The following is a 230,686-nucleotide window of genomic DNA, read 5'->3' on the forward strand; positions in this document are numbered from 1 at the left end:
TTTTCGAAAATTCATTGTGCGAATGAAATCTACTGATTAAATCGCGCGTGAATCCCACGTAGGTGCGACCATATTTCCGGCTGTATAAAATGTAGACTACAAACTCATCCATATATCAAAAAAGCCCAACAAATGTTGGGCTTTCAAGTGTAGCGAAGACGGGAATTGAGCCCTGTCCGCCGCGGCGGATATGAATGCTGCGCTAATATTTCACATTTTGTTTTATCAAATCCCTCCCAACACCGGACTTCAGCCAAATTTCTCGGGATATTGCTGCGCCTTTTGTATTGAAAAATTCGACATGAATAACTTCCCAAGGCCTGTATTTTATGGTAAAACCTCTTTTCGAAAATTCATTGTGCGAATGAAATCTACTGATTAAATCGCGCGTGAATCCCACGTAGGTGCGACCATATTTCGTGCTGTATAAAATATAAACTACAAACTCATCCATATATCAAAAAAGCCCAACAAATGTTGGGCTTTAAAGTGTAGCGAAGACGGGAATTGAACCCGTGACCTCAGGGTTATGAATCCTGCGCTCTAACCAACTGAGCTACCTCGCCAAAAGCTTTTTCGTGAAGAGTTTTCCTGTTTTAAAACCATATCAAACTGCCTCGCCGATTAAAGTGGTGCAAAGATAAAAATAATTTGGAACTCAGCAAACAAATTATAGACTTAAATAACTGATGACATCTGCCGCATGGCTCGGCTTCGCGATGATTTTATTTGAAGCGTCGAGCACGAAGTATGTAGGCGTGGCGTGAACATTATATTTTTCTGCTACAGTGCTGTACCAGCCTTTGAGTTCAGTATCATTAATCCAGGGAAGACTTTTCACTTTATTATTGTATGCGTCTCTGTCATTATCAAGCGAAAAGGCAATAATTTCGATTTTCTTCGCTTTCATCGCATTATATTTCTCGATCAGTTTCGGTAAATCGGCCTCGCAATGAGAACATGTGGATGCCCAGAATACAATAACTTTCCGGTCGGCTTTTACATCATAAACAGATTTTGCCGTGGTATTGGTGGCTTGATTGAAGACATAATTTGAAAACTGAGCGCCGACTTCTGTATTCACATTGGTAGCGATGGTTTTAGACAAACGTTCATTGATCGTACACTTCAGGTTTTTGGCTTCTGTAAGATATTTGTCCTTCAGATCTTTCATTTCATAAATGTCGAAAATCTCAATTAGTTCAGACAAAACGGTCTGCCCGCGCGGTGTTTCGGTATTTACGGCTTTTAGCAATTTATCCACGTCCGCACTCAGATCTGCACCCGGATTTACATTTAAATATGAGATCAAAACAGGTCGCAGAAGCGATGATGTTTCGAGGAGATCATTTGTATTTGAGAGGAAATTTATAATCTCACTATGCGTCAGTGAAGAAGCATTTTTCTTGTCTACAAATTTTGCATAATTCGTCTGGTAATAGCTCACAAACGGATTGGCCGCCATGCTTTGCGCACTTATAGAAAGCTGTGCAATCTCTGTCTCCAGGGCTTTCCGGAAATCCGACGACGGCGGATAGTATTCTTTAATCTGATGAAGCGCCGGAAGTATATATTCACGTTTTTGCTGCGCATCCTGCAGTGAGTTCATCAGCGCGTTGCTCTGATCAAGGTACTGGATGTTGCTGATCTTTCCCTTGTCAGCATCGAATTTCATCTTCACATCACGGTTTTCAGAAATAAAATTGATCGAGGCATTCGCTTCAGGAAAATACAGTTTCATCATTCCGCTGTATGGCTTATCAACGGAGATTTGCCACGTATTTTCTTTGCGGACTGCTTTGGTGAAAAGCATATCCTTCGAACCGTTCAGAGTATAGAGATAAACTTCTTTTGGAGTAAAAGTAGCAGCGGATTCGATATTTATTTTAAACTGTGCTGAAAGGCTGCTTACAGCCATCAGACCTGCAATTGCAAAAACTTTTTTCATACCGTAAATATAAAAAAACTCACCGGATAAAGCGGTGAGTTTGAGGTTTCGAAAGTTTTGTCTCAAGCTGTTTTGCGTTGAATTTTATGCTGGAAAAGTAGAATTAAGGATATGGCAATAAAAATTAAGACATATACATACAGATCAATAGGAGAAGCCGGTTCACCCGGACCGGTTCCACCGCCGCCACCGCCCGGCGGAGCCGGAGGCACCTCAGCGTTCATCACCGCATTTATTCCGGTAAATAGGAATAAATATATTTTATTTAATAGTTTCATAATTTGTGTTTTAGTTTTATCTGACGATTTTCGAACTCATTTTTTCACCGGTTTCTGAAACAGCCGTCACTATGTAACCTGAACTGTTTTTAGAAAGATCGAGCCTGAAATCTTCAGCTGTGCTCACATCTTTGCCCGAAATCACCAGTTTACCGCTCAGGTCGTAAACGTTTACGGTAGCTCTCTTCCATGCCGGATCAAAACGAACTACATACGCATCAGCGGCCCTGTTGAAGACCACCATGGTGCGTGAAGGTTTCACCGCGCCGCCGGCGCCCAGGACCTGCTGTGGTTTGCCGTAATATAAACTGTATTGGTCACCGGTAACGGGAACAATTTGGTTCTGAAAGATCTCAGATTCAACACCGTTAATATCCCGGAAGTAAAATCCGATACCGGTGGAGAGTGCATGAGTGCCGTCCGTAAGCAACTCTGTATTTTCTCTGATTTCAAATTTTAAGGACTTAATTCCGGTGCTGTACAGCGCTAGCGGAACGGCTTTGCCTGTAAAGTTTGCTTCATTAGCTTCATTGATGTAAAGCCAGTATGCATTAGAAAAAGCCGGATCTATTCCACCGGTCGTGGCGTTCTCTTCGAAAGTACCGATAATATTGTCACTTCCAAGTGTAGACTGCGTGGTAGCATCTGTTGTATGACCTGAAACCGCTGTAGGATACACTGCATAATAAGTTCGTGACATTTCTTCGCCGAATTCATCCAGTGCAATGACGCCCAACTGTTTTACCGAACCGCCTAAAGATCTGGCATTCACTGAATAATTACCGGATGTACGCGGCGTATTTTTAAACCTCCTTAAATTATCAAAAGACAAAGTGCGGTTACCGCCGGATTCAGCTGCATTATCTCTCATTTTAATGACAAATGTCTGCATGGGTTTGATGATCAGACCTACGTCACCCACCGGAACGGGCGAGCCTGAAGTAAAGTTGATGAATTTAGCTCCCGTAGAATAGGTCGCGCCACCAGGAGTAGACTGCACCGTACCGGGATCATAGCGAATCCCCTGAATTGCCGACAATGCGTTGTTGTCCGTAGTGGTACCCGCTTCCACAATGCCGATCATACCTAAATCGAGGTTTGTGAGATATGGGTTACCAAACTGATACATATTGCGGCCAAATGTCCCTGTCCACAAATTGGTAGAAAAATCCCAGTTATCCTGCAGATAGGAGCTGTACCTTTCGTTATAGACGTTTCTCGCATTACCGCCGACGCCGAAATTAACACCCAAAGCAGCATCTTTCAGAAGTTCATTCACGCCGTTTGCTATCGGAACTCCTTTTACGGTGTATACACTTCCATTTGCAACGGGCGCATTGGCGGGCATTGCAGCAGGAGGATTTCCGGAATCGAAATTCTTTGAGCCAAACATATAGTAGGCTGTACTTTTCGGCGTAAGTGAAGTGACTGGAAGATTTGCAGATACAACAGTGGCGTTATTCCAGGTAAGCACTTCATCCTGGCTATAGCGACTATTTGAAAACGTTTTCCCAAATGTGCCGATTGCGTTTGTAGCACCTGACAGTGACGAAATCACTTTATTGTAGAAAGGCAATGAAATCTGCTGATACGTACCGTGTTTGGACGTACGGAACTCTTTGTCTACCACAGCAGTCAAGTTTGCACCCTGCGTAAGGCCCTGAATGTGCAGTTGCCCGTACGTGGAAGGACTTGAAGTGGAAGAATGGTTCACGGGATTGTTTAACCGGAGAATAAAGTTTCCGCCATCGGTCTTGTCAGCTGTTCCCGCTGCATTCAGTGTTTTAAAGACATCAGAAGCGGAGCCTTGGATCATCACGTTTCCCCGAACATCAAAAAGCCCTGTATCCCTGGTCTGCAGTCCACCGCCGTTATACACGAGTGTATTTTCGGCGACGAAAACTACTGCATCCTTGTTTACGTTCATCAGAACCTGAGCTGATACGGGAATGCTTATCGTTAAAAACGATATCAGTAGTAAATTTTTTTTCATCTTATTGTGTTTGTGTTTAAGCAAGGAAAACCTTACCCAATACAAATATATTTATTTTCAGGCAAACACAACAGAATAAATGAAAAGATTACAGGGTTATCGTTTCGGAATCAAGAATAATCTCATCCTGTGCTTCAATATCGAACATAAAGTCTTCGAGCACCTTTTCCGTAGTTCCGCGCAGGCCACGGGCACCCAAACCTTTGTCCATGGTTTCAGCCACAATAGCTTCCACGGCTTCATCAGTGAAAACCAGTTTCACACCGTCCATCTTGAAAAGTTCTACAAATTGATTGATGATTGAGTTCTTAGGTTCGCGCATGATGCGTACCATCGTTTCTTTGGTAAGCTTCTCAAGATAAGTGACGATCGGGAAACGGCCTAAGAGCTCCGGAATCAAACCGAATTTACGCAGATCGATCGCATTCAGTTGACTTAAGATATAATCTTCATCTTCAGTTTTACCCAGTTTTTCGGCACTGAAACCAATCGCCTGCTTATTGAGTCTGCGCTCGATGATCTCTTTAATCCCATCAAAAGCACCGCCCGCGATGAACAGGATATTCTGTGTGTTAACCTGGATGTATTTCTGGTCAGGATGCTTGCGCCCACCCTGTGGCGGCACATTTACGATGCTTCCCTCTAAAAGTTTCAAAAGTCCCTGCTGAACACCTTCACCCGAAACATCACGTGTGATACTTGGATTATCTGACTTGCGCGCGATTTTGTCGATCTCATCAATAAATACAATACCCCGCTCAGCTTTTTCCACGTCATAATCCGCTACCATCAGCAGGCGCGAAAGTATGCTTTCCACATCTTCGCCCACATAACCGGCTTCGGTAAGAATGGTGGCATCTACAATACAAAACGGAACATTCAGTTCACGCGCAATGGTTTTAGCCAGAAGCGTCTTTCCCGTTCCGGTTTCACCAATCATGATGATGTTAGATTTTTCAATCTCAATCTCGCGGTTTTCGTCTTTGGCGTGAAGAAGTCTTTTATAATGGTTGTAAACAGCGATGGAGAGTTGCTTTTTAGCCTGATCCTGACCAATGACATATTGATCGAGAAATGCTTTTATTTCTTTTGGTTTTTTCAGTTCAGCCATGCTGTCCGCCGGAGAATAAGAATCTGTCGCGGTGTTTTCTTTGATGATTGCGTGTGCCTGCTCAATGCAGTTTTCGCATATGAAACCTTCATTGCCGGAAATAAGGATTTGTACATCTTTTCTTTTCTTTCCGCAGAATGAACATTGGTTCGAATTCATAAAATATAGTAGAGTTTAATAAAGTAGTTCCGCTAAAAAGCAAAACTTAAAAAATTTTTAAGCGCCGACGATATGCTGCTGAATCGCCATGTATTCCTCCTTTGAAAGAGTAAGACGCGGATTGGCAAAATTCATGTCGGACATTGAACTGATCGGGATCAAGTGAATGTGCGCATGCGGCACCTCTAGGCCCACCACAGCTACAGCAATACGTTTGCCAGGATAAGCCACCTTCATTTTGTTGGCAACCGAGTGTGCAAAAGCCCAAAGTTCCTTAAAGTCATCCGCTTCCAGATCAAAAATCAGATCGGTTTCCTGCTTCGGAATGACAAGCGTGTGCCCTTCAACTAGGGGCATAGCATCCAGGAACGCAAGATGGCGGTCGTCTTCGGCAACCTTATAAGATGGAATCTCACCTGCGATAATTTTGGAAAATATTGAACTCATGGCCGGTACTGTTTAAATAAACAATTAAAGTGAAATCTCGAGCACTTCGAACGAAAGTTTATTTCCGTTCGGCAGCACGATGTCTGCTGTTTCACCCACGGTCTTACCTAAAAGTCCTTTGGCAATCGGTGTGTTAACCGAGATTTTGCCCGATTTCAGGTCGCTCTCGTTATCAGGCACCAGTGTAAATTTCTGCTCAGTTTTTGTAGCGCTGTTTAGTAAGCGAACAGTGGTAAGTATCGATACTTTGGAGGTATCAAGTTGTGTCTCGTCAATCACCTTAGAATTCACGATGAAGTCTTTCAGCTTCGAAATTTTCATCTCAAGCATGCCCTGCGCTTCCTTCGCCGCATCATACTCCGCGTTTTCAGAAAGGTCGCCTTTATCACGCGCCTCAGCGATCTGCTGGGTAATCTTTGGGCGCTCTACGGTTTCAAGCTGCTCCAGTTCTGCCTTCATTTTATCTAAACCATCTTTGGTTACATAACTTGCCATAATAAATGTGTTTAAGGTGAGTATAAAAAAATAATCCGACATTTGCCGGACAATCATTTCTGTGTAAATTCGTTTTACAAATATATAAATTTATTTCGAATGACGGTGAAAATTTCGTCCGCTATTTCTGCAATCGCACTCATTTTCAGCCTACTAATCCTATCATCTTGCCGCGAAAGGGAAGAAACTGTGCGCTGCTTTCCCGATGTTCCGGTAAACGTGATTCTGAACCTCAATCTTCCCGCTTATTATGAGCTGCAAAATGTGAACGGATGGATTTATGTAAACGAACAGCAGGCCGGGACACGTGGCCTTATCGTAGTGCGGACCACCAACGGATTCAAAATTTATGACCGCAATGCACCGCACCTTTGCCCCGGAAACGACACCACGCTGCGGGTAGAAAACGGCATCCGCATTGTTTGTCCGCAAGATGGCGCCGAATGGATCCTAATCACCGGTGAACCAATCAAAAACGCGCAGATCTCACCTAAAACATATCGCTACAACCTCGATCCAAGTGGTATTCTTACTATTTTTAATTAAAATTAATGAAAACTGTCATTCAAAGAGTTTCACAGGCGGATGTGACGGTGGACGGAATTGTTGCCGGTGAAATCGGTTACGGACTTTTACTGCTGGTAGGGATCGATGAAAACGATTCGACTGCAGATATTGACTGGCTCGTGCAGAAAATTCTGAACCTCAGGATTTTTGGTGACGATGAGGGCAAACTCAACCTTTCCGTTAAGGATATTAAAGGTGAAATACTTTGTATCAGCCAGTTTACGCTGATCGCAGATTACAAAAAAGGCAACCGCCCATCATTTATAAATGCGGCAAAACCGGACAAAGCGATGCCGTTATTTGAATATTTCAAAACAGAAATTACGAAATCGGGCCTAAGAACCGAAAGCGGAATTTTCGGCGCTGACATGAAAGTTTCACTGCTCAACGACGGTCCGGTGACGATCGTGATGGATTCTAAAACCAAAAATTAAAGCAGAAATCTCACCGCGAAAGTTAATTTTAAATATATTTGATTTTAACTAAAAAAAACGCGGATGAAAATTCTTTCCTTCCTGATCTTATCATGTTTTCTTATTGGTTGCAAACCTGAAAAATCTTCTCAAACGATCGTTTCAGCTGAACAGCTGCGGATTGACTCCATCAACGCACAACGCAGGAAGTGGAATGACAGTATCGCGATCCGCAATCAGCAAAATATCTTCAAAGACGAAAGCGGCAGCCACCGCCTGACATTCAGTTCGGATGGTGTGGCACCGTTTTCCGGAAATATAAAATTTGAAAAAACGTACCGTGATACCTATTCAGTTTCAGGAAATGCGGCGGCAGGAAGGAACAAAGTTTCTGTGAACGGGGAAATTATTAAAGTATCGGAGAGACATTTAAATTTCGATGGGGAGATCAGGCAGAAAATTAACGGCAAAACTTTTGTTCGGAATAAAAAGACAACATTCTTGAACGAAGGAACAGGCAACTTTTACCGACTTCAAAACAAGGTAAATTCCGACGGATTCATCGATTACATCGACATTTACTTCAAATAAATTCAGACGATATGCTTCACTACGAAATAGCCGGCAGCGGCAAAGAAAAACTGGTAATGCTCCACGGTTTTATGGAAAACAGCACCATCTGGAGTGAAATGGAACCCCGACTTTCCGAAAAATTCACGCTCATAAAAATCGACCTTCCGGGCCACGGAAAATCACCAATTTATGCGAAAGTACACACCATGGAACTGATGGCGGAAAAGGTGAAAGAAACTTTGGACAGCTTAAGTATTTCAAATTTCCATCTGCTTGGACATTCTATGGGAGGCTACACCGCGCTGGCATTTGCCGAAAAAAATCCGGAAATGCTGAAATCGCTCACGCTGTTTTTCTCAAGCTTTCTGGCAGACGATGATGAAAAAAAGGAACAGCGGCGAAAAAGTCTGCGTGTGATTGCAGAATCTTATCCTTCTTACGCAAGGGCGGGAATACCGAATCTTTTCAGCCAAAATGAAAAAGATATTTTAGAAGGCAAGATCGAAATGGCAAAAGAAATCGCGCTCACTACTCCCGTAGAAGGCGTTTTGGCCGCAGTGAAAGGGATGATAGAGCGCACCGACAAATCGGAACTACTGCAGTCTTTTCCGGGAAAAATTGTTGTACTTGCCGGAAAGCATGACGGTGCAGTGAAAAGCGAGAGTATATTGCGTCAGTTGCCCGACAAAACCAACATCAAATCTTATCTGCTCGATTGCGGACACAACGGACACTGGGAAAAGCCTTCAATTTGTGCCGAAATAATCAATACAGAACTTCTGCACAATTTGCCTAAAAACCTGGTGTTTTAAATGGGAATCGGCATTCTGATATTGTCAGCGCTTCTTTCACTATTTTTCATCCCAATCCCCTTAATCTACAACGTTTTTGACAAAAATGGGCCTAAAAACCTTCTGGAAGTTTACTGCTTTTATCGCGTTTCTGTATGTTTTGGCGGTGAGTCTGCTGGTATACGCCGCCTCGTTGGCGGATTACTAAAAATCTTCGTCCTCGATTTTTTCTTTAAAATCTTCGATGGTTCCTTCTAAATCTTTAAAGTATTTTCCGCCCGCAGCGTTGATATGTCCGCCGCCATTGAAATGATTTCTTGAAAACTGATTGACGTCCACATGATCTTTGGACCTGAAACTGATCTTGATGAAATCTTCATAAAGATCTTCCATAAAAAAGGCCGAAACCTGTGTCCCGAGAATGCTGAGACCATAATTAACAAACCCTTCTGTGTCGCCTTTCTGGAAACCATACTGCTTCAGTTCGTCTCTTTTTAAATATAAAACAGCTACTTTACCGTCTTTCACCACTTCTATTCGGCCTAAAATCAGCGCCAGCAAATGCAGTCTGGAAACCGTGTTAGTGTCCCAGGTATTTGAAGTAATCATCGCGGGATCGGCACCTTTTTCAATCAAATTAGCAACAATCCGGTGCGTTGTGGCGCTTGTAGAGCGGAATCTGAAGCCGCCGGTGTCTGTCATGATACCGGTATAAAGACATTCTGCGATATCCTGATTCACTTTATCTTCCTCTTCCAGTGCCTGAATGAAATGATAGATCATCTGCGAGGTGGCCGGAACCGTAACATCCGAATACACAAAATCAAAATCGTCGGGCTGCTGATGGTGATCGATCAGAATTTTGGTAGCGCGCGCCTTCTCAAGCCACGGACCTACAAGATTTCCGCTGCGGTGGGAGGCATTAAAATCCAAAATAAAAATAATATCGGCGTTGTATATAGCTTCGCCTGCAACTTTGCGTTTGTAATCTGCAATGATAATTTTTTTGGCTTCCGGCATCCATTTAAGAAACTTCGGAAAGTCATTCGGCACGATCACTTCTGCTTCAATTCCTAACTGACGGAGAAAATGTTTAAGGCCTAAACTGGAGCCAATTGCGTCACCATCAGGATTATAATGCGTAATAATGACAATATTTTTGTCCGGTGTAAGTATATTTTTAATGGAGGCTAACTCAGAAGACGTGAACATGTGTTTATTTATTTTTTTGAGATTTCAAATATAAGTTTTTAATATGCAAGCCTCCATAGGAAAGAACATTTCAAAACCAGATTTAAAACAAATTTTAATTTAAATTTGCACTCGCAAAGACGGATGCCTTGGTAAATAATGCACGGACCCAGCGCAACGATGCGGGAAAACCGTTTACACGAAATGAAAATCAATATTGTCTTAAAAATTATTGATTAATATTTGCAGAAAATAAAAACTTCGTTATCTTTGCAGTCTGAAAAATAAGACAGCGTTTATACTTAAAAATATTAGCAATGAGCAAAAGAACCTTCCAACCATCCGAAAGAAAAAGAAGAAACAAACACGGTTTCAGAGAGAGAATGTCGACGCCTAACGGAAGAAGAGTTCTGGCAGCGAGAAGAGCAAAAGGCAGAAAGAGTTTAAGCATTAGCGGAGTTCGCGCTAAGAGATAACCTCAGAAATTATCATATAAAAACATGCTTGAAAAGTGATTTTTCAGGCATTTTTTGTTGTTAAAATTTGCCAATTAGGCTTTCTTCAGGAAAGTTTTATTTATTTTTGAATGTAATTCATTAATCATTACAATGCCCGGTTCTACGGGTTTTTACTTAAATAATAAAGAAGCATTATGCCACACTCCTCTCACGAAGGTCACGATGTAATACAGCTAAATAACGCCAAAATAGCGCAGAAAAATTTCACGGTTCTCAATGCCGTGAATCTTAATATAAAACGGGGCCGCTTCTGCTACCTCATCGGGAAAACCGGTTCGGGGAAAAGCTCACTACTCAAGACACTTTACGGCCACATCCCACTTTCAGGCGGGCAGGGCCATGTTGCAGGTTTTAATCTTGAAAATCTTCGCGCCTCAGACGTACCCAATCTGCGCCGTAAACTCGGCATCGTATTCCAGGATTTTCAGCTGCTGACGGACAGATCAGTGGAAAAAAACCTCAGATTCGTTCTTGAAGCTACCGGCTGGAATGACAAAACAAAGATTGATGACCGTATCAACGAGGTGTTGGCGAGTGTCGGAATGAAATCTAAAAAACACAAGATGCCACACGAACTGTCGGGTGGTGAACAGCAGCGTATCGCGATCGCACGCGCGCTTCTGAACCATCCTGAACTTATTCTTGCCGATGAACCGACCGGAAACCTCGACCCGGAAACATCCAACGAAATCATGACTCTGCTGAAGCAGGTTGCATTTGAAAATAATTCGGCGGTGGTGATGGCGACGCATGACTATCACATGATCCAAAACTTCCCGGGTGAAGCGATTCGCTGTGAAGACGGCAAAGTGACTGTGCTGAATACAATGGAACTTTTCGAGTAAAGAACTGGAAATAATTAAACATAAAAAATCCTGCAAAATAATTCTGCAGGATTTTTTTATGTATTGTCTAAACCGAATCTTTAGCCTTTGAACTGACCCATCGCGATGAATTTGTCCTGGCGCTGAGTTTCGAGCTCTCTCCCGCTGAATGCCGAAAATGCTTTGATATTCTGAAGGATTGAAGTTTTCAGGTTATCAAACGCCACCTGAGGTTCGTAGTGAGCTCCACCAAGCGGCTCGGGAATGATCCCGTCAATGAATTTTTCGCGCAAAGCATCTTGCGGAGTCAGTTTCAGTGCGTTAGCTGCATCTTCCTTATGATCCCAATTTCGCCATAGGATCGACGAACAACTTTCAGGTGCGATAACGGTGTACCACGTGTTTTCTAACATATAAACCTTGTTTCCAACACCAATTCCCAATGCACCACCACTTGCTCCTTCGCCAATAACGTACACGAAAATCGGAGTTTTAAGCATCGTCATTTCAAAAATATTTCTTGCGATTGCCTCTCCCTGACCGCGTTCCTCTGCTTCAAGACCTGGATAAGCTCCCGGTGTATCAACCAATGATATTACTGGAATTCTAAATTTTTCCGCCAACTTCATCAGGCGAAGTGCCTTGCGGTAACCTTCCGGATTACTCATCCCAAAACGGCGATGCTGTCTTTCTTTGGTAGTACGACCTTTTTGCGTCCCGATGATCATCACGCGCTGACCGTCAATAGTAGCCAAACCGCCGATCATCGCCGGATCATCCGCAAAGTTACGGTCACCGTGAAGTTCAAGAAAACTGTCATTATCTACGATTCCTTTAATGAAATCGAGCGTATAAGGACGATCCGGATGACGCGATAGCTGCACGCGCTGCCACGGCGTAAGGTTGCCGTATATTTCTTTCTTTTTCTCGGTGATTTTATCTTCAATTTGAGAGCAGGCAAGTTTTACATCTACGCCGCTTTCTTCACCTACCAAAGAACAGGTCTGGTACTGATCCATCAGGTCTTTGATGGGAAGTTCAAAATTTAGGTATTCCATTGCTTCGGTTAAGAATTAATCTTTCAAATTTAGGGAAATTTATAGAAATCAGCCGATATTATTCACTGCATTTCGAATTCTTGCTACGCTTTCTTCAAGACCTAAAACCTCCAGAATCTCCGGCACATCGGGACCTTTCAGTTCGCCCACGATTGCCAGACGCAGCGGCATCATCACCTTTCCCATTCCAAGACCATTGCTCTCGGCGAAAGTCTGAATTTTATTTTTAAGTGTGTCGTGCTCAAAAGAATCTACGGTTCCCAGCTCTGACGCGAATTTCATCATAACATCTTTTGCGTCAGCGTTCCACGCTTTCTTCACTGCTTTTTCGTCATAGGAAACAGGCGCTTCGAAAAAGAAAATTCCGTCGCGGTAAATATCTTTCACGAAAACAGCGCGGTCTTTCATCAAAGAAATAACATTGAGAAGTTTTTCATCACTGAAGTTGCTGAAATCAGCACCTTCAACCTCCTTTAATAAAGGCAGGATTTCCTCAGCTGATTTTTGTTTTAAATATTCATGGTTAAACCATTCTGCTTTTTCCTTATTGAAACGCGCACCTGCTTTGTGAACTTTATTCAGGTCAAATTCTGCGGACATTTCATCTAACGAGAGGATTTCCCGGTCATTTGCAGGCGTCCAGCCAAGCAGCGCAACCATGTTGATAAACGCTTCGGCAAGATAACCTTCTTCGCGGTAGCCTTTCGAAACGTTGCCGGTTTCAGGATCTTTAAAATTTAACGGAAATACCGGAAACCCGAATTTGTCTCCATCACGCTTGCTGAGTTTGCCTTTACCTTCAGGTTTAAGAATTAAAGACAAATGCGCAAACTGAGGTCTCTCCCAGCCCATTGCCTCATATAAAAGATAATGAAGTCCGAGCGATGGCAACCATTCTTCACCGCGGATCACATGAGAAATCTTCATTTCGTGATCATCGATGATGTTGGCAAAATGGTAGGTTGGCATTCCGTCCTGCTTTACCAAAACTTTATCATCAAGTGTATCGGTGTTGACGGAGAATCTGCCGCGGATGATGTCTTCAAGATTTAAAACTCTGTTTTCAGGCATCTTAAAGCGTACAACATAAGGTACTTTTTGCTCCAAAAGTTGCTTCACTTCTTCCTCGGAAAGTGTAATTGAATTTTTAAGCCGGTTCCGCGTGATGAAATTATAAGCGAAAACATCACCTTTTGCTTCATATTCTTTACGGATCTCATCGAGTTCTTCAGGCGTATCAAAAGCCAGATACGCGTAATCTGTTTTAAGGATTTGTTCTAAATATCTATCGTAAATCTCGCGGCGCTCAGACTGTCTGTACGGCGCATAGGGACCGCCGTGTTTTGGGCTTTCATCAGGAACAATTCCGCACCATGCCAGCGCTTCCATGATGTAATCTTCGGCACCTTCCACATATCTGGCCGTATCTGTATCTTCTATCCTCAAAACGAACTCGCCGCCCTGGTTTTTAGCAAAAAGATAATCATAAAGGGCAGTTCTCACGCCACCAAGATGCAGAGGCCCGGTAGGGCTGGGTGCAAAACGCACTCTTACTTTGTTCATACCTGAAAATTTAAGGTGCAAATTTAGGTAAAAATTGAGTGGTTGAAAATGTTGGGATATTTTATTTAGTTTTGCATTTAAATTAGTGAAAAATGCTTGAAGTAGGTGACAGACCGTGGGGAAAATATTATGTTTTGGCTGATGAGCCACACTACAAACTAAAACGCATTGAAGTAGAGCCTGGACATAAATTATCTTACCAATATCACCACCACCGCCAGGAATACTGGACGGTTGTGCAGGGAAACGCGGTGGTAACACTGGATGACCAAGATCACAGTCTCTCTTATGGCGAAAGCATATCAATACCTCAAGGCGCCCGCCACCGGATAAAAAACACAGGCTCAGACCTGCTGATTTTCGTGGAAGTACAGACGGGTACGTATTTTGGTGAAGATGATATCGTGAGACTTGAGGATGATTATAAAAGGATATAAACCACTGATACTGCAATGAAGTTTGTAAATCTGAAAAAGAAACTGAAGCAGTATAAACGCGACAGAAAATTCATCAAAGCTGCACGCCGGGTTATTTCTCGATTAGAAAGCCCCGCGTTTCTGCAGGATAAACAGCCTTCTTTCCCCGAAACAGCTAACCCCGAAGTGAGTATCATCATTCCGGCGTACAACCAGATTTCCTTCACGCTCAACTGCCTTTACTCTATTTACCAGCATGAAGACGATATCGCGAAAGAAATCATCGTTGTAGATGACGCCAGCACAGATGAGACCCGACAAATTTTATCGCAGATATCAGGCGTCAAGCTTATCTCAAACACCGAAAACATCGGCTATCTGAAAAGCGTGAACCTGGCAATCAAGCAAGCTGCAGGACACTTTATCTACGTGCTTAACAATGACACCAAAGTGCAGGAAGGATACCTGAAATCCTTAGTTGATGTATTTAAAACCCATGAAAATGTTGGAGCAGTTGGTTCAAAACTAATCTTTCCCAATAATGAACTTCAGGAAGCAGGCTGCCTTGTCTTTAAAAATAAAATGATTGTGAACAGGGGCGCAGGACAGTCAATCGATGCTCCGCAGTTTAATTTTTTACGCAAGGTAGATTATGTCTCAGGATGCAGCTTACTCTTTAAAAGACTAAATGCAGCAGGCCAACTGAATTTGTATGACGAAATCTATGCACCGGCATACTTCGAGGAGAATGACTTCTGCATGAAGCTGAAGCACGAACAGGTCCTTGACACTTATTATCAGCCGCGGTCTGAAGTGATTCATTTTGAAAACGTAAGTTACAGCAGCGCAAATCTTGCTAAGGAAAGCCTAATGGCGAGAAATTCCACAATATTTTTCGAAAGATGGCAGAATAAGCTGGAAGAAACCTGGCTGCCGGGCGACAAATTTTATCGCGTAAACGATAATGCCGCTTACTGCAAAAGCATCCTGATTACGGAAGAATACATGCCTAAATTCGATCAGGATTCGGGTTCTAACCGGTTTACCGAAATCGTAAAAATCCTTGTCAAAAATAATCACAAAATTTATCTGCTGATAAAAAATGAATTTTGGGAAGGTGATACTGAATACATTAAGCAGTTTCAGGATTTAGGCGTCGAGCTTTTACAGGATTACGTCACGCCGGCTGGTAAGATCGTGCGGAAGTCTGCGCAACTTTCACAAATTAAAAACACAGTGGATTTTATATGGATTTTCCGTCCGGAAGGCTACGAATACTATTTAGATTTCATTAAACCTGTCGGTTTCAAAGCAAAAGTGATTTATGATACAGTTGATCTCCACTATCTGAGATTTGAACGGGAAAAAGAATATTTCACCAAAGACAAAAAGACATTAAAGAAAGAAAAGAAGGTTTGCCGACTCGAACAGTCGGCCTTGAAAGCGGCCGATGTGGTAATTGCGATAAGCGACAAGGAGAAAGAAACACTCGAAAAAACCGGTTTGTATGCAGAGAAAATAGCCGTGGTGAGCAATATTCATTCTTTGAAGACGCATCTTGGAACGAAGGCTTTCAGCGAGCGCGAAGGGCTGATTTTCATTGGCGGATATAACCATAAACCCAATGTTGATGCTGTCTTGTACCTTTACCATCAGATCATGCCGTTGGTTTGGAAGCAGAATTCCGGCATTAAAGTTTTCATTGTCGGACACAATGTTCCGCCCGAACTCGAAGCTTTACATTCCGAGAATTTCGTGATTTTAGGTTACCAAAAAAGTATAGACAATCTTTTCCTTAGTGCTAAAGCCATGGTTGCTCCGCTTCGTTACGGCGCCGGCGTGAAGGGCAAAATTGGCCAGGCTCTGGAGTTTGGTCTGCCGGTGATTTCCACCACCATTGGGATCGAAGGAATGAAACTGGAGTCAGGCGTAAGTGCGCTGGTGGCTGAAGTTTTAGATCCGGAAACTTTCGCAAAGCATATCCTGCACTTATACGAAGACGAAAATCTTTGGAACATTCTGCATCAAGGCACGCACAGCGCATTAAAATATTTCACACCGGAAAATCAGTCTGAAAATATTGCAGAACTTCTTTCGAACCTGGGTTAGATAAACTTAAAACATTAATCGGCGAGAATCCGTTTAATCCATTCAGAAAAACTGTAGTTCCGCACTACGTTTTCCGGTAAATTGAAATACGGTTTACTTACAAATTCTGAGATTCCTGCGAGGTTGTCATTTTCGAGAATGAAAATATTATCGGGATAATAAAAATCGTAATTGCGCACTTCAGGATTGTCTGTAATTATTTTTTTGCGGTAACGCATCGCTTCGAAAAACCTGATTGACAGACCATTATGCCGTGGATCGATAAAATCGAGCAGAACATCTGATTTCTTCACATTCTCAATATTTTCTGCAAATGTGATCCGCTGGTCGATGTAATTAATATTTGGATTTCTGAGCGGGTTCGGATCAAACTCCTGAAGATAAATATCGAGTTTAAATCCGTTCAACAGCGCGAATTCTACAAATTTATCGATCTTTTCGCGGCGGTTTTCCCAATCGAGACCTACAAAATAGAAGACGGGCTCCGGATTTTGAACTATTAAATCAGTTTCCTGAAAACCATCAGAATCGAAGTAAAAGTTCGTCGTCTTTTGAATGTTTGCCACTCCGGGAACATTTTCGAAGCAGAAAAAAGAATCGAAGAATTTAAAATAATTCTTTACCTCAGGAAATTTTTCAATCCCATCCCATTGGTACGCGATGAATTTCCGGCTTTTAGATTTTAATTCTTTAATTACCGAAACCGGGAAAGCGTCCGGCCGAATCACCAATGTATAATCAAATGTTTCGTGTATGCGGTTGGCCAACTCCAAAAGTTTTCTTTCTTCCTGAGCAGCCACGAGCTTTTTTTTAAAGTGCTTATCTTTTAAAAATGTCTTACGGTAAAAATTGATGATCCTGTCGGCACGCTGATATTTAAACGGTGAAATCTTGTCCGTCATCAGCTGAGTCTCAAAGCCTAAGAACTTTAAATTCTTAATGAAAAGGTCCGGAAAATCCGAATAATCGGGCATCACCAGCAGAAATTTTTTGGGATTTTCCATCATTTTTGAAGTTGGCGGATTTGAAGAACACGCTTTATCTTCCTCAAACTGTTCACCGGATTTTTAAAGAAATATTTTTTAATAATTGGAAATGGTTGCAGGGACAGCGTGTTAAGCGTGCGGTAATACACCGAATTGTTAAATGAAAGCAAATTTTTCCCATCCAAACTTACGTAGCTCTCTTTCAAAGCAGATTCTAACCTTTCAAATATTCCGCTACTGAGTTTCGATTCTTCACGGATTGCAAAATCCAGGAAGATCTTTTTGATATAAACGGCATACCACGCGGCGACGGTCCCAAAACGCGGGTTTCGTGCGTACTTCTGAACAATTTCTTCCATCACCTTAATATATGAATCCAAATTCCTGTCCGAGACATTCTGTGTGATAGAACCCTGATTGTCAATCCTATAAAAATAGGTTTCCTTATTGACAAACTTTACATTTTGCGCCACAAGCATTGTTTCAAAAAACCAAAGCTCATCTTCGTGCAGAATGCCCGGCCTGAAACGGAGATTGTTCTTATCTAGAAATTCTTTGCGGTACAGTCTGTTTTGCGCTACGGGCGAAAGTCCGCTTTCCATCGTGCGAATTAAAACTTCGAAATCATCATTAATAAATGTTACATCGCCTTCTTTCGGATGCAGCAAGTGCGAAACCTTCGTTATCTTATGATCCGTAAACGTGGAATTGACGGTGATTCCGGAAACAATATCGTTATTTTCATAAGCAGAAACCAAGATATGCAACGCGTCCGTACTTAAAACATCATCAGAATCAAGAAAAAACAACAAATCTCCGGCTGCTGATTCGATTCCGCGGTTTCGCGTCGAAGACAAACCCGCGTTTTCCTGTGTGAAAACTTTTAATTTTGGATTTTGAGCTGCAAACTCAATCAGGATTTCCAGTGTTTCATCCCTGCTGCCATCATTTATTAAAATGCATTCCCAGTTCCCGTAATCCTGCGCAACCACCGAATTTACACACGCTGCGAGGTATTTTGCGGCGTTATAGCACGGTACGACGATGGAAACGAGCGGTTTTTCTTTCATTTTTTTGAAATCAACTTTGTATAGATCGCCGGGAAAAAATAATACATCCGAACATAAAAATAATATTCCAAACCAATATCCGTAATGGGATACTGAAGAAACGAGCGGAAAGATTTCCTGATGATTTCCTTTTCGGCCTCCATCTCATTATGGTCTGTATTTCTGAGGATTCTTTTCAAAACCATCAGCAGTTTGCGGATAATATTTTTGGTAACCGGACTTTTTTCTTCCAGCGGCATCGTGAATCTCCCAAAACTGTACACTTTCATGATCGCGAGATAAAACTGGTAGGCAGTCTCGGGCGAAAGATTATGCGAGAGACTGGCGGAATGCTGGATGTAGTGGTACAACTGATCGTTAGATTTTGCCACTTTCACCGCTTTATTGAAGATTTTAAACAATGTAGAATAATCTTCAAAACACTTCAGATCTTCCGGGAATTTAATGTCACGAACCAAATCTGCCCGGTAAAGTTTGCCCCACGGATGACTTTGGATCACCTCATCCTCCAGTAAAAGCAACAGCGCTCTTCGCCCGTCAAAAACACTTTCGTCCGAAACCGGTTTCTGGAAAACGACATTTCCGGCATCATCTTCGTAGGCGGCTTCCACAATCGCAATGTCCGCACCTTCATTTTGAATTAACGAAAACAGTTTTTCGCAATAATTAGGTTCCACCCAATCATCGGAATCCACGAAACAAATGTAGCTCCCTGTCGCACTTTCCACGCCACTATTCCGGGCTTTTGAAACTCCTGAATTGGTTTGTCTGAGAATTTTTATTCTGCCGTCAGTTGAACTGAATTCTTCATAAATTACAGCGCCTTCATCAGTCGAACCATCATCAACTACAATAATTTCGAGGTTGTTGTAGGTTTGCCCGACAACACTGCTGAGACACCGTTCCAACGTGTGTGCGGCGTTATAAATTGGGATGATAAGGCTGATCAGCGGAGAATTATCCATGCAAGGGTGATTGACGAAATTTTTAAAAATTAAAAGGTGTAAATTTTAATTAAAAATAATTGTTGAGATTTTCCCTTAGATAAAGATTTTCGCGGTGGTTAATGATGCAATTTAACGGAAAATAATAAGGCGCACAAATTTTAGATAACCGCGCTTTTACACTACTTTTGGATGGCATTTGCGCATGACACTCCGTTTCTAATTTAAAGAAAAGAATCAATGAATATTGTTTATCTGGTTTTCGGCGATAAAATAGATCATTACCAGCAGGTTTATTTCTCCATTCACACCGCGATGGCGCGTAAATCGAGTGATGACCGCATCTTGGTAGTTGCGGAAAATCCAGATTTGTTTAATTCGATTGGAGAAAGAATTGAGATTATCCCGATTGACCGTAAAAAAATCACTGAATGGGAAGGCGAACACAAATTCTTTTGGCGGGTGAAAATTAAAGCGCTTGAACATGTAGCGGAAAAGTATCCGGATGAAGACCTACTTTACCTTGATGGTGACACGTTTTTTTATGAAAATGCCGATGAGTTGCGCGCTAAACTGCAAAGTGGCCAAAACTTCATGCATCTCGAAGAAGGTAAACTGGCCAAGTTAAAATCAAAAACCGAACGTAAAATGTGGCAGCAGATGCAGGGAAAAACATATTCGGGGATTAAAATTGACGAAAACTCAGCGATGTGGAACGCAGGCCTGATCGCTATTTCACATAAAAACTTTGCCTGCCTCAAACTTACTTTAGATATCACTGATGCGATGTGCGCAGACGGTGTCACGCGCAGGCTGATTGAGCAGTTCGCGTTTTCATTGGGACTAAACGCGTACTCCAGTCTTAAACCGGCAGACCACGTTGTGGGACATTATTGGGGAAACAAAAACCAATGGAATACTCTCATCAGCAACTTTCTTAAAGTCGCGTTCATGAAACACTATTCTTTAGAAAAAATCATCGAAGAAGTGAAGGAAATGGATTTTACAAAAATCCCCATCCGCGTTCGGGAATCGAGCACCCAACGTAAACTGACTAAGTTTGTAGACAGTTTTTACGAAGATTTGAAGCCAGTTTATATCCGGAAATAAAATATCAGCGCTTAAGAGACACTTCAGACCTTATTTTTAATATGCGGAAAGTTTCATGCACGTAAAGACTTTGCAAGTAACTGATTTTCAAACCGTTTACACCATCCAGAACACCCAGTTTCAGGAAATATGTCTTAACGAATTTGAATACAACCTTCCCGAAATGCGTCAGTACTGAATATCGCTGCCCTCTTTCTGCCAATTCCGATCCTTTCAGTGAGCCGTAAGACAACATTTTAGATTTGAACTGCTCAAAATTCTCAAAGGAATAATGCAGAAGTTTGTGCTTTAAAATACCTGTACTTCCCTGCACGTCGAGCGTTTCGTGTACTCTTTTATGTTCTACATAATGCGCTTTGCTCTTGCGGAAAAGCCTGAAATTCTTATCATTCTGCGTGTCTGAAAACCTGATTTTTTTCCGTCCCACAAAAAAGCTTCTGTACATATAGTACGCGTCATTTTTGGTGGCTGAATTGATAACGTTAATAATTTCAGCTCGCAGTTTAGTAGTGATACGTTCATCACCGTCCAAGAACAGTACCCAGTCATTTGCGGAAGCCTGCAGCGCAAGATTTCGCTGTTTGGTGAAATCTTCAAAAACATGCTGAATGACTTTTACTTTTGGATGTTTTGAGGCAATCTCCACCGTTTTGTCTGTACTGAAAGAATCTACCACGATGATTTCGTCGCAAAAATCAAAACATTCAAGAACTTCCTGAATGTTTTTTTCTTCGTTATACGTGATAATTAACCCGCTTATTTTTTCGTTAGGCGTCAAGATTTAAGCTTTGTTAAATTCTGATATCGTCTTTGAAATGATTTCAACACAATCCAAAATCTGCTCCTCAGTAATTACCAACGGCGGTGCCAAACGGATGATGTTTCCGTGCGTAGGTTTCGCCAGAAGACCGTTTTCTTTCAGTTTCAGACAAAGGTTCCATGCGGTTTTGCTTTCGGGTGTGTCATTTATTAGAACTGCATTCAGCAAACCTTTTCCCCGAACTCCACTGATCAAATCGGTTTTCTCAATTAATTTTTGAATTTCAGCACGGAAAAGCTGTCCCAAATTTTCTGCTCGTTCAGACAGATTTTCTTCCGCTACAACATCCAACGCGGCTATCGCAACAGCGCACGCGAGTGGATTTCCTCCGAATGTTGATCCGTGTTGTCCCGGCTGAATCACGTTCATGATCTCGTTATTGGCCAACACCGCCGAAACGGGATACATACCGCCAGACAAAGCTTTTCCCAAGACCAGAATATCGGGCTGAACGTCCTCGTGATGACACGCGATCAGTCTCCCGGTGCGGGCGATACCGGTCTGCACCTCATCTGCGATAAAAAGTACGTTGTGCTGTTTACACAACGCTGAAGCCTGCTTCAAAAACCCTTCGTCCGGAACATACACACCGGCCTCGCCCTGGATAGGTTCCACTAAAAATGCAGCGATATTCTGCGCGTCATTTTTCAAAACATCCTCAAGTGCTGCAAGATCATTGTATGGAATCTTTATAAATCCCGGTGTGAAGGGACCGTAGTTTTTGCTCGCATCCGGATCGTTTGAAAATGAGACAATAGTCGTCGTGCGTCCGTGGAAATTGTTCTCGCAAACAATGATTTTTGCTGAGTTTTCCGCAATTCCTTTCACTTCATAGCTCCATTTTCGGGCAAGTTTGACAGCTGTTTCTACAGCTTCCGCACCCGAATTCATCGGCAAAACCTTATCGAAGCCGAAAAGTGACGTGATCTTCTTTTCGTACTCGCCCAGTTTGGAATTGTGAAATGCTCTGGATGTCAAAGCCAAGGTCTGCGCCTGGTCTGTAAGTGCTTTCACGATTATTGGATGCGAATGCCCCTGGTTCACCGCCGAATAAGCCGACAGAAAATCATAATATCTTTTACCTTCAACATCCCACACAAAAACACCTTCGCCACGATCAAGAACCACCGGGAGCGGATGATAATTGTGTGCGCCGTATTTGTCTTCCAGTTCGATATAATAGCTTGAGGGATTTTGTGTAGCGTTCATTATTTTTTAAAATTTTGGTTCAAGTGCGTCTTTTTTTAGCGCAATTTTTTAATCATTGAAGACTCAATGATTCTTACAAAAATACTCAATTTTTGATGGATGCGGCAAACGCAGCGTATTGATAATTAGATAAAAAAACACCAGCGTAGATACGCTGGTGTTTTTAGCTATTTAAAGGAAAAGCTTTTAGTTATTCTCGAACCGTTTGTCCATTTTGAAATCCTCCATGAATTTGGTGGTGTAGTTTCCTGCCAGATAATCTTCGTCTTCCATCAATTGACGGTGGAACGGAATGGTAGTTTTCACGCCTTCAATATAGAATTCCTCCAGTGCGCGGCGCATTTTTGCAATGGCTTCTTCGCGCGTCTGGGCGGTGGTGATAAGTTTGGCGATCATCGAATCATAATTCGAAGGGATAGAATAACCTGAGTAAACATGCGTATCTACACGAATACCGTGACCTCCGGGGATGTTCAGACCCGTGATTTTGCCCGGCGACGGACGGAAATCACTGTACGGATCTTCCGCGTTGATTCTACATTCTATGGAATGCAGCTTTGGGTAGTAGTTCTTTCCGGAAATCGGGCTGCCAGACGCAAGTAAGATTTGCTCACGAATCAGGTCATAATCTACAACCTGCTCCGTAATCGGGTGTTCTACCTGGATCCGAGTGTTCATTTCCATGAAATAGAAGTTTCGGTCTTTATCAACCAGGAATTCGATGGTTCCAACGCCTTCATATTTAATGTATTCAGCGGCTTTCACGGCTGCTGCACCCATCTTTTCACGAAGTTCATCCGTCATAAACGGCGACGGTGTTTCTTCCGTCAGCTTCTGGTTTCTTCTCTGTACGGAACAGTCTCTTTCTGAAAGATGACATGCTTTGCCATATTGGTCACCTGCAATCTGAATCTCGATATGACGTGGTTCAACGATGAGTTTCTCCATGTACATACCTCCGTTTCCAAAGGCGGCAGTAGCTTCCTGTACCGCAGAATCCCAATGTTCATGCAGGTCTTCGGCTTTCCAAACGGCACGCATACCTTTACCGCCACCACCGGCAGTTGCTTTGATCATCACGGGGTAACCCATTTCTTCAGCAAGTTTTGCAGCGGTTTCATAAGAATCAATCAAGCCTTCTGAACCCGGAACACATGGTACGCCGGCTTCCTTCATTGTGGCTTTCGCGTTGGCTTTATCGCCCATACGGTCGATCTGGTCGGGTGTGGCGCCAATAAATTTAATTCCGTTTTCCTGGCAAATTCTGGAAAAATTAGAATTTTCCGACAGGAAACCGTAACCCGGATGTATCGCATCAGCATTTGTAATTTCGGCTGCCGCGATGATATTAGAGATCTTTAAGTATGAATCTTTACTCATCGGTGGCCCGATGCAAACCGCTTCATCCGCAAAACGCACATGCAGGCTGTCTTTGTCAGCGGTGGAATATACGGCAACCGTCTTTATGCCCATTTCCTTGCACGTCCGCAGGATGCGCATGGCGATTTCGCCTCTGTTTGCAATCAATATTTTTTTGAACATCGTACTTGAAATTTTAAATTTTGAATTTTGAATTTTAAATTTTATTAGATGAGCTTCATCTAAAATCTATAATCTCTAATTTAAAATTTCTTAAGATGGATCTACCAGGAATAATGGCTGGTCATATTCAACCGGAGTGGCATCATCAACCAAAATTTTAACAATCTTACCTGAAATTTCAGACTCAATCTGGTTAAATAATTTCATCGCTTCAATAACGCAAACCACTTTGCCAACAGAAACTTCATCGCCCACGTTGACGAAAACGTCTTTGTCTGGTGAAGGTTTTCTGTAGAAAGTACCAATCATCGGAGATTTGATCGTCACAAAATTGCCCTCATCTGATGCATTGTCCGCCGGTTGTGAAGGTGCAGCAGCGGCAGCCGGTGCGTGAGGCGCGTGACCTGGAGCCTGTGGCGCGGTATGATATACGGCAGGTTGTGGCATATAACTCATCTCATTCCCGCCAAGTGGGGTTTTGATGGTAATTTCAAAATCTTTGGTTTTGTATTTTACTTCAGAAACTTCTGCTCTTGAAACGAATTTAATAAGGTTTTGGATGTCTTTTATGTCCATGATTGTGGAGTTTGATTGTTATGCCAAAGATACTAAAAATGATTAAAAATGAACAAAAAACCACTCAATTTGAATAAAAATGAGTGGTTTTTGTATAAAAATAAAGAAATTATAGAATTACTCTTCTAGTTTTCTTCTGTGGTTTCTACTTCTTTTTCCATTACTACTTTACCTCTGTAGTAAAGTTTACCTTCATGCCAGTGTGCACGGTGGTACAGGTGAATTTCGCCGGAAGCGGCATCTTTTGCAAGCTGGGGAACTACTGCTTTGTAGTGAGTTCTGCGCTTATCTCTTCTTGTGGACGATTGTCTTCTCTTTGGATGTGCCATTTTCTTATAATTTTGTTTGATGAGCGATGAGGATTTGATTGCTCAAGCTCATCATAATAAACTATTTTTAATTTTTATCTTTTAATTTCTTAAGGGCTGCCCATCGCGGGTCTACCACTTCTTCTTCCTTCTCTTCTACTTTCGGACTGAACCTTTCTACGATCTGCAGATCTTCCTCGGACACATCCGGTGAGATTTTCTTCATCGGAATCGCCAGCACTACACTTTCATATATGAGCTGCGCGGCATTGAAGGCATGATCTGACGCGGGAATCGTTATTACATCTTCCTCGCTGTCGTCATATTCTTCCCCGAATTTCACCAGGACATTTAATTCGTTTTCTACCGGGTAAGTAAATTCATCTGTAGTGATATCACAAATGAGCGCTACCGTACCTTTTGTTTTAATGTTCATTTCCAAAAACGTAGTATGCTTGTCCATTAAGACATCCACCACAATTTTTGGTTCTGAAAATTCCTGTTCAGTATCGAAAAGTTGAAAGAACGATTTATCTATCTCAAACTGGAATTGGTGCCGACCGTTTTTCTGTCCCGAAAACACGATGTCGTAGTTTCTTAGCCTGTCCATAAAATGAGTGTGCAAAAATATGCATTTTTTTTAATATTACAAATAATTATTAAAAACAAAATACCCTCAGCAGTTTCCGGCCAAAGCTATGCATGATCCTCCTGCGGCAAATCCTCGTCTACGCCGTTGTTTACAGCAGAACGCTTCGGGCGCAGCCTGTTAGTCATCAGGTCATTATATTCTTCACGATTGCGGAAAATCTTCAGCGCAGTGAAAATTGCTTCCATAAAACTGCGCTCATCCGCCAGGTTCTGCCCCGCAATATCGTAGGCTACACCATGATCCGGTGACGTGCGGATAAAAGGTAAACCTGCGGTGTAATTTACACCGTCTTCATAAGCCAGCGTCTTAAATGGTGCCAGACCCTGATCGTGATACATCGCTAACACCGCATCGAACGCTCCGTACTTTTGTGGCTGAAAAAAGCTGTCTGCCGGATAAGGCCCGAATGCTAAAATTCCGTTATCATACACTTCCCTGATTGCAGGGGTGATGACATCAATCTCTTCGTTACCAATCACGCCTCCATCACCTGCATGCGGGTTGAGTCCCAGAACAGCAATCTTCGGCAACCGTACCTGGAAATCTTCAATCAGGCACTGATTTAGGATCTTGATTTGCTTTTTAATTTTTTCTTTTGAAATGTTTTCTGAAACTTTCGCAAGCGGTATATGATGTGTAGAAACTGCGACTTTCAGATCTTCCGTCACCAAGAACATGAGACCTTTTCGCTGGAATTTTTCCTCAAAGAAACCGGTATGACCAGCATGCTGAAAACCGTATTTCATCATTTCATCTTTGTTGATTGGGGCTGTCACCAAAACATCAATGTCACCTTTCATCAGAGCTTCGGTAGCCGCTTCCAGGGATTCTATGGCCATTCGGGTAGATTCCTCCGAAGGCTTGCCCAGTTCCACGGTCACGTTGTCTTTAGACAGATTCACCATATTAATCTTATCAGCCTGCGCTTGTGATGCATCCGGAACATAATGAAAATTGAGCTGAAGTTTAAAAATATTTTTCTGATAAGTGAAGAGTTTGCCCGAACCGAAAATGACAGGTGTGAAAAAATCGGTGACGCTCTTGTCTTTCAGTGATTTCATGATGATCTCCGGGCCGATTCCATTGAAATCACCAATAGAAATACCTACTCTCACTTTCTGGCTTCTGGAACTCATTTTTAATTATCTTTGGAAAAATATTAGAATTTCACAAATTTAGGAAAATAGATTTTACCGAATGTGAAATTTAGCAGATATAACTTCTACCTAAAATTTAATCTATGTTTACCGGAATTATAGAAGCCACGGGCACAGTGCAAAAAATGGAGCGCCGCGGCGATAATATTGATTTTACCCTTACCTGCCCTTTTACCTCCGAATTAAAAATAGATCAAAGTCTGGCGCATAACGGCTGTTGCCTTACGGTTACAGAAATCTCCGGTGAAAGCTACCGCGTGTCAGCGATTGCCGAAACTTTGGAGAAAACCAATCTGGGCAAATGGAAAGAAGGCACCGAAGTCAATTTGGAACGCTGTTTGAAGATGGATGGAAGACTCGACGGGCACCTTGTGCAGGGACATGTAGACCAAACAGGCACCGTGCTAAACATCGAAGACCAGAACGGAAGTTATCTCATTACCATAAAATTCAGCGAAACAGGCGTTTATACCACAGTTGCACAGGGTTCAATCACCGTAAATGGCATCAGCCTTACTGTAGCCTCAAGCAACGCCGGCGAATTTTCAGTAGCCATAATTCCTTATACATGGGAATTTACGAACATGAAAAATGTGAAAGTGGGTGAAATTGTAAATCTGGAATTCGACATCATCGGGAAGTATGTAACGAAACTGCTGAAAAATAATGCCATTCTCTAAATACAAAGGTTACAGTTTACGCAAAAAAGTTTTTTGGGGTTTCCTGATTATCTGCTTGCTTAGCATTGTAAGTTCATCCATTGTATCCTTTTTTATTTTAAGAAAAAATGCTACCGAACAAAGTCGTACAGACCTTCAGAAAAAATCGGAAGCGCTGATGTCCGCGCTGGATTATGCCGTGAGCCATGTGCAGGTTTCAGCGCAGGATCTGCCCACCGTTTTGGCAAATGATATTTTTGAAATTGCCGACATCAACAACCAGGATATCATCATTTACGATTTGACGGGCAACTTCCTGATTTCAAATAAAGACATCAACCTCATTGCCGAGAAAAGGCTTTCAATTCCTTTGGTGAATGAACTCTTGCAGAAAGACGGCCGCGTTGATGTACATACCTACGACCAGACCATTGACGCAAACGTCACCTCATCTTACACGGTTTTGAAAAACAACATGCTACAACCCATCGGCATCGTCTTTTTCCCATATTATCATAATGACAGCGCGTACTTTAGTGTTTTTAATAAATATCTGAATTACATTCTGATTGTCAATCTGTTAATTATTTTAATAGCAGTTTGGCTGAGTTGGATTATTTCAAAAAACCTCACAAACGCGGTGACCAAATTTTCGGAAATGATCAACCGCATCACGCTGTTCGAAGATGATCCACAACCTATCCGGTATTACCAGAATGATGAGCTGAATCAGCTGGTTAAAGCCTACAATAAGATGATCTTGCAGATAAAAGAGCAGAAAGAAAGGCTCAGTTTCAGAGAAAAAGAGGAAGCTTGGCGGGAAATGGCCAAACAGGTCGCGCACGAAGTGAAAAATCCCTTGACACCGATGAAACTTACGATTCAGAACTTCGAACGTAAGTTCAATCCGCAGGATCCGGATGTATACGAAAAGGTAAAAGCATTAAGCAACACCCTGGTTGACCAGATTGATCTGGTAGCGAAAGTAGCCAACGCGTTCTCGCAGTTCGCCCAATTGCCCGAAAAAAACAACGAGGTTTTCGACATTAATAAAGAAATCAAGATTATTCTTAACGTATTCAGTGACCAAAGCATCTATTTTCACAGTAACAAGCCGGAAATCATGGTCGAGATGGATAAGATTTACCTCTCAAGAATCATTACCAATTTAGTTGCAAATGCGCGGCAGGCGCGTGTAGAAGGCAATGAAAGTATCATCAATGTAGATGTGGAGCAACGCCAAAAAAGGATCATCATCAGTGTGGAAGATAACGGAGGAGGGATCGCGGAAGAACTTTACGACAGGATTTTCGAGCCCAATTTCACCAGCAAAAGTGGCGGAACAGGCCTTGGACTTACGATGGTAAGAAAAATGGTGGAAGAATACCAGGGCGAAATCTCAGTGAAATCTGAGGTTGGAAAAGGCAGCACCTTCACCATTTACATGCCTACAAATATTTGATTTTGCCCGTGTGAAACCATTCCAATTCCAAAAATTCACAATAAACCAGCGTCCCGAAGTCTTTCGAGTAGGAACCGACGGCGTACTGCTTGGCGCACTGGCAAGCGTTGAAAGCGCCCGAAACATACTCGAAGTAGGCACCGGAACCGGACTTATTTCGTTGATGACTGCACAGCGAAATAAGGAATCTGAAATTACTACAATTGATTTCAACGAACTGGCAGCTGACCTCGCGCAAGAAAATTTTGCCGCTTCACCGTTTGTTGCGAGACTTTCTGCGCTTAGACAGGACTTCAAAACTTTCACATCCGATCAAAAATTCGACCTTATCATTTCCAATCCACCATTTTTTGAACTAAACAGTTCTTCAAAAGACGTGGTAGCGCGGCAACAGCAGGAACTTACATTCGAGGATTTGATTTCGAAAAGCACGTCGCTGTTGCCGGAAACTGGACGACTGAGCGTCATCATCCCGTGGTCAGCTGTGGAAGAATTCAGTGTAATTGCTGAACGAAAAGGATTGTTTTTAGTAAGAAAAGTTCAGATTTTTGGTATTGAAAATGCACCCGCAAAGCGCGCAATCCTCGAATTCTCGAAAACCGGAAGCGAGTTGCTAAAAGAAGAAACTTTTGTAATCGAGAAAGCGCCACGCGTCTATTCGGACCAATATTTAAAGGCAACAGCAGATTTTCACGTCTTTGGCTGAGGCTATTTGGGCGCATTCAGCGTCACTACAATATCTTTATTGATGTTTTTTACCGAAGAATATTTTGCGTCACAAACCGAAGTGGTGAGCGTATAATTGCCTTTGTCAACCAATATGTAGTTTTGGTTTTTAGCCGGAACATCCAGGTTATAGAATTTCTTTCCGCTGATTTTCACGATCAGGTTACATTTAGACCTGTTTACAATCTGCACATAAGCATTCTTGCTGTTCGGGTCGTTATTGAAAAGATGCGTGAGCAACTCGGCAGTTTTCTTGTTTTTGTCGTTCGAGCCGTCTTTCGCCACATCCTTCTTTATCGCGGTTTTCAGTTTCGCCGTGCTGATCGGTTTTACGCTTGGTTTAGCAACCGCCGCTTGGGCCGCTTTGGGCTTGTCGTTATTTATTACCGCGAGCAGCTTACGTTTAAACTCAGGTGTTTTCGGATGGTTTGGGTTGAATTTAACGAAATTTGCAATCACCTGCGGGTCAGAGCTCTTCTCCACCTGTGCCGCAGTATATTTAGACTGTCCGCTAACGAAAACCGAGGCCAGAAAAAATATAAAATAGAGGTATTTAGCCATTAAAGTTGTGATTTTTAGGTATTTAAATTTAAGCTATAACGCAGAAATCTTCTTTTTAGTTTATGCGGAATTTATTATCTTTGCATCGCTTAAAAACTAAGCTAAAAATAGGAATTTTTTAAATATAAAAATCTAAACTTATGTATACACCAGGTGCTGCAGACGTAGCTAAATTGAGAAACATCACAGGCGCAGGAATGATGGACTGCAAAAAAGCTTTGGTAGAAGCTGAAGGCGATTTCGATAAAGCAATCGAAGTTTTAAGAAAAAAAGGCCAGAAAGTGGCTGCAAACAGAGCTGACAGAGAATCTACAGAAGGTGCTGTAATTGCGAAAGTAAATGCAGACCGTACCAAAGGAACCATCATCGCTTTAAACTGCGAAACTGACTTTGTTGCGAAAAATGACGATTTCGTGAAATTAGCTCATGAGTTGGCAGAACTTGCTGTAGGGAAAACCAAAGAAGAATTTTTGGCTACAGAATTCGGTGGTTCAACAGTTGCAGAAAAACTGATCGAGCAGACAGGTGTTATCGGTGAGAAAATTGAAGTAGGAACTTTCGAGTCTATCGAAGGTCCTTTCCTTGGTGCATACATCCACGCGGGTAACAAAATCGCGGCTATCACGTCTCTTTCTGCAGATGTAGACGGTGCTGGTGATGCTGCAAAAGCAGTTTCAATGCAAGTTGCGGCGATGAACCCTATCGCACTTGACGAAACTATGGTTTCTCAGGAAACTATCGACAGAGAATTGGATATCGAAAGAGAAATCCTTACAAAAGAAGGTAAGCCTGCAAACATCATTGATAACATCCTTAAAGGTAAAATGCAGCGTTTCTACAAAGACAACACCCTTGTTCACCAGTCTTTCATCAAAGACAGCGGACTTTCTGTTGCTGAGTACGTGAAATCTGTAAATGATGATCTTAAAGTTGTAGGCTTCATCAGAGTGAGCCTTGCTTAAATTCTAAAATTTAACGGACATATATCAGTCTCTTCCGCTGCGCGGGAGAGACTTTTTTTATACAAAAAGCAGTACTTTTGCAACCCACAATTCTATCTGTTTGAAAAAGATACTGAGCTTTTGGTCCCTGCTTTTATTCGCAGCCCTGAGCGCACAGCAATATATTTCGGTAAGCGCTAAAACCCCAGACCAACTGGTACGTGATGTTTTGATCGGCAGCCAAAGCGCAAGCTGCATCAGCGTGTCTAATGTTTCGGCCACAGGCTGGCAGGATTTCGGCAGCAGCACAACGAGCTATGGATACTTCGAAAAAGGAACTTTGCCGTTTGATATAGATAAAGGAATCATTCTGAGCACCGGTGATCTCTTCAAAGTGCCCGGACCGAACAGTTCCAGACCGACGAGCAACGTTCTAGATGATACAGATATAAACTGGCCCGGCGACCCGGATCTTGCCGATGCTTTGGGCGTGGATGTAAGCTATTATCTTAATTCCTCAGTGCTGGAATTTGATTTTACACCGAGTAACACCACAGGTATCAGTTTCGAATACATGTTTTTGTCAGAAGAATATTATGACACAAACTGCGACTATCCGGATGCATTCGTCTTTCTAATAAAAAAAGCCGGCACCAGTGATCCTTACAAAAACATCGCTTTGATTCCCGGCACCACACAACCTGTCACAAGCCAAACCATCAACGCCGCACAGGGCTGCCAAAGTAATGTTCAGTATTTTGGCACCTTCAATAACGATCCGTACCGTTCACATTTAGACAGTCCCACAGCATTTAATGGCGAAACTAAAGTTTTAACCGCCGCGGCAGATGTGGTACCCGGCGAAACTTATCACATCAAACTCGTAGTGGCTGACCGTCTATTTGGCGGCGACCGAACCGGCCGGTTTGACTCCGCTGTTTTTCTGAAAGCGGGCAGTTTTACCGGTAAGAAAGATTTAGGACCTGATTTGCTGTTTGCTGACAACACCGCGCTGTGTGAAGGAACTGACATCACGCTTGATGCCACTACAGCGTCGGCAGTTTCATACCAATGGTACAAAGACGGAATATTGCTCACAGGTGAAAATACCTCTACAATTACAATTATCGGTGATAAGAACAACAACGGAAAATATTCGGTGGAAATCGCATTGAGCGGTTGTCTGCTAAAAGGCTCGCGCACCGTCGAATTTGCCGAGATCCCTTTAACCATTGTAAAAAGTTATTGCAACTACAAGAATGGCGAGCCTATCGCAGTTGCACTGCAGCAACTTAATTCCGATTACATTACCAATTACCAGCCTTATTTTCAGGTACAGTATTTCCAGGATGCAGCGCATCAGGTGGCTTTACCTAACCAATGGAGCTACACGCAGGACACCGTGGTTTATTATACAATCAAAAGCGGTACATGTACAGAAGTAAATGGTTCAATACAGTTTCTTACACCAAAGAAATCTGCAATTTTAAGTGATAAGACGGTCTGCCCGGGCGCTACAACCACGCTTGATGCGGGAAGCGGGTTTAAGTATTATAAATGGTTGCGAAAAGACGGATCCACCATTGGAGAAGGTGCCGCGGTAAGTTCCATTAACTCACTTGGGGCGGGCGAATACTCGGTGGAACTTACCTCGCCAAACGGCTGCAAACTGATACAGCAGGTTACAGTTTCAGAGAGTTCACTGCCTGTAATTTCGCACGTAGATGTCGCGGGCAGCCAGATCACAATCCATGTTTCGGGTGGCGTACCACCTTTTCTGTATTCGATAGATGGCGTGAACTTTCAGGCGTCGAACATATTTACAAATGTACCGCGAGGGCCACATACCGCCTATGTGAAAGATGCGTTAAACTGCGGAGTTGGCCAGAAGCCGTTTTTAATCCTGAATCTCATTAACGTAATCACGCCAAACGGCGACGGCATCAATGATGTGTTGGATTATTCTGATCTAAAAATCAAAGAAAACGTCTCCATCATGATATTTTCGCGCAATGGAACCAGAGTTTTTCAGTCCGCAAATGATAATTACTTGTGGGACGGAAAACTGGATGGTCGCGCCCTGCCCACAGGTACTTATTGGTATATTTTGACCTGGACGGAGCCAGTAAGCACCACGCCGGCTACATTTACCGGTTGGGTTTTGCTTAAAAACAGAAACTAGTCCGCGGGCGAAATATCTTCAAAATCCCGGAAACCGTTTAAAAAATCTTTCAGATTCATCCTTTTTTTTCCTTCGAGCTGAATCTCCTGCGGCAAATAAAAACCGTCCGCCGTATATATTCTAAACCCACTTTTACTGATTTCCAGAGTTCCAGGCTTTAGAGAATGCGCCTGTTTTTCGTAACTGCCTTTATAAATCTTTAATGTTTTCAGTTCGTCACCTATCCTGATACTGGTGAAGGAAGCAGGATACGGCGACATTCCGCGCACGAAATTGTAAATTGATTCTGATGTCTGATTCCAATTAATGCGCGTATCTTCTTTAAAAATTTTAAAAGCATTTTTCTGAAACTCGGCTTCCGGCTGCGGTTTTTCCATAAGCGAATGGTTCGCCAGCCCATCCAGCGTTTCTACGACCAGCTTTGCCCCGAGGTCCATCAACTTGTCATGCAGGCTGCCGGCATCGTCTTCAGCTGAGATTCGTACTTCATCCTGCAAAAGGATATTTCCTTCGTCGATTTTTTCATTGATAAAAAATGTCGTGGCACCGGTTTTCTTTTCACCGTTGATAATCGCGTAATTTATCGGTGCGGCCCCACGGTAATCAGGAAGCAGGGAAGCGTGGAGATTGAAAGTACCGAGGCGCGGCATTTCAAAAAGGATTTTAGGCATCATTCGGAAAGCCACCACCACGAACACGTCAGCATTCAGTGCGCGCATTTGTTCCAGAAACTCAGGATTGCGGAGTTTTTCAGGCTGAAAAACCGGTAAACCGTTCTCCACAGCATACGTTTTTACCGGCGACTGCTGAATCTTCTGGCCGCGGCCGCTCGCTTTATCCGCTACAGTAACCACGCCCACAACGTCATGAAAAGACTGATGGATGGCGCTTAATGATTCTTTCGCAAATTCGGGAGTGCCAAAAAAGACAACTTTCAGTGACTTCATAGTATTCTTACTTTAAATTTTTAAATTAATCGCCGCTGTATGCGTACGTCCGGAAATTCAGCATTTTCACCTTACCTGAATCTAAAAGATAAATCAGATTTTCTAAAATATTATCTTTTGAGTAATAATTCAGCCGGATTGCGATTTCTTCTACGCTGGAAGGTTTTGATTTTAATATTTGAATGATATCTTGACTAATATCGCGCCCGAAAACAGCCTCGCGCTGTTTTTCGCACACCGAGCAGCTGCCGCAGTTCCGCACGTTCTTTTCACCAAAATAGGAAAGTATCATCTTCATTTTGCAGAAGTCGCTGTTCTGAACAAAATACTTCATCTCCTCCCATTTCTGCAGTTTATTTTTCTGGATCTGCTCGAAAAGATGCCAATACTTGCCGTTGTTTGCGCGTTCATCGCGCGGCTTTAAAAATTTTATGCTCGAAAGCGCGCCGTCAATATATTCCACATAGTTTTTCTGCATCAGATCACGGATCCTTTCTTTTAAGACGTGCGGTTCTACCTCCAGTTTTCGTGACAGAGACAGCTCACTGAACAAAATCCGGTGAGTGGAGAGGCCTGCACAGTTTCTGAGCAAGAGCTCGATAAGATAACCGTCTTTTTTCGGCAACAGATCGAGTTCATCCGGTGAAATTTTTAACGTAAGGGAGGAAAGCGACCGGTTTGCGTTATGAAAAATCACTTCTTGGTTGTGCAAAAAATTGAGCACATTGCGAATCTTGGCACCGCTTGTCTTCGCAAAGTTCTGTACGCGGTGCAGGTGCAGCTGAAATACAGTTTCTGGCAACTCACCTTCGGTAACCTGAAAAACCGAGTACAGGTAAGAAAGTATGCGGGAAAACTCGCTTTTAGATGGAGTCTGATTACGCAAAATCTGGTCGAAATTCTCCAGTTCCTGTTCATTCCAAAGCATAAAAGCACTGGAATCTTCTCCGTCTCTGCCAGCCCTACCGATTTCCTGATAATAATTTTCAAGTGATTGCGGAGGTGAAAAATGCATTACAAAACGCACGTTATCTTTATCAATACCCATCCCAAACGCATTGGTAGCAATAAGGACTTGATTGTTTCCCATTACCCAGCGTTTCTGGCGGCTGTTCTTGTCTTTCACCGGCAAACCCGCATGGAAGTAATCCACATTCTGTATGTTATTCCGGTGCAGAAACTGCGTGAGTTCTTCGCTTTCTTTCCGGGTTCGTACGTAGATTATCCCCGATTGCGAGTTATATTTAAGCAAATCCAGAACGCGCTGGTATTTGTCTGAAACTTTATCGGAGATTATCTTGATGTTGGTTCGGCGAAAACTTTTCTTAAATACGAACGAACCGTCCAGTCCCAACTTTTGTTGGATTTCTGAAAGCACTTTGGGCGTAGCCGTAGCCGTAAGTGCAAGACACGGAATATTTTTAAATTCCTGCCGAAAATTTTTAATGTTCTGGTAACTCGGACGAAAATCTTGCCCCCACTCCGAGATGCAGTGCGCCTCATCCACGGCGATAAAAGAAAGCTTAATTTCTTCAAGATGCTGCAGGAAAACACGGTTGAGCAAGCGCTCAGGCGAGACATACAGCAATTTTGTCAGACCTTCCTTGCAACGGAGGAAGACAGATTCGGCCTCAAAATCATCAAGTTCAGACGAAAGATATTCAGCTTCAATGCCTTTGTTTTTGAGTTGGTAGACCTGGTCTTTCATCAAGGCCAGCAATGGTGAGACAACTAAGCAGGTACCTTCCGAAATAATTGCCGGCAACTGGTAGCACAGTGATTTTCCACCACCTGTGGGCAGTAATGCCAGCGCGTCTTTGCCAGAGATCACGGCATCTATGACATCCTCCTGCAAATCACGAAAAGCAGAATGACCCCAGAAATGCTCGAGTGTCTGACGCTTAAGGTGCTGAAAATCCTGCGAAGAAATCATCCGGTAAAAATACTGAAACTAAAACCGGCGCACAAAAAAAGTCACGCTGGGCGTGACTTTAAATATAGATTTAAACGAAGATTATCTCGCTTCGAAATAAACTCTTCTGTTTGCTCTGTTTTTCCATTCAGGGCATTTAGTAGCTGGGTTGCATTCAGGGTACTTAAGGTCTTTTTCACCTCTACCGATTGCGTTCAGTTTACCAGACTCTACTCCGTTTTGAATCAGATAATTCTTCACAGTATTTGCTCTGCGCTCTGATAATCTTTGGTTGTAAGCATCAGAAGCTCTGGTATCTGTTCCACCTACTACATTGTAAGTACCACCTGAAGTATTGATGTAGTTTACAGCATTGTTAAGGATTGGCGTGTTGGATGGAAGAATTCTGTCTGAATCAAGGTCGAACTCAATACCTTCCAGTACTCTAGTGTTATCAGAAATTGTCATACCTGTTGGGCATCCGTTATTTTCTACCGGACCAGGAACTGTTACACATTTATCATAAAGGTCGATCACGCCATCAAGGTCAGTATCTAACGCTACACCTGCACCATCAACTCTTGCGCCTGCTGGTGTGTCAAGCTGTCTGTCCCAATCATCGCATACGCCGTCATTATCAGCATCGCCTTTCTTGCAAACTTCGATATCCTGATTCTGATCTGCCAAAACATCCAGTTTGTAATAGATTTCCTGCAATGGATCATGCCACATCAGATGTGACTGGTGTTTTCCTAATTTAAATGAAAGTCCTAAAGTCGCATTGAAGAAATTATCTGAAGTTTGTTCTTCTCTCACATTGTACTGCGCACCAGCACCGTCAAAGCTGTCATCAGTAGTTACAACATACATTAAACGGCCTTCAAGATCTACTCTGCGGCTTACGTTATACTTCAATCCGGCACCAGCCTGACCAAAAAGTGACCATTTGTCAAGTGAAGGTTTTACTTCTGCTGCCAACCGCTGACCTGCAATATCTTCTACATAAGCTCTGTAACCGATTGAACCTACACCTGCATATCCGTGCAAGGCCCATCTGTACGGTGACTTGTTGTCAACACGTCTTAGAAGGCTTGAGAAATTGATATCTCCCAAAAGAGAAACTGCATCATATTGGGTTCTTGCCCCAACATTCTGGTAACCAACACCGGTTGCATCATCAGTTTTGGTATTAAACCATCCCTGACGGGTTTCACCACGGTCATACTGCAATTTTAGACCAAATGCATGAGTGATCGCTTTATCCACACTAAGATAAGCTGAATACCCGAAAAGATTCTTCCCGTTTCCGTTGTTGATAGACGAAAGATCTGACCCGTAAAGTAACGGAACACCGGCACCTACTGAAATTGCCCAGTCATTAAATCTTTTTGAATCCTGCGTAAACGGCGCAACATTGGCCGAACCAGAACTGAAGGTATTAGGATATCCTTCGGTTGCAACTGCTAAAGAATCCTGCGCGAAAGCGCCTGCTGGTAGAGCCAAAGCCAAAACCAAACTTGCTAAATGTACTTTCATAATTTATTTTTTATTGTTAATGTTTATTATTTGATGTCTGTCTATTATTTGGATCCTGGAGGGCAACCATTGTTTTCAGCGGTACCCGGAACTGTTACACAACGGTCATACAAATCTATTACACCGTCCAGGTCCATGTCGATAGCAACTCCCGCGCCATCTACGCGTGCACCGGCAGGAGAATTTAACTCTCTATCCCAATCATCGCACACTGCGTCGTTATCCAGATCCCCTTTCTTGCAGACAATCAATTCATTAGAATTCTGCTCTAAATCTGCAGTTCTGTAATAAATTTCTTGCATCGGATCATGCCACGCGAGGTGCGAATCATGTTTTCCGATCTTGAAACTTAAACCCAGATTGATCGTGACCATATCATCACTGCGCGATGGGTTTATCATATTATAGTTAATTGAGGGATGACCGGTATCAAAAAGGTCACCTCCGCCATCAAATTCATCATCGCCACTCATCACATACATCACCCGTGTTTCTATATCAATGAGCTCTGAAACTTTATATTTAAGTCCCGCACCGCCCTGAAAAAACAGGGAGGAAAATCCCAACTTTTGGTCAACTGCGATAGGAAATGTGTTTGGCGCGTAGCGTGACAGATTGTTATCCAGCAACAACGTCTCATATCCCATTGTACCTAATCCCGCATACCCGTGGAGCGCCCAGCGGTATGGAGAATGGTTATCTACTCTCCTAAGAAGATTTGAAAAATTGATATCCCCTAAAACTGTTATTTGCTTATACTTCGTCCATGCTTCAGCGACACCGGCTGTCGCGCCCCATACACCCGGCAGCATTCCGCGCTGATTCGTTTGGCCCATTGAATACATCAGGCTTAAACCAAAAGTATGCGTGAGTTGCTTGTCCAGACTTACATAGGCATTCCATCCCCAGTTTACTTCGTCACCGTAAAATGAAGTAAGATCCGATTTTTTCATCAGTGCCGTACCTCCTCCTACAGAGACTGCCCAGTCATTGAAGCGCTTTGCGCTGTTGTTGAACTGTGAGATTTTGGCAGATCCGCTGGAGAAAGTGTTTGGATACACTTCAGAACCTGCTGTGTTTGATGCTTCCTGGGCGAAAACCGCTGCGGGTAAGCATAACGCTAAGAATAAATTTGATTTCATATTTGTGTGTTTACTGTATCGTTCAGGTCGGCCAGAAGTTGGCGCGAGAAGTCACGTACCTGCATATGTTTGTGGTGCGGTATCTGCAGAAAAGCAGAAGAGAATGTGATGTTACCGAACTTTACAATGTCGATATCAATCACCCGATCCACGTACTCTTTTGTTATCATCGAGTCTTCCAGTCTCCCCATACTTTGCTCTATGATTTTGATCTCCTTTAAGAGCCCGACAGGGGATAAACGCGTCTTCAGACGTAATGCAATATTACAAAAATAATTAGAACTCACAAACTCAGTGGGTTCCGTGCGCAAGGGCTGCGTAGTAGCGACTACTTTTCCCAGACTTGCTTCAATTTTTGCTATGGCAAGCGCTATATTGTGCTCGGGTTTACCTAAATTGCTGCCGAGTAACAAAACCACCTCGTGGTGCGACATATCTCTTAAATTATACTTTATTAAATATGAAAGGTTTCCTAAAAAACGTCCTCGCAAATATCGTAGCAATCGCGATCATCGCAGGGCTTTTTGTTCTATTCCTAATAATGATGGTTGCTTACAGCGCAATCACCGACAGCAATAAATCTGCCATTCACGCCGGTTCTGTGCTTACGCTCGACTTTAAAACAAACATTATAGATAGTCCGCTGGAAGACAGCGACAATATTTTCGCATTTGCCGAAAAAGAAAATAATATTTTGATCTATGACATGGTGGAAGCGATAAAAAAAGCGGCCACAGATGACAATATAAAAGGCATCAGCATTGAGACAGATGGCTTGCAGGCCGGCTTTACGCAGATCGAAGATGTTCGCCGGGCACTGCTTGAATTTAAAAAAAGCGGTAAGTTCTTATATGCATATGGCAATAATGTTTCGCAGTCTGCTTACTATCTGGGCTCTGTAGCGGACCGTTATTATCTGCATCCGGCGGGAAGCGTGGACCTCAAAGGTCTCGCGACAGAAGTTTTGTACATGAAAGGCTTTGCCGAGAAATACGGTATCGGGATTGAAGTGATCAGACACGGAAAGTATAAGTCCGCTGTAGAACCTTTCATGCGCGACGATATGTCCGACGAAAACCGTGAGCAGCTCTCAACGTTGCTAAATGACATTTGGTCTCCTACCGCCCAAAATATGGCCGGCGCCAGAAAGATGGACACGGCCCGTTTCGCCATGGTGGTAGACAGTCTATATGGCGCTATTCCGGAAATGAGCCTGCAATATGGCCTTGCTGATAAACTGATCCAAAAATCTGAATACGATGATCTTTTAAAGGAAAAACTCAGCATAAAGAAAAAGGAAAAACTCCGTAAAATATCTTTTACTAAATATATAGGCTCCTACAAAGAAGACAATACAAAGAAAGATAATCAGGTAGCCGTACTTTACGCGTCCGGGGCCATCTACAACGGCGAAGGAACAGACGCCATCTACGCAGACAATTTCGTAAAGGAAATAAAAAAACTTACCGAAAACGATAAAGTGAAGGCGGTAGTGCTGCGTATCAACTCGCCCGGCGGCAGCGCCAATGCTTCAGATGAAATCCTGTTTGAACTTCAAAGACTTAAAGCAAAAAAACCGCTCATCGTTTCATTTGGTGATTATGCGGCGTCCGGCGGTTATTATATCGCGATGGCTGCAGACAAGATATATTCTGAACCGGGAACGCTTACCGGATCGATCGGTGTGTTTGGTGTTTTTCCCTACTTTAAAGAACTAGCCAACCGAAACGGTCTCACAGCTCATGCGGTGACAACGAACGCAAACAGTAACATGTTTTCTTCACTGAACGGTCTTACACCCGGAGGTGCGGCAATGATGCAGCGAAGTGTGGAGATGACGTACAAAAGATTCGTCCATTTTGTGACGCAAAACCGTAAAAAGTCTTTTGAACAGATTGACGAAGTGGGTGGCGGACGCGTTTGGAGCGGCGTACGCGCAAAAGATCTCGGCTTGGTTGATGATCTCGGAACATTGCAGGATGCTGTGAAATTTGCAGCGATGAAAGCGAAGGTTTCGGATTTTAATGTTTCTTCCTATCCAAAGAAACTCACCCAATTTGAACAGCTTTTTAAAGATTTGGATAAAGAGCAGATCACCTCAAAGATGCTGAAGAGCAAACTTTCAGATGAACAGTTTCTTATTTACCAACAACTTGCAGATCCGAAATTCCGGGAAGGCGTGCGAATGGAAATGCCTTTTCAGATTAAATTTTAAGTATTAAAGCAAAAAAAATCCCGGACTGAAATTCAGCTCGGGATTATTTTGTGTTATTACGTTTTACGCTCTTCTCGTCGCCATTCCGTATATCCAGAGAACCAGTAAGGCTCCTAAAACGGCAAGAAACATACTCTTGATGTCGAAGTCATTCACAGTTCCCCAACCTAGCATGGTACCGATCCATCCGCCAACAAAAGCACCTACGATTCCTAAAATGATTGTTAAGATCCAACCCATTCCCTGGTTTCCAGGCATAATGAATTTAGCGATTGCACCTGCGATAAGACCAAAAATGATCCAAGTTAAAATACCCATAGTTTTAAAATTTTAATGTTAATAAAAATGTTATTCTTTTTTAGTTTATCAAAAAGGTTGCCGAAAACTAAGCCCTCTTTCTGAAAAAAGAATCTACAAATTCTGTTCCATTAAATAATTGCAGGTCCGTCATCTTCTCGCCGACGCCGATATACTTTACGGGTATTTGAAACTGATCTGAAATACCGATCACCACTCCACCTTTCGCAGTTCCGTCCAACTTTGTGATTGCCAGCGCGTTCACTTCGGTAGCCGCCGTGAAGTGTTTCGCCTGTTCGAAAGCGTTCTGTCCGGTAGATCCGTCAAGCACCAAAAGAATTTCGTGTGGCGCATCCGGAATCACCTTCTGCATCACTCGTTTAATTTTGGTGAGTTCGTTCATTAAATTTATTTTGTTATGCAGTCTCCCCGCCGTATCGATGATCACCACATCAGCATTATTTGCTACCGCACTCTGAACAGTATCGAATGCCACAGACGCCGGATCTGAACCCATGCTCTGCTTCACGACGGGCACACCCACACGCTCGCTCCAAATCACAAGCTGGTCTACCGCCGCCGCGCGGAAGGTATCCGCCGCGCCTAAAACCACACTTTTACCTTCAGATTTAAACTGGTGCGCGAGTTTACCAATCGTAGTTGTTTTACCAACACCGTTCACGCCTACCACCATAATTACGTAAGGTTTTTTTGACTCATCAATATTTCCGGTGGACGCATGTGGATTTTCAAGCAACAACCCGGAGATTTCCTCACGCAGGATCTTATCGAGCTCGTCAGTGCTTACAAATTTATCTTTTGCAACACGGTTTTCTATCCTTTCGATGATCTTTATTGTAGTTCCGGCACCTACGTCGGAGGCGATAAGCACTTCTTCAAGATCATCAAGCACCTCATCATCTACTTTAGATTTACCGACAACGGCCTTCGAAATCTTTTCGAAAAATCCCTGACTGGATTTTTCCAGACCTTTATCCAAAGTCTCCTTTTCCTCCTTCTTGAAAATTTTCTTGAACCAACTCATGTTACGTTATCAGGTTTTTTTAATCAGCGCAAATATAACAAAAAAACTACCCAAAATTTGGGTAGTCGGTATATCGTGAACTGCGTTGGCAGGACTTATTTTTTCAAATAAGCTTCTACCTCATCAGCGTTCATTACTTTCTCGTCGAAAACGTATGCGCCAGATTTAGCCGACTTCACCATTTTCACAACTTTGGTCATTTTCTTAGAACCTGCGCCACCCTGAAGGGATGCTACTACTTTCTTTGCCATTTTTAATCGTTTTTTAAAAGATTACTTAATCTCTTTGTGAAGGGTGTATTTCTTCAGAACCGGATTGAATTTTTTAAGCTCCAATCTTTCTGTAGTGTTCTTCTTATTTTTAGTCGTAATGTATCTTGACATTCCTGCTACACCGGATTCTTTGTGCTCCGTGCACTCCAGAATTACCTGTACTCTGTTACCTTTTTTAGCCATTACTTGTTATTTTTTATAAATCCGTTTCTTGCTGCTCTTTCAATCGCCTCCTCGATTCCGATCTTGTTGATCACTCTCAATCCGTGCGCCGAAACTTTCAGTGTAACAGACTTTTCCTGCTCCGGAAGGTAAAATTTCTTCTCCAATAAGTTGATTTCAAAACGACGCTTCGTTTTGTTATTAGCGTGAGAAACATTGTTCCCAACCATCGCACGCTTTCCTGTTATCTGGCAAATTCTTGACATATCTCGATGTTCTTTTTTACTACTAAATATTTGAGAGTGCAAAATAACGAAGAAAAATTTAGTTAGACAAATATTTATGAATTAATTCTTTAGAATATTTTTAAAACTTTCCCGAAAACACGTTCACTATTATTCATCCGCGCTTGATAACACTTTACTGAATAACTTAAATGATATTAACTTCTCTTTCCAGAGTTATCCCAAACTTATCTTCCACAGAATCAATGATTTTCTGCGAGAATTCAAATATTTCGGCACCGCCCGCCTGGCCAGTTTTGTTCACGATGACCAATGCCTGCAAATGATGTGATGCTACATTGCCAATCTCTTTCCCTTTCCAGCCGCACTGTTCTATCAGCCAACCTGCGGGTACTTTTACCCATTGTCCGGCAGCATAACCCGGAATCTCCGGAAATTTCTGTTGCAGCGCCTCAAATGCAGACTTTGAAATGGTCGGATTTTTAAAGAAACTCCCCGCATTACCAAGCAGTTTCGGATCCGGCAACTTACTTTGACGGATACTGATCACTGCATCTGAAACATCCCGAATCGTCGGATCCGTGATATTCTGTCGCTCCAATTCTGATTTTATTGCACCGTATTCAATGCGGATCACGTGATTTTTCATCGTGAGTCTGAACGTCACATCCAGAATCACATACTTTCCTTTTCCCTCGTTTTTGAAAATGGAATCCCGGTAACCGAATTTACATTCTGCACTATCAAAAGTTTCAGTCTTTAAAGTTTCCAGATTCAGCACCGTACACTTTTCGCACACATCTTTGATCTCAACGCCATACGCCCCGATATTCTGCATTGGCGAAGTACCAACATTCCCGGGGATCAGCGACAGATTCTCGAGTCCACCATAGCCCTGTTCAAGACAGAACAGAACGAACGAATGCCAGTTTTCACCTGCGGCTGCGGTCACCAACACCTCATTTTCGCTTACAGCTTCTTCGGATATTCCTTTTAAAATAAGGTGAATGACAAGTCCTTCATAATCTTTTGTAAAGAGGATATTGCTGCCACCACCAAGAAAAAGCGGCTTTATATCTAAATTACCCTTCTGCCGGACAGATTCCAGGACTCCGATGAGTTCATCCGTCGAAGAAACCGCTGCAAAATACCTTGCAGCCACGTCCACACCGAACGTGTTATAATCTTTTAAAGAAAAATTTTCGTAGATTTTCATTAAAAATGTTTCGCAAATTTACGCACTTTTACTACACAAAAAAGCCACGCACAATTCGTGGCTTTTTAGAATTAAGTGCTAATCGTGCCTTGTATATTTTTGTAAGGCATCGCTCAGCAGTTCCACGCTTCGCCGCAGGTCCTCTTCTTTCAGTACATACGCTACGCGCACCTGTTTCTTCCCGAGCTTTGGATCGCTGTAGAACCCGCTCATTGGCGCTACCATAACGGTTTCATTGTTGTTGGAATAGCTTTCGAGCAGCCACTGCGCAAAATCATCAGTGTCATCAACCGGAAGCTCCGCCACGCAGTAAAACGCACCTTTAGGTTTCGGGCAGATCACGCCCGGAATTCCGTTTAGGAGTTCTACCAGTAGATTTCGGCGCTTCGTATATTCTTCGCGAACCTGAAGGATGTACGCGGTATCATTGTGATGCGCCGCCGTGGCTGCAATCTGGCCCAAAAGAACCGGACTGAGCCTTGCCTGCGCAAAAAGCATCGCAGCGTCGCGTATTTTTTTAGAACGTGTGATCATGCAACCTATCCGAGCACCACACATTGAGTATCTTTTAGATTCTGAATCAATTATAATACAGTTTTCAGCCAATTCCCTGAATTCAAGCATGGAAACAGGCTGCTGTCCGTCATACACATATTCACGGTAAACCTCGTCAGAGATCACTACAATGTCATGCCTCAGCGCTATTTCAGCCAGTTTCTGCAACTCCTCGCGCGTGTAAAGGTAGCCGCTCGGGTTCCCCGGGTTACAGATGATGATCGCCCGCGTTTTATCGGTAATTTTTTTTTCGAAATCTTCAATCGGCGGCAACGCAAAACCCGTGTCGATCGTCGAAGGAACTGCAACTACATTTACGTTGAAAGTGCTTGTGAAACCGTTATAATTTGCATAATACGGCTCCGGAATGATCACCTCATCACCGTCATCGCAAAGTGTGGAAATCGCAAAGTTCAAAGCCTCAGATCCACCGTTGGTCACCATAAAATGGCTCGTGTCCAGATCCTTAAATCCGAGCGTATGATAATAATCTTTCAGCGCAGTGCGGTATTCCAGGTTTCCTTCAGAAAGCGCATATTCCATGACTTTCAGGTCAATATTTTTTATCGCGTTCAGCGCGGTTTCGGGTGTAGCAATATCCGGTTGCCCAATGTTCAGGTGGTACACTTTCACTCCGTTCTGTTTGGCCAGCAGAGCATAAGGAACCAGTTTCCGAACCGGTGAAGCCGGCATTTTCTGCGCGCGCTGTGATATATTTGGCATAAATCGACTTTTTTACAAAATTAGACAAATTTTCAGGAGCTACAAAAGCAGAAACCTGTCCGCAAGATCTACCGGCTCTCTGCTGCAATCTTTTTTGCTTCGCAAAAAAGGATTTCCGCTGCGATCCGGGCTAAAATTACGGGTGATTCTCTTTCGGTAGGTGGTCCTGAATCTTAAAAACTCACCTGGTAAAAATTAAAAAAATTGTTAAAATTATCTTAAAATTGGCACAGAAATTACTGATTGCATTTAAACACAAAAGACGGTGATACGACATTTATTAGTTCTTCTCATTTTTTTGCCTTTACTTCTAAGCGCGCAAAACAAGGCAGGCGTGCACCTCAAGCGCGACTGGAAAACTTCGAAAATTTTCAAAGGGAGTATAGCCGGCAAACCAATCACCTTAAATCTCGAATACGCTACGCATTCCGGTTGGAATGATAAAGTGTATTCGGTTCAGGGATACTATTATTACGACACTTTTAAACAAAAGATTCCACTCGCAGGATTTTATAATGGTGATTTACTGCTTTACAATTTCGGTGCAATCCATCCGCAACTGTCAAAGCAACTGCTTGCTGAAGAATTGTTCTGCTATACTTCACCCTGCCCGGCATACAAACCTTTAAAAGAACTTTTTAAGATTGCTCAAAGCAATAAAAATTACCAGAACGGCACACTTCAGGTGAATGGGAAAAAGTATGCGGTGTCAATCAAAGACTCTTCCTTAGACCTAACCCCACGTGATGAATGGCTATTACTGCCAAATGGCAAAAAGTACAATCTTCGGAATCTAATAGATGAATTTGGCGGCAACGTGGTCATTGCGTCGTACGAAGACAGTCGTGAAAATCGGGTCCTGCTGCAATTTGAACGTGATTCAAATTTTAACAAACAGGGTTTTTGCGGAGCCTCACCGCCCGACAAAGGCTTCCGTCTGCTTACTTTTGACAAAAACTGGAAATTCAAAGCGGTTTCATCCTATGTGCTGTCTGGTTGCAGGGAGGATGCCGTTTTCATGGGCGAGAAAAAGACAAAGCACATCGGAATCAAGGCTTATTATGTGGCGCAGCATGAAGTACTAAATCTTCTGGTTGTGAATCTTCGTAACTCTTCCATCATTTTTAAAAAACTTGTTTCACCTTACGACCCGTACGCGGAACCATTTAAGGGGCTGAATGTTAATTAATTACCATAAAAACAGCCGCTCCAAAGACTGAAGTGGCTGTTTTTTATCTGAGCAATTAACTGGAATTACTTAGTTATAAATCCTTTGTTTTTAAGTAACGGTTTGATATCCGGAGTTCTGCCCGTGAAATCTTTATACGCCTGATTCAGATCCACAGAATTGCCGACGGAAAGGATATGTTTCCTGAAACGGTCGCCGTTCTCGCGCGTCATTCCGCCGTTGGTAGTGATCCAGTCCCAGGCATCTGCGTTCAGCAAATCGCTCCACATGTAAGCATAATAACCTGCCGAATATCCGCCGCCCCAAATGTGCGCAAAATACGGAGAATGGTATCTTGGCGGCACTTCTTTAAGGTTGAAGCCATATTTAGCCAAAACATTTTTCTCAAATTCCAAAGTCGGCTTAAACTGTGATTCATCCGTCACCGAATGCCAGTTCATATCGATTGTAGCCGCAGAAACCAACTCTGTTGTAGAATATCCCTGGTTAAACGATGCTGCTTTCTTGATCTTATCTACCAAAGCCTGTGGCATCGGCTGTTTTGTCTGATAATGGATCGCATAATTCTTCAGGACAGAAGGTTCAAGCGCAAAGAATTCATTGATCTGCGACGGGAATTCTACAAAATCACGTGGCGTGTTGGTTCCCGAGATTGAAACGTATTTCTGGTCTGCGAAAAGCCCGTGGAGTGTATGGCCAAACTCGTGGAACATCGTAGAGACATCATCATAAGAAATCAGCGAAGGTTTGCCCGCAGCCGGTTTCTGGTAATTGAAAACGTTTACGATAACCGGTTTTTGGTTTAAAAGATGCGACTGCTCCACGAAATTGCTCATCCACGCACCACCGTTTTTGTTGCTGCGTGTATAGAAATCGAGGTAATAAAGCGCCATTGACTTTCCGTCGTTATCAAAAACTTCGTACGCTACTACATCCGGATGATAAACCGGCAGATCTTTTCTTTCTTTGAATGTGATACCGTAGAACTTTTCAGCGGCATAAAAAACTCCTTTTTCCAGAACGGTGGAAACTTCAAAATAAGGTTTGATCTCATTCTCATCCAAATCATACTTGGCTTTTCTTACCTGCTCCGAATAGAAATTCCAGTCCCACGGCTCTACTTTGAATCCGCCTTTCTGTTGGTCAATCAACGCCTGAATCTCATCACTCTCACGTTTTGCGGTGGCAACTGCCGGCGTAGCCAACTGCGCCAAAAGCTTCATTGCATTTTCCGGTGTTTTAGCCATTTGGTCCTGAAGTTTCCATTCTGCAAACGATTTTTTACCGGAAAGCTGTGCTTTTTGCAGTCGGAGCCGTGCCTGTCTTTCGATGATGTCGCGCGTGTCATCAGCATTGCCTTTTTCTGCGCGGTACCACGATGCTTTGAACAACTTTTCGCGCGTCGCACGGTTTTTCAAATTCTGAAGAAGTGGCTGCTGTGTAGTATTTAATAATGTCAAAAGATATTTTCCTTCATGGCCGGCATCTTTTGCATCTGCGGCCGCAGCAGCGATTTCGTCCGCGGACAGTCCGTCAAGTTCCTTTACATCAGAAATAAGCACAGCGCCATTTTTCCTCGCGTCCAAAAGGCGGCTTGTAAACTGCGTAGAAAGCGTCGCCAGTTCTTCGTTGATTTTCTTCACCTTGGCTTTATTTTCAGGCGAAAGGTTTGCACCGGCGATTTCGAAATTGGTTTTGTAAAGTTCAACCATCCGTTTCTCTTCAGCTCCCAATGGCGCTGTATCAATGGCCTTTATTCTGGCGTAAAGTTCTTCATTGAGCAAGATCTTATCGCTAAGACCTGAAAAAATCGGTGCGTACTCTTCTTCCAGTTTCTGCAGTTCCGGATTGGTGTTTGAACCTGTCAGGTTATAAAAGACAATCTGCGCACGCTTCAGGATCTCGCCGCTGTTTTCAATGGCTAAAATTGTGTTGCCAAAAGTAGGCGTATCCGGGTTTTTAGCAATTTGTTCGATCTCTGCGAGCTGAACTTTCATTCCGTAATCAAAGGCGGGTTTGAAATGTTCAACTTTGATCTTGTCAAATTCCGGCGCCTGATACTGCAGTGTACTTTTCTTCATGAAAGGATTTGAGGCCAGGCTGGCGTCCGGTGTGGGGATTTCGGTTGCGGAAGTAGTCTTATTCATAGTGGAACAGGCCGAGGTGACAACCAAAGAGGAAATCAGCAGGGCTGAAGTAATATTTTTCATTTATAAACGGTTAATTAAGGTAAAGATATTAATTTTAACTAAAATTAAAAACCACAAAACTATGAGAACACTGATCCTGCCGCTTTGTGCTGCACTCCTCCTACTGTCCTGCGATTCGAAGAATGAATCACCCATTTCAATAAATCTGAATCCGGGGAAAAGCGACAAGCCGGCACGTACACAACAGCACGATATGGAATTTGATGAGATTAAAGTTTCGGAATCCATCAATGCAGAAATCGTGAAATCCGACGTTGAAAAAGTAGTGATTACAGCGCCCGCCAATATGTTGGATGATATTTTGGTCGAAAATGATAAAGGTGAACTTCATATACATTTCAAACCCGGCCTGAATCTGTCGGGGCGCAACGTGGCTGCAAAGATTTTCGCCCGCGATTTCTCGAAAGTAGAAGCCAATTCTTCGGCACGTATCACAATCAAAGATAAATTCACGCAGGACAGAACTGAAGTTGAAGTTTCAAGTTCGGCTCAAATTACCGGAGATCTTGAAGCGAACGATCTTTCGATTGAAGCATCGAGCACAGGAACTTTCACCGGAAAAGTTTGGGCTGTAAACCTGGAAGCGGATGCCAGCTCATCCGGAAAAATAGACATCTCAGGCAAGACAAAACTGGCAGATTTGCACGCGTCATCTTCAGGTACCATCGCAGCTAAAGATTTTACTGCGCAAAATGCGGAAATAAAAGCTTCAAGTGGCGGAAATGTTCGTGCCGGTGTTTCGGATGTGCTGAATGCGGAAGCGAGCTCGGGTGGCAGCATCAGTGTACTGAAAAAAGGAAATCTGCAGGTCGCCAGCCAGAATGAGAACAGCGGCGGAAATATTTCTGTTCAGTAATTAGATTTAAATATTTAAACCAAAAAAATCGCGCGACAATGCAGTTTTATAAAGCTTACATCGTCGCGCGAAATATTGATATCTATTAAAAGAAGGTGATTCAACCGGATTACCAACCACCGGACGCACCGCCGCCGCCGAAACTGCCGCCGCCACCAAATCCACCAAACCCACCGCCGGAACCGCCGCCAAAACCGCCACCTCCGAATCCGCCACCTCCAAAGCTTCCCGGGAAGGGGAAAAATCCGCCCGGATAGGTGCGCCGGCCACGCCTTGAAAGGATCACATCATCATCGTCACCATTTCTTCCGCCACCGCGGTTTCGGAAAAAGAAACTTAGGAAAATGATGATGAAAAATATGACAAGTAAAGTGCGGAAAGTACTTGCGCCTGCCTTTTGAGCGGGTTTCGCCACCGGTTTGAATTTGCCCTCTACCACTTCCATCAGCGCCGTGGTTCCACCATCAATTCCCTGGTAATAATTGCCCTGTTTGAAACTCGGCGTTACGATATAATCCAGGATTTGTCCTGCGACTGATGCGGTAAGATAGCGTTCAACGCCGCGTCCCTGCTGGATTGAAAACCTTCGGTCTTCCGCAGCGATTAGGAAGACGATACCGTTATCCTGCTCTTTTTCGCCGATCTTCCATTTTTCGCCGTACATGGTTGCGAGATAGTTCACATCTTCGCCTTTAGTGCTAGGAATGATGATCACGGAAATCTCTGTGGAAGACGAATCGTAGAATTTGATCAGTTTTTGGTTCAGCAAATCTTCCTCCTGCGCACTCAGCAGATCTGCTTCATCGTAAATCGGATAAAGCAATGCCGGCTTTTTAGGCACGAGTTGCGCCCACACGGTGAGTGTGAGGCAGAAAAAGAAAAGCGTGATAAATTTAGTTCGAGAAGGTAATCTCATTAGAAAGTTCGTTAAAGTTTTCGCCGCTCACCGGGAAATGCTTTTTAAGCTCGTAACCTGTTTTAAAGATTCCGTTCCGCAATCCGTCATGGTAATTGCCTTTGGCAAATTCGGCCGTAATTTCATCATGAAGCCGGTCCCAGAAGGTTTGCCGCACTTTTTGATGAATTCCTTCATCACCGATGATCGTGAGATAATGCTCTTCAAAATTCACATGGAATAAGACCGCATTCTTTTCTGCTGTCTTGTTCTGGCACAGAGATTTGAATACATTGAATGCAATTTCCGCATTATTACCCCCGGAGTGTGAATCTATGTGCACGCGAATCTCGCCGGTAGAGTGATCCTCCGCTGACTGAATGGCTTCCACAAGGGAAGCCATTTGATATTCTGTGAGAAAGTTGCTCATTACTCAGTGAAAACTTCGGGCGCGTTTTCAGCACCTGCCGCAGCTTTGAAATATGGCTTTTCCTTAAAGTTGGTGAAATTCGCGAGGATATTGTTCGGGAATGTTTTAATGGAAGTGTTGTAATCCTGCGCGGCTTCATTGAAATAAACGGTTTCGCTTCGGATGCTGTTTTCAATCGCGGTATATTCCCGCTGGAAATTGATGTACTGCTGGTCAGCCTTCAGGTTCGGATAACTCTCTACCACGGCCATCAGCCTGCTGAGTGCTCCGCTGAGTTCACCCTGCGCCGCCTGGAATTTTGCGAGGTCAGCCTCGGTCATGTTGGTTGGATCAATATTGATCGAAGTCGCTTTGGAACGGGCTTCCACCACGTTCGTCAAGGTTTCTTTCTCGAACTGTGCGTAAGATTTTACGGTTCTCTCAAGATTTGGGATCAGATTTGCACGTTTCTGATAAACGGTTTCCACATTAGACCATTTCGTGTTTACAGTCTGTTCTTTGGCCGTAAAGGTATTATAGCCATTTTTGCCCCAGAAAAATAAAACTACGGCGATTACAACCAGCGCGATCCCGATAGTTCCGGCGCTCATACACCCTCTGTTTCTCATTGTTTAAATTTTTTAATGTTTATGATTGGCACCCAAATATACAAATTAAGTGCTAAATTTGCGAAAAACTGAGATAATGGTAACGATTGTGGTGGCAATGGGTTTTAAAAATGAAATAGGCGCTGGCAATCAGCTACTTTGGCACCTGCCGAAAGATTTAAAACATTTCAAGGAAATCACTTCCGGCCATCCAATCATCATGGGTCGTAAAACTTTCGAAAGTATCGGTAAACCGCTGCCAAACCGCACCAATATCGTAATTTCAAGACGGAACGACTGGTTTCAGGAAGGCATCCTGATCGTGGGCAGCATAAAAGAAGCTTTAAAATTCGCGAAGAAAATCGATGAAAACGTTTTTATAATTGGCGGAGGTGACATTTATAAGCAAACACTTGATGCGACGGACGTTTTGGAAGTAACCCGCGTAAATGCAGAACTCAAAGCCGACGTATTTTTCCCGGGGATTGATCCGAAGATCTGGTTAAAAACCTCTGAAACCTGCATCGGAAAAGATGAAAAACACGCCTATGATTTCTGTTTCGAACGTTGGGAACGGAAAGTTAAACTTTAATTTGGACAAATAAAAAAGTCCGCCTTTTTAATCCTTAAATAAAATTGCAGGCTTAAAACGGGAAATCTATCTTTGCATTTTTTAAATTTAAGATGAACAAATACATAAAATTCTTCATTGCAGCACTGATGATCGCTGCCGGCGTATATCTGATGATGAACCGAAATATCGGCTGGGGCATCGTGATGGTTATCCTTTCTGCGATACCTATACTTTTGTTTTTTAAGAATGAATACATACTGCTCGCGTTTTGGTTTTTAAGAAAGCAGAATATGGTGAAGGCGTCAAACTGGCTGAATAAAATCACGAATTTTGAGTCGCAGCTTCACCGTTCACAATATGGCTATTTCCATTATCTTCAGGGCTTATGCTTAGCGCAGGACAATCCGCAGAAAGTGGAACCGCTAATGAAAAAAGCATTGGATTTTGGTCTTAATATGAAGCATGACCGCGCAATGGCGACTTTGAATATTGCTGCAGGCGCACTGCAGAAAGGCCGCCGTCAGGAAGCCGCAAAACTGCTGGAAGAAGCCAAAAGACTCGACAGCGCCGGAATGATGACCGACCAGATCAAAATGATGAAAGACCAGCTGAAAATGCCGTCCATGCAGAAGCACGCGCACAACCCGAACATGCGTCAGCGCGGGAAATTCTTTTAAAAATCAATTTGGCCTGAATAAAAGCGGGATCACATTTCCCCATTTTGCTCGGCATCATAAAATTTCGGCATTTGCCAGTGATACTTCACGGCCAATGTTCTTATTGCCACGATGAGCAGAATGGTAAAAACCTGCACAATTACGTACTTTAAGGACGAATATTTCACCAGAAGAAGGAAAGCGCTGCCGCCAATAATGCAGGCTGTTGCGTAAATCTCTTTCCTGAAAATGAGGGGTATTCGGTTGAGCAGAATATCGCGGATAATTCCACCAAAACAGCCGGTTATCGTTCCGAGCGTAAGGCAGATCAGCGGATGAAGGTCTGCGCTGAGACCTTTCTGGATACCCACAATCGTAAAAAGCCCAAGTCCGAAACTGTCGAAAATGAACAGGGTGACCTTGAATTTTTTCTCCAGCGATTTGAAAACCATCGAAAATATACTGGTCACAAAAATCACGGAGCACATCAGCATATTGTGCATCCAGAACACGGGCACATCGAGCAGCAAATCGCGCACCGTTCCTCCCCCGACCGATGTAATGAACGCGATGATCAGCACCCCGAACGGATCAAGTCTTTTCTGCATCGCCGCAAAACTTCCCGACATCGCAAAGGCGACGGTGCCGAGTAATTCAATAAGCAATGTGAAATTTTCCTGAAGCATCATGTATTATTCCGATTTCGGTTTAGATTTTACCGGTTGACTGTCACTCAGACCCGTACCGAGTCAGGCACCAGCAACTCATAGTTACCGTTAAATGAAATGATCTCACGCACAATGCTGCTGCTGATAAACGCTTTGCTGGCCGAAGTGAGCAGAAATATCGTTTCCACTTTATTGTTGTGCGTAAGTTCGCGGTTGGTTTGTGCGATGGCCTTTTCAAACTCAAAGTCTGACGGATTGCGAAGCCCTCTCAGGATGAATTTTACGTCGCGGCTGCGGCAGTAATCGATCGTAAGTCCTTCAAAATGATCAACTTCTATATTCGGAAACTTTTCAAAAGTCTTTTTGATAAAATTTATCCGTTGCTCCAGCGAAAACATGTACTTCTTCTGCGAATTCTGGCCGATCGCGATGATGATCTTATCGAAAAGTGGCGAGGCCCTTTCCACAATATCATAGTGACCAAGCGTAATTGGATCAAATGATCCGGGAAAAACAGCGACTCTCATGAATATTTTTTGGGATTTAAGTTTAATTTCAGGCGTCCGATCATTTGAAGTAATCTTCTGCTTTTTTTAAATATTTCAAATTACTTGTTCAATGCTTTTTCCACCTCGTGTCCGCAAAGATCCTTGATTGAAATTCCGTAGATTTTTGCTTGCTGCGGCAAAATAGAAGCCGGTGAAAAGCCAGGGTTGGTATTCATTTCGAGCATATAAGGCGTGCCGTCTTTGATGATAAATTCGCTGCGCGAAAAACCACTCATTCCCAGAGAAGTGTAGGCTTTTTTAGCGATCTGCTCTACGGTTTTACGTGTTTCTTCGTCCAGTCTGGCTGGTGTAATTTCTTCGGAAGCGCCTTCGTATTTCGCTTCATAATCAAAGAATTCATTATGCGAAACGATTTCGGTAATGCCCAGGACGATGGTTTCGCCTTTGTAATCTACCACTCCCACGGACACTTCTGTTCCGTCCAGGAAACTCTCAATCAAAACCTCATCGTCTTCTGCAAAGGCGAATTCAAGGGCTTTGGTGAGTTCAGATGCTTCCTTCACTTTAGAAATACCCAGCGAAGAACCCGATTGATTTGGTTTTACAAAAACGGGTAAGCCCAGTTCTGCGATGATCTGTCCTTCATCGATGTTGTCGCCACGCTTGATGTAGATGCTTTTTGCAGATGGAATTCCATATTTTGAAAGCACTGCGAGGGTGTCTTTTTTGTTGAATGTAAGCGCGCTCTGGTAAAATCCGCAGCCCGTATACTTTTGTCCGATGATATCCCAATAAGCCTGCAGTTCCCCGTTCTCCCCCGGCCGGCCGTGAATAATGTTGAAGCATACATCAAATTTCACATCAAAACCACTGTCGAGATTAATCGAAAAATCGGCTTTATTAACCGGCACTTTCTGGTCGCGGTCATCCAGAAAATACCATTCATCTTTGAGGATGACTACTTTATAAACATTATACTGTTCCCGGTCCAGCGAATCAAAAATAAGCTGGCCACTTTTAAGTGAAACTACGTATTCATCAGAATATCCGCCCATCACTACCGCGACGTTTTTCTTTTTCATAGTGTAATAAATGTATGCTGAGCAAATTTAAACAAATAGTTTACAAATCTGGCCCGGAGCGCGCAATATCAGCATTTCGCGCAGACAGAAAATCATCATTAAACATTCAAACAACCGGCTCATGAATTATTAAATTGCCGACAGAAATATGTATTTTTGCGGCCTATGAAAAGATGGTATCTCTACCCTTTTTCCATCGGTTTTCATCTGGTCACCGCGCTGCGGAATACGATGTATAACTGGGGAATTTTTAAATCGACCTCCTTCAGAACTCCGGTAATCAACGTCGGAAATCTTTCCGTAGGTGGCAGCGGAAAATCGCCGATGGTGATGTATCTGGCCGAATTTCTGTCTAAATATTACCGAACCGGTGTGCTTTCGCGCGGTTACGGCCGGATCTCAAAAGGCTACGGTATCACCAATTATGACAGTAATTTCAAGACCGTCGGCGACGAAGCGATGCAGCTTTTTGAAAGGTTCAAGAACCGTTTCGTAATCGGTGTTTCAGAAGAACGTGTTCCCGGCGCGAAAAAAATGATCGAGGACATGGATCTTGATGTCCTGATTTTGGATGATGCGTACCAGCACCGTAAAATAAAACCCGGCTTCAACATTCTGATGACCGACTATAATGATCCTTATTTCAAAGATTTCGTGCTGCCGGCAGGTGACTTGCGCGAAAGCCGCAAGGGAATGCGCCGCGCCCAGATCATCATGGTTTCAAAATGCCCCGATGACCTCACCGACGAGAAAAAACAGTACTACATTTCCAGGATTAAACCCCAGCACGACCAGCACGTGTTTTTTTCAAGTATCGGATATGATGAAAATGTCTTCAGCAAAGACAAATCTTTGCCCGACAACAATCTAGCGTATTACGACATCCTTTTGATCACCGGGATAGCAAACCCGAAACCGCTGCTGAATCATTTGGCAAAATTTTCTCAGCGGGTGAAACATTTAAAATTTAAAGATCATCATAATTTCAGCGATCAGGACATTAAAAACATCCTGAACGAATACAAGAAACTGGGCGAATACAAACTCATTCTCACCACAGAAAAAGATTATGTAAGGTTGAAGACTTTTGATTATCTGCGCGACCTGGTTTACTACTGGCCTATCAACGTAAACATCGACCGTAAGGAGGAATTCAACGAACTCATTTTAAATTACGTGCAGAAAAAACGCTGAAAACAGGAATAACTGAAGCGAAATTCGCCAAAAAATGGATTTCGGAGACCGCAAAATAATACATGTTGATATGGATGCGTTTTACGCTTCCGTGGAACAGCACGACAATCCTGAACTTCGCGGAAAACCGCTTGCAGTAGGCGGCGGACTGTATGGCGTGGTGGCCGCGGCAAGTTACGAAGCCCGCAAATTTGGTGTACGCTCCGCCATGCCCGGAAAGCTTGCACTTGAGAAATGTCCGCATCTCATCGTGGTGAAACCCAAGTTTCAGCGGTACAAGGAAATCTCACAGCAAATACGCAGTATTTTTCACGAATATACAGACCTGGTAGAGCCGCTTTCGTTGGACGAAGCCTACCTTGACGTCACCGAAAACAAAAAAAACATCGAATCCGCGAATGATATTGCACGTGAAATCCGCCGAAAAATCTTTGAACAAACCGGCCTCACAGCCTCAGCCGGAATTTCGGTGAATAAATTTTTAGCTAAAGTTGCCTCAGATTACAACAAGCCCAACGGCCAGAAGACCATCCATCCAACGCAGGTCCTGGAGTTTATGGATGACCTGCCGATCGAGAAATTCTATGGAATCGGCAAGGTGACCGCGAACAGGATGCACGAACTGCATATTTTTAAAGGTTCAGATTTAAAAAAGAAAACGCTGGAGGAACTGATCAGTCTGTTCGGAAAGTCGGGGAATTACTACTACAATGTGGTTCGCGGCATTCACAACAGTGAAGTGAAACCGCACCGGATACAGAAAAGTGTCGCCGTGGAAGAGACGTTCTGGGAAAATCTTCTGGATGAAGAGGCGGTATTTGAGCAGCTGAAAATTATCAGTGAAGAATTGGACACACGGCTTGGCAAAAAAAAGATCAGAGGTAAAACGCTGACGCTGAAAATTAAATATAAAGATTTTACACAGTACACGCGCAGCACCACTTGGGACGGCTACTTCAACAATGCGGAAGATTTCTGGCTCACCGCAAAAAAACTGTGGCAACTTCGGCCTTTTGACAAACCCGTACGGCTGTTGGGTCTTTCGCTCTCAAACCTCAATACACACGCCAAAAAGCAGGTTTCAGTGCAGCTGAAAATTCCGTTTAAGGATTGAATGCTTTTAATTTTGATGCGGACAGACGAAGTAGTTGATGAATCGGATCGATTTGATTCGTCGTCAATTGTACAAATGCAGATATTAGGCCCATCTCAGACCTAAGACCAACGAATTTTCCCGTTAACAACAAATTTTGTACTTTAGAAATTACAAAATAAAATAAATGAAGCTATATCCTATACAGTGCGGAAAATTCAAGTTAGATGGTGGTGCCATGTTCGGTGTTGTCCCGAAAAGTCTCTGGGAGCGTACGAATCCGGCGGATGAAAGAAACCTGATCGAACTCGGAACCCGTTCACTTTTAATGGAAGACGGCAAGAAACTGATTCTGATCGATTGTGGACTTGGAAACAAACAGGACGATAAGTTTTTCGGCCATTATTCACTTTGGGGCGACGATAATTTAGATAAAAACCTTAAAAAATTCGGTTTCGTACGCGATGACATCACGGATGTTTTCCTTACGCATCTTCATTTCGATCACTGCGGTGGTGCGATTGAGTGGAATGCGGACCGCACAGGCTATCAGCCCGCCTTTAAAAATGCACAGTTCTGGACCAATGAAGAACACTGGAAGTGGGCTACAGAACCAAATCCAAGAGAAAAAGCGAGCTTCCTTAAAGAAAATATCCTGCCGATGCAGGAAAGTGGCCAACTGAATTTTTTACCGACACCGATTACGGGAAATTATGGTTTTGCCCCAGACCTGAAAATGGACGTGATCTTTGTGGACGGACATACCGAAAAACAAATGCTGCCGGTGATCCGCTATCAGGACAAAACAGTGGTTTTCGCCGCAGATCTGATTCCTACCGCAGGACATGTTCCGCAGGTGTATGTGATGGGTTATGACACACGGCCGCTGCTGACGATGGAAGAAAAGGGAAAGTTCCTGAAACAGTGCATCGATAATGAATATCTGCTGTTTTTGGAGCACGATGCGCACCACGAACTGGCAAGCCTTAAAATGACGGAAAAAGGCGTACGCCTCGACGAGACCTATTCGCTGAACGACATTTTCGGCTATTAAACTTCGAAGCAGTTAATCATGAAGAAAATAATCGGAATCACCGGTGGTATTGGTTCGGGAAAAAGTACGGTCGCTGAAATCATCGAAGAATTCGGCTATCCGGTCTATTATTCTGATAACCTCGCAAAGGAAATCGTAAATAATGATGCTGAACTTCAGTTAAAAATCCGCGCGCTGCTCGGAGATGAAGCTTATGATGCGTCCGGTAGGTACGATCGGGCGTTCGTGGCACAAAAAGTTTTTGATAATGTTAACCAGTTAAATCAGCTAAATTCACTGATTCACCCTGCGGTGAAGAAAGATTTTGAGCGTTGGGTGGAAGATCAGGACGAAACATTCCTGTTCAAAGAAACCGCGCTTCTTTTTGAACTTAAGCTGCATGAAGCCTGCGACCGCTCCATTCTGGTCACGGCCGATGATGAAATCCGCATAAGACGTGTAATGGAACGCGACAACAAAACAACCGGGCAAGTGCAGGCCATTATCAACAGACAGATGCCTGAAAATGAAAAAGCTGCAATGGCAGATTTTGTAATATTTAATAACGAAGGTTTTGCTGAGCTGCGAAATGCGACAAACCTTGTTCTAAAACAGCTTGTCGCATCTTTCGACCAGGAAAATTCTTAAACCTTTTAATTTCTGTTTTTCACCAAAACCCAGCCCGTGTATTCGGTCACTGTGGTAAATCCAGGTTCTATCCATCTCATCACATACCAGTAACTGCCGCTCTCGACTGATTTTCCGGAAATTTTCCCATCCCAGCTAAATCGGTTGTTGTTGGTCCCTGTAAATACAGTCTGGCCGCGGCGGTCAAAAATCACCAGATAAGGTTCAGATTTCTTCATCAATCCTGAATAATCGAGCAGATCGTTCTTACCGTCGCCATTCGGTGTAATTACGTTAAAACGCTGAATGACATTAAAATCAACAGAAACAGGCTTGCAGTTATCAGCTGAAATCACGTACACTGTGTGGTCGCCACCCGGAACATTGTTGAATACATTGGAAGACTGATAATTAAAGTTATCGATGGCATACTGATAAGGTGACGTTCCGCCAGTGACGTTAACCGTAACCGTGCTGCCCACAATTTCGACACTCACAATTTCAGGCAGCGACACCGCCGTCACCGAAACGTTTTGTCTGTAAACGCAGGTACCCGAGGTGAGATCAACCCAATATTCACCGACTGGAACTGTAATTGAGGTCGTGGTGGCACCTGTACTCCACAAATATTTGTCGAAGCCCGATCCCGCATTGAGCACCGTTGTCGCTTCAGGACAGATCTGCTTATCGGAAAGTTGTTCAGATTTCTTTGGAATCTGAATATTCACCGTCAGCTTCCCGATCACATCGCAATAAGTGTTTTTATGTAATCGCAGATAGTAAACACCTGTTCCGGAAACATTTACCTGATTTGAAATACTGTTTATTTTCTTTTGGGCATCCGCCAAGGTCGAATAGTAAGTGGCCACAACTCCCGGATCTGAGGTAAATTCATTAAGGTGATTCGCCAAATTAACCGATTTCACAGCATCGAAATCATCATCGCATTCTATTACTGTAGCGCTCGCTTGGTCTAGCGCCAGTGAATTTCCGACTTTGAAATCAATCTGCTGTTTTTCGGCCGGACAAACCGATGAATAAGCTCTTACATAAACAGTAGTGTCGGCAGAATATGTCCAGTCATCAGGCAAAAGTGTTCTGAAGTCTGAGAAAAGGGAATATTCTACGGTAAAGAGCGTGGAGTTCTGTACAATCACCGGCGTGACGGTCGAAAATTTCACGTTGACGAAACCGTCGAAATCATCGTCACAGTTGGTTGCGCTATAGGCAGCAACATTCCAGATAGGTTTTGGTGAATCTGTTACGGTAATAGTCTTTGTGAAAACGCAGCCCGAAGCATTTGTAAACGATACCGTGTAAACTCCGGCGGATAAAACAGCAGTCTGTGTGGTAGAAACGGTCGTCGCACCATTTTTCCAAAGCCAGGAAGTGTAGGTAGATTCAGCCGTAAGGGTAATTGAGCTACCCTGACAAACCGGGTAGGAATAGAGCAATGCAGTAGGTGTAGAAGCTTTAAATACTGCATTTAAAGTTCCTATTACGTCACAGAAACCTGCTTTTTTAAACCGGTAGTAAAAAGTCTTGTTGCCGGTAATGGCCTGTCCAGCATTAATCGTGGGAGTGTTCGCCTGTGCCGCCTGTAATGTAGCGAAATATCTTAATGTCACTAAAGTATCTGTAGTGAAACGGTTGATGTAAGCTGCCAGGTTGATGTTTTCTGTACCGTTCGCGTCATTGTCGCAAACTGTTACTGTGTCGGTCGCTGTGATAAGTGAAAGGGAATTGCCGATTTTAAAATCGATCGTCCTGAATTCGGCCGGACAAACCGATGAATAAGCTCTTACATAAACAGTAGTGTCGGCAGAATATGTCCAGTCATCAGGCAAAAGTGTCCTGAAGTCTGAGAAAAGGGAATATTCTACGGTAAAGAGCGTGGAGTTCTGTACAATCAATAGCGTGACGGTCGAAAATTTCACGTTGACGAAACCGTCGAAATCATCATCACAATTCACCGCATTGTACGCCGCGGTATTCCACTTCGGTTTTGGCGAATCGGTTACTGTCACTGCCTGTTGATAGCGGCAGCCATCAGCATTGGTAAACTCAACCGTGTAGGTGCCGGCACCAGCTGTAATTGTTTGGGTGGTGGCTCCTGTGCTCCACAGAATTGCGGTGTAGCCTGATCCAATATCCAAAGTTGTGGTAGAACCCAGGCATACGGAAACATTTGCAGGAAGTGTGGGTGACGGCGTGGCTTTTTTAAATATAATATTCAAAACTCCAATTTCATCACACAATCCGGCCCGTGAGAATCTGTAGTAGAATGTTTTGTCCGCCGTGATGGTCTGATTGGCTACGATTGCAGGAGTATTATTCTGAGCATCTGTTAAATTCGGGAAGAATTTCACCGTTGTGGATGTATCTGCCGTAAACATTGAAACAAAATCATTCAGATCGATATCTTCGGTGTTATCCTGGTTGGTGTCACAGATCAATTTTGACTGTGGAGTCGCGACTGTAAATTTAGTGCCGGTTTTAAGCTGAATTTCTTTAATGATAGTCGGACAGCCGTTAGGCGCGTCAACTCTGATCCACACAGAAGTGTCGCCAGTGAAGGAGAAATTTCCCGTGATGTTATCATTCAGACCTGCCGTTGCTTTAGGCAGCGTATCATAATATTTCACGACAAAATTTGATGCCTGTACCAATACGACCGGCGTTACCGTAGTTAAATCCACCTTATAAGTGCCGTCGATCTTGCCGTCTACATCTTCATCACAATGCAGTTTGGTGTATAGGTTCTCTTTAACTTCAGGAGCTAACTTAGATTTAAGCTCCACCTTCGCGACGGAAATACAACCTATGGAATTGACCAGGCGTATATAAATAAAGCCGTCACCGGAAGTATAGCTCGTAAAATTCAGGATTTCATCTCCCGGAATGTCATTCTGCGCACCGTCGAATGTTTTAAAATAACTCTTGACAAGCGTATTATCCGGCGAAACGGGCGCAAGGCTCAAATTATAGGTCGCAATTCCGTTTGTGGAACACTCCTGAAGCACTTTGTCATCATACTTTTCGATCATGTTGATGGTAATCTGCACCGTTTCGCAATCCGGGATTGCACCGATGCCACAGAAAGAGAATTTAAAAGTATCCGTTCCGCTGACATTCGGATAGGCGGTATAAGTCAGCTTACCGTCTGCTGCGATGGTTACAGTTCCTTTTGTGGGAAGAGTAACAATCTGAACAGTGGACGGATTCACGGCCTGGCTGCTGAGAGCAAAAGTTGGCGTGATGGTTTCGTTTCCGCAGCTGTCGTAGTCGTAGTTGGTATAGGTCGTACAGTTGTAGAATTTGAAATCCTGGGTTTGTATCTCAGCGCAGGATCCCTGTTTTACTTTTACAGCATAAATCCCCGCTTGTGGAGGTTCGTAGGTATAAGTATTATTGATTCCGGGCGCCGGGCTGTAGGTGCCGTCGGGGTTTTTAATGAGCCATTCATAAGAATCGAATCCTTCGGTAACTTCCAGTTTTACTCCCGGAAGACAGTCGCCTTCGGTTTTTGTGATCGCGGGGATAAATGAGAATCCGGCAAAATAACCCCCGTAACCTACAGCATCGTTTCCTGCGGAAATTCCGGCAGTGACAGCTTTGGAAGAAAACACAGCGATATTACCATAGACCCCCGGAATGGAATAGGTTACCCAGTTTGGTGAACCTGAAACATTGAATGGGCCATTCAGTGCACTAAGTATCATCGATGTCCCGTTTCTTTTAACATCAACAGTAGCTCCCTCTTCCGTAATGATGTTAAGCTTAGTTGGCCGGGTGACGCTGTAGACACCATTGATATTCCCTTCATTTTGATCTACTAAAGCAATTTCATCAATTTTTTTAGGAAGATAACAACTTAAAGGAGGAATGTAGTTATACCCACCAGATGCAATTTCATTTGTATTGCTCGCACCCGCAAGCAGCTGAAAGACATAGATGTTTTCAGTACTTCGAATGAACATATTGTAATGATTCAGGGTCTGATTGACAAACTTTGAAGAAGGTATTACAAAATACTGTCCTGCATTAAGAGGAGTAGGATTTACGGGAACTGTTTCATTATTGACATAAATATTGGTGTTATTTACAGAGGCGATGACAAAAGCAGCTTCCATCCCTGAAGAAAGTGTTCCGTTTCCTTTTACAATTGCAAATTCTTTTCCTAGTTTATCTATTGGGACGCTTTGATCCATCAAAATGTCAGTACTGCTTGCTGCAGTATAGGTGTATTGCCCGTTGAAGTTACCATTTGTTACGGTAACAGGCTTGGTTGAAGTAATTTTAGCGCCAATAAAACCTGTCCAGTTTTGACTTGAATCTGAGGCACGACCATCAATAATATATGATTGACCTTTATTTAATGTAAAATTAAAACTGGTTCTAGGGATGAAGTCCGAAAATACTACCGAGGGATTAAATCCGTTTACAGTCACCACCGTATTGTCTTCTGTAGCCATAACAGAGGTCATAAACATAACATTAGAGAGACCTGCTAGGATCGGTGCTGGTGATGTGTAAAATTCGAGCCCAATTCCGGCAGTTCCTTTAGAAGTAACAATTTCAGCATGCTGATTTACCGAAAACCTTAAATTAGAAAAAAAAGGTTTTTCTCCCTTGAGATAAATACCTTTTGTAATTGGTTTAAATAAATCGGATTGATTTGTGGTGATAATACTAGTACGGTTTAGACTAAACTTTCCTGGATTGTTTTTACTAATCATCACCGAACCTATAACGACGTTATTACTGTAAACGTCAACTTTAAAAGGAGTTATCTCACTCGTTGACATATATATTGACTGGTACGGCGTAGACTGAGCAGCACGGTCCACCATCGGTGCAAACCAATGCTCCCGGTCGAGCTGGGCGTTTACAACAGTATATAAAAATAGCAGGAAAAATGGTAAAATTTTTTTCATGAATTTGGCGAAATCTACACAAATGTAGTTTTTTTATCTATAATTAAGACATTTTAACAGTTTGACTTTATTTTAAAAATTTAATTAAAAAATGATTTTGAGGCATAAAAAATCCGGCAGATTGCTTTCTGCCGGATAGTATACTAGGATTTTTATACTTTAATTTTTCAAGCTCTGCATATCGATTACAAAACGGTAACGCACATCGCTTTTCAGCATACGCTCGTAGGCCTGGTTGATGTCCTGCATTTTAATCATTTCAATTTCCGGAAGAATATTGTGTTCCCCACAGAAATCGAGCATTTCCTGTGTTTCTTTGATCCCGCCGATCACCGAACCTGCCACGGAACGCCGTCCACCGATCATTGGCGGAGTGAAAAGCGCATCTTCCATCTTGCCGATATAGCCTACCAACACGAGGGTACCGTCCACAGCAAGGGTTGAGATGTACGGATTGATATCGTGGTCGTAAGGAACGGTATCGATGATCAGGTCGAATTTACCTTTCGCCGCTTTCATTTCGTTTTCATAGGTTGAAATAATGACCGCGTTTGCGCCCAGATCAAGTGCATCCTGAATTTTATCCGGACTTCTGGAAAACAACGTGACTTCCGCACCCAAACCTTTTGCCAGTTTGATGGCCATGTGACCGAGACCGCCAAGCCCTACTACAGCCACTTTGCTGCCTTCTTTCACACTCCAGTGTTTCAACGGAGACCACGTCGTTACGCCTGCGCAAAGCAATGGAGCCACCGCTTTCAAATCTAAATTTTCGGGGATGTGCAGACCAAAAGCTTCGTCCACCACCACTTTTTCCGAATAACCACCGAACGTATGTCCGCCAAGAAACTGGTCTTTACCATTGTACGTGCCCACAGAACCATTTAAACAATATTGTTCAAGGTCTTTCTTACAGCTTTCGCACTCGCGGCACGAATCTACAAGACAGCCAACGCCGGCCAGATCGCCGACTTTAAATTTAGTTACATTCTCACCCACTCTGGTGATCCGGCCAATGATTTCGTGACCTGGAACAGAAGGGTATTTGGTTCCGCCCCAATCGTTACGTGCAGTGTGCAGGTCGCTGTGGCAGACGCCGCAGTATAAGATTTCAATTTCGATATCCGTTGCGGTAACGTCGCGGCGCTCGATCTGCATCAGTTCCAGATCTTTGTCCTTTGCTTCGGTTCCGAAAGCTTTTACGGTAATACTCATATTTTTGTAGTTATTATAATTAAAAATGTATTGTCCAAAATTAACGATTGCCGCGCACGCTCACTCTTAAAGCTTTCCTAATTTTTAAGGATAACGTGGTTAAAATTTTTCAGTCAGATATTTCCAGTAGCGTTTGGGTACATGCTGAATGTGGAGTTTCATGTTTTTGCGCTCGCTGATATTGGTTTTGGTAAAATACCGCTGCCACAGCGTCTGGTATTTGCGTTCTTCCTCATGATGCATCGCGGAGGCATTATTCAGCGCGTAAACCTGTTCAGGTTCAGGATAAAAAAACGTCGTTTCATTTAGATCGTAGATGACACCAAACCGTCTTTTCAGATCATAAATCATCCATTTTTGGTCGGCATATCTGTCTTTAAAAAATTTAAAACCCACCGGCAAAACATTGAAATCCGGCTCCACTTTAGCGAAAAACATGCCGTCTTCCAGTTTTTCAAACCTTACAAATGCGTGTAAGCGGTGAATTTCGCGGCCCATGCTTTTGCAGATTTTGGCAATGTCAAGTATTGAAGGATTGCCAAAATTTTCCAAAACATTCTTATCCGGATTCAGAACAGCCTGGCGAACTGCGGAAAGTATAAGATTTGCGGCATCAGCACGTTCGGAAAGATAGACGAGCAGCATTTGTTTCACTCCATTTTTGCCAAGCGACTTTTCGAGTTTTTTTATTACACGGTCAGCCTTTGCGGCATCGCTCACTACGTGATGTACGTCTGCAAACAGCGCTTCATTGAAATGATGCTGCTGACTGACGATCTCCGCGGGTTCGAAACGGTATTCGAAAACTTCAAAAACCGCTGTCATCAGACCTTCAAACGTGTCATCGAAAACTAACGTCGTCATAAGTTTAGAACAGCGTCAGCTGCTGCGAGAAAGGATTTTGGTATTTTGATTTCGTACCGGACAGGATGATATTGCGGAAATTCTGCTCGTCAATGAAACGGTTAAAGACATTGGTACCTTCAAACGACACGAAATACTTCGCACGGTTCACCGCCACGCCCATCTTCTTAAGGTTTTCAAGTGTAAGTTTCTGGAATTTTCTTGCCATCAGAATCTTTCCGGTAGATTTGGTTCCGATGCCCGGCACGCGCAGGATCATTTCTTTCGGCGCCATATTGATGTTCACCGGGAATCTCTCGCGGTTTCTGAGTGCCCAGGCCAGTTTCGGATCGATCTCAAGATCCAGGAATGGATTTGAAGGCTCCACGATCTCATTGGCTTCAAAACCATAAAACCTCATCAGCCAGTCAGCCTGATATAATCGGTTTTCGCGCTGCATCGGTACCTGTGAATGGATTGACGGCAGGCGGCTGTCTTCTAAAACCGGAACATAGCCGGAATAGTACACGCGCTTCAAATTAAAATTCTGATAAAAATGGTCGGCAACTTTAATGATTTTCAGGTCAGTTTCATTGGTTGCGCCCACAATCATCTGCGTTGACTGACCTGCGGGCGCGAACTTCGGTACTTTTCGGAAAATTTTCTTTTCCTCTTTGTACAGGATGAGCTCGTTTTTCACCAAACTCATTGGCTTGATCATTTCCGAATGCGATTTGTCCGGCGCAAGCAGTTTCAAACCCTGCTCGGTCGGAATTTCGATATTGATGGAGAGCCTGTCTGCATAAAGTCCGGCCTCTTTCATCAGTTCATCACTCGCACCGGGGATTGATTTGAGATGGATATAGCCATTGAAATTGTGCTCAAGCCTCAGTTTTTTAGCCACACGAACCAGCCTTTCCATCGTCGTATCGGAATCTTTAAAAATACCCGAACTCAAAAAAAGACCTTCAATATAATTTCTGCGGTAAAAATTGATCGTCAGCTCCACCACTTCCTCTACAGTGAAAGCTGCGCGTTTTACGTCGTTGGTTTTGCGCGAGACACAATAAGCACAATCGAAAATGCAGTGATTGGTCAACAGAATCTTGAGCAGCGACACGCACCGGCCGTCTTCGGTATAGGTATGGCAAATTCCGGACGCTTGGCTGTTGCCGAGACCGCCTTTGTTTTTACGAGAACCGCCACTCGATGAGCAGGATACGTCGTATTTTGCAGCATCGGCGAGGATTTCAAGCTTCTCCTGAATGCGGTCGAAATTCATTAGATTATGTTAAATTCAAAATACAAAAATAGTAAAATAATTTTCAATCATGATCGATTTGAGTATAAAATAACACCATTTAAATAATTAAATTTTTCAAGTCAAAAACCTAAAAAATTAATCCCAGTCACTCATATACTCAAGTGTTTTCATGCCTCCACTCAACAATTAAACCGTCGAACTCTCCCGCGATATCCACACACTCACATTTCCCGCCGGCACCGGGAAATTTGCCCAGCCGTTTTCATCTAATAAAACAGCTTCCGGAAACCAGTCCATTAAATCAATAAATTCATGTCCTGCATAACGTTCACCCATCTCCATTGAGATTTCGCCCGCATCACTGTTGCTCATCGTCACCGCGCAGCCTGAATGTATATCATTTCCTTCACGAACCCAACCAATGCAGTTGGCATCCTGGAAATAATCGTGCTGCGCGCCGTACGCAAAATGTTTTCGGGCCTTCAGCAACTCCTCGATCTTTGCGACTTTATCTAAAAATATTTCCTGGTCGTTGCCTTCTTTATCTTTATCAATGTAATGCGCACCGAAAAGATCCGGATAAAAAATGCACGGGTAACCATCTTGCCGCAAAAGGATCAGCGCGTAGGCGAGCGGTTTAAACCAGGATTCCACCGGCGCTTCCAGAGCCTGCAGCGGTTGCGTGTCGTGATTGTCAACAACGGTGACAGACAAAAGCGGATTGACCTGCGTGAGCGTATCATCAAAAATGGTCCGAAGATCATATGCTGCACCTGAATTGGAAGCCTGATGAAAATTTTGTTGCAGCGAAGAATCAAAAAGGCTCATGCAACCTTCGGTAGCAGCGATGTATTTTTGAAGCAGATCCAGCGCGCCCGGTGCCCAGTATTCACCTACCGCAAAAATATTCTTACCTGTGTTTTCGCGCAGAATGTGCAGCCATTCTTTGTAAAATTCAGGCGACTGGTGTTTCACCGCATCAAGCCGAACACCGTCAAAGGAAACCTGGTCATGATACCACTTCGCCCACGCGTTCAGCTCGGCACGTACAAACGGATTGCGGTGCTCAATATCATTGTACATCAGATAATCATAGTTTCCCTTTTCATCATCAATGAGTTCTTCCCAGCCATCACCATGCTCATGAATGATCTGAAAAATTCCTTCTTCCCCACCTTCCGCATAATCAACACCTGAGAAACAGGTGAAATTCCATTCAAATTCTGAATATTTTCCGTTTCTACCCGGGAAAGTAAATTTCGTGTAGCTTTCGATCTCAAAGGGTTCGGAAATATTTTCCTGGCGGTTTTCGGGATTGACCCTGATTGCATGGAATCGCTCCTTCTCGTCGCCGCCGGCTTTGTGATTGAGCACAATATCGGCGATGACCGAGACTCCTTTTTCCTGTAAGTTCCGGCACGCCGCGAGATACTGTTCGCGCGAACCGTATTTGGTGTTTACGGTGCCTTTTTGGTCAAATTCACCCAAATCATAGAGGTCATAGGGATCGTAACCATTTGAAAAACCGCCGCCCGCTGCTTTATACGCCGGTGGCATCCAAACTGCGGTGATGCCGAGTTCTGCAAGGTAATCTGTGTTGTTTTTGATCTCTTCATACAGTTGTGATCCTCCATCCGAATACCAATGGAAAAACTGAATCATCGTAGCGTTCGTCATTGTTTTGAAAATGAAACCCAAGGTAACAAAATTCGACCCAAAGTTCAGGGCACGAAAAAAGCCGCGCGGTGCGGCTTTGTATATTTAAATAATTTAGGATGAAAACACGCCTGTTGTGGCCAAATTTTCAAATTTAAATTAATTATTTGCGTGCGGTAAGGTTAAGTTCAAGATCTACATCCTGGGAGATCATCCAGTCTTTCGGGTCACCTTCAGTACCGTAAGTCAAGCCCCAATCCTGTCTGTTGATGGTGAATTTAGAAACGATATTCAGGCCGTCTACAGCTACATCCACTTTCGCCGGGAAGCTTACGTTCACCGTTTTGTCTTTGATGGTCATGTTTCCGCTAACCAGTTTGTTGGCACCTTCAGTTTTAGAAGCCGTTCCTGCCGGAAGATCTTCCACTTTCGTAATGTCAAATTTCACAGAGGGATATTTTTCAGTATCGAAAAAATCTGCACTTTTTAGGTGGGCATCAAGGTCTGCTGAAGTTTTACCGTCGCTCATTGCAGGATCTACTGCTGCAGGATCGGTTGTAAGGGAGTTGATATCAGAAACCAGTGATCCTGAAACCAGGTTACCATCCTGAACCGAAAACGTTCCGGAAGTGGAAGTGGTTCCGAACCGTGGGTTCAAACCGCCTTTGTGATATGCCGTCCATTTTACAGTGCTGGCTGCAGAATCTATGCTTAATGTTTCACCTGCCTGCGCAGCCACTGCCTGCTCACCTGCTACAGTAGCTGTGTCAGATTTAGATTCAGAACATGCTGCCAACATAAATACGGATAGCGCAAGGATTGATAATTTTTTCATTTTTTTAAACTGTTTAATAATTTTAAGCGGCAAAAATACCGTGATTGAACTGTAAACGCCTTGACGTATGTTAAGAAATGGTTTTGGTAAGACGTTTTGCGGGTGATAACATTACCGGGAACAGATTTCGGCTCAAGTTCCGTGGGAATCTTTCATCCGCGCCGCTACTTTATTTGAATTTTCATCGCGAGACGCCTGCAGTTCTTTAATGATATTATCAAAATCGGCCTCTTTCCGGTTCTGTGAAAGTTTCGATGCGATGTGGATTTCGGTTGGGTAAATATTGATGCCGAAAGCGCCTTTCATCTCCTGGCGGATATTTTCCTCACCGATTTTTTCAGGAAAGACCGGACATTTCTGTTTCTGTTCGTATTTGTGCGTGAGTTTGTACAGATGATTGTAAAGTTCATCATCGGTCATTAGCCTGATTTTTCCCCGTACCTGCACAGCTTCATAATTCCACGTGGAAACATTGATATGATCGTACCACGAGGACGAGATATAGGCATTCGCGCCCAGAAAATCACAAAGCACCTCATCGCCGTCCTCCAACACATGAGCCTGCAGATTACCTTTTGAAACATGGGTTTCGAGAAAAAAATCCGGCTCAGATCCGTTAAGAATGAACATAGAATGCGTCGCCCAGAGTTTTTCCTTGTTGGAAATTAAAAGCGCAAACGCATTTTCAGTGATGATTTCTTTCATCAGCTGCCGGTCTTCGCTTTTATAGATTTTCGGGATGTACATTCTGTGCTATTTGCAGATGGCTTCAGAGATCTTAAGCAGTTCAGCGTCAGTGTTGCCGAGCGAAACCGCTTTTTTAAAATCTTCGCAGGCGCTTTTCAGGTCACCTTTTGTGAGGACGATTTTCCCTCTTTGAAAAAAAGCATTCGGATCCTGCGCCACCTCGAGGTATTTGTTTAAATCTGCCACGGCCGAATCGGGTTTTCGCAATGTATTGTAAAGCATCGCCCTGTTGTAGTAATTTCCGGCGTACGAATCGGGATCAGTTTTGATCGCTATATTCAAATCTTTCAGCGCCAGTTCATTTTTACCCGTCATACTGTATGCGAATGAACGCAATGAATAAAGCTTAGCCTCGCTGTAGCCTAATTTTTCGGCCATGCTGAAGTCTGTCACCGCCGTCTCATAGTTCTGCATCATATTGTAGGATAATCCACGCGCAAAATAAGCCTCGGCCCGCGCCGGATTTTGGTTGATTGACTTTGTAAACAGTTCCAAAGCCTGCTCAAACCGTTGGTTCGACATCTCGGTCTTTCCCTGCTCCAGATATTTTAAATCTTTCTGTGACGCGCAGGAAACGAGCACAAACAATAAAATTAAAGCTAAAACTTGCTTCATACGTTTAGAAATGTTTTAAAACAGTGTATCAGGTCTTTTCGGAACAGTAATATTTAAATGTTTATAGGCTTTTTCGGTGACCTCACGGCCGCGCGGCGTTCGGATGATAAAGCCTTCCTGGATCAGGAATGGTTCGTACACCTCTTCCAGCGTTTCAGGATTTTCGCCGATCGAAGTAGCCAGCGCCGAAATTCCGACCGGTTTCCCCCGGAAATTTTCGATCATCACGCGCATGATCTTATTATCCATATCGTCAAGGCCGAATTCATCGACATTCAAAGAATTCAATGCAAATTTGGTGATGCCGATCTCTATTTCTCCGTTGCCTTTTATTTCAGCAAAATCACGGACCCTTCTCAGCAAAGCGTTTGCAATTCTGGGTGTACCGCGGCTTCGGCGCGCAATCTCGAGGGCGGCATCTTCGTAGATTTTCACTCCCAAAACACGGGCACTTCGCTCGATGATCATGCCGAGAAGTTCGACTGTATAATATTCTAATCTGGATTGTATCCCGAATCTCGCGAGCATCGGTTTGGTGAGCATCCCCGAACGCGTGGTGGCGCCAACTAAAGTAAAAGGATTCAAACCAATCTGAACAGAACGCGCATTCGGGCCGGTCTCCAGCAAAATGTCGATCTTGTAATCTTCCATCGCCGAATAGAGATATTCTTCCACAATAGGCGAAAGCCGGTGAATCTCATCGATAAAAAGCACGTCGTTTTCTTCCAGATTGGTGAGCAAACCCGCTAGGCTTCCCGGCTTGTCGAGAACCGGACCCGACGTTATCTTGCAGCCCACACCCAGCTCATTCGCGATGATATTGGCTAAAGTGGTCTTTCCCAATCCCGGCGGACCGTGCAGCAACACATGATCCAGCGCGCCACCGCGGTTTTTTGCCGCCGCCACGAAAACTTCAAGATTATCCAAAGTCTTGCGCTGACCCGCAAAATCCTGAAAACTCTGCGGCCGAATCTTCTCCTCCTGCATCAGCTCGTCATCCGTGAAATTATCCTTGTCTGGACGTAAAAAATCGGGCATTTATTTAAATTTAGTCAAAGATAGAAATTTTGGAAAGGAAAATTTAAGGCAGATACCGAAACTAAAGCAGCAATATTTGAACGCACGAAATTGTTCATGCCGGCTTCGGCATTGCGGTTTCTAAATTCGTAAATTTGCGCAGATATGCTTTCAACACCTCAAAAACAAAGAATCGCTTTGTCAGCGTACTTTTTGTTATCCGGAATCTGCTTTTCTTCATGGGCCTCAAGAATTCCGACACTTAAAACGAATTACAATCTCTCTGAAGAAGAGCTGGGAAACCTGCTGATGATCATGCCGGCCAGCGCCATTATCGGCATTCCGCTTTCGGGCTGGCTTGTCGCGAAATTTGACACCAGAACTCCGTTGCAGATTGCGAGTGTAGCCTTCCTGATTTCACTTTTTTCATTGAGCTGGAATCTCTCGATCTTCGGCATTGCCATCGCACTCGTGCTTTTTTCTGTTGCTTTACGGATTATTAATATTGCCATCAACACGCAGTCGCTTGCGATTCAGGAAAAATTTGAAAAGAAAATCGTGGGTTCATTTCACGGTCTCTGGAGCATCGGCGGTATTTTGGGCGTGCTTTTCTCAACGGTAATGCTTAAATATAACATCTCCATTTATTGGCATTTTCTCTCAGTAGCGCTTTTTGGCTGTCTGATTATCGTCACAATGTTTCCTTTTCTCATTAAAAATGACAGGGCAAAAGTGGGCACGAAATTTAAACTCGGAAAACCCTCAAGATACATTACACTTTTAGGTTTAATGGTCTTTTTTGCGGCCATTTGCGAGGGCGGAATGTACGACTGGAATGGCGTATATCTGAAAGAAGTGGTCAAACAGGACGTCTTCACGTATGGTTATTTACTTTTAATGATCTGCATGACGGTTTCGAGGCTGACCATCGATAAACTGATGGAACGTTTCGGGATGCAGAAACTGTACATCACGGGCTCGCTGATGGTCATGCTGGGCGTGCTGATCGCCGTGGTTTTCCCTACGCTTTATCCGGTACTGCTCGGTTTCTGCATGATTGGTTTCGGAGTGTCGGGACTTTATCCGATGACCTTTATTCTGGCGGGGAAATCGAAAAAATACTCGATAGCCATCGTGATGTCGATCATCAGCACCTACTCTACCGTGGGCATGTTTCTGGGGCCGCCGCTTATCGGCTATCTGGCGCACGCATTTGGTTTACAGAAAGCATTTATCACGTTTATAATCGCGGGTTTTATGTTCATTCCACTTTCGAAAATGGTTTTCAGCCATTTGAAAAAATCCGTTTAAATTAGCATTCAAATCTTATAGTAAGAATTCAAATTAAAAATTCACATGAAATTAATCGGTCCGTTCCAACAGATCATCACTTTAGCCAATCTTCCGTTACGTGGAAAACTAGTCGATGAGCAGCTGGAGATCATTAAAAACGGAGGAATTCTTCTCGAAAACGGAATTATTCAAAAAGTTCAGGATTTTAATGATTTAAAAGCAGAATTCCCTGAGGCTGACATTGACAAAATTGAAGGTGAACAGGTTTGTCTACCTGCATTTACCGATTGCCACACGCACATCGTTTTCGGCGGAAACCGTGCGAATGATTTCGCGATGCGGAACGCCGGCAAAACCTATCTTGAAATCGCCGAAAGCGGCGGCGGAATCTGGAGTTCTGTGCAGCACACACGAAACGCGTCCGAACAAGAGCTTTTGAAAACTACTTTAGAAAGAATCAATACACTTATTTCTCAGGGAATTACAACGGTTGAGATCAAATCCGGTTATGGTTTGGATGTGGAAAATGAGCTTAAAATGCTGCGCGTCATCAAAAAAGCACAGACTTTTACAAAAGCGACATTAGTTCCGACCTGTCTTTCTGCGCATCTGAAACCGCGCGATTTTGAAGGCACTTCTGAAGAATATCTCAATTATATTCTCGAAGAGATTTTACCTAAAGTTAAAGCTGAAAAACTCGCTGAAAGAGTGGATATTTTCATCGAAAAATCTGCGTTTCTGCCTGAAGAAAGCAGGAATTTTCTGCTAAGAGCCAAAGAAATGGATTTTGAGATCACTGTTCACGCAGATCAGTTTACGTCCGGAAGTTCTAGAATTGCGGTCGAAGTCGGTGCTAGATCTGCCGACCATCTTGAAGCGACGGTTGATGCAGATATCGAATTTTTGGCAAAATCTGACACCGTGGCGGTTGCACTTCCGGGCGCAAGTCTGGGTCTGGGCGAAAAGTTCACTCCGGCTAGAAAAATCCTTGATGCAAACGGAATTCTCGCTATCGCAAGCGACTGGAATCCGGGCTCGGCGCCAATGGGAAATTTGGTCACACAAGCTTCAATCTTAGCCACATTTGAAAAACTTTCAACCGCTGAAGTTTTGGCGGGAATTACGTTCCGGTCGGCTTTCGCATTGAATCTGGAAGACCGGGGAAGACTCGAAAAAGGAAAAAAAGCCGATTTTGTCACTTTTAAAACCGACAATTTCCAGAACGTGCTGTATCAGCAGGGAAGCCTCAGAGCGTCGCACGTCTACATCGGCGGCGAAAAGATTCACTAAAAATATTTATCTTTAAAACCATAAATTTTAATCTTAATGAGCAACTTAGATATGTGGGAAGTTTTCATCCAGACAAAACCCGGATTATCCCACAAACACGCGGGAACGGTGCAGGCACCGACCGCCGAAATGGCGCTTCAGGCCGCGCGCGACGTCTACACGAGAAGAATGGAAGGCACATCAATTTGGGTTGTACCCAGCAAATATCTGGTGACTTCTGAAGGTGTGGATAAAGAAGCATTCTTCGATCCGGCCGACGATAAACTGTACCGCCACCCTACTTTTTACCAGATCCCGAACGATGTGAAAAACATGTAGATAAGACTGGTAGAACCAGGATCCAAGAGTCAGGAAACAGGACTTCTCCCCCGTTGTTAATTCTTGGATCTTGACTCTCGGCTCTTGATTCTTGACTCTCGGTTCTCGGTTCTTGCCTCTCGGCTCCTGACTCCTGACTCCTGACTCTTGGCTCTTGACTCTTGGTTCTTGGCTCTTGCCTCTCGGCTCTTGGCTCTTGACTCTCGGCTCTTGGCTCTTGGCTCTTGGCTCTTGGCTCTTAAAATAAAAAAAATGAATCCACTATTTAATTATATCTTAAAACTTGCCGATGACACCCTGATTTTCGGGCAAAGACTGGGCGAACTTACCGGCCAGGGTCCGTATCTGGAAGAAGACATCGCGCTTACCAATATCGCGCTTGATTATCTAGGGCAAAGCAATAATCTCTACAAATACGCAGCGCAGATTCAGGATCAAGGGAAAACCGAAGACGATCTCGCTTTCCTTAGGCTTGAAAAAGAATATCTGAACTGTCAGCTGGCCGAACTTCCGAACGGAGATTATGCCAACACGCTTCTCAAAGTCTATTTCTTCGCTGTTTACCAGAAGATTCTGTACACAGAACTGATGAAGAGTAGCGATGAACAGCTTGCCGCGATCGCGGAAAAATCTTTAAAAGAAGTAAACTATCATTATACACACACTTCCACGTGGATTAAAATGTTCGCCGGCGGAACCGAAGAAAGCAAGTCACGGGTGAAAAACGCGGTGGATAACCTTTGGGAGTATACGGGCGGAATGTTTGCCGAAACTCCGGGCGAAAGCGAATTGGCAGCGCTTGATGTAGTTCCTGCTGCCGGTTTTCTAAAAGATATCTGGCATCAGGTCATCAGAGAAGATTTCGGAAACTTTGGCATTGAAACTCCAGAGAGCCAGTTTATGCAGAAAGGCTCGAGAACAGGTTACCACACCGAATATTTCGGCTACATTTTGTGTGAACTGCAGTATATGCAGCGGACATATCCTAATTGCGTGTGGTAAACCAATGTGCTAATTTGAAAACTGAACCTCCTAAAAACTTTCAAAACCAGGCCAATAGCCACATTTTCAAATTTCCAAATTTTCAAATTACCACATTTCCAAATTTTCAAATTTTCAAATTAACCAATGCAGGACTTACTCGGCCTTTTATCCCAAATTCCTGATCCCGAGATCCCGGTCATCAATATCGTTGAGCTTGGGATCGTACGCGAGGCGAAAATGGTTGCTGAAAACGAGGCTGAAATCGTGATTACGCCTACGTATTCGGCCTGTCCGGCAATGTTTAATATTGAAGAAGACATTATTAAACTATTTAAGGAAAACGGAATTACAGCGAAAGTCATCACTAAAATCGCTCCGGTTTGGACCACCGACTGGATCACCGATGAAGCCCGCGAAAAACTGCGCGTTTACGGAATTACGCCACCTGAAAAAGGAAATCACGCTGATCATTTGAATATTGCAAAAAAATGTCCGCGCTGCGGCTCAGAAAACACAAAACAGATCAGCCGCTTCGGTTCTACACTCTGCAAAGCCAGCTACCAGTGCAACGATTGCCTCGAGCCTTTTGATTATTTTAAATGTCATTAGGAAATGGGGAAATTTGAGAATTTGAAAATGAAATGAGTCCGAAATTTTAAAATGCAGATGAACTTAAAAACCCGATAATTTCTTTATCCGGCGTATATTTTTATCTTTGTTAAAAGCACCTTTTTAAAGTTTTAAATCAAATCTTTTTTGAATTAACTCATTTCCAAATTAACCCATTTTTCAAATTTTCAAATTCACCCGCCCATGTATACCCAAATCGACATTGAACTGCATCTTGACGGCCGACTTCAGATCGCCTACCTCAACCAGCCCGAAACCTTTAACAGCCTCAACAAAACGCTGCTTTCGGAGCTGCGCACTTTCGTGAAAGAGAGCAGCAAAAACCCTGAGGTGCGGTGCATCGCCATTTCGGGTCGCGGTAAAGCCTTCTGTTCCGGACAAAACCTTAAAGAAGCGCTTTCACTGGGCGATACAAAAGAAGAACGCGTGATACAGCGAATGGTGATCGATTATTACAATCCGTTGGTCAAAGAAATCGCATCCTGCCGAAAGCCTGTGGTTTCGTTGGTGAACGGTCCTGCGGTGGGCGCCGGCGCCATGCTGGCCCTGATCTGCGACATCACGCTGGCCACAGAATCTTCATATTTTTCACAGGCGTTTGTAAATATTGGGCTCATTCCCGACACGGGCGGAACCTATTGGCTCCCGAAGATCATGTCGCGGCAGCAGGCCAATTATCTGGCTTTTACAGGAAAGAAAATTCCGGCTTCAGAAGCTAAAAGCATGGGCTTTATTGCAGATGTTTTTAAAGACGAAAATTTTGCAGCTGAATCGATGGAGGTACTCACTACGCTTTCAAACCTGCCAACAAAAGCCATTTCATTAACAAAAAAAGCTTTTAATGAGTCGTATGACAATACGCTGAAGCAGCAGCTTGACGTTGAAGGAATCCTGCAGCAGGAAGCGGCCGAATCTGAAGATTTCATAGAAGGCGTGACGGCGTTTTTAGCGAAAAGAAAACCGAATTATCGCGGGAAATAGACTAAAAGATGCAAGAATCAAGTACAAACATGGGTGAGGAATCTCAAATCTCAAATCTCAAATCTCAGATCACAAAAGTTGGAATTATCGGCTCCGGCACCATGGGAATCGGCATTGCACAGGTTGCGGCCACCGCCGGTTGCGAAGTTTTTCTTTACGATGCAAACAGTGCACAAACCGAAAAATCTTTGGTAAATCTACAGACAACGCTGGATAAACTGGTTGCGAAAGATAAAATTTCAGCGCAGAAAAGTCAGGAAATCTTCGGAAATATAAGGTCGTGCACGGAACTTTCAGGTTTTAAAGACTGCAATCTGGTCATTGAAGCCATCATCGAGAATAAGGAAATTAAAACAAAAGTCTTTCAGCAATTAGAAGAAATTGTATCAGAGGATTGTATTATTTCAAGTAACACTTCTTCGATTTCAATCACGTCACTTCAGGCCGAACTCAAAAATCCCGGGCGTTTTATCGGCATCCATTTTTTCAATCCTGCACCGCTGATGCCTTTGGTGGAAGTGATTCCGGGACTTTTGACCAAAGACAATTTAGCTCAGGAGATCTATGCTTTAATGGAAAGTTGGAGCAAAACACCGGTGATTGCCAAAGACGTTCCCGGATTCATCGTGAACCGTATTGCGAGGCCGTTTTATGGCGAAGCTTTAAGGATTGTTGAAGAAAATATCGCCACGCCGGAACAGGTTGATGACGCGATGCGCTCTTTGGGCAATTTCAAAATGGGTCCTTTTGAGCTGATGGACCTTATTGGAATCGACGTTAATTTTTCGGTCACCAAAACTGTTTATCAGGATTATTTTTACGACCCTAAATACAAACCAAGCCTGCTGCAGCAACGGATGAACGAGGCGAAACTGCTCGGAAGGAAGACCGGAAAAGGGTTTTATGATTATTCTGCGCAGAGCCGGGAGCCAAGCGTCAGGAGCCAGGAGCCGGGAGCCGAGAGCCAAGAGCCAGGAGCCAGGATTCAAGATCTCAAAGATGATAAGCTTTACGAAGAAATATTTTTAAGAATCATTTCGATGCTCATCAACGAAGCGGTGGAAGCCAAAAGACTCGGCATTGCAAGTGACGAAGACCTCGAAATGGCGATGCAGAAAGGCGTGAACTATCCGAAAGGATTATTGGCGTGGGGAAAAGAAATCGGCTTTGAAACCGTCTCCACGACTTTACAGGATCTTTACAGCGAATATCAGGAGGAACGCTACCGGCAAAGCCCGCTGCTTAGAAAATTAATTTGAAAATGAGGAAATTTGAAAATTTGAAAATTAAAAATAGGCACCGCTCAGTATAGACACCTTTGTAGAACGGCGCGGCGGCAAATCCTCAAATCCTCGCAATCCCAAATCCTGAAATTATCGCATCTTCAAATCCTCAAATTCTCAAATCAACTCATTCTCAAATCAACACATTTTCAAATTTTCAAATCCTCAAATCCTCAAATCCTCAAATCAACTCATTCTCCAATCCTCAAATAAAAATATGTCGCCACACGAACTCGCCCAATACATGCTCGATCAGGATCACTTTTCGCAATGGATGGGCATCCGACTCATCGAAGTCCGCGAAAAATACTGCCGCATCGAAATGCCGGTAAAACAGGAAATGATCAACGGTTTAAGAACTGTTCACGGGGGCATAACGTTTTCACTGGCAGATTCAGCACTCGCATTTTCAAGCAATAACACGAATGACGCTTCAGTAGCTTTGCACTGCGCGATGAATTTTACGAAAGCGGTGAAAATGGGTGATACATTAACTGCAGAATCTATTTTAATTTCCGATACCCGAAAAACCGGGGTTTATGATATTTCAATCCGTAACCAAAATGATATTCTGGTAGCTAGTTTTCGCGGCACGGTCTATAAAATTGATAAGAAAGTGACTGACTTATAACTCAAAATGTTTAGTTTTAGCGTTTTTTAACATTATTGACAATAAGTTCTTCATGAAACAAACTTTACTTCTTTGCATGCTGATGTTTTCAGCATTTCTATCTTCACAGATCAAATTCGAAAACGGATATTACATCAACAATGCTGGTGAAAAAACAGAAGTCCTGATACGGGATCTTGATTGGATTGCCAATCCGGTTTCATTCCAATACAAACTATCCGAAGCAGATGAAGTGAAAACCGCCACCATCAAGGACGTGCAGGAATTCAAAGCCTACAATGGTGATAAATATGTACGCGCCAACGTACAAATCGACCGTGCGAGCCAACGGTTAAGCGATTTGACATACAAAGCTGAACCTGATTATAAGCGTGAAACGGTTTTTCTGAAAGAACTGGTAGCCGGAAAGGCGCGTCTTTTCAAATACAGCGACGGCGGCATCAACCGCTATTTTTACCAGATGAATGACGGCGAAATCACTGTGCTGATTTACAAACCGTATTTGGTTTCCAATGACCAGGTGGCATACAATATGGATTTCCAGAAACAGCTCAAAGAAAGTTTTACATGCAAAACCGACACGCAGAGTAGTTTTGCAAATCTCCGGCATGAGGAAAAAGCCCTGGTGAACTTATTTTTAGCACAAAACCGCTGCCTGGACCCGGACTTTGTAGAGGCTGAAAAAACCAAAACCAAACAGTTCAATGTGAATATCCGGCCAAGAGTTAATTTCAGTTCATTCACAGCACAAAACGCTGGTTATAACGTTGACACAGATTTTGGCAGCCAGACGACTTTTGGTCTGGGTCTCGAGCTTGAATACATTCTTCCATTTGGAAAGAGTAGATGGGCCATTGTTGCGGAACCCAATTACCGCTATTACAAAAGCAGTTTAACGCAGTTCAGAAACGATAGTTACATTTTCACTCCGATAGACTCCACAGTAGATTACAAAACCATCGAGTTGCCATTCGGCATTCGGTATTATCTGCATCTGTCTCCCAAATCTAAGCTATTTGTCAATGCACTGTATGTATTTGATATCCCGGTTGGTGCTGATGCATCGATCACCAGCGGCACCTCTTTATTACTGTCAACCGATTTCGAGGGAGGAGTGGAGCCCGCGGCAGGATTCGGCTTAGGCTACAGTTTCAACAATAAATTTGGCGCGGAGTTCAGGGTTTTCACAGACAGGTCGTTTTTCCCAGAAAACAGAGGTTACACGAGTAATTTTAAAAACACTTCGTTCATCCTGAGCTATAATCTCTTTTAGGTAATAATTTAATGTATGAATGTATAAATACTCGGGTGGCTAAGTAATTGGCTGCCCGAACACTTTTTTGAATGCCGCCATAAAAACTTTAATCACGGCGAAAAAGTGGATGCACAGAGACCACTAAGCGAGGCTAAACATCGGTTGCAATTTGACCACAGAGAAACACTGGACTCACAGAGGACATGCAGGATTTGCGAATTTAAGGGTGTTGAAAAATGACTTAGGAGATTTTTGCGTTAAAAAATTATCAATGAGTTTCGTTAAAAAATTTCCTTTGTCTGAGTGGCGGCAAGCCATTTCAATCGAAGAAAACCAATTGTCTCCGCCCGAGTTTAGGAAATTTTAGAAACTCATTGATAATTTTAGCAAAAAGATCCAAGTCTTGTCCGCCGCGGCGGATTGTTCTTTTGCATCAAGGCAAAAGAACTAAACCCCCGCGCAAACCCGCGTCTTCAGCTCCCCCAAAAAAAATTAAAAAACATTTTTTTAAAAAAGATGTAACAAAAGCGCGAACTTCACTGTCTTACCTATAAACTAAGCTATGACTCATGCAATCTTTAAGGATACGGTATTCTGTCTCAAGGATGAGATGTACCGTTTTGCGAAAAGATTTGTGATGAGCAGCGATGAGGCTGAAGATGTGGTGCAGGACCTCATGATGAAGTTCTGGCAGAAAAAAGAAGAGTTGGCCACCTTCGGAAACATCAAATCTTATGCAATGCGTTCGGTGAAGAATGAGTGCCTGAACAGATTAAAGCATCACGACGTGAAAATGGGTTTTGCAGATTTTCAGCTTCACAGAAGCGAGCTTTATCAGATGGAAACCAATAATATGAAAGAGCATATTCTCGGTTTCATCAGGCAGTTGCCCGAAAAGCAGAAAGCCGTCATTCACCTCAGAGATGTAGAAGAATACGACATTTCAGAGATAGCGGAAACGCTGGACATGGAAGAAAACGCAGTAAGGGTCAACCTGATGCGTGCGAGACAGAAAATTAAGGAACAGATCACCCAATTGATGAATTATGAAAACCGACAAATCTCAGGATAAGTACACCGAAATCTTTCAGGAGCTCAGGGAAGAGAAGATGAACTGGGATTTCGAAGACTTCCTGGCGGAAGCTGAAAAAGAGGAAACACCGGTCATTAAGATCTCCGAAAAGAAAAGCGCGTCTTTTCCGAAGTTTTACTGGCTCGCGGCAAGTGTTGTACTGCTTGCCTCGTTGGGATTTTTCCTTAAATTTTCAAATGAAACCGGAATTGATGAACAGGACCAGTTGGTAAAGACTGAAATCATTAAACAGAAAGAAATAGTAAACCCTGAAATCGGGTACGCCGCCCTTCAGCAGAATGATTCCATAAAAACCGACAGCATTAAAGCCGAAACTCCGGTGACCACAGATGCCGAAATAATGGATAAAATACTGCCCAAAAGAGGCCGGATCAAACGGAACACGCGCCCTGTCTATGTACAGAACAGCGCGCCTGAAAAATCTGCAGAGAAAAATACCGAAACAGTGCCGGATTACAACAGCAGTTATGTAATCATCAACGGGCAGCGGATTGAGGATGAGCAGGAAGCCATCGATGTGGCCAAATATTCCTTCCGCATCCTGTCCGAGAATGTTTCGAAAACCGTCGCACAGACCGATGTGCTGGGCGACTACAGCGACTATTAACGTTACAATCAACGGCTCAGTTCATTTAATAACAGAATCAAGCCTTAAAAAATTAAAATATCATGAAAAAGCTACTCTTTATATTCGCCCTTTTCTTTTCTTTATTAAATGTAAATGCGCAGAAAGAAAAACTCGACCAGTTATTCGAAAAATACCAGGAAACAGAAGGCGTAACTTCGATAAAGATCGCCAAACCGATGTTCAGCATGCTGAATAAACTCAACATCAATGATTCGGAACTCGATCAGATCAAACCGATCTTAAGCAAGATCAACGGCATTAAAATTCTGATCGTAGAAAAACCTGAGGCTGCTGCGACACCCGGTTCTGAAACGAAAATGACGCCGCTGAGCTTTAAGAATTTACAGTCGGATATCGCTGCCTCGATCAAAAACATGAAATACGAGGAACTGATCACAGTGAACAGCAAAGACAACCAAATCAAGTTCCTGTCCACCGATGCGAGCAACGGAATCCTCGACGACCTGCTTTTAAACATCAGTTCCGGCGACAACACCGTACTGATGATGCTCGATGGAAAGATTTCAATGGATGACGTGAATAAAATGGTGTCGGAAGCCCAAAATGCAGGTTCCAAATCCAGTGCAGCGCCTGAAAAATCAGCTGCAGCTTCAGCTACACAGGTTCGCAACGTCGGAAAATTCACTGGGATCAATGCCTCAAGTGGCGTGAAAGTGAATTTCACGCAGGGTAATAACCAAAGCGTAACCGTTGATGCCGACGCTGACCTGCAACAATACGTGGTGACCGAAGTGAAAAACGGCATCCTGCACATCGGTATCGACAACCGCAACAACCGGAAACTCAACTTTAAGAAACTGCTCGTCACCGTGGAAGCGCCAAGGCTGAGCAGTGTGGCCGCAAGTTCCGGCGCGACGTTCATGACCGTAAATACCGTGCGGGAAGACAGTTTTGAAGCCGAAGTATCCTCGGGCGCCAACCTGAACTCAGACGTCATCGCCCGGAAATCGGGCGTGCTGAAACTTACCTCGGGGGCCAGCGCAAGATTGGGCATCGACACTGAAAACTTTACCTTCAGCGGCACCAGCGGATCCAGCGCAACCGTTACAGGCAAAGCCAACACGGCCAATTTTGACCTGACAAGCGCGGCGAGCTGCAACGCACAGGACCTGATTACTTCTTCAGCGGCAGTGACGGCTTCATCCGGCTCAAGCCTGAAAGTGCACACGACCGGTTCACTGCGTGGCGAGGCGGGTTCAGGAGCGTCTGTCCGCTACAAAGGCGCACCAAAAGCAGTTTCGGATATCAAAACATCAAGCGGCGGCAGCATCCGTGCCATGTAGCCGATGGCTCCCTGCTACCTGCCTCCCGCCTCCTGCCTCCTGCCTCCTGCCTAACTCATTAACGCCTACATCATGAAAAAACTATCTCTCCTATTCCTGAGCTTTACGCTTCTCATCCTGCAGTCATGCATCGTCTCCAGTTCCCCGAAAATGGGCTTTTTCGACAATCCCTACCATGATTACAGCGACGCGAAATTTACCAGCGTGAATGTACCGATGTTCTTGGCCAAACCCATGGTAAAGAAAGCCCTGCGCGAAGAACCCGACAGTGAAGCACTCATCGCCCTGGTGAAAAAAATATCAGATATAAAAGTGATGACCGTGGAAAACGGAAATCCGCAGATGCTTGGTGACCTCACGAAATACCTTACCAGGAACAATTTCACCGAATGGATGACCGTAAAGAAGGAGACCGAAACCATCGATTTCCGCGCGAAACAGAACGGTGACACCATCCGCAAGTTACTGATCACGGTGAAATCAGGTAACGAACTGGTTTTCGTAGATGTATCGGGCAGATTCACCGCGGATGACATTTCGGAAATCATTAATTATTCCCAGAAAAAGGACGTCAAAAAACTGGTTTCAAACTAAACGTTTAAGTACAGTTACACCAAATTGCGTCCATTCCCGCTCGCCGCGGCGGCTTTTCAGTTGGATCTCTCCTACAGGCCGACTTAAAAAGTTTGACCAGCGTTTTCAAAAAAGGCACCCTGTTTGCATAAGCACCTGAAAATGACGGTTATGAAAAGCAAAGTGCTCATCCTCGATAATAAAATTTACTCACTTTCCGGGATCTCAAATTTCCTGAAACAGAAAAAATACGAAATCGTAAAACCCAGTGAAACCGAAAGCGCCTTCAATATCTGTTCGAGTGCGGACCTGAAGGCGGTGATCGTGGACCTGCGGTTATTCGGTGCGAAATCTAATGTTTTCCTGCAGAACCTGAAAGACAATGTGCTGCCGGAAGATGTGAAACTGATTACTATCTCTGATACCATCTCGCCGCGACAGGTTTTTGATGACTTAAGGATGTGTTGAGAGTTGGAGTGATTGAGTTTTTGAGTATTTGAATTTTCAAATTTTCAAATTTTTCAAATTACCTCATTTTTACATTTTCAAAATTCAAAGTTAGCTTCCACGCAATTTTGTTTAATTTAAATATATCAAGCCATGGGAATTAAGCCAGGACCAAAAAAGATTGCCGAATCTACCGGCAAACCGGACAGACGTCAGCGCGACAATAAGGAAGCGCCAAAGAACGATCTGACCTTAAAACCGCATAAGCACAAAAAAGGCGACTGACCTGCGGCTGCTTTTTAGCGCATGAACATGACGTGAACCGGTGAGATCCCTCCTTCGTCGGGACGACAACCAATACAGTCGGGATGACAACCGAACTTTTGTTAAACTTTAGATCATTCCTGGTGGAAGGGAGTTCTGTCATTCAGAACGGAGCGTAGCGGAGTGAAGAATCTCAGCGTAGTGAAGAAATCAGCGAAGCGGTTCGACGCAGTCAATCTCAGTAAAGCGGTTCGATGGACTCAATCTCATAAAACCTGCAGATCGGTCCGTACCAGATCGCTCCCCCGCTCCCGCACGATTGCATCCTGTGGCTCCCGATTGATACCATACAACCGATGTCGCGGATTTGTAATATTCCCGATGTCGCGGATTTGTAATATTTCCACACATTTTGTACTTCGAATTATGCCCGCCGTTGCCGCTGATCACGCTGATTGTCAGAGCGCGGTGTCATCCCGACGAAGGAGGGATCTCTTCTGCACATCTTCAAATTCTCAAATTACCACATTTTCAAATTTTCAAATTCTTATCCGGCCCCGTGTCATCGCGATCCGCCGCGGCGGAGACGGGATCTCTTTTTTGCGCAGCAAAAGTTCACATTCACGCATTCACCAATTCTCAAATTCTCAAATTACCCTTGTCATCCCGACGTCAGGAGGGATCTCTTTTGCGCAGCAAAAGCTCACGTTCAGGCATTCACCAATTTTCAAATTTTCAAATTTTTCAAATTTTTCAAATTACCTCATTAAGGAAAGATTACCCTGGTGCGCTCCGCAGTTGTCTTAATAAGAAAATCGGTAAATTGCGGCGCAAAATCAGAGCCTGCGCCCTATGAATCAAGACAAGCAAACCACGTATCAGATCTCTTCCAAACAGTCGGTTTTCGACCTTAACCTGCGTGAGGTCTGGCAGTACCGCGACCTGCTGCTGATGCTCGTCAAGCGTGATTTCATTACCTTTTACAAACAGACCATCCTGGGCCCGCTCTGGTTTGTGGTACAGCCACTGCTAACCACCGCGATCTACGTGGTACTGTTCGGCAACATCGCGAAACTGTCCACCGACGGCACGCCACAGATTTTATTCTACCTATCGGGCATCACCATTTGGAACTACTTTTCGGAGAGCCTTACCAAAACCTCCACCGTCTTTACCGCCAATGCCGGAATGTTTGGCAAGGTTTATTTTCCGCGGCTGATCATGCCGCTGTCTATCGTCGCTTCTTCGCTCATGAAGTTCGCCGTGCAGTTTGGCATCTTCGTCCTGATCCTGCTGTACTATGTTTTTTTCACCAAAACCATCACCCCGAATGCGTGGGTACTGATTACGCCGTTTTTAGTGCTGCTGATGGCGATGTTTGCGCTGGGTGTCGGCATGATATTTTCGTCGCTGACCACCAAGTATAAAGATCTCAGTTTCCTGCTTTCATTTGGGGTGCAGCTTTTCATGTACATCACGCCGGTCGTCTATCCGGTGTCGGCCTTACCGGAAAAATACCGTTTTTTGCTCTATTTTAATCCGCTCTCCCCTATTTTTGAATGTTTCCGCTACGCCTTTCTGGGCTCGGGCAGTTTTGACCTGTTCAACCTGCTGTGGAGCGCAGGGTTCATTGTCGTCATTTTGGTGACCGGCACGGTGATCTTCAATAAGGTGGAGAAGAACTTTATGGATACGGTGTAATTTGAGAATTTGATGATTTGAGAATTTGAGAATGAGGTGATTTGAGAATGTGTCAATTTGAAAATTTGAGAATGTAGGGATCTGAAAATGTGGTGTGAGATTATTTGGAGTGGTGAACTGTGGTCTTCCTGATTCGCCGCGGCGGAGAAGGGACCTCGTCGGCAACGCAAACGCACCTATCACCCATAACTTACTGTTCATGGCGCCAGCCGCTCATACTCTTCCCTCAGCGCTTCCCACACCTTTTGCTGGCTGTATTTCTCTTCGATTTCGGCGCGCAGGTTTTTCGTCAGTACACTGCGCAGATTGCTGTCGCGCACGATCTCATTCATCGCGGCAAGCAGTGAGTTTTCATCCTTGACCGGAATTACGAGGCCATTCTGCCGGTTGTGTACGATTTCGTTGCTGCCGTTGATATCGGTTACAATGGCAGGGAGTTCCATCGCACCGGCCTGTAAGACGACGTTGGGGAAACCTTCACGGTAACTTGGGAATACAAACGCGTCGCTGATGGCCATATAGGGCCGTACATCATCCTGAAAACCGGTGGTAATGATATTCGGGTTCTTTTCGATCAGCGCCATCGTTTCCTTACGCAGCGGATTCAGATGCTGTTCCAGCGGTCCGACAAGGATTAACTTAGGTCGGATGTGCAGGCGCGGTTCGGCTTGAGAGGACAGGGCATCGTCCGGTTCAGATCCTTCTCCCGTGAGCGCCGGATCAGCAGTCAGCAGCTTTTCGAGCGCCCAGAAAGCTTTCACAAGTTCCCGAATTCCTTTGTCGCGCACCAGCCGGCCCACAAACAGAAAAACGAAATCCCCGGGTTTGATCTGAAGGGAATCGCGGAGCGTCTGTTTGGCTTCCGCGGTCACCGAGTCGGGTGAAAAATGGAGGGTATCGATGCCGTTAACGTTGCCGTTCGCGAGTACTTTAAGCGGTTTGGCTGTAACACGGAAGTTCTGCAGCTGATCTTTCACGCCCTGCCCTTCCGGGTAGATATGTGTAGCGTGCCAGCAGAGGACGCGGTCCATAGAAAGCAGTAAGTGGCGCATCGGACCCCGGCGGTAAGGAAAAATCAAGCCGGTAAATGTATGGATCCGTATGGGGACGCCGGCCCACTTTCCGGCGATCATGGAGAGCAGACCTGCTTTCGGGGTAATCGAATGGATAATGTCGGGTTTTTCCTTTTTAAAGTAGCGGTAAAGCCGGATCAGCGAAACAAAGTCCCTGAAGATTGAAATTTTACGTTCAATACTGATCTCATGTATTTTTACACCCTCGCGCTCCGCGACTTTATCCAAATCGAAGCCGGCGCCGGAAACGGCGGTAATATCACTGAAAGTCGCCAGAAACCGGAGCTGCCCGTTAAGCAGGATATTAAGGGACAACGGAATTGTGGCAATGCGGAAGATTTTCGTCATGTTTGGAGTGCGCGCAGCACTTTGGCAAAATTAGGAAATTTAGTTTGTTTATTTAACTGTTTAAAATAATGGGTGATGCGTGTTGGATGTTGGGTGATGGGTGATGGATGATGGATGATGGATGTAGGATTTTGGATTATGGATTATGGATTTTGGATTTTGAATTTTGGAGGTTGGGTTGGATATTGGATGTTGGAGGTTGAGGTTGGGTGATGAGTGTTGGATAACGGGTGATGGGTTCGTTAGTGCGGCTGTCTTCCCGACGCAGGAGGGATCTTTGATTTAGAGCTTCTTCACTTCGCTCCTGAACTTCGTTCGCAGACCTTCAGTCTGTGTTCTGAAACCGCAGCTTCGGCGTAGCCAATGATAAGGCTCCGTTTTATGAAGGCTGCCATCCTGACGGAGGAGGAATCTCTTTCTGAGAGTAATATAGGATTGTAAAGACTAGTCTAGACGAACGGTGAGATTGACTGCGTCGAACCACTACGGTGAGATTCTTCACTTCGCTTCGCTACATTCTGAAACCGTAGGTTCGGCGCAGCCAATGACAAAACTCCATACCACCAGGTAGCATATGAAAACTAACAAAAGTCCGCTTGCCAACCCTACGCAGGAGGTATCTCTAATTCGACAATACGTAGATATAACTTTACGTCCCTGCAGAGGAAGGAACAGTGTGTACTGTGATCTGCAGCAAATTTGCGGAAGGCATGGGCTTATCGGCAAATGCTTAAAGCTCTGTCGAGTTGAGCGTTTTTCGGTTTTTGTACAGAATCACCATCCACAGTGCAATTCCAAATGGAATTGCCAAAAGGGTTAACATTTTCTTTGGCGACTCAGCCAGGAAACTCGGGTTTTTTGAAAGCAGACTGCTGGACACATAGTGCACAGCCTCTACAAATCTGCGCTTCCGTGACTTTGAAAGCAGCATACCCTGCTTTCTGATGAATGCAAATCCTTTGGGATTGTTATGATACTGCCGGAACATGTTCATTGAAGAACCGCCGGGCTGATAATCGACCAATACCAGGATTTCGTTCAGGGTCACGAGTTCGTAATCCTGATCCGCCAGCAGGTACTTATATCCCAGACCGACGTATTTCTCACCTTCGAAAAGCGGATAAGGCGGGTACTGCTGCATCACTTCGGTACGGTAGACGAGTTTTTTGTCGCCCCGTCCCCCGCGCAGATAGAAATTTTCAAGGGTCGTGGTGTGGGTTGTAAAGGCGGTACCCAGCAGATTGCCATGCAGATCTGCATCGAGTCCTACCAGTCCGACATAAAGATGTTTGTCCGTGACAGCGGACCATTTTTCGAGGATAAGCTGCACCGCATTATGCGGCATGAGGTCATCAGAATCAATGCAGGTGTTGAGTTCGGTCGTTATGTTCGCGTAGGCGGTATTGTGCGCGCCGTGCATGCCCTGGTTTTCCTGACGGATGTATTCTATCTCTACCCGATTTTCAGCCTTAAAACCCGCTACCACTTCTACTGTATTATCCACTGATCCGTCATCGATAATCAGCCACACAAAATCTTTGGAAGTCTGGTTTTTCAGGCTTTCATAGAGCCGCGGCAGCAGATGCGCGCGGTTGTAGGCGGGGGTAAAGATGGTTAGCGTTTGCAAGGTTGAGGTTGAGGTTGAGGTTCAGGTTGAGGTTAAGGTTAAGGTTAAGGTTAAGGTTGAGTGCTTTAGCTTCGCTGAAGAGGTCTTTCTCCGCCGTGGCAGATCAGGATGACAGGTAAGAGATCAGGTATGGTTTTCAAGCAGTTCAAGGTATTTATTTTGAAGTTGGATGGCGTTCTCTTTTATATCATAGCCTTTCACTTTAATGATTTCGGAGACGTCTTTGCGTTCTGAAAAATCCAGTGCGGCAATTTTTTCGGCCCAGTTGGAGGCGCTTTCACCAAGGGAAACTATGGTGACATTTTGATTGACCAACACGGCTTCAGACGGAATACCGTCGGAGATCACACAGTGGATACCAGATGCCTGGGCTTCAACAAGTGAAACGGGTAAACCTTCATATAACGATGGGAACAAAAACACATCCATGGCCTGGAGCAGACTCGGGATATCGTTTCGGCTTCCCAAAAGTGTCACGTGGTTTTCAAGCCCAAGCGTTTTGATCTGCGCCGTGATTTCAGGCAGCAGTTCACCCTCCCCGACAAGATAAAGGTGGAAATCGGGCTGTAAATGACGGAGCGCCGATACAATTTCAAGCAGAAACCGGTGATTTTTCTGTTTGTTGAACCTTCCGACATGGATAAGATTTAGCTGGTTCCCCTTTCCAAGGTTGTTCAGCACGCGCTCTGCAGTGGCAGGCTGGTATTTAAACTGTTCAGTATCTATGGCGTTGGGCATCAAAAAAGCACGTGAAGCGAGTTTTTTTCCAAACAGCCACTGCGCAGACTCTTTCCCACAGGTAAATGCATGGGTGATGCTGGCGCGCATCCGGCGTTTCCAGTATTCGCGGAAAATAAATTTAAGGTCATAATCGCGCAGGGCGGGTGCATTATGGGCATGGGCAATGATGACGGGGATGCCGCGTTTTTTGGCCTCTTCATAAATATAAACACCGAGTTCGGAATTCTGTCCGTGGATGATGTCATAGCCTGTATGTTCAGCAAAGAACTTCTTAACGGCTCCTTTATATGCATGTATTTTCAGCGGATGAATAGCTGGCAGGCGAAAGATCTGACCGCCGAGCTGACGGATTTCCGCTTCATAAGCGCCTTCTTCTGCGCGGTGCACCAGAAAATCAAAGTGAACTGCAGAACGGTCCAGGTGGCGGTAATAGTTCATGATATTGGTTTCCGCGCCGCCGCGGTTGAGAATGGTGAAAACCTGAAGGACTCGGATTGGTTTCATGTCGTACTTTTTCGGTTGGCCCATTTGTAAATCAGATCTGCCATGAGGGTCACTGCAACTGCGTTTCGTTGAGCGGCAAAATAATAAAATATTTTCCATACCATCGGTACATGCTTAAATTGGAAGTTTCCGAATGCACTAATGTAAAGCGGATGTTTCAAAATTTGGCTGATAACCTGCGTCTTTTCCGTAAAAGATTTTCTGCTGTTCATTTCATTAAAAGCCAGATTTAACGTGGTCACAGCGATCCGGTTTTGCAACGCAGTGTAATACTCCGCCGACTTGTGATGTTGTTCAATGAACTCGCGAATCCATTCAAATTTATACAGCCATCTCTGGTACAGGTCGGGTTTATAGGAAGTGGTATAGGTCGCCTGCGGGGCCTTGCGGTAGTGATAATAAGGTTTATTAATAATCCGCACCGTGGAAGCGTTCTCCAGAACTTCGAGATTAAAAATGCCGTCTTCCCAGGTTCCAAAGTCTTTAAGGTCCCTGAAGCGTAAATCGGTGAGCAGCTCTCTTTTGTACAGTTTGCCCCAGCAGGTCATGAGGGCATCAAAAGAGGTGATGTCTTTCAGTTCAGGTCCGACCAGACCAACGATTCTTCTCTGGACATACAGGGCTGGAAAATTACCGCTCAGACCCAGATCTTTTGTGAGTTGCGTACTCCCGAAATTGCGGTAATAGGAGAAAAAGATGACATCACCACCATTGTCCCCCAGCACTTTTTCAAAGGTATCGGTTTCGAGCCAGTCATCAGCATCCACAAAGGCGATATAGTTTCCTGATGCAATCTTTAATCCCGCATTTCGCGCGGCTGCAATACCGGCGTTTTTCTGGGTAATGAGCTGCAGACGTGAATCTTTCTCAGCATTTTCTTTTAATATTTGTAGCGTCGAATCTGTGGAGCCGTCATCGATGCAGATGATCTCCAGGGCAATATAGGTCTGGCACAGAATACTGTCCAGACACTGCTCAATATAGGGTTCCGCGTTGTAACATGGAATGATGATGGATATCTTATATGCAAACTCCATGATAGTGACTTATTAAAAAATTTATGTTAGGTCCATTGAATCAATTTACTAAGCGAATTTATCTGCTAATTAAAAATAGAAGACAATAGCCGTTTCAACTTATATAGTAATTTAATCTTTTTGTATTCTGCAATAATCTCCATGTACATACCGTCAATATCTCCTTTCGCTAATGCTAATTCAAAGCCCTGTAACTCTTGTGAGGCATAATAATTCTTTAAATCAACAAATTCCTCTGTAGCAATAACTTCTGCAATCTGCCTCTTGTGTACAACTGAAGGTTCATCACCCTTAAATTTAAGTAACATTTCTATAAAAGTCTTAAGGTAATTTTTTAATTCAATCCGAGAAAATTTGTTTAAAGCGTCATTATGATACCTGACCGCAAACTCTTGTTTTTGTTTATACATTCTAAGTTGCGAAGGAATTAACTGACTATTGAACTTTGAAGTCATTCCTCCATACCTATAATTATAAACCAGATCGGGTACTAAAACCGTTTTTTTACTTTCAGGAAAAACCTGGATATTGAACATTAAATCTTCGCCAAAATTATAACCATGTGTATTGATTGTACTGCGATTAATGAGTATTCTTCTGTAAAGTTTACCGCACATAGAAACCGGGAAGATATTGACTCCAAAAAAATTGACATAATAGTTCCGCATGAAACTATCATAATCTAATATTAGGGGCTGCATGCAGAACTTTTTGCCCACCGTTTTAACCAAGCCAAAACGGTCTAACACTCTAGTATGATGACCTACAACAATATCTGCTTCAGTTTTATTTGCATGTTGGAGTAAAATTCGCAATGCGTTGCGGGGAAGCCAATCGTCTGAATCCATAAAACATAGAAAAGTTCCAATTGCACTATTAATACCTGTAAGTCGTGCTGCTTCTACTCCTTCGTTTTTCTTTTTGTCAATGATGGTAAAACGTTTGTCGTGAGCAGCAAATTTTTTAATTATTTTAATGCTGTCATCCGTCGAGGCATCATTAACAATAATAATTTCGATTTCGTCAATTTTTTGCTCGATTACACTTTGTAAACATTTTTTTAAATACTTACCCGTATTATAAACGGGAATGATAATAGATATTTGCGGTTCCATATGATTAGATTGTTAATTCAGATAGGAAGAGTGGATCTAAGGAATCAGTAGATGTGCGTGCCCTTGGGTTGCAATTCCGTGAATAGTTCTTCCCACTGATTAATTACGTTATCTGAATAAAATCGATAACTATTTTTTTTTGCATTGCTGCCAATCAGTTTTCTCAATTCTTCATTCTCTATAAGTTGACATATTTTCTTGGAAACTCAGTAATATTACCAACTGGTATAATATTTTGATTACGATTTTTAAATTAAAATGAGCAATTTATTTTAATCTTTATAAGCCTTTGAAAAACATTAAATAAGTAAACAGATAATAAACTGCTATTACAACACCTATTACCCGGTATTGATTTGGAAACAGTTTATAGCGCAACAAAGGGTAGGCAATCACCGCCGCCATCAGAAACCAAGACAAATAAGCGAAACGGTTGGAGAAATTGGCACGGATGACTAAGATCCAGAAGGCATTTGCGATCATGTAGGTTCCCCAGAGGTGAATGTAGAATTTATCGGTGATGTTCTTTTTAAAAATGAAATACCAGCCTGCAAATACCGCAAATGAGGAATAAAACAGGAAATCCCAACGGAAACCGCTGTAGGCAAAAACATCATTGTTCACATTGCCCTTGGTGAGGTAAGTTTCTGCCCTGGTATCACCGCCAAAACCAATGCCGCCAAACAGGTTTTCCCAGAAACCACCGCCAATCAGTGAAAGCGGGATGGCCGCGAGCCAGATATAATAATAGAGTTTAGGGTTTTTATACACACCGGCCACCACAAAGCCGGCTATCGGGATAATCAGTGAATTGTGGATCCCGACTGACAGTGCCATCAGCGCGTACATGAAGTACTTCCTGTCATAAAAGCACAGGGCCAGGATGAAAAGCGAAGTTCCTATGCCGTTGCGGATCCCGTTGGTACCGAAGGGCCAGAACATTAAGGAGCCTATAAAGATAAAAAAGATGTAGTACCAGTAGGAGCCGCAGTATTTTCGGGAAAAAATGTAACACGGAACCGTATAGAGCAAAGCACAGAGAAAGAAAAAGGAGCGGTCATTCATGATCTTCGCGCAGAAAATCATGAAATAGTTGAAGATGAGGTCACCTTTTACGTCTGCTTTCTCACCGCCCGTCAGCAGTTTATAGGATTTCGAGTAGGTCAGCATATCGCCGAATACCCAACTTACCGGCCGTGTACCCATATAGAGGATAATAAACACCAGCAGAAAAAAACCCATACCGCGCGCAAAGTTTTTGGTTCCCGCGTTGAATAACTCCGCACTATAGCCGTGAAGCCACGTGATCAACATCATGAAAAGCATCACGTGGTAGTAGATGCCGGTGTAGCTGCTTGTGGGGATCCAGTCGAACAATGGGTGAGGTTGAGGTTGAGGTTAAGGTTGAGGTTGAGGTAGAGGGTTGCGCTCTGCGATAACTTGCGCAAAAAGCGTGCGCCACTGCTGCATTACTTTATCAATCGCAAACCGCTGCACGTTTTCGCGGCCTTTGGCACCCATTTTCTGTCTTAAATTTTCGTCGGTCATCAGCTGTTCTAATTTTTGTGTAAAAATATCCAAATTCTTATAAGGCACAACAATGCCGTCTTCGCCATCAGTGATGATATGTCTCGGACCTGTCGGCGCGTCACACGAAATAACAGGTAAGCCGACCGAGAGTGCTTCCAGAAGGACCATTGGGAAGCATTCGGTCTCGGAGGTCATGGCGTAAATGCTGTAATTCTGCATTTCATGTTGAAGGCTCGGAGTGACTCCCATAAAGCGGATGTTTTTTTCCAGACCTAAACCGTCTATCTGCTCCTGTAATTTTCCGCGCGTTCCGACATAATCTTCGCCCCAGATATGCAACTCCCAGTCGGGAAACCGCGCATTCAGCCTGGAAAAAGCTTCGATAAGATCGGCGAAGTTTTTTACAGGTGAGATCCGACCTGCCGCAAGCATCTTCCTATTTTCAAGGCCTGCACGGACTTCTGTGATTTCCGCCGGATTGGGAATCACAGAAATGTGGTCTGAATGATAAAACGGCACCTCATCCGGGTTCAGGACCACGAGTTGCGTGTATTTTTTCTCAATCCATGTGGAAAGTTTATCCAACATTCTCGCTTTACCGCTGGAGGGTGACTGAAAACTAAAATAACGCGAAGCATGAAACTCTTTGATGACCGGCGTCTTGCTGCACACAAACGGCAGGAAATAGAAATCCGGCCCGAAGCTGCAGCTGACGATCACCTCGGGCTGCATTTCTTTAATAATCTGCACGAGTACCCAAATGTGGGCCGGCATTTTCAAAAGGTTAATTGGACTGAAGTAACTTTTGTTAATTTCATAATTCACGTGAAGATCCAGCAGCCTGATTTTAGGACTTAATGAATAGACAGGTGCCTGGCCCTGCTGTCGGTAAGTCAGCACGGTCACGTCATCGCCAGCGATATCCGCCAGATAATTGACCTTCTCCGTCAGCACTTTTTCGATGCCGCCATGAAGGTACAGCTGGTCGGTGAGGTAGAGGATTTTCATAGATGCACAAAAGTAATGAATGACAGGGAATAATGCGCTTTCAATGAGCAGTTTGTGAGTTGTACGAGAGCGCTTCCAGCGGGGCAAAAATCACCGAGTAGCTTTTTTACACTATGAACCCTGCGTTTGTCACTCCGGAGGAGTCTTTTGCATGAACAGCACTGCATTGAGACGCTTCCAGCGTGACAAAGCGCAGCGGTTAAAATGCGGTACAGGTGAACATCCCGTTTGTCACTCCGGAGGAGTCTCCCGCAAGAAAACTCATTGCCAAGACCCTCTAACATCACAGTAAACTTCCTAGTACTTGCTGTCTTTGAGCCACGGAAATGAAGTCACTTACTTACAAGGCTCCTAAAAAGCTCATCCCACTGTTTTACAATTTTTTCAGGCATATACTTTTTCGCGGTTTCCCTGCCGGCAGTGCCAAATTCCTGACGCAATTCTTCGCTGCTCATCAGTTCCTGCAGCCGCGCTGCAAACATTTCAATGTGTCCGTTTTCAACCAAAAAGCCATCATGTCCATCCGTAATGATGTCACCCGGGCCGTGAGGACAGTCGAAACTCACTACCGGCAAACCGCAGCTCATCGCCTCAATAATGACCATGCCAAAGCCTTCTGACCGCGAAGGTAAAACGAAGATGGAGGAGTCCACATATTTTTCCTGAATATCAGGTGCGGGTGCGAAGAAATGAACATTCTTCAGGTTAAGTTTTTCGGCCTTCGCAAATAAATTGTCGTGCGTTAACTTCCCGTAGATATTGAGTTCCCAATCCGGAAACTCCGGCTCAATCTTCGTCCATATTTGCAACAAAAGATCATAGCCTTTATTAAAACTGTAACTACCCACAGCGATTACGCGTTTATTTTGAAGCGTAGAAAGCTTATCTGTTTGAAAGGGCAGCGGATTAGGAATGACTTCCAGTTGCGGCAATGTCCATTCATTTTTATTCCGTTCGCTCAGCAATACAACTCTCGCGAAACCTCTGCCGAGGTACTGTTTGAGTACATGCTGAAACTTCTTTTGAAATGGCACACCTTCGCCGCGGTCGCCGAGCTGCACCGATGCGTGGCTTTCATGGATCCACTTTGCGCGAGTCCTAATCATCGCGGGCAGCAAAAAGCCTTTTAATGCGTCATCACATACGGAAATAATGTCGGGTTGTAACTCCAGGACTTTTTTTTGAATACCCTCTAAATAGCGGGACAGATAACGAACTGGATTACCTGAAACCTCAACGGAATGCAGGCGTACTTTTTCGGAAAAAGAAAAAAAGGAATTTTTCCCTTCTTCATTTAAACTGATTATATCTACCTCGTACCCAAGATGATCGGCAAGCCAAGAGGCTTTCACGGACAGCACCCTTTCGAGTCCGCCTGCGCCGGTGATACCGTTGGTGATGTAGAGAAGTTTCATGAGGATAAGGACGAGGTTAGGTTAAGGGTGACACTTCGGGCAGCTCAGTGCATTGCTTGAGATTTAGGGGTAAATAAAAGTTCGACAAGTGGTATTTCTATGAATTTTATAAGATAGGATGAGATCAGACTGCACAAAATCAGCAAACCAAAAATGGGCAGTACATACGTAGGACTGTAAATAAAAGCGGGGAAGTAGATCATATAAAAAAACATGTGTACCAACCATATATTGGTCGCGTGCGGGGTGAAAAAATCGATTATCTTACTTAGGGATTCGGACAAATGCAGCTGTAAAAATAAAAAGATAAATCCAAGCCCGGTAAAAGGGGCGATAATAAAATTAGGAACAGCCGCGTGGAACATGATCAAAATGGCAATCCCGGCAAGTGCTGCGATGTTTTTAAACTTAACCCGTTGAAATAAGCTCCTTATTTTTTGATGCCAGTTAAACTTCAGGGCAAATGCACCCAGCATAAACTGAAAAAGCGTACAGAAATACAGGGCAGATTGCCGGTGAACCCACTTTGCAATACCGTTTTCAAAAATATCATTTCGGTAAACCCTCAGATAGAAAGCGGCTGCATATACTAGCAACAGAGCAAGCAGGAACACATACGGGTTCATGCGCTCCAACAGATTAAACCAAAAGCTGGAAGTAAACGCAAATAGAATATAGACCGTCAGAAACCACCAGGCACCATTATAGGAGGGATCTAATGCTGTAAGATTAAGCAACAGCTTTAGCAGTGAGCCCGGATATCCTTCTTTACCTATAAAGATACCGAGACCTACCGCAAACAGAATGACGATGATCCAGAGATTTAAATACAGTTTTTTGAGCCTTGTCTGATGATTCTTTTTATACCTATTTCTATTCTGGAGGAATTTGAAATACAGGCCATAACCACTTACAAACGCAAAAATCGGGACGCAGGCGTCACAAAAAAGGGAGATGTAATAGCTAAGGGGAATGTTTCCTATAAAAATCCAAGGTTCAAAGAGGCCAGTATAGTCGCGGTTAAAAAGATGCAGAAAAAGCATCATCAGGATCGCTATGCTTTTAAGCTGATTGGATTTTTGGAGAGTGATCATCAGATAGCCCGCTAAATGTTTATTGAACTTAACGTTCTTAATACCAAAAGTTTGTTGGTGATGTAGAGGAGTTTCATTTTAACGCAAGAGTTGTTCTATTTGCTGAATCGAAACCTCATGATCTCTATTTTCTTTTTTCCGAAGATTATTCGAAAGCGATAGTCGAAAGCTTTTATCCAAAATCAATCTTTCTACTTTCGAGGCAATATCTGCAGCATTCATTTTCGCAATAAGTCCTGTCTTTTCATCTTCCAAAATGTCAAAAGCGGTGGGAAAATTAGTGCACACAATAGGTTTGTTCAAGTATGATGCTTCTACAACCGTTAATCCTAAGCCTTCAAACAAAGAAGTCTGCACGTAAATATTACAACCTTCCATATAGGGGTAAGGGTTTGAATCCGCTCCTAAAAGAAAAAAAGAATCGTGCAGTTTATTCTTCATTATTAGCTGTTGTAAATTTTTACGCTCCGAACCCTCCCCGATGACATACCATTTTATTGGATATTTTTTTTCCTTTAGCCAGGCACACGACTCCACTGCTAAAAACAACCCTTTTTGTTTCTCTAATCTGCATACTGTCACGATATTGATGGCTTTATGATCAAAGTTTACTTTTAACTGACTTAACGCCTTTTTCCTAACCACATTGATATCGGTAATATCCTTTATAACCTCTACAGGAAAACTTTCTCCTATATTACTTAATTCTTGAGTAATGCCTTTCTTAACATCCTCTGAAACAGCGATGACTTTGTTATACCTATTATAAAATGAAAAATCAAATTTCATATTGTACCCCGCCTTTTTATAATCAATATTAACCCAGGAATATTTGCTTTGAGCTTTTACTTTGTCAGCGATAAAATAAGTAGAAAACCCTTGGCTGTAAGCAATTGCAATATCATACTGCTTATCTATCATCGTAAAATCATTCTTAAAAACTTTCCAGAAGAATTGGGAAGAATGAAGTTCCCCGATATTTATTTTTTTCAAAATATAAAATTTTAATCTTTTTAAGAAGGAAGCTTTCAACCTTTTTAATACGATGACATTGATGTGAGATGGAATTTCATTCAAGAATGCACCGGGTGTAAGCAGCATCAAGTCAACAGAAAAGTCCTGAAACTTACAAGTATTTAGAAGAGTAGCAAGACTTTTTTCGGCACCACCAACTTCAAGGGATTCTATGAAAAACAGTATCTTCTTCGGCATTAGCTCAATAATTTGACGAGATCCTGATGCAAATTGTAAGAACGATGTAACGTGCTTTCTGCAAATTTTTTCTGTAAGGAAAGGTTCAGTAGTAGTTTTTTGACAGCTTGATACAATCCATCACTTGAAATCTCCGTAATAATACCGGTTTCATTTTGATTGACTAAATCTTTTGCACTCGCAAAATCAGTAACCACAATGGGTTTGTTAAAAACCTGTGCTTCTGCTACCGTAAGACCAAACCCCTCATGCAAAGAAGTTTGAACATAGATGTTACAATCCTGCATATATCGGTACGGATTTTCGTTTTCACCTAAAAAGAATAGGTGATCACTTACTCCCAACACATCTGCTTCTTTCTGCACTATGTTCCTTTGCAAACCGTCCCCAATAAGATACCACCGAAAATGAAGATTATCAGCTTTTAGTTTTGACACGGCTTCAGGAATTAAATGTTGTCCTTTTTCTTTTGTGAATCTAGCCACTGTCAGGATACGGACTCCATCAAACCAGTCATCAAAAGTTTCTCCCGCAGCCGCTTGCTGTTTCAATTCTTTTACAGGGATAATGTTATGAAAGACAATGGTTTTGTTCTTTAGTTCGGGAAAATGCTTAAGAAATATATCTTTGGCACTTTGTGATACGCAGCAAATTTGGTTGAAAGCGGGATAATATTTTTTGCCGAAATTAAAATTGGTAACTACTTTTTCAATATCAAAGTGTATCCATTGTATTTTTTTTATCGCATTTACCTTTTCATGAATAAAATAGGTGATAAAGTCTGAAGGACCAGCAAATGCGACTGCGATATCATACGAACCATAATGAGGATCGTTTTTCAAAACTGCGTCGTAATTGTGATGCCAGTCACCGGTAACTTTGATCTTCAGGTAAAGCAGCACAAAGCGTATTGCGTTGCCAATTTGAAAGTTTTTCAGGAAAGCGCCAATAGTATATAGAGGTGGATTTTCAATTATAGGTTTAATGTCCGAAAAATTATGCAGATACTGCACGTCTACGAAAGAAGGAATCTTGTTTTCAAGTACACCTCCTTTTTCGAGCAACAGCAAGGTGACGCTTACTTGGTAATGCCTCAAAGCTTCAAGCAGTGAAAGCAGTGCCTTTTCGGTACCACCGAGGTTCATTTTGTGGGAAATTAAAAGGAGTGATTTAATGTCTAAAATGGTTTTTTATTTATGATATATTATTTAATTATATATATAATTCCTCAATACATATTTAATTAAAAAGAAAGTTTAAATTTTGAATGTCTAAAACGTTTTCTGATATTTATAAAATAAGAAGATAAACGCACTGGTAATTTTCTTATTAAAAAGGTCAAGATACCACTGTATGGCAGCGTGTTAAGTTCCTTCCGAATTATTTTACGAACCTTCTTATTCCTGTCATAATTTGGATAATAACTCAGGTTACAGAAAGTATTAGCTAAATCTGATTTGTAAATACCGCCAACCATTACCTTAATGTTGTTTTTAAATCTTGAAGTGGTCACAAAATCATATTGGTATTTTGAGGCCACAATTACATTAATGTTTTTTTCTGAAAAATCAGAACGCATTATACTACTATTTTCATCACAATAAAAATATAGTTTCTCGCTCGTCTTTACAATTTTATTTATCCGGTCTAAAATATCATAAAGAAAGAAAACATCTTCATAAATAAATCCTACTTTAAATTTTTTGTTTTCCAAGATTTCCTTTTTATATAATCTTCGCCAAACAGCGTATTCACTTTTTTCTATGACATTTAACAACCAAGATTCCTTATCAACAGTGTATATCTTATTTGAAGTCATCTTTGCGATTTTGGTTGACGTGTGATAAACACCACACTCCGAAATATCCGCATTTTCAAATCTGAGATTATTCAAGAGGATCTCCAACATTTGTGGAGAAATGTAATCATCACTGTCGACAAAACTTATATAATCTCCGGTCGCTAAAGCTAGTCCAGCATTTCTTGCAGAACTTGAACCTCCATTGCTTTTATTAATTACTACAATCCTTTCATCTACTATAGCAAACTCTTGACAGATTATAAGACTGCCGTCTGTTGAGCCGTCATTAATAAGGATTACTTCAATATTTGAGTATGTTTGATTAAGAATAGACTGTAAACATCTCACAAGATATTTTTCTACGTTATAAACCGGGACAATTACTGAGATTGTTTCTTGATACGCCACTACAGAAAATTTTACAAAATTCGAACAAACATCTTCTGTAAGTCCTGTACCCTTTTTTTCGTTACGGTAACATACACGTCTCCTTCGCCAGCAAAGAATAATATATCGTCTCCGTTCTTGACTACCGACGAAATATATCTGATTCCGGGGCGTCTACCTCTTGCTCCCATTCCATTGAATATAGGCTCCTTGGTCATCAATACCGGTAATAAAGATTTTTTATCAATTAGTATTGCCCAATGATAATAGCAACGGCCAGTGAGCTTATTGTTTATTTGGTGTATAATTACCAACCAGAATTTATCATCGAAATTAATCGGATTTGTACTAAATGATACTAGGGTGCCGAAGCCACCAGGATCGGTTAACTGCTTAGATAATGTTTTATTAATAACCGTTTCGAAACTAAAAGTATCTCTGTCTTTTAAAATTAAAACTTTAAAAGGATTTATTGAATAGAATAGCAGAAGATTTGATTGATGTTCGGCGTAAATCCAATTCTTTTCAACAGCGCGGCGAGGAAAATCAACTTGTGGCACCGCAAGTATCGTGACAGAATTTTCCGACAAACTAAGTACCGATATTGCGGAGGACACCGATTTTAAATGAACGGTTTGTCCTTCGTGCAATTTACTAATTAAAGTATGGTTTATCATTATTTTATCACCCCAGCGGAACAACCTAAGATCTTCTATTGCAAAATCATCAGCATCAATATGTGTGATTACGTTCTTAATTACAACAGATTGTGCCGATTCAAGTGAGTTTGTGTTTAATATAAATACAACAGGACTTCCTTGTAAATAATATTTACTATTGGCTCTTACCGCATTAAACCAAGGTATTTTTTGAGATTTGGCAAGAAGGATAATATTCTGCTGATCTAATTTTAGAGCTCCAGGGTTATAAAGTCCTCCTGCAAACGATAATGTCCCTGGCTTCGCAATAACATTCGATTTTCTTCTGTGCCTTATGTACGGAATAAATCTGGTTACAAGGGCTATTACAGGTATGTATAGATCATAGAACAGGTTCAACAGTAGTAAGCCTACTTTCTTTACCGTAGGCCATTTATTTATTTGCAACCTAATTTGATATATTATAAAACTCACCCTTTTACCACACTATTATTTCGTTACAATATATCTTTAAATTTTAAATAAACCTAGCTTTCTAAATACTTTAAACACAATAGATTTATTATAGCCATTAAGTTCTATCTGCAAAGCCTTTTGCTTTTGACTTGATAGAGAAAAGTGCAAATAGAGATCCTCAATATTTACATTTCTTCTTCTTGCAGCATCTATGATAACAACCCAATACCAGAAATAGGCTTTGTCCGCGTTTAAATTCAATGATATACTATTTGAGTGCGCCCTATAGTAATACAAAGGTTGGTTCAATAGCATTGCTGGACCTGCTTCATAAAGTTTCAAAACTAAATCACGGTCTACCGCGCGTAGAAGATAGGAACTAATGCCTTCTGTCCTACAATAAAAGTGAGATTTGTAAGAAAGAAATGCAAAGAGATAACCGTCAAAATCAAAAAAATCAGATACATAATTTTCAACTTGTATTGTATCTCGTTCGAACTGAATCCGCAGATTTTCATCACACCAAAAAGGTTTGGAATAAATCATCGAAGCTTCGGGATATTTTTGATGTTCGGTCACCATCAGCTTGAGTGCATCTACGGTAATCGCATCATCCGGATCCAGAAAGCCGCATATTTCTCCTGCCGCAAGTTCGGCAAGTCGTCGTTTGGTGAACCCGCAACCTTTGTTCTTATCATTAACCTCCAACTTAAAACGCGGGTCAGCAGCAATCATGTTTTTCATTACCGCGACAGAGTCGTCAGTAGAGCCATCATCCACAATGACCACCTCCCAGTTATCGTAGGTTTGCGCGATAATGCTGTCATAGCAATCCCTAAAGTATTTGCCGTTGTTGTACTGTGCGATTAAAATGGAGAAAAGAGGGGACTGCTGCATTATTCTTAACAATTAAGCTTTTAATTACGCAAATTTAGCCTTTAATTTTAAAAAATATTTTTCGAAATATTCGTAAGATAAGGCAGAAATAATGAATGTGCCACCAAGCGTAATGGTATAAATCACCAGATTGCTGTCAAAATATTTTCCTGCCAGAATGGCTAAGGGAACTATTGCCGGATGATACATGTAAATCCCATAAGAAATAGATCCTAAATAATTGAGCGGTCGACATTCAAGGATTTTTTCGTAGCTGGGATTACAGGCTAAATTAAGTATAATGATTCCAAATAAAACAGAATAAACTTCGAGATGAAAGAAACCGTACTTAATTCCGCAAGACAAACTGAGCAATAAAAAGCCGACGATGAATAATAAGAGTATCTTATTATATAGAATTTGTAATATTCTTTTGTATCTGTGAAAATGTATGGCTGCGAAAATACCGCCAATAGCCATACAGTTGATATTGAAAAGTGACCAGAAATTACTTATCCGCCAATCAACACCTGCAATATTACCTAATCCTAATTTGATCATCCAATACAGTATGAGGAGTAGTATCATTCCTTGAATTAATCTCCTTCTGAAAATGACAATAAACAGTGGCCAAAAAATATAAAATTGCTCTTCTGTCCCCAGTGACCAACTTTGCGACGCACCCGTAACTTCACCGTAATAAGCGACGGCCAAGTTCGGCAGGATAAAGATATACATCAGCAGCTTTTCCCAGAAATTTTATCCAATTGGCCTGAATGCAGGGCTGGGCACATTAGACCACATGGAAAAATACGGAATTATAAAAAATCCTAATACTAAAATAAGAAAGTACAGCGGCCATATCCTGAAGATCCTTCGGAGGTAAAAATTTCTGAAATTTATCTTCTGATGAATTTGCTGCTCTCTTAACAATAGTGTTGTAATTAAAAATCCACTTAAAACAAAAAAAAGCACAACCGCCAGTTTACCAATAATTTGAAAAAAAGCAAGTTGGTATAGATTCGGTAATCCATAAAATTTTTTTATATAACTCAACGTGAAAAATTACGACTGTCGTGGCAGCGATAAACCGTAGGGTATTTAGGTTCGGAAAATAGGTTTTCATTACACCATGTTTTTTTTTGAAGATGGTGCTTTAGATAACATATCCAGTTTTTCTTTAAATTTTTGAATATACAAGTACGAAATAAAATAAAATCTTTGATAAATCGACAAACAGTACGCAAATATCATCCGATTATTTTGCTCAGCTGTCTTCTTTAAATTGATCCAATTAAGTATAACATTTGCTACTGCTATCTTATCAATATTTTTAAGATGCTTCCAGGCAATAATCCGCACCTTCGTACTTCTTGTAAAATTTACAAGATCTGTACTCCCGCTCCATGCTCCACCGTCATGCACCCGATAGACCACCGGTGCATTGTCTGAATAGTAAAAGGATCCATATTGTGACAGAAAAAGCCAAAGTGAGGCGTCAATTAATGAACTGGCCAGTTGTGGAGGCAAATCTTTCATAAAATTTCTAAAAAGGGCCGTTGGAGTTGGGATATGTATGAAAGGCGTTTCAGATTTATTGAAAGAGGTCTTGCTTAGTAGATTTTTTCTCCGCTCTAAAACATTATTCCTAAGGACGTTCATATTGCTAAAGCACAGAGCATACTCCTTGTTTTCTTCTAAAAACTCGACCTGTGTCCGGAGTTTTAGCGGATCCGTCCAGTAATCATCACCTTCACAAATGGCAATATATTTCCCGGCAGCTCTTTGCAAAGCCCAGTTAATATTTCCGGACATACCTTTGTTCTCCTCGTGTCTCGTATAAAATATTTTAAAATTTGACGGAACTTGCCGGCTCGCTAAAAAAGCCTTCACAATCTCGTCTGTATTGTCCGGCGATCTATCGTTAGCAATAATATATTCGATCTCGCCGGGATATTCCTGCAGTAATACACTGGATAAAGTTTCCGTAATATATTCAGCATGACAATGGGTGATCGTTATTACAGTGATTTTGGGATATAAGCTCATATTATTAAAGAACTACTTAATTGGCGACAATCTCCCATTCAAATTTTGGCTTAATATATCCCGGCTCTCGCCCCATATAGACGCCGAGGTCGCGCTCTCCATCCTGAACCGTAAAGGTGAATGCATTTGCAATCGAAAATTCTGCCCGGCTTCGGTCAACCACACACATAAATTTTAAACTGTATGAGCCACTTTGAAAGAAATTAGGAGGAAATAGGCAAACAACGGTGTTTTTTCCTTGCCGGAGTTTGAGACTTTCCGAGGTGTTAAAACTGAACAAAGCTTCCCCCAATTCGCTTATTAAATGATAAGTAATGTGATATCGTTCAGGTTCGCTACATTTAATTTCAATTTCAGTAACCAATTCAATGAGACCATTTTCATCCAGGGGCTCAGAGGAAGTACGATTGCGATTTTTGATCTCAATTGATTTTAATTCAACATTTGCAGTTCCTCTTTCATAAGATTGAAAGTGAATATTGTGCCCGCCATTTGTCAGATAGGCATTTACACACTGATGGATATCCCCCGAAAAATCAATTCTACCATTTTTAAGCAAAATCCCCTTATCACATAGTGTTTTCACACTCGCCATATTATGACTCACAAACAGCACCGTCCTTCCCTCACCCTTACTCACATCGCCCATCTTCCCCAGGCATTTTTTCTGAAACTCCGCGTCGCCCACGGCTAATACTTCATCCACAATTAAAATCTCAGATTCCAGATGCGCGGCCACCGCAAAGGCCAGCCTCACATACATCCCCGAAGAGTAGCGTTTCACCGGCGTGTCGATATACCGCTCCACGCCCGCAAAATCCACGATCTCATCAAACTTTCTTTTGATCTCGTTACGCCTCATACCTAAAATAGCGCCGTTTAGAAAGATATTCTCGCGGCCTGTCATCTCGGGGTTAAAGCCGGTTCCCACTTCGAGCAAAGAAGCAATCCTGCCCTGCACTTCGAAATGTCCGGTCGTAGGTTTGGTTACCCGGCTCAGCAGTTTAAGCAGCGTAGATTTGCCCGCACCGTTGCGCCCAATGATGCCTACGGCATCGCCTTTTTCAATTTCGAAGTTGATGTCTTTTAAGGACCATACATAGTCGCTTTCGCCTTTGGTAGCGCGGTCGTTGCTTTCGCCGATCTTAAGGAAGGGGTCTTCTTTGCCGCGGAGGCGCGCCCAGGCCCGGTTCAGGTCATGGCTCAGGGTGCCGGTACCGACTTCACCGAGGCGGTATTGTTTGGAGATGTTGACGGCGCGGATGGCGGTGTTTGGATTCAAAATTTTTTAGTTTATTTACTTTTGACTTCGTCGAACCACTACGTTGGGTTTGCCTTGATGCAAAAGTAACAAAAAATCAAGACTGGATCTTTGCCGCCTAACTTTTAGATTTTTAATGGAGTTAGCGAAGCTCCTGCGTCGCTTTTTGCTAAAAAATTAAAATTTCTTTAAGAAAATTTTGACTCCTTACAGTCGTAGAACCACTTCGTTAGGTTTCAAACTTGCGCGGACAGGAGATTTTTTCTTCGATCCTTCTTTATTGTCGCGCTTCGGACAAAGGGAATTTTTAAGTGGTTCAAATTTAGACATTTTGAGATAAAGAAATTTAAATTTTTCTTAACGCAAAAATCTCCTAAGTCATTTTTAAATACCGCAGTATGCGTTTGTCATTGGCTGCGCCGAACCTACGGTTTCAGAACACAGACTGAAGGTCTGCGAATGTAGTTCAGAAGAGGAGTGAAGAAATCAGCGAAGCGGTTCGGCGAAGTCAATCTAATAAAGCCTGCAGATCGGTCAGTAAGAGATCCCTCCTTCGTCGGGATGACAACCAGTACAGTCGGCATGACAACCAAACTTTGTTAAACTTTAGATCATTCCTGGTGGAACGGACTTTTGTCATTCAGAACGCAGCGAAGCGGAGTGAAGAATCTCTCATTTTGATCGCAAACCAATCAGTAGAGATCCCTCCTTTGTCGGAATGACAACCGCGCTATGTCATTGGCTCACCGAATCTACGGTTCAGAACACAGACAGAAGGTCTGCGAACGAAGTTCAGAAGCGAGGTGAAGAATCTCAACGTTCGACTAGGTTAAACTTTACAACCCTATATTACTCTCAGAAAGAGATCCCTCCTTCGTCGGAATGACAACTGTTGTCAGATGAACGCGCTTTGTCATTAGCTGCGCCGAACCTTCGGTTTTAGAACACAGACTGAAGGTCTGCGAACGAAGTTCAGAAGCATAATCGAATTGAACCTCTTACTTTGAGCACCAGTCAGTGGAGATTCCTCCTTCGTCGGAATAACAACCGCGCTATGTCATTCAGAACGGAGCGCAGCGTAGTGAAGAATCTCTTTGTCAGAGGTCCCTCCTTCGTCGGGATGACAACTGTTGTCAGATCAACGCGGTTTGTCATTGGCTACGCCGAACCTACGGTTTCAGAACGGAGCGAAGCGCAGTGCAAATGTGCACCATATCACGAATTCCAGAAAATACAATTAATAAATAATGAGTAAAGGAACTATCCCCGCAAAGACACTCTTCAATGCGACCGTTTTACATCATTAAAATCTCAATGACTCCGACATTACCGCTCTGTCATCAGCAATCTACTTTACGAACTTTCTCAGTAACATCCTCTTACACTTTGAATTTTGTAATCAGGTCTTGTAAAAACCGGTATTACCGCCATTACTTCACAGGAAATTCCGGTCGGCGCATTTTGAATTTGGTTCCTGTAAGCGATTCTAAAAATAGAACGAGCGCCGTTTTTTCATCTTTTGTCAGCTTTAAAGGCTGCATCAGCGAATCTGTCACCGGATAATTGGGATCTTTCAGTTTTTGATCGGGTTTCGGATCGATCATGTGCATTCCGCTATTGTACATGTTGACAATACCTTCCAGATCATCAAATAAACCATTGTGCATCCATGGTCTTGTCAACAGGAGATCGCGGAGTTGCGGGGTTTTAAATTTGCCCACATCTTCCGGTTTTCCGGTTACACTGTAGAGTCCCAAATCCTCGTATTCTCTTTTATAATACGTCAAACCGATATTATGAAAAGATTCATCGGTAAGGTTTTTACCGTTATGGCAGTTCATGCATCTTGCTTTGGTGCGGAAGATGTGCATGCCGTAAATTTCCCGGTCGGAAAGCGCATCGTAATTCCCGTCAATGAACTGATCGAAACGGCTGGGCTGACTTTTAATTGTTTTCTGGAATTCGGCGATGGCTTTCACAATTTTCGGATAGGTGATTTTGTCATCTCCAAAAGCGTCTTTAAATAAAGGCTGATAACCTTTGATTTTCTTAATTTTTTCGGGCAGCGATTTCACGTCCATATCCATCTCATGATGCGCACCCAAAGGTCCGGCGACCTGCTCTTCAAGTGTTTTTGCCCGTCCGTCCCAAAAAAATGTGGTCCGGTCCGCTATGTTGAAAAGGGAAATGGTATTGCGGTTCCCTGAAAGATGGTTGTTCCCGATGGAAACGCGTCTTCTGTCTGTCCAACCCATTTCGGGGTCATGGCAGGTACTGCACGAAATCTGATTCGATTTTGAAAGCTTAGGGTCAAAAAACAGCATTTTTCCCAAAATAACCTCGGGTCTGTCCTGTGCCTCAAAATACAGAGAATCTCTTTTAACAGAAGAAAATTCAGACCATTTCACACCCTTGTCAATAGTTGGTTTGGGCCACTCTGCAATTGCCTTTTTGTAGCTTTTAACGATATCATCAATGGTTGGATCCTGTATGTTGGATAGCGTATTGCTCACTTTCGGCGTAAAACTCCACAGGAAAAAAACGGATAATACGGTAAATGCGGTGATGTATCTCTTCATTTTTGAATGTAATGATTATTGATAAAAAAGCGGTTTAAAAGGTGATGCCAAAACTTGCGCCTGCAAAATTATTGTTCTTTTGCTGAATGTTTTGCGCAAACCATTCTCCGCTTACAAAAAATGCAGGTAGTTTTTCTGATTTAATGTCATACCGCACACTGGCGCCATAAGTTGATGTATTGCTTGTGAGAAAGCGGTAATCGTGCAGCACCCAATCTGCAATGGACGGCCGGAGACTGAGGTCCAAAGCATTGACGGCATTATTCACTTTCCGGAAAGAAAACCGGGGTTTAAAAGAAAGCACCTGATTATCTGAAAGTTCCAGTTGAAAGGCAGTATGCATGCCCAAAGTGAAAGCATCATATTTTTGTCCCGAAAACGGATAGATCCTGCGGTCGGTTATTTCGCTGTAATTAAAGAACGGAACTAAAGTCATTACAAAATCCTCATTCGTGAACTGATAAAACAGTTTCGCTGTGGAATTGTAATTTTCGCGTTTGTACGCAGCCCTTTTGTAGATCTGCTGAATCATTTCGGTATTGTGGGTATACCCGAACTCATATCCTGTGTGAATATCGGATGTATACGAAACCACAAGACCGGTTCTGTGCTTACCGAAGCTGAAGAACTTCGCCGCTTCGATAGCATACAGATCATTTTCAAGATCACTTGCATCCAGAAAATTATTGGCATTTTTAGGTTTAATTCCCTTTACATTATTCGACCTTTTTAAACTTCCCCTGATATAAAAATCTTTTCCTTTGCTGCCTGAAATATGACCGCCAACCTGGTATCCTGTTTCTTCAAACAGTACGGAAGCATATTCGCTGCTAAAAAAATTATTGCTGAATCCGAAACCTACCATTTGGTAAATTATGGGTTTATTGACGGTACTTACAAAATTTACAGAACCGGTTTGGGTATATAAATTCAGTTCTCCGAATGCACCTACCTGCAATTTTTTGTAAATATCGTAGTTCGCACCCGCTCTTAAAATAAGGTCCGATGTCGTGTTTTTACTGCGTGGATCTCTGTTCCTGAAAGCCATCTGTGCTGTATAATGGGCTTCGATTCCATAACTGAATCTGCTGAACTGCCTGCCGTATCCCCCGCCAAACTGATAGACTTCCAGCTTTTTGTTTCCCCCTACCGAATCGGATAAAATGTATGGAGCCACCCGTTCATAGTCTAAATCTTCATTCCATTTGATGTTTTTCAGATTGATGTTGGTGTAACCGGCATTTCCCCAGAGGAAATTATTCTTTTTAGTCTTTTTATAAGATGCGGCGCTGACGGAAAAACCCTCTGATCCGGAACCTGACTGCTGACGGTAAATGTTCTTATTTTCGTTCTGATAGGAAATGCTGAGCTCTGAAAATGACACAGAACTATAATCCGACCTGTTGGCCGGATTATAGAAATACTGTTGGGTAAGAAACCGTTCCTCACTGTACTGCTGTACATTTTTTTTAAAAATAAGGCTGCTGTCAACCGATTGAGAATGAAGTATTGAACCGAGTGCAACCAGACAGGGAGATAAAAATTTCTTAATACTGAACATGGTGATAGCCTGGTTTATCTTATAATTCCGTTGATAAAACTGGATTGTGAATCTCTGGTGAAATCGGAAGCAGAATTATTGGTGTCTTTGTAGATATTTTTACCGTTTGCAGTTTGGCCCAAAACTTTTCTTCTCACAGTTTTCCCGCTGTAGCCTGGCGATGCACTGGTATAGCCTGCATCCAATGAAGCACCGGTAATTATATGCAGGAAATCTGCATCTCTGCTGGTATTTACCGCATCTACAATCCAGGAATTTGGAATTTTGTAAGAATTTACGGTAGTTGTGTTCCCTGCCGCGTTGGTGTAAGAATAGGTGTATTTGTAATTCTGTATGAAGGTAGCGGGATTTTCACCGGCCGGAAAACGGGCAATCACGTAAGCTTCCTGGCTTGTAGTGTAGAGGAATATCATGTTGAAGGACATTTTGGTATACACCACTGCCGCATTGGGAACAGCAGGATTATCCACGTGACCCAAAGATGGATTGTTACTTGGAAATTCAAAATCGGCGTTACGGAGATCGAAACCGTTTGATGCTGTGTGATCAATAGCATTATCTGCAACCACAATAAAATCTCCGGGCTGCACCGGATATTGTGTTCCTGAACCTGTAAGAACCATCATATTGGAAATTGGGAAATATTCTTCCACATTATATGGCGTAATAACTCTTTTTACCGTGGTGAAAAATTCCGATCCCGAAATAATTAAATTATCCGCATATAATACCTTGTCGGTATTGTTGACCAGCTTGAAATAACGCGAATTATTGTAGTTCTTGTTATCCGGAGTTTTTACCCCGGTAAAGAAAACCTCTTCAATAAGGAAATCCTGGCTGAACTGTTTGATCTGAAGGTTGACCAAAACATTTGATGTGGCCGTATTGATATCAATATTTGCGGTTCCGCCAACCTGCACCTCATCTAAACTGACCATAATGGCCTCTCCGTTTGCAACTACCTTGTAGGAGCCGTAAGGAAGGTCAAAAGTATGTGCACTTTGGTTGACGAAATTATATTTGGTGATGGCTCCTGTATTCACCTCCTGGATCTCGACTGCCACATTTTTGTAAGAAGAGATATCTTTTCCGGAAAGGGTCACTGTTAAGTTGCTTTTCTGCGCCACTACCGCGCCGCTTCCGAACCCGTCATCATCTCTTGAACACGAAACCGTTACTGTAGTTGCCATTGCTGCGAGCAATCCGAAGATTAATAATCTTTTTTTCATAGTATTATATTTTTAAATAATTAGTTAAAAATTGTAGGTTAACTCCATTCCGAAATAAGGAGTATTGCCCACCTTTCGGTAGATTCTGTTGCCTAGGAAAGTATAGGGATGCTGGTAATTGAAGATTCTGTTGACGAACATGGAAGAGCGTATCCCACGGTAAATTACTTTGGTCACCTTTAAATTGGCCTGAACGGTATGCGTTAACCTTCTGGAAATATGATCTGAACTGACACCCCGTACCAGCCACTGCAGGTAAGCGTCCTGCGCGTCTGAGGGTTGAAAATCATGGATCACGTTATCCAGACCGTAGTACTGCTCAGGTTCGGGTACCCGCTGGTCACTTTTTTTATAATCATAAAGATTTCCCTGCACAGAAGCAGAGACCGTTAAACCCAATTGTGGAAGATAAGTATCAATCATTAGATTGTAATTCATACTTTCATTGATATAGCCCTGATCATTCTTATAAATCCCGTAGTAGGGAAAATTTTGGCCCCCCAAGGAGATGGCCGGGCTTTCAATGACCGGAACCGTATTTCTGTATTCTGTTCTGAACCACGCGCCGGTAAGTGTAAATCTTGTATTGATGACTTTTAATCTTGGTGAAGAATACCCAAATTCTACACCGTTCTTCAAAGTTGCACTTCCGTTTTCTGTGGTAGAATACGTTCCGAATTCTTTTTTTAAGGTGTAAGGAATGTTCGCCAGATTGGGCCCGTTATTCCAGTCATCGTGGTTTACATAAGCCGCGTCATATTGCTTGAACTCGTGAACCCTGGTCTGTAAAGTGGATCTGAAACCATTGTTCAGGATTTCATTAAAGTAGGTGACGAACAGATTATGCCTTCTGTACGATAAATTAAGCCTGATTTCTTTCTTGCTGTTTTTTGCTGCGGTAAGATCTTTATTCTCCGTATTTTCAATATAAGTCATGAAGTTTACATAGCGGTAGTTTTCATCATTGTGGAAATAGTTGAGCTGCGCATAATCCCAGTATTTTTGATTGGGAAAAAGCATTCCCATGGTGGGGGTTTTGTAAAATTCTCCGTATCCAACTGTAAGATCAATAGCCAGAGGCTTCTCCTTAAGCATAATATCAGGAAGTTGATACTGGAAATTCACCCTGGGCTCCAGGTAAGATTCACCGCTGATTTTGTAGGAGGGATCAAGACCCAGCAGTTTCGAAAGCCGCAAACCCGTGTATAAATTGAACCGGTGTTGACCCAATTGGTAATTAAGTTCATTTCCCACAAAAGCAGCTGCATTTTGCCAGGCGGGTATATCATCAAAAGTCCGCGGGCGGGAACCCATCACTGAGTTGGGTGGTGTGGCCAAATCCCACTGCATACCGTTTCCTCTGTTTTTAGAATATCTGAAGTCTAAACCGGCTTCGTACTGAAACTGAAAACCGCCTGATTTCTTCTTTCCGGTCGCCTGCAAAGCCGCCGACAGATCGATGGGGTTGCTGTCTGTACTGAAATCCGAGATGTAACGCAAAGTAGGGTAAAATCCTGTGTTTTCACCCGCCTCAAATGATAACGGAAGTGAACGGGGTCCGCTTAAATTAATGAGTTTTGACTGCTTCAGTTGGTCAAAGCCCTGGCGGATGGCCGTATTGAGCACAATTCGGTTGAAAAAATTATTCTGATTTAAAGTATAGGCAAAATTATTGGTAAAACTTATTCTGAGGCTGGTATTTTTATATTGATCAATCGCGGTAACGCCCGTATCGGGATCAATTTCTTTTGTATCAATATTGGATGCAAGGTCGATTGTACTCCGCCATTCCAATGGGCTGTTCCAGAGGCTGGTCAGTAACCTGGAACGGACAGAACCTGTCATACGCCGGTAATTATCGTACGAATCCGTAGGATCATTTTTGGAGTCGAGCAAATCGAGATTCGCATTCAGCTGCCAGTTTTCAGTCATCGAAAATCCCTTTCCAACATAATATTGCTTGCTGAAACCATCGGTTTTAAAACGGGCCTGAAACGGAGTTAAGCCCACCTTTCTTTCAATCTTGATTAACCCGGACGTTAAATCTCCGTAAGCTGCCGTCGGGATTCCCCTTATTATCTCTACTCTTTCAATATCATTGGTTGAAATCGTGCGCATATCTACGCCCGTTCGTGTAGAATTTAAGTTAAGAGGCCTTTCTGACAAATGTCTTGGATCAGAGGAGGTTAACAGATTTGCATTCGAATTAAGAATATGGTCATCCATCATAAACTGTGTGCCCAGTGCAGAAGTAATATAGTCACTCGGGGCACCTGCACTTTCGCGCAAAGCAATCCTGTTCACCGAGGTGAAATCGGGATCCCGTGATAAACCACCGGGCAGCAGCTCCAGTAAATCCGTAAAACTCGATGGCTGCAAATGTTCCATCGCTTTTCGGTCAATTACGGACGTACTCGTTAATCCTTTTTTTTCCTTTGCGGTGATAAACACTTCTTCCAATTTTGTTTCGGACTGAAGCTGTATGTCTAATTGGGTATTTTTAGTAAGATGTACACTGATTTGCTTTTCCTGATAATTGGGATGCGTTATCTGCAGGGTGTAAGTTCCCGGAGCTAAATTGAAAATACTGAGTCCGGAAGAATTGGTTACAAAAGTTTTTTGATGGATAGAAACCGTGGCATCCTCCACTGCTGATTTTTTCCCGTCAAGAACATTTACTTCCAGACGGAGGGTATTTTGCCCAAAGACAGACAAAGAAAAAAAAGAAAATAACAGATGAAGAATATACTTTTTCACAACGCGACTGATATCCGGTTAAAACATTTGTCAGGATATTGAGTTTGCGAAAGTATTAAATTTTATTTAGAACTAATAAAAATAACGAACATTTGTGCATAAATACATTGTACAGCAGTTGCCTGCAAAACACAAAAAAACCGCCCGTAAACGGAGCGGTTTTTACTTAAATTATTAAATGATTATTGCTTGATAAGCTTTTTTGTAATGGCCGTGCCGTCTTTGAGGCGGACCGTCATCAGATACATGCCGGCTTTCAGATGACGCACATCGATTTTCTCTGTACCGCCAAAACTCGCGATCGGACGGCCCATACTGTCCGCCAGCAAAATTTCGCTGACAGCACTTTGTGCATTGATATTGACCAGGTCTTTAGCCGGATTTGGGTAGATCTGAACTGCCTGGACAGAACTGTGGCCTACACCCATGGTTCCCTGAACTTTGATCGTATAGTCTTCGGTTTCGCCATACGTATCGGACACATCACAGGCCTTACCGGCTGTCGCTCCTGCTGGACCAACTGTTGAAAGCCTTACCCGCATACGGTAGTCACCGTCTGCGACATTCGCAGGGATGGTGATGGTTTTAGTCAGCGTTCCCTGGTCTGTAGAACCGACATAAATGAATTCGTTCGCATCGAACAGGAAGTTTTTGTTATAATCAATCCAAACGGAAACCGACTGTTCAAACCAACCGTAACCGATGATGACCTCGAGGGTGTAAGTTCCTCCGCGGGAAACCGTGGCTGTTTTCGCACTGAAATCCGAAAAACCGCTGCTGCTGCAACCGGACAGACTTTCAAGGTCTGCGAGTTTCACGCTTTGGATGACGGCGCCGTCACTGCAGTTGAGTGAAGGCTCACAATAGGAGTCGCGGATAATTTGGGTACACTTGATACGTCTGGCCGTAAATTCCCAGTCGCTGCTGAGGCAGCTGGCATTGCGGTGGGTGTAGAAGCGCACATTGCCGTCAGCTGCTGCGGTCCACGTGGCTTTACCCGCACCTGAACTAAGCACGGTAGTACCGTCTGCCGTAGCTACCGTCACGAAAACAACATCACCTTCAATGGGATCGGCAATGAACTCATAAGTGACGCCGGCGGTAAGTTTCACCACCGAATATTCACCTGTAAAGGCATAATCGACGATAAGTTCGGTAGTACCGGTACAGTTGGGCGTAAAGACACCTGAAGGATACTGTCCGTTCGGTGCCGTAAGGCAGCCTGCAGTCTGAGCATTGGAAAATGACGAAAAAGTAAGAAACGAAAGAAATAGTAAAAGTATTCTCATAAATAAAATGTTTATGAGTGTAAGATAGCGATAATTTTTGCGTTGACCCAAGAACAAGGCGCTTACTAAGGCCATGAGGATGCCTTTTGGAACTGTATTTTAATAATTTTACTTGTCCGGAATGATGTCGAAAGGTCGGGGTAAGACCTTAATGGGTCCATCCCGATCCGCCGCGGCGGAGACGGGATCTCTGCTGCTAATTCTCAAATTGTCCTTGTCATCCCGACGAAGGAGGGATCTCTTTTGCACATTCTCAAATTCTCAAATTACCACATTTTCAAATCCCTTGTCATCCCGATCCGCCGCGGCGGAGACGGGATCTCTTTTGCGCAGCAAAAGCAAATTCTCAAACCCTCAAACCCTCAAACTCAAACTCTTCCCCTAAAATCCCACCACTTCCGCTTCACGTCGCTGGTATACGAGTAGTATCCGTAACCGTACCGGTTGCCGTAACGCGTGTCTTCGGGTTTTACACTGTTGAGGACAAATGCCATGTTGCCGATCAGGTTCTCGCGGCGGAAACCGCCGGCGAAGTCGATCATCTCTTTCTCGGTAAAATCAGATTTTACCACGTACAACACCACATCGGCATTTTCCACGAGGTGCAGCGTGTCGCTTACGAGCATTACTGGCGCGGAATCGAGCACTACATAGTCGTAAGTCGTTTTAAGGTGGGTGATGAGGTCGTTGAACTTCTTCATGTCGAGCAGGTCATTCGGGTTGGGCGCGATCTGACCGCTGAAGAGCACGTCGAGATTGTCATTGATGCCCGAAGGGATGATGTAGCTTTCAGCGCTTTCCTCATCGGATACGAGGTAATCGGTCAAACCCACATTCTTACCGTTCACGAAGCGGTGCAGCTGTGGGTTGCGGATATCCGCGCCCACAATGATGACACGGCTTTTGCCGGCCAGCGTAAGGGCTACATTCATTGAAATGGTAGTCTTGCCCTCCCCTTTCACCGAGGAAGTCACCAGTATGACGCCACCGCTACCTTTTTCTTTGGCTTTCAGCATGAATTTAAGGTTGGACCCCAGGATACGGAAGGATTCGGCGAATACCGAGAAATCGTTCGGATGCACGATGGCGTTTTCCTCCGCATTGACGGGAATCTCAGCGATCACGGAGGCATCGGGCAGGTGGGAAAGGATGTGCTGCTTCGTATGCACTTTGGTATCGAGCAGATTTAAACCCACAAACAGCAGCAATGGCAGCAGAAAACCTGCTGCCACCGACCCGTACAGGATCTGTGAGTATTTGGGTTCTACAATGCCGGTAGTAAATGCCGGATTCACGATCTTGGCTTTCGGAGCCGTGACAGCCAGGGTGATGGCGTTTTCTTCGCGTTTCTGTAACAGATAAAGGTAAAGCTGCTCCTTGAGTGTCTGCTGACGGTCAATACTTCGGAACATCTTTTCCTGCGTCGGATAGCGGCTGATATTCCCTTTCGCCACATTCAGCTGGGCGTTCGCCTGACCGATCTGAAGCTGCAGGGTTTCGCGGGTTTCAACCAGGTTTTTACGGATCAGATTCTTTAAGGCCGCCAACTGTTTGTTCATTTCCACAACCGACGGGTTTTCGGAGGTCGCCTGCTTGAGAAGCCGGTTCCGCGTAAGCAGCAGGCTGTTGTATTCGGTAATACCGGCCTCAGCCGCAGAATTCAGACCCAGACCTGAAGGCAGCAACTGGTCGCCGGACGTGGCTGAAAGTACAGAATTCACCAGGTCAAGCTGCATGGAGTTGGTCACGACAGATTTCGTATTCTCATCGGCTTTACTCAATGCCAGACTGGCCTGGGATTCAAGGTCCACGATTTGGTTGGATCTTTTGAAGTTTTCTTTCTGCCCTTCGATGCCCGAAAGGTCCTCGCTGATGATCGCCAAACGCTCATCGATGAAATCCTGACTGTTTTGCGCTTCCTTGTTTTTATCGTTGATCCCGTCGATGATATACTGTTTCGAAAGTTCGTTCAGGATGTCCTCAGATTTTTTCGGAACCGGACCCACCATGGAAAGTTCCATCAGGAGACCTTTGTTTTCGGGCAGAGAAACATTGATCTGGCTTTCGAGTGAACTGACGACGTTTTTTGGATTTTTAAATACCACCTTCACCGGTGTCCCCAGACGCGCACCCGGTTTTGCATCGATCTGTACCACACCAAAAGAAAGTTTGGCCGGCAACCCAAAGCGGAAGATGTCTTTCGAGCCGGAAAACCTGTATGAATTGTTGCCTACCGGCGACATCACCATTTCCTGACCCCAAAAAGCATCGGGTTGATTGATGCTGATGATCTTGCCGGTAACCGGCGAATCCCGGTAAAGCTCAACCTCCTTGATTGCGCCCATACTGTAGAAGGTGACCGCCAGATTAAGGTTTTCAGCCACAGCGCCCAAAATGGGTTTGGAAACGACGACGGTGGTTTCGCCCTGCAATTCGTTGTCACCGCTCACGCCCATACCCAGATTTTTCAGGTCACTGAGTGCGGTGCTTTTCCCTTTAGACTCCTGAAGTTTGAGTGAGGTCTTTGAGTAATACAGCGGTTCGGTATAACGGAGGTATAGCTTCGCCGCGGCGTAGAAGAGCACCATACTCAGCAGGAACCACGGCCACTTCCGCAGGTATTTCGCAATTTCTTTCTTGAGGTTGACCGGATTCGTGCGCGGTGCCGGCACCGGATTTTCTAATAGTTCCATGGCGGAGGGTTACCGGGTGAGTGTGATAATGAGGGTGATGAGACCGAGTGCCACGCCGCCGTAGCGGATCCACTTGTCGGTAGCTGAATCTGAATTGACCGCGATCTGTTTGTTGCGGTCGGGTTCTACATACAGAATATCGTTTTGCTGCAGATAATAGTACGGCGAATTCACGATGGACGCTTCAGACAGATCGAGCGATACCACTTCATCCTTACCCGAAGTTTCGGAAGGCCGGATGAGTTTCACATTGGTACGGTTGGCGTCATAAGACAGGTCACCCGCCAGTGCGATGGCCTGAAAAATATTGAGTTTTTCGGTCGGACTGGTCTTCAGACCGGGACCGTTCACCTCACCGAGTACAAATATATGGAAATTGGTCAGCGTAATGGTGACCATCGGGTCGGTAATGTACCGCTTAAGCCGGCTTTCAAGGTCATCCTCAAGCTGCTGCTTCGTCATTCCTTTACAGAAAACCGGTCCGAGCACTGGAAAAGCAATCGTTCCGTCGGACCCTACGATATATTCGCTGCCGGCTGCCGTACCCGCACCTGCAGAACCCTCTGCGGCATTACCGGTTCCCGCCATCGAACTTCGGTTGAACGGCCTCACCGCCAGTTCATCGAATGCCGATACCGTAATCTGAAGTTTGTCGCCCTCCTGGATATGAAGCCCGCTGAAACGCGCCTGCGAAACCTCCTGCTCGAAATTGTTGTTCGACATATAAACCACATTCTGTTTGGGTTTACATGAAGTGACCAGCAGTGCGAGGACGAAGAAAACCGGAAAATATATTTTCATTGATGTCATTGATAACTGCAAAGATAAATGTTTTTCACCGGCTCTAGGTTTGAGGTGATTAGCCCTTTTACCACCAGTTTTCGTCGATAAAATAGTTGAGACCTACCGCAAGCATGCGGTTATACGTGTTATTATATGTGTTTTTAGGATATACGGTGCTGAAACCGCGGTCAAACCGCAGGAAACTTTCAAGATGCTGGTTTATTTTAAGACCGACACCCATTGAAACACCATAACCGAATTTTTTCACCTCATCGTCGAGGTTGTACTGGTAATAGACCGCATTGTACGCCGGATCTACGTTAACGTCCTGCCTCACCATATACTCGATGCGCGGACCCGCAAAAAGAAAGACGTCGCGCTTCATGTTGCCCTGGTGAAAGAACCATTTGAGATAGACCTGCATGGCGATATAATCGTGGTGGTATTTCTGCAGACCGTAGATATCGCGGTCCGCTTTGGCGTTTTCACCCTGCATGTTGTACTCGATCTGCGGGGTGAGGTAGAGCCAGGCCGAATCGAAAACGTCGTTTTCCACGAGTGACCACTGCGCGAAAAATCCCAGTCCGCCGCCATATTTTCCGGTCGAATAATCGTGTACGCCGGCGATAGAGCCGCGGTGAAAGTTGCCGGTGACGCCGTATTTGAAGTTTTGCGCGTGCGCAAGAACAGAGAAAAGGAGAGCCAGCGCGGGGATAAGGTTCTTCATCAGATATTGTGATTGACTTTTAGTTCGCTTAAAATCTTTGCAAATTAATTAAAATTATTTCACATTCTGCTGATTTTCTGCGTAGAGTAGCGCCCCGGCGCAAAATTAAAACAGCCGGATTATCTTTTAGGTTGGGGTAAACGGACGTGCCCAGTGGAGATCCCTCCTCCGTCGACATGACAACAAGACTTTTGTTAAATGCTAGATAGTTCTTGGTGGAATAGCGTTTGTCATTGGCTACGCCGAACCTTCGGTTTCAGAATGGAGCGCAGCGGAATGAAGAAACCGGCGAAGCGGTTCGACGAAGTCAATCTCCAGAGATCCCTCCTCCGTCGGGAGGACAACTGATACAGTGGGGATGACAACCGCACTAAAGATCAGGCCCGGTTTTAAAAAAACTCTTTCACTTGGCTCCGCCCGCTTGTCACACGAATCCGCCACGGCTGAGAAGAGACTTCATTCGCAAAGCAAAAGTGCACCTGACCACTCATACACGCTTACACCCATTCTTAAATCCTCGAAGCCCTGAAACCCCCAAACTCTCAAACCTTAAACAAAAGTCCGATTAAACCAACACCTTGTTAAGAACCTCAGCGATCCGCGCCCTTTCTGCGTCGGTCAAGTTGGAGCCCGAAGGCAGGCACAGTCCGTTGTCAAATAATTTCTCTGCCACATGACCGCTCCCGAAATAGTGGGCTTCCTCAAAGACAGGCTGCATATGCATGGGTTTCCAGAGCGGGCGGCTTTCGATATTCTCACGCTCAAAACGCACGCGTAAATCTTCACGGGAGAAACCCGCCACCTCCGGATTAATGTTGATGGCCGTCAGCCAGTGGTTGGAGAAATAATCGCTGTTAGGCTCCGTCAGTACTTCTACCCCGTCGATTTCACTGAAAAGCTCCGAATAGAAGCGGTGGTTGGCACGGCGTGCTTCGATGCGTTCATCCAGAACTTCCATCTGGCCCCGGCCGATACCCGCCGACACATTACTCAGACGGTAGTTATATCCAATCTCTGCATGTTCGTAGTGGGGCGCATCCTCGCGCGCCTGTGTGGAAAGAAATATCGCGCGCTTCTTGCGGGCAAAGGATTTGGAAACCAGCGCACCGCCACCCGAAGTGGTAATGATCTTGTTGCCGTTGAAACTCAGGATTGCCATCTGTCCGAAAGTTCCGCATTTCTGCGACTTGTACGTGCTGCCTAAGGCTTCAGCGGCATCCTCCAGCAGGGTCACGCCGTATTCTTCGCAGACCTGCAGGATCTCATCCATCTTTGCCGGCATTCCGTAGAGATGCACTACGATCACAGCTTTGGGAAGCTTCCCCCGAACGGCCCGGTCTTCCAGCGCTTCGCGCAGCGCCTCCGGACACATGTTCCACGTATCAGGCTCACTGTCGATAAACACGGGGTGGGCACCCACGTAGGTGATAGGATTGGCCGACGCCGAAAACGTCATGCTCTGGCAGAAAACTTCTTCACCACGCTTCACGTTGCACATCATCAGCGCGAGATGCAGCGCGGAAGTACCTGAACTGAGTGCAGTTACCTTCGAATTGTGGTTGAGATAGTTTTCGAGGTCAAGCTCGAAATTATTAACATTCGGGCCCAGCGGCGCGATCCAGTTCTGGTCAAAAGCTTCCTGAATATATTTTATTTCAGCGCCACCCATGTGGGGCGAGGAGAGCCATATTTTTGGTTTCATGAAGTTTCGTTAGATAAGGGTGAAGGACAATTTTTATACACTTTTCAGCGCGGAATTATTATTCTAACATTGAACCACATCGTGAATTCCGGCTTTAAATACAGGCATATAAAAGCTACACTTGTACTAAAGAACTGCTATAATAATTACGGGTGCAAATTTACGCAAAAGTCTCGGATTATCAACAAGGTAGGAGTAGATAAATTTGAATTTACGATAGATAAAAACAAAGGTTAACATAGCAAAAAACCATTGGCACTGCTAATAGGTGTCTAATGGTTTTTAATAATGGTTTCCACTTATAAGAATTGTACGTATTTCGATATATTGTCAATGCTGAAAATGGTCAGGATCGTGAAATTTGATGGGCTTGGCGGGCAGCCCTACCGCTGTACAGTTCGCAGGCAATGATTTCGCAACCACTGCACCAGCACCTATGATGGTACTTTTTCCTACTTCCACCTGATTAATTATCTTAGCGCCGGTTCCCACGTATACCCTCTCCTGTATTACGACCTCACCTGAAATATTAACACCAGGCATAAATGATGAGAACCTGCTGACTTCGGTATCATGCCCAATTGTGCAGCATAAATTTACAGTGACAAATTCTGCAATGTGGATATTACAGGTCAAAATCGAATTCGCACAGATAATGGTACCCTTACCGATAGTGATATCATCCTGCCCCATAATTACTGAGGGATGTATCAGAACTGGAAAATAAAGATCCGGATTGGATATCTGGCTCAGGATTTTCGCCTTTGTATGAGGATCACCGACGCCGACCGCAACCGCCATAGATTCAGGAAGGCGGTTTAATTCCTCGATTTTGCCCATATACGGAATACCGTTGTACTCGCTGTTCAGACCATCGCCGTCATCATAAAAACCGACAATGTCATACTGTGGCTCCACCTCATTGATATGGTCAATTAGTATTTTCACTTCCCTGCCGAACCCGCCGACACCTATGATTGCTATCTTCTTCATAATATTTGATTTCCTTTAAAACGTTCTGTAGTAGCTTGACCTTCCGCGTTGATACCTTCTGACTTGAAAACTTTCTGAACGGTCAGCAGCAGGATTCTGAGGTCGAGGCTGAGGTTGAGGTGGTCCACATACCACACATCCATCTTGAATTTATCTTCCCAGCTCACCGCATTCCGACCGTTCACCTGCGCCCACCCGGTGATTCCGGGCCTTACCTCATGCCGTCTCGCCTGCTCCGGGCTGTACAGCGCCAGGTATTCCGGCAGCAAAGGCCTGGGACCGATCAGCGACATGTCGCCTTTCAGAACATTGATGAGCTGCGGGATCTCGTCAAGCGAGGTTTTCCTTACAAAACTGCCGATCGACGTCAGCCGCTCCGCATCCGGCAGCAGTTGACCTTCCGCATCCTTCGCATCCGTCATCGTTTTGAATTTTACGATACGGAAGATCTTTCCGTTCTTCCCGGGTCTGCGCTGGAAAAAGAAGGGTTTGCCGTTGTTCGCTACAGTCAGTGCAAGCGTTACCACGAACAGAACAAGACTCAGGACCAGGAGGCCAAAGCAGGCAGCTGTAATATCGATGAGGCGTTTAATGAAATTTCGATACATGTCTTAATGAGTATTATCAATAGCTCGTGATTTCTTTCCCAATACTTTCAGTGCTTCCAGATACCTCGTTGCAAGAACCTGCCTGTCAAAGTTTTCCTTTGCAAAAAGAAAACCGTTCTCTCCCTCCATCTTCAGACGCTTTGGGTCCGACAGATACGCCCTGATAATTCGGTTAAATTCGTGCGCATTCTCGGGTTCTACATAGCTTCCGGCACGCGCGTCCTCAACCAGTTTTCTGGACACGCCGTCAATAGCCATGAGTATCGGTTTTTTACAGGAAAAATAATCGAACGTCTTATTCGAATATACGGTCTTGAAAGTATCAACTTTCTTCAGTACAGAAGCCCCCATTTCGGACGCGATAATATACTTGAAGACTTCGCTTTTCGCTACGGGATCCAGAAATTTGACATTTTTGACCTGCATTTGCGCAGCCCTCTGAATAAGTCCCTCTTTGGCCATGCCCTGACCGATTAACAGGAATAGCACGTTGGTATCTTCAAGAAGCTTTCCGGCCTCAAGAATCTGATCGAGGTGGTTCGCTACCCCATGGGCACCGACATAGGTAATGATGAACCGGCCGGTAAGGTCATGGTCTTCCCGGAATTGATCGCGGTCAAAATCTTTCAGTACAGCCTCCGAAAGCGTGAAGTCAGCTGCATTGGGGATCATGATGAGTTTATTCACCGGCACTCTCTTTTTATATTGAAGCGTCTGAAAAAAGGCAGGTGTCAGCACATTGATGAGTGAGGACTTTCTGTAGAGAAAATCTTCAAACGCATAGGCGAATTTGATCATCGCTTTATTGGTCAAAACACCGGTGTCTATTGCGGATTCCGGCCACAGGTCACGGACTTCAAATACCATGGGAATCTTTTTCAGTCTTGAAATGAGGTAACCGGAAAAACCTACAAATAAAGGTGGGGATGTAACAATGATAACGTCGTAATTACCCTTCACATAAAATATACCGGCCCATAAGGAGGAGAACATGAATGAAAAATAAGCCCAGAGACGACCTAGAAAGCCTTTGTTGTAAGCCTCAGAAACATGCGTTCTATGAACATTTACAGCACCCTGTTTTTTCTTTTTAAAATAGCGGCCTCTGTATTCGCGTCTTTTTTCATTTGAGGCATAGTGCATCATGCCTGCAATCACCGTAACTTCATGTCCTGCATCGGTCCATACTTTCGTAATTTCATTCCAGCGCGACCCACCGGAGTCGTCCTCTTCTAAAAAGTACTGATGAAGGAGTAATATTTTCATTGAGTGTTTAATTCTATTTTGGTTATGATTTTTTCCCGGAAAGTAAAACTTACCGCTTCCGCCTCTTCCATCTGCCCGTAATAATCAGATACGTAAGACCTTTCATATGCTGGAGTAATCATGATGTCTTTCTCAAACGCACTGAACTTTACCGCATTTTTATCCGCGGTGTGCCACAATTGTTTTTTGCTGTATTCCGGCAATTCTTTAAGCTGATCTTCCACAGTCCAGATGGGTGAAGTTTTAGAAATCAGCACACGTCGGAAGTGTGAAGCTTTAGGGTTTAAATAAGCGAATGCTGACACCTCACCTTCAAATACATAGTGGCTAGGTGTCTCCTTCCACTGGGCAGCTTTGGCCTGCGTCCAAAAATACCAGATAAAGCGGCTGCCTTTCAGCATCTGCGATTTCCCGTCGACCATCACGGTGTTGTGCGAGGCGGAGCCCATAAAGTAATCCAGCAGTTCCGGACTTGTATTGTACTGGTAGGTACCGCTGTCACGCAGGATATTTTGCCCTTTCACCCAGACATCAATGTGTAAATTATCGGCCTGCGCGGGGCGGTCTTTATGATTTCCACAACGTATCATCGTAAAATGGTCCGGGGTCCTGAGTAGATAAAAGCCTCCTGTCGGATACGAAAGTGTTCCCGATTTCTTAAGGAGCGGCGCCATATACTCAGCCTTTTGAGGCAGGTGATGAACCATCCAGAAAGCATCTTCAGTTAGGGCAGATTCAGTATAGATAGGCTTGCCGGTTAGAATTTGGCTCAGGGTATTCAGTTGGGGACGGTAATCGCGGTAGTCGGTATCCGACAGTGGAAAGAACCATGCGCCGTCATTAGACCCATAATTGGGCAGCCAGCCGTTTTCCTCCTGCAGGCATTGGTACAGAAAATCAAGTGATTTATATGCCTTACTGTACACCTTATCAGAGAATCTTTCCCCATCTATTTCTGAAAGCGCGAGGCCGAACGAAAACAGCTGGATCATCACGCGGTGATAGTTCATCGAAAACTGCAGAAAAGTACCGTCATCATAGATCTGGTAATCCACCTCCTCTTCAAACCACTTCTTACCTCTCTCCGACCATTTTTTAGTTTCCGGTATAAACGGGAAAAGAATGCAGCTTAAGGCGAGGGACATGGTCTCTGTAACGGCGTGGTTGTTACGGACAGCAATGCGCGAAAAATCGATATGATGATAGACATGGTGCAGCGTCCAGTAAATGACATTCTGTATTCTGGCCCAGCGCTCTTCCGTAAGGAACTCACTATTTTTGTAATAATGTAAGGCATAGCACCAGTTCATGATCCTTAACGAGGATTCCTGACTGCATCGCCAGTTGGGACCCTGATTTACCGGATTGCGGGCGATCCAGTCGTCAACTTGCGTAAAAACATATTCAGCATGGTCGGTCCCATTGTGATAATCATCCCTTATCAGCGTAAGCAGCCAGCTGAAGCGTGATCTTTCCCAAACATACTTGATGTCACCGGCTTCCTGGCTGATATCCGCAACTTCTGACCAGTGCACCTTACCGTCATAGCGGTGACCGGTCGTCGGATTGGTAAGCCAGTCATATTCTTTCCCAAGAGATTTCCATTCAGCACTGAAAAACAGCGTTTCGCCGTTAATAATCCTTTGGGCTTTTTCCTTTAAAGCTGGGTTAGTTTCCCGCGCAGCAGGATCCAAAGTTTCCCTTTCGCTTACCAAAAAGACAGACTCCTGCGTTCGCCACTCCCTTAAAGAAATAAAGAACCTGGGCTGAGGATTTGCAGGATGCCTCTTTTTTAAAAGTCCGGCTTTTTTCTCCAGCTCATGCTTTACCCGGTACGCGGTATATCGTGAACCCATATTGGTAAAAAGCTGGAGAGCAAGTTTAAGATTCAATGGTTATTTTATTTAATTTATTATAATTCTCCTATCGTTGTTCCGGTGCCTTCGGTGGCTGTGGCTCTCGAAGCCCTCGAAGTTCGGTAGCTGTGGCTCCCGGAGCTACTCTACATCCACCCAACCTCTGGTCTTCAGACTTTCAATCGCCGCGAACGACGCCCTCGTGGTGTTCACGATTTCATCAAACGGGATCAGTGCCTCACCGCCTTTCTGAATTCTTTCCACGAGCCTCGTAAACTGTGCTTTATGTCCTTTATCCAGTGAGGTTTTCAGTTTAGTGAAACCTTTTGTTCCGAACCCTTCCGTCAGACGGAAATTATCCATAACCAGGGTACGTTCCTGAGAGTATACCTCCACCCTTTCTTTTGAGTACGCTTTCGACCCGTTTGCAAAATAATTGATCACCCCCGTAGAACCGTTTTCATATTTCAGGAGGATCGTGGCATTGTCTGTATTCTCTTCAGGGTTTACGCCCATCGCGTTTATACAGACCGATTTTACTTTGCTTCCCGTAAGGTAAGTGATCAGGTCAATAAAATGGCAGGCCTCACCGACGATACGGCCTCCGCCTACTTTCATATCGTGTACCCAGACATTTGGGGGGATCGCTCCTGCATTCATCGTGGCAATAACGTTCATAGGTGCGTTTCCTACCACCTGCTTCATCTTTTCAGCATGCGGCGAAAAGCGTCGGTTAAACCCTACAGTAAGCGTTTTTCCGGACTGTTGATGGGCTGTGATAATCTGATTGAGTTCTTCACTGTTCAGTGCCAAAGGCTTTTCTACAAACACATTTTTACCGGCCTGAAGGGACTCAATCACCATCGGCGCATGGAGATTATGACGGGTGGTGATCAGCACGAGATCTACTTCACTGTCCGCCAGGATCTGTTTATAATCAGTAGTGGAATTGGCAATGCCGTACTTCTGGGCCATTGCTGTTCCGGACACGCCACCGTTACTCGCGATATATTTATAATGGGCACCGGAATCCTTCAGGGCAGGCAGCATCGTCATTTTGGTAAAATTTCCGGCACCCACAATGCCAAGAACTCCTTTGGAACCTGCGAAGCTTCCGCTTTTGAGCACCACATTCCGTGATGGGTTCAGTTGCGCAGCCTCATTATATTTTAGAATGGAGGCAATCGAACGGCTGCTGCCGATCTCACCATAAATCTTTTGGTACTCTTCCAATGGCACCACTTCCGTGACCATTTCCTTTACTTTGAGCTTGTCCGTGGCTATAGCCTGAAGGATCGTCTCAAAATTCCTTTTTTCGGTCCAGCGTACAAACGGTAAAGGATAGTCGATGCCTTTCTGCTCATAGTCTTCGTCGTATCTTCCCGGACCATAGGAACAGGATACCTGGAATGTCAGTTCTTTTTCGTAGAACTCTGCACGGCTGATGTCAAGACCTACTACACCTACAAGAATAATGCGACCTCTTTTACGGCTCATTCTCGCGGCCTGTGAAATAATATCGTTGTTCTTGGCAGAAGCCGTAATAATAACGCCATCGGCACCCACACCATCTGTCACATCTTCTACGAACTTGACCACATCGCCCTGCATGGGGTTAAAAGGGATTATTCCCCATGATTCGGCCATCGCCAGCTTCGCAGGGTCGATATCGGTCCCGATTACCCTGCAACCATTGGCTGCCAGCAACTGTGCTGTGATCAGTCCGATAAGGCCAAGGCCCACCACCACTACGGTTTCACCAAGGGTTGGATTCAACAGGCGGATGCCCTGCAGACCAATCGAACCGATCACGGTAAACGCAGCTTCTTCATCTGAAACCCCATCAGGAATATGTGCCACCAGATTTTTCGGCACGCAGACAAATTCCGCGTGCTGGCCGTTCGATGCCACACGGTCGCCGACTTTAAAATCGTTCACGCCTTCGCCAACCGCGATCACCTTTCCTACGTTACAGTAACCTAGTGGCAGAGGCTCACCAAGCTTGTTAAAAACCGCTTCAAGAGTGGGCATCAGGCCTTCGGTTTTCACCTTATCAAGGACCTGCTTCACCTTATCCGGCTGCTGTCTGGCTTTCGAAATTAAGTTCGATTTTCCGAATTCGACTAGCATTCTTTCGGTACCTAAAGAAACAAGGGAATGCGTGGTCTGAATAAGCACCGCCCCTCTTCTCACCTGTGGTGCCGGAACTTCTTCTAATATGGTTTCGCCTGTTTTAAAGGACTGGATGATTTGTTTCATTTATTTAATATCAGAAATTACAAATTTAAGTTTACCTGAGTTGGTCTTTGGGATTTCGGTCATAAATTCTAGTTTAATATCAACCTCTTGACCGAGCCTTTCACGTGCTTCCTTTAGAATAATGTCATTATGCAAATTCTCGTCATATGTTTTGCCTTTAACTAAACGAAGAACAATCTTACTTATAGCAGGCTGATAGATCTGTGCTTCCTTTAAATAATTAGCATCCTTAAAAATATGATCAAGGCGCCCCAATTTAACACCACTTGGGAGAGTTACGAAATCTTCATTTCTCCCGTCAATGGATATAACCTTGAAATCTCGGTTGTGGAAATGCCCTGTTACTAAGTCATTAGTGTCATATCTAATAAGGGGGAAGCTTCTATTATTATAATTTGTACCAATCAAGCGATAAACGTCGGGAGAAATTTGAGAGGGAATAAATTCCATATATGCGAAATCCAAATCACATTCAAAAGATCCATTTGGAAGTTCCGAAATATTGGCAACTCCCTCTGCAAGACCGTAATGTTGAATAGGATTAACTCCGAATACAGCACGGATCTTTTCCTTTTGATGTTCTAATAAGTTTTCTGCCCCAAGCGTTATGTATTGTATTTGCTTTGAAGGCGATAGATCTGCCTCAAGAATTAACTCTGCAAAATAAGCCAACTGTGAGGGATAACCGTGAAGCCACCGTATTCTTGATGTTAGTAATTTATTATAATAGTCTGCAACTGTACTCCTATTAAGATGATGAGCGCTAAACATTAATTGCTTCATAAAGTAGTTATTACGCCAATATGGAGGCTTCTTTTGGTCGATAGGAACAATAGATCTCCCGCCAAACCAGCCCATCATTTCATTCTGCCCAATCCCAAACCGCTTTCGATATCTCCACCAGATTGCCCATTGTCGATTTTCCATCTCTGCAGTTTGCTGGAATATTAAACCAGCACCTGTAGTGCCACTGGTATTTACTTTAGAAATTTTAGAAGCAATCGAATTTATTTTGATATTCTCCGCATTTTCTATCACTTCATTCTTTGTTAATATTGGTAATTTAGATATTTCGTTTAATATGTCCTCTGATTCCAAATTAACTTCGAATTCTTTAAAACGTTTTCTCCAAAACTTACTTTGTTGCGCTGTAACCAGAAATTCGTGTAGACGTCGCACATCAATTTGTTGCGGATTACTAGCAATGTAGTATTCAAGTTCCTTGGTGAAGCCTTTACCAAATCGGCGTTTATGCGTGAGATAACCTTGAATATTTAGGAGAATATTCTGAATAAAAACAGGTGATTTCGAATAATAGGATGGTAAACTCATGGTGGAACTATATGGCTAAAATATTATTTATATATGCATTTGTAGCATCAGTTTTGTGAATAATTTTCGCGGGATTGCCAATCACGACAGAATCATCAGGTACGTCAAAGTTCACGTATGCATTTGGAGCAACTAAAACATTTTTTCCTATCCTGATACCGCCAACTATCACCGCTCCAGTTCCTACCCAAACCCGTTCAGATAATTTTGGAGCTCCCTTCTTATAACCATTTGAAATTTGACCTAATGTAACGCCATGACCAATATTGCAGAAATTTCCGATCACACAATTTCCATTTATCACTACGTAGCCAAAGCGACCGATTAGGAAGCCATGACCAATCTCCGTCTTAAGGGGGATTTGAAAGCCAAATCTATAGCTTGATAGCCACAAAATAAACCGATAAATAAATCTGAATATGGGGTTAGTGGTCTCCTTTGCCTTTTTCCACAAAAACTTAAATGCAAAACCAGGCAACTTAAACCCATGCCACAATGAAGTAAGTTTCCCGTACCGATATAAATCGTGTATTATAGCATTACTCATTAATTTAAATTATTTATTCAATAAGAATTAAATAGACTGATATATATATCCTTGATTGCGTCGTAATTGTCCTTTATTTCATTAATCGGTGAATTATAACAATTAATATTTTTAAAAATATCTGCAAGTTCTTCTACATTCTCAAAGACAATGGTCCCAGCGGGTCGGTCCACAACATTTGTAGCAAAAACTGGAACTTTATAATAAAGACTTTCTTTAACTGATAAAGAATCACCATCCATAGTAGTGGCCCTGATAAAAGCATCAGAATATTTTATAATGTTCACAAATTCATGTTTTTCGCTAATCAGTAACACATTATCCGGAATGTCCACACCTTTTTCATTAAAGTAATCTTTATACGTGGCCGATGAATCAGAAAAGATAAGTCCCCACTGAGGATGATTCCTAAAAAACCGCAATAATTCTGTGCCCATATAAATTTCCTTTCCAAACTCATCAAGAACATAGCTGCTGGCATTTGTACAAAAAGTAAGTTCATAATTGCTACTAAAATTAGTTACCTGGTTCATAACCTGTTGTCGTAAAGGCTTGATTTTATTTTCAGAAGGTGGAATAAAAGCGCCACCAAGGACCACATTGGTAATACCTACCTTTTTAGCATTATTAATTGAAAACAAGTTAAGAACAATTGATTTGGTAGAGTGCAAAAGAGCATAAATATCCCTTTTATCTTCAAAGTCATACTGACCGTGAAAGGTAGTGATGGATTTCTTTCCAAAGAATTTCAGGAGCCGTACGAGTTGTTTGCGCACGGTTTTATTACTTAGATGAATATGAATAAGATCAGCACAATACAACTTCCAAAAAAAGTTGAGGGGATTTTTATCCCGAGAATAGTCGTATATTTCACAATATATAGTATCGTCTGTGCTGCATCGATCAATTAAACGTTGGACGTGCACTGAAACTCCCCCGATTGGAGGAGGCAAAACAGCAAACTGTAAAATACGTATTTTCTTCATCACTTTCTATTGTATCAGTTCTAAGTACTTCTCATAGATTTTATTCTTATCGAATAGAGTTATTGCTTTTTTTCTGTTTTCCAGCCCGATATTTTCTAGTTGCGCAGGCGTATAGTCATGAATAAGTGTTTTTAAAATGTACACCAATTCCTCTGGCCTATATGGATTAAATGTAAACTCCATACAGTGGGATAATAATTTCGGAACATCAGATACAGCAGATGCGACAACTACCTTCCCGGCTGCCATACCCTCACAAACAATATTAGGTAAACCCTCCGTTGTACTATATAGACCTACTATATTGTAATCTTTAATCTTAACCTCTAAATCCGTAACAGGAGGATAAAAAGAGATTATTTCTTGTAAGGAGTAATTGTTAATAAGTTGCAAGTTTTGGTGATAGCTGTTGTCATCAGACTGTTTACCATACCAATCAATTTTAACATGCTGCCGTTCCTCGGGCGTCAGCATGTTCACAGCTTCTATAAGGATTCTTGCATTTTTTAGCTGCCGATGCGTCGCAGCCGACATTACCCTAATTTTTGGCGTACCAGTACTTCCATATGATGGTGTCCATTTTTCAAGATCCAACATATTATAAATTACCCTCTGATTCTTTATTGAGGGTTTTATATGTTCAATAATTGCTTTCGCAGAATACGAATTAGAAACTACATAATTAGCGAACCTGTGAAAATATTTCAATAATCTTCTCTTTCTATTTGTTAGTATGTTATTGTCAGCACTTCTCTCCCCAACGATTATTTTATGTCTTCTGAATGGAAATGAAGTTAACTCATTGATAAAATTGGGAACATCCAGGAATGATATAACACAATCGTAATCACCACTTCTTATGTAAGACCAGCAAGCAATTATTCTTTGCAAATAGCTTCGAGTCTTGAGTATTTTTATAGGTATTTTAACTTCAATTAAGTCCTTCTCGAAAAACATTGATTCATGATAAATCAAGAATTCGCAATGGTGTCCATATTGCTTAAAGGTCTTTGCAACCTCCACGATCTGTCTTTGAGCACCTCCTGAACCCAAACTATCAATAAAAAAAAGTATTTTGTAACTCATATGTAGTTAAACTTACGTTGATACCCGGCACTAATAACAGCGAGGCACAACGCCAAAATAATATTGTTGATTTTAAATTCATACACGCCGGTTTTAGTTAAACCATTTATGATAATAACTAACATTAAGCACAAAAGAGTGGGGTCTCTAAAAATTTTTGCATGAAGAAATAACTTCTGTTGAACTAATACCAGAAAAAGCACGAAATAAAGTAATACAAATGCGCCAGCATTCCCCCACAACGCCAGATAGGCATTGTGTACTCCTCCAACACCATCCATATGTTGCATGATTCCGATACCATTACCTATGAAAGGATTTTGTGCAATCAATTCAAAGCCTTCCTCTGCCAAACCTATGCGTCCCCCTGTAGCAGTATCATCAAAATCTCCCTCAGTGAGAGAGAGTGTTGCGTCCATCCTCTTCTGGGCGGATACATCAAGAGAATTGTAATATTTTGGTGCAAAGAAAAGAAGCCCTAGCACAACAAGAAAGGCACTAGCGATGCTCTTTATATTTAATTTCATAAATATTAGCCATTTCAGTAATGCAACTATTATTAATGCCAAAAAAATTGATCGGGAAAAGGCAAGTACCAAAGAAACAAAGGAAATCAGCAATGCAATATATAACAGGATCTTATAAATGATCTTATCTCTTGATTTGTCAAGGAAGTGCCAACAAAAAATTATTGAAAAAAGGGCTTGAGCAGCCATTTCATTAGGATTCGCAAAAATACCAGAAAATCTTGTTTCAGTTCGGTATCTGGTAATATTTTCAGTAACTCCTAAGATATATAAAATGTAACTCACCACAACAGATGCAATTATACTGTAACCAACGACCGTCATAGGATCAAATCTACCATTACTAATAGCAGACCTAAATCCCAGAAAAACTGCCAGTACCAACAAGTATGATTTTAGAATATCAAATATGGTTTGCATTGATTTAGAACCGTAATTCTCATGATAAAGCAAAGAAAATGATCCAACTGCTAAATTTAAAAAAACAAAAATGGTATACATTTCCATCAACCCGGAGAATTTCCAGACTTTTGCCGAAATGATTAAAAAGAAAGTAAGCAGAAGTATAATTCCTGATACAAAACCAGTGTTACCCGTAAAGAGATATATAATGCCGTTCACATTGAACATCACAATAATTACGAGGATGTTTAACAAGTTGGTATAAATATCTTTACTTAAGAACTTCATCAATTAATTTTTTAAACTGAAAATCTCGGGAATATTCCAATACTATGGACAAGTCATCATTAAACCTAAACTGTTCCAGATACAAATTCACATTTTCATCACCATTTAAAATTAGTACTTTATCTAATTTTGAACTTTTATTATTTAAAGATTCGCAAATATGAAATAGTTCATTTTTAAGTCCTCCATTCCACAACAGTATTGGCTTATTAACACCTAAATATTCGTAGAACTTACCCGGTATAATTCCGCCTGATTGTCCGTGCCAATTTAATAAAAGAAGAAAATTAGCTTTACGCTGCAGCCATAAGGCCGTGCTATGACTAACTTTATTTAAAACAAACAAGTTTTCGTTATTGAGACCATGATGATTTATAATACTCCGTATTTCATTAGCCGACCCTCCCACATACAAGAAAATGAACTTACTACTTAAATCCCGATCCTTTGAGAAATGTAACAAAAATTCTTCTATTTTTTGATTTCCCTTAAATACTAATCCCGTGTAAAGGATGATTTTGCGTTTCTCATTTTCTATCAACCGCTGTATATCACTGTCAACGGGACCTGTAAGGTTTGCGAGCTGAAAACCGTTTCTCACCAAAGCTACTTCTTTATTATACAGTTTTTCAAAATCTCTCTGCCAAGTCTCAGTAACCGTAATTAATTTCTCAGCCTTTCTAAATATAAATTTGGAAAGATTCCTGTCTAGAAAAGATATAAAAAAGTTTCTTTTTTGTACATGATTATTTACCCATGGGTCTCGCAGTTCCGCATACCATTTAATTTTAAGTCTTTTCGAAAAATGATATGCAGGAAAATGAGAAGAATAAGGATATGAAGAAGAGATAATAATGTCCGGGGCAAAAGCACGAATATCATCTTCTGCTGACTTTATTACACGATATGCCCATAACCAATATGGATCAGGATATGATATTGATTGTAGAACAGACCTAAGAAATTTTCGGAAAATTCGAAAAGGTTTAAATCTTTCGGAAACCACCAATGTTTTTGAGTTTTCTCTTTTACTATAGAAGTTATTTGTTATCGTTTGCAGATTAGATAAATTCAAGTAACTGTAGTACTTTATATTATTATCCTCTGTAAAATTTTCATTTGAGTGCTTTCCAGCATATGCGGTAATTACCTTATAGTCTATACCTCGGGATTTTAGATAACGTACAAGCGCGATAGTCCGGTTACTACCAATTGATTCAAAAGGTTCGTAGCGAACCGTAAAAAGCAGTACTTTCATAGGTATTTTTTAATTTCTTCTATTGCTGGCAGCGACCCACTTATCAACGACCTATTATAATAGCTCATTTTGCTGGAATGAAAATCAAAAGTTTTGTATTCAAAGGTTGATAAATATTTCCTAAGATCTTCCAGCGTTTTTACTTCATCTATAAACAAATTTTTTACATATCCATAATAATCATATTTAGCATAATTATCATGTAACATATAATATAGTGATCTACATCCGAGACTGTTCGCTTCTACGTGAATCGAAGAATCAGATGCAATCAAAAAATCCACTTCATTTATAAAATCAGTTAAGGTATAGTTGTTACCATTAATCACTTCATTTTCCGAAAATTGAAAAATCCGCACATCTGAAGGGTGTTTTCTTAAAGTTATGGTATAATTCTTTGAAACTAAAAATGCAATAAGCTTGTCAACTTTTTCCAGAGAGTCATTTTGATTTACTGCAATACCTATATTTCTAATTTCACTCCTATTCCTTGCGATTTTTTGAGCATTCTCGAGACGTGGAATTCCAATAAGTTCTATACGCGTTTGAGCCGAAATTCCGATATTACTATAAATATCAAGTGAATACTGGCTTTCTAATAATGCATAATCAAAGATCAAGGGAGGGAAATATTTGCTCACAGAGCCATGCTGAATATAAACCGTTTTCACACCCAACTCTTTTGCAGCTAATAACATAGATCGGATTTCCGGCACATGGTCGTTGGCAAACACAATACGCCTTGGGCGTTGAACTTTTAATAATTTCTTAAACATGCGCTTTATTCCAAAAGCTTTATGTAAATGGACAAGGTTTTCGCGATTTACCTTAGACAGTAAAATAACAGGAAGAAAAAAAAGAAAAAGAATGCTGTAAAAGAATTTATTTACAAATATGTAATGCGCAATATTGTCGAGTTTTGAACCAGTCGTAGTAAACTTACAGAATAATACAGTGTCGCTGTAATGTTCTAGAAAATTTAGTGCATTTACATTGTTCTTAGAATTTACTGCACAGATTATCTTATTATCAAAATCAATCTTACTGTTATCTATCCATAAATTCGAAAACTCTTTTCTTATTGCAACCAGCACCATAAATATTCTGTGAATAATATTTCGTCCGATTATGCTTTTTTTGCGATCGGGAGAAAGTGTATCCAAATATCCCTTTCTATATAAGTAATTAGCCTCAATCGCGTCATTTAATAAACCCATTTAGTGAAATTTCTTTTCTTTAAGTAATTTATTATAATGCTCCACATTTCTTTCCTTAAAAATTTTTGCAGGATGTCCCCCTGCTATAGCATAATCCGGAATGTTACTTACAACTACACTTCCTGCTTGGATAATTACCCCATTACCAATACTGACACCTCCAATAATTGTAACGTCATCACCAAACCAAACGTTATCGCCAATCACGGTGTTTTTGGGAATAATTTTATCATCGTAAGGTAGAGCATCGCCTTCATAATTATGAATCTGTGTTAAAATTTTACAGCCGACACCACTGTGAAAATTATCACCAATAATCACCTCTCCTTTACCCCCAATTGTCATTCCGTTGAAACTAACATTTTTCCCTAGTTCCGTATATTTAGACACATAAGTAGGTCCGTTAACCCTTAATGGAGCAGTAAATTTTCTGCAATTATTCTCCACTTGCTTTTTATAGTAAATGGCTTGTTTCTTTCTAATTTTTGCTTTTAAAAAAAAAAACCCTTTAAAAACGATATACCAAATTTTATCCATTTTTTCTTTTATTGATTAACTTCTTGGTTAAAAACACACCGACGAACAATAATCCTAGACTAATCGCAAATTTAAAAATCAAAGTAAGTTCTACTGCGAAGTATGCCGATACTGTTAAGACAAGTGTAGCTACTAGCCATGCAAGCGGGTAAAATGGAACATCCACAACCTTAAATTCTTTAAGAAAATATCCAGAATACCCCATATACAAAAAGGAAATATAGGTACTAAAAACCGCCGCCCATATCCCCCAAACCGGAATGAGAGAAAAGTTTAGAACAACGCACAGTAAGGAAGCTATGAAGGTTACATAAAGTAGTTTTTTTGTCTTTTCACCATAAATTAAAACATTCACAGAACCAAAATACATAGGGCGGTAATTTACCGCCATAATCAAAATAATTGCTATGGGATAAGTGGTCGCGAGTTCCTTATTTTTAACTAAAATTGAAAAAATTTCTTTTAGCCAAAGGGAAGCTAAGAACGTAAGCGTAAAAAACAGCAGTTGCATTACAAATATAATTTCCCGTACTTTTCGGTAATTGTTAGACTTATAGTAGATATTAAACAGGGGCCGGACTGCCTGACCTAAAGCATTGCCTAATTGACCAAATAAGCCACCGAAAGTCGCCGCAAAATTATATCCTCCAATCTCGCCTGTGCTCACATTCATTGCACTTAACATTGCTTTGTCACTGGTCTGAATAATATAGCTGGAATAATAATGCGGTACTGTTGGAAGAGATATTGATAGATTTCTTTTCATTTGTTTCCACTTAAAATTAAAAATGGGTGTTAACTTATATTTGATGTTGACTGGATACCAAAAAGAAATATTGGTTAATAATCCGACAATACAACTAGACCAGAACCACCCCATATAACCCATTTTCAGATAAGAAATGGTATATAAATTCAATACAATAGTTAGCACACCAAAAATCACCGTACGAACAGCAATTTCCATCGGTTTCTCTTTCATTTGGAAATACACTCTCCCTATTAACTGCGTAGGACCGAAAAAGACAATTGGTAAAAGATTTAAAGCTATAATTATCCAGACATTTTTGAAGGCCTCCGGAGGTACAATCCAATAAATTAAAGCTGCTGCAATAACTGCATAACCCAAGTTCCAGAGGGTTAAAAACCCATAAATGGAACGCCACATCCATTTAAACTGGTGTGGCATTTTGGTAAAGGAATTATACAAAATCATATTTAGTCCTAAATCCTTCAACACTTCTATCGCAGCTACATAAGCTAAAATAACCCCATAAATACCATAATCTAATGTTGTTAAATCCTTAGTAATGATCGGAAGTATGAAAAGCCCCAATATTCTTGGCAGATAAGGGGATAATCCATAAATTAAGGTATGTGACGCTAGCTTTTTGTACATTATTTAATCAGAACCTATTGAGAAAAGTGATAATTTTCATTATACTTTGATAGTACTAAATCTAAATTAGCAGTCATTTGCAAAATCCGTTCGACAAATTCTCTAAATGCACCATCACCACCCTTGGTGTCAAGAACCACATCAACAAGCGACTTAATATAAAACGGTGCATTTGCAGGTGCTGCGGAAAGTCCCACAAGTTTTAAAAGCGCCATATCGTTTAAATCATCCCCAATGTAAGCGACATCCTGAAGCGATATTTTCAAACTGTCGCAAAGATTTCTTGCTACCGAAACCTTGTCTTTGACTCCCATATAAAGATGCTCAATATTCAGTTTTTCTGCTCTTCTTCTAACAATTTCTGTATCTTCTCCTGTAATAATCGCTACTGGTATGTTTAATAATTTTAAAAACAAAACTCCCGCACTGTCCGCCGTGTTGAATTTCTTCCATTCATTTCCCATTTGGTCATAATACATTCCGCCGTCAGTCCACACACCATCGATATCTGTAATTACAAGTTTAGGAAGCAAAATTTCTTTATTCAACATGGTTCAAATAAATTATTTCATTTGCGGAAATGTTCACTTTAACTGTCTTCCCAATAATTTTGTCTCTCTCCGTCCATTTTAAACCGTCTCCTGGACTTAACATGTGCATATCTTCTTCTCTTATTACATCCCCTTTCACCAAGTCTTTATTTGTCGCAATTGAACGCTCTAACTTATCTTTAGCCAATTTCACAGAAGGCTCAACAAACATCTCTTCAACACCCAAAGATTTGTCAAGATTGCGGATATCCCGCATCATTCGGTAAATCCCGTCGATGGCTAAGGAGCCAATCTGGTCAGTACCCTTCATCTGCCGGTCAAGCGTTATGTGCTTTTCAATAATTTGGGCACCCATTCCGACAGCAGCAATTGGAGTGGCAATTCCTATGGTATGGTCCGAATAACCGATTGTATATTGGGGATACTGTTTCTGAAGAAAGGTTATGGTACGAAGATTTACATTTTCATATCTGGTCGGATACTCAGAAACACAATGTAAAATTGAAATATCATTGTGATATTTGGCAATAATATCAAGAGCATCATCCAATTCCGGTTTACCTGCCATTCCCGTGGATACAATAATTGGAATTTTGGTTTCAGCCAAAGCTTCTAATAATGGAATATTGGTCAAATCTCTCGACGCAACCTTCAATTTATCAGGTGTAAATAATTTGAGCAAGCTTAAACAACCAATCGCGCACAGTGTTTCGACAAAGTCTAATCCTTTCGCTTTTGCATATTTATACACCTCGAAATGTTGTTCGTCGCTTAGTTCTAAAAATTCACGATGTTCGCCATAAGTTCGTCCAAAAGAATTCGGATTATCATATGACCTTTCCATTTGTGATTTAGAAAGCTCCTGGCTCAAATCTCTTTTGGTTAATTTAACTGCATCCATTATAGGTAGCTCCGTACCGAATAATTTATCGTGAATGGGCCGTGATACTACATCTACTATTAATTTAGCTATATCAATAGAACCGTTATGGTTCTGACCTATTTCGCCAATGACATATGTTCTTTTAAATTTATTTTCCATTACTTTCAATTTGTTTTTTCATGCTGCCAAGCCATTGTTTGTTCTCAATGACAAAAGCCAGCAAATCTTCTATTTCAATATTTTTTTGTGGAATCTTGGAATAAATATCCTGCAGAAGATCAAAATCTTCTTGTGTATCCAAGGTCATCCTTATACCCTTGTAGCGCTCGACATCAGGAGATATCGGTATAAATTCGAGATTAAATATTGTGGGATTCGAATAAATATAATTCGTAACGTGCTCCAGGTAAATTTTATCTTTTGTACTGTCGGCTACTCTATTTAATGCTGATAAAGTTACCATTTCAGCCCAGAAACCAAAGTGTGTAAGTATCGATGGCTTTTCATCTGATGTGATGAAGGAAAGGTAGTCTGCATTAGACCTTGTACTTTCTTGTACTAAATGTGTTAGTGCGGGAATGTTTAAAAAAGGATTATCGGCACATACACGAATGATTTTTTTGATATTGTATTTATTTGCAACGTCAATGAAGCGCTGTAAAACATTCGTTTCTGACCCTCTATAAAAATTTACACCCTGCCTTTTACAAATTTCTTCAATTTGATTATCCAATATATTGCTAGTTGTTGCAACTATAATCTTGGTTTCTGGAAAAGATTCGTTTAGTTGGCCAAGCAATAATTCCAAAACACCTTCATTATAATAAAAAGGCTTTATCATTTTGTTCGGTAGTCGCGTTGACCCAACACGGGCCTGTATTATTATACCAAGCACTGCTAATTATTTTACTATTCCACAAAAATCTAACACCGTTTTAGCCTCCAAAGCTCCAATGTCTTTAAACTCGTCATGGGCCACTAAAAACGCAATAATGTCCGCTTTCTCCGCTGCTTCTTTATAGTCTGTGAGTTTAAAGATATTATGCTCCTTAATATTAGGTTCCACAATAAAATACTCTTCATCGTTCGCATCCTGCAATACGCGCTGCACAATGTATTTTGCCGGGGATTCACGAAGGTCATCGATATTGGGTTTAAACGCCAGACCCATCAAAGCAATCTTTGGCTCACGGTTATTTTTCAGTTTAAATTCTTTTCTTGCCTCCCGGATCTTGTCCGCACACCAAAATGATTTATAGTTATTGGTTTCGCGTGCCTGCGCTATCATCCGAGATTCCATCGGGAAGTCTGCCGTGAGGAAGTAGGGATCCACCGCGATACAGTGTCCGCCTACACCGCAACCGGGCTGCAGGATGTTGACGCGCGGGTGTTTGTTGGCTAACTTAATCAGCTCCCAGACATTGATGTCGGCCTTGTCACAGATTAGTGAAAGTTCATTTGCAAAGGCGATCTGTGAGTCGCGCGACGCATTTTCGGTGAGCTTGCACATTTCTGCTGTACGTGCATTCGTGGCATGAAGTTCTCCTTTGACAAAATGCGCATAAAAAGCGAGGGCCTTTTCGGTTGACTGGTCATTCACACCTCCAATCACGCGGTCGTTGTGTACGAGTTCATACATTACATTACCGGGCAGTACACGCTCGGGGCAATACGCAAGATAGATTTTATCCTTAAGTTCAGGTCTTTTGCTAAAGATGAGGTCCATCATCTTTTCAGTGGTCCCCACCGGCGAAGTGGACTCAATAATATACAGATCCCCTTCTTTCAACAGGGGAATGATTCCTTCGGTAGCTGCCTGAACATACGAAATGTCTGGTTCAAAATTTCCTTTGAAAGGCGTGGGCACTACCACCAGATAGGTGTCAGCTTCAACAGGCTTCGTATCCGCCTTCAGAAAGCCGGCCTTTACTGCCGAGGCTACGGCCTGATCTAAGTCGGGTTCTACGATGTGTATTTTTCCGGCATTAATGGTATCTACGACATGCTGTGAAATATCGACGCCATGCACCGGAATTTCGTTAGCGGCAATTAACGCCGAGGTCGGTAATCCTATATATCCTAGGCCAATGGTGACTACTTTGGGTTGTTTCATTGTCTTTTTTTATAGAGATCGGCTTATCCGCAGATCGGTATTGTGTTATTTTTATATTTATCCTGTGGCTTCGAGCGCCTCATCCACCCGTCCGGTCCCTGAGGTACTCGAAGGGACATCTAAGGATCCCTGCGTGTTGGGAGTACCTCAGCCTCAGCCTTAACCTTAATGGCCAACCCTCTTCATAAATGCGGCAATTCGCTCGCAGGCCTTACCGTCACCATAAGGATTATGCAGACCACTCATCATCGTATATCGCTCATTGTCCGTAAGTAAACTGTTGGCTTCAGATACGATCTTGTCTTTGTCGGTGCCAACCAGTACAACAGTGCCGGCTTCCACCGCTTCAGGCCGCTCTGTCGTATCACGCATAACCAGTACAGGCTTCCCGAGGCTCGGCGCTTCTTCCTGCACACCACCACTGTCCGTGATAATGAGATATGATTGATTCATAGCCCAGACGAAAGCCGGATAGGAAAGCGGCTCGATCAGATGAATATTCCCCGTATCGCCAAGTATTTCATACACTGGCTTTTGAACATTCGGATTCAGGTGTACCGGATAGATGATCTGCACTTCAGGATTCGACAGGGCGATTTCCTTGAGTGCTTCGCAGATGTTGATAAACCCCTGTCCATGATTTTCACGGCGGTGGCCGGTCACAAGGATAAGTTTCTTAGCGGGATCGATGAGAGTCTTTAGGAATGAAATCTCCTCATTGTCCAGGGTCTGAACTTTCTCCGAACTTTCAATCAGTGCATCGATGACCGTATTTCCTGTCTCAAGTATCTGTTCAGGGTTTACATTTTCACGCAGAAGATTTTCTCTGGAGACAGCCGTAGGTGCAAAATGAAAATCTGCGAGGCGACCGGTAATTTGTCGGTTCATTTCTTCCGGGAATGGCGACCACTTATCGTGGGTTCGTAGGCCCGCCTCCACATGGCAGACTTTTGCCCCCGCGTAAAAAGCAGCTAGTGCAGCCACCGATGAGGTGGAGGTGTCTCCATGCACATACACATAATCCGGCTGAAAATTTTCAAGTACTGGCTTAAGTCCGGTAATAATATCAGCGGTAAGGGTGTACAGATTCTGGTTGGGCCTCATCAGATCCAGGTCAAAATCGGGCGTGATCTCGAAGAAATCGAGGACCTGGTCCAGCATTTCCCTGTGTTGCGCGGTTACGCAAACTTTGGTGTTAAATTCCGGATGTTTCTTAAATTCCCTGACCAGCGGTGCCATTTTAATGGCCTCAGGTCGGGTGCCAAAGATTATAAAATGTTTTGTGGTCATTACAATTTATTGTCTGCGTGCGCTAAAATGCCTTTTACGTCGTATACCACAGAACTACCTTTAAGGTTAAGGCTAAGGTCCAGGTTAAGAAACTCTTTATGAGCAACCCCAAGAACAACCGCATCAAATTTTTCTGATTCACTAATTCTTGAACTGCAAATAATACCATATTCATGAAGGACCTCCACCGGGCTCGCCCACGGGTCATAAACTTTAACCGTAACTGAATAATCCTTTAAAGCCCTGATCACATCCACAATCTTTGTATTTCTTACGTCCGGGCAGTTTTCCTTAAAGGTAATACCAAGCATTAGAATTTCGGCACCGTTAACCTTAATTCCTTTCTTGATCATGGTCTTGATGATCTGCGAAGCCACATACTCGCCCATCGAATCATTCAGTCTTCTTCCGGCCAGAATAATTTCGGGATGATATCCGTATTCCTGCGCCTTCTGCGCGAGATAATAAGGATCAACACCTATACAGTGACCCCCAACCAGACCTGGTTTAAACGGCAGGAAGTTCCATTTCGTGCCTGCGGCCTCAAGAACGGCGTGGGTATCGATGTCCATGAGGTTGAAGATCTTCGCCAGTTCGTTCACAAACGCGATGTTGATATCGCGCTGCGAGTTTTCAATGACCTTCGCCGCTTCCGCGACTTTTATGGTGGGTGCCAAATGGGTTCCGGCCGTAATGACGGCTGCGTACAGGTCATTGACAATTTTGCCCGTTTCAGAAGTTGAGCCGGAAGTAACTTTCAGGATCTTCTCTACCGTATGTTCCTTGTCACCCGGATTAATCCGCTCCGGCGAGTAGCCCGCAAAGAAATCTACATTGTATTTCAGACCGGAAGTTTGCTCCACCACCGGAATACAGTCTTCTTCCGTCGCACCCGGATACACGGTGGATTCGTAAATGACGATATCGCCTTTCTTCAGTACCTTACCCACCGTTTCACTGGCCTTGATCAAAGGCGTCAATACAGGACGGTTATTCTTGTCCACCGGCGTAGGTACGGTGATGATGTAGATATTGGCATCGGTGATGTCCTCCAATTGGTCAGAACAATACAAACCTACGGTTTGAGATGGGTTCGCGTCGCCCGCAGCGACACATAAAGGGTTTTGCTGAACCAGTGCAGACTGCAGCAGTGCGTCCGATACCTCGAGCGTATCATCGTGGCCCGCATTGAGTTCCGCAACTCTTTTGGTATTGATATCGAAACCCACAACCGGAAATTGGGTGGCGAAAAGTCTTGCGAGTGGAAGGCCTACATAGCCGAGACCGATGATTGCTATTTTATGATTCATGTGTTGAGGTTGAGGTTGAGGTTGAGGTTGAGGATGAGACTTTTGCTTCGCAAAAGAGATTCCTTTCTTCGCTCGGAATGACATTGTGTTTCTAAATATAAACATATACTTTATTAGCGCTCCAGGTGTTTCCAGTACCAGTCCACCGCTTCTTTCAGCCCGGCTGCAAACTGATGACTGGGTTTGTATCCCAAAAGTGTTTTGGCCTTATCGATGCTCGCCTTGGAATGGGGTACATCTCCTGCCCGTACAGGGCCATGCAGTATCTCAACTTCATTTATTTCGGCATCATACGCAGAAAGATATTCTTTCAGCAGCTGTGCCATATCTTTGATCGTCGTACGGTCGCCCACCGCGGTATTATAGACCGTATTGACGGCCTCCGGATTATCGGTCAGCATGGCGAGTTCATTCATCTGGATCACATTGTCGATATACGTAAAATCCCGTGAATAGTCGCCCTCCCCATTGATGGTAGGCGATTCGAGGTTCATCAGCTGGATAACAAATTTCGGAATTACCGCCGCATACGCGCCTTTAGGGTCCTGGCGCCGGCCAAATACATTGAAATACCGCAGACCGATGCACTCCATACCGTAAGTTTTCGCAAAGACATCGGCGTACAGTTCATTTACATATTTAGTTATCGCGTACGGCGACAGTGGCTTTCCGATCACCTCTTCCACTTTGGGAAGGCTCTTTGAATCGCCGTAGGTACTTGAACTGGCCGCATAGACAAAGCGCTCTACCTTGGCATCACGCGCTGCCACCAGCATATTGAGAAATCCGCCTACGTTCACATCGTTACTGGTGATGGGGTCATTAATCGACCTTGGAACTGACCCTAATGCAGCTTGATGAAGTACTGCATCCTGCCCTTCGCAGGCCGTGCGGCACATCTCAGTATCCCGGATATCCCCTTCAAGCAGACGGAAATTGGGATGATCCAGTAAATGCTCGATATTGTGCCGGTGCCCGGTCGCAAAATTATCAAGACAGGTCACTTTATAGTCTTTGCTGATAAAATGGTCACATAAATTTGAGCCGATAAAGCCGGCTCCACCTGTAATTAAAACGTTTTTCATCGTCCAAAAATTTCATACCACTTCTTCTTCCTCTCCTCCGTATAATACCCGTAGCCATACTTATTGCCGTAACTCAGATGCATATTGCGGACGTCGTTGAGCACGATGGCAAATTTACCCTTGGCATTTTCATGCATCAGTTGTCGCGCAAATTCGAACATTTCCTTGTCGGTATGTTCGGCGCGCATCACGTAAAGTAGGAGATCCATATAACCGAGCAGATTGAAGGTATCGCTCACCATCAGCATCGGCGCCGAGTCGATCACAATATAATCGTAATACGGTTTCTGTTCATCGAGCATGGTTTTGAACTTCTTACTCGCCAGCAGTTCAGTAGGGTTCGGTGCAATGCTGCCACTCGGGATCACGTCAAGGTTACTGTGCAGTTCGGAGGTCTCTATGATCGTTGAAGTCTGCATGTCAGGTGAGGCCAGATAATCGGACAGACCGCGAGGTGACACTTTCATAAAGCGCTTGAACTGCGGATTCCGGATATCCGCACCGATAAGGAGTACTTTACGGTTCTGGGCAAGGGTAAGTGCCGTATTAAAGCTGACCGTGGTCTTACCTTCACCTTTTACCGAAGAGGAGATCAGAATGACTGAGGCTTTTCCTTCCGGCGCTTCCTTGAGTACGAAATTCATATTCGTCAGCATAATCCTGAAAGATTCGGCAAAAGAGGAGAAGTCATTTCTCTTCACCAGCGCTGTTTCGTCACCTGCATTCGGTATCTCACCCACCACCGCTACTTCCGGCAGGGCCTCGCGGATCTGTCGGCGGCTGTGTACGTACGTATCAAGCGCAAAACGCGTGTATAAAAATGCCCCCGGCAACAGGAGTCCTAAGAGTGCTGCCGCGAGGTACACAATATTTTTCTTGGGTGCTACAGGCGCGGCCATCGTATAGGCAGGGTTCACGATCTTGGCTTTTGGTGTATTCACTGAAAGCGCAATTGAAGTCTCTTCTCTCTTCTGAAGTAAATAGAGGAATAGCGATTCTTTCAGGTTCTGCTGTCTTTCGATGCTGCGGAAAACCCTTTCCTGCTGCGGAAACTTGCTCAGGCTCGACCCCGATTTATTGATTTCGTTCTGTATCTGGCCCATCGCGATCTGCAATGTTGAACGCGATTTGCGCAGATTGTCGCGGATGAGTTCGCGCATTGAAGCGATATCGCGGTTGAACTGCTGCACCGCCGGGTTCGAAGGTGTGGCCTGCTTCAGCGTACGGTTGCGCGTGAGGACAAGCTGGTTGTATTCCTGAATCACGGTTTCGAGACCTGCCGGCATGCCGACATTGGTTGGCAAGAGCTGGTCGTTCGCTGAGGTATTCGCAATACGCAGCACCGAATCGACCATCTCGAGCTGGGTGCCGATGTCCATCATTTTCTTGGTATTCTCACTCGCATTCTCAAGATTAAGCTGCGCCTGCGTCTGCAGGTCCGAGATTTTGTTGGCTTCCTTGAAATTTTCTTTCTGAGACTCAATGCCACCCAGTTCTTTCGTTATCAGGTCCAGTCTTTCGTCGATAAAATCAGCCGTGCTTTTGGCCTCGGCATTCTTGTCGTTAATAGCGTCCGCATTATACTGGCGGATGAGTTCATTCAGGATGTCCTCCGAACGCACCGGATCGGTCCCGACGCGGCTGAGCTCCATGATGCTCGATTTTTTCTGCGGGATCACCACACTGATCGACGCTTCCAGCTGGTCCGCCACAATCCTTGGATTGACGATCCTTAAGGTCAGCGTCTTGTCGAAGATGACTCCATTTTTCCGTTGCAGGACAAAACTGCCGTAGTCGGTAACCACAGGCACCCCAAATGTACCCGAAATTTCTTTCGAATCATTTTTGAGCTTAAAATTGTTGGCCCCGATCGGTGAAATGGTATACGTGACCGAATTGAACGAACGCGGCTTTTTTAAGCTGAGCAGACTTCCGGTAAACGGACTGTTTTCATAGAGTTCAACCTGTTTGACGTTCCCTTCATTGATCACTTTGACCTCGAGGTTAAGACTCTTCACGACGTTGTAAAGCAATGGCTTCGACCGTACGACGGAAATCTCATTGTCCACTTCATTAGACATCAGTCCGGACGGCAGCGCCATGTTCTGAAAATCCTGCAGGCCCATGATCTCTCCGCTTTTGGCCGCGGCACTCTTCACATAGAGTGAAGCTTTGCTCATATACTGTGGCGTGGCGTAACGCAGATATAAATAGGCGCATGTAAGTCCGAGGAGCAGTCCGCCCACAAAAAGGGGCCAGTACCGCAGATACCGCTGCACCTGTCTTTTGATTTGGGCACCGTCTCGCTGCTCTGTTGCAATCTCTGTAAATTCCATGAATTATTTAAGTAGGGTAATCAATATTCCGGCAAGTCCCAATACCACACCGCCGATCTGGAAAGCCAGGTTACGGTTCGGATCTACATTGGCCGATTTTCTTTTAATAATATCCGGTTCTACATACAGCACATCATTTTGCTGCATGTAGTAATAAGGTGAGCCGGTGATATTCCGGTCTGTGAAATCGATAATGTGGGTTTGGTCGATACCGTTCTCGTTGCGCACAAGTTTTACGCGGGTCCTGTCGCCATAGTCGGTCATATCCCCTGCCATACCCAGCGCCTGCAGCAGGGTGATTTTATCAGAAGTACTGGTGTACCGGCCCGGTGCCTTCACCTCACCCAGGACGGTGATGTTAAAATTGAGCTGACGGATTGAAACCAGCGGATCCGACAGGTATTCAAGCAGTTTGCTTTCAAGGTCAGCGCGCAGCTGACCCATCGTCATGCCTTTGACGAAAATCTTCCCGAGCACCGGAAAAATGATATAGCCTTCATTATCGACAAGATAGCCTTGAGGCGATGTCTGCGCCGCCTGCCCTGCCTGAACTTCGCCCGGGTTGGTGAGCTGGTTCATTGAGTGAAGATTGAATGGCCGCACCGCAAATTCATCATAGGCGGTCACTTTGATATCGAGAAAGTCGCCGGGCTGCAGGTGAGTACCTTCGTAAATTGCCTGTTTTACCTCTGCTTCCGCCGCCGACCGGTCGGATTCCATATACACCATGTTCTCTTTGGGTTTGCAGGCTGCAGTGGCCAGGAGCAGAAAGAGGACGTATATAATAAGAAAGAGTCTGTTCATCGGGAGTAAAAATAAATTTTTGCAAAGGTAATCATTTTAGACCGTTTCTCATTTGTTTTGCGCGGATTGGACGGATTTTGAAGGGATGTTTAAACTGCTCAGGGTAACGGCATGCGCGGCCCTGACCGCATTCATACGCAGCATAAAAAACCGAACGAATGCCATGTTTAATAATTTAACACACTGAAAATCCATTGATCGGCAAATCCAGGCCGCACTCAAACTCTCCACCACTCGCGCCAAATGATCTCCCCCCCCTGACAACCCCACGCTGTCATTGGCCTCGCCGAACCTTCGGTTTCAGAACGGAACGCTGTCATTCAGAACGGAGCAGCGCATTGTCATTCAGAATGGAGCGCAGCGGAGTGAAGAAACCAGCGAAGCGGTTCCACGGAGTCAATCTCTTTTTAGTCTTAGATTCAGGACGGGATTTTGTCATTCAGAACACAGCGTAGCGAAGTGAAGAAACCAACGAAGTGGTTCGACGAAGTCAATCTCACCGTTCGACTAGATTTATCTTTACAATCCTATTTTACTCTCAGAAAGAGATCCCTCCTTCGTCCGGATGACAAGCGAACTTTTGTTAAATGTTAGATGCTTCCTGGTGGAACGGAGTTTTGTCATTCAGAACGAAGCGAAAGCGAAGTGAAGAATCTCAACGTTCAAGTAGGTTAATCTTTACGACTCTTTATTACTCTCAGAAAGAGTTACCTCCTTCGTCGGGATGACAACCCGCGCTGTCATTGGCCTCGCCGAACCTGCGGTTTCAGAACACAGACTGAAGGTCTGCGAACGAAGTTCAGCAGCATAATCGAATTAAAAACGTAAGTTTTTAATGAAGATTACGAACGAAGTTCTGAAGAAACCAGCGAAGCGGTTCGACGGAGTCAATCTCTTTTTAGTCGAGATGACAACCGCTGTCCAACCGCCGAGCTCTGTCACCGCGAATCAACCATTCAGGACGGGATTTTGTCATTCAGAACGCAGCGGAGCGAAGTGAAGAATCTCAGCGAAGTGAAGAATCTCAGCGAAGCGGTTCGACGAAGTCAAACCCAGCGAAGTGAAAAAACAAACGACGCCGCTCGACGGTCGCGAAATCAACTGTACTGAAAATAAAAAAAACTCCGCTGACGCGGAGTTTCAAGAGTACAGTTTTACAACTTATTCTGCCTTGACCTGAGGCCGGCGTGCATACCACACCGCCATGCCAAGCGCAGCGACTACCAGTAAAGGTAAGTAATCATCGATAGGCGCGGCCGCCGGATCATCTCCACCCAGATTTCCGTCACCGGGACTGTTGGCTACCTCGACACCTTTCTTATATTCTCCTTCGGTGTCGTAGAATCTGGCATCAGACTGCGCATAGGCATTGGCCGACACCATTAAAAAACATAGTATAATCAGTAAGTTCTTCATCACCTTTTATTTAAGCATTAGTTTAGTTGTTTTAACGGTTCCGTTCGCAAGCTGCGCTTTTACAAGCACCACACCTTTGTACGCCACATTCAGCACGATTTCTTTCTGTGCTGCCGGTGCTTTTGCGATCATTCGGCCGCTCATATCATAGACATGGAGTGACGTGATGTTCTCTGATGACTTTGCATGAACATCTGAACCTGCACTGTAAATCCTGATGTCAGACTTGACAGCGCTGTCAGTTGCTAATGCACCACCCGGCTTGAACTGCAGTACGAAACGGTTGGCCAGGGTTCCGGCATCTGCACTGAATGCATACGGCTGCTCCGAAATCAAAGTCGTGGTTCCGGTAAGCTGGTCTTTCAGCCAGATCTGCTGGCCGTTGGCAAATACTCCTTCGGACTTCAAAATGCCGATGGTGTAGTTTCCGGCTGCGCTGAGATCAGCCTTTAAGGCAAATGTATCATCTGAAGAGAAAGTCCCGTGTGCATCGATAACGAGTTTGGTACCGTTCACTTCTGAATAGAGCGCATCTGCATTGGTGCCGAACAAAGCCCCATCGAATCCCGCATCATAATCTGCTGTAGCTGCAGCATTGAAGCCGATCAGCATCTGAGGTTTTGAGCCGGAAGGCACGGTAAGCTCCAGCCAGAATTTATCGGCGGTGGCTGCCTTGCTGAACACGCCATCCTCTGTTGTGCGTCGCATGCTGTTCTCGAAAACAAAAGGCGCTGTTGCCGTTCCGCGCTCGATAAAGAAGCCCTGACCCACCGGAATATAACCGTTGATTGCACCTGCCGGGACAGAACCGGTGTTCGGCGCGTACGTATTATAATTTCCTCCACCGTATGTATTATCAATCATTTCGGCTTCACTGTTCCAGATATAGATGGTTTTCTGAGTGTCCGGGTTGGCGGTTAGGAAATCATTGATTGAAATAGCAGAAGGGTACGGATTGCCCAGCAGCACATAGTCGCCCGTAATAATATCGATGTGATCTACGCTGATCGCACCCGTATTTGGCGTTGTACCTTCAAACTGTCCGTGGAAAACCTGAGGTGTCGTCGTGAAATCGTTCGGCGTACGGATCTGATAACCTGCGCCGGACTGGAATGTGGACGTCGGCGCAACGACTGCAAACACATTGTTGTTGTATGTAAAGAAACGGCCATCGACAGTTCCGGTAGCCGACTGGTTGGTTCCGTCTGCTTTTTTACCAAAGGAGAATTCCTTCAGCGTCTGCGCTGAACCGTCCATCGGGCTGCTCCAGTTCACATATGCCAGGCGTTTCACCGGTTTGGTGTCTTTTCTCACTTTGAATGAAGACCCTGCACCCGCCGTGAACGTACCGGTCTGCACAAAGTTGGCTCCGTCCGCCACCAGGATGTTTCCGTTGTTGGTGACGTTACCCACAGACACGTAGTTGTTTACGGTAAGGGTTTTTCCTGCGTTTATGGTTAACGATTGCGCTGTGATTGCAGCACCTTCATAATCGCCGTCGATAATCGCCGGTGTTGTAGCATCCGGACCGGTGGTGTTGGACCATTCCGTGCCGTTCCAGGTAGGAGTCCCCTGTGTGGTGACTTCGATGGTATTGCTCGATGCAGATGTTACTGAACCCGAAACTGCCCGTACAACGTAGTAGTATGTTGACTCGGGGTTTAGACCTGTTACTTCGTAAGAAGTTACATTTCCTACGTTCGTTGCATTTAAAATATAGTTATTTGTCAGAATTGATTCCGAATTTCTTAAGTCAAAATCATCAAAATAGATCTTAACGCCATTATATAGCCTTAAATTAAGAGTAAGATTCGACCCGCTAGCAGTAAAAGTATGTTCAACATCAATCCAGGATCCCTTAGTGTTATAATATGCCGAGCTAGAAGGCAATTGAACCGTTGCTCCTGTAGTTGTCCACACTCTAAAGCCAGTTCCAGTAGAAGATGGGTCAATATAATAACTAAATTTCAGTTTGTATTCTTTACCATTTTCTACAGCAATATCTTGATTAAAATTTCTTGTGGCTGTAACAGTTGAATACAGTGATGCTGTACCGGTCTTTACTGGAGAGTTGGAAATTACTTGATTCATGCCTGGTTCAAATGTCCAAGGATCTAGAGTTGAATTTTCAAAACCGGGATTTACTACTAAATTAGGGGATATATTTTCTACTTTCTCATAAACATCCAATTCATAGCTTTCCGCTCCATTCACTGCGTTCCAGTTGGCCGTAAATCCAACTGGCGTCACATTTGTGGCAGCCGTAGCCGCAGGCGCGTTCAGCACGGTGGTGAAGGTTTGTTCAGCTCCGTAAACGTATTGGCCACTAGCGTCTTTCACATAAGATTTATAGTAGTACTGTGTGGCAGGCATCAGGGTGGTGAGCGCCAGATTGTAGGCTCCGGTGGCTACCGTACCGACTGCAGCAAAGGTGCCGCTGTTGAGTTCGGGTGTTGATGCGGTTCCGTACACGAAGCCTCTTTCAGTTAAAGCCGACGCCAAACAGCTTCCCAAAGACGTCACATTGCCGTTCAGTGTGGCACCGGTATCAGCCAGGGCCGATGCGGCCTGGGTGGTCACCACAGGATTTACAGTTGCATTTCCCGTCCCCGTAAGGGCGAGCGTAGGGCTGTTGCTGCCGGTACTGGATACGGTGATGGTCGCATTTTGCGCGCCCGCAGCATTCGGGGTAAAGGTTACATCAAACATAGCCGTGTCGCCTGCCGCAATGTCGGTTGCCGTGAGGTTAGACATCACAAACTGCGTATTGTCGGAGGTGACCACCACATTGGAGGCTGCTCCCCCACCGTTGTTGGTGATGGTATAAGTTACGGTATTTGCTACGGTTCCCGGACAGGAACTGCCTAGATTCAGTGGCGTTCCCGACAGAACGAGGTTAGGTGTATTTGCTGTCACAGAACCCGACACGGTTACATTCACTGTGGTAGCACCGGTGCTTGCAAGGGAAATATTGCCGGAATAAGAAGTACTTGCGGGCAATCCTTCAACCAGTCTTGTGTAGATTTTTCCGCCTGCAGCAGGCAGAGCTGCCGTTGTACCGAAGCCTGTACCTGAAGTAGATGAAACTTCCCAGTTCGTGGGTGCAACCGCTGTAATAGTTGTGGTCAAGTTCACGCCGGTTACCGTGAAATTCTGTTCTGCAGAAGGACCGGATCCTTCCACGTACGTGAATGCAGTTAATGAACCTGCATCGGCAGTAACCGTGGGTCCTTGTGCCACAATGTTTACAATATAATCTTCGGTCTCACCGTACGTTTTTGTACTACATGCGTCCCCAGTGGTCAGTGCTGAATCATCTCCACCACGAATTCTCATTCGGGTATTTCCTAATATTGCACCTGATGGTACAGGAATATTAAATATATAGTTTCCGTTCGCACCGGCATTCGTTGAAACTGCCCCCTCTGAAGTTTCAAAAATATTATTCTGATTAAAATCTATCCAAACCGCCCCATACTGATTGGTATCACTTCCAAATGTAACAGAAACACTTGCTGTCTGAGATTGCGTAATATCGGGAATAGTTACGGTATTGTAAAAAGTATAAAAAGGTGCTGAGGTAGCTCCGGATGCAGAATTATTTAATGTTCCTAGTGTTACATTAGTGATTTTATCGTTCGTTCCGCCAGTTGAGTAAGTAGGCGTACAATATGTAACAGTAATAATAATTGGTTCGGATTCAACTGTAGTTGCACCACATGTAACCAGTGCTCTGTAGTGTGTTAGAGCAGTAATATTTGTAGCGCTGTACGTTGCATTCGTCGCGCCGCTGATATTGGTCCAGGTCGCTCCGTTCGGTGAACTTTGCCACTGGTAAGAAAGCCCTGAACCGGTGGAAGCGCCTGTTAATGAAAGATTGGTAGAACCACCTGAAGCAACCTGAGTGGTGGTGGCATTGGTTGTACCAGCGGTTAGGGTCGCAGGATCACAAGCAGAAGCGCCGGTTGAAGTAACCAAAATATTATCAAGAGCAATCTTAGGTCTATTTCCAGTGGTTCCTCCAGAACCATTATGGTAATAAAACCTTATTCGTGCCGTTGGATTATTGTTAAAGCTAGCTGGCAATTGCACAGTAGCAATTGACCCACTTGTAAGATTGTTATTAACAAAATTTAACACCTGTCCAGCTACTAACTCAGTATAGGTATTGCCATCGGTACTTGTATAAACTCGTAAAGAACCTGTGCGATTACCCGTTCCATTATTCACTGTTTGCCAATCAAAAGATAATGTACCTGCGTTTCTACCTGTAAAATTTAGGTGTAGTTCTACAGCTGTAGAAGTTGAGTTATCACTACTACCTGTAGATAACAAAACAATTGTTCCAGTAGGACCAAATGTACTATTACCTCTTTGCACGCCTCCGCTTGTACCTGTTGATTGAAAAGTTGTACTAGCCGTCGTGATTCTAGTGCCACTAGGTATTGTACCTGTTGTATTGACTGCCAAACCTATCCATTCTGCGGAACTTGTATTAGAAACACCCATACCATTTGGCCATTGTGTTGTATTAGTTATGTCATTAAAATCTTCTGAGTAATTTCCTGAAGACATAGGATAGTAGGTTTGCCCCCACCCCCACAAGGAGCAGAGCACCATAAACAGCGCTAAGGCCTGTTTAAAAATAAAAAGTCTTTTTTTGTTCATAATCTTTGTTTGGTTTTTAATATTTCAAGGTTTTATACAGTACAAGTATACAGTCCGGAATTGCAGAAACGCAGCCGGAAAGGGATATTTAAATTGTAAAATTGATCAGCACGACAAATGCTTAAGAGGATGAGCCACAGACGGGCAGACAGTCAATCAGGGAAATAGAGAATAGATTTTTCACCATTTAATAAATATTTGTTCCAAAAGTACTGTTTGTTTGTGAGGTTCGCAACAGATTGCGCATTAACTTAGTGTTACCAAAAAAATGAAATGTTTAAAATCCGCATGCAGCGCGCCTTTTCAAGTCTATGATTTTCATCATCCGACAGTGAAAACAGTATTGCCAAATTTAAACGGGAGTCTGCACGCCTACACAGCATGACAGTATCCTAAATCTGCACTCACAAATAGAAGGCAGATTACTGCATCAGGACAGCATCTGATAAATTAAAGTCAAAGGAACGGATTAAAACCTGACAGACAGGCAGGCGATATTGGAAGCACACTGCTATGGTGTACAATGCCCACGGGTTTAATGTTTTGGATATAGCCCGGATCCGGTATTGACAGTAATCCTTCTACTTTACGATAGGTCACACTGTGTATTGCTTCAGCCCCGACACCAGCCATCCCTTACCTAAATCCAATATAAGTGCAATATAAGTGCAATATCTCTCCAATAACTTAATGGAGATTCAATGCAGAAATGATGCTGTAATGTTGGATTTGCGTGGAACGGAAACGCATCCAAAGAGAGGATTTGGAGGATCTTCAGCCACTTCCTTCACAATTAATCCGGAAGCGCTGAACTGGGCTAACAAAGATACTGAAAACCACCGATTCGGACATTTTTAAATAGGGAAATTTAACGCCTTTAGGCTGGACTGCTTTCGCGCATATTTTCCTCACCTAAACCCCTCATGCCTAAACCATAAACTCAACAGGCACATCCGACGCCACTTATTCGTCCTCTCCAGCCGACACTTTATTAATTTCTTCATACTCAAATCCCCGACCCAACAGGTATTTCACCGTCTTTGATTTCTTCTGATATTCTTTCCCCGACTGGCGCGCGAAATATTGAGCATAAATTTTGGCTATCGTCTTCGCGTAATCGTCGTCATCAATTTCATCGAAGCATTTGCTGATCAGCTTTTCAGGCACGCCTTTAAATTTCAGGTGCTGCCGGATCTTGTTCCGGCCCCAACTTTTAATATAAAACTTTCCTCTAATATAGCTTCGCGTGAATCTTTCCTCATTGAGGTAGTTCTCCCTCATCAGGTACAGCAAAATCTCGTCTTTCGCCTCCGGAATCAGCAGGAAATCACGCATTTTCTGCTCCACTTCCTGGTGACAGCGGTCCTGATAACTGCAGTACGCGGCCATCTTCTGTTTGATTTCGGGGAAAGTATAGGATTTTTTCTGATCCATCTTTGTATTACTTATTCACTAAATAGTTCTTTTGTCTTGAAACAACTGCGAAGCATATCACGAATACCAAAAAAACAATAAAATAATGATGAGTAAAAGAACCAAAAGTTCAAGACTGGATCTTTTTGCTAAAATTATAAATAATTTGCTAAAATTCCCAAAACTCGGGCGGATTGCAAATGTTTGCTACGGTTGAAGATTACTGCCGCCACTCAAATATTATTCGCCGATTCCTTTAAAAAAAATAAATAAAGGAGGCAAACAATGGGAATTTTTTAACGCAATTTATCTATAATTTTTTAACGCAAAAATCTCCGAAGTCAGGTTTCGACTATAGATTTGGTGTCCCACATGTCTCCGCTCTTGGCTCTCGGCTCTTGGCTCTTGGCTCTTGACTCTTGGCTCTACTTAAAACCCAAACAGCGGCCGCGCGTCCATCAACTCATTCACCTGCTTGCGAACATTCGCAACCACCGATTCGTCTTTGATGTTCGTAACCACCTCATTGATCAGCCCCGCGATGGTTTCCATATCGTTTTCTTTGAGGCCACGCGTAGTGATAGCAGCCGTACCCAAACGGATTCCCGAAGTGGTGAAGGCGGATTTATCGTCGAACGGCACCATGTTTTTGTTGCACGTAATGTCAGCTTTTACAAGTGCTTTTTCGGTTTCTTTGCCGTTTACATTTTTATTTCTAAGGTCAACCAGCATCAGATGATTGTCGGTACCTCCGCTCACAATGTCGAAGCCATGACCGATCATGGCTTTTGCAAGTGCCCGCGCGTTCGCGATGACCTGTTTAGCGTAGGTTTCAAATTTTGGATCGATAGCTTCGGCGAATGCAACCGCTTTCGCAGCGATCACGTGTTCGAGCGGTCCGCCCTGAATTCCCGGGAAAACGGCGCTGTCGAGCACCGCGCTCATCATTTTGGTCTCGCCCTTTGGTGTTTTGTGTCCGTAGGTATTTTCAAAATCTTTACCCATCATGATCAGTCCTCCACGCGGCCCGCGTAAAGTTTTATGTGTGGTGGTCGTCACGACGTGGCAATGCTCGAATGGCGAACTTAAAAGTCCTTTCGCAATCAGTCCGGCCGGGTGCGCGATGTCGGCCCAAAGCGTAGCGCCCACCTCATCGGCCACTTCGCGGAACTTTTTAAAATCGATATCCCTGGAATAAGCCGAATAACCCGCGATCAGCATCTTTGGCCTCACTTCAAGCGCTTTCTGGCGCATCGCTTCGTAATCGATCAGACCACTTTCACGGTCAACGCCGTAAAAATGCGCTTCATACTGGATTCCTGAAAAATTCACGGCTGAACCATGCGTCAGGTGTCCGCCCATAGAAAGGTCCAGACCTAAAATCTTATCACCGGGTTTCAGCACCGACAGATAAACCGCGGCATTGGCCTGTGAACCTGAATGCGGCTGAACATTCGCATACGACGCACCAAACAGTTCTTTCGCACGGTCAATGGCGAGTGTTTCCACTTCGTCCACCACTTCGCAACCTCCATAATAGCGACGGCCCGGATATCCTTCCGCGTATTTGTTGGTGAGCACGCTGCCCATGGCTTTCATCACATGATCTGACACGAAATTTTCTGAAGCGATCAATTCGAGTCCGTGGGTTTGTCTTTGTCTTTCCTGCTCTATCAGGCCGAATATTGGATCCATACTTGTCTTTTTTTTAATCTTTTATAGTTAATTTCAAATTTACGGAATTTATTCCGGTGGCAGGCAAACGTGAAGAGTGGAACGGTAAACTCCTGCACGGCTACATTTGATTTAAAGCGGCAATTCCGAAGAGCCTGAAACCTTTAAAAATATTTAAATTTGCCCAAAAGCATTTAAAATGAAACCGGGTGACAGAATATCGCTTATCGATGATGATATAAAAGGAACTGTCACGGCCGTGAAAGGGGAAACGGTTACGTTCCGTGATGCGCATGGTTTTATGCACGAATATCCTAAAAACAAACTGGTGATCCGAAACCCGTCGCTCTACGAAGGAAAGCCGGTCATTAAAAAAGCCGAACCGACGGTTAAAAGATCAAAGAAACATCAGCAAACACATAAAGTGCTGGATCTCCATTTCGAAAATTTAGTATCAAACCCTGCCGAACACAGCTCGTTTGAGCGGCTGTTAATTCAAAAGGAAAAACTGGAAGAGGCGATGGCTTACTGCCGGCGCAACCAACTTAAAAAACTCGAGATCATCCACGGTCTCGGTGACGGTGTGCTGCAGAATATGGTTTTCGACTACCTGCGCGGCCAGACCGGCATCGATTTCGAAGACCACGACTTTTTCTATCACCAGACCGGCAGCGTGATGGTGAGGTTTAGGTGAGGGAAATTGAAATTTGAATAATTTGAAATTTGAGAATTTGAAAATGTGGGAATGAGGCAATTGAACTGCAAATCGCGCAATTAGAAAACCGCGTAAGGGCGACCTTTATTATAGCCCAATTGGACGAAAAACTATTTCCCTTCCGGTAACAGTTTAAATGATGTCGCCAAAAATTTCTTCCCTTTCACTTTACCGCTCACTTCGGCTTTCCGGACCGCATTGCAAAAACCCATTCCGCTATGCGCATCACCGTGATCATCGATGCCGCTGCCTTCCACCCAATACGTCTTCCCGTCAATCTTCACGGCAAGGTCACAGCCTTTTTTATCTTTCATATGGAACTGGCACTGCCCGCAGGAAGCTTCCACTACCTGAACTTGCTCCTTTTTTTGCTGCGCCTGTGTAGCAACGCCAAGCAAGATCATCATTAAATAAATTAATTTTTTCATGTGTCCTGAATTTATTCAAAATTACAACTTCTGAAATCCCTTTTGTGTGATTGCCGTCATATGTTCCAAAAAAAAGGCTGCTAATTTTTTATTAAATTTGCGCAGACCTCAATATTATGCAAAAACTTTCGCTGCTTTTCATCAAAGACGGTTTACAGTACCAGATTCTGAAAAACAAAACCGTTCTGGAGGAACATGGTTTTTACGCTGAGGATGCCGCCGCGCAGAATTCAGTTCAGGAAAAACTCAAAACACTTTTAGAAACTAAAAAGTTCAGTCAGATCTCGGTGATTTCTGCGCTCAACCATTTTACGCTCATGCCTGAAGGTTTTGCCCAACACGATCTTGGTTATGACTTGATTGCCTTTAATGCGCCGGTGAACCGAGATGAGGAAGAACTGATGCTTTCGGTGAATAAAAAGTTTGGCGTGCAGTTTTATTATACGATGCCTAAAGCGATTTATTCAATGATAAAAGGGCTCAACATACCGGCCACTTTCAATTTTTCGGGCGAAAAGTTTCTGAACAGCCTCCAGGCGCGCAACCAGAAAGAGATTCACATCAATCTCTACCATAACCAGTGTGAATTTGTAGCACTTGACCATAAAAAAGTCATCCTGTACAACAACCTTGATGTCAATTCGGAAGTTGATTTTCTTTATTTCATCATGTTCACTTTAAGTAAAATTGAATTTGGAATCGCTGAAACCTCGTTTTTTGTTTACGGCGAAACCACCGAAAATGAAACATTCATCTCTGAACTCCGAAAATTCGTAAAGAAAATCAGGATTGTTTTTGATAACGTGCCGAAGAAGAATTTTGTGATGGCGGGATGATGGGTGTTGGATGATGGATGATGGATGTTGGACGATGGATGAACCGGGATATTGAACTAAAATAATACCGATGAGTTTTAAATTTGAAAAACTGATAATCTGGCAGAATTCAATGACCTTTGGCGAAACTATTTTTAATGTCTCCGCTAATTTCCCGGCTGAAGAAAAATTTAATCTCACTTCGCAGATACGACGCGCAGCAGATTCCATTGCACTGAATATCGCCGAAGGAAGTATTCTGCAGAGCAATCCCGAATTTAAAAGATTTCTTAGTTATTCAATTAGGTCAATCGCAGAAGTGGTTACTTGCCTGTATAAAGCTAAAAACAGAAAGTACATACCGGAAGAAACTTTTAGCGAAATATACAGCGAATCATACAGACTCATCAACCACATAATCGCTTTTAAAAATAAATTATAATATTATAAATCAGTAGCAGCATCACATCTGTCACCCTACACCCTACACCATACACCCAGCATAAACATGTACAGAATCATATCCGGACGATGGAAGTCCAAAAGAATATCAGCCCCGAAGAACTTTAACGTGCGTCCTACAACAGATTTCGCGAAAGAAGCGCTGTTCAGCATCATCGAAAACCGTTTTAATATCGATATGACGGCGAGTTCCGTACTCGACCTGTTTGCGGGAATCGGTTCCGTTTCGCTTGAATTTGCCTCGCGTGGCTGCCAGGACGTCACCTCAGTGGAACTGAATGCCAAACATGCGGCCTTCATCAGCACTACCGCCGCAGATCTTGAAATGGCTTTGCAGGTAAACGTGCAGCGTGGCGACGTTTTCGATTATCTGAAAAAAAACCGTGGCAGAAAATCTTACGATATAGTGATGGCTGACCCGCCCTTCGATACCGATGCAAAAAAATATGCGGAACTTATCGATTGGGTATTGAATAACGCCTACGTAAAACCCGGTGGAATCTTTATCCTAGAACACCAGAGCCGCCAGAAATTTGAACATCCCAACCTGCTCGATACACGCAAATACGGTAATGTGAGCTTCTCGTTCTATTCCGCCACCATGGAAGCAACTGAGGAAACTGCGGGGGAAAACTTAACCACCAACCCTTAATAATTCACCATCAACCATTAACCATTAACAATCATCCATTAACAATTAACCATTAACCTAAAGTGTCTGCAGTTGCAACTGGATGCTGTTTCCGAAGAATTTTTTAGAGATTTTCTCAAAAGTTTTCGTCAGGTCAGAGAGGTAGAATTCGTACGTGGGCTCCGGATTTTTAGAATTGAGCAAGCCGTGCTGATCAAGGATCATTTTAAGCTGATTGGCCACGATACCGGGCGAATCGATTACACGCACGCGGTTTCCGTAATACTGACGGATCTCGTCAATCAATAGAGGATAATGTGTACATCCCAATATAAGCGTCTCGATATTCTTTAATTTACTGTTACTCAAATAATTGTAAACTATCGAATGCGTTATTGGATGATTTTTAAAACCTTCTTCAATCGCGGGCACGAGCAGCGGCGTAGCAAGTTCGTCCACTTTGATGAAACGGTTGTGCTTGCGGATTGATTTCCGGTAAAGACCCGAACTTACCGTAGCTTTCGTCGCGATAACGCCTACATTATTGTGAATTTCGTAGGCCACTTTTTCGGCTACAGGATTGATGACGTCGATCACCGGAACGTGGTCGGCCACTTCATCGAGGACTTCCTTTAGTGCATTCGCGGTGGCCGAATTACACGCAATCACGATCGCTTTGCAGTTTTTTTCGAGCAGGAACCGGGCAATTTTGGTGGAATATCCCACGATGGCCTCGCGCGATTTTTCGCCGTACGGCAGATGCTTGGTATCACCGAAATAGATAAGATTTTCGTGGGGCAAAAGTTTCTTGATTTCGCGTGCAACGGTAAGTCCGCCCACGCCCGAATCAAAAATACCGATCGGCTGCGTGGCCGAAAGATGGCTGAAATCCTGTTTTTTCTTTTTCAACTGCCTAAAGTTTGTGCAAAAATACGGAATTTGTAAACGCGCTGACCATTCGCCGGCCTCTGCATACGGAGTTTAGTCCCCGCCGAGGTAAAAAAGATCTGCCGCAATGCCGTCTGCCAGGAACCAGTGCACTTCCGGGATCTTCAGGAATCCATTTTCAATGACAAGCGTTCCGCGCTGAAGTTTCCCTGAAGTTTCTTTGTCTAAATGGTTTTGGATCTCAGCACTAAAACTTTGATTTAAAACGGAGAGATCAACGCCTTTCGCCGTCCGCAAACCGATCATGAGCATCTCATTGAAACGGTCTTTTTCGGACAGAAATTCGGTTTCTTTTGCTAAAATATTTTGGTTTAATGCATTTATATACTTCTGATTATTGGCCACATTCCAGCTTCTTTCGCTGCGCCCGTCGTAAGAATGCGCCGAGGGCCCGAGGCCCAGATACTCGCGGTATTGCCAATACGCCGTGTTGTGCCGCGACTCCAAGCCGGGTTTGGCAAAGTTTGAAATCTCATAATGCTGAAAACCGTTAAGCTTAAGGAAATCGGACATATAATAGAAATCCTCGGTCTGTTCGCTCTCTTTGGGTGGCTGAATTTTATTCTGCGCAATCCATTGGTTGAGGGCAGTTTTCGGTTCTACGGTTAAGGCGTAAGCTGAAATATGCGGCACTTCAAGCGCCACGGCTTTATTCAGACTTTCTTTCCATAGCGAAAAATCGGAAGTGGGCGAGCCGTAAATCAGGTCGATACTTAAGTTTTCGAAGCCGGAATCCTGCGCACGCTTGATCGAACTTTCAGCTTCTGCGGCTGAATGCGCACGGTTCATCAAGACCAGATCGTCATCAAAAAAACTTTGGGTCCCGATGGAAAGCCGGTTGATTTCGGTTGAGCGCAGGTCTTTAAGAAAAGCCGAATTCAGATCATCGGGATTGGCTTCAAGCGTAATTTCGATGTCGGGCGCAAAGGTGAAATATTTTAAAACCTCATCGATAAGCATTTTAAGCTCGTCAACTTCCAAAACAGACGGCGTTCCGCCACCGAAATAGAGCGATTTCAGTTCTTTCTCCTGAAGTTCATGACTCCGCAAACCAATCTCCTTTTTGATGGCCGCCAACATTTCGCCTTTGTATTTCAACGAAGTGGAAAAATGGAAGTTGCAGTAGCTGCATTTCTGCTTGCAGAACGGAATGTGAATATACAGCATGACTTAGAAAGTGCTGATTTTTGATTGTGAATTCTTAAGGTTGGATTGGCTCTTGGTTCATGGCTCTCGGCTCTTGGCTCTTGGCTCTTGACTCTTGTCTCTTCTCCCCCTTATCAATACCTGAAACCGCGCTGATTGATAAAGTTTTCGAGGTTGTAACCTACACTCAGCATAAAACTGCTGCCCGCGTATTGCTGTACATCAGACAGACCAAAATTATACGTGGCACCAAACGTGAAGTTGTTCACTTTCGCCCGGATAACCGGTGAAAAACCTAGGTTCTGACTTCCGAATTTGTTCTTGGCCGTACGGAAACTCGCGCCGCCGGAAAACGTGGTGTCTTCATCGCCAACCGTCGCCATCAGGTTAAAATCCATGATCCGCGCTGAATTGGTATTCAGGTTCATCATCACAGACGGACTTAAGGCAAAGCCTTCGGCCAGGTAATAATCGTAGCCAAGTGTGAAGATATATTTTGTGGGTTCAGGCTCTATACCGTTTACAATGGGGATATCATTTGTGATCGCAATATCATTCACCGACACACTACCAAAAAGCCCCCTGTACGTAGCAGCCATACCAAGATTCGCGTAAGCCAGAAAAATACTGTTGTTGTCTTCAGAAAGTGTGTAATCACCGGGATCCTGAGGATTCAGCATCGCCAGGTCAATGTTCATGTTATATAAACTTACCGAAGTACCGAATGAAAACTGGCTCTTGCGCTCGCCGTCATCATCAATGGGGATGAAATAGGATGCACCGCCGGTAATTCCGTTTGACGAAACCGGACCGTTCTGGTCGCGAAAGAAACTCAGACCTGCCCCTACCCGGTCAAAAACATTGGCATGCAACCCGATAGACTGCACATTGGGTGACTGGTCAAAGCTTGCAAACTGTTTCTGGTAGTTTAAATTGAGTACCACATCATCGGTTTTTCCGTACTGTGCGGGGTTGAAGAGAAAGTCTCCGTCCATCAGATACTGCTGATAGAACGGCAGTGTCTCCTGACTTTTGAAGAAATTGATACAGATAAATATAAAAAATAAGGCTCCAAATTTCCTCATAGTGTGGGTCAAATCAAAATTTTTGCAAATATACCAACTTTTTACTCAATTGTTTTCAAGATAGTTACGCCATTTTTCCACCGCCGCGGACATATCCTCTGGCATTGGGCTCTCGAAGTACATTTCCTCCTTTGTCGTGGGATGAATAAAGCCGAGCGTGTGCGCATGCAGTGCATGCCTCGGCAATACTTCGAAAACATTTTTGATGAACTGCCGGTATTTCGGAAGGTTCACGCCTTTCAAAATCTGTTCACCCTCGTATCTTTCATCGTTGAAAAGGGTATGACCGATATGCTTGAAATGCGCCCGTATCTGGTGAGTCCGGCCTGTTTCGAGCTTACATTCTACCCAGGTCATGTATTTAAAACGTTCAATAACCTTGTAATGCGTCACCGCATGCTTACCGGCGCTGCCGTCTTCATAAACCGACATTTGCAGACGGTTTTTCGGGTGACGGCCAATATTTCCGGTAATTGTACCTTCATCATCTGCCATATTCCCCCATACAAAAGCCCAGTATAAGCGGCGCGTTTTGCGGTCGAAGAACTGTTTCGCGAGGAAACTTAATGCATATTCTGTCTTTGCAATCACCAGCAGCCCGGAAGTATCTTTATCAATGCGGTGTACCAAACCTACCCTGTCGAGATCGGATTTAGCACCGTTTTTCTCAAAATGATAAGCCAAAGCGTTCACCAATGTGCCGTCCCAGTTTCCGTGTCCGGGGTGCACCACCATGCCCGGATCTTTATCTACAACCACCAGGTCATCATCTTCGTAAACGATATTTATCGGAATATCTTGTGGAATGATGACATTTTCACGTGGCGGACGGCTAAGCAAAACCGAAATTTGGTCGCCGGGTTTTACGCGATAATTCTGCTTCACGGCTTTACCGTTCACCACTACATTTCCGGCCCGGCAAGTCTGCGAGATCTTGTTGCGCGTAGAATTTTGCCTGAAAATATGCAGAAACTTGTCGATGCGAAGCGGCTGCTGGTTGCCGTCAACCGTGATATTCAGATGCTCAAAGAGTTCCGCAGCTTCCGTGTCAGCAGGATCTGCATTCAGCAGGTCTTCATCTAAAAAATCTTCGTCTGGATCGGTCATTGGATAAAAAAAGCTTCAGGCAGGCTGAAGCTCAGGTATTTTGTTTTTAAATAAAACTTATTCTACAACAACTTTTCGCGCCTTGGGTTTTTCCTCGGTTTTCGCAGGCGTTGTGGTTGTCTGTGTTTTAGGTTTTGGGTCTGCGGTAGTTTTGGATGCAGTTGGTTTTGATGCATCCGTTTTAGTTGCAGGTTTTGGCGTTTCGGTTTTCGGAGCCTCAGTTCTTGGAGTTTCCGTTTTTGGTGCCTCCTGTCGCGGTTCTGTGCGCGGAGCAGGCTCTGTGTAAACCGGCCCATCATCATAATTCGGCATTGGCGGAACCTCCTCCAGCCTGATGCGGTAAATGGAATTGAGCTGTGAGATTTTCGCGCCCATTTCAGCCGGTGTTTTCTTACTCGACCAAATATCAATCTGCATACCCTGGTCTCGTACATCAAAGGCCGCGGGATCCTGATAATACACGATATCAGACTCGTCCTGTTTGCCGTCTTCACTTTCTACAAGCCCAACCTCAAATAAATTCTGTGCAATAACAGCTTTAGCTTCCTGTACCGTGAGACCGACCAGGTTTGGCACCGTGATGTTCCGTTTCGGGCCGGCACCGATCACCACTCCGATTGTGGAAAAACGCGGCAGCAAAGTCCCCGGCTTCAGCGCAGTTCCGTTGTAAGTCATCCGTAAGATCGCATCGCGCTGAATGCTCGGTTCGTAGATGGTGTCGCCGACTTTGAGCCCAACCTGTTCTAGCTGGCGGAAGGCAAGACCTTTGTAACGGTCTAAGATATCGGGAACTGAAACCTGTGCCCAGGTCCGTGGGTTTACTTTCAAGATAATGGTACGGCCGTCCTTTACGCGTGAGCCCGGTGCAGGATAAATCTGCAGCACCTGAAAAGGCCGGAATTTAGGATCAAATTTAAAACTGTCTACTTCATAATCAAGTCCGGAATCATCGAGGATGCGGATTGCATCATGCACCGACTTGTTCATCACATTCGGAACAGGAATTTCCTTACCGTGATTGGTATGCAACTCTAACCAGCGGAAAGTCAGCCAGACCAGACCGGTGAAAACTGCGGCGGCCAACAGAATATTCAGAAGTACTTTCCAGTGGAAAAGCGATTTAAGCATATTTTTAAATCTTTAAAATATAGACTTGCAAATATATAAAATAATCTTTTCGGAGCGCGTAAACTTGAGCGTAAGCCTTAATATATTCCGGATAATCTGTGATCTCCGGCTTTAATTCGGATCAGTTTAAAATCTGCACCTTTAATCTTTAAATTTAAATATCAAAGGACCTAAAAAGCGGCAGGCAATCGCCTGAAATATTAAAAATAGCTCCTGAAATCCCTATCTTTGCAGCATAAAATATACGCATGATTCTATCCATGACCGGTTTCGGCAGAAGTGAAGGTGTTTTTGAAGGTAAAAAGATTACCATTGACCTTAAATCTCTCAACAGTAAATCACTTGATCTCAACATCAAAATGCCGGTTCGGTATAAGGAAAAAGAATTTGAAATCCGGAAGATACTGAACGACGGTATCCTGCGCGGTAAAGTAGATTGCTACATCAACCTTGAAAACCTGCAGGAAGGCGGCGAAGTGAGCATTAACCACAATCTGATCAGTGCCTATATCACCGAACTGAAAAAAGTAGCAGCGGACGGACCCGACTTTGAATACCTGAAAATGGCCGTGAGAATGCCCGATGCAGTGGCCGCAAAACAGGACGACCTCAGCGAAGCGGAGTGGAATTTCCTCGCAGGTCTTGTAAAGGAAGCGTTGCAGAAATTCGACACTTTCAGAAAAACCGAAGGCGACATTCTGCATGAAGAACTTAAACGCAACATCCACAATATCGAAACCTATCTTTCAATGGTGGTGCCTTATGAAGGTGTGCGCCTCGAAGCAGTGAAAGAACGCTATCAGAACACACTGAAGGAGTTTGCGCAGATCGATGAAACACGATTCTATCAGGAAATGGCCTACTATACTGAGAAACTTGATATTTCTGAAGAGAAGGTCCGCCTTGCGCAGCACCTGAAATATTACACCGACGTAATGAAAAATGAAGATTACAACGGCAAGAAACTTGGTTTTATCTCGCAGGAGATGGGTCGGGAAATCAATACATTAGGTTCCAAAGCCAACCACGCTGAGATACAGAAACTCGTCGTGATGATGAAAGACGACCTCGAAAAGATCAAAGAACAGACGCTGAACGTTTTGTAAGAAGAATCAAGAGCCAGGAAAAAGTGTAAAGTAGTTCCAACAACCGTTCATCACCCATCATCCGCAATGAATAAAGTCATCATATTTTCAGCTCCTTCCGGCAGCGGAAAAACCACACTCGTAAAATATTGCCTCGAAACCTTTCCACAACTGGCTTTCTCCGTTTCGTGCACTACGCGCGCGCCGCGCGGAAGCGAAAAAGACGGAATCGACTACCATTTTCTAACGCCCGATCAGTTCCGCGCGAGGATTGCTGAAGAGGCATTTGTGGAATTTGAGGAAGTCTATACCGATAAATATTACGGCACACTGAAATCTGAAGTTGCAGATATCTGGAGCCGCGGCAGTGTTGTAATTTTCGACGTGGACGTAAAAGGCGGAATCTCCCTGAAAAAATATTTCGGTGAAAAAGCACTTTCCATTTTCATCATGCCGCCGTCTGTCGCTGAATTGGAGCGCAGGCTCACTTCGCGCGCTACAGATGATGCCGAAACCATTCGGACGCGCGTGGCAAAAGCCGCTGAGGAAATCGGTTTCCAGTCTGAATTTGACAAAACCGTCATCAACGATGACCTAGACGCGGCCAAAACCGAAATAAAAACACTGATCGAAAACTTTTTAGCGTCATGAAAGTGGCGGTACTTGGCTGCGGCTGGCTGGGTGAACGGCTTGCAGCATACCTCGTAAAACAGGGCGAACAGATTATCGCCACCACCACTTCGCCTGAAAAGCTCAAACAGATTTCAGCAACCGGTGCAGAAGCACACCTCCTCGAATTCGGGAAAACGGCAGATTTTACTTTTTTAAATGATTGTGATGCGGCCATATTCAGCATGCCGGCTGCGAAAGACAACTGGCACGCAGCACTACAAACACTTGATCTGAGTTTTCCTAAAACAGTTTTCTTTAGCTCTACCGGAATTTACCCGCAAAGCGCAGGCATTTTTTCGGAAGAACAGCATGAGAATCTGCGCGAAGATCTCGCCGCCTCAGAAGAAATCATCCGCACAAAATTCCCGCAAACCAATATTCTTCGTCTGGCCGGACTGATGGGCGATGAACGGAACCTCACAAACTTTTTCAAAAACCGCGCACCTGCTGACGCCGATAAAGCCGTCAACCACATCCACTACGAAGATATCGTGCACGCTGTCCATTTGATTTTAAAGTCAGATGTGCAGGCGGAAACTTTTAACATAGTAGCTCCAAAGCATCCTACGATTGGCCAGATCCTGAACATTCCCGGCGATAATACCGGAAAGAGCGCCCGAATAATCTCCGCAGAAAAGTTCATTCAGAATTTTAATTATAAATTTATCCATCCAAACCCACAATATTTCAGCCGATGAGCACAGAGACATTAGATAAAGCAAAATCAAACCTTCCGGTAAGAGGATTCTTAAAAATAGACGACCTCATCATTCCTAAGGGCGAAGAATTGGTGCAGGCCATCCTCGACCTCAAAAAAGAAAAAAACGCGGTTATTCTCGCACACTACTATCAGCCGCCCGCTATTCAGGACATCGCGGACTTTCTAGGTGATTCGCTGCAACTGGCGAGACAGGCCAAAGATACCGATGCAAACATGATCGCATTTTGTGGTGTGCACTTTATGGCTGAAGCCGCAAAAATACTGAACCCGACAAAGAAAGTCGTTTTACCGGATACGCAGGCCGGCTGTTCACTGGCCGACGGCTGCAGCGGCGAAGGTTTGCGTGCCATGCGAGCTAAACATCCGAACGCCATCATCGCCACGTACATCAACTGTAACGCGGAAACCAAAGCAGAATCAGATATAATCGTGACGAGTTCCAACGCAGAAACCATCATAGAATCTTTACCGAAAGACAGACCCATCATATTCGCTCCAGATAAAAACCTCGGCCGTTATCTGGCGAAGAAGACCGGCCGCGACATGATCTTCTGGGATGGCAGCTGCATCGTACACGAAGCGTTTTCTATGGAAAGGATCGCGCAGCAAATGGCGTCAGTTCCGGAGGCTAAACTCATCGCGCATCCTGAAAGCGAGTCTGCGGTCCTCGATCTCGCACACTTCGTAGGTTCTACGTCGGCTTTGCTCAATTATGTAGAAAAAGACGAGGCAACCGTTTTCATCGTGGCTACAGAAGAAGGAATTTTGCACGAGATGCGCAAGCGCGCACCTCATAAGCAACTCATTCCGGCGCTTGTGTTTGATGAGAGCTGCAACTGTTCTGAATGTTTCTACATGAAGCGAAATACCATGGAAAAGCTCTATCTCTGCATGAAATATGAACTTCCGGAAATCACGATGGATGAAGACCTTCGTCTGCGCGCGCTGAAACCCATCGAGGCGATGCTCGATATGAGCAAAATGATCAAATAGCAAGCTTTCGCGCAAAGATAATACTCTACGGATGCGCGTACCTTTATCATTTAAACTTAAGGGAAGACAGCTTACATAAAAAGACACGGACGTTTTTTGAAGAACGTCCGTATGTTTTTAATAAAAGACCCGCATGTTTTAGGTAAAAGATACTTATGTTTTATTACGGGCATGCAATGCTTTATTTAAATGATTAGATACTGTTCCTTTTCCAAACCATTAAGATCCTGAAATAAAGCTTTAATTTAAACTAAATTCATTAAAGATGACCTCAAAAATTCTCCTGGAAGACATAAAGATCTATGCTTACCACGGCGTGCTGCCCGAAGAGAAAATACTCGGAACTTACTATCTGGTAAACGCCGAAATCTCTGCAGATCTTTGGAAAGCCACGCAAACCGATAACCTCAGTGATACGGTGAATTACGCTGAAATCAACACCCTCATCCACGAGGAGATGAAGATTCCCTCAGAACTCATGGAACATGTGGCAGGCAGAATCATGGAAAGGATCGCTAAAACATTCGCGTCTGTGAGCCACATTAAATGTAAAATCACCAAGACCAATCCGCCCATGCCGGGCGAAATGCACGGCGTAAGCGTGGAGTTCGAAAAACGCTTTGAATAGTATTGTCTCCTGAGCACTTACATTTTTTTATTTGCTTAAATTTGTAAGGACCGTCCTGGCGACCTTCCACACGGCTCAATTTTAAAAAATTCAATGAAATATATCATACTTTCACTGCTTTCGGCGGTTTTACTCAGCGTCTCGTGGCCTACGTACGGCGTTCCGTTCTTTCTTTTTTTCGCACTGGTCCCGCTGCTCATGATGGAGCACGACATCACCAAATTCTCGAAATTAAAAAACAAAAGTTGGTCGGTTTTTGGTCTCGCCTACCTGTGTTTCATCATCTGGAACATCGTCACTACAGGCTGGCTATATGGCTCAAAGAACCCGGACGGCACACATTCTGTCGCGGCGGTGGTTTTGCCAGTGGTGTTTAATTCGCTGTTTTACGCGCTTTTATTCCAACTTTATCACTGGTACAAGAAGGCGCAGGGAACCTATTTCGGGCTCGTGTTCTTCGTAGCGATCTGGATGTGCTGGGAAAAATTCCATTTAAGTTGGGAACTTACCTGGCCGTGGCTAAACCTTGGAAACGCGTTTGCAGATTACCCGAAACTCATCCAATGGTATGATACCCTGGGCGCCACCGGCGGAAGTTTCTGGATCCTGCTCGTAAACGTCTATATCTTTTATACGGTAAGAATTTGGGAAGCCGCGCGAAAACGCAGGTCTTTGATCATCAATTCTGCAGTAATCTTAGCCGGAATCGCGTTACCAATGCTGATTTCAGTGGTTAAATATGAAAATTTTGACTTAAAACCGACCGGCTCTGTCAGTGTGTTAATGCTGCAGCCCGAGCTTGATCCATACACCGAAAAATATTCAAAAGACAGCCTTACCATACTCAATGACCTGCTGACGCTTGCAGAACAAAATTCGACCGGCCAGATTGATTATTACATCGGGCCGGAAACCTCGCTGCCGGGGTTCGGCTCTATTTCCGAAACAGGCTTTGAACACAGTACGCTTCTGAATTCAGTGAAAGAGTTTTTAGGCAAACATCCCAAATCAGTATTCGCGACCGGAATCTCATCGCACCGCTTTTACCGCGACGAAAATGAAAAGTCTTCCACGGCTTATCAAACTTCCTCAGGGTCGTTTGTTGACAGCTACAATTCTGCCGTGCAGATCATACCGAACCACAACGTGGAAGTTTATCACAAAGGCAAGTTGGTTCCCGGCGTTGAAATCTTCCCTTACATCAACGTGCTGAAACCAGTCTTAGGCGATGCAATGATAGACCTCGGCGGTACGGTAGCGTCCCTCGGGGTGGATGATGAACGCAAAGTTTTTGCGAATCCGTACAACGCGGGCAAACTCGCGCCGATCATTTGCTATGAAAGCATCTACGGTGAGTTTGTTACTGATTACGTTAAGAAAGGAGCGAACTTTCTCGCGATTATGACAAACGACTCCTGGTGGGGCGTTACACAGGGCCACAAACAGCTGCTGGCGTATGCCAAACTTCGCGCGATAGAGACGAGACGTGAGATTGCGCGTTCCGCGAACAGTGGGATTTCAGCGCACATCGATGCCCGCGGAAACATCATGGCAGATACACTTTACGGCGACAAAACCACTCTTTATGCGAAAGTGAATCTGTATGACCATACCACGTTTTACACCCGCGCCGGCGACCTGATTTCGAGGATGATGGTGTTTGTGCTCGGCTTTTTGGTATTTTACACTTTGATCAAGAAGTTCCAGAACCACCAGAAAAAGTAGCCGTTAAGTTTAAATATTTAAACTATTTCGTCTTGCTTTCTTTCACGAAAGTATAGTGATTGAGCAGAACACGGATTTCATTAAACTCAAAATCTTTTGGCAGCACCTGTTTCCAGGCACTTAAGGTTTCGTGGGTGTCGTCTTTTTTGAATTCCTTTTCAAATGTTTTGATTTTGTCTTTGTCGAAAATCCGCTTCAGGTCTAGCAAACCTCTTTCCGCGAACTTCGCCAGATGTCCGTAAATGGTTTCGGGCACCAGTCCGCGTTCGCGCGCGATTTCGGGTATCGATTTACCTTCTTCAAAAAGCTGAAACGTAAGGATATGCGACGGAATTTTCGCAATCTTAGTCGTTATGATTTCCTCATTTTTAGAATCAAACAGTGGTTTCTCCAGCAGATGCACTTTCTTAAGGTCGTTCAGGTAATCTTCGAGGTCATCAAGGAACACCCGAAAATCTTCGTTGTACTGTTTAAGACCTTTTACGCCTTTGGTTTCGGCATAGAATTCCTTCAGCAGCGAGAATATCTTTGAATTTACATTGGTGAAAAAAAAGTTTACCGCACCTTTCGCTTTTGTTTCTATCTCGTCCCAGGTCGTTTTTCCCTCGATGAAGCTATGCGTCATCTGCTGGATGACACGGCGGAATTTTTCAAAGACTTTGCGGTAATTTTCAGCTTCCGGCCGGAGTGTCTGATGCAGAAAAACCACTTTATCCTTATCCGTGAGTTTTGCCTGTTTCGCGTTCTGAAACCAGACGTCAATCGTAGGCGCGATCCACGAACATTCGAGTTTGCTGATGATTTTCTGGATGCTGTAATCGTACTTTTCAGCATTTAATATTTCCTCAATTTTCGAATTCGCATGCGTTTCATCCTGAAACTTCGAAACCCTGCGGTCTGAATAAATGACTTCAGGCGTGATTTTAGACTTTAAAACAATGCCTTCCAAAGTCCGGCAACGCGAAAGCGCCACATAAACCTGACCTGACGCGAAAGATTTTCCGGCATCGATGATCAGCCTGTCAAAAGTAAGTCCCTGAGATTTGTGAATGGTGACCGCCCAGGCAAGCCGTACCGGAAACTGTGAAAAGCTGCCCAGGACTTCCTCCTTCACGCTTTTGTCTTCACCCAGCGAGTATCTTTTCTGGTCCCAATTCTCTTTTTTAAGTTTAAATATCTCATCATCACCATCGATGATCACCGAGATTTCCTTTTCGGAAAGACCGACAACTTCAGCCAGTTTCCCATTGAAATAGCGCCGCTCTCCGCTCGCGTCATTACGGATGAACATGATCTGCGCACCTACTTTTAGCTCCAGAACCTCATCGTTCGGATACTGATTTTCATTAAAGTCACCAATGATCTCAGCCTTATAGAAATGCGCTTTTCCCGGAAGTGCGGCCAGTTTTTTCTGGTTGATGTCATCCGCCATGCGGTTGTGGGAGGTCAAATAGACGTATGCCTCGTCCTTCGGCTCAAAGTCTGGAATATATCGGGCATTGAGCGTTTCGAAATCGATATCACGGATCTCACCGTCACGGATTTCATTCAGGATCTCCAGGAATTTTTCATCCTTCTGGCGATAAACCGTCGTCAGTTCGAGTGTAATCAGCGGCAGTTCCTTCAGCGCGTAACTGTCGAAAAAGAAGGGCGAATTATAATATTGTTTCAGGATATGTTCATCTCGCACCACGGGCGGCAGCTGGTAGAGATCGCCGATGAAAAGCATCTGCACACCACCAAACTTCTGCTGGTTGCGGCGCACGTGCCGCAGCGAGAAATCCATCATATCAAGAACATCCGCACGGAGCATCGAAACCTCATCGATGATGATGATTTCTATTTCGCGAAGCAGTTTCAGCTTGTCTTTCCGGTAGCGGAAATGATGCATCAGATCGGCAATGTTGTTTGCAGTATCTGTATCTATGCGTTCTGTAGTAGGTAAAAATGTGCGTAACGGCAGCCCAAACATCGAGTGTATGGTCACTCCACCGGCATTGATCGCTGCGATTCCGGTGGGTGCTACCACGATGAATTTTTTTCGGGTTTTAGCCACAAACTGGTTCAGGAAAGTGGTTTTTCCTGTGCCCGCCTTCCCCGTGAGGAAGATACTGCGGTGGGTGTGTTCGGCTAAACTAAACAGCGATTCGTTCATCGGTCAAATTTAAGGAAAATAGCCGCAAAAGCTGATTGAAGACTGAATTTTTGACGGGCTATGAAATATTTAAAAATAATCTTAGTACCCTAATTTTAGGAAAAGGTAATATTTTTGCAGGGTTTGGTTTAAAAATATCATCATGACGAAGACTGCCATCTTAATTTTAGCTTCCGCACTTACTTTTACCGCCTGCAAATCGAGGCAAAATGCAGACACTGCAAACCTGCCGAAGGACATTTCGCTGAAACCGGACAATAATCTGATTCAGCAGCAGGACCGTGAAGAACTGAGTTTGATGCTCAAAGAAATTGAAACATTCGCCACTTCGAAAACCTGCAGCGACGCGTCTGAATGGAAATTTGCAGCGATCGGTGCTAAACCCTGCGGTGGTCCGAGTTCGTATATTGCGTATCCGCTCGCACTGGAAACGGAAATCTTAGAAAAGATCAATCTGTTTACCCGGAAGCAATCGACATTTAACACGAAATATCAGCTGATCTCTGACTGCCGAATGGTGATGCCGCCCGTCGGAATGAAATGTGTTGACGGAAAGGCGGTGCTGATCAGTGAAGTTGCCGAAGTGCAGTAATTAATCTTTGTACCAGCCGGAATATTTGACATAGTTGTTGGCGATTCTGTTCACCTCACCTTCGAGGAGTTCCGCTGAGATATCTTTGATTTTCCGCGCCGGAATTCCACCCCAAACTTCACCGGATTTGATGTGCGTGCCCTGCGTAACGACGGAACCTGCGCCGACAATTGAGTTACTTTCTACGGTACAGTCGTCCATCACGATGGCGCCCATGCCGATCAACACGTTGTCTTTTATCGTACAGCCGTGCACGATGGCGTTGTGACCGATCGAAACGTTATTCCCTATTATCAACGGAAACTTTTCAAATGTACAATGCAGCATCGCGTTATCCTGCACGTTTACCTTGTTCCCAAGCGTGATGAAATGTACGTCACCGCGGATCACGGCGTTGTACCAGACGCTGCACTCGCGGCCCATAGTCACATCACCAATCACCGTGGCCGTTTCAGCCAGAAAAGTACCTTCACCAATTTGCGGAGTTTTATCTAAAAGTGTCTTAATAATTGCCATGCGCTGTCTGTTTTAATGATGGTTTTTGGGGATGACCGGTATTTATAAAATCGAAGTATAAAAGCGGATTGCCAATTTTGTAATCCGTATTTTTGCCATTCAAATTTAATGAATAATATGAGACCTATCCTTATAGAACCTACCGAAAACCCGAAAGTGCTGAAATTCGTCGCAGATTATACCTTGCTGCCCGGTTCCGTGGAGCTTGACCGCGATTCTGACATTTCGGAAATACCTTTGGCTCAGGAACTTTTCAAATATCCTTTCGTGGAACGGATTTTCATCACCGCCAACTTCATTGCCGTGGCAAAACAGGACGGCGTAGAATGGGAACATGTAGCCGAAAGCCTTAAAAACATCCTGCAGGAAACCCTTCACGAAAATCCACGCATCTACCGTCAGAAAATGGCGGATTCACACCAGATTTTCAGTGAAATGACACCAAACCCGATGGTAATGAAATTCGTTTCGAGCAACAGGCTGATCGATGGTTTTGTGGAAGTGAAATCGCTCGAAGATTCGGGAGATGTTCCGCTTGCTGCCGCGTTGTTTGCTAAGTTCGGTTTTGTAAAAGAAGTCTTTATCTCTGAAAACTTTGTCGCGATTACCAAAAATGTGTCTGTTGAATGGCATGAGGTGATGATTGAAGTGCGTGATTTCATCGCTAATTATTTGCAGGAAGGCGGTAAAATCTCGAACATTGCCGCACAAAAACACGAGAAACCTGCCGAAAATATCATTAACCGCGAATACACCGAAACCGAACAGAAAATTTCGGATATTCTTGACGAATACGTGGCGCCGGCAGTAGCAGGTGACGGCGGCAAAATTTCACTTATCGAGTACGATGAAACCTCAAAAACTGCGAGAATGTTACTGCAGGGCGCATGTTCTGGCTGTCCGAGTTCTACGGCGACATTAAAAGGCGGTATCGAAAACCTTTTGAAGCAGTTTGTGCCCGAACTTATAGACCACGTGGAAGCGGTAAACGGATAAATATATCAGCAATTGGTTTGAACATATGCCGTGCTTATTGGACAGCCAATTACTTATTTCAAAAAAATATGAAAGGAATTTTATTAGTCAATCTCGGTTCGCCGAAATCTACGCGTGTTGAAGATGTGAAGGAGTACCTCGACGAGTTTCTGATGGACGAAAAAGTGATCGATTACCGCTGGTTTTTCCGTTCGCTGCTTGTTCAGGGCATTATTTTGAGAACGCGTCCGGCGAAATCTGCAGAGGCTTATAAAACTGTCTGGACCGACGAAGGCTCTCCGCTAATTGTCATTACCAAGCAAATTCAGCAAAAGCTGCAAAAGCTTGTAGATATTCCGGTGGAAATAGGGATGCGTTACTCCGAACCGAGTATTGAAAGTGGGATACGCAGCCTTACAGAAAAAGGTGTTACGGAGATCGTTCTCTTTCCATTGTATCCGCAATATGCGATGAGTACAACTGAAACTGTGGTGGATAAAGCTGAAGAGGTGCGTAAAAAACATTTCCCAAATGTCAGAATCAGCTACGTGCAGCCTTTCTACAACCGAGATATCTATATCGACTGTCTGGCTGAAAGCATCCGCGAAAAACTTCCTGAAAATTACGATGCCCTGCAGTTCTCCTACCACGGTGTGCCGGAGCGGCATATCTATAAAACTGACCCAACCAACACCTGCAACCTGAACGACTGCTGCTCAAGAGCCGAAAACCCGAGTCATCAGTTTTGCTATAGACACCAGTGTTATAAAACGACCGAACTTGTCACTGAAAAGCTGAACATTCCGCGCGAAAAGACGGTTGTTTCTTTTCAGTCGCGGCTTGGAAAGGATAAATGGATGGAACCTTACACTGATGAGACGCTGGATGCATTACCGAAAAAAGGTGTGAAAAATCTGGCAATTGTGTGTCCTGCTTTTGTGTCTGACTGCCTGGAAACGCTTGAAGAAATCTCGGTGGAAGGCCGTGATGAGTTCCTGCATGCGGGCGGCGAAAACTTTCATTACATCCCATGTCTGAATGATGAAGACCGCTGGATTAAAGTGGTAAAAACGCTTTGCGAAGAAAAGCTGAACGATTTTTATTTTGTTTAAATAGACCTTCTTCCGGTGCGGGGTCCCTAGCCCCGATAGAAGCGGCATCCCCCTCGTCGCCTGGTAAGGCGGCGAGGGGATACAGCGGATAGCGGGAAAAAGCTCCTGAAAAAATTACCTTACCGGCGTTCGAAACTCGCCGTAACCCAACAGTCCGTCGTAGTTGCTGCCAAAAGGTTTGTAATAGAGATACGCCTGATAAAGGTTTTCGGTTTGCCAGAAATTTCCGTTGATCTCACCAAAATTCAGGCTGCCATCATCATTTTTTGTGGCTAAAATGTAATTATAAAAACCTTGCTTAAGATAGATTTTTGCGAGGTATTTTTTTGCGTTTTCGTCGTAGTACATCAAGTTTTCGGGTGACGCCTGAAAATTGTTGAAAGCGCCCATCACATAGATTTCTTTGTCGGTTTTGTGCGAATCAAGCGCAAAATAAACCCAGGAATAATCGGCTTCGCGATCGGGATCACGCTCAAGGCCCAAATCATTGCGGCGAAAATAGAAAGCGCCGTTCACATCGGGCTGGAACTGGTAATTGCCCGGAAAAGCCCATACAGGATGAAGATAGGTATAATTCACGTTTTCCACGGTTTCGGCACCCGCCACCATATCGAAAGCGTAACTCATGTTCTTGTTGTCAAAATAATAAAACTCGTTATTCCCCGGAAAAGCGAGGTCCATCTGCTGAAAAAGCAACCGGTTTCCTAATGTGGAACTCGGCCGCAGACCGTACAGCGCGACGTTCCAGTTATTATTTTGCACCACATTCAGGCTTACCGAATTAGTGTTCTGCATCAGCGCCGAACTGTTGCCGAGCGCCTGCACTTCCACACGCTGGTTGACGCCGGGACGCCTGGCGTCCGTGGTTCGGCTTAAATTTACACCGACGATCGCGCCGTCTTCCATCATCGAAAACCTTCTGGTGAATAATGGTTTGGACGGTGAATCTTTGTAAACGATCATCTCGAAATTTCCGGAAATCTTCGGTCGGATCTTATCATTCGGAAACGTCAGCGTGTAATGCGTGTACGGCTGCAGCGTGTTGAATGAATATTTAAAATCGTCTATCATGCCGTTCAGGCTGCCGGTGGCAAATTCCGTGAAAAAAAGTCCGTCTTCATTCCAGTTCCGGTCCAGATGGCGGATGGTATAGCGGTAGATATTACTTGAATTCGAAAGGTCATCGAAACGGAGAATCAGAACCTCATCAAAACCGATGACAGGCGTCTCATCGTTTGTCTGCGGATTGAACAGCTGTACACTGCGGATATCCTGCGCAAATAAGGTGATATTAAAAAGTAAAAAGAGTAAAAATTTCAGTTTCATACGTCTAAAGATAACGGAATATCACGCAGTTTGTTGTAAAGCCAAATGTGATAAGGTTTTAAAATCTGTATTTTTGACGACATTTAAACCTAAATATGATGCTGCATATAAAATCATTTGCGTTCAACCCATTTTCTGAAAACACCTATGTTGTGTTTAATGACAGGCAAAACGCCTTTCTGGTCGATCCCGGAAATTTCAGTGAGGTTGAGACCGAATCACTTGAAAAATTCATCGCCGAAAACAAGCTTCAAATTAAGAATATCCTGCTTACACACGCGCATATTGATCACGTTCTGGGCCTGCAGTGGGTGTTTGACAAGTATAAAGTTCCGGTTTTGATGCACGAACTTGACTTTGAAGTTCTCGAACGGAACCCAATGAGCGCACAACAGTTTGGGTTTTTCTTAAAACCTTTTGAAGGCGAAATCAAATATCTTAATGAAAACGACACCGTAAGTCTCGATGAAGACGATCTCCAGGTTCTGCATGTTCCGGGTCATTCACCGGGAAGCGTGGCTTATTACTCAAAATCCCAAAAATTCGCGGTTTGCGGCGATGTATTATTTGAAGGCAGCATCGGCCGCACCGATCTTTACAAAGGGGATCATGCGCAACTTTTAGACAGTATCCGCACGAAACTCTTCACGATGGACGATGAGACTAAAATTTATAATGGCCACGGAAATCCTACAACCGTTGGCTTCGAAAAACAGTATAATCCTTTCTTAAAGTAAGAGAAAAGTAAAAAGTAAAAGGAGCCAAGTAGTCAATTTTTGAGTAAAACAAAAGAGCAAAATCCTGCAATTATAGCGCTTACTTTGCTCTTTTTACTTTTTACCTGGCTCTTTAAAAAGCCTCTACTTCCATTTGATTCCGCAACCGATGCTTGGCCGCTGAATTTCCTCCTGCGGCGCACCGGCAAGAAGGTTTTCAAAAGCGATAATCAGATCTTCACCGGTAATTTCTTTGTTGTTGCCCGGACGTGAGTCATCCATCTGGCCGCGGTAAATCAGATCCAGTTTTTCGTCGAAAAAATAGAAATCCGGCGTGCAGGCAGCGTTGTATGCTTTCGCCACAGCCTGGCTCTCATCAAACAGATATGGAAAATCAAACTTTTTGTCAAGCTGAAACTCAATCATTTTTTCCGGCGAATCGTCCGGATATTTTTCTACATCATTCGCGTTGATTGCGATAAACTCGATGCCTTTGTCCTGATAATCTTCGTAAAGCTCAGCAAGTTTATCGATCACATGAAGCACGAACGGACAGTGATTACACATGAAAATCACCAATGTTCCCTTTTCGCCTTTCAGTTCTTCGAGCGACTGAATTTCGCTGCTGTGTGAAGGATTCGGGAGTTCAAAAAAAGGCGCTTTCGTTCCGAGCGCGAGCATATTTGAAGGTGTCTGTGCCATTTTATTTAAATATTTAAATTCTTTAACAAAGATAATGATTCTGCCACGGCTTTGCGGTAATCAAGCCAATGGATATTGGTTTCCTTGCGATACCACGTGAGCTGACGCTTCGCAAAACGACGCGAGTTTTTCTTGATTTCTTCCACTGCGGTATCAAAATCCCAGGTTCCGTCGAAAAACTTAAACAGTTCGGTGTAGCCTACCGTCTGCAGTGCAACAAGGTCTTTGAAAGGAATCAAATTACGGACTTCTTCTTCTAGGCCTTGCTCCAGCATTGCGTCAACGCGTTGGTTTATGCGTTCGTAAATGATCTCGCGCCGTGCTGAAATGCCGATTCGCGTAACGCTGAAAGGACGTTTGTGAAGGTGAGCAGCTATATTTTCAGTATAAGATTTTCCGGTTTGCCAAATGATATCGATTGCCCGAAAAAGACGCCGCGGATTGCTGCGGTCCACGATTTCAAAATACACCGGATCCAGCTCTACCAGGATTTGCTGAAGTTTTTCTACGCCTTCTTCTGCAAATATTTTTTCAAGTTTTTGCTGGTTTGAGGGATTGGATTCGGGCAAGTCGTTCAATCCTTCAATTACGGCTTTTTCATACATCATGCTGCCACCAACCAATATGACTACATCGTGCCTGGTAAATAAATCTTCGATTTTCGCCAGCGCATCTTTTTCAAACTGCCCGACCGAATAATAATCCTGCACGGAAAGATTCGCGATGAAATGATGGGGAACGGAAGCCAACTCCACGCCAGAAGGACGGGCCGTACCGATTTTCATCTCGCGGAAAAACTGCCGCGAATCGCAGGATACAATTTCGGTCCCGTAAAATTTGGCAAGTTCGATGGCGAGCGCCGTTTTGCCGATTCCGGTGGTTCCGACGATGGAAATAAGATTTTTCACGGTGCAAATTTCACCAAAAATTTCCACATGCTATAGCCGCGTCGCTTTCTAAACGTTTTAAAATAAAAAATGCACCTGGAAACAGGTGCATTCTCTTTATTAAATGTGATTTTAACTAATAATCTCCGCGTCGGAAATATTATTTCCCGCCTTAGTCTCCGTTTCCCAGGCCACAAATTTCTCCGCTTCACGGATCAGCATCGGTATGGCGAAAGCCAATAGCGCGAGGTCATCCATCACGCCGATTAGAGGAATCCAGTCTGGCAGGACGTCAATTGGCGAAATAAGGTAAACCAAAACAAGCCCCGGCAATATGACGTTCTTATAACTTGGTTTGTAACCATTTTTCGACATCACAGATTTTACCATCCGGATGATTACAGGAATTTTAGCGATAAAGCCTTTGTGTCTGAAGGCCTCTTTTGCCAAAGCAATTTTTGATAGTTTCATTCGTTCGTGTTAATATTTAAACCCGAAAATAATCGCAACTTCTGTACCGCGTTTTACTAAATTATGTTAAATTACTTTGTAAAACTGTCGATGAATTCGTGCACAGATTTACTGTTCCAATCCTTGGACGCATCTTCTTTAAGCAGTATCCTGCCATTTTTATCAAGCAAAAATGTGGTGGGAAATGCTTTTGGTAAAATATTTTTTGACACCGGGCTTTGCGCGATGTAAACCGGCGCCGTATAGCCTTTGTCTTTCATGAAGTTCAGTACATCCTCTTCTTTATCCTGCATCGCGATCAGCACAAAATCTACCTCGCCTTTTCGTGACTGATAAAGCTTCTCGATCGTAGGCCATTCTTCTCGGCAAGGCGGGCACCACGTACCCCAAAAATTAAGGAAAACCAGTTTGTCACCTTTCAGGTTCTTCAGGTTTGTGCTCGGTACATTAAGACCTTTCAGCTGAACATCATAATCCTCATCCTGCAGTGTCACGGCATTTTCAATAGCTGCCACCGGAAAAAACAGGTCTTTGATCTTCAGTTTTACCGATGGAAAAAGGTAAAGCACCGCGACAAAGGCCAGCGCGATCATGTAGAAAATATTCTTTCTTAAAAATGTCATTTAAACAAGTTTTAAAATTTCATTAATGGCGTCCTGACCGCGGTTTTTTGCATAGTAAACCTGCAGGTCATTATAAAATTCTTCCCGCGGGTACGACTTTTCGTCTGCTTTGAATTTTGCGAGTAGCTCATTTCCGTACTGCGTACGCGGTCCCCAGGTGTCTTTTACGTCAAGGAATTCATCCAACACCAAAATTTTCGGAATTGATCGGGTGCCGTTCGTCAGAAACTGGTCAATCAATGTAGTGTCAGAATCTCGCAGGAAGACACGGACCTCCACGCCAGCTGCTTCGAAAAACAGCGCAACAGCAGGCACAGTGGCACTTGCATCGCCACACCAGGGCTCGGAAATGATCAGGATCTTTCCTTTAAAATTTTTTGCTTTCAAACTTTCGAGCAGCTCTTCATCCAACTTAAAAGTTTTCATCGTGCGCTCCATGCGGTGTAAACCGAGTTCGTAATATTGGAAATAATCGTCCGTACTGGGCGTTTCTGTAACGCGGCGTTGTGCCACATCCATGTATTCCTCGAACGACAGTGCGGTTTGCCAGTATTGCTGAATACTGAAAGTATCATCAGCCATAATTTTATTCTTTTTTAAAATAATATTGTTTTAAAGTCTTCTAAGTTTATTGATCAAATAAAGGTCCGCGAGGACAAAGGCGGCCAGATTTTCCACGATGGGCACCGCACGCGGCAATACGCACGCATCGTGACGACCTTTTCCTTCCACAGTAACCATATTTCCGTCACGGTCTACACTTTCCTGCGGTCTCAACAGAGTAGCAACCGGCTTGAAAGCGACCCGGAAATATACATCCATCCCGTTTGATATACCGCCCTGAATACCGCCGGACAAATTGGTCTTGGTACTGAAATCACTATTGAAAAGGTCGTTGTGTTCTTTTCCGGTCATCTTTGCGCCGCAGAAACCACTGCCGTATTCAAAGCCTTTTGCGGCATTGATATTAAGCATTGCTTTGGCGAGTTCGGCCTGTAACTTGCCAAACACCGGTTCACCGATTCCCGCCGGCAGATTTTTAATCACACACATAATGGTTCCTCCAATCGTGTTGCCTTCTTTTTTTATCTCTTTGATTTTTGCAATCATTTTTTCCGCAGTCGCCGGATCCGGACAGCGTACATCACTTTCGTCAGTTTTAGACAAATCGAGATCCTGATAAGGTTTTTCACAGAAAATTTCACCAACAGAAGAAACATATGCGCTTATTTCAACATCCGCGGGCAGAACTTGCCGCGCCAGAGCACCGGCAGCCACCCAATTCACGGTTTCACGCGCCGAAGATTTGCCACCGCCGCGGTAATCGCGCAGGCCGAACTTTTGGTCGTAGGTAAAGTCTGCATGGCTGGGCCTGTAAGCATCGGCAATATGGCTGTAATCCCGAGATTTTTGATTTTCATTTTTAATGATAAAACCAATTGGCGTACCTGTGGTTTTCCCGTCGAAAATTCCCGACTGAAAAACAACAGTGTCACTTTCCTTCCGCTGTGTGACGATTGACGACTGACCGGGTTTCCGGCGGTCAAGCTGGTACTGCACCTTTTCAAAATCCACCTCAAGTCCCGCAGGAAAATTGGTGATAATGCCGCCGTAAGCTAAACCATGACTTTCACCAAAGGTGGACAGCGTAAGAAAATTACCGAGTGTGAACATAGTACAAAGTTAATGAATTTGGGTGGGCAAACAACGGTCATTCCGCAGTTGCAGAAGATTGGTTTTAAATTGAGACTGAAGACAAAATCATGATCACCGGCCATATTTTTCAAGGTTCATTTTCTGTATGATTTGCTTCAGTTTCCTTTGGTCCGTTTTCGAAAGTTTTTTCCATACAAAACCTTCGCTGAGTGTCTTCCCTTTCAGTTGAGGAAAGATTCCGGCCTCATCATATTTTTTTATCGCATAAGGTGTGATCGCCGGTAAAGGCGTATCAAAACTGTAGAAATAAGCTTCTACAATATTGAACTTAAGGTTTCCGATTTGATGCGTTTGGAATCTTTCAAGTTTAAAAGTGGCAGGTTTTATCAATTGTTTTACGGAAAGACCAGTCATGAAAGTACCACTACGGAAATTAGGCAGGGTTTTTTGTAAGGTTTTGGGAAAGGAAATCATTAATAATATAATCAATGAAAGCGCTGTACTAAAAATAAAGACCTGCGAATTATTTGCCTTTTTATAAAAAAACACGACGGCCAGCACAAAAAAGACTTCGAGGAAAAAACGGTATTGCGCCGAAAAGGCCAGTACGAGAACTGTTTTAATGATAATAGAAAGGAAAAGCAGCCAGTAAACCTTCTGTTTCTGTAAAACACAGAACAGCAGGAATATCAGCAATCCTAAAATAAACAGGATATTGATGAGACCTTTTGGAAAAGGCAATGAAAGCCATTCAGCCATCAGTTGGGTAAGTGTAAATCCTTTTATTTCAGCCACCGAAAACTGCATGTCGAATGTTTTTCGGTAAGCAGTTTCAGATGAGATCTGCAGGATATCAGGGTGCGGTTTCCAGCTGAATCCAAAATCGAAAGCCTGCACCGGAAATACCGGGAAACCAAATGTCCAGCAATTTTTTACGATAAACAGTAAGCCTATCGCAGCGCCGCCAAAGAAGGTTTTGAAATTTCTTCTGGAATCCGAAACGATGTAAAGCAGCGAAAAAACAGGAAGCCATATTAACGTCGGTTTGATGGCGAACGCAAACACCGAAACTGTGAAGAGCCAGCCGTGGCTCTTGTTTTTACTTAATATTTCGTTCAAAACTACGAGTGAAAGCACCACCGCCGGAAGATCCGGCGACGGCGACTGCACAAACAGTAATAAAACCGGAAACAGAATCAGGTGAGACCACGCTTTTTTTTCGAAAACATACATCAGGTAAGCCATTGCCATTATCGAATTCAGCCGCATAAACGGGTCGGTAAAACGAGAAAATCCGGCCTGAAGGATGTGCCAGAAAGACATTTGACCAAGCACTAAATCCAAATTTGCAATTCCGCGGACTAGGCCAACTTCTGCGAGCCATTTTGAGGTTGGAACATAATAGCCGAAATGATCGAGAATGAATGGGAAACCGCTTCCGGCAAAAAGAATTAAAACGCTGAAAAGATAAAACCAAAAGTTTTGGACTTTAAAAAAAAGTATAATATCGCGGTAAACCTTTAGATATAAAAATAACGAAAAGCCGATGATTACCGTGAAAACTTCAACCCAAACACTTAATGGAATAAAGAATGCCAAAAGTGTAAATGTAACCGTCAGGCCCAGCATGCCGGTTAATACATTTGCTGCGACTCCTGTAACGGTAGTGTGTATATACCTGTTCACTGCTGCACCGAATCCCGAGAATACCGGTAATAAAATCAGAAGTGAAATCAGGAGATACAGCATAAAAAAAGATTGCTTAAAAATAAGCAATCTTTGCAACTATATTTGATAAGAAATTAGTTTCGTGGCTGTACCCGACCGTCTTTACGGTCACCTGCTCTACCGATGGTATATCCTGTCGCACCACCGATAATACCACCTACTACAGCACCAGCCGCACGGTTTTTCTTATTAATCAGCGCTCCGGCCGCTGCTCCACCCACAGTACCGATGATTGTACCTTTAGCGGCTTTGCTCATCCCCTGTCTTTGGGCGGTTGTTTGTGTAGTACCAGCGCTAGATCCGGCGCTTGAACCTGCACTTGAAGAATATCGCGGTGTGTTATCTACGTAAACTGTTTTGGTTTCGCGGATTACCTGCGGGCGCGCAGCAGCTACAGCAGCTTTCGCTTTTCTTTCTTCTTCAATACTGTCTGCTTTTTTCTGGGTTTCATAAGCCATTTTCTCTTTTTCAATGGCTAATTTTTGCTTTTCTATCTCAAGCTGACGAGCCTGAAATTCCATCTTTTGCTGCTCCAGTGATTTTTCGGCCACTGTATTATCTTTTGTACAGGCTGTCAGCAGAACAACGGACATAAAACCTGCGGTGATTATATTTTTCATAACTAAAGATTTTCGTTTACTTAGGACGGGTTACACCAAAACGGAACCAACCACATGTTAAGAGAACGTTAAAACTGTGAAAATGTTATAAAACAAAAAAGCAAATTACTGAAGATCAGAAATTTGCTTTTACTTGAGGTTCCTAGCGGATTCGAACCGCTGTAGATGGTGTTGCAGACCATTGCCTAGCCACTCGGCCAAAGAACCATTTTGGTTTGCAAATATAGGAATTATTTGGAAATCTCCACACACAGATTTTGCTTTGTTTTACTTTTAATAAGCCGGTTATATCATGGTCATTAGTTTTAAATATCGCAATGATTCTGCAAACCTTTCTAATCTCCGTATTTTTGTATTCGTCTTAAAACAATATTATGAAAAGATTCGATCTATCTGTACTGGATTTAGCTCCAGTAAAACAAGATAAAACAATACACGACACCTTCAATGACAGTCTCGATCTCGCGCGGCATGTAGAAAAACTCGGCTACAAACGCTTTTGGCTGGCCGAACATCACAACATGGCCAGCATCGCCAGTTCTGCAACTTCGGTTCTTATTGGTTTCATTGCGAACGGAACCAAAACAATTCGTGTAGGCTCCGGTGGCGTGATGTTGCCGAACCACAGTTCACTCGTGATCGCGGAACAGTTCGGTACGCTTGAAAGTCTCTTCCCGAAAAGGATAGACCTTGGTGTAGGCCGCGCGCCGGGCACCGACGGTCTTACCGCGAAAGCACTTGGCAGAAACCCAATGATCATCAATGAACAGTTCCCGAGACAAATCCTCGAACTTCAGCAGTATTTTTCGGTGGAAAATGCCAACAGCGCGGTGCGGGCTATTCCCGGTGAAGGTTGCGATATCCCGATTTACATCCTCGGATCAAGTACCGACAGCGCGTGGCTCGCGGCAGAAATGGGGCTTCCCTATGCTTTTGCCGGACATTTTGCACCGCAGATGATGGAAAGCGCCTTCGAGATTTACCGCGAAAACTATAAACCGAGCGAAGAATTCCCCAAACCTTACATCATCGCGTGTGTCAACGGCATTGCAGCCGAAACCGATGAGGAAGCACGGTGGCTTTCGGGTACGCTCTACCAGATGTTCATCAACATCATCCGTAACGACAGAAAACCGTATTCACCGCCTGTAGAGGACATAGACTCGGTTTGGAATGCGATGGAAAAAGCCCACGTAATGAATATGCTGCGCTACAGTTTCATCGGAAGTGAAGAATCGGTGAAAAAGCAGTTCGCTGATTTCCAAAAGCAATTTAAAGTAGATGAAATCATGGTGACCTCGGCAATCTATGATCATGCGGCGAGGCTGAAATCTTATGAAATCATCAGAAATGCCACAGATGTTTTGTTTGTATAAACGGTGTTGGGATTAGAAAACAGTTTCGAAAGGAGCAAAAATCCCGCGTCCCGGCTTGAGCGGAGCTCTTTTTGTGACGCGAAGCGGAGCAAAAAAGCGGGAGCGGAAGACGGATGAAGACGCCCAAATAAAGATTGGTGAATATTTAAATCTAAGTATCTTTGCAGCACCGAAAAATAGCAACATGCCAGATATACAACTTAATACGATTCCTGAAGCGATACAGGACCTGAAGGACGGAAAAATCATCATCGTAGTTGATGACGAAAACCGCGAAAACGAAGGTGATTTCCTGTCTGCAGCCGAACTTACGACGCCGGAAATCATCAATTTCATGACGCTGTACGGAAGAGGTTTGATCTGTACGCCGCTGCCCGAAAAACGCTGCGACGAACTCGGTCTCGATATTATGGTAACACGCAGCAGCGATCCGAAAGAAACTGCTTTTACGGTATCTGTAGACCTGCTGGGCGACGGCGTTTCTACCGGAATCTCGGCGAGCGACCGCAGCAAAACAATTCTGGCGCTGATGGACGAAAATACAAAACCTACCGATTTTATGCGTCCGGGACACATTTTCCCGCTCCGCGCAAAGAAAGGCGGCGTTTTGAAAAGAGCCGGCCACACCGAAGCCGCGATAGATCTGACAAAACTTGCCGGCCTGAAAGAAGGTGGCGTGATCTGCGAGATCATGAATGAAGACGGCTCGATGGCAAGGCTTCCAGAACTGATGGAGCTGGCAAAAAAACACGACCTGAAGATCATCTCAATTGAAGATCTGATCCATTATCAGCTTAAAAAAGGCGACCTGATTGAAAGAATCGAAGAGCGGAAAGTGAAAACACACTATGGTGATTTCGATTTTTTCGCGTTCAAGGAAACGAGTACAGACCAGATCCATTTTGCGCTGACCAAAGGTTCCTGGGTCGTAGACGAGCCGGTGTTGGTGCGTGTGCAGGCTTCCAACTCCTATTTCGACGTGCTGAACAGGCTTACGGCCGGGGAGAAACCTCTGCTGGAAAAAGTAACCAAAATGATCAATGAGGAAGGCAAAGGCGCTTTGATTTTCATTAATAATGTCTCAAATGCCGAAAACACGCTGAGAAAACTTCAGCAATTCCTCGATTTCCAGGATGGGCAGGAAAACCGCCCGACGTTAGCCTCAAATTACCATGATTACGGCATCGGAACGCAGATCCTGAAGAATCTTGGCATCACCAAATTCCGCGTGATTACGCAGAATGTGAACCAAAAACCGCTTGTTGGCGGCTATGATGTGGAGGTGACGGAGATGGTGCAGCTGTGATGGTAGATTTGAGATGCTGAGATATGAGAGGTGAGATTTTAAAGCTCGGTTTTAAAGGCCTTTTTTTTAATTTCAGTTTCAGCTTTGAAGATAAAATAATCCCGGTTCGTGAGAATCGGGATTTTTGTATTCGAAAAAATATTAATTTTAATAGAAATAAAAACACAAATTATGCCTATCAACAACCTAAACAATGCGCACCTCACCGAAGCGCAGATTACCGAGATAAAAGTGCGATGACCGCCCTGGAAACAGCGCTTGCCACACTGATGTTACACTCACCCCGCAGGAGCGGCAAACCTACGGGAGTGTGAATGAGCAAAATAAGCTTCTTGTGAACAAAGTTTGGGATTATCGCCGCGATGCACCCACCTTATCTGTGCCCGATGTTGACTGGGAAGAGTTCGAGAGCGATTATTAAAGTCGGCTGTTACTCGAAAGCCTGAGTAACCGCTTGGGCGCACTGCAGGAACGGGTGAAAAACGCCAAAATACTGCACGACTATGATAATTATCAAACCACTCTGGAAGATTATGCATACACGAGCTACAAAGCAGGCTCGCAGGCACCCGGCTACGAAACCAAGATGACAGAACTGAAACAATTTTTCAGCCGCCGATCCGGTAAGGGTACGCCGCCAGAGGGCGAGACGGAAGCTTAAAAAACAAATTGCACTACGGACCTGCGCCTGCGCAGGTTTTTTTATTTTCTGAAATTACACCTGCGGTTCCCGACTGGTATTTTGGGGTCCTGAACCGCAACCGCGGGGTTCCCGACCGCATTTTTGGGGTTCCGGACCGGAAGCTTGCGGTTCGGGACCGGAAGTTTGGGGTTCAGAACCGGAACGGCCGGGTTCAGGACCCGGTTTTTAGGGTTTAGAACCTCATCAATGCATGGATGAAGTGCATTTGGCAGCTGCAGGACAAATATTTATATTTACGCTATGGCAAAATCTCTCAATAAAAATCTTCATCAGGCCAAGAATGCCAAAAAAGATATTTCTATACCCAGCTGGCAGACATAGAGAACGAACTGTAACACTACAAAGACCACTTCAAAGGCAAAACCGTTTTCTGCAACTGCGACGATCCGCGCGTCTCCAACTTCTTCCATTATTTCAGCCATCGGTTTGAATCTCTGGGTTTAAAGAAACTCATTACCACCTGCTACAAGAATCAGGATATGGATCTTTTCAGCAAACACGAGAACGAAAAAGCCGTGATGCTGGAATACAATGGGGATAAGAATGGTGATAAAACACCCAATGCAGAAGAGATTGGCATCATCGAGCTTGAAAGCGACGGTGATTTCCGGTCGGCAGAACGTATTGAGCTGCTGAAGCAGGCAGATATAGTGGTGACCAACCCACCGTTTTCGTTGTTCAGGGAATACGTGGCGCAGCTTATTGAATACGATAAGAAGTTTATTATTGTAGGGACGCAAAACAGTATTACAACGAAAGAAATTTTTTCACTTTTTAAAGAAAATAAAATTTGGCTCGGGCATAAAGCTGGCGATATGTCTTTTATAGTTCCTGATGAATACGAGATGCGTGATACTCGCAGTTGGCGTGATGATAAAGGTAATAATTGGAGAAGTTTAGGAAATACTTGTTGGTTTACGAATTTAGATCATTCCAAACGACACGAGGAGTTAGATTTATATAAACGGTATTCGTCAGAAGAATATCCAAAATTTGATAATTATGACGCCATTAATGTAAATAAAGTCGCCGAAATACCGGGAGATTATGAGGGAATAATGGGCGTACCCGATTACTTTTTTAGATAAATACAATCCCGATCAGTTTGAGATAGTAGGTTCCGACTACAATGTAAAGGAAGGCCTATTAGATTTTGTTAAAGTTGATGGTTATACAGGAAAATTTGATAGACCTTATTTGAATGGAAAAAGAATGTATTCCAGACTCTTAATTAAAAACAAAAAACTACAATAGATGGAAATAAACCGCAGAGATGCTTTCAGCAGGACAAAAGCCCGCAAGACAACCGGACATTTGTCATCCCGTAGGGATCTCAATGCAGAGATGCTTTCAGCATGACAAAAGGATGTAAAAAAGAAAAAGAAGAACAATTGGAAGTTACGGTTATCATTCAAAACGAAAAAAAAATTGTATTTACCATTTAATACTTTTATAAGATGGAACGAGATAACGGCTGGCATACCTATTATGTTTACATTCTGACGAATAAGAATAGAACGGTATTGTACACGGGAGTAACAAATAATTTGTCTCTTAGGTTATTTCAACATTCTTCAAATATGAATGCTAAGAGTTTTACTTCAAAATATAAATGTCACTTTCTAATTTACTACGAGAAATTCACATGGATACAAGAAGCAATTGCTCGTGAAAAAGAAATTAAAAGTCTTCGAAGATCGCTAAAACTTGAATTAATTCGCAATGTAAATCCTAATCTGGATTTTTTAAATGAGCACTTTAAGTTATACTTTTAGAGACAAATACGCAGAGATGCTTTCAGCATGACAAATGGACGTGCAAAAGAAGCGTACAATTTAAACTGAAAAAAGCAAAGAAAATATAATACTCAAAACTACAATAGATGGAAATAAAATTACATGAGATTACGATCCGTGAACTGACGGCAGGTTACGACGACAAAGGCGATGACGGCGTAACCGCCTATGGCGGCAAGCTGGATGTGAGGCCGCCCTTTCAGCGCGAGTTTGTGTACGATGATAAGCAGCGCGCCATGGTAATAGATACCGTGATGAAAGGCCATCCGCTGAACGTGATGTACTGGGCGGTGCGCGATGCTTCGGCAGGCTCAGCAACCCATTATGAAATCATCGACGGGCAGCAGCGTACCATTTCCATCTGCCAGTATGTGGCTAATGATTATTCGGTAAAGGTTCGCGGAAATATGCTGGCGTATGAAAATCTTCAGGATGATGAGCAGCAGAAAATCCTCGATTATAAACTCCTCATCTACATCTGCGAAGGCACGCCAAGCGAAAAGCTGGAATGGTTTGAAACCATCAACATTGCCGGTGCGGTGCTTACGAAGCAGGAACTCCGCAACGCCTCCTACGCAGGTCCGTGGCTGAGCGACGCGAAGAAATACTTCAGCAAACCCAACGGGCCGGCCTTCAACCGCGGTCATAACCTTCTTTCGGGTTCAGCCAAAAGACAGGACTATCTGGAAACCATCCTCACCTGGATCTCTAAAGGCAATATCGAAAAATACATGGGCGACCACCAACATGACGCGAACGCCAACGCGCTGAAGCAATATTTCGAAGCCATCATCACGTGGCAGAAAAACACCTACAAGAACTACCGCAGCAGCATGAAAGGAATCGACTGGGGCGCGCTGTACGATACTTACAAAGATGCAGTGCTTGATACCGACCTCATCGAAAAACAGATTGCCGAACTGGTAGAAGACGACGAGGTGAAGAGCGAAAAAGGAATCTACAAATATGTCCTCACCGGCGACTGGCGCTACCTGGATCTAAGAACTTTCGATGTGAAAACCAAGCGCAAAAAGTATCAGCAGCAGGAAGGCATTTGTCCGGTCTGCCAAAAGCATTACGAGTTTGAGGAAATGGAAGGTGACCACATCATCCCGTGGAAAGACGGCGGCCTGACGGTAGAAGATAACCTGATGATGCTATGCAAAAACGATAACCGAAGGAAGAGCGGGAAGTGATACAACGGACTGCTTCGTCGCTCCCCGCGGTCGCTCCTCATAATGACGCATAAAAAAACCCGGTTCATTACTGAACCGGGATTACTGTAATAAACCGTTTGGACTTACGCCTGAACGTTATTGTTCTGTCCTACTACGAAAGGCTCTACTTCTTTGATTTCGCCGAACTGCTGCTCGTAGTTAGCTACGTTTTGCTGCAATGCAGAAAGAACTCTCTTTGCGTGAAGCGGCGCCAGGATCACTCTAGAACGCACGTTAGCCTGCTGTACACCCGGCATAAGCTGGATGAAATCTACTACGAATTCTGAAGGTGAGTGGTTTACCAACGCAAGGTTGCAATAAACTCCCGCAGCGATCATTTCGTTCAGGTTGATGTTGATGTTGTTTGGATCCTGATTTTGGTTTTGGTTGTTGTCCATGTTTTTTTTTAATTATGAATTATGAATTTTGGATTATGAATGATAGATTATGGATTAAAATTTAAAATCCATAATCTACAATTCAAAATTACTTAGTTGATATCTTCGAATTCTTTCTTAGAACCCACGATGATGTTCTGATAGTCTTTAAGACCTGTACCTGCAGGGATTCTGTGTCCTACAATTACGTTTTCTTTCAGACCGGTCAGGTAATCTACTTTTCCGGAAACTGCCGCCTCGTTCAATACTTTCGTAGTCTCCTGGAAGGAAGCTGCCGACATGAACGATTTGGTTTGGAGCGCCGCTCTGGTGATACCCTGTAAAACAGGTGTCGCCGTTGCAGGAAGGGCATCGCGCACTTCTACAAGTGCAAGGTCCTCACGCTTCAGTTTGGAGTTTTCGTCTCTCAGTTCTCTGGCAGTGATCATCTGGCCTGGCAAGAATGCTTTTGAATCTCCGGCTTCCGTCACTACTTTTAGACCAAATACCCTGTTGTTTTCTTCAAGGAAATCGAATTTATGCTCCAGAGCACCTTCAAGGAACTGGGTGTCACCACCATCAACGATAGATACTTTCGTCATCATCTGTCTTACGATGATTTCGAAGTGCTTGTCATCAATTTTTACCCCCTGAAGACGGTAAACTTCCTGAATCTCATTCACCAAATATTCCTGAACGGCTGTTGGGCCTTTGATTTTCAGGATATCGTCCGGTGTGATAGATCCGTCAGACAGCGGCGAACCAGCTGTTACGAAGTCGTTTTCCTGAACGAGGATTTGGTTTGAAAGTTTCACTAAATATTTAGAGATTTCTCCAGTTTTCGCTTCTACGATCAATTCGCGGTTACCACGCTTGATTTTTCCGTAAGAAACTACACCGTCGATTTCTGTTACTACAGCTGGGTTTGAAGGGTTACGTGCTTCGAAAAGTTCGGTAACTCTCGGAAGACCACCCGTGATATCCCCGGATTTTGCAGATTTACGAGGGATCTTGATCAGGACTTTACCCGCCTTAATCTTTTCACCATCGTTTACCATCAAGTGGGCACCAACCGGAAGGTTGTATGATTTCTGCTCAACACCTTTAGAATCTACTACTCTAAGTGTAGGTACAGCTTTCTTGTTTCTTGATTCTGAAATTACTTTCTCCTCGAAACCTGTCTGCTCATCTATCTCCAGTGCGAATGAAATACCCTGGATGATGTCTTCATACTCTACTTTACCGGCAGATTCAGCAATGATTACCGCGTTATACGGATCCCATTTCGCAATGGTGTCGCCTTTTTTCACTTTATCACCCGGTTTTACCAATAGCTCTGAACCATAAGGTACGTTAGCCACCATAAGCGGTGTACGTGCTGCATTGTCTGCAACCAAACGGAATTCCGTAGAACGTGAAACAAGGATTTCAGCTTTTTTGCCTTCGTCGTTTTCGGAGGTTACGGTTCTCACTTCATCCATTTCCACGATACCGTCACGTCTTGCAACGATCGATGGGTTTTCTGAAATGTTACCCGCGGTACCACCCTGATGGAAGGTTCTCAGCGTAAGCTGCGTTCCCGGTTCACCAATAGACTGTGCGGCGATCACCCCAACAGCTTCACCCATGTGGATAGGTTTACCTGTCGCAAGGTTTCGTCCGTAACATTTCGCGCAAATACCTTTCTTGGTCTCACACGTCAATGGTGAACGAACTTCTACCACTTCAATTCCTGCACCTTCGATTTTTCTGGCCAGTGCCTCATTGATGAGTTCATCTGCATTTACCAGAACTTCGTCAGTTTCCGGATCGTATACATTGTGCAGGGAAACTCTACCTAAGATTCTTTCGGCAAGTCGCTCTACGATTTCGTCGTTTTTCTTTAACGGAGAAATTTCGGTACCTCTTAATGTTCCACAATCGTCTTCTGTAATGATGACATCCTGTGCAACGTCTACCAATCTTCTGGTCAAATAACCAGCATCGGCCGTCTTAAGAGCGGTATCCGCAAGACCTTTACGTGCACCGTGGGTGGAGATAAAGTACTCAAGGATCGAAAGACCTTCCTTAAAGTTTGCTACAATCGGGTTTTCAATAATTTCCGCGCCTGTAGAACCCGCTTTTTGTGGCTTCGCCATCAATCCACGCATCCCTGAAAGCTGACGGATCTGTTCTTTGGAACCCCTCGCACCGGAATCAAGCATCATATAAACAGAATTGAACCCACCCTGGTCGGTTTTCATTCTGCTCATGATCATTTCAGTCAGTCCCGCGTTGGTGTTGGTCCAAACGTCAATTACCTGGTTATAACGTTCTGTATCGGTAATAAGACCCATGTTATAGTTGGCCTTGATTTCGTCTACGTTCTCAACCGCCTGTGCGATCATGGTTTTCTTTTCAGCCGGAATTACGATATCTCCCAAACTAAATGAAAGTCCTCCTTTGAATGCATTTGAATAACCTAAGTCTTTCATATCATCAAGGAACTTCACTGTCGTAGGGAAATCTGTATCTGCCAATACTCTACCAATAACGTTTCTCAACGATTTTTTGGTAAGCAGCTCATTTACATATCCTGATTTTTTAGGTACAATCTGGTTAAACAATACTCTTCCTACAGTAGTTTCGGTAAGTTTAACAACAATTTCGCCCTCTTCTTTTACCGGTACTCTACATCTTATTTTCGCATTGAGGGAAACCTGTCCTTCTGCATAAGCAATTTCTACTTCTTCCGGTGAATAGAAGGCAAGACCTTCACCTTTCACTTTCATAGTATCTGTAGAATCAAGCTGCTTAGTCATAAAATACAGACCCAATACCATGTCCTGAGAAGGTACGGTAATTGGGGAACCGTTCGCAGGGTTAAGGATATTCTGAGAACCTAACATCAATAGTTGAGCTTCAAGAATAGCCTCTGGGCCTAAAGGTAAGTGTACCGCCATCTGGTCACCATCGAAATCCGCGTTGAATGCCGTGGTAACCAATGGGTGAAGCTGAATAGCTTTTCCTTCGATCATTTTTGGCTGGAACGCCTGGATACCCAGTCGGTGAAGTGTAGGTGCCCTGTTCAGAAGAACCGGGTGGCCTTTCATTACGCCTTCCAGGATGTCATAAACAACAGGTTCTTTTCTGTCGATGATTCTTTTTGCAGATTTTACGGTCTTTACAATTCCTCTTTCAATCAGTTTTCTGATGATAAACGGTTTGTAAAGCTCGGCAGCCATATCTTTAGGGATACCACATTCGTGAAGCTGAAGGTTTGGACCTACAACAATTACCGAACGCGCTGAATAATCCACACGCTTACCCAGTAAGTTCTGACGGAAACGACCCTGCTTACCTTTCAATGAATCTGAAAGTGATTTCAATGGTCTGTTCGATTCAGATTTTACAGCTGATGATTTTCTTGTATTATCGAATAGTGAATCTACAGATTCCTGAAGCATACGCTTCTCGTTTCTAAGGATTACTTCCGGAGCTTTAATCTCTAAAAGTCTCTTAAGACGGTTGTTTCTGATGATTACTCTTCTGTAAAGGTCATTAAGATCCGATGTCGCGAATCTACCTCCATCCAATGGAACCAATGGTCTCAATTCTGGTGGGATAACCGGAAGAACACGCATAATCATCCATTCCGGACGGTTGATCATCCTGGTGTTGGCACCACGGATGGCTTCAACAACATTCAGTCTTTTTAGTGCCTCAGTTCTTCTTTGTTTTGAAGATTCATTGTGTGCTTTGTGACGAAGGTCAAAAGACAACGTATCAAGATCAATTCTTCTCAATAATTCTTCTACCGCTTCGGCACCCATTTTGGCAACGAATTTATTCGGGTCAGAATCATCAAGATATTGGTTTTCTGCCGGAAGCGTATCCATAATATCAAGATACTCTTCCTCAGTAAGGAATTCTTTGTCCTCAAAATCAGAACCGTCGGCTTTTTTGGCAATACCGGCCTGAATCACGACATATCTTTCGTAATAGATGATCATGTCCAGTTTCTTGGATGGAAGACCCAAAAGATAACCGATTTTGTTCGGCAAAGAACGGAAATACCAGATATGAGCCACAGGAACTACCAGGCCGATGTGGCCGATACGCTCTCTACGTACTTTTTTCTCGGTAACTTCTACACCACAACGGTCGCAAACGATTCCTTTGTATCGGATTCTCTTGTATTTACCGCAAGCACATTCGTAATCCTTCACAGGACCGAAGATTTTCTCGCAGAACAAGCCGTCACGTTCCGGTTTGTGGGTTCTGTAGTTAATGGTTTCGGGCTTTAAAACCTCACCGCGCGAATCCTGAAGGATGGATTCCGGTGAAGCAAGACCGATAGTAATTTTACTGAAATTACTTGTTTTATTTTTATTTGACATTTTTTTTTGTTTAGATTAAAAGATTGAGAGATTGAAGATTGGAGATTTGAGCTTTTCTCTTGACCCATATTTGGTCTTGTGTCTCCTGTCTAAAAATCTCTTGTCTATTCTTCCAGTCTTATATCAAGTCCAAGGCCCTGCAGCTCATGCAGCAATACGTTGAAGGACTCCGGAATACCAGGTTCTGGCATTGCTTCGCCTTTTGCGATTGCTTCATAAGTTTTAGCTCTACCGATAACGTCATCAGACTTCACGGTAAGGATCTCTCTCAGGATGTTTGAAGCACCAAATGCCTCAAGCGCCCAAACCTCCATCTCACCGAAACGCTGTCCACCGAACTGCGCTTTACCACCAAGTGGCTGCTGCGTGATCAATGAATACGGCCCGATAGAACGTGCGTGCATCTTATCATCTACCATGTGGCCAAGTTTCAGCATGTAAATCACACCTACTGTTGCCGGCTGGGAGAATCTTTCACCGGTACCACCATCATACAGATAAGTAGAACCGAATTCCGGAAGACCTGCCTGCTCTGTGTAGCTTGTAATCTGGTCGATATTCGCACCATCGAAGATCGGCGTTGCGAATTTCAATCCTAATTTCTGACCTGCCCATCCAAGAACGGTTTCGTAGATCTGACCGATGTTCATACGTGAAGGTACCCCAAGTGGGTTCAGCACGATGTCTACAGGTGTACCGTCTTCAAGGAATGGCATATCTTCTTCGCGAACGATTCTTGATACAATACCTTTGTTACCGTGACGACCCGCCATCTTATCTCCTACGTTCAGTTTACGCTTCTTAGCGATGTAAACTTTAGCAAGCTTGATGATACCTGCAGGAAGTTCGTCACCGATTGAGATTGCAAATTTCTCGCGGTTTTTAACACCCTGGATATCGTTGAATTTAATCTTGTAGTTGTGGATCAACTGCTTGATCAACTCATTTTTATCGGCATCTACCGTCCAGTCTGCTCCGCTTACATTCACGTAATCTTCAACACTCTGAAGTAGTTTCGTAGTAAACTTCACACCTTTTCCGATGATTTCTTCATCAAGGTCATTGTTTACACCCTGAGAAGTTTTACCGTTTACAAGGGTTCCAAGTTTTTCAAGAAGTGTGTTTCTCAACTGATCGAATTTCGCTTTGTACGTATTTTCGATTTCCTCAAGCTTCAGCTTCTCTTCAGTTCTCTTTTTCTTGTCCTTGATGTTTCTTGAGAAGAGTTTTTTGTTGATTACAACACCTCTTAACGAAGAATCTGCCTTCAAAGAAGCATCTTTCACGTCACCGGCTTTATCACCGAAGATCGCGCGAAGAAGTTTCTCTTCCGGAGTTGGATCTGATTCACCTTTTGGAGTAATCTTACCAATCATGATGTCTCCAGGCTTCACTTCAGCGCCGATACGGATCATACCGTTCTCGTCAAGATCCTTAGTCGCTTCTTCCGAAACATTCGGGATGTCTGCCGTAAGTTCTTCCATACCCAATTTGGTATCACGAACTTCAAGAGAATACTCATCTACGTGGATTGAAGTAAACCAGTCTTCACGCACAACTTTTTCGTTGATTACGATCGCATCCTCAAAGTTGTAACCCTTCCAAGGCATGAAGGCAACCACAAGGTTTCTACCCAATGCCAGTTCACCGTTTTCAGTTGCATAACCGTCGCAAAGAACCTGACCTTTCTGCACTTTGTCACCAACTCTTACGTTTGGTCTCAAAGTAATGGTAGTACTCTGGTTGGTTTTTCTGAATTTGGTAAGTTTATATGTCTTAGTAGCCGATTCGAACGATACCAGATCGTCATCCTCGCTTCTTTCGTACTTAATTGTGATCTTGTCAGCATCCACATACTCTACCGTACCGTTTCCTTCGGCATTGATAAGGATACGTGAATCTCTGGCTACCTGATCTTCAAGACCTGTACCTACGATCGGTGCTTCAGGCTTCAACAATGGAACGGCCTGACGCATCATGTTAGATCCCATCAACGCACGGTTCGCATCATCATGCTCAAGGAACGGAATCAATGAAGCGGAGATACCAGAAATCTGGTTTGGTGCCACATCGATCAAGTCAACCTGCTGTGGTTCCACTACCGGATAATCACCGTCAAGACGGGCAATAACACGGTCTGTAGAGATTGTACCGTCTTCGTTCATTTCAACGTTTGCCTGAGCAATTACTTTGTCTTCCTCATCTTCTGCGTTTAAGAAAACTGCAGGTGTCTTAAGGTCAACTTTACCGCTGGTTACTTTACGGTAAGGTGTCTCGATGAAACCTAGGTTATTGATCTTCGCATAGATACCTAACGAAGAGATCAAACCAATATTTGGTCCTTCAGGAGTTTCGATGGGACAGATACGGCCATAGTGAGTATGGTGAACGTCACGTACCTCGAAACCTGCTCTTTCTCTTGATAAACCACCAGGCCCCAGGGCAGAAAGACGACGCTTGTGCGTGATTTCTGAAAGTGGGTTGGTTTGGTCCATGAACTGAGAAAGCTGGTTGGTACCAAAGAATGAGTTAATAACTGATGTTAAAGTCTTCGCATTAACAAGGTCAATTGGCGTAAAGATTTCGTTATCACGAACATTCATACGCTCACGGATCGTTCTTGCAATTCTCGAAAGACCTACACCGAACTGACCAGCAAGTTGCTCGCCTACGGTTTTAATCCTTCTGTTTGACAAGTGGTCAATATCATCTACCTCTGCTTTAGAGTTCACCAACTCGATAAGGTGACGAACGATGGAGATGATATCTTCTTTCGTTAAAACTTCGGTATTTTCAGGAATATTTAAGCCTAATTTTTTGTTCAGGCGGTAACGTCCTACTTCTCCTAATGAGTAACGCTGCTCTGAGAAGAACAACTTCTCTATGATTCCACGTGCTGTTTCCTCATCGGGCGGATCTGCGTTACGCAACTGACGGTAGATATACTCCACCGCTTCTTTTTCAGAGTTGGTAGGGTCTTTCTGTAGAGTATTCTGGATGATAGAGAATTCGTTTGAATTTTCTTTGTGAATCAGGATCGATTTAACACCAGCATCCAGGATAAGATCTAAATGTTCTTTTTCAAGAATCGTTTCACGGTCAAGGATGATCTCATTTCTTTCGATAGAAACCACTTCACCAGTATCTTCGTCCACGAAATCTTCAAACCAGGTGTTCAAGACTCTCGCAGCCAAAGTTCTTCCTTCCACTTTCTTCAACGCTGCTTTAGAAACTTTCACTTCTTCTGCAAGGTCAAAGATCTGAAGGATATCTTTATCAGATTCAAATCCGATCGCTCTCAATAGCGTAGTAAGCGGTAATTTCTTCTTACGGTCGATATACGCGTACATTACGCTGTTGATATCCGTTGTAAATTCCATCCAAGATCCTTTGAAAGGGATAATTCTGGAATAATACAACTTGGTACCGTTTGCGTGGTAGGTCTGTCCGAAGAACACACCCGGCGAACGGTGAAGCTGTGTAACGATAACACGTTCGGCACCATTAATGATAAATGAGCCGGAAGGCGTCATATAAGGAACCGGACCTAAATATACATCCTGTACAACGGTCTGAAAATCTTCGTGTTCAGGGTCTGTACAGTAAAGTTTCAGTCGGGCTTTCAAAGGAACTGAATACGTCAGTCCTCTTTCCACACACTCGTCAATGGAGTAGCGTGGTGAATCAACCAAATAATCCAGGAACTCCAACACAAACTGGTTTCGTGAGTCTGTGATCGGGAAGTTTTCTTCAAAGGTTTTGTAGAGGGTTTCATTTACTCTCTGTTCCGGCAGGGTATCCAGCTGGAAAAATTCTTTGAATGACTGGATCTGAATGTCCAAAAAGTCAGGAGTCTCAATCTTTCCCTTTGCAGCGGAGAAATTGATTCTTTCATTTCCCTGAGTTTTAGCGACGGCTTTAGATTTACTCATAAAAATTTTAAAGAATGAGGGTTAAAAAATATTTTGTTTTAAAAAATATCAGAGAGAATAAAGTTGGAGAGACGTGAGACGGGAGATGGAAGACTTTCACTTGAAAAATTGGCGCTTTTTCAGAAATACAGTGGTGAGGTCTTGGCTCCTGGCTCTTGGCTCTTGGCTCTTAATCCTTTCTAACTGCAACGCCGGTATATCTTTTCACGGAGTAGTGCAAAATATTCTTTGGGCCTTCGGGAACTTTTTAAAGTAAGAAACGGGCGAATGCAAAAAAACCTCTGTTCCGAAACGGAAAGAGCTGATTAATAATGATTTACCGGTTTATGTACAATAATTAGCGCCAAAAGGAGTGCAAATATACTCAGATTAAATGAGTTACGCAAATGAAGCGGGTATCCCGGAAGTATTAAAAAACAGTTAAAATCTTACTTGCAAACATTAAAACACAAAAAAACCCCACTTAAAAAAGTGAGGTTTTAATATATGTAGGTAATGAATTACTTCAATTCTACTTCAGCACCAGCTTCTTCAAGTTGCTTCTTAAGAGCTTCTGCTTCGTCTTTAGAAATACCTTGCTTGATTGGAGCAGGAGCGCTGTCTACCATATCTTTAGCTTCTTTCAGACCTGCACCTGTAAGATCTTTTACCAATTTCACAACTGCTAATTTAGAAGCACCTGCAGCTTTAAGAATTACATCGAATTCTGTTTTTTCTTCAGCAGCTTCACCAGCACCACCAGCAGCAGCAACTACAGTTGCAGCAGCAGGCTCGATACCATACTCATCCTTAAGGATAGTTGCCAATTCGTTTACGTCTTTTACAGTAAGGTTTACAAGCGTTTCCGCTAAGTTTTTTAAATCTGACATTTTAATAATGTTTTAATTGTTGAACGATTTATTTTGATTTTTTTTGAGTTCTTATTACTCAGCACTTGGTGCTTCTGTAGCGTCAGCGCTTGCTTCCGGAGCAGCCTCTGCAGCTGGTGTTTCTTCTGCCGGAGCCGCTTCTTCAGCTTTTCCTGTAGCTTCTTCTTTGTTCTGAAGTGCAGAAAGTACGTTTCTGATTGGTGACTGAAGCAATCCGATGATTTCTCCGATCATTTCTTCTCTTGACTTGATGTTTGCAAGAGTACCTAAGTTTTCATCACCAACATAAATAGTCTCCTGAAGGTAAGCCGCTTTCAGTGCAGGGATCTCTGCTTTCTTTCTGAAGTTCTGGATCAGTTTCGCCGGAGCGTTAGCTGTCTCAGAAATCATCAGTGCAGAGTTTCCTTTGAAACTTTCGAACATTTCCGAGTAATCTACACCTTCGATCTGCTCCATTGCTTTCTGCAGAAGGGTGTTTTTCACTACTTTAAGGGAAATATTCTGCTTGAACGCCTGTCTTCTGAAATCTGAAGTCGCAGAAGCATTCATGCCTTCAAGATTTGCTACATAAACCACTTTCGCGTCCTGCAGCATGTCTTTTATCTCTTGTATTACTAATACTTTATCTTCTTTTGTCATTGTCTTACAGATTTTAGTTTACAGATTTAGTATCGATTGCAATACCCGGACTCATCGTAGAAGACATGTAGATACTCTTCACATAAGTACCTTTAGCTGCAGTAGGCTTCAACTTCAATAAAGTCTGTACTAATTCCTGAGCATTTTCCTTGATCTTTGCAGCATCGAAAGATACTTTACCGATACCTGCGTGGATGATACCGTATTTGTCAACTTTGAAATCGATCTTACCAGCTTTCACTTCTGCTACAGCTTTACCGATCTCCATGGTAACAGTTCCTGATTTAGGGTTTGGCATAAGACCTCTTGGACCTAACACTCTACCTAACGGACCTAATTTACCCATCACAGCCGGCATAGTAACGATAACGTCTACGTCTGTCCAACCGTCTTTTATTTTCTGTAAGTACTCATCAAGACCTACATAATCTGCACCTGCTTCTTTAGCTTCAGCTTCTTTATCCGGAGTTACCAAAGCAAGAACTTTGATGTCTTTACCGGTACCGTGAGGAAGAGATACTACACCTCTTACCATTTGGTTAGCTTTCCTTGGATCTACACCCAATCTAACAGCGATATCTACAGAAGCGTCAAATTTTGCAAAGTTTACTTCCTTTACCAAAGCAGAGGCTTCGTCAAGTGAGTAAATTTTGTTTTTTTCTATTTTGCTTAAAGCTTCTTTTTGCTTTTTCGTCAATTTTGCCATTTCTATTCGTATTAAGCGTTTGTGGGTTTAGTTCCTGTTACTCTCAATCCCATAGATCTTGCAGTTCCCGCGATCATAGTAAGCGCAGAATCAATTGTGAAGCAGTTAAGGTCTGTCATTTTATCCTCAGCGATTTTCTGAACCTGAGCCCATGTTACGCTACCTACTTTTGCTCTGTTTGGCTCACCTGAACCAGACTTGATCTTAGCAGCTTCCATTAGTTGAACGGCAGCAGGAGGAGTTTTGATAACGAATTCAAAAGATTTGTCTTCGTATACTGTAATCACTACAGGCAAAACCTGTCCTGGCTTATCTTGCGTTCTTCCGTTAAATTGTTTACAGAACTCCATGATGTTCACACCTGCAGAACCCAAAGCCGGGCCTACTGGTGGAGATGGGTTAGCAGCGCCCCCCTTCACCTGAAGCTTAACCATTTTAAAGACTTTTTTAGCCATTGTTGTTTTTTAAAAAATTAAGAAATTTATGAATGTGGAAGCATTTATAAATCTGTAAAGTGTTGTCTCACCTAACAACTTTACATTTCGGACTGCAAAATTAAGAATAAATTTTAATTGGGCAAGTGTAAGATGTTGATTTTTAGAAAGAATTTAGATTTAAAACAAAAAGGCTGCTCAAATCTGAACAGCCTTTTATATAATATTTTAAAGTTTACACTTTTTCTACCTGCATGTAGCTAAGTTCCATTGGTGTCTTACGACCGAAGATCATTACAGAAACCTCTACTTTCTTCTTGTCTTCGTGAAGTTTTTCAATAGTACCGTTGAATCCGTTGAACGGTCCGTCTATCACTTTCACATTTTCACCTACAACAAACGGAATGTGTGTTTCAGCAGCAAATTCTGAAAGTTCATCCATTCTGCCGAGCATTCTGTTCACTTCAGATTTACGCATCGGTACAGGATCGCCACCTTTGGTCAAACTTAAAAAAGAAATCACGCCGGGAATGTTTTTTATGATGTGTGGAATCTCACCTACAAGGTTGGCTTCCACCATCAGATAACCCGGATAGTAAGGCTTTTCTTTTGGAACTTTTTTACCGTTCTTAAGCTGAATAACTTTCTCCATCGGAATAACCACCTGCGTAACGAAATTTTCGAAACCATGATGTTTCATTTCGTTCTCAATGTAGGTCTTCACTTTATTTTCCTGGCCGCTGATAGATTTCAGCACATACCATTTCAAGTCACTCATCTTCTTAGGAAATAATTTTTAATTGAATATACCGATAAACAAAGAAATCACATTAGCGATCGCCTTGCTGAAGAGTGAATCTACACCGAAAGTAAACAGTGCCAATATCACAGTGGCAATAGTTACCACGATGGTAGAAGACTGCAGATCCGGCCACTTTGGCCATTCTACTTTATCTTTAAATTCGGTATAGCTACCTTTAATAAAATCAACTAAACTCATTATCTGATATTTGCACGGGCACAAGGATTCGAACCCTGATCAACGGTTTTGGAGACCGGTATCCTACCATTGGACGATGCCCGTAGATTAAAAAGTTCCGCAAGTTTCCTTGCGGAACTTTAATATTTATTTAGAAATTAATCTAAGATTTCAGTTACCTGACCTGCACCAACTGTTCTACCACCTTCTCTGATCGCAAATCTAAGACCTACGTTAAGAGCGATTGGCTGAAGCAATTCTACAGTAATAGTGATGTTATCACCTGGCATTACCATCTCTACTCCTTCTGGCAAGAAGATCTCACCAGTAACGTCAGTAGTTCTTACGTAGAACTGAGGACGGTATTTGTTGTGGAATGGAGTGTGACGGCCACCTTCTTCTTTAGAAAGGATATAAACCTCAGCTTTGAATTTCTTGTGTGGCTTCACAGAGTCTTTCTTAGCGATTACCATACCTCTTTTGATGTCAGTTTTTTCAATACCTCTCAACAACAGACCTACGTTATCACCAGCTTCACCTCTGTCAAGGATCTTACGGAACATCTCAACACCTGTAATAGTAGAAGTAAGTTTTTCATCACCCATACCTACGATGTCTACAGGGTCACCTGTGTTAATTACACCAGCTTCGATTCTACCAGTTGCTACAGTACCTCTACCTGTAATAGAGAATACATCTTCAATTGGCATAAGGAATGGCTTATCCTGATCTCTTACAGGAAGCTCGATCCAGGTATCTACAGCGTTCATCAGTTCTTCTACAGTTGCAACCCATTTTGGTTCTCCGTTAAGAGCTCCAAGAGCTGAACCTTGGATTACTGGTGTGTTGTCACCATCGTAATCGTAAGAAGAAAGAAGATCTCTTACTTCAAGTTCTACTAGTTCTAATAATTCAGGGTCATCTACCATATCCACTTTGTTCATGAAAACAAGTACGTTTGGTACGTTTACCTGACGGCAAAGAAGGATGTGCTCTCTCGTTTGAGGCATTGGTCCGTCTGTAGCAGCTACTACAAGGATAGCTCCGTCCATCTGTGCAGCACCCGTAACCATGTTCTTTACATAATCCGCGTGACCTGGGCAGTCTACGTGAGCATAGTGTCTTGTTTCAGTTTCGTACTCAATGTGTGAAGTATTGATGGTGATACCTCTTTCTTTTTCTTCTGGTGCAGAGTCGATAGAAGAGAAATCTCTTGCAGTACCGAATCCTTTGTCAGATAATACTTTACTGATTGCTGCAGTAAGTGTAGTTTTACCATGGTCTACGTGACCGATGGTACCAATGTTCAAGTGTGGTTTGTTACGATTAAACGTTTCCTTTGCCATGATTTAATTATTTATTTAATTATTATTTAAATTTTCGGTGCGCAAATATAGTGATTTTTTAAATATTGAAAATCTTTTTGTTTAAAATTTTCTCTATTGAAATCTAATGCTTTACGTCACCAAAACCCTGGAATCCCAGTGCGCAAATTTACAAAAAAAATGGAAGTTGCAAAATTTCCGGTTTTGCGCCTTTCTGTTAATATCCTATTTCTCAATCAATCGCGTCCGCCGTATCATCAGGGCCGGGAGCGTGAAGAATTCCAAAAAAAAATCCCCCGTTATGGGAGATTTCCTGGAGCCAACTATGAGATTTGAACTCACGACCTCTTCCTTACCAAGGAAGCGCTCTACCCCTGAGCTAAGTCGGCAAAAAATCTAAAAAAAAATCACAAGCCGCGTTGGTTGTGATTTTTCGTTTGAGCGGAAGACGAGGGTCGAACTCGCGACATTCAGCTTGGAAGGCTGACGCTCTACCAACTGAGCTACTTCCGCATTTGTGTTTGCACACATGGTTGGTTTCGGTCTGCAAATTTAGGAAATTTTCTTTCCTACAGCTGCAAACTGTTTTATAAAATGTGGGGAGAGCAGGATTCGAACCTGCGAAGTCGTAAGACAGCAGAGTTACAGTCTGATCCATTTGGCCACTCTGGAATCTCCCCAATTTTATAAATAATGAGCCTCCTGAGGGATTCGAACCCACGACCCCGAGATTACAAATCACGTGCTCTGGCCAACTGAGCTAAGGAGGCAAAAAATAGATTTCAACAGAACTCTTCTCTTTTTGCGAGTGCAAATATAAGTGAGTTTTATTGAAATCTACAAATTATTTGTGAAAAAAATTAGCATTTTTTCTTACGCCAATTCTTTTTTCTTGATTAGCAGTCGCTTAGCAACTTCCGCACATTGGTCTAAACTTTCCTCGAAACTCGCCGTCGTCTTTTTTACCACGATATCATCGCCCGGAACCGCCAGTATGATCTCTGCCGTCTTGTTTTCTTTATCAGGATTATTTTCCACTTTCAGGAAAACGTTGCACTCCACGATCTTGTCATAAAACGTTTCCAGTTTGCTCAATTTCTTCTCAATGTGGTCTTCCAGTGGCGCATGTGGCGTCAATCCAATTGACTGTACTGTAATCTTCATATATCTTTACTTTTTTCTATAGCCCGCGGATGGGCCTGGTTAAACACTTTTTTAAGTTGTTCTATGTTCGCGCTGGTGTAGACCTGTGTACTCGCCAGAGACGAGTGGCCCATCAGCACTTTTACTTTCGAAATCTCAGCTCCTCCCTCCAGCAGATGTGTTGCAAAGCTGTGTCGCAGCATGTGTGGGCTCTTTTTTGGCTTCGATGTTACAAGACTAAGATAAGACTTTACCGCAGAATAGACAAACTTATCATTTACCTTTCTTCCCTTGGCACTTACAAAAAAATAACCCTCGTTGCCTGTGGAGGGTCTTCTGAATTCCAAATATTGTTCCAACCTAGCCGCTAAATCATTCGAAATGGGCACAATTCGCTGTTTATTTCCTTTACCTGTAATTTTGAGCTGCAAATTTTCGAAATCTACATTTTCAATCAGCAAACCTGTAAGTTCTGCGCGCCGCATACCCGTCTGGTAAAGGGTTTCGATTATAAGCTCTTTTAGAGCGTCTTTCTTTATAGGCTTATGTGCTTCATCTGTAAGGTTTTCCATCTCCTCCACAGAAAATGGAGAATGAGGTTCGGCATAGAATTTCAGTGTTTGGATTTGAGCTAATGGCGACGCGCTCACCTCGCCCAGCTGCATCATGAAGCGGTAAAAGCTCCGCAGCGAAGAAAGTTTACGGTTGATGCTCCGCTTCGCCACCTTATTTTCACCCAATGACGAAATGAAGTTCCGTACGATCTTTTTATCAACTTCCGAAAAATTCTGGTGAGATTCTGTGCGCAGCAGAAATTCTGAAAAATCATTTAAGTCGCGGCGATAACTCAGCACGGTGTTCTCCGAATATTTTTTTTCAACCGCAATGTATTCCAGAAATCGCTCAATCATAGTATATAAACAAAAAAATCACCTTCCAAATATAAATATTTGAAAAGTGATTGAGGTATTTTCGTCAAAGAAAATTTTCTTATGCCTGCTCGTCGCGGCTGGCATTTTTCTGCTTGTAAGCAGCTTTCAACTTAGATTGTCTGTTTAATACAGAAGGTTTAATGAACTGCTGACGGCTTCTAAGCGCACGGATAGTTCCGGTCTTATCAAATTTTCTTTTGTATTTCTTTAATGCTCTGTCGATAGCTTCGCCATCTTTTACTGGAATAATTAACATAGTTTACATCTCATTTTGGATTGCAAAAGTAAGATTATATTTCGGATTGACAAATATTTTGTTATTTTTAATGTCAATTACCACTTCACATGATCCACAAAAACTACCGCGTTATCAATGCTTCGGCTGGTTCCGGAAAAACGTATGCGCTGGTCCTCAACCTGCTTTCAATCTGTCTTAAACATCCAAACCAACCAGACAGGATCGGGAACATCCTTGCGCTTACTTTCACGAACAAAGCCGCAAACGAGATGAAACACCGTATCATCAGTTGGCTTACTGCTTTTGCGGGCGAAGATTTTGCGGAGAATGGTGAACTTAAAAATATTCAGCAGAAAATGCAGGCTCAGGGAACTGAAGTTTCACTTAGCGAGCTGCACCGCCGCTCAAAAAAAATCCTCGATTATGTACTGCACAATTATTCCGCGCTGAATATTGGCACGATTGATAAATTTAATTCAAGACTTGTACGCAGTTTTTCATACGAACTGGGCCTTGCCCAAAATTTTAACCTCGAAATTAACGCAGAGCCTTATCTCGTGGAAGCAGTCGAGAAAATGCTCGAAGAAATAGGTGATGAAAATGAGGTTTCAGATGCGTTTATGGATTTCGTGAACTACAGCCTCGATAATGATGAGCGCGTCAACCTCACCAAAACGCTGTATAACTCTGCGAAAGAATTCGTGCAGGACAAACATTATTTCCGGCTGAGCCAAAACAAAGATTTCGACTGGAAAGTCTATGGTCAGGCCAAACAAAAATTGCGCGACAACATTAAAACACTTAAAGCAGAATCTCAGCAGATTGCAGAATCCTGCGTTCAACTTTTTAATGAAAGAGACCTCACAATTGCTGATTTCGCCGGTGGCTCCGTCAACGGTATTGCTAAATTTTTCTTCGAGACGCTCAAATATTTTAAAAAAGAAAGACCCGATATTCCGTTTCCAAAAGATGAAGAATCAGCTTTAAAGACTTTTGAAAAAGGCGCATCATCGAGCGGCAAAAAACGGCAGGGTGAGATTCTCGAAATCATTGAATTCCTGATTGAAAGTCGATGGAAAATCATTAAAAACTATATCGCCATTCAGCGGGAAGAGAAGACGCTGCACGCACTTTTGCCGTTGAAGGTAAACAAAGACATCCAGGATAAACTGGCCGAAATAGAAGATAAAAACGACGTCGTGCTGCTCTCGAAATTCAACGTAATGATCCACGAACAGCTGCGGACCGAGCCTACGGCATTCATTTATGAGAAAGTGGGCACGCAGTTTTCGCATTATTTTTTCGATGAGTTTCAGGATACGTCCTTTTTGCAGTGGCAAAATTTCATTCCGCTGCGCGATCATGCCGTGAACAGCGACGAAATGAGTTTCACCCTCGTGGGCGACCCGAAGCAAAGTATCTACCGGTTTCGCGGGGGAGATTCAGAACTGATGCTCGACATCATCAACCGGAAAGAAAAATCGCAGGCGCTTGCCGACGTTGAAAACCTGGAGCACAACTGGCGCAGCGCGAAAAACATTGTGAAATTCAACAACGGTTTATATCAATTTCTATCCACACATACGCAGGAATCGCACTGCGATATTTTTGGCAAAGGATCGCAGCAAATACCGAAATCATCGGGAAACGGACGTGTGCGCATCAATCTGATCGAAAATGCAAAGCGCGAAGTCTATTTCGATGAAGTGGCCAATAAAATGCGCACAGACCTACAAGACTGTCTGGACAATGGCTTCCGGTTTTCGGACATTACGATCCTGTGCCGCTCTAATAAAGAAATCCTTCAGTTTTCAAGGCTTTTGAGTAACCTTAAAGTGAATTATAACGGACAGGAAGAATATATCAAAAGTGTTTCAGAATCCGGACTGACACTTAATTTATCATCCACACTGCTGGCGCTCACCGAATTTCTGAAATGGGAACAAAACCCCAAAAACATGCAGTTCCCGGTGAAGATGCTTTACCATCTTGAGGTCCTCGGCCGCATCAAAACAGAAGATTTCAGTGCCGAGATGATGCAGATGCTGAGTTGCAAAACGAAACCTGCGATGATAGATTTCGTCAAGAATAGATACGGCCTAAATCTACATTCAGGCACCTTGCTGAACCTCAACCTTTACAATTTTGTGGAGCATTACCTGCTCGAATTTTCGGTTAGCGGTAAGGAGGCCGATTTCCTGTTCAATTACCTTGAGATGCTTTATGCCTTCAGCCAAAATGCCGGCGCGAATCTGAAGGAATTCTTAAGATTTTGGGATGAAGAGGCGCACGACTCTACCATTCAGGCCTCCGACAATCTGGATGCGGTGAAACTGATGACCATTCATAAAGCAAAAGGGCTAGAGTTTCCAGTCGTTTTTCTCCCCATGGCAAACAGCCACAAAGACAATAAATTCAACAACTGGTTTGATGTGAAAGACCACGAAGGTCTGGCCTCGGTAAATGTGAAAAGCTTCAGTAGCGAAGCGGAGGTTTATGATGAAGAACTGGCCAAATTCAATGAAGAAAACACTTATCAAAACCTTATTGACCGGTTTTGCCTGCAATATGTGGCAACTACCCGCGCGGCTGAACAGCTTTATCTTTATATCGAAAAACCGAATAAAACCACGAACTATCTCGAAATCTATGACTTTTTAAAGACAAATATTCCAAAAGATGAACAGAATGAAGAGTTGTCTTCTTATGATCTGTATCCGGTTTCACCGGAAGATTTAAAGAAAAAAGAGACTTCCGAAACAGAAAAATTCATCACCAAATCGGTTACATTTAAAAATGAGATCAGGCCAAATCCGGAGGCTATAAAAATTGCAACACCATCTAAATCGTACCAGAACCGCGTAGAAAAAGTGCGCACCGGGATTTTCACGCACGAGGTTCTCTCAAAGATCAATTCGGCGGCAGATGTGGAGAAAACCCTCGCCACGTACGTGCTGGAAGGCATCATCACGCAGGATGAAAAAGTTGAAATTGCCGGGCGCATTTCCAACATAATCAATGATTTGCGCTACGCCCGTTATTTCGAAGCTGGCCAAAAAGTAATCAACGAGAAAGACATCATGATTTCGGCTGACGGCGAATCAAAAATCTACCGTCCGGACAGGCTCATCAATACCGGTGACGGCTACATCATCCTCGATTTCAAAACCGGCGACATTAAAGAAAAACACGAACAGCAGCTTAACGAATACCGCGCGGTATTAGAAAAGCTTGGCGAAAAAGTGATCGAAAGTAATCTTATTTATGTTTAAAAAAAATCCTGCTCGTAAGAACAGGATTTTCATTTGGTATATTACTGCTTCCGCACGGCGGTTACGACCTGCGCTTCCTGCTTGGTTATATTGTCGAAAATTTGGGTGAAAGCCGGATAATATTCACGCGGAAACATCGCATCATCGATTTGCGTGATGGTTTCTACGGTGAGTTTATTACCCTCTTGCGTTACAAGATAAGTGTACTGCAAGGCATTGTCTTCTGTGCGGAATTTCTTCGATTTCGGCACATTTTCAAACACATAATTTTCGGGCAGAGTGATCGTCACTTTCTTAATTCTGTCATTGGCAGAATAGAACTCCAGCGGCGCCTTTCTCGGGGTGGTCTGCTTGAAATCATGGTTTTGGGTGTACAAAAAGAGGAGCGGATTGAAAACTATTTTACCGCCGATCACGTCCACAAAAGTATCCGATGAAAAGTCGAAGCTGCTTTCAAATTCATTATTCGGCTGCAGGCCGTGTTTCATGTTCGAAAGGGAGAACTTGTAGTTTTCTTTATATGATTTTGCGTACTTGTCTGCATCACCGGTGAAGCGCTCATTAGCCACCATTGCATAAAGTTTGGTATCGCGATCCTTGAAAGTACCGTCAAAAGTGCCGTCTTCATTCAGTTTGGCGTCAACCGTAAGCAATGTTTTACTTACTTCCGGATAGACGATATTTATCTGTTTCACCTCTTTTTTACCCATCACCAGTCCGTGATAATTGAGGGCTTTCGGCGCAATCATATTGATCTCGCTGTGTTTGTGAGCACCATCCAAGAGATAAATTTTTCCGTTATCTACGAAGGATGAGATTACATAATTTAATTGGGCGATCGTAGGGCTGTAAGCCAGCAACATCCCTCTTGAAACGGTGGATAATGCTACCGGATCTGCAGCAATATCGACGCTTCTCAGCAGCAGTGTCAACAGGATATTGATTTCGGCGGAGTTGCCCACTTTGGTCGAAAGAAGGTTTCTGATGCCTTTGTCAACCACTACATCATCTTCCTTGTTGTACGTAAAATTGTTTTGAACATATTTAAGCACAGTAGCCGCTCTCTCCTGAACCGGCAGGTTTTTTACTTCCGCCGGCAGCAGGTTCTTCACCAGATTTATACGGTCGAGCTGCACACCAAAGTCTTCACTGTCATAAAGTCTCTTACGGATATCTTCCCAGGAATTTGCGTAATTCTTATAGACGTGATTGATGTAAGTGGAATTGAGTTCGGCCTTGATACCGGTTTTGTAGTTGTCATTATTCATCACGTACATCTCTTCCTTATACGCCGGCACATTCTCATAAGCGAAACGGTAGGTCTGGTACTCCATTCCGTAAATATTCCTTGCATCTACTGCGCGGTGATCGGGATTCAGTGAGCCTTTGTAATTGATGGTGTAGCCTAAAGGTTTTGGTGCATCCAGCACATATTCTACATACCGCACCGGAATCTCTTCCTCAATCAGGATATGTGGCGTCGAGCCCAAAAACGGAGTTCTGATACTGTAGCTGTACTCTACTACTGAGCCGTTTTTCACATTCGCAAAGGCAAATTTTGTGATGCGGTAGTTCTTGTCTTCGCGGGATTTGTATTTCTCGTCGTTTGAAACTTTGGTTGCCACAATCTTGCCGTTCTCAATATTGTAGGTATTCGCTTTAAGATTACTGATCTCTTCGCGCGAACCTTTACCATCATCATAAGTCCCGATTTCGTGGTCAAGGTAAGCTGCCGCGTTATCTTTGTTATAAATCTTCACCCGGCTCGTTACATTTTTGCTCATCGTGCCGTCATAATCAATACGGAAATGTACTGAACGGTAAAGCACCTCCGCCGGTACGTCACCGAATTTTTCAGATTTATCAGAAATCACGTCTTTTTCAGACAGTTTCGGAACATCAAGAAATGTATGCTGCGCCTGGCTGATTGCAAATGAACAGACGCAGATAAAGAATAGAATTTTTTTCATCAGATTTTGGAAATTAAAACTTTAATGTTGTCGCTGGAGGCGGTTTTTTTACGGAAAGAAACGTAGTCTTTGTATTTTTCTTTTGGATAGAGACCTTTATTGATGGTGAGTACGCGGTGCACTTTTAGTTTTTTGTCATTGAGCTGAAAAGTGATATGATAATTTCCGAACTCCGTGGTGGTAATTACTGATGCGGGTACTTCCTTGAAAGCGTAACCTTCCGGTGCAGCATATTCAATCTCATAATCGTCCTGAAAAGGAAAAGAAATCTCGAACGGATGCTGTCTTTCTTCATTTGCAGTGAAAGTTACGGTAGGATAAAAAGGCATCACAGGAAAAAAGAGATCGGTGCCGAGCTTTTTCGCGAAGCTGTTTGCCTGTAGATTCAGTGCGTAGGAAATTGTAGCCTCGTCACGGTTGTTCTGCAAGTCATTCACCGCGATCTGCTCAATTTTCAGCTGCTGATAGCGGTTTTTCATCGCTTCTTTTACCTCATCGCTTTTAAGGTTGAAAAGCCGTAGATTCATATCATACTGCCCGCCCGAAAACTTAAAATCAGCAACGGACGTCATTCCACCCTCTGCGTTTACCGCTACCTGGGCAGTCAGTTTTTCCTTGCTCTGCCTGGGTGTGTAAACAGGCGTATTCACGATTTGGATACCGTTTTCGTTTACAGCAAGTACATTCCGGTGATGCGAGGTGAAACTGAGATGATTGAAAGCATGCCGCTGCGAGGTATTTTCGAGCCACAGGTTGCCCTCCTCGGTTGGCACCATCAAAACTGCATGATTGCCCGAAAGCCTCGGAAAGTCTTTATCAAACGTTTGCTCTGAGTCACCATCATAAATCACAGAGAAATAAGAAGGAATTCCGGCTGCAGACAGTAGCGTGCGCATATAATTGGTCAACGCTTTACAGTCCCCGTAGCCTTTTTTGCTTACTTCCGCTGCAGGCATTGGTTGCCAACCACCGATTCCCATAGCAATGAGTACATAGCGTGTTTTGTTCTGCATGTATTGGTAAACCGTTTTTACCTTCTCAGCAGTGCTGCCCGAGAGGTTTAGCGCTTTTACTTCGGCTGCAATTTCCGGCGTCACTGCAGATACCGGTGTGAGAAGCTGGCTGTAATACCATTTCCCGAAGGAATCCCAGTCGGTCATGTCGCCCTGTCTTCCTTCGAGGGTAAATTTCTCGGGAGAGAATTCTACCTGTGGCACCAGATAATCGAGGTCCGGGGAAAATGGTTCTTCGGTAAGTGCCTGGACATTTTCGAAAGAGTATTTCCACATATTTCCCTCCTCCGACTGATTTAAGACTGCCATCGGCTTTTCTGAAACCTTCTTGCGGATTTTTATACCTGAATTATTCTGAATGGTCATCACCGCTCTTTCCACCGCGATATCAAAAGCGTTCAGCGGTTTGAAGCCGCTCAGATAAACGGTGTTCGACGTATTCGTTTCAAAGGAAGTCTTTACCGTGTAGGGATACTTGGTGAGAAGCGGCCTCAAGACCAGCACCCGGTCATCTACGTACAGCGCAGCACTTGGGTTGTTGGTATAGTCGGAAAAGTCTTTCTTCGAATAGGTTTTCATCAGTTTCCCCTCACCGTCAAAAAGTTCCACTTTTATCCCGCTTACTTTCGTATTGGGGTTGTACGGAATGAAAACGTTTGAAAAACTGTCACCAGAGCTGTTCAATACTGTTACGGCACGCACCGAGGTGATCTGCATGTCATTTACAGATTTCAATACATAATGTTCGTTACTCTCGCGGATTACGGCGTGGGCGCCTTTCAGCAATTCTTTTGGGATAAGCGCCGTATCGTAAGACTGTGCGCTGAATGCCACTGCATAAAACAGCAACAAAAAATTTGAAATTTTTCTCATCAGATGAAGCAGATTAGTTGCCTTCGGTAGGCTTGAAAACCCGCTGCCCAAGCTCCTGATCGAAAAGATAAAGCGCAGACGGATTGTCACTCACCATTTTTATCTTCGCCACAAGCTGTGAGGCGTTCGCTTCTTCTTCTACCTGCTCATTCACAAACCACTGCAGGAAAGAAACGGTGGCAAAATCGCCTTCATCATTGGCGTTCTTCAGGATATTGAAGATACTTTTTGTTACCACTTTTTCGTGTTCCAGGGCTTTCTCGAAAATCTCTTTAGCGCTGAAGAAGCCGTGCGGCGGCTGCGGAATTTCACCAATCACGATCTCTGCACCCACATCCACAAGATAATCGAACATCTTGTCAGCATGCATCAGTTCTTCTTTGCTCTGCACGCGGAAATAGTTGGCAATGCCGTCCAGATCCTGTGCATAGAACCAAGCCGACATAGAGAGATAATATTGCGCAGCGTATTGTTCCTTAGCAATTTGGTGGTTGATCAGGTCAGCGATCTTAGTACTTATCATAATAATTCTGTTTGTGCCAAATATAAATAAATTCGGGCGATAAAAGAAAAGGGAAACCGCTGCTGAGGGTTGATTTGCGCGACGGTACATTTAAAGTTTAAGACGTAGCGTTTGCCGGCCGTGGTTTGAGCGGATTTTATTTTGTTTAAATGTGACAACAATCATTTTCGGATCTCTGCCCGCGCATCATATTTACAGGTAAAAACCCACCTCATCGGTGGGCTTTTTTTATGAATGATTGAGGTGTTGAACTGCGATGAAATATTAATTTAACCCGTCATTGGGCTTCATTACCTAAATTTTAGAGTTCAGGACCCCGAATTTCGCCCTTCGCAACCCCAGATTAGGTGTCCTTCAGCTTATAAAAGCTCTACCGCAACGGAGGTATAAAATGGAGGTCTGTACCAGTTAATTACCTTACCGCTGGGGTTTGGGACCGGAAGAAGGTTCCCGGCTCCTAAAAAAAAATCCGTCCAGAAAAAATTCTGAACGGATGTTTTTTTTGCTTTAGGCTGTATGCTGTACGCATACAAGCATATCGCTTAAAGCTTATGGCTTACGGCACTGCTTACATCATCCCCGGCATGCCGCCGCCCATAGGCATTGCGGGCTCGTCTTTCTTCACTTCGGTGATTACACACTCGGTTGTAAGAAGCATTCCGGATACTGATGCTGCATTTTCGAGTGCTACACGTACCACTTTAGTTGGGTCAATGATTCCTGCTTCGAACATGTTGACATACTCGTCAGTTTTCGCGTTGAAACCGAAATCTGCAGATCCTTCCGCCACTTTCGCCACGATTACAGAACCTTCACCACCAGCATTCGCTACGATTTGTCTTAGTGGCTCCTCGATCGCTCTTTTCACGATTTTGATACCTGTAGTTTCATCCTGGTTAGCACCTTCGATGTTCAGTGCAGAGATTGATCTAACCAATGCTACACCACCACCGGGAACGATACCTTCTTCCACAGCCGCGCGGGTTGCGTGAAGTGCATCGTCTACACGGTCTTTCTTTTCTTTCATTTCTACCTCAGACGCAGCACCTACGTAAAGTACAGCTACTCCACCTGCTAATTTAGCAAGTCTTTCCTGAAGTTTTTCACGGTCGTAATCGGAAGTGGTAGATTCCATCTGCGCTTTGATCTGGCTTACACGGCCTTTGATCTGTGCATCATCGCCTGCACCGTTTACGATGGTTGTATTGTCTTTGTCGATCACTACTTTTTCCGCGGTTCCCAGCATATCCAAAGTAGCATTTTCCATTGTGAAACCTCTTTCTTCAGAGATTACCTGGCCACCTGTAAGGATCGCGATATCTTCCAGCATCGCTTTTCTTCTGTCACCAAATCCTGGCGCTTTTACTGCAGCAATCTTAAGTGAACCTCTCAGTTTGTTTACTACTAATGTTGCCAATGCTTCACCATCCACTTCTTCTGAAATAATCAACAGAGATTTTCCTGCCTGTGCAACCGGCTCAAGAACCGGAAGCAATTCTTTCATTGAAGAAATTTTCTTCTCGACCAAAAGGATGTATGGATTTTCAAGTTCAGCAATCATTTTCTCAGGGTTGGTCACGAAATAGGGTGACTGGTAACCTCTGTCGAACTGCATACCTTCTACTACATCTACTGTAGTATCAGTACCTTTTGCTTCTTCAACGGTGATCACGCCTTCTTTACCTACTTTGCCGAAAGCTTCAGCGATAAGGGTCCCGATATTGTCATCGTTGTTCGCAGAAATAGCTGCGATCTGCTTGATTTTTTCTGAAGAATCTCCTACTTCCTGAGAAAGTGCCTTAAGGTTTTCAACTACAGCAGTTACCGCTTTGTCGATACCTCTTTTCAGATCCATTGGGTTTGCGCCGGCAGCTACGTTTTTCAGACCTTCGCGAACGATTGCCTGTGCAAGAACTGTTGCGGTAGTAGTACCGTCACCCGCGATATCGTTGGTTTTGGAAGCTACTTCCTTCACCATCTGCGCGCCCATGTTTTCTACTCTGTCTTCGAGCTCAATTTCTTTCGCTACTGAAACACCATCTTTTGTTACGTGGGGAGCACCGAAAGATTTTTCGATTACTACGTTTCTACCTTTTGGACCTAAAGTCACTTTCACTGCGTTTGCCAAAGCATCTACACCTCTCTTCAGTGCGTCTCTGGACTCGATATCGAATTTAATTTCTTTTGCCATATTGATTTTGTTTTTGCTTTATGCACTAAGCTTTACGCGATAAGCATCGTCTTAATGCTGATTTAATTTTTCTTTTAAATTGAAAATCTTGCTTTTGATATGATTTACTTTTTCAAGAAGTTGAGTTGATGTGGATGTATCTATTAAACTCAAATCTTTACAAAGAATAATCAATATTCAGTTTCGGAGGTGGAACCTAATGCAATATTTAAGTACTGATTGAATTCCTTGTCAGAATTTCTGCCACAACCTTCACTGATATTGGTTGGAATGGAAACGCAAGCCCTGCGAATCTGCGAAGTAATATTGAACTGTTCCTCTTTCGGAAATCCTTTAGAAACATAATAAATTTCTAAAGTTAATTGATGGCTGAGTTGCCAGATGTCGTATTTCCGAAAATCTCTCTTGGCATATTGCTTAAGGCTTATGGCGTAAAGCCATTATCCAATGATTCCCAGAAGATCTGCTTCTTTCACGATCAGATAATCTTTTCCGTTTAATTTTAATTCAGAACCTGAATATTTTCCATAAAGAACTTTATCACCTACCTGTACAGTTGTAGGCTCATCTTTTTTACCAGGGCCCACAGCTACCACGGTACCTTCCTGTGGTTTTTCCTTGGCAGTGTCTGGGATGATGATTCCGGACGCGGTAGTAGTTTCAGCAGCGGTCGGCTCGATGAGGACGCGGTCTGCTAATGGTTTGAAATTTACTGACATAATATTTTTAGGTTTAAATTATTAATATTCGACTCTGCATTCTCCAAAAGTTTGCCATCATGAAGAATTGAAGTACTATGTAAAATTCTGGCAGAAAAAATATTTAAAGCAGAAATTTTGGCAGAAAAAAAGTCAAACAGATTGCTGAATGACTTTTTTTTGTGTGCTAATTTTTCTTACCGGCCGCCTGCATCGGATTCACGGTTCCGCTCGAGGCGCCTCGTGCTGAACCTTCCATTTTCATTTTAAACACTTCAAACTTCGATGAAGGTTCCGGCATTTCACCCCAGAAGTTGTTCGAAGTGTCGATGTCAGCGGTCTCCCGCATCGGGTCGAGCTGAATTGATTTCAGTTTCTTGTCGAAATAATAGGTTTTTGATACTTTCTGCTCGTCTTTACGCCAGATTTGAGCAGATGCTTTATCATTTAATTTAGTTCCATCCTCAAAAGTAAATTCAAGGATGATCGGCATCACCATTCCACCTTTATTACTGAAGTCGATCTGGTAACCGTACATATTCCGGAACTGGGCTTTTTCCGCATTCGGCAGTTTTTCCACCATATCAATTTTTCGCGTGTACTTCTTTTCCGTGTCTACTTTCTCCTGGCCACGGCTGTAGCGCCAGTAAAAATCCTGCGTTTCTTTGTCTTTATCCGTGTAGAAAACAATGTTTCTGTCTTCGCGGTTCCTGATTTTAGCAATATCTTCAAAATCGTTTACCTGAGGCTCATCCACCGTGTAGGTGATCTCGCGTTTTCTCACATCGGCATCTACATCAGCTGTAGCAACCGTAACTTTGTCTATTGAAATATCTACCGGATCGATCCCGTAGAACCAGCCACGCCAGAACCAATCGAGGTTTTCGGCGCTGGCATCATTCATCGTTCTGAAAAAATCTGCAGGTTCAGGGTGTTTGAAAGCCCATCTTTTCGAGTAAGTTTTAAATGCTTCATCAAAAAGTTCGCGGCCCATGATCGTTTCACGAAGGATATTAAGACCTGTAGCGGGTTTTGCATACGCGTTCGGACCAAAATTGATGATGTTTTCAGAGTTGACCATGATGGGTTCCAGCTGATCTTTCGGCAATTTCATGTAATCAACGATCGTGTGCGCCGGACCTCTTCTTGACGGGAATTTGTTATCCCATCTTTCTTCCGTTAAATATTCCACAAATGTGTTCAGGCCTTCATCCATCCAGGACCATTGGCGCTCATCAGAATTAATGATCATCGGGAAGAAATTGTGTCCCACTTCATGAATAATTACGCCGATCATTCCGTTTTTGATTCCTTCAGAATACGTTCCGTCCTTTTCGGTTCGGCCATAATTAAAGCAAATCATCGGATATTCCATGCCGTTCGCCGCCTCGACAGACTGCGCAACCGGATATGGATATGGAATGGTAAATTCAGAATAAGTCTTGATGGTATGTGCAACCGCTTTGGTTGAAAATTTTCGGTAAAGACTGTAAGCCTCTTTTGGATAAAGGCTCATCGCCATCACTTGGTTGTTATTTTCCGGGATGGTAACTTTCATTCCGTCCCAAATGAATTTTCTTGAAGACGTCCAGGCAAAATCACGAACATTCTCTGCTTCGAAAATCCAGGTTTTTCTTTGCTTTGATTTTGTTTTCTCCGCTTTCTTTGCCTCATCCAAAGTCACTATTTCGATGGGTTCGCTGGCATTTTGCGCCTGCTTCCAACGCGCAAACTGTGCCGGCGTCAGTACATTTTCAAAATTCTTTCCTGTTCCAGTTGCTGCCACGATATGATCTGCCGGAACGTTCATAGAAACTTTATAATCACCAAAAGCTAAAGCAAATTCACCTCTTCCGGTGAACTGATTGTTCTGCCAGCCTTTGAAATCGCTGTACACGCACATACGCGGAAACCATTGTGTGATGGTGTAAAGATCATTGCCGTCTTCGGGGAAATTTTCGTAACCACCGCGGCCGCCCATCGCTATCCTGTTTGGAATGTTGTAATTCCAATCGATCTTAAAGACGAATTTTTCGCCGCTCTTTAAAACTTTAGGCAAATCAATGCGCATCATGGTTTTATTAACCACATATTTAAGTGGCTTCCCGGCAGCGTCGGTCACTTTGGTCAGATTCACACCGAAACCGTTATCTTTTTCGGGTAGACTGGTAAGGGAAAGCTTGTCTGATGTGATCTGCTTCGGAAGCAGCGATTTTTCCTGGTAACCGGCATTTTTCACCGAAGACTGCTCGTTTTCGTCTAGCTGAAGCCAAAGATAATCGAGATTATCGGGCGAGTTGTTATAATAAGTTACGGTTTCTGAGCCACGAAGATTTCTTTTGTCTTCATCCAGATATGCCGTAATATCATAATCCGCACGGTTTTGCCAATACTGCTGTCCCGGTGCACCGGAGGCGGTACGATAGACATTCGGTGTGGGAAGGATGGTTCCCAACTGTTCGAATCTGTTTCCGTGATTGCTTGTAGGATTATTCTGGATATTTTGAGAGAAGCTGAAAAGCGGCATTATGACCGCCAGGGCGATATGTTTGATATTCATAACGGGACAATTATACATCAGTAGTCATCAAATTTACGATAACGTTACCCAAAGGAATCATTTTTTATTTAAAACGGAATTCTTTCTAATGACATTTGCAGCGAAAGTGCAAAAACCGCCGAGGAGACAAACATCACCCAATCTTTTCTGCTGACTTTAAAAAGGTCGACAAGGATAAAAAGAACCGCCAAAATAATTGCGACCACGACGATCTGTCCCAGTTCCAGACCGATATTGAAGCCCAGAAGCGGCCAGAAAATATTCTGCTCTTCAGACATCATCACGCGGGCTGTGTTCGCAAAGCCCATCCCATGGATCAAACCAAAGAAAAGCGCCAGATAATAATTCATCTGCATCAGGTTTTTCGGGCGGTTGCGCATCAGGATGTTATCTGTGGCGGTAATAAATATGGTTACCGGAATTAAAAACTCAACCCAGGTTCCCGGAACGCGTAACAAATCCAACACACTCATCGCCAGCGTTATGGAATGTCCGATGGTAAAAGCTGTAACGAGCCACAGGATTTTTTTCCAGTCTTTAAGCCCGAAAACCGCCACCAGAACAAGGACGAAAAGTTGATGGTCAAGCGCGTCAAGCGAAATAATGTGTTCCCAGCCAAGTTTTAAATAAAATAGAAAATCCTGCATTGTCTGTACGGTATTTTTAGCGGTCACGATAATACAAAATATAATTTAACTTTGCCTGAAACTACAAGTCAAAATGCCTGAAGAGCTCACAATTCTGGGCTTTTTTTAATGATTGAATTCACCAATGAGAAAACTTTTCGCACTTTTCCTTCTGTTTTTTATTTCACTCCATTTCTCGGCGGCAAATTTTCCGGCTGCCGATGTGCATCCTTATCATGTAGGCTCGGTTGAATTTAAATATGATTCAAAAACCCAGACTTTCCAGATCAGCGGAAAGTTTTTTTTGGACGACCTTGAAAATGCATTGAAACAAAAATTCGGCAAGGCTGTTCATTTTAATGACGAAAAATACCGCGCGCAGATAAATTCTTACCTGACCGAATACTGCAGCGAATATTTAAAACTGAAAACCGACAATAAGTTCCTCAAAATAAATTATCTCGGGTACGAAGAAGATTCCGAAGCGGTGAATATTTACCTTGAATCCGAAAAAACAGCCATCCCGAAAAAAGTGGAGACCGCCGTGAGCTTTCTGTATAATCTTTTTGATGACCAGATGAATATCGTACACGTCATCGTCGGTGGGCACCGCCGCAGTGAAAGACTGAATTATCCGGACCGCTATCTTTACCAGAATTTTTAAACTTTAAAACCTGCATGAACTTTAGCGACATGCCGCTGCAGATCCGGAAAAAACGCATCAAAATGACTTTGCAGCTTTTCTTTGTTGCTTAAAAAAACCTCAAACACCGCCAGATTTTCATCAAGATATTTGGCCTTGTGGAGCACGTTTCGGAATGAAAACCCGATGCCTGAATCATCTTTATAATGGTAAAGCCAATTGTCTTTCTCCATCCCATCCAGCATTCTGGAAAATGTGGCGGGAAAAATAGATTCGAAGCGGCGAAGTACGCGGTAAACCTTTTGGGAATGCTCGAAAAGATCTCTTTCAGTCATTGAATTGGCCAGAAAATAATCAAACGATACATCCACAAAAGCACCGGCATATAACCTCACCAGCGGACTGAAAATCTTCTTCGCCTCGTGAATTTCTGTGTGCGCATCGGTGAAAGTGTCGATTGCGCGGTGCAGCGTGATGCCTTCACCCACCTTTTCCGGAAACGAAAACCGCTCGCTGTTCCGGATAAAATCCTGCAGAAACTGCCCTACGATCTGCTCGTTGGTAAAAGTAAGGTATGAATGGGCAAGGAAGTTCATTTTCTAAAAAAGTGCTTCATGAAAATCCTCAATCTTGCTCACTTCAATGATCTTGATGCCGAATTTGTTCTTCGGAATTTTATTTAGGTTCGACACGAAAATCCGTTCGTACCCTAACTTTTCGGCCTCCGAAATGCGTTGTTCCACTTGCGGCACCGGACGTATCTCACCGCTGAGCCCGATTTCACCCGCAAAGCAATAATGTTCCGAGATCGCGACATCTTCATTTGAGGAAAGTACAGACGCAATCACGGCCAAATCGAGCGCGGGATCATCCGTTTTTATACCGCCGGTGATATTCAGGAAGACGTCTTTCGCGCCCAATTGAAATCCGGCGCGTTTTTCCAGTACTGCGAGGAGCATATTCAGCCTCTTCGAGTCGAAACCTGTGCAGCTTCGCTGTGGCGTACCGTAAACAGCCGTACTTACCAGCGCCTGAATTTCGAGCAACATCGGCCTGTTTCCTTCCAGCGTCACCGCCACAGAATTTCCTGAAAGTTCTTCGAATTTTTTTGTTATCAGGATTTGGGAGGGATTTCTGATCTCCTTCAGACCCTGCGATACCATCTCATAAATCCCGATTTCTGCCGTAGAACCAAAACGGTTCTTGCTCGCGCGCAACAGCCGGAAGAGGTGATTTCGGTCGCCATCGAAATTCAGCACCACATCTACCATATGCTCCAAAACCTTCGGTCCTGCGATTTGGCCGTCTTTGGTGATGTGACCCACTAAAAACACCGGTGTGTTGCTGTCTTTAGCATATTTGATGATTTCATTTGAGCATTCCCGGATCTGAGAAACCGTTCCCGGTGAACTTTCGATCAGTTGGCTTTGCAGCGTCTGTATAGAATCGATGATTACGAAATCGGGCTGTAGTTTCTTTGCTTCGTGTAAGATTTTTTCCACGGAAGTTTCGGTAAACAGAAAACAGTTTGGGTTCTGCAGTTCGGTCAGCCGGTCAGCGCGCATCTTAATCTGCGACGCACTTTCCTCACCCGAAACATACAGGATTTTCTTCTTCATTTTCAGCGCGAGCTGCAGCAGCAAAGTAGATTTGCCGATTCCGGGTTCGCCACCAATCAGCGTTACAGATCCAAGCACAATACCGCCACCCAGGACACGGTTCAGTTCTTCACTGGGCGTGAAAATGCGCGGTTCTTCGTGCGTTTCCACTTCAATAATATTGATAATATGTTGTTTGGAACGGCTTGCGACGTCTTTTACCGGAGATTTTTCTACAATTTCCTCCACCAGCGTGTTCCAGTTGCCGCAATTCTTGCACTGCCCGTGCCACTGAGAGTACTGCGTGCCACAACTCTGACAGAAAAATGCTGTTTTTAATTTTGCCATAGCGCTAATTTCCTGAAAAAATTTTAGACTGAAGGTATATTTTAGGAGCAAGAAATTTAGTTTCCGTCTTCAGGTACGGTCGGGCTCTTCGCTATATCCGCGGCTCGGCTGGCGCCTCGCCGCGGGATGCCGCTGCGATCCCGGCTAGAAGTTCAGACATTTTCCCCTCCATTAGCGGTTGTTGGAGGTTCTTATTTTAATTTGTGCCAGGCGAAGATATCCAACCCGGTTCGTTTGATACAGATAACCCAGGACAAAGATGGCCACACCCAGCCAACAGAGATGAATCCAGTAAAAAGCGTAGAATTCCGCCAAAAGAAAAGCCGTAAACACCGTAGCCCAGCCAATTAAGAAATAGCAATTGGCCACATGCAAATTCCGAAAACCCACTTGCCTGTTTTGTGCCGGGAACAGTACAAATATGAAATGCGCGAGAATACTGCCTGTGAAAATATCGATCAAATGATGCTGGAAAGTTGTCAGTGTAGAGAGTGCAACCATCACAAGCCAAATGGCGGCTACGGTGCGCCATTTATTTTTAAGTTCACGCAATACCGTCCAGAATGCGAATGCAAACGCCACGTGCAGTGACGGTGATTGGTTATAGCGGTCATCAAAACCTTCGAGTAACCAAAATAATGCTCCAAAAACGGAATTTTTAACTTCAGGCTTGGCGTAAGAATACTGTAAAGGCAGAAATATAAAGAAGATTCCGGCCAGAAGCGTCATTGCCACAACCCGTTTCAGGAATAGCCTGAGCGCTTCTCTGGAACGGATCTGTAAAAAAACAATGCAAAAAAAGGCACCACTGGAAAGATACGGGATGATTGTCCAAGGGATAAACGGAATATCTTTCTCGAAACTGAAAACAAACGAAGAAACATTGCCCAGACCAGCCGCGTACCACAACGAGAATTTATACACAACCGCGAATACAAGCGAAAAAATCACCAGCGCCCAAACCTGACTGTTCATTTTTTTCATTGCTGTGGCGAATTTTTAAAATAATTAATGCGAAATAACCTGTCACAATTCATACCTCCTGTTCATTTTTTTTAGAATCCTTTACTTATCAAAAATCTTGCCCGCGCAGAACCAAAATACTATGTACATTTTTAAATCTAAGCACTAAAAAAGCCGCTTTAAAATAAAGCGGCTCTCAAGAATATATTAATAAATGTGTCAGTTCGCGGTGATGTTCACCGTTACTTTCAGCGCATCGCCTGTTTTCACTCCCATAAAACCTGGTCTTGCCAAGCCAAAATCTGAAAGATTAAGATTTTCTGTTCCCACGATTTGGTAAGAAGCGCCGTTTTTAGTGACGGTTACAGGGAAACTTACGTTTTTAGTCACACCAGCAATTGTAAGTTTTCCGGTGACATTAGATTTTCCTAGGTTAATGGCAGCAGAAGAAAATGTTATGTTTGAATGTTTGTCAGCTTTCAATGCTTCGTACGCTTTGTTATCCATCATCTTACCTTTTGCGCTTTTGAGGTTTTTTACCGGCATGCTGAATTTCACATTCGTAATGCTGTTTCCGGAAACTGTTCCGCTGAATGTTGATGCAGATGAAGTCATCGTCCAGTCGTGCATGGGCGAAGTACCGTCGACACTTATCTTTGAAGATTTACCGGTGATGTTTTGCGCGCTTACGAAACCGAACAGTACTACAGCTAAAAGAACTAACAGGGATTTAATAGAGTTTCTCATTTTTCTAAAATTTAATATTTTGTGATTTTCTGTAGGTTTGATTACGAATTGCGGAATATGTTAAGTGTTAATAATATGACGTTTATCATGCTTTCATTACGACATCATTGCACGCATAAAAAGTCTTTGGATACTTTAATTTGCCTCGTCATCCAAATTCGCCTAACTTTGCACAAACCTATTGTAATGAGCAAAAAGAACACGAAATACATCTTCGTTACCGGCGGTGTTACTTCATCTTTAGGAAAAGGAATCGTCTCTGCATCGCTGGGACTTTTGCTGAAATCCCGCGGCTTCAACGTTACTATACAGAAGCTTGACCCTTACATCAACATTGATCCCGGCACCCTGAATCCCTACGAACACGGCGAATGCTATGTTACCGAAGACGGCGCTGAAACCGACCTCGATTTAGGTCATTATGAGCGTTTCCTGGATTCTGCAACCTCCCAAAACAATAATGTTACGACAGGAAAAATCTACCAAACCGTCATAGAAAAGGAGCGGAAAGGTGATTTTCTGGGCAAAACCGTGCAGGTGATCCCACACATCACGAATGAGATCAAGCGCAGGATAAAAATTTTAGCCAAACAGAATTACGACATCATCATCACCGAAATCGGTGGAACGGTGGGCGACATCGAGTCTCTTCCGTACATAGAATCTGTACGTCAGCTGAAATGGGAGCTTGGTGAAAACAATTCGATGGTGATTCACCTTACGCTTTTGCCTTATCTGGCGGCAAGCGGTGAACTGAAAACAAAACCTTCGCAGCATTCTGTACGGCAACTTATGGAAAGCGGTATTCAGGCTGATGTTTTGGTTTGCCGTACAGAACATAAAATCCCGAAAGAGCAGCGCGCGAAACTTGCGCAGTTCTGTAATGTCGCGCTTGAAAACGTGATTGAGTGTAAAGACCTCGAAACCATCTATGAAGTTCCGATCTACTTGCAGAAACAGGATTTTGATGATGTGGTATTAAAGGAACTCGACCTTAAAAATGACAAAGAAGCAGATTTAAAAGACTGGAAAAACTTTTTGAAGCGTTACCGAAATCCAAAAAAGTCCGTAGAGATCGGTCTTGTCGGAAAATACGTCTCCCTGCAGGATTCTTATAAATCAATCGCGGAAGCCTTTATTCACGCGGGTGCTGACCTTGAAACCGAAGTGCGGATCCGATGGATCTACAGTGGCGAGCTTACCGAAGAAAATGCGGAAGAAACGTTTGCTGGGCTCGACGGCATGCTGATTGCGCCAGGCTTTGGCGACCGCGGTATCGAAGGAAAGATCACGGCGGCAAAGTATGCGCGTGAAAATAAAATACCGCTACTGGGCATCTGCCTTGGGATGCAGATCATGACGATTGAGTTCGCGAGAAATGTCCTTGGTTACAAAAAAGCTAATTCCGTAGAATTCGACACCGGCACGCCGGAACCTGTGATTTCCCTGATGGAAGAACAGAAGAATGTAGTTCACAAAGGTGGCACGATGCGCCTTGGCGCCTGGAAGTGCGCACTAAAACCAAACACAGCCTTGATGGAAATCTATGGCTCGCGGAATATCTTTGAACGGCACCGTCACCGTTATGAATTCAATTCTGAATATAAGGAAGAATTCGAACGCAACGGCCTTCTGCCTTCAGGTCTTAATCCTGAAACCGGCTTGGTAGAGACGCTCGAACTTAAAGACCATCCGTTTTACATCGGCGTGCAGTACCATCCCGAATACAAAAGCACGGTGGCCACGCCGCATCCGCTTTTTGAGGCGTTGATCAAAGCCGCATCGCAAAACCGACGCCCTTAGTAAAAAACAAAGACATAGATTTAGCCGGGAAGGTAAAAATTCACCATTATAAAAAAATGAGTATTTTTGTCAGCCCAAAATAGCAGGTATATGCGCTAAATTACGGCGTGGCCAGCAACATAAAATTATTTATACAAAATGCAGCAAAATAACGGTTTAGATAAAAATCAGCTGATCAGTTTCGCACTTTTTTCCCTGATATTGATAGGTGCCATGTTTTATTTTCAAAACAAACAGGCCCGGGAACAGATGGCAATCGATGCTCAGAACAAGACGGCCAACGCGAAAGTTGCAGCCCAAAACGCCACGAAACCGGCAATTGTTACCAATCTGAATGACAGCGTAAAAACCACTTCCATTCAGCAAGTTCAGCTTAAAAATAAGGAACTTACACTCGCAGTTTCTACACTTGGTGGCCAGATATCTACTGTTCAGCTTAATGAATATAAAGCGTACAACCGTAAAACAGACACGAACGATAAAGAGCTTTTACTCTTCGACAAAAACAATTCTACGTACGGATTTCAGTTTAAGGATAAGACCGGAAAAACTTTCAACACGAAGGATTTAGTTTTCACACCAACGCAAAACGGCAACACGGTAACGATGCAGGCCAATGTAAATGGTGCCGTAATCCAGTTTATCTATACCTTGATGGATAAATATACGGTAGATTTTAATGTTAAAACACAGGGCCTGAGCCAGTTGGTTTCTGATCAAAAAGCGAATTTCGTCTGGGATTTCAACGCCCGTGAAATGGAAAAAGGCCGTGCACAGGAGCAAACCCATACAGAATTCAATTATACTTTTGATAACTACAGCAGCTTCGACTATGATGGCCGCACATCTATGGACGAGCCGGACGAAACGCTGAACTGGCTGGGTATAAAACAACAGTTCTTTGCAGCAGTAATTGAACCGCAAAACGGCTTCAAGAACTCTAAAGGAGAACAGGAAATGATCGATGAAGGCGAATTCCTGAAGAAATTCAATTTTGACGGGCAGGTAGATTTGGCTGGCAGCGAACTGAACCAAAATTTCAAATGGTATTTCATGCCGCTCGATTTGCCATTGCTTAAATCTTACGACAAGAATTTCGACGAACTGCTACCACTTGGCTGGTCATTTATCGGCAGCATGAACCGCTGGTTCTTCATCCCGATGTATAACCTGATTTCGAGTTGGGGACTTGCCGCAGGCTGGGTGATCTTCTTAATGACGATCATCGTGAAAATCATTCTGTCGCCGGTGATGTTCAAGCAGCATAAACTAAGTGCAATGATGCGTGTGATTCGTCCGGAGATTGATGAGGTGAACGCGAAATACAAAGACGCAGATCCTATGAAAAAACAGCAGGAAGTGATGTCGGTTTATCGGAAAGCCGGTGTGAACCAAATGGCGGGCTGTCTGCCGGCGCTTCTGCAGATTCCGATCTTCTACGCTCTCTTCCGCTTCTTCCCGAATATGATTGACCTTCGGGGCAAAAGTT

General features: G+C 43.5%; 210 protein-coding genes, 7 tRNA genes and 2 pseudogenes (1 of these 219 cut by a window edge). 66 read left to right on the forward strand and 153 right to left on the reverse strand.

Annotated elements, in window-relative coordinates:
- From H9628_RS00275 to greA, 9 genes are all read right to left on the reverse strand, one after another.
- Positions 1-112, reverse strand: a 112-nt coding sequence (locus H9628_RS00275; RefSeq protein ID WP_251832901.1) for a GIY-YIG nuclease family protein, incomplete at its 3' end; no start/stop codon positions are given.
- A gap of 90 nt (positions 113-202) precedes the next feature.
- Complete coding sequence (locus H9628_RS00280) at positions 203-454, reverse strand: GIY-YIG nuclease family protein (RefSeq protein WP_251832118.1); 252 nt, start codon at positions 452-454, stop codon at positions 203-205.
- Between the two features lie 38 nt (positions 455-492).
- Positions 493-566, reverse strand: a tRNA-Met gene (locus tag H9628_RS00285).
- Positions 567-670: 104 nt separating this feature from the next.
- Entirely contained in the window at positions 671-1,948 is a 1,278-nt protein-coding gene (locus H9628_RS00290; RefSeq protein WP_251832119.1) for a peroxiredoxin family protein, read from the reverse strand.
- A gap of 62 nt (positions 1,949-2,010) precedes the next feature.
- Complete coding sequence (locus H9628_RS00295) at positions 2,011-2,226, reverse strand: signal peptidase (RefSeq protein WP_251832120.1); 216 nt, start codon at positions 2,224-2,226, stop codon at positions 2,011-2,013.
- A 16-nt stretch (positions 2,227-2,242) separates the two neighbouring features.
- Positions 2,243-4,219, reverse strand: a complete 1,977-nt coding sequence (locus tag H9628_RS00300; protein WP_251832121.1) for a T9SS type A sorting domain-containing protein — start codon at positions 4,217-4,219, stop codon at positions 2,243-2,245.
- A gap of 88 nt (positions 4,220-4,307) precedes the next feature.
- Positions 4,308-5,489, reverse strand: coding sequence for an ATP-dependent Clp protease ATP-binding subunit ClpX (gene clpX / locus H9628_RS00305; RefSeq protein ID WP_251832122.1), 1,182 nt, complete (start codon positions 5,487-5,489; stop codon positions 4,308-4,310).
- Positions 5,490-5,546: 57 nt separating this feature from the next.
- Positions 5,547-5,936, reverse strand: coding sequence for an HIT family protein (locus H9628_RS00310; RefSeq protein ID WP_251832123.1), 390 nt, complete (start codon positions 5,934-5,936; stop codon positions 5,547-5,549).
- A gap of 24 nt (positions 5,937-5,960) precedes the next feature.
- The gene (greA, locus tag H9628_RS00315) at positions 5,961-6,431 is read right to left on the reverse strand and encodes a transcription elongation factor GreA (RefSeq protein ID WP_251832124.1); all 471 of its coding nucleotides are present in this window, start codon (positions 6,429-6,431) and stop codon (positions 5,961-5,963) included.
- 99 nt (positions 6,432-6,530) lie between these two features.
- Here greA and H9628_RS00320 point away from each other — a divergent pair, with 99 nt between their 5' ends.
- The 4 genes from H9628_RS00320 (at position 6,531) to H9628_RS00335 (ending at position 8,796) form a co-directional block, all read left to right on the forward strand.
- Positions 6,531-6,977 carry a hypothetical protein gene (locus H9628_RS00320; protein WP_251832125.1) on the forward strand — a complete coding sequence of 149 codons (447 nt, stop codon included), beginning with the start codon at positions 6,531-6,533 and terminating at the stop codon, positions 6,975-6,977.
- 5 nt (positions 6,978-6,982) lie between these two features.
- On the forward strand, positions 6,983-7,432 hold the full coding sequence (dtd, locus tag H9628_RS00325) for a D-aminoacyl-tRNA deacylase (protein WP_251832126.1): 450 nt from the start codon (positions 6,983-6,985) through the stop codon (positions 7,430-7,432).
- Positions 7,433-7,495: 63 nt separating this feature from the next.
- Positions 7,496-8,002 carry a hypothetical protein gene (locus H9628_RS00330; protein ID WP_251832127.1) on the forward strand — a complete coding sequence of 169 codons (507 nt, stop codon included), beginning with the start codon at positions 7,496-7,498 and terminating at the stop codon, positions 8,000-8,002.
- 11 nt (positions 8,003-8,013) lie between these two features.
- Positions 8,014-8,796, forward strand: coding sequence for an alpha/beta fold hydrolase (locus H9628_RS00335; RefSeq protein ID WP_251832128.1), 783 nt, complete (start codon positions 8,014-8,016; stop codon positions 8,794-8,796).
- A 183-nt stretch (positions 8,797-8,979) separates the two neighbouring features.
- Here H9628_RS00335 and H9628_RS00340 read toward each other — a convergent pair whose 3' ends face one another.
- Positions 8,980-9,987, reverse strand: coding sequence for a DHH family phosphoesterase (locus H9628_RS00340; RefSeq protein WP_251832129.1), 1,008 nt, complete (start codon positions 9,985-9,987; stop codon positions 8,980-8,982).
- A gap of 296 nt (positions 9,988-10,283) precedes the next feature.
- On the opposite strand from H9628_RS00340, the gene rpmH reads away from it, so the two are divergent.
- Both rpmH and H9628_RS00350 read left to right on the forward strand, forming a co-directional pair.
- Positions 10,284-10,442, forward strand: a complete 159-nt coding sequence (rpmH, locus tag H9628_RS00345) for a 50S ribosomal protein L34 (RefSeq protein WP_251832130.1) — start codon at positions 10,284-10,286, stop codon at positions 10,440-10,442.
- A gap of 176 nt (positions 10,443-10,618) precedes the next feature.
- The gene (locus H9628_RS00350; protein WP_251832131.1) at positions 10,619-11,329 is read left to right on the forward strand and encodes a cell division ATP-binding protein FtsE; all 711 of its coding nucleotides are present in this window, start codon (positions 10,619-10,621) and stop codon (positions 11,327-11,329) included.
- 80 nt (positions 11,330-11,409) lie between these two features.
- Here the strand turns inward: H9628_RS00350 and H9628_RS00355 are convergent, their stop codons facing one another.
- A complete protein-coding gene (locus H9628_RS00355; RefSeq protein ID WP_251832132.1) occupies positions 11,410-12,366 on the reverse strand; it encodes an acetyl-CoA carboxylase carboxyltransferase subunit alpha in 957 nt (318 codons plus the stop codon).
- Positions 12,367-12,414: 48 nt separating this feature from the next.
- Positions 12,415-13,929 carry a glutamate--tRNA ligase gene (gltX, locus tag H9628_RS00360; protein WP_251832133.1) on the reverse strand — a complete coding sequence of 505 codons (1,515 nt, stop codon included), beginning with the start codon at positions 13,927-13,929 and terminating at the stop codon, positions 12,415-12,417.
- Positions 13,930-14,021: 92 nt separating this feature from the next.
- Here gltX and H9628_RS00365 point away from each other — a divergent pair, with 92 nt between their 5' ends.
- Together H9628_RS00365 and H9628_RS00370 are read left to right on the forward strand one after the other, a co-directional pair.
- Positions 14,022-14,366 carry a phosphomannose isomerase type II C-terminal cupin domain gene (locus H9628_RS00365; RefSeq protein WP_251832134.1) on the forward strand — a complete coding sequence of 115 codons (345 nt, stop codon included), beginning with the start codon at positions 14,022-14,024 and terminating at the stop codon, positions 14,364-14,366.
- Positions 14,367-14,381: 15 nt separating this feature from the next.
- Positions 14,382-16,454, forward strand: a complete 2,073-nt coding sequence (locus tag H9628_RS00370) for a glycosyltransferase (protein WP_251832135.1) — start codon at positions 14,382-14,384, stop codon at positions 16,452-16,454.
- Between the two features lie 14 nt (positions 16,455-16,468).
- Here H9628_RS00370 and H9628_RS00375 read toward each other — a convergent pair whose 3' ends face one another.
- The 3 genes from H9628_RS00375 to H9628_RS00385 are packed head-to-tail and all read right to left on the reverse strand — an operon-like array spanning position 16,469 to position 19,475.
- Positions 16,469-17,461 (reverse strand): hypothetical protein, encoded by a 993-nt coding sequence (locus tag H9628_RS00375; protein ID WP_251832136.1) that lies wholly within the window; start codon positions 17,459-17,461, stop codon positions 16,469-16,471.
- The gene (locus H9628_RS00380) at positions 17,458-18,510 is read right to left on the reverse strand and encodes a glycosyltransferase (protein WP_251832137.1); all 1,053 of its coding nucleotides are present in this window, start codon (positions 18,508-18,510) and stop codon (positions 17,458-17,460) included. The genes H9628_RS00375 and H9628_RS00380 overlap by 4 nt, the downstream gene beginning before the upstream one ends.
- Complete coding sequence (locus H9628_RS00385; protein WP_251832138.1) at positions 18,507-19,475, reverse strand: glycosyltransferase family 2 protein; 969 nt, start codon at positions 19,473-19,475, stop codon at positions 18,507-18,509. The genes H9628_RS00380 and H9628_RS00385 overlap by 4 nt, the downstream gene beginning before the upstream one ends.
- A gap of 219 nt (positions 19,476-19,694) precedes the next feature.
- On the opposite strand from H9628_RS00385, the gene H9628_RS00390 reads away from it, so the two are divergent.
- Complete coding sequence (locus H9628_RS00390) at positions 19,695-20,564, forward strand: hypothetical protein (RefSeq protein ID WP_251832139.1); 870 nt, start codon at positions 19,695-19,697, stop codon at positions 20,562-20,564.
- A 4-nt stretch (positions 20,565-20,568) separates the two neighbouring features.
- On the opposite strand, the gene H9628_RS00395 is transcribed toward H9628_RS00390, so the two are convergent.
- From H9628_RS00395 to pdxA, 7 genes are all read right to left on the reverse strand, one after another.
- Positions 20,569-21,342 carry a glycosyltransferase family 2 protein gene (locus H9628_RS00395; protein WP_251832140.1) on the reverse strand — a complete coding sequence of 258 codons (774 nt, stop codon included), beginning with the start codon at positions 21,340-21,342 and terminating at the stop codon, positions 20,569-20,571.
- Between the two features lie 3 nt (positions 21,343-21,345).
- A complete protein-coding gene (rocD, locus tag H9628_RS00400; RefSeq protein WP_251832141.1) occupies positions 21,346-22,593 on the reverse strand; it encodes an ornithine--oxo-acid transaminase in 1,248 nt (415 codons plus the stop codon).
- A gap of 186 nt (positions 22,594-22,779) precedes the next feature.
- On the reverse strand, positions 22,780-24,135 hold the full coding sequence (accC, locus tag H9628_RS00405; RefSeq protein WP_251832142.1) for an acetyl-CoA carboxylase biotin carboxylase subunit: 1,356 nt from the start codon (positions 24,133-24,135) through the stop codon (positions 22,780-22,782).
- Between the two features lie 90 nt (positions 24,136-24,225).
- Positions 24,226-24,711: an acetyl-CoA carboxylase biotin carboxyl carrier protein gene (gene accB, locus H9628_RS00410; RefSeq protein ID WP_251832143.1), complete on the reverse strand. Its 486-nt coding sequence runs from the start codon at positions 24,709-24,711 to the stop codon at positions 24,226-24,228.
- 125 nt (positions 24,712-24,836) lie between these two features.
- Positions 24,837-25,040: a 50S ribosomal protein L32 gene (gene rpmF, locus H9628_RS00415; RefSeq protein ID WP_251832144.1), complete on the reverse strand. Its 204-nt coding sequence runs from the start codon at positions 25,038-25,040 to the stop codon at positions 24,837-24,839.
- Between the two features lie 67 nt (positions 25,041-25,107).
- Positions 25,108-25,629 carry a YceD family protein gene (locus tag H9628_RS00420; protein ID WP_251832145.1) on the reverse strand — a complete coding sequence of 174 codons (522 nt, stop codon included), beginning with the start codon at positions 25,627-25,629 and terminating at the stop codon, positions 25,108-25,110.
- 86 nt (positions 25,630-25,715) lie between these two features.
- Positions 25,716-26,807 (reverse strand): 4-hydroxythreonine-4-phosphate dehydrogenase PdxA, encoded by a 1,092-nt coding sequence (gene pdxA, locus H9628_RS00425; RefSeq protein ID WP_251832146.1) that lies wholly within the window; start codon positions 26,805-26,807, stop codon positions 25,716-25,718.
- Positions 26,808-26,911: 104 nt separating this feature from the next.
- Here pdxA and H9628_RS00430 point away from each other — a divergent pair, with 104 nt between their 5' ends.
- Genes H9628_RS00430 through H9628_RS00440 form a run of 3 tightly spaced genes read left to right on the forward strand, consistent with a single transcriptional unit; the run spans position 26,912 to position 29,655 of the window.
- A complete protein-coding gene (locus H9628_RS00430) occupies positions 26,912-27,508 on the forward strand; it encodes a riboflavin synthase (protein WP_251832147.1) in 597 nt (198 codons plus the stop codon).
- Positions 27,495-28,949, forward strand: a complete 1,455-nt coding sequence (locus H9628_RS00435) for a sensor histidine kinase (protein WP_251832148.1) — start codon at positions 27,495-27,497, stop codon at positions 28,947-28,949. Before H9628_RS00430 ends, H9628_RS00435 begins: the two co-directional genes overlap by 14 nt.
- Before the next feature lie 10 nt (positions 28,950-28,959).
- Positions 28,960-29,655 (forward strand): tRNA1(Val) (adenine(37)-N6)-methyltransferase, encoded by a 696-nt coding sequence (locus H9628_RS00440; protein ID WP_251832149.1) that lies wholly within the window; start codon positions 28,960-28,962, stop codon positions 29,653-29,655.
- A 2-nt stretch (positions 29,656-29,657) separates the two neighbouring features.
- On the opposite strand, the gene H9628_RS00445 is transcribed toward H9628_RS00440, so the two are convergent.
- Positions 29,658-30,236 carry a DUF6759 domain-containing protein gene (locus H9628_RS00445; protein WP_251832150.1) on the reverse strand — a complete coding sequence of 193 codons (579 nt, stop codon included), beginning with the start codon at positions 30,234-30,236 and terminating at the stop codon, positions 29,658-29,660.
- A 140-nt stretch (positions 30,237-30,376) separates the two neighbouring features.
- On the opposite strand from H9628_RS00445, the gene tsf reads away from it, so the two are divergent.
- Positions 30,377-31,198, forward strand: a complete 822-nt coding sequence (gene tsf / locus H9628_RS00450; protein ID WP_251832151.1) for a translation elongation factor Ts — start codon at positions 30,377-30,379, stop codon at positions 31,196-31,198.
- 100 nt (positions 31,199-31,298) lie between these two features.
- Positions 31,299-33,359, forward strand: coding sequence for a choice-of-anchor L domain-containing protein (locus tag H9628_RS00455; protein WP_251832152.1), 2,061 nt, complete (start codon positions 31,299-31,301; stop codon positions 33,357-33,359).
- On the opposite strand, the gene fmt is transcribed toward H9628_RS00455, so the two are convergent.
- From fmt to folK, 5 genes are all read right to left on the reverse strand, one after another.
- On the reverse strand, positions 33,356-34,306 hold the full coding sequence (fmt, locus tag H9628_RS00460; protein WP_251832153.1) for a methionyl-tRNA formyltransferase: 951 nt from the start codon (positions 34,304-34,306) through the stop codon (positions 33,356-33,358). The two genes, H9628_RS00455 and fmt, sit on opposite strands and share 4 nt — an antisense overlap.
- A 25-nt stretch (positions 34,307-34,331) precedes the next feature.
- Positions 34,332-36,239 carry a RecQ family ATP-dependent DNA helicase gene (locus H9628_RS00465; protein WP_251832154.1) on the reverse strand — a complete coding sequence of 636 codons (1,908 nt, stop codon included), beginning with the start codon at positions 36,237-36,239 and terminating at the stop codon, positions 34,332-34,334.
- A gap of 81 nt (positions 36,240-36,320) precedes the next feature.
- Positions 36,321-37,754 (reverse strand): OmpA family protein, encoded by a 1,434-nt coding sequence (locus tag H9628_RS00470; protein ID WP_251832155.1) that lies wholly within the window; start codon positions 37,752-37,754, stop codon positions 36,321-36,323.
- 44 nt (positions 37,755-37,798) lie between these two features.
- Complete coding sequence (locus H9628_RS00475; RefSeq protein ID WP_251832156.1) at positions 37,799-38,896, reverse strand: OmpA family protein; 1,098 nt, start codon at positions 38,894-38,896, stop codon at positions 37,799-37,801.
- The gene (gene folK, locus H9628_RS00480; RefSeq protein ID WP_251832157.1) at positions 38,893-39,330 is read right to left on the reverse strand and encodes a 2-amino-4-hydroxy-6-hydroxymethyldihydropteridine diphosphokinase; all 438 of its coding nucleotides are present in this window, start codon (positions 39,328-39,330) and stop codon (positions 38,893-38,895) included. Before folK ends, H9628_RS00475 begins: the two co-directional genes overlap by 4 nt.
- A gap of 26 nt (positions 39,331-39,356) precedes the next feature.
- Between folK and sppA the strand changes: the two genes are divergently transcribed.
- Complete coding sequence (sppA, locus tag H9628_RS00485; protein ID WP_251832158.1) at positions 39,357-41,111, forward strand: signal peptide peptidase SppA; 1,755 nt, start codon at positions 39,357-39,359, stop codon at positions 41,109-41,111.
- Between the two features lie 63 nt (positions 41,112-41,174).
- On the opposite strand, the gene H9628_RS00490 is transcribed toward sppA, so the two are convergent.
- The 7 genes from H9628_RS00490 to H9628_RS00520 all read right to left on the reverse strand — a co-directional run bounded on the left by H9628_RS00490 (position 41,175) and on the right by H9628_RS00520 (position 45,626).
- A complete protein-coding gene (locus H9628_RS00490; protein WP_251832159.1) occupies positions 41,175-41,429 on the reverse strand; it encodes a GlsB/YeaQ/YmgE family stress response membrane protein in 255 nt (84 codons plus the stop codon).
- Positions 41,430-41,496: 67 nt separating this feature from the next.
- Positions 41,497-42,453, reverse strand: a complete 957-nt coding sequence (ftsY, locus tag H9628_RS00495; RefSeq protein WP_251832160.1) for a signal recognition particle-docking protein FtsY — start codon at positions 42,451-42,453, stop codon at positions 41,497-41,499.
- A gap of 95 nt (positions 42,454-42,548) precedes the next feature.
- Positions 42,549-42,704, reverse strand: coding sequence for a DUF4295 family protein (locus tag H9628_RS00500; RefSeq protein ID WP_251832161.1), 156 nt, complete (start codon positions 42,702-42,704; stop codon positions 42,549-42,551).
- Positions 42,705-42,725: 21 nt separating this feature from the next.
- Complete coding sequence (gene rpmG / locus H9628_RS00505) at positions 42,726-42,908, reverse strand: 50S ribosomal protein L33 (RefSeq protein ID WP_076783379.1); 183 nt, start codon at positions 42,906-42,908, stop codon at positions 42,726-42,728.
- On the reverse strand, positions 42,908-43,153 hold the full coding sequence (rpmB, locus tag H9628_RS00510) for a 50S ribosomal protein L28 (RefSeq protein WP_251832162.1): 246 nt from the start codon (positions 43,151-43,153) through the stop codon (positions 42,908-42,910). Before rpmB ends, rpmG begins: the two co-directional genes overlap by 1 nt.
- 166 nt (positions 43,154-43,319) lie before the next feature.
- Positions 43,320-44,348: a UDP-N-acetylmuramate dehydrogenase gene (gene murB / locus H9628_RS00515; protein WP_251832163.1), complete on the reverse strand. Its 1,029-nt coding sequence runs from the start codon at positions 44,346-44,348 to the stop codon at positions 43,320-43,322.
- Positions 44,349-44,426: 78 nt separating this feature from the next.
- Positions 44,427-45,626, reverse strand: coding sequence for a pyridoxal phosphate-dependent aminotransferase (locus H9628_RS00520; RefSeq protein ID WP_251832164.1), 1,200 nt, complete (start codon positions 45,624-45,626; stop codon positions 44,427-44,429).
- 298 nt (positions 45,627-45,924) lie between these two features.
- Here H9628_RS00520 and H9628_RS00525 point away from each other — a divergent pair, with 298 nt between their 5' ends.
- Positions 45,925-46,815, forward strand: coding sequence for a hypothetical protein (locus H9628_RS00525; protein WP_251832165.1), 891 nt, complete (start codon positions 45,925-45,927; stop codon positions 46,813-46,815).
- A 65-nt stretch (positions 46,816-46,880) separates the two neighbouring features.
- Here H9628_RS00525 and H9628_RS00530 read toward each other — a convergent pair whose 3' ends face one another.
- Positions 46,881-49,025 carry a M3 family metallopeptidase gene (locus tag H9628_RS00530; RefSeq protein WP_251832166.1) on the reverse strand — a complete coding sequence of 715 codons (2,145 nt, stop codon included), beginning with the start codon at positions 49,023-49,025 and terminating at the stop codon, positions 46,881-46,883.
- Between the two features lie 61 nt (positions 49,026-49,086).
- On the opposite strand from H9628_RS00530, the gene H9628_RS00535 reads away from it, so the two are divergent.
- Positions 49,087-49,881 (forward strand): head GIN domain-containing protein, encoded by a 795-nt coding sequence (locus tag H9628_RS00535; RefSeq protein ID WP_251832167.1) that lies wholly within the window; start codon positions 49,087-49,089, stop codon positions 49,879-49,881.
- 109 nt (positions 49,882-49,990) lie between these two features.
- On the opposite strand, the gene H9628_RS00540 is transcribed toward H9628_RS00535, so the two are convergent.
- The 3 genes from H9628_RS00540 to H9628_RS00550 are packed head-to-tail and all read right to left on the reverse strand — an operon-like array spanning position 49,991 to position 51,814.
- Positions 49,991-50,797, reverse strand: a complete 807-nt coding sequence (locus tag H9628_RS00540) for a TPM domain-containing protein (protein ID WP_251832168.1) — start codon at positions 50,795-50,797, stop codon at positions 49,991-49,993.
- On the reverse strand, positions 50,775-51,206 hold the full coding sequence (locus tag H9628_RS00545) for a TPM domain-containing protein (protein WP_251832169.1): 432 nt from the start codon (positions 51,204-51,206) through the stop codon (positions 50,775-50,777). Before H9628_RS00545 ends, H9628_RS00540 begins: the two co-directional genes overlap by 23 nt.
- Complete coding sequence (locus tag H9628_RS00550) at positions 51,206-51,814, reverse strand: LemA family protein (RefSeq protein ID WP_251832170.1); 609 nt, start codon at positions 51,812-51,814, stop codon at positions 51,206-51,208. Before H9628_RS00550 ends, H9628_RS00545 begins: the two co-directional genes overlap by 1 nt.
- Positions 51,815-51,890: 76 nt before the next feature.
- On the opposite strand from H9628_RS00550, the gene H9628_RS00555 reads away from it, so the two are divergent.
- Together H9628_RS00555 and H9628_RS00560 are read left to right on the forward strand one after the other, a co-directional pair.
- Positions 51,891-52,385, forward strand: coding sequence for a dihydrofolate reductase (locus H9628_RS00555; RefSeq protein ID WP_251832171.1), 495 nt, complete (start codon positions 51,891-51,893; stop codon positions 52,383-52,385).
- A gap of 92 nt (positions 52,386-52,477) precedes the next feature.
- Complete coding sequence (locus H9628_RS00560; protein ID WP_251832172.1) at positions 52,478-53,044, forward strand: DUF2892 domain-containing protein; 567 nt, start codon at positions 52,478-52,480, stop codon at positions 53,042-53,044.
- A gap of 29 nt (positions 53,045-53,073) precedes the next feature.
- On the opposite strand, the gene H9628_RS00565 is transcribed toward H9628_RS00560, so the two are convergent.
- The 3 genes from H9628_RS00565 to H9628_RS00575 form a co-directional block, all read right to left on the reverse strand.
- The gene (locus H9628_RS00565) at positions 53,074-53,709 is read right to left on the reverse strand and encodes a trimeric intracellular cation channel family protein (protein WP_251832902.1); all 636 of its coding nucleotides are present in this window, start codon (positions 53,707-53,709) and stop codon (positions 53,074-53,076) included.
- Positions 53,710-53,756: 47 nt separating this feature from the next.
- Positions 53,757-54,218, reverse strand: a complete 462-nt coding sequence (gene coaD, locus H9628_RS00570; protein ID WP_251832173.1) for a pantetheine-phosphate adenylyltransferase — start codon at positions 54,216-54,218, stop codon at positions 53,757-53,759.
- Positions 54,219-54,298: 80 nt separating this feature from the next.
- On the reverse strand, positions 54,299-55,282 hold the full coding sequence (locus H9628_RS00575; RefSeq protein ID WP_251832174.1) for a D-alanine--D-alanine ligase: 984 nt from the start codon (positions 55,280-55,282) through the stop codon (positions 54,299-54,301).
- Positions 55,283-55,447: 165 nt separating this feature from the next.
- Between H9628_RS00575 and lpxK the strand changes: the two genes are divergently transcribed.
- The 4 genes from lpxK to coaE all read left to right on the forward strand — a co-directional run bounded on the left by lpxK (position 55,448) and on the right by coaE (position 59,250).
- Positions 55,448-56,476, forward strand: a complete 1,029-nt coding sequence (gene lpxK, locus H9628_RS00580; RefSeq protein ID WP_251832175.1) for a tetraacyldisaccharide 4'-kinase — start codon at positions 55,448-55,450, stop codon at positions 56,474-56,476.
- A 34-nt stretch (positions 56,477-56,510) separates the two neighbouring features.
- Positions 56,511-57,590 (forward strand): DNA polymerase IV, encoded by a 1,080-nt coding sequence (dinB, locus tag H9628_RS00585; RefSeq protein WP_251832176.1) that lies wholly within the window; start codon positions 56,511-56,513, stop codon positions 57,588-57,590.
- A gap of 166 nt (positions 57,591-57,756) precedes the next feature.
- Positions 57,757-58,623 (forward strand): MBL fold metallo-hydrolase, encoded by an 867-nt coding sequence (locus H9628_RS00590; RefSeq protein ID WP_251832177.1) that lies wholly within the window; start codon positions 57,757-57,759, stop codon positions 58,621-58,623.
- Between the two features lie 18 nt (positions 58,624-58,641).
- Positions 58,642-59,250, forward strand: coding sequence for a dephospho-CoA kinase (gene coaE / locus H9628_RS00595; RefSeq protein ID WP_251832178.1), 609 nt, complete (start codon positions 58,642-58,644; stop codon positions 59,248-59,250).
- A gap of 5 nt (positions 59,251-59,255) precedes the next feature.
- Here coaE and H9628_RS00600 read toward each other — a convergent pair whose 3' ends face one another.
- From H9628_RS00600 to ruvB, 9 genes are all read right to left on the reverse strand, one after another.
- The gene (locus H9628_RS00600) at positions 59,256-64,166 is read right to left on the reverse strand and encodes a T9SS type B sorting domain-containing protein (protein WP_251832179.1); all 4,911 of its coding nucleotides are present in this window, start codon (positions 64,164-64,166) and stop codon (positions 59,256-59,258) included.
- A 159-nt stretch (positions 64,167-64,325) separates the two neighbouring features.
- Positions 64,326-65,381 (reverse strand): NAD(P)-dependent alcohol dehydrogenase, encoded by a 1,056-nt coding sequence (locus tag H9628_RS00605; RefSeq protein ID WP_262891772.1) that lies wholly within the window; start codon positions 65,379-65,381, stop codon positions 64,326-64,328.
- 99 nt (positions 65,382-65,480) lie between these two features.
- Complete coding sequence (locus H9628_RS00610) at positions 65,481-66,245, reverse strand: TIGR03915 family putative DNA repair protein (RefSeq protein ID WP_251832180.1); 765 nt, start codon at positions 66,243-66,245, stop codon at positions 65,481-65,483.
- Between the two features lie 4 nt (positions 66,246-66,249).
- The gene (locus tag H9628_RS00615; RefSeq protein WP_251832181.1) at positions 66,250-67,506 is read right to left on the reverse strand and encodes a putative DNA modification/repair radical SAM protein; all 1,257 of its coding nucleotides are present in this window, start codon (positions 67,504-67,506) and stop codon (positions 66,250-66,252) included.
- A gap of 168 nt (positions 67,507-67,674) precedes the next feature.
- Positions 67,675-69,165, reverse strand: a complete 1,491-nt coding sequence (locus H9628_RS00620) for an alpha-amylase (RefSeq protein WP_251832182.1) — start codon at positions 69,163-69,165, stop codon at positions 67,675-67,677.
- A gap of 142 nt (positions 69,166-69,307) precedes the next feature.
- On the reverse strand, positions 69,308-69,979 hold the full coding sequence (locus tag H9628_RS00625) for a YceI family protein (RefSeq protein ID WP_251832183.1): 672 nt from the start codon (positions 69,977-69,979) through the stop codon (positions 69,308-69,310).
- A gap of 132 nt (positions 69,980-70,111) precedes the next feature.
- Complete coding sequence (locus H9628_RS00630; protein ID WP_251832184.1) at positions 70,112-70,726, reverse strand: FMN-binding negative transcriptional regulator; 615 nt, start codon at positions 70,724-70,726, stop codon at positions 70,112-70,114.
- Positions 70,727-70,732: 6 nt separating this feature from the next.
- Positions 70,733-71,341: a tetratricopeptide repeat protein gene (locus tag H9628_RS00635; RefSeq protein WP_251832185.1), complete on the reverse strand. Its 609-nt coding sequence runs from the start codon at positions 71,339-71,341 to the stop codon at positions 70,733-70,735.
- Positions 71,342-71,356: 15 nt separating this feature from the next.
- Positions 71,357-72,379: a Holliday junction branch migration DNA helicase RuvB gene (gene ruvB / locus H9628_RS00640; RefSeq protein WP_251832186.1), complete on the reverse strand. Its 1,023-nt coding sequence runs from the start codon at positions 72,377-72,379 to the stop codon at positions 71,357-71,359.
- 144 nt (positions 72,380-72,523) lie between these two features.
- Between ruvB and H9628_RS00645 the strand changes: the two genes are divergently transcribed.
- The 16 genes from H9628_RS00645 (at position 72,524) to H9628_RS00715 (ending at position 87,033) form a co-directional block, all read left to right on the forward strand.
- A complete protein-coding gene (locus H9628_RS00645) occupies positions 72,524-73,669 on the forward strand; it encodes an MFS transporter (protein WP_251832187.1) in 1,146 nt (381 codons plus the stop codon).
- 45 nt (positions 73,670-73,714) lie between these two features.
- Positions 73,715-74,941 carry an imidazolonepropionase gene (gene hutI / locus H9628_RS00650; protein ID WP_251832188.1) on the forward strand — a complete coding sequence of 409 codons (1,227 nt, stop codon included), beginning with the start codon at positions 73,715-73,717 and terminating at the stop codon, positions 74,939-74,941.
- Between the two features lie 36 nt (positions 74,942-74,977).
- A complete protein-coding gene (gene paaB, locus H9628_RS00655) occupies positions 74,978-75,259 on the forward strand; it encodes a 1,2-phenylacetyl-CoA epoxidase subunit PaaB (RefSeq protein ID WP_251832189.1) in 282 nt (93 codons plus the stop codon).
- A 252-nt stretch (positions 75,260-75,511) separates the two neighbouring features.
- Positions 75,512-76,261 carry a 1,2-phenylacetyl-CoA epoxidase subunit PaaC gene (gene paaC / locus H9628_RS00660; protein ID WP_251832190.1) on the forward strand — a complete coding sequence of 250 codons (750 nt, stop codon included), beginning with the start codon at positions 75,512-75,514 and terminating at the stop codon, positions 76,259-76,261.
- A 126-nt stretch (positions 76,262-76,387) separates the two neighbouring features.
- The gene (gene paaD, locus H9628_RS00665) at positions 76,388-76,852 is read left to right on the forward strand and encodes a 1,2-phenylacetyl-CoA epoxidase subunit PaaD (protein WP_251832191.1); all 465 of its coding nucleotides are present in this window, start codon (positions 76,388-76,390) and stop codon (positions 76,850-76,852) included.
- A 204-nt stretch (positions 76,853-77,056) separates the two neighbouring features.
- Positions 77,057-77,854 (forward strand): enoyl-CoA hydratase/isomerase family protein, encoded by a 798-nt coding sequence (locus H9628_RS00670; RefSeq protein ID WP_251832192.1) that lies wholly within the window; start codon positions 77,057-77,059, stop codon positions 77,852-77,854.
- Positions 77,855-77,883: 29 nt separating this feature from the next.
- Positions 77,884-79,113: a 3-hydroxyacyl-CoA dehydrogenase NAD-binding domain-containing protein gene (locus H9628_RS00675; protein ID WP_251832904.1), complete on the forward strand. Its 1,230-nt coding sequence runs from the start codon at positions 77,884-77,886 to the stop codon at positions 79,111-79,113.
- Positions 79,114-79,354: 241 nt separating this feature from the next.
- Entirely contained in the window at positions 79,355-79,768 is a 414-nt protein-coding gene (locus tag H9628_RS00680) for a PaaI family thioesterase (RefSeq protein WP_251832193.1), read from the forward strand.
- 52 nt (positions 79,769-79,820) lie between these two features.
- Positions 79,821-81,041 (forward strand): PorT family protein, encoded by a 1,221-nt coding sequence (locus H9628_RS00685; RefSeq protein WP_251832194.1) that lies wholly within the window; start codon positions 79,821-79,823, stop codon positions 81,039-81,041.
- Positions 81,042-81,585: 544 nt separating this feature from the next.
- A complete protein-coding gene (locus tag H9628_RS00690) occupies positions 81,586-82,095 on the forward strand; it encodes an RNA polymerase sigma factor (RefSeq protein WP_251832195.1) in 510 nt (169 codons plus the stop codon).
- Positions 82,070-82,723, forward strand: a complete 654-nt coding sequence (locus H9628_RS00695; protein WP_251832196.1) for a hypothetical protein — start codon at positions 82,070-82,072, stop codon at positions 82,721-82,723. The genes H9628_RS00690 and H9628_RS00695 overlap by 26 nt, the downstream gene beginning before the upstream one ends.
- Before the next feature lie 62 nt (positions 82,724-82,785).
- The gene (locus tag H9628_RS00700) at positions 82,786-84,048 is read left to right on the forward strand and encodes a DUF4252 domain-containing protein (RefSeq protein ID WP_251832197.1); all 1,263 of its coding nucleotides are present in this window, start codon (positions 82,786-82,788) and stop codon (positions 84,046-84,048) included.
- Between the two features lie 72 nt (positions 84,049-84,120).
- Positions 84,121-84,642, forward strand: coding sequence for a DUF4252 domain-containing protein (locus H9628_RS00705; protein ID WP_251832198.1), 522 nt, complete (start codon positions 84,121-84,123; stop codon positions 84,640-84,642).
- A 150-nt stretch (positions 84,643-84,792) separates the two neighbouring features.
- Positions 84,793-85,089: a hypothetical protein gene (locus H9628_RS00710; protein ID WP_251832199.1), complete on the forward strand. Its 297-nt coding sequence runs from the start codon at positions 84,793-84,795 to the stop codon at positions 85,087-85,089.
- Between the two features lie 132 nt (positions 85,090-85,221).
- Positions 85,222-85,353, forward strand: a complete 132-nt coding sequence (locus tag H9628_RS11925; RefSeq protein WP_262891773.1) for a hypothetical protein — start codon at positions 85,222-85,224, stop codon at positions 85,351-85,353.
- A gap of 831 nt (positions 85,354-86,184) precedes the next feature.
- Complete coding sequence (locus H9628_RS00715) at positions 86,185-87,033, forward strand: ABC transporter permease (protein ID WP_251832200.1); 849 nt, start codon at positions 86,185-86,187, stop codon at positions 87,031-87,033.
- 197 nt (positions 87,034-87,230) lie between these two features.
- Here the strand turns inward: H9628_RS00715 and H9628_RS00720 are convergent, their stop codons facing one another.
- From H9628_RS00720 to H9628_RS00800, 17 genes and pseudogenes are all read right to left on the reverse strand, one after another.
- Positions 87,231-88,454 carry a glycosyltransferase family 4 protein gene (locus tag H9628_RS00720; protein ID WP_251832201.1) on the reverse strand — a complete coding sequence of 408 codons (1,224 nt, stop codon included), beginning with the start codon at positions 88,452-88,454 and terminating at the stop codon, positions 87,231-87,233.
- 730 nt (positions 88,455-89,184) lie between these two features.
- Positions 89,185-90,081, reverse strand: a complete 897-nt coding sequence (locus tag H9628_RS00725; protein ID WP_251832202.1) for a glycosyltransferase family A protein — start codon at positions 90,079-90,081, stop codon at positions 89,185-89,187.
- Between the two features lie 123 nt (positions 90,082-90,204).
- On the reverse strand, positions 90,205-91,326 hold the full coding sequence (locus H9628_RS00730) for a glycosyltransferase family 1 protein (RefSeq protein ID WP_251832203.1): 1,122 nt from the start codon (positions 91,324-91,326) through the stop codon (positions 90,205-90,207).
- Complete coding sequence (locus tag H9628_RS00735; protein ID WP_251832204.1) at positions 91,323-92,363, reverse strand: glycosyltransferase family 2 protein; 1,041 nt, start codon at positions 92,361-92,363, stop codon at positions 91,323-91,325. Before H9628_RS00735 ends, H9628_RS00730 begins: the two co-directional genes overlap by 4 nt.
- A 65-nt stretch (positions 92,364-92,428) precedes the next feature.
- Positions 92,429-93,478 (reverse strand): glycosyltransferase family 2 protein, encoded by a 1,050-nt coding sequence (locus H9628_RS00740; protein ID WP_251832205.1) that lies wholly within the window; start codon positions 93,476-93,478, stop codon positions 92,429-92,431.
- 279 nt (positions 93,479-93,757) lie between these two features.
- The gene (locus H9628_RS00745) at positions 93,758-94,855 is read right to left on the reverse strand and encodes an EpsG family protein (protein WP_251832206.1); all 1,098 of its coding nucleotides are present in this window, start codon (positions 94,853-94,855) and stop codon (positions 93,758-93,760) included.
- Positions 94,856-94,876: 21 nt separating this feature from the next.
- Positions 94,877-96,016, reverse strand: coding sequence for a glycosyltransferase family 4 protein (locus H9628_RS00750; RefSeq protein ID WP_251832207.1), 1,140 nt, complete (start codon positions 96,014-96,016; stop codon positions 94,877-94,879).
- Between the two features lie 332 nt (positions 96,017-96,348).
- A complete protein-coding gene (locus tag H9628_RS00755) occupies positions 96,349-97,431 on the reverse strand; it encodes a glycosyltransferase family 4 protein (RefSeq protein WP_251832208.1) in 1,083 nt (360 codons plus the stop codon).
- A 44-nt stretch (positions 97,432-97,475) separates the two neighbouring features.
- Positions 97,476-98,525: an acyltransferase gene (locus H9628_RS00760; protein ID WP_262891774.1), complete on the reverse strand. Its 1,050-nt coding sequence runs from the start codon at positions 98,523-98,525 to the stop codon at positions 97,476-97,478.
- Between the two features lie 78 nt (positions 98,526-98,603).
- Positions 98,604-99,737 (reverse strand): glycosyltransferase, encoded by a 1,134-nt coding sequence (locus tag H9628_RS00765; protein WP_251832210.1) that lies wholly within the window; start codon positions 99,735-99,737, stop codon positions 98,604-98,606.
- A complete protein-coding gene (locus H9628_RS00770) occupies positions 99,737-100,801 on the reverse strand; it encodes a glycosyltransferase (RefSeq protein WP_251832211.1) in 1,065 nt (354 codons plus the stop codon). The genes H9628_RS00765 and H9628_RS00770 overlap by 1 nt, the downstream gene beginning before the upstream one ends.
- A 179-nt stretch (positions 100,802-100,980) precedes the next feature.
- Positions 100,981-101,946: a glycosyltransferase family 2 protein gene (locus H9628_RS00775; protein ID WP_251832212.1), complete on the reverse strand. Its 966-nt coding sequence runs from the start codon at positions 101,944-101,946 to the stop codon at positions 100,981-100,983.
- 11 nt (positions 101,947-101,957) lie between these two features.
- Positions 101,958-103,031: a hypothetical protein gene (locus tag H9628_RS00780; RefSeq protein WP_251832213.1), complete on the reverse strand. Its 1,074-nt coding sequence runs from the start codon at positions 103,029-103,031 to the stop codon at positions 101,958-101,960.
- Between the two features lie 63 nt (positions 103,032-103,094).
- Positions 103,095-103,949, reverse strand: coding sequence for a glycosyltransferase (locus H9628_RS00785; RefSeq protein WP_251832214.1), 855 nt, complete (start codon positions 103,947-103,949; stop codon positions 103,095-103,097).
- A gap of 12 nt (positions 103,950-103,961) precedes the next feature.
- Positions 103,962-104,972: pseudogene (locus H9628_RS00790) on the reverse strand (acyltransferase family protein).
- A 69-nt stretch (positions 104,973-105,041) separates the two neighbouring features.
- A complete protein-coding gene (locus tag H9628_RS00795) occupies positions 105,042-105,965 on the reverse strand; it encodes a glycosyltransferase family 2 protein (protein WP_251832215.1) in 924 nt (307 codons plus the stop codon).
- Between the two features lie 16 nt (positions 105,966-105,981).
- Positions 105,982-107,247 carry an ABC transporter ATP-binding protein gene (locus tag H9628_RS00800; protein WP_251832216.1) on the reverse strand — a complete coding sequence of 422 codons (1,266 nt, stop codon included), beginning with the start codon at positions 107,245-107,247 and terminating at the stop codon, positions 105,982-105,984.
- 1,033 nt (positions 107,248-108,280) lie between these two features.
- Here H9628_RS00800 and H9628_RS00805 point away from each other — a divergent pair.
- Positions 108,281-108,481, forward strand: a complete 201-nt coding sequence (locus tag H9628_RS00805) for a hypothetical protein (RefSeq protein ID WP_251832217.1) — start codon at positions 108,281-108,283, stop codon at positions 108,479-108,481.
- A gap of 175 nt (positions 108,482-108,656) precedes the next feature.
- Here H9628_RS00805 and H9628_RS00810 read toward each other — a convergent pair whose 3' ends face one another.
- From H9628_RS00810 to H9628_RS00975, 34 genes are all read right to left on the reverse strand, one after another.
- Positions 108,657-109,805, reverse strand: a complete 1,149-nt coding sequence (locus H9628_RS00810) for a cytochrome-c peroxidase (protein ID WP_251832218.1) — start codon at positions 109,803-109,805, stop codon at positions 108,657-108,659.
- A 34-nt stretch (positions 109,806-109,839) separates the two neighbouring features.
- Positions 109,840-111,366, reverse strand: a complete 1,527-nt coding sequence (locus tag H9628_RS00815; RefSeq protein WP_251832219.1) for a DUF6850 family outer membrane beta-barrel protein — start codon at positions 111,364-111,366, stop codon at positions 109,840-109,842.
- A gap of 14 nt (positions 111,367-111,380) precedes the next feature.
- Positions 111,381-112,595, reverse strand: a complete 1,215-nt coding sequence (locus H9628_RS00820) for a DUF4876 domain-containing protein (RefSeq protein ID WP_251832220.1) — start codon at positions 112,593-112,595, stop codon at positions 111,381-111,383.
- Between the two features lie 24 nt (positions 112,596-112,619).
- Positions 112,620-115,352: a TonB-dependent receptor gene (locus tag H9628_RS00825; protein ID WP_251832221.1), complete on the reverse strand. Its 2,733-nt coding sequence runs from the start codon at positions 115,350-115,352 to the stop codon at positions 112,620-112,622.
- A 182-nt stretch (positions 115,353-115,534) separates the two neighbouring features.
- Complete coding sequence (locus H9628_RS00830; RefSeq protein ID WP_251832222.1) at positions 115,535-116,641, reverse strand: GEVED domain-containing protein; 1,107 nt, start codon at positions 116,639-116,641, stop codon at positions 115,535-115,537.
- Between the two features lie 368 nt (positions 116,642-117,009).
- Positions 117,010-119,334 carry a GumC family protein gene (locus H9628_RS00835; protein ID WP_251832223.1) on the reverse strand — a complete coding sequence of 775 codons (2,325 nt, stop codon included), beginning with the start codon at positions 119,332-119,334 and terminating at the stop codon, positions 117,010-117,012.
- Between the two features lie 9 nt (positions 119,335-119,343).
- Positions 119,344-120,135, reverse strand: coding sequence for a polysaccharide biosynthesis/export family protein (locus tag H9628_RS00840; protein WP_251832224.1), 792 nt, complete (start codon positions 120,133-120,135; stop codon positions 119,344-119,346).
- A 67-nt stretch (positions 120,136-120,202) separates the two neighbouring features.
- Complete coding sequence (locus H9628_RS00845; RefSeq protein ID WP_251832225.1) at positions 120,203-120,844, reverse strand: outer membrane beta-barrel protein; 642 nt, start codon at positions 120,842-120,844, stop codon at positions 120,203-120,205.
- Between the two features lie 565 nt (positions 120,845-121,409).
- On the reverse strand, positions 121,410-122,546 hold the full coding sequence (locus H9628_RS00850; RefSeq protein WP_251832226.1) for a DegT/DnrJ/EryC1/StrS family aminotransferase: 1,137 nt from the start codon (positions 122,544-122,546) through the stop codon (positions 121,410-121,412).
- Between the two features lie 330 nt (positions 122,547-122,876).
- Positions 122,877-123,539 (reverse strand): acetyltransferase, encoded by a 663-nt coding sequence (locus tag H9628_RS00855; protein ID WP_251832227.1) that lies wholly within the window; start codon positions 123,537-123,539, stop codon positions 122,877-122,879.
- Positions 123,536-124,147 carry a sugar transferase gene (locus tag H9628_RS00860; protein ID WP_251832228.1) on the reverse strand — a complete coding sequence of 204 codons (612 nt, stop codon included), beginning with the start codon at positions 124,145-124,147 and terminating at the stop codon, positions 123,536-123,538. Before H9628_RS00860 ends, H9628_RS00855 begins: the two co-directional genes overlap by 4 nt.
- Before the next feature lie 3 nt (positions 124,148-124,150).
- Positions 124,151-125,413, reverse strand: coding sequence for a glycosyltransferase family 4 protein (locus tag H9628_RS00865; RefSeq protein ID WP_251832229.1), 1,263 nt, complete (start codon positions 125,411-125,413; stop codon positions 124,151-124,153).
- Positions 125,410-127,305, reverse strand: coding sequence for an alginate lyase family protein (locus H9628_RS00870; RefSeq protein WP_251832230.1), 1,896 nt, complete (start codon positions 127,303-127,305; stop codon positions 125,410-125,412). The genes H9628_RS00865 and H9628_RS00870 overlap by 4 nt, the downstream gene beginning before the upstream one ends.
- 105 nt (positions 127,306-127,410) lie before the next feature.
- Positions 127,411-129,528 carry a bi-domain-containing oxidoreductase gene (locus H9628_RS00875; protein ID WP_251832231.1) on the reverse strand — a complete coding sequence of 706 codons (2,118 nt, stop codon included), beginning with the start codon at positions 129,526-129,528 and terminating at the stop codon, positions 127,411-127,413.
- Complete coding sequence (locus H9628_RS00880) at positions 129,529-130,860, reverse strand: phenylacetate--CoA ligase family protein (RefSeq protein ID WP_251832232.1); 1,332 nt, start codon at positions 130,858-130,860, stop codon at positions 129,529-129,531.
- A 7-nt stretch (positions 130,861-130,867) separates the two neighbouring features.
- Positions 130,868-131,407 (reverse strand): serine O-acetyltransferase, encoded by a 540-nt coding sequence (locus tag H9628_RS00885; RefSeq protein WP_251832233.1) that lies wholly within the window; start codon positions 131,405-131,407, stop codon positions 130,868-130,870.
- Between the two features lie 17 nt (positions 131,408-131,424).
- Entirely contained in the window at positions 131,425-132,393 is a 969-nt protein-coding gene (locus H9628_RS00890; protein WP_251832234.1) for a hypothetical protein, read from the reverse strand.
- A gap of 6 nt (positions 132,394-132,399) precedes the next feature.
- On the reverse strand, positions 132,400-133,479 hold the full coding sequence (locus H9628_RS00895) for a glycosyltransferase (RefSeq protein ID WP_251832235.1): 1,080 nt from the start codon (positions 133,477-133,479) through the stop codon (positions 132,400-132,402).
- Positions 133,476-134,696, reverse strand: coding sequence for an O-antigen ligase family protein (locus H9628_RS00900; protein ID WP_251832236.1), 1,221 nt, complete (start codon positions 134,694-134,696; stop codon positions 133,476-133,478). Before H9628_RS00900 ends, H9628_RS00895 begins: the two co-directional genes overlap by 4 nt.
- Positions 134,680-135,954, reverse strand: coding sequence for a glycosyltransferase (locus H9628_RS00905; RefSeq protein ID WP_251832237.1), 1,275 nt, complete (start codon positions 135,952-135,954; stop codon positions 134,680-134,682). The genes H9628_RS00900 and H9628_RS00905 overlap by 17 nt, the downstream gene beginning before the upstream one ends.
- Positions 135,951-137,171: a hypothetical protein gene (locus H9628_RS00910; protein WP_251832238.1), complete on the reverse strand. Its 1,221-nt coding sequence runs from the start codon at positions 137,169-137,171 to the stop codon at positions 135,951-135,953. Before H9628_RS00910 ends, H9628_RS00905 begins: the two co-directional genes overlap by 4 nt.
- On the reverse strand, positions 137,172-137,708 hold the full coding sequence (locus H9628_RS00915) for an acyltransferase (protein WP_251832239.1): 537 nt from the start codon (positions 137,706-137,708) through the stop codon (positions 137,172-137,174).
- On the reverse strand, positions 137,701-139,107 hold the full coding sequence (locus tag H9628_RS00920) for a lipopolysaccharide biosynthesis protein (RefSeq protein WP_251832240.1): 1,407 nt from the start codon (positions 139,105-139,107) through the stop codon (positions 137,701-137,703). Before H9628_RS00920 ends, H9628_RS00915 begins: the two co-directional genes overlap by 8 nt.
- Before the next feature lie 14 nt (positions 139,108-139,121).
- Positions 139,122-139,658: a KdsC family phosphatase gene (locus H9628_RS00925; protein ID WP_251832241.1), complete on the reverse strand. Its 537-nt coding sequence runs from the start codon at positions 139,656-139,658 to the stop codon at positions 139,122-139,124.
- Positions 139,648-140,700 (reverse strand): N-acetylneuraminate synthase family protein, encoded by a 1,053-nt coding sequence (locus tag H9628_RS00930; RefSeq protein ID WP_251832242.1) that lies wholly within the window; start codon positions 140,698-140,700, stop codon positions 139,648-139,650. The genes H9628_RS00925 and H9628_RS00930 overlap by 11 nt, the downstream gene beginning before the upstream one ends.
- Positions 140,690-141,436, reverse strand: a complete 747-nt coding sequence (locus H9628_RS00935) for a cytidylyltransferase domain-containing protein (RefSeq protein WP_251832243.1) — start codon at positions 141,434-141,436, stop codon at positions 140,690-140,692. The genes H9628_RS00930 and H9628_RS00935 overlap by 11 nt, the downstream gene beginning before the upstream one ends.
- Positions 141,437-141,442: 6 nt before the next feature.
- Complete coding sequence (gene wecC, locus H9628_RS00940) at positions 141,443-142,654, reverse strand: UDP-N-acetyl-D-mannosamine dehydrogenase (RefSeq protein ID WP_251832244.1); 1,212 nt, start codon at positions 142,652-142,654, stop codon at positions 141,443-141,445.
- Between the two features lie 165 nt (positions 142,655-142,819).
- A complete protein-coding gene (gene wecB, locus H9628_RS00945) occupies positions 142,820-143,944 on the reverse strand; it encodes a non-hydrolyzing UDP-N-acetylglucosamine 2-epimerase (protein WP_251832245.1) in 1,125 nt (374 codons plus the stop codon).
- Positions 143,944-145,254: a nucleotide sugar dehydrogenase gene (locus H9628_RS00950; RefSeq protein ID WP_251832246.1), complete on the reverse strand. Its 1,311-nt coding sequence runs from the start codon at positions 145,252-145,254 to the stop codon at positions 143,944-143,946. The genes wecB and H9628_RS00950 overlap by 1 nt, the downstream gene beginning before the upstream one ends.
- A gap of 113 nt (positions 145,255-145,367) precedes the next feature.
- Positions 145,368-146,339: an SDR family oxidoreductase gene (locus H9628_RS00955; protein ID WP_251832247.1), complete on the reverse strand. Its 972-nt coding sequence runs from the start codon at positions 146,337-146,339 to the stop codon at positions 145,368-145,370.
- Entirely contained in the window at positions 146,336-148,675 is a 2,340-nt protein-coding gene (locus H9628_RS00960) for a GumC family protein (RefSeq protein ID WP_251832248.1), read from the reverse strand. The genes H9628_RS00955 and H9628_RS00960 overlap by 4 nt, the downstream gene beginning before the upstream one ends.
- Before the next feature lie 3 nt (positions 148,676-148,678).
- Positions 148,679-149,479 (reverse strand): polysaccharide biosynthesis/export family protein, encoded by an 801-nt coding sequence (locus H9628_RS00965; protein WP_251832249.1) that lies wholly within the window; start codon positions 149,477-149,479, stop codon positions 148,679-148,681.
- A gap of 1,161 nt (positions 149,480-150,640) precedes the next feature.
- Entirely contained in the window at positions 150,641-150,895 is a 255-nt protein-coding gene (locus H9628_RS00970) for a hypothetical protein (protein ID WP_251832250.1), read from the reverse strand.
- Positions 150,896-150,901: 6 nt separating this feature from the next.
- On the reverse strand, positions 150,902-154,981 hold the full coding sequence (locus H9628_RS00975; protein ID WP_251832251.1) for a GEVED domain-containing protein: 4,080 nt from the start codon (positions 154,979-154,981) through the stop codon (positions 150,902-150,904).
- Between the two features lie 1,272 nt (positions 154,982-156,253).
- Between H9628_RS00975 and H9628_RS00980 the strand changes: the two genes are divergently transcribed.
- Positions 156,254-156,421: a hypothetical protein gene (locus tag H9628_RS00980; protein WP_251832252.1), complete on the forward strand. Its 168-nt coding sequence runs from the start codon at positions 156,254-156,256 to the stop codon at positions 156,419-156,421.
- Between the two features lie 105 nt (positions 156,422-156,526).
- Here H9628_RS00980 and H9628_RS00985 read toward each other — a convergent pair whose 3' ends face one another.
- Positions 156,527-156,997, reverse strand: a complete 471-nt coding sequence (locus tag H9628_RS00985) for a regulatory protein RecX (RefSeq protein WP_251832253.1) — start codon at positions 156,995-156,997, stop codon at positions 156,527-156,529.
- 408 nt (positions 156,998-157,405) lie between these two features.
- Entirely contained in the window at positions 157,406-158,671 is a 1,266-nt protein-coding gene (gene glyA / locus H9628_RS00990) for a serine hydroxymethyltransferase (protein ID WP_251832254.1), read from the reverse strand.
- A gap of 178 nt (positions 158,672-158,849) precedes the next feature.
- Between glyA and H9628_RS00995 the strand changes: the two genes are divergently transcribed.
- Positions 158,850-159,344 carry a Smr/MutS family protein gene (locus H9628_RS00995; RefSeq protein WP_251832255.1) on the forward strand — a complete coding sequence of 165 codons (495 nt, stop codon included), beginning with the start codon at positions 158,850-158,852 and terminating at the stop codon, positions 159,342-159,344.
- Between the two features lie 131 nt (positions 159,345-159,475).
- On the opposite strand, the gene H9628_RS01000 is transcribed toward H9628_RS00995, so the two are convergent.
- Positions 159,476-159,793, reverse strand: a complete 318-nt coding sequence (locus tag H9628_RS01000; RefSeq protein ID WP_251832256.1) for a DUF6370 family protein — start codon at positions 159,791-159,793, stop codon at positions 159,476-159,478.
- A gap of 116 nt (positions 159,794-159,909) precedes the next feature.
- Here H9628_RS01000 and H9628_RS01005 point away from each other — a divergent pair, with 116 nt between their 5' ends.
- From H9628_RS01005 to H9628_RS01015, 3 genes are all read left to right on the forward strand, one after another.
- The gene (locus H9628_RS01005; protein WP_251832257.1) at positions 159,910-160,629 is read left to right on the forward strand and encodes a DUF3822 family protein; all 720 of its coding nucleotides are present in this window, start codon (positions 159,910-159,912) and stop codon (positions 160,627-160,629) included.
- A 70-nt stretch (positions 160,630-160,699) separates the two neighbouring features.
- Positions 160,700-161,050, forward strand: coding sequence for a four helix bundle protein (locus H9628_RS01010; RefSeq protein ID WP_251832258.1), 351 nt, complete (start codon positions 160,700-160,702; stop codon positions 161,048-161,050).
- Between the two features lie 66 nt (positions 161,051-161,116).
- Positions 161,117-161,722, forward strand: a complete 606-nt coding sequence (locus H9628_RS01015) for an RsmD family RNA methyltransferase (RefSeq protein WP_251832259.1) — start codon at positions 161,117-161,119, stop codon at positions 161,720-161,722.
- Positions 161,723-161,779: 57 nt separating this feature from the next.
- Here H9628_RS01015 and murI read toward each other — a convergent pair whose 3' ends face one another.
- From murI to H9628_RS01040, 5 genes are all read right to left on the reverse strand, one after another.
- Entirely contained in the window at positions 161,780-162,610 is an 831-nt protein-coding gene (gene murI, locus H9628_RS01020) for a glutamate racemase (protein WP_251832260.1), read from the reverse strand.
- A gap of 72 nt (positions 162,611-162,682) precedes the next feature.
- Positions 162,683-163,816, reverse strand: coding sequence for a radical SAM family heme chaperone HemW (gene hemW, locus H9628_RS01025; protein ID WP_251832261.1), 1,134 nt, complete (start codon positions 163,814-163,816; stop codon positions 162,683-162,685).
- Positions 163,817-163,929: 113 nt separating this feature from the next.
- Entirely contained in the window at positions 163,930-164,880 is a 951-nt protein-coding gene (locus H9628_RS01030) for a PorP/SprF family type IX secretion system membrane protein (RefSeq protein ID WP_251832262.1), read from the reverse strand.
- Positions 164,881-164,925: 45 nt separating this feature from the next.
- Complete coding sequence (locus H9628_RS01035; RefSeq protein ID WP_251832263.1) at positions 164,926-165,987, reverse strand: RluA family pseudouridine synthase; 1,062 nt, start codon at positions 165,985-165,987, stop codon at positions 164,926-164,928.
- A gap of 57 nt (positions 165,988-166,044) precedes the next feature.
- Positions 166,045-167,115 carry a PASTA domain-containing protein gene (locus tag H9628_RS01040; protein ID WP_251832264.1) on the reverse strand — a complete coding sequence of 357 codons (1,071 nt, stop codon included), beginning with the start codon at positions 167,113-167,115 and terminating at the stop codon, positions 166,045-166,047.
- Positions 167,116-167,363: 248 nt separating this feature from the next.
- On the opposite strand from H9628_RS01040, the gene H9628_RS01045 reads away from it, so the two are divergent.
- The 6 genes from H9628_RS01045 to lnt all read left to right on the forward strand — a co-directional run bounded on the left by H9628_RS01045 (position 167,364) and on the right by lnt (position 172,939).
- A complete protein-coding gene (locus H9628_RS01045; RefSeq protein ID WP_251832265.1) occupies positions 167,364-168,221 on the forward strand; it encodes a YicC/YloC family endoribonuclease in 858 nt (285 codons plus the stop codon).
- A gap of 66 nt (positions 168,222-168,287) precedes the next feature.
- Complete coding sequence (gmk, locus tag H9628_RS01050; RefSeq protein WP_251832266.1) at positions 168,288-168,851, forward strand: guanylate kinase; 564 nt, start codon at positions 168,288-168,290, stop codon at positions 168,849-168,851.
- The gene (locus H9628_RS01055; protein WP_251832267.1) at positions 168,848-169,570 is read left to right on the forward strand and encodes an NAD(P)-binding domain-containing protein; all 723 of its coding nucleotides are present in this window, start codon (positions 168,848-168,850) and stop codon (positions 169,568-169,570) included. Before gmk ends, H9628_RS01055 begins: the two co-directional genes overlap by 4 nt.
- Positions 169,567-170,586, forward strand: coding sequence for a quinolinate synthase NadA (nadA, locus tag H9628_RS01060; RefSeq protein WP_251832268.1), 1,020 nt, complete (start codon positions 169,567-169,569; stop codon positions 170,584-170,586). Before H9628_RS01055 ends, nadA begins: the two co-directional genes overlap by 4 nt.
- A 265-nt stretch (positions 170,587-170,851) precedes the next feature.
- Positions 170,852-171,214: a dihydroneopterin aldolase gene (gene folB / locus H9628_RS01065; protein WP_251832269.1), complete on the forward strand. Its 363-nt coding sequence runs from the start codon at positions 170,852-170,854 to the stop codon at positions 171,212-171,214.
- 93 nt (positions 171,215-171,307) lie between these two features.
- A complete protein-coding gene (gene lnt / locus H9628_RS01070; RefSeq protein WP_251832270.1) occupies positions 171,308-172,939 on the forward strand; it encodes an apolipoprotein N-acyltransferase in 1,632 nt (543 codons plus the stop codon).
- A 22-nt stretch (positions 172,940-172,961) separates the two neighbouring features.
- On the opposite strand, the gene H9628_RS01075 is transcribed toward lnt, so the two are convergent.
- Positions 172,962-175,094 (reverse strand): helix-turn-helix domain-containing protein, encoded by a 2,133-nt coding sequence (locus tag H9628_RS01075; RefSeq protein WP_251832271.1) that lies wholly within the window; start codon positions 175,092-175,094, stop codon positions 172,962-172,964.
- 142 nt (positions 175,095-175,236) lie between these two features.
- On the opposite strand from H9628_RS01075, the gene H9628_RS01080 reads away from it, so the two are divergent.
- Entirely contained in the window at positions 175,237-175,686 is a 450-nt protein-coding gene (locus H9628_RS01080; protein WP_251832272.1) for a hypothetical protein, read from the forward strand.
- Here the strand turns inward: H9628_RS01080 and H9628_RS01085 are convergent, their stop codons facing one another.
- Positions 175,687-176,202 (reverse strand): gamma carbonic anhydrase family protein, encoded by a 516-nt coding sequence (locus H9628_RS01085; protein ID WP_251832273.1) that lies wholly within the window; start codon positions 176,200-176,202, stop codon positions 175,687-175,689.
- A 117-nt stretch (positions 176,203-176,319) separates the two neighbouring features.
- Between H9628_RS01085 and H9628_RS01090 the strand changes: the two genes are divergently transcribed.
- Positions 176,320-177,198, forward strand: coding sequence for a NifU family protein (locus H9628_RS01090; protein ID WP_251832274.1), 879 nt, complete (start codon positions 176,320-176,322; stop codon positions 177,196-177,198).
- Positions 177,199-177,266: 68 nt separating this feature from the next.
- Entirely contained in the window at positions 177,267-178,289 is a 1,023-nt protein-coding gene (gene hemH / locus H9628_RS01095) for a ferrochelatase (RefSeq protein ID WP_251832275.1), read from the forward strand.
- 114 nt (positions 178,290-178,403) lie between these two features.
- On the opposite strand, the gene H9628_RS01100 is transcribed toward hemH, so the two are convergent.
- Complete coding sequence (locus tag H9628_RS01100; protein ID WP_251832276.1) at positions 178,404-179,615, reverse strand: type IX secretion system plug protein; 1,212 nt, start codon at positions 179,613-179,615, stop codon at positions 178,404-178,406.
- A gap of 98 nt (positions 179,616-179,713) precedes the next feature.
- On the opposite strand from H9628_RS01100, the gene H9628_RS01105 reads away from it, so the two are divergent.
- Positions 179,714-180,352 carry an MBL fold metallo-hydrolase gene (locus H9628_RS01105; RefSeq protein WP_251832905.1) on the forward strand — a complete coding sequence of 213 codons (639 nt, stop codon included), beginning with the start codon at positions 179,714-179,716 and terminating at the stop codon, positions 180,350-180,352.
- Positions 180,353-180,475: 123 nt separating this feature from the next.
- Here H9628_RS01105 and H9628_RS01110 read toward each other — a convergent pair whose 3' ends face one another.
- From H9628_RS01110 to H9628_RS01150, 9 genes are all read right to left on the reverse strand, one after another.
- Entirely contained in the window at positions 180,476-181,033 is a 558-nt protein-coding gene (locus tag H9628_RS01110) for a thioredoxin family protein (RefSeq protein WP_251832277.1), read from the reverse strand.
- Between the two features lie 5 nt (positions 181,034-181,038).
- Positions 181,039-181,941: a tRNA (adenosine(37)-N6)-dimethylallyltransferase MiaA gene (miaA, locus tag H9628_RS01115; RefSeq protein ID WP_251832278.1), complete on the reverse strand. Its 903-nt coding sequence runs from the start codon at positions 181,939-181,941 to the stop codon at positions 181,039-181,041.
- A gap of 111 nt (positions 181,942-182,052) precedes the next feature.
- Positions 182,053-182,391: a YkvA family protein gene (locus H9628_RS01120; protein WP_251832279.1), complete on the reverse strand. Its 339-nt coding sequence runs from the start codon at positions 182,389-182,391 to the stop codon at positions 182,053-182,055.
- A 71-nt stretch (positions 182,392-182,462) separates the two neighbouring features.
- The gene (locus H9628_RS01125) at positions 182,463-183,014 is read right to left on the reverse strand and encodes a TlpA family protein disulfide reductase (RefSeq protein WP_251832280.1); all 552 of its coding nucleotides are present in this window, start codon (positions 183,012-183,014) and stop codon (positions 182,463-182,465) included.
- Complete coding sequence (locus tag H9628_RS01130; RefSeq protein ID WP_251832906.1) at positions 183,015-183,575, reverse strand: thioredoxin family protein; 561 nt, start codon at positions 183,573-183,575, stop codon at positions 183,015-183,017.
- A 51-nt stretch (positions 183,576-183,626) separates the two neighbouring features.
- Positions 183,627-184,688, reverse strand: coding sequence for a chorismate synthase (gene aroC, locus H9628_RS01135; RefSeq protein ID WP_251832281.1), 1,062 nt, complete (start codon positions 184,686-184,688; stop codon positions 183,627-183,629).
- Positions 184,689-184,781: 93 nt separating this feature from the next.
- On the reverse strand, positions 184,782-186,419 hold the full coding sequence (locus H9628_RS01140) for an LIC_10190 family membrane protein (RefSeq protein WP_251832282.1): 1,638 nt from the start codon (positions 186,417-186,419) through the stop codon (positions 184,782-184,784).
- 53 nt (positions 186,420-186,472) lie between these two features.
- Positions 186,473-187,018 (reverse strand): YMGG-like glycine zipper-containing protein, encoded by a 546-nt coding sequence (locus H9628_RS01145; protein WP_251832283.1) that lies wholly within the window; start codon positions 187,016-187,018, stop codon positions 186,473-186,475.
- 136 nt (positions 187,019-187,154) lie between these two features.
- Positions 187,155-187,225: transfer RNA gene (locus tag H9628_RS01150), tRNA-Cys, on the reverse strand.
- A 167-nt stretch (positions 187,226-187,392) separates the two neighbouring features.
- On the opposite strand from H9628_RS01150, the gene H9628_RS01155 reads away from it, so the two are divergent.
- The 3 genes from H9628_RS01155 (at position 187,393) to H9628_RS01165 (ending at position 190,361) form a co-directional block, all read left to right on the forward strand.
- Entirely contained in the window at positions 187,393-188,394 is a 1,002-nt protein-coding gene (locus H9628_RS01155) for an LLM class flavin-dependent oxidoreductase (RefSeq protein ID WP_251832284.1), read from the forward strand.
- A gap of 184 nt (positions 188,395-188,578) precedes the next feature.
- Positions 188,579-189,700, forward strand: coding sequence for a 3,4-dihydroxy-2-butanone-4-phosphate synthase (ribB, locus tag H9628_RS01160; protein ID WP_251832285.1), 1,122 nt, complete (start codon positions 188,579-188,581; stop codon positions 189,698-189,700).
- 454 nt (positions 189,701-190,154) lie between these two features.
- Positions 190,155-190,361, forward strand: a complete 207-nt coding sequence (locus H9628_RS01165) for a hypothetical protein (protein WP_251832286.1) — start codon at positions 190,155-190,157, stop codon at positions 190,359-190,361.
- Between the two features lie 311 nt (positions 190,362-190,672).
- Here the strand turns inward: H9628_RS01165 and H9628_RS01170 are convergent, their stop codons facing one another.
- Positions 190,673-190,813, reverse strand: a complete 141-nt coding sequence (locus H9628_RS01170; protein WP_251832287.1) for a hypothetical protein — start codon at positions 190,811-190,813, stop codon at positions 190,673-190,675.
- Between H9628_RS01170 and H9628_RS01175 the strand changes: the two are divergent.
- From H9628_RS01175 to H9628_RS01185, 4 genes and pseudogenes are all read left to right on the forward strand, one after another.
- Positions 190,799-191,491 (forward strand): annotated as a pseudogene (locus tag H9628_RS01175) (adenine-specific methyltransferase EcoRI family protein); the annotation flags it as partial. The gene H9628_RS01170 and the pseudogene H9628_RS01175 sit on opposite strands and share 15 nt — an antisense overlap.
- 22 nt (positions 191,492-191,513) lie before the next feature.
- Positions 191,514-191,657: a hypothetical protein gene (locus tag H9628_RS11965; RefSeq protein ID WP_394368174.1), complete on the forward strand. Its 144-nt coding sequence runs from the start codon at positions 191,514-191,516 to the stop codon at positions 191,655-191,657.
- A gap of 203 nt (positions 191,658-191,860) precedes the next feature.
- Complete coding sequence (locus H9628_RS01180; protein ID WP_251832288.1) at positions 191,861-192,178, forward strand: GIY-YIG nuclease family protein; 318 nt, start codon at positions 191,861-191,863, stop codon at positions 192,176-192,178.
- A 107-nt stretch (positions 192,179-192,285) separates the two neighbouring features.
- Positions 192,286-193,395 (forward strand): GmrSD restriction endonuclease domain-containing protein, encoded by a 1,110-nt coding sequence (locus H9628_RS01185; RefSeq protein ID WP_251832289.1) that lies wholly within the window; start codon positions 192,286-192,288, stop codon positions 193,393-193,395.
- A gap of 104 nt (positions 193,396-193,499) precedes the next feature.
- Here H9628_RS01185 and H9628_RS01190 read toward each other — a convergent pair whose 3' ends face one another.
- The 18 genes from H9628_RS01190 to rpsU all read right to left on the reverse strand — a co-directional run bounded on the left by H9628_RS01190 (position 193,500) and on the right by rpsU (position 209,387).
- Positions 193,500-193,814, reverse strand: coding sequence for a DUF3467 domain-containing protein (locus tag H9628_RS01190; RefSeq protein WP_251832290.1), 315 nt, complete (start codon positions 193,812-193,814; stop codon positions 193,500-193,502).
- Between the two features lie 92 nt (positions 193,815-193,906).
- Positions 193,907-198,172 carry a DNA-directed RNA polymerase subunit beta' gene (rpoC, locus tag H9628_RS01195; RefSeq protein ID WP_251832291.1) on the reverse strand — a complete coding sequence of 1,422 codons (4,266 nt, stop codon included), beginning with the start codon at positions 198,170-198,172 and terminating at the stop codon, positions 193,907-193,909.
- Between the two features lie 104 nt (positions 198,173-198,276).
- The gene (gene rpoB, locus H9628_RS01200) at positions 198,277-202,104 is read right to left on the reverse strand and encodes a DNA-directed RNA polymerase subunit beta (RefSeq protein ID WP_251832292.1); all 3,828 of its coding nucleotides are present in this window, start codon (positions 202,102-202,104) and stop codon (positions 198,277-198,279) included.
- A gap of 500 nt (positions 202,105-202,604) precedes the next feature.
- Positions 202,605-202,973, reverse strand: a complete 369-nt coding sequence (rplL, locus tag H9628_RS01205; protein WP_251832293.1) for a 50S ribosomal protein L7/L12 — start codon at positions 202,971-202,973, stop codon at positions 202,605-202,607.
- 54 nt (positions 202,974-203,027) lie between these two features.
- Positions 203,028-203,612, reverse strand: coding sequence for a 50S ribosomal protein L10 (rplJ, locus tag H9628_RS01210; protein WP_251832294.1), 585 nt, complete (start codon positions 203,610-203,612; stop codon positions 203,028-203,030).
- A gap of 13 nt (positions 203,613-203,625) precedes the next feature.
- Complete coding sequence (rplA, locus tag H9628_RS01215; protein ID WP_251832295.1) at positions 203,626-204,318, reverse strand: 50S ribosomal protein L1; 693 nt, start codon at positions 204,316-204,318, stop codon at positions 203,626-203,628.
- Positions 204,319-204,329: 11 nt separating this feature from the next.
- The gene (gene rplK / locus H9628_RS01220) at positions 204,330-204,773 is read right to left on the reverse strand and encodes a 50S ribosomal protein L11 (protein ID WP_251832296.1); all 444 of its coding nucleotides are present in this window, start codon (positions 204,771-204,773) and stop codon (positions 204,330-204,332) included.
- A 214-nt stretch (positions 204,774-204,987) separates the two neighbouring features.
- Positions 204,988-205,530 (reverse strand): transcription termination/antitermination protein NusG, encoded by a 543-nt coding sequence (gene nusG, locus H9628_RS01225; protein ID WP_251832297.1) that lies wholly within the window; start codon positions 205,528-205,530, stop codon positions 204,988-204,990.
- Between the two features lie 18 nt (positions 205,531-205,548).
- Positions 205,549-205,752 carry a preprotein translocase subunit SecE gene (gene secE / locus H9628_RS01230; protein WP_251832298.1) on the reverse strand — a complete coding sequence of 68 codons (204 nt, stop codon included), beginning with the start codon at positions 205,750-205,752 and terminating at the stop codon, positions 205,549-205,551.
- 13 nt (positions 205,753-205,765) lie between these two features.
- A tRNA-Trp gene (locus H9628_RS01235) sits at positions 205,766-205,836 on the reverse strand.
- Positions 205,837-205,889: 53 nt separating this feature from the next.
- Entirely contained in the window at positions 205,890-207,077 is a 1,188-nt protein-coding gene (gene tuf, locus H9628_RS01240; protein WP_251832299.1) for an elongation factor Tu, read from the reverse strand.
- Between the two features lie 293 nt (positions 207,078-207,370).
- Positions 207,371-207,445 (reverse strand) — tRNA-Thr (locus H9628_RS01245).
- Positions 207,446-207,496: 51 nt separating this feature from the next.
- Positions 207,497-207,569, reverse strand: a tRNA-Gly gene (locus H9628_RS01250).
- Positions 207,570-207,653: 84 nt separating this feature from the next.
- A tRNA-Tyr gene (locus H9628_RS01255) sits at positions 207,654-207,736 on the reverse strand.
- Positions 207,737-207,752: 16 nt separating this feature from the next.
- Positions 207,753-207,826, reverse strand: a tRNA-Thr gene (locus H9628_RS01260).
- A gap of 103 nt (positions 207,827-207,929) precedes the next feature.
- The gene (locus H9628_RS01265) at positions 207,930-208,220 is read right to left on the reverse strand and encodes an HPF/RaiA family ribosome-associated protein (protein WP_251832300.1); all 291 of its coding nucleotides are present in this window, start codon (positions 208,218-208,220) and stop codon (positions 207,930-207,932) included.
- Entirely contained in the window at positions 208,217-209,110 is an 894-nt protein-coding gene (locus H9628_RS01270; RefSeq protein ID WP_251832301.1) for a tyrosine-type recombinase/integrase, read from the reverse strand. The genes H9628_RS01265 and H9628_RS01270 overlap by 4 nt, the downstream gene beginning before the upstream one ends.
- 79 nt (positions 209,111-209,189) lie before the next feature.
- Positions 209,190-209,387, reverse strand: a complete 198-nt coding sequence (gene rpsU / locus H9628_RS01275) for a 30S ribosomal protein S21 (protein ID WP_251832302.1) — start codon at positions 209,385-209,387, stop codon at positions 209,190-209,192.
- Positions 209,388-209,476: 89 nt separating this feature from the next.
- Here rpsU and H9628_RS01280 point away from each other — a divergent pair, with 89 nt between their 5' ends.
- The gene (locus H9628_RS01280) at positions 209,477-212,641 is read left to right on the forward strand and encodes a UvrD-helicase domain-containing protein (RefSeq protein WP_251832303.1); all 3,165 of its coding nucleotides are present in this window, start codon (positions 209,477-209,479) and stop codon (positions 212,639-212,641) included.
- Positions 212,642-212,682: 41 nt separating this feature from the next.
- Here H9628_RS01280 and H9628_RS01285 read toward each other — a convergent pair whose 3' ends face one another.
- The 8 genes from H9628_RS01285 to H9628_RS01320 form a co-directional block, all read right to left on the reverse strand.
- On the reverse strand, positions 212,683-214,611 hold the full coding sequence (locus tag H9628_RS01285; RefSeq protein ID WP_251832304.1) for a DUF3857 domain-containing protein: 1,929 nt from the start codon (positions 214,609-214,611) through the stop codon (positions 212,683-212,685).
- Positions 214,611-216,497 (reverse strand): DUF3857 domain-containing protein, encoded by a 1,887-nt coding sequence (locus H9628_RS01290; protein ID WP_251832305.1) that lies wholly within the window; start codon positions 216,495-216,497, stop codon positions 214,611-214,613. Before H9628_RS01290 ends, H9628_RS01285 begins: the two co-directional genes overlap by 1 nt.
- Positions 216,498-216,510: 13 nt before the next feature.
- Positions 216,511-217,020, reverse strand: coding sequence for a ferritin (locus H9628_RS01295; protein WP_251832306.1), 510 nt, complete (start codon positions 217,018-217,020; stop codon positions 216,511-216,513).
- 568 nt (positions 217,021-217,588) lie between these two features.
- Positions 217,589-219,211 carry a chaperonin GroEL gene (gene groL / locus H9628_RS01300; protein WP_251832307.1) on the reverse strand — a complete coding sequence of 541 codons (1,623 nt, stop codon included), beginning with the start codon at positions 219,209-219,211 and terminating at the stop codon, positions 217,589-217,591.
- A gap of 170 nt (positions 219,212-219,381) precedes the next feature.
- On the reverse strand, positions 219,382-219,639 hold the full coding sequence (locus H9628_RS01305) for a four helix bundle protein (RefSeq protein WP_317172607.1): 258 nt from the start codon (positions 219,637-219,639) through the stop codon (positions 219,382-219,384).
- A gap of 12 nt (positions 219,640-219,651) precedes the next feature.
- Positions 219,652-219,930, reverse strand: a complete 279-nt coding sequence (locus H9628_RS01310; RefSeq protein WP_251832308.1) for a co-chaperone GroES — start codon at positions 219,928-219,930, stop codon at positions 219,652-219,654.
- A gap of 166 nt (positions 219,931-220,096) precedes the next feature.
- Positions 220,097-222,469 (reverse strand): M1 family metallopeptidase, encoded by a 2,373-nt coding sequence (locus tag H9628_RS01315; protein ID WP_251832309.1) that lies wholly within the window; start codon positions 222,467-222,469, stop codon positions 220,097-220,099.
- 68 nt (positions 222,470-222,537) lie between these two features.
- Positions 222,538-223,116: a HupE/UreJ family protein gene (locus H9628_RS01320; protein ID WP_251832310.1), complete on the reverse strand. Its 579-nt coding sequence runs from the start codon at positions 223,114-223,116 to the stop codon at positions 222,538-222,540.
- Between the two features lie 124 nt (positions 223,117-223,240).
- On the opposite strand from H9628_RS01320, the gene H9628_RS01325 reads away from it, so the two are divergent.
- Positions 223,241-223,759, forward strand: coding sequence for a DUF6702 family protein (locus H9628_RS01325; protein ID WP_251832311.1), 519 nt, complete (start codon positions 223,241-223,243; stop codon positions 223,757-223,759).
- On the opposite strand, the gene H9628_RS01330 is transcribed toward H9628_RS01325, so the two are convergent.
- From H9628_RS01330 to H9628_RS01345, 4 genes are all read right to left on the reverse strand, one after another.
- Positions 223,756-224,334, reverse strand: coding sequence for an acyl carrier protein phosphodiesterase (locus H9628_RS01330; RefSeq protein ID WP_251832312.1), 579 nt, complete (start codon positions 224,332-224,334; stop codon positions 223,756-223,758). The genes H9628_RS01325 and H9628_RS01330 overlap by 4 nt on opposite strands.
- A 3-nt stretch (positions 224,335-224,337) precedes the next feature.
- Positions 224,338-225,684, reverse strand: a complete 1,347-nt coding sequence (radA, locus tag H9628_RS01335; protein WP_251832313.1) for a DNA repair protein RadA — start codon at positions 225,682-225,684, stop codon at positions 224,338-224,340.
- Between the two features lie 171 nt (positions 225,685-225,855).
- On the reverse strand, positions 225,856-226,668 hold the full coding sequence (locus H9628_RS01340) for a phosphatase PAP2 family protein (RefSeq protein WP_251832314.1): 813 nt from the start codon (positions 226,666-226,668) through the stop codon (positions 225,856-225,858).
- Between the two features lie 198 nt (positions 226,669-226,866).
- Entirely contained in the window at positions 226,867-227,394 is a 528-nt protein-coding gene (locus H9628_RS01345) for a YceI family protein (RefSeq protein WP_251832315.1), read from the reverse strand.
- 186 nt (positions 227,395-227,580) lie between these two features.
- Here H9628_RS01345 and H9628_RS01350 point away from each other — a divergent pair, with 186 nt between their 5' ends.
- Positions 227,581-229,197 carry a CTP synthase gene (locus H9628_RS01350; protein WP_251832316.1) on the forward strand — a complete coding sequence of 539 codons (1,617 nt, stop codon included), beginning with the start codon at positions 227,581-227,583 and terminating at the stop codon, positions 229,195-229,197.
- A 138-nt stretch (positions 229,198-229,335) separates the two neighbouring features.
- A protein-coding gene (yidC, locus tag H9628_RS01355) for a membrane protein insertase YidC (RefSeq protein WP_251832317.1) crosses the window boundary here: on the forward strand, positions 229,336-230,686 show its 5' portion. 464 nt of this gene lie beyond the right edge of the window; only the first 1,351 of its 1,815 coding nucleotides appear in the window; it begins with the start codon at positions 229,336-229,338; the stop codon falls past the right edge of the window.

The sequence above is a fragment of the Kaistella pullorum genome (assembly GCF_014837035.1).
GTDB classification, from domain to species: domain Bacteria; phylum Bacteroidota; class Bacteroidia; order Flavobacteriales; family Weeksellaceae; genus Kaistella; species Kaistella rhinocerotis.

Coding starts and splice junctions, on each gene's coding strand:
- H9628_RS00575 (WP_251832174.1), bottom strand. CDS start 55,282: ATGAAAAAGAAAAACGTCGCGGTAGTGATGGGCGGATATTCTGATGAA.
- H9628_RS01320 (WP_251832310.1), bottom strand. CDS start 223,116: ATGCAGGATTTTCTATTTTATTTAAAACTTGGCTGGGAACACATTATT.
- H9628_RS00380 (WP_251832137.1), bottom strand. CDS start 18,510: ATGAAAGAAAAACCGCTCGTTTCCATCGTCGTACCGTGCTATAACGCC.
- H9628_RS00965 (WP_251832249.1), bottom strand. CDS start 149,479: ATGAACAGACTCTTTCTTATTATATACGTCCTCTTTCTGCTCCTGGCC.
- lnt (WP_251832270.1), top strand. CDS start 171,308: ATGAAATATATCATACTTTCACTGCTTTCGGCGGTTTTACTCAGCGTC.
- H9628_RS00675 (WP_251832904.1), top strand. CDS start 77,884: ATGGGTGAGGAATCTCAAATCTCAAATCTCAAATCTCAGATCACAAAA.
- H9628_RS00695 (WP_251832196.1), top strand. CDS start 82,070: ATGAAAACCGACAAATCTCAGGATAAGTACACCGAAATCTTTCAGGAG.
- H9628_RS00735 (WP_251832204.1), bottom strand. CDS start 92,363: ATGGAGTTTGCATATAAGATATCCATCATCATTCCATGTTACAACGCG.
- H9628_RS01105 (WP_251832905.1), top strand. CDS start 179,714: ATGCTGCATATAAAATCATTTGCGTTCAACCCATTTTCTGAAAACACC.
- H9628_RS00560 (WP_251832172.1), top strand. CDS start 52,478: ATGAACAAATACATAAAATTCTTCATTGCAGCACTGATGATCGCTGCC.
- H9628_RS01345 (WP_251832315.1), bottom strand. CDS start 227,394: ATGAGAAACTCTATTAAATCCCTGTTAGTTCTTTTAGCTGTAGTACTG.
- H9628_RS00290 (WP_251832119.1), bottom strand. CDS start 1,948: ATGAAAAAAGTTTTTGCAATTGCAGGTCTGATGGCTGTAAGCAGCCTT.
- glyA (WP_251832254.1), bottom strand. CDS start 158,671: ATGGATCCAATATTCGGCCTGATAGAGCAGGAAAGACAAAGACAAACC.
- H9628_RS00900 (WP_251832236.1), bottom strand. CDS start 134,696: ATGAAGTTCTTAAGTAAAGATATTTATACCAACTTGTTAAACATCCTC.
- H9628_RS00715 (WP_251832200.1), top strand. CDS start 86,185: ATGAATCAAGACAAGCAAACCACGTATCAGATCTCTTCCAAACAGTCG.
- H9628_RS00840 (WP_251832224.1), bottom strand. CDS start 120,135: ATGAAAATATATTTTCCGGTTTTCTTCGTCCTCGCACTGCTGGTCACT.
- H9628_RS00610 (WP_251832180.1), bottom strand. CDS start 66,245: ATGACGACGTTAGTTTTCGATGACACGTTTGAAGGTCTGATGACAGCG.
- H9628_RS01190 (WP_251832290.1), bottom strand. CDS start 193,814: ATGGACAACAACCAAAACCAAAATCAGGATCCAAACAACATCAACATC.
- H9628_RS00430 (WP_251832147.1), top strand. CDS start 26,912: ATGTTTACCGGAATTATAGAAGCCACGGGCACAGTGCAAAAAATGGAG.
- H9628_RS01035 (WP_251832263.1), bottom strand. CDS start 165,987: ATGACCGATCCAGACGAAGATTTTTTAGATGAAGACCTGCTGAATGCA.
- H9628_RS00985 (WP_251832253.1), bottom strand. CDS start 156,997: ATGGATCAGAAAAAATCCTATACTTTCCCCGAAATCAAACAGAAGATG.
- H9628_RS00280 (WP_251832118.1), bottom strand. CDS start 454: ATGGATGAGTTTGTAGTTTATATTTTATACAGCACGAAATATGGTCGC.
- H9628_RS00690 (WP_251832195.1), top strand. CDS start 81,586: ATGACTCATGCAATCTTTAAGGATACGGTATTCTGTCTCAAGGATGAG.
- H9628_RS00890 (WP_251832234.1), bottom strand. CDS start 132,393: ATGAAGAAAATACGTATTTTACAGTTTGCTGTTTTGCCTCCTCCAATC.
- paaB (WP_251832189.1), top strand. CDS start 74,978: ATGAGCAACTTAGATATGTGGGAAGTTTTCATCCAGACAAAACCCGGA.
- H9628_RS00860 (WP_251832228.1), bottom strand. CDS start 124,147: ATGTATCGAAATTTCATTAAACGCCTCATCGATATTACAGCTGCCTGC.
- H9628_RS00625 (WP_251832183.1), bottom strand. CDS start 69,979: ATGAAAAAATTATCAATCCTTGCGCTATCCGTATTTATGTTGGCAGCA.
- H9628_RS00445 (WP_251832150.1), bottom strand. CDS start 30,236: ATGGCTAAATACCTCTATTTTATATTTTTTCTGGCCTCGGTTTTCGTT.
- ruvB (WP_251832186.1), bottom strand. CDS start 72,379: ATGCCCGATTTTTTACGTCCAGACAAGGATAATTTCACGGATGACGAG.
- H9628_RS01290 (WP_251832305.1), bottom strand. CDS start 216,497: ATGAGAAAAATTTCAAATTTTTTGTTGCTGTTTTATGCAGTGGCATTC.
- rpsU (WP_251832302.1), bottom strand. CDS start 209,387: ATGTTAATTATTCCAGTAAAAGATGGCGAAGCTATCGACAGAGCATTA.
- H9628_RS01080 (WP_251832272.1), top strand. CDS start 175,237: ATGACGAAGACTGCCATCTTAATTTTAGCTTCCGCACTTACTTTTACC.
- H9628_RS00885 (WP_251832233.1), bottom strand. CDS start 131,407: ATGAGTAATGCTATAATACACGATTTATATCGGTACGGGAAACTTACT.
- H9628_RS00600 (WP_251832179.1), bottom strand. CDS start 64,166: ATGAAAAAAATTTTACCATTTTTCCTGCTATTTTTATATACTGTTGTA.
- H9628_RS01330 (WP_251832312.1), bottom strand. CDS start 224,334: ATGAACTTCCTTGCCCATTCATACCTTACTTTTACCAACGAGCAGATC.
- H9628_RS00420 (WP_251832145.1), bottom strand. CDS start 25,629: ATGGACAGGCTAAGAAACTACGACATCGTGTTTTCGGGACAGAAAAAC.
- rpoC (WP_251832291.1), bottom strand. CDS start 198,172: ATGTCAAATAAAAATAAAACAAGTAATTTCAGTAAAATTACTATCGGT.
- aroC (WP_251832281.1), bottom strand. CDS start 184,688: ATGTTCACACTCGGTAATTTTCTTACGCTGTCCACCTTTGGTGAAAGT.
- H9628_RS00350 (WP_251832131.1), top strand. CDS start 10,619: ATGCCACACTCCTCTCACGAAGGTCACGATGTAATACAGCTAAATAAC.
- H9628_RS00465 (WP_251832154.1), bottom strand. CDS start 36,239: ATGATTTCTTCGCAGGATTTTCAGCACCTTAAGCGTCAGACACTCGAG.
- H9628_RS00705 (WP_251832198.1), top strand. CDS start 84,121: ATGAAAAAACTATCTCTCCTATTCCTGAGCTTTACGCTTCTCATCCTG.
- nadA (WP_251832268.1), top strand. CDS start 169,567: ATGAGCACAGAGACATTAGATAAAGCAAAATCAAACCTTCCGGTAAGA.
- H9628_RS01350 (WP_251832316.1), top strand. CDS start 227,581: ATGAGCAAAAAGAACACGAAATACATCTTCGTTACCGGCGGTGTTACT.
- H9628_RS00835 (WP_251832223.1), bottom strand. CDS start 119,334: ATGGAACTATTAGAAAATCCGGTGCCGGCACCGCGCACGAATCCGGTC.
- H9628_RS00590 (WP_251832177.1), top strand. CDS start 57,757: ATGAAGCTATATCCTATACAGTGCGGAAAATTCAAGTTAGATGGTGGT.
- H9628_RS00335 (WP_251832128.1), top strand. CDS start 8,014: ATGCTTCACTACGAAATAGCCGGCAGCGGCAAAGAAAAACTGGTAATG.
- H9628_RS00830 (WP_251832222.1), bottom strand. CDS start 116,641: ATGAGAATACTTTTACTATTTCTTTCGTTTCTTACTTTTTCGTCATTT.
- H9628_RS00645 (WP_251832187.1), top strand. CDS start 72,524: ATGCTTTCAACACCTCAAAAACAAAGAATCGCTTTGTCAGCGTACTTT.
- H9628_RS00565 (WP_251832902.1), bottom strand. CDS start 53,709: ATGCTTCAGGAAAATTTCACATTGCTTATTGAATTACTCGGCACCGTC.
- hutI (WP_251832188.1), top strand. CDS start 73,715: ATGAAATTAATCGGTCCGTTCCAACAGATCATCACTTTAGCCAATCTT.
- rocD (WP_251832141.1), bottom strand. CDS start 22,593: ATGAACGCTACACAAAATCCCTCAAGCTATTATATCGAACTGGAAGAC.
- coaE (WP_251832178.1), top strand. CDS start 58,642: ATGAAGAAAATAATCGGAATCACCGGTGGTATTGGTTCGGGAAAAAGT.
- H9628_RS01285 (WP_251832304.1), bottom strand. CDS start 214,611: ATGAAAAAAATTCTATTCTTTATCTGCGTCTGTTCATTTGCAATCAGC.
- murB (WP_251832163.1), bottom strand. CDS start 44,348: ATGAAAATCTACGAAAATTTTTCTTTAAAAGATTATAACACGTTCGGT.
- H9628_RS00915 (WP_251832239.1), bottom strand. CDS start 137,708: ATGGATAAAATTTGGTATATCGTTTTTAAAGGGTTTTTTTTTTTAAAA.
- H9628_RS00365 (WP_251832134.1), top strand. CDS start 14,022: ATGCTTGAAGTAGGTGACAGACCGTGGGGAAAATATTATGTTTTGGCT.
- H9628_RS00340 (WP_251832129.1), bottom strand. CDS start 9,987: ATGTTCACGTCTTCTGAGTTAGCCTCCATTAAAAATATACTTACACCG.
- H9628_RS00385 (WP_251832138.1), bottom strand. CDS start 19,475: ATGGATAATTCTCCGCTGATCAGCCTTATCATCCCAATTTATAACGCC.
- H9628_RS00920 (WP_251832240.1), bottom strand. CDS start 139,107: ATGTACAAAAAGCTAGCGTCACATACCTTAATTTATGGATTATCCCCT.
- H9628_RS01265 (WP_251832300.1), bottom strand. CDS start 208,220: ATGAAGATTACAGTACAGTCAATTGGATTGACGCCACATGCGCCACTG.
- H9628_RS00960 (WP_251832248.1), bottom strand. CDS start 148,675: ATGGAATTTACAGAGATTGCAACAGAGCAGCGAGACGGTGCCCAAATC.
- H9628_RS00805 (WP_251832217.1), top strand. CDS start 108,281: ATGTCATTCAGAACGGAGCGCAGCGTAGTGAAGAATCTCTTTGTCAGA.
- tuf (WP_251832299.1), bottom strand. CDS start 207,077: ATGGCAAAGGAAACGTTTAATCGTAACAAACCACACTTGAACATTGGT.
- H9628_RS00810 (WP_251832218.1), bottom strand. CDS start 109,805: ATGAAGAGATACATCACCGCATTTACCGTATTATCCGTTTTTTTCCTG.
- H9628_RS00475 (WP_251832156.1), bottom strand. CDS start 38,896: ATGAAATCAAATTTATTCTTAGCGTTATGCTTACCCGCAGCGGTTTTC.
- fmt (WP_251832153.1), bottom strand. CDS start 34,306: ATGAAGTCACTGAAAGTTGTCTTTTTTGGCACTCCCGAATTTGCGAAA.
- coaD (WP_251832173.1), bottom strand. CDS start 54,218: ATGAGAGTCGCTGTTTTTCCCGGATCATTTGATCCAATTACGCTTGGT.
- H9628_RS01155 (WP_251832284.1), top strand. CDS start 187,393: ATGAAAAGATTCGATCTATCTGTACTGGATTTAGCTCCAGTAAAACAA.
- H9628_RS00435 (WP_251832148.1), top strand. CDS start 27,495: ATGCCATTCTCTAAATACAAAGGTTACAGTTTACGCAAAAAAGTTTTT.
- H9628_RS11925 (WP_262891773.1), top strand. CDS start 85,222: ATGGGAATTAAGCCAGGACCAAAAAAGATTGCCGAATCTACCGGCAAA.
- H9628_RS00750 (WP_251832207.1), bottom strand. CDS start 96,016: ATGAAAATCCTCTACCTCACCGACCAGCTGTACCTTCATGGCGGCATC.
- nusG (WP_251832297.1), bottom strand. CDS start 205,530: ATGAGTGACTTGAAATGGTATGTGCTGAAATCTATCAGCGGCCAGGAA.
- rplK (WP_251832296.1), bottom strand. CDS start 204,773: ATGGCTAAAAAAGTCTTTAAAATGGTTAAGCTTCAGGTGAAGGGGGGC.
- H9628_RS00905 (WP_251832237.1), bottom strand. CDS start 135,954: ATGAAAGTACTGCTTTTTACGGTTCGCTACGAACCTTTTGAATCAATT.
- H9628_RS01145 (WP_251832283.1), bottom strand. CDS start 187,018: ATGAAAAATATAATCACCGCAGGTTTTATGTCCGTTGTTCTGCTGACA.
- H9628_RS00605 (WP_262891772.1), bottom strand. CDS start 65,381: ATGAGTATTACCGTAAAAGCTTTCGGAACCGAAGCAAAGGACAAAGAT.
- H9628_RS00355 (WP_251832132.1), bottom strand. CDS start 12,366: ATGGAATACCTAAATTTTGAACTTCCCATCAAAGACCTGATGGATCAG.
- H9628_RS01040 (WP_251832264.1), bottom strand. CDS start 167,115: ATGCTTAAATCGCTTTTCCACTGGAAAGTACTTCTGAATATTCTGTTG.
- H9628_RS00555 (WP_251832171.1), top strand. CDS start 51,891: ATGGTAACGATTGTGGTGGCAATGGGTTTTAAAAATGAAATAGGCGCT.
- rpoB (WP_251832292.1), bottom strand. CDS start 202,104: ATGAGTAAATCTAAAGCCGTCGCTAAAACTCAGGGAAATGAAAGAATC.
- clpX (WP_251832122.1), bottom strand. CDS start 5,489: ATGAATTCGAACCAATGTTCATTCTGCGGAAAGAAAAGAAAAGATGTA.
- H9628_RS00875 (WP_251832231.1), bottom strand. CDS start 129,528: ATGAAACAAATCATCCAGTCCTTTAAAACAGGCGAAACCATATTAGAA.
- H9628_RS00950 (WP_251832246.1), bottom strand. CDS start 145,254: ATGAATCATAAAATAGCAATCATCGGTCTCGGCTATGTAGGCCTTCCA.
- H9628_RS00880 (WP_251832232.1), bottom strand. CDS start 130,860: ATGAGTTTACCATCCTATTATTCGAAATCACCTGTTTTTATTCAGAAT.
- H9628_RS00390 (WP_251832139.1), top strand. CDS start 19,695: ATGAATATTGTTTATCTGGTTTTCGGCGATAAAATAGATCATTACCAG.
- H9628_RS00720 (WP_251832201.1), bottom strand. CDS start 88,454: ATGACGAAAATCTTCCGCATTGCCACAATTCCGTTGTCCCTTAATATC.
- hemH (WP_251832275.1), top strand. CDS start 177,267: ATGAAAGGAATTTTATTAGTCAATCTCGGTTCGCCGAAATCTACGCGT.
- paaC (WP_251832190.1), top strand. CDS start 75,512: ATGAATCCACTATTTAATTATATCTTAAAACTTGCCGATGACACCCTG.
- rpmB (WP_251832162.1), bottom strand. CDS start 43,153: ATGTCAAGAATTTGCCAGATAACAGGAAAGCGTGCGATGGTTGGGAAC.
- folB (WP_251832269.1), top strand. CDS start 170,852: ATGACCTCAAAAATTCTCCTGGAAGACATAAAGATCTATGCTTACCAC.
- H9628_RS00550 (WP_251832170.1), bottom strand. CDS start 51,814: ATGAGAAACAGAGGGTGTATGAGCGCCGGAACTATCGGGATCGCGCTG.
- radA (WP_251832313.1), bottom strand. CDS start 225,684: ATGGCAAAATTAAAAACAGCATTTTTCTGTCAGAGTTGTGGCACGCAG.
- H9628_RS01100 (WP_251832276.1), bottom strand. CDS start 179,615: ATGAAACTGAAATTTTTACTCTTTTTACTTTTTAATATCACCTTATTT.
- H9628_RS00865 (WP_251832229.1), bottom strand. CDS start 125,413: ATGAAAATATTACTCCTTCATCAGTACTTTTTAGAAGAGGACGACTCC.
- rplA (WP_251832295.1), bottom strand. CDS start 204,318: ATGGCAAAATTGACGAAAAAGCAAAAAGAAGCTTTAAGCAAAATAGAA.
- H9628_RS01055 (WP_251832267.1), top strand. CDS start 168,848: ATGAAAGTGGCGGTACTTGGCTGCGGCTGGCTGGGTGAACGGCTTGCA.
- H9628_RS01015 (WP_251832259.1), top strand. CDS start 161,117: ATGTACAGAATCATATCCGGACGATGGAAGTCCAAAAGAATATCAGCC.
- H9628_RS01010 (WP_251832258.1), top strand. CDS start 160,700: ATGAGTTTTAAATTTGAAAAACTGATAATCTGGCAGAATTCAATGACC.
- H9628_RS01140 (WP_251832282.1), bottom strand. CDS start 186,419: ATGCTGTATCTCCTGATTTCACTTCTGATTTTATTACCGGTATTCTCG.
- H9628_RS01125 (WP_251832280.1), bottom strand. CDS start 183,014: ATGACATTTTTAAGAAAGAATATTTTCTACATGATCGCGCTGGCCTTT.
- H9628_RS01000 (WP_251832256.1), bottom strand. CDS start 159,793: ATGAAAAAATTAATTTATTTAATGATGATCTTGCTTGGCGTTGCTACA.
- H9628_RS00730 (WP_251832203.1), bottom strand. CDS start 91,326: ATGAAACCAATCCGAGTCCTTCAGGTTTTCACCATTCTCAACCGCGGC.
- accC (WP_251832142.1), bottom strand. CDS start 24,135: ATGTTCAAAAAAATATTGATTGCAAACAGAGGCGAAATCGCCATGCGC.
- H9628_RS00630 (WP_251832184.1), bottom strand. CDS start 70,726: ATGTACATCCCGAAAATCTATAAAAGCGAAGACCGGCAGCTGATGAAA.
- H9628_RS00765 (WP_251832210.1), bottom strand. CDS start 99,737: ATGCCGAAGAAGATACTGTTTTTCATAGAATCCCTTGAAGTTGGTGGT.
- H9628_RS01310 (WP_251832308.1), bottom strand. CDS start 219,930: ATGTCAGTAAATTTCAAACCATTAGCAGACCGCGTCCTCATCGAGCCG.
- H9628_RS00845 (WP_251832225.1), bottom strand. CDS start 120,844: ATGAAGAACCTTATCCCCGCGCTGGCTCTCCTTTTCTCTGTTCTTGCG.
- H9628_RS00295 (WP_251832120.1), bottom strand. CDS start 2,226: ATGAAACTATTAAATAAAATATATTTATTCCTATTTACCGGAATAAAT.
- folK (WP_251832157.1), bottom strand. CDS start 39,330: ATGTCGCACCACGAGGTGGTTTTGTTACTCGGCAGCAATTTAGGTAAA.
- H9628_RS00685 (WP_251832194.1), top strand. CDS start 79,821: ATGAAACAAACTTTACTTCTTTGCATGCTGATGTTTTCAGCATTTCTA.
- H9628_RS00470 (WP_251832155.1), bottom strand. CDS start 37,754: ATGAAAGTACATTTAGCAAGTTTGGTTTTGGCTTTGGCTCTACCAGCA.
- H9628_RS00520 (WP_251832164.1), bottom strand. CDS start 45,626: ATGCCAAATATATCACAGCGCGCGCAGAAAATGCCGGCTTCACCGGTT.
- H9628_RS00680 (WP_251832193.1), top strand. CDS start 79,355: ATGTCGCCACACGAACTCGCCCAATACATGCTCGATCAGGATCACTTT.
- H9628_RS01170 (WP_251832287.1), bottom strand. CDS start 190,813: ATGGAAGAAGTTGGAGACGCGCGGATCGTCGCAGTTGCAGAAAACGGT.
- rplL (WP_251832293.1), bottom strand. CDS start 202,973: ATGTCAGATTTAAAAAACTTAGCGGAAACGCTTGTAAACCTTACTGTA.
- accB (WP_251832143.1), bottom strand. CDS start 24,711: ATGGACATAAAAGACATCCAAAACCTTATTAAATTCGTTTCAAGAGCA.
- H9628_RS00910 (WP_251832238.1), bottom strand. CDS start 137,171: ATGGGTTTATTAAATGACGCGATTGAGGCTAATTACTTATATAGAAAG.
- H9628_RS01295 (WP_251832306.1), bottom strand. CDS start 217,020: ATGATAAGTACTAAGATCGCTGACCTGATCAACCACCAAATTGCTAAG.
- H9628_RS00795 (WP_251832215.1), bottom strand. CDS start 105,965: ATGAGCTTATATCCCAAAATCACTGTAATAACGATCACCCATTGTCAT.
- H9628_RS00925 (WP_251832241.1), bottom strand. CDS start 139,658: ATGTTGAATAAAGAAATTTTGCTTCCTAAACTTGTAATTACAGATATC.
- H9628_RS00490 (WP_251832159.1), bottom strand. CDS start 41,429: ATGGGTATTTTAACTTGGATCATTTTTGGTCTTATCGCAGGTGCAATC.
- H9628_RS01325 (WP_251832311.1), top strand. CDS start 223,241: ATGAGAAAACTTTTCGCACTTTTCCTTCTGTTTTTTATTTCACTCCAT.
- H9628_RS00530 (WP_251832166.1), bottom strand. CDS start 49,025: ATGAAAAATATTACTTCAGCCCTGCTGATTTCCTCTTTGGTTGTCACC.
- ribB (WP_251832285.1), top strand. CDS start 188,579: ATGCCAGATATACAACTTAATACGATTCCTGAAGCGATACAGGACCTG.
- ftsY (WP_251832160.1), bottom strand. CDS start 42,453: ATGAGTTGGTTCAAGAAAATTTTCAAGAAGGAGGAAAAGGAGACTTTG.
- wecC (WP_251832244.1), bottom strand. CDS start 142,654: ATGAAACAACCCAAAGTAGTCACCATTGGCCTAGGATATATAGGATTA.
- H9628_RS00500 (WP_251832161.1), bottom strand. CDS start 42,704: ATGGCAAAGAAAGTAGTAGCATCCCTTCAGGGTGGCGCAGGTTCTAAG.
- H9628_RS01315 (WP_251832309.1), bottom strand. CDS start 222,469: ATGAATATCAAACATATCGCCCTGGCGGTCATAATGCCGCTTTTCAGC.
- H9628_RS00710 (WP_251832199.1), top strand. CDS start 84,793: ATGAAAAGCAAAGTGCTCATCCTCGATAATAAAATTTACTCACTTTCC.
- H9628_RS00740 (WP_251832205.1), bottom strand. CDS start 93,478: ATGGAACCGCAAATATCTATTATCATTCCCGTTTATAATACGGGTAAG.
- H9628_RS00670 (WP_251832192.1), top strand. CDS start 77,057: ATGTATACCCAAATCGACATTGAACTGCATCTTGACGGCCGACTTCAG.
- H9628_RS00545 (WP_251832169.1), bottom strand. CDS start 51,206: ATGAGCAACTTTCTCACAGAATATCAAATGGCTTCCCTTGTGGAAGCC.
- H9628_RS00930 (WP_251832242.1), bottom strand. CDS start 140,700: ATGGAAAATAAATTTAAAAGAACATATGTCATTGGCGAAATAGGTCAG.
- pdxA (WP_251832146.1), bottom strand. CDS start 26,807: ATGAGTTCCAGAAGCCAGAAAGTGAGAGTAGGTATTTCTATTGGTGAT.
- H9628_RS00815 (WP_251832219.1), bottom strand. CDS start 111,366: ATGTTCAGTATTAAGAAATTTTTATCTCCCTGTCTGGTTGCACTCGGT.
- H9628_RS01280 (WP_251832303.1), top strand. CDS start 209,477: ATGATCCACAAAAACTACCGCGTTATCAATGCTTCGGCTGGTTCCGGA.
- H9628_RS00995 (WP_251832255.1), top strand. CDS start 158,850: ATGAAACCGGGTGACAGAATATCGCTTATCGATGATGATATAAAAGGA.
- gltX (WP_251832133.1), bottom strand. CDS start 13,929: ATGAACAAAGTAAGAGTGCGTTTTGCACCCAGCCCTACCGGGCCTCTG.
- gmk (WP_251832266.1), top strand. CDS start 168,288: ATGAATAAAGTCATCATATTTTCAGCTCCTTCCGGCAGCGGAAAAACC.
- greA (WP_251832124.1), bottom strand. CDS start 6,431: ATGGCAAGTTATGTAACCAAAGATGGTTTAGATAAAATGAAGGCAGAA.
- dinB (WP_251832176.1), top strand. CDS start 56,511: ATGGATTTCGGAGACCGCAAAATAATACATGTTGATATGGATGCGTTT.
- H9628_RS00970 (WP_251832250.1), bottom strand. CDS start 150,895: ATGAAGAACTTACTGATTATACTATGTTTTTTAATGGTGTCGGCCAAT.
- H9628_RS01075 (WP_251832271.1), bottom strand. CDS start 175,094: ATGAACGAATCGCTGTTTAGTTTAGCCGAACACACCCACCGCAGTATC.
- H9628_RS01045 (WP_251832265.1), top strand. CDS start 167,364: ATGATTCTATCCATGACCGGTTTCGGCAGAAGTGAAGGTGTTTTTGAA.
- H9628_RS01270 (WP_251832301.1), bottom strand. CDS start 209,110: ATGATTGAGCGATTTCTGGAATACATTGCGGTTGAAAAAAAATATTCG.
- lpxK (WP_251832175.1), top strand. CDS start 55,448: ATGAAAAGATGGTATCTCTACCCTTTTTCCATCGGTTTTCATCTGGTC.
- H9628_RS01185 (WP_251832289.1), top strand. CDS start 192,286: ATGGAAATAAAATTACATGAGATTACGATCCGTGAACTGACGGCAGGT.
- H9628_RS01110 (WP_251832277.1), bottom strand. CDS start 181,033: ATGGCACAGACACCTTCAAATATGCTCGCGCTCGGAACGAAAGCGCCT.
- H9628_RS00755 (WP_251832208.1), bottom strand. CDS start 97,431: ATGAAACTTCTCTACATCACCAACGGTATCACCGGCGCAGGCGGACTC.
- rplJ (WP_251832294.1), bottom strand. CDS start 203,612: ATGACAAAAGAAGATAAAGTATTAGTAATACAAGAGATAAAAGACATG.
- H9628_RS00615 (WP_251832181.1), bottom strand. CDS start 67,506: ATGAATTTCGACCGCATTCAGGAGAAGCTTGAAATCCTCGCCGATGCT.
- H9628_RS01120 (WP_251832279.1), bottom strand. CDS start 182,391: ATGAAACTATCAAAAATTGCTTTGGCAAAAGAGGCCTTCAGACACAAA.
- H9628_RS00850 (WP_251832226.1), bottom strand. CDS start 122,546: ATGAAACCAAAAATATGGCTCTCCTCGCCCCACATGGGTGGCGCTGAA.
- H9628_RS00370 (WP_251832135.1), top strand. CDS start 14,382: ATGAAGTTTGTAAATCTGAAAAAGAAACTGAAGCAGTATAAACGCGAC.
- H9628_RS00700 (WP_251832197.1), top strand. CDS start 82,786: ATGAAAAAGCTACTCTTTATATTCGCCCTTTTCTTTTCTTTATTAAAT.
- hemW (WP_251832261.1), bottom strand. CDS start 163,816: ATGCTGTATATTCACATTCCGTTCTGCAAGCAGAAATGCAGCTACTGC.
- H9628_RS00635 (WP_251832185.1), bottom strand. CDS start 71,341: ATGAAGCAAGTTTTAGCTTTAATTTTATTGTTTGTGCTCGTTTCCTGC.
- groL (WP_251832307.1), bottom strand. CDS start 219,211: ATGGCAAAAGAAATTAAATTCGATATCGAGTCCAGAGACGCACTGAAG.
- secE (WP_251832298.1), bottom strand. CDS start 205,752: ATGAGTTTAGTTGATTTTATTAAAGGTAGCTATACCGAATTTAAAGAT.
- sppA (WP_251832158.1), top strand. CDS start 39,357: ATGAAAGGTTTCCTAAAAAACGTCCTCGCAAATATCGTAGCAATCGCG.
- wecB (WP_251832245.1), bottom strand. CDS start 143,944: ATGACCACAAAACATTTTATAATCTTTGGCACCCGACCTGAGGCCATT.
- H9628_RS00855 (WP_251832227.1), bottom strand. CDS start 123,539: ATGAAGAAGATAGCAATCATAGGTGTCGGCGGGTTCGGCAGGGAAGTG.
- tsf (WP_251832151.1), top strand. CDS start 30,377: ATGTATACACCAGGTGCTGCAGACGTAGCTAAATTGAGAAACATCACA.
- dtd (WP_251832126.1), top strand. CDS start 6,983: ATGAAAACTGTCATTCAAAGAGTTTCACAGGCGGATGTGACGGTGGAC.
- H9628_RS00895 (WP_251832235.1), bottom strand. CDS start 133,479: ATGAGTTACAAAATACTTTTTTTTATTGATAGTTTGGGTTCAGGAGGT.
- H9628_RS00310 (WP_251832123.1), bottom strand. CDS start 5,936: ATGAGTTCAATATTTTCCAAAATTATCGCAGGTGAGATTCCATCTTAT.
- H9628_RS00330 (WP_251832127.1), top strand. CDS start 7,496: ATGAAAATTCTTTCCTTCCTGATCTTATCATGTTTTCTTATTGGTTGC.
- rpmH (WP_251832130.1), top strand. CDS start 10,284: ATGAGCAAAAGAACCTTCCAACCATCCGAAAGAAAAAGAAGAAACAAA.
- H9628_RS00620 (WP_251832182.1), bottom strand. CDS start 69,165: ATGACGAACGCTACGATGATTCAGTTTTTCCATTGGTATTCGGATGGA.
- H9628_RS01340 (WP_251832314.1), bottom strand. CDS start 226,668: ATGAAAAAAATGAACAGTCAGGTTTGGGCGCTGGTGATTTTTTCGCTT.
- H9628_RS01085 (WP_251832273.1), bottom strand. CDS start 176,202: ATGGCAATTATTAAGACACTTTTAGATAAAACTCCGCAAATTGGTGAA.
- H9628_RS00760 (WP_262891774.1), bottom strand. CDS start 98,525: ATGATCACTCTCCAAAAATCCAATCAGCTTAAAAGCATAGCGATCCTG.
- H9628_RS00980 (WP_251832252.1), top strand. CDS start 156,254: ATGGAGATTCAATGCAGAAATGATGCTGTAATGTTGGATTTGCGTGGA.
- H9628_RS00540 (WP_251832168.1), bottom strand. CDS start 50,797: ATGAGATTACCTTCTCGAACTAAATTTATCACGCTTTTCTTTTTCTGC.
- H9628_RS00820 (WP_251832220.1), bottom strand. CDS start 112,595: ATGAAAAAAAGATTATTAATCTTCGGATTGCTCGCAGCAATGGCAACT.
- rpmF (WP_251832144.1), bottom strand. CDS start 25,040: ATGGCACATCCAAAGAGAAGACAATCGTCCACAAGAAGAGATAAGCGC.
- H9628_RS01030 (WP_251832262.1), bottom strand. CDS start 164,880: ATGAGGAAATTTGGAGCCTTATTTTTTATATTTATCTGTATCAATTTC.
- H9628_RS01090 (WP_251832274.1), top strand. CDS start 176,320: ATGAGACCTATCCTTATAGAACCTACCGAAAACCCGAAAGTGCTGAAA.
- H9628_RS01005 (WP_251832257.1), top strand. CDS start 159,910: ATGCAAAAACTTTCGCTGCTTTTCATCAAAGACGGTTTACAGTACCAG.
- H9628_RS00320 (WP_251832125.1), top strand. CDS start 6,531: ATGACGGTGAAAATTTCGTCCGCTATTTCTGCAATCGCACTCATTTTC.
- H9628_RS01180 (WP_251832288.1), top strand. CDS start 191,861: ATGGAACGAGATAACGGCTGGCATACCTATTATGTTTACATTCTGACG.
- H9628_RS00375 (WP_251832136.1), bottom strand. CDS start 17,461: ATGATGGAAAATCCCAAAAAATTTCTGCTGGTGATGCCCGATTATTCG.
- rpmG (WP_076783379.1), bottom strand. CDS start 42,908: ATGGCTAAAAAAGGTAACAGAGTACAGGTAATTCTGGAGTGCACGGAG.
- H9628_RS00535 (WP_251832167.1), top strand. CDS start 49,087: ATGAGAACACTGATCCTGCCGCTTTGTGCTGCACTCCTCCTACTGTCC.
- H9628_RS00955 (WP_251832247.1), bottom strand. CDS start 146,339: ATGAAAAACGTTTTAATTACAGGTGGAGCCGGCTTTATCGGCTCAAAT.
- paaD (WP_251832191.1), top strand. CDS start 76,388: ATGCAGGACTTACTCGGCCTTTTATCCCAAATTCCTGATCCCGAGATC.
- H9628_RS00300 (WP_251832121.1), bottom strand. CDS start 4,219: ATGAAAAAAAATTTACTACTGATATCGTTTTTAACGATAAGCATTCCC.